The sequence below is a fragment of the Streptomyces sp. NPDC026062 genome, from assembly GCF_055568375.1.
Genome location: NZ_JBVHOQ010000003.1, coordinates 1 through 229,171, shown reverse-complemented (window position 1 = coordinate 229,171; position 229,171 = coordinate 1). Strand labels below are relative to the sequence as shown.

General features: G+C 71.3%; 193 protein-coding genes, 2 tRNA genes, 2 pseudogenes and 1 riboswitch. Of the genes and pseudogenes, 77 read left to right on the top strand and 120 right to left on the bottom strand.

Annotated features, from left to right (window positions below):
* Positions 1-20: 20 nt before the first annotated feature.
* From whiA to uvrC, 4 genes are read right to left on the bottom strand one after another with little or no spacing between them, the layout of a single operon-like run.
* Entirely contained in the window at positions 21-1,010 is a 990-nt protein-coding gene (whiA, locus tag ACZ4LX_RS04185) for a DNA-binding protein WhiA (protein ID WP_024494235.1), read from the bottom strand.
* Positions 1,001-2,032, bottom strand: coding sequence for a gluconeogenesis factor YvcK family protein (locus tag ACZ4LX_RS04180; RefSeq protein ID WP_467635401.1), 1,032 nt, complete (start codon positions 2,030-2,032; stop codon positions 1,001-1,003). The genes whiA and ACZ4LX_RS04180 overlap by 10 nt, the downstream gene beginning before the upstream one ends.
* Positions 2,029-2,994, bottom strand: a complete 966-nt coding sequence (gene rapZ / locus ACZ4LX_RS04175) for an RNase adapter RapZ (protein WP_467635396.1) — start codon at positions 2,992-2,994, stop codon at positions 2,029-2,031. The genes ACZ4LX_RS04180 and rapZ overlap by 4 nt, the downstream gene beginning before the upstream one ends.
* Complete coding sequence (gene uvrC, locus ACZ4LX_RS04170; RefSeq protein ID WP_467635391.1) at positions 2,991-5,078, bottom strand: excinuclease ABC subunit UvrC; 2,088 nt, start codon at positions 5,076-5,078, stop codon at positions 2,991-2,993. The genes rapZ and uvrC overlap by 4 nt, the downstream gene beginning before the upstream one ends.
* A gap of 280 nt (positions 5,079-5,358) precedes the next feature.
* Here uvrC and ACZ4LX_RS04165 point away from each other — a divergent pair, with 280 nt between their 5' ends.
* Positions 5,359-6,288 carry a hypothetical protein gene (locus ACZ4LX_RS04165; RefSeq protein ID WP_467635388.1) on the top strand — a complete coding sequence of 310 codons (930 nt, stop codon included), beginning with the start codon at positions 5,359-5,361 and terminating at the stop codon, positions 6,286-6,288.
* Between the two features lie 204 nt (positions 6,289-6,492).
* Here ACZ4LX_RS04165 and ACZ4LX_RS04160 read toward each other — a convergent pair whose 3' ends face one another.
* Positions 6,493-6,921, bottom strand: coding sequence for a Rieske (2Fe-2S) protein (locus ACZ4LX_RS04160; protein WP_467635385.1), 429 nt, complete (start codon positions 6,919-6,921; stop codon positions 6,493-6,495).
* A gap of 385 nt (positions 6,922-7,306) precedes the next feature.
* Positions 7,307-10,393, bottom strand: a complete 3,087-nt coding sequence (gene uvrA, locus ACZ4LX_RS04155) for an excinuclease ABC subunit UvrA (protein ID WP_467635381.1) — start codon at positions 10,391-10,393, stop codon at positions 7,307-7,309.
* A gap of 175 nt (positions 10,394-10,568) precedes the next feature.
* On the opposite strand from uvrA, the gene ACZ4LX_RS04150 reads away from it, so the two are divergent.
* Both ACZ4LX_RS04150 and ACZ4LX_RS04145 read left to right on the top strand, forming a co-directional pair.
* Positions 10,569-11,258, top strand: coding sequence for a maleylpyruvate isomerase family mycothiol-dependent enzyme (locus ACZ4LX_RS04150; protein WP_467635378.1), 690 nt, complete (start codon positions 10,569-10,571; stop codon positions 11,256-11,258).
* A 10-nt stretch (positions 11,259-11,268) separates the two neighbouring features.
* Positions 11,269-11,925: an MBL fold metallo-hydrolase gene (locus ACZ4LX_RS04145; RefSeq protein WP_467635372.1), complete on the top strand. Its 657-nt coding sequence runs from the start codon at positions 11,269-11,271 to the stop codon at positions 11,923-11,925.
* Positions 11,926-11,984: 59 nt separating this feature from the next.
* Here the strand turns inward: ACZ4LX_RS04145 and ACZ4LX_RS04140 are convergent, their stop codons facing one another.
* The 7 genes and pseudogenes from ACZ4LX_RS04140 to ACZ4LX_RS04110 all read right to left on the bottom strand — a co-directional run bounded on the left by ACZ4LX_RS04140 (position 11,985) and on the right by ACZ4LX_RS04110 (position 21,237).
* Positions 11,985-12,998, bottom strand: a complete 1,014-nt coding sequence (locus ACZ4LX_RS04140; protein ID WP_467635368.1) for a TerC family protein — start codon at positions 12,996-12,998, stop codon at positions 11,985-11,987.
* A 252-nt stretch (positions 12,999-13,250) separates the two neighbouring features.
* Positions 13,251-15,227 carry a TerD family protein gene (locus tag ACZ4LX_RS04135; RefSeq protein ID WP_467635365.1) on the bottom strand — a complete coding sequence of 659 codons (1,977 nt, stop codon included), beginning with the start codon at positions 15,225-15,227 and terminating at the stop codon, positions 13,251-13,253.
* Between the two features lie 362 nt (positions 15,228-15,589).
* Entirely contained in the window at positions 15,590-16,168 is a 579-nt protein-coding gene (locus ACZ4LX_RS04130; protein WP_467635361.1) for a TerD family protein, read from the bottom strand.
* 172 nt (positions 16,169-16,340) lie between these two features.
* Positions 16,341-16,907 carry a TerD family protein gene (locus ACZ4LX_RS04125; protein ID WP_467635767.1) on the bottom strand — a complete coding sequence of 189 codons (567 nt, stop codon included), beginning with the start codon at positions 16,905-16,907 and terminating at the stop codon, positions 16,341-16,343.
* A gap of 333 nt (positions 16,908-17,240) precedes the next feature.
* Positions 17,241-17,888 (bottom strand): annotated as a pseudogene (locus ACZ4LX_RS04120) (serine/threonine-protein kinase); the annotation flags it as partial.
* Between the two features lie 269 nt (positions 17,889-18,157).
* Positions 18,158-20,281, bottom strand: a complete 2,124-nt coding sequence (gene uvrB / locus ACZ4LX_RS04115; RefSeq protein ID WP_467635356.1) for an excinuclease ABC subunit UvrB — start codon at positions 20,279-20,281, stop codon at positions 18,158-18,160.
* A 62-nt stretch (positions 20,282-20,343) separates the two neighbouring features.
* A complete protein-coding gene (locus ACZ4LX_RS04110; RefSeq protein ID WP_467635349.1) occupies positions 20,344-21,237 on the bottom strand; it encodes an MHYT domain-containing protein in 894 nt (297 codons plus the stop codon).
* A 211-nt stretch (positions 21,238-21,448) separates the two neighbouring features.
* Between ACZ4LX_RS04110 and ACZ4LX_RS04105 the strand changes: the two genes are divergently transcribed.
* The 3 genes from ACZ4LX_RS04105 to ACZ4LX_RS04095 all read left to right on the top strand — a co-directional run bounded on the left by ACZ4LX_RS04105 (position 21,449) and on the right by ACZ4LX_RS04095 (position 24,821).
* A complete protein-coding gene (locus ACZ4LX_RS04105; protein WP_467635344.1) occupies positions 21,449-22,459 on the top strand; it encodes a glycerophosphodiester phosphodiesterase family protein in 1,011 nt (336 codons plus the stop codon).
* 151 nt (positions 22,460-22,610) lie between these two features.
* Positions 22,611-23,153: a methylated-DNA--[protein]-cysteine S-methyltransferase gene (locus ACZ4LX_RS04100; RefSeq protein ID WP_467635340.1), complete on the top strand. Its 543-nt coding sequence runs from the start codon at positions 22,611-22,613 to the stop codon at positions 23,151-23,153.
* A 369-nt stretch (positions 23,154-23,522) separates the two neighbouring features.
* Positions 23,523-24,821, top strand: coding sequence for an MFS transporter (locus ACZ4LX_RS04095; RefSeq protein ID WP_467635338.1), 1,299 nt, complete (start codon positions 23,523-23,525; stop codon positions 24,819-24,821).
* Between the two features lie 114 nt (positions 24,822-24,935).
* On the opposite strand, the gene ACZ4LX_RS04090 is transcribed toward ACZ4LX_RS04095, so the two are convergent.
* Positions 24,936-25,298 (bottom strand): cupin domain-containing protein, encoded by a 363-nt coding sequence (locus ACZ4LX_RS04090; RefSeq protein ID WP_467635335.1) that lies wholly within the window; start codon positions 25,296-25,298, stop codon positions 24,936-24,938.
* A 204-nt stretch (positions 25,299-25,502) separates the two neighbouring features.
* On the opposite strand from ACZ4LX_RS04090, the gene ACZ4LX_RS04085 reads away from it, so the two are divergent.
* Positions 25,503-26,444 (top strand): pseudouridine-5'-phosphate glycosidase, encoded by a 942-nt coding sequence (locus ACZ4LX_RS04085; RefSeq protein WP_467635332.1) that lies wholly within the window; start codon positions 25,503-25,505, stop codon positions 26,442-26,444.
* Positions 26,441-27,349, top strand: coding sequence for a carbohydrate kinase family protein (locus ACZ4LX_RS04080; RefSeq protein WP_467635329.1), 909 nt, complete (start codon positions 26,441-26,443; stop codon positions 27,347-27,349). The genes ACZ4LX_RS04085 and ACZ4LX_RS04080 overlap by 4 nt, the downstream gene beginning before the upstream one ends.
* 15 nt (positions 27,350-27,364) lie before the next feature.
* On the opposite strand, the gene ACZ4LX_RS04075 is transcribed toward ACZ4LX_RS04080, so the two are convergent.
* Entirely contained in the window at positions 27,365-28,012 is a 648-nt protein-coding gene (locus tag ACZ4LX_RS04075) for a nucleoside/nucleotide kinase family protein (protein ID WP_467635326.1), read from the bottom strand.
* 68 nt (positions 28,013-28,080) lie between these two features.
* On the opposite strand from ACZ4LX_RS04075, the gene ACZ4LX_RS04070 reads away from it, so the two are divergent.
* Positions 28,081-28,446 (top strand): nuclear transport factor 2 family protein, encoded by a 366-nt coding sequence (locus ACZ4LX_RS04070; RefSeq protein WP_467635322.1) that lies wholly within the window; start codon positions 28,081-28,083, stop codon positions 28,444-28,446.
* Between the two features lie 58 nt (positions 28,447-28,504).
* Here the strand turns inward: ACZ4LX_RS04070 and ACZ4LX_RS04065 are convergent, their stop codons facing one another.
* The gene (locus tag ACZ4LX_RS04065; protein WP_467635319.1) at positions 28,505-29,056 is read right to left on the bottom strand and encodes a cupin domain-containing protein; all 552 of its coding nucleotides are present in this window, start codon (positions 29,054-29,056) and stop codon (positions 28,505-28,507) included.
* Positions 29,057-29,145: 89 nt separating this feature from the next.
* A complete protein-coding gene (locus ACZ4LX_RS04060) occupies positions 29,146-29,823 on the bottom strand; it encodes a winged helix-turn-helix transcriptional regulator (protein ID WP_467635316.1) in 678 nt (225 codons plus the stop codon).
* 84 nt (positions 29,824-29,907) lie between these two features.
* Here ACZ4LX_RS04060 and ACZ4LX_RS04055 point away from each other — a divergent pair, with 84 nt between their 5' ends.
* Positions 29,908-31,119: a pyridoxal phosphate-dependent aminotransferase gene (locus tag ACZ4LX_RS04055; RefSeq protein WP_467635313.1), complete on the top strand. Its 1,212-nt coding sequence runs from the start codon at positions 29,908-29,910 to the stop codon at positions 31,117-31,119.
* A 30-nt stretch (positions 31,120-31,149) separates the two neighbouring features.
* Complete coding sequence (locus tag ACZ4LX_RS04050) at positions 31,150-31,767, top strand: peptidase (protein ID WP_467635310.1); 618 nt, start codon at positions 31,150-31,152, stop codon at positions 31,765-31,767.
* A gap of 337 nt (positions 31,768-32,104) precedes the next feature.
* On the opposite strand, the gene ACZ4LX_RS04045 is transcribed toward ACZ4LX_RS04050, so the two are convergent.
* Positions 32,105-32,192, bottom strand: a tRNA-OTHER gene (locus ACZ4LX_RS04045).
* A gap of 38 nt (positions 32,193-32,230) precedes the next feature.
* On the bottom strand, positions 32,231-32,962 hold the full coding sequence (locus ACZ4LX_RS04040; protein ID WP_467635307.1) for a DUF7873 family protein: 732 nt from the start codon (positions 32,960-32,962) through the stop codon (positions 32,231-32,233).
* A 273-nt stretch (positions 32,963-33,235) separates the two neighbouring features.
* On the opposite strand from ACZ4LX_RS04040, the gene ACZ4LX_RS04035 reads away from it, so the two are divergent.
* The gene (locus ACZ4LX_RS04035; protein WP_467635305.1) at positions 33,236-33,544 is read left to right on the top strand and encodes a hypothetical protein; all 309 of its coding nucleotides are present in this window, start codon (positions 33,236-33,238) and stop codon (positions 33,542-33,544) included.
* Positions 33,545-33,557: 13 nt separating this feature from the next.
* On the opposite strand, the gene ACZ4LX_RS04030 is transcribed toward ACZ4LX_RS04035, so the two are convergent.
* The 3 genes from ACZ4LX_RS04030 to ACZ4LX_RS04020 all read right to left on the bottom strand — a co-directional run bounded on the left by ACZ4LX_RS04030 (position 33,558) and on the right by ACZ4LX_RS04020 (position 39,235).
* A complete protein-coding gene (locus tag ACZ4LX_RS04030; protein WP_467635303.1) occupies positions 33,558-34,895 on the bottom strand; it encodes an SWIM zinc finger family protein in 1,338 nt (445 codons plus the stop codon).
* Entirely contained in the window at positions 34,892-37,879 is a 2,988-nt protein-coding gene (locus tag ACZ4LX_RS04025; RefSeq protein WP_467635301.1) for a DEAD/DEAH box helicase, read from the bottom strand. The genes ACZ4LX_RS04030 and ACZ4LX_RS04025 overlap by 4 nt, the downstream gene beginning before the upstream one ends.
* A gap of 306 nt (positions 37,880-38,185) precedes the next feature.
* Positions 38,186-39,235, bottom strand: coding sequence for a slipin family protein (locus ACZ4LX_RS04020; RefSeq protein ID WP_467635299.1), 1,050 nt, complete (start codon positions 39,233-39,235; stop codon positions 38,186-38,188).
* A 254-nt stretch (positions 39,236-39,489) separates the two neighbouring features.
* On the opposite strand from ACZ4LX_RS04020, the gene ACZ4LX_RS04015 reads away from it, so the two are divergent.
* Entirely contained in the window at positions 39,490-39,837 is a 348-nt protein-coding gene (locus tag ACZ4LX_RS04015) for a hypothetical protein (RefSeq protein WP_467635297.1), read from the top strand.
* Positions 39,838-39,922: 85 nt separating this feature from the next.
* On the opposite strand, the gene ACZ4LX_RS04010 is transcribed toward ACZ4LX_RS04015, so the two are convergent.
* The 3 genes from ACZ4LX_RS04010 to ACZ4LX_RS04000 form a co-directional block, all read right to left on the bottom strand.
* The gene (locus ACZ4LX_RS04010; RefSeq protein WP_467635294.1) at positions 39,923-40,477 is read right to left on the bottom strand and encodes a DoxX family protein; all 555 of its coding nucleotides are present in this window, start codon (positions 40,475-40,477) and stop codon (positions 39,923-39,925) included.
* Between the two features lie 108 nt (positions 40,478-40,585).
* Positions 40,586-41,281 carry a class I SAM-dependent methyltransferase gene (locus ACZ4LX_RS04005; RefSeq protein WP_467635292.1) on the bottom strand — a complete coding sequence of 232 codons (696 nt, stop codon included), beginning with the start codon at positions 41,279-41,281 and terminating at the stop codon, positions 40,586-40,588.
* A gap of 40 nt (positions 41,282-41,321) precedes the next feature.
* The gene (locus ACZ4LX_RS04000) at positions 41,322-42,533 is read right to left on the bottom strand and encodes a PucR family transcriptional regulator (protein ID WP_467635763.1); all 1,212 of its coding nucleotides are present in this window, start codon (positions 42,531-42,533) and stop codon (positions 41,322-41,324) included.
* A gap of 152 nt (positions 42,534-42,685) precedes the next feature.
* Here ACZ4LX_RS04000 and ACZ4LX_RS03995 point away from each other — a divergent pair, with 152 nt between their 5' ends.
* The 3 genes from ACZ4LX_RS03995 to ACZ4LX_RS03985 are packed head-to-tail and all read left to right on the top strand — an operon-like array spanning position 42,686 to position 46,736.
* Entirely contained in the window at positions 42,686-43,618 is a 933-nt protein-coding gene (locus ACZ4LX_RS03995; protein ID WP_467635288.1) for an SGNH/GDSL hydrolase family protein, read from the top strand.
* Between the two features lie 3 nt (positions 43,619-43,621).
* Complete coding sequence (locus tag ACZ4LX_RS03990) at positions 43,622-45,613, top strand: hypothetical protein (RefSeq protein WP_467635284.1); 1,992 nt, start codon at positions 43,622-43,624, stop codon at positions 45,611-45,613.
* A 46-nt stretch (positions 45,614-45,659) separates the two neighbouring features.
* Positions 45,660-46,736 (top strand): tyrosine-protein phosphatase, encoded by a 1,077-nt coding sequence (locus ACZ4LX_RS03985; RefSeq protein WP_467635280.1) that lies wholly within the window; start codon positions 45,660-45,662, stop codon positions 46,734-46,736.
* A gap of 14 nt (positions 46,737-46,750) precedes the next feature.
* On the opposite strand, the gene ACZ4LX_RS03980 is transcribed toward ACZ4LX_RS03985, so the two are convergent.
* Positions 46,751-47,869: an ADP-ribosylglycohydrolase family protein gene (locus ACZ4LX_RS03980; protein ID WP_467635277.1), complete on the bottom strand. Its 1,119-nt coding sequence runs from the start codon at positions 47,867-47,869 to the stop codon at positions 46,751-46,753.
* Between the two features lie 56 nt (positions 47,870-47,925).
* Between ACZ4LX_RS03980 and ACZ4LX_RS03975 the strand changes: the two genes are divergently transcribed.
* Entirely contained in the window at positions 47,926-48,228 is a 303-nt protein-coding gene (locus tag ACZ4LX_RS03975; protein ID WP_467635274.1) for a DUF6343 family protein, read from the top strand.
* A gap of 88 nt (positions 48,229-48,316) precedes the next feature.
* Here ACZ4LX_RS03975 and ACZ4LX_RS03970 read toward each other — a convergent pair whose 3' ends face one another.
* The 4 genes from ACZ4LX_RS03970 to ACZ4LX_RS03955 form a co-directional block, all read right to left on the bottom strand.
* On the bottom strand, positions 48,317-48,685 hold the full coding sequence (locus tag ACZ4LX_RS03970; RefSeq protein ID WP_467635268.1) for a tetratricopeptide repeat protein: 369 nt from the start codon (positions 48,683-48,685) through the stop codon (positions 48,317-48,319).
* 67 nt (positions 48,686-48,752) lie between these two features.
* Positions 48,753-49,355 carry a dephospho-CoA kinase gene (gene coaE, locus ACZ4LX_RS03965; RefSeq protein WP_467635263.1) on the bottom strand — a complete coding sequence of 201 codons (603 nt, stop codon included), beginning with the start codon at positions 49,353-49,355 and terminating at the stop codon, positions 48,753-48,755.
* Between the two features lie 55 nt (positions 49,356-49,410).
* Positions 49,411-50,349, bottom strand: coding sequence for a PAC2 family protein (locus tag ACZ4LX_RS03960; RefSeq protein ID WP_467635257.1), 939 nt, complete (start codon positions 50,347-50,349; stop codon positions 49,411-49,413).
* Positions 50,350-50,431: 82 nt separating this feature from the next.
* Positions 50,432-51,955, bottom strand: a complete 1,524-nt coding sequence (locus ACZ4LX_RS03955) for a flavin monoamine oxidase family protein (RefSeq protein WP_467635759.1) — start codon at positions 51,953-51,955, stop codon at positions 50,432-50,434.
* 337 nt (positions 51,956-52,292) lie between these two features.
* Here ACZ4LX_RS03955 and ACZ4LX_RS03950 point away from each other — a divergent pair, with 337 nt between their 5' ends.
* Entirely contained in the window at positions 52,293-53,255 is a 963-nt protein-coding gene (locus ACZ4LX_RS03950) for a right-handed parallel beta-helix repeat-containing protein (RefSeq protein ID WP_467635250.1), read from the top strand.
* Positions 53,256-53,352: 97 nt separating this feature from the next.
* Here the strand turns inward: ACZ4LX_RS03950 and rpsA are convergent, their stop codons facing one another.
* Complete coding sequence (rpsA, locus tag ACZ4LX_RS03945) at positions 53,353-54,867, bottom strand: 30S ribosomal protein S1 (RefSeq protein ID WP_136330605.1); 1,515 nt, start codon at positions 54,865-54,867, stop codon at positions 53,353-53,355.
* A 395-nt stretch (positions 54,868-55,262) separates the two neighbouring features.
* On the opposite strand from rpsA, the gene ACZ4LX_RS03940 reads away from it, so the two are divergent.
* Together ACZ4LX_RS03940 and hrpB are read left to right on the top strand one after the other, a co-directional pair.
* Positions 55,263-56,075 carry a class I SAM-dependent methyltransferase gene (locus ACZ4LX_RS03940; protein WP_467635245.1) on the top strand — a complete coding sequence of 271 codons (813 nt, stop codon included), beginning with the start codon at positions 55,263-55,265 and terminating at the stop codon, positions 56,073-56,075.
* A 116-nt stretch (positions 56,076-56,191) separates the two neighbouring features.
* Positions 56,192-58,699: an ATP-dependent helicase HrpB gene (hrpB, locus tag ACZ4LX_RS03935; RefSeq protein ID WP_467635242.1), complete on the top strand. Its 2,508-nt coding sequence runs from the start codon at positions 56,192-56,194 to the stop codon at positions 58,697-58,699.
* Here hrpB and pgfA read toward each other — a convergent pair.
* The 3 genes from pgfA to ACZ4LX_RS03920 all read right to left on the bottom strand — a co-directional run bounded on the left by pgfA (position 58,686) and on the right by ACZ4LX_RS03920 (position 61,694).
* Positions 58,686-59,687 carry a cell envelope lipid trafficking protein PgfA gene (gene pgfA, locus ACZ4LX_RS03930; protein ID WP_467635239.1) on the bottom strand — a complete coding sequence of 334 codons (1,002 nt, stop codon included), beginning with the start codon at positions 59,685-59,687 and terminating at the stop codon, positions 58,686-58,688. The two genes, hrpB and pgfA, sit on opposite strands and share 14 nt — an antisense overlap.
* Before the next feature lie 36 nt (positions 59,688-59,723).
* Positions 59,724-59,861 (bottom strand): SPW_0924 family protein, encoded by a 138-nt coding sequence (locus ACZ4LX_RS03925; protein ID WP_467635236.1) that lies wholly within the window; start codon positions 59,859-59,861, stop codon positions 59,724-59,726.
* 150 nt (positions 59,862-60,011) lie between these two features.
* Positions 60,012-61,694 (bottom strand): lytic transglycosylase domain-containing protein, encoded by a 1,683-nt coding sequence (locus tag ACZ4LX_RS03920; RefSeq protein WP_467635233.1) that lies wholly within the window; start codon positions 61,692-61,694, stop codon positions 60,012-60,014.
* Positions 61,695-61,881: 187 nt separating this feature from the next.
* Between ACZ4LX_RS03920 and ACZ4LX_RS03915 the strand changes: the two genes are divergently transcribed.
* Positions 61,882-62,769 carry a DUF4184 family protein gene (locus tag ACZ4LX_RS03915; RefSeq protein WP_467635230.1) on the top strand — a complete coding sequence of 296 codons (888 nt, stop codon included), beginning with the start codon at positions 61,882-61,884 and terminating at the stop codon, positions 62,767-62,769.
* A 65-nt stretch (positions 62,770-62,834) separates the two neighbouring features.
* On the opposite strand, the gene polA is transcribed toward ACZ4LX_RS03915, so the two are convergent.
* Positions 62,835-65,546 carry a DNA polymerase I gene (gene polA, locus ACZ4LX_RS03910; protein WP_467635227.1) on the bottom strand — a complete coding sequence of 904 codons (2,712 nt, stop codon included), beginning with the start codon at positions 65,544-65,546 and terminating at the stop codon, positions 62,835-62,837.
* A gap of 166 nt (positions 65,547-65,712) precedes the next feature.
* Between polA and ACZ4LX_RS03905 the strand changes: the two genes are divergently transcribed.
* The 7 genes from ACZ4LX_RS03905 (at position 65,713) to ACZ4LX_RS03875 (ending at position 74,848) form a co-directional block, all read left to right on the top strand.
* Positions 65,713-67,986 (top strand): FdhF/YdeP family oxidoreductase, encoded by a 2,274-nt coding sequence (locus ACZ4LX_RS03905; protein ID WP_467635224.1) that lies wholly within the window; start codon positions 65,713-65,715, stop codon positions 67,984-67,986.
* Positions 67,987-68,094: 108 nt separating this feature from the next.
* Entirely contained in the window at positions 68,095-68,565 is a 471-nt protein-coding gene (locus ACZ4LX_RS03900; protein WP_467635221.1) for a PaaI family thioesterase, read from the top strand.
* A gap of 647 nt (positions 68,566-69,212) precedes the next feature.
* On the top strand, positions 69,213-70,427 hold the full coding sequence (locus ACZ4LX_RS03895) for a branched-chain amino acid ABC transporter substrate-binding protein (protein ID WP_467635756.1): 1,215 nt from the start codon (positions 69,213-69,215) through the stop codon (positions 70,425-70,427).
* A 101-nt stretch (positions 70,428-70,528) separates the two neighbouring features.
* Positions 70,529-71,458 (top strand): branched-chain amino acid ABC transporter permease, encoded by a 930-nt coding sequence (locus ACZ4LX_RS03890; RefSeq protein ID WP_467635218.1) that lies wholly within the window; start codon positions 70,529-70,531, stop codon positions 71,456-71,458.
* A 5-nt stretch (positions 71,459-71,463) separates the two neighbouring features.
* The gene (locus ACZ4LX_RS03885) at positions 71,464-73,251 is read left to right on the top strand and encodes a branched-chain amino acid ABC transporter permease (protein WP_467635215.1); all 1,788 of its coding nucleotides are present in this window, start codon (positions 71,464-71,466) and stop codon (positions 73,249-73,251) included.
* A 5-nt stretch (positions 73,252-73,256) separates the two neighbouring features.
* A complete protein-coding gene (locus ACZ4LX_RS03880; RefSeq protein ID WP_467635753.1) occupies positions 73,257-74,135 on the top strand; it encodes an ABC transporter ATP-binding protein in 879 nt (292 codons plus the stop codon).
* Positions 74,132-74,848, top strand: coding sequence for an ABC transporter ATP-binding protein (locus tag ACZ4LX_RS03875; RefSeq protein ID WP_467635212.1), 717 nt, complete (start codon positions 74,132-74,134; stop codon positions 74,846-74,848). The genes ACZ4LX_RS03880 and ACZ4LX_RS03875 overlap by 4 nt, the downstream gene beginning before the upstream one ends.
* Positions 74,849-74,921: 73 nt before the next feature.
* Here the strand turns inward: ACZ4LX_RS03875 and ACZ4LX_RS03870 are convergent, their stop codons facing one another.
* Positions 74,922-75,572 carry an ANTAR domain-containing response regulator gene (locus ACZ4LX_RS03870; RefSeq protein ID WP_148015825.1) on the bottom strand — a complete coding sequence of 217 codons (651 nt, stop codon included), beginning with the start codon at positions 75,570-75,572 and terminating at the stop codon, positions 74,922-74,924.
* A gap of 98 nt (positions 75,573-75,670) precedes the next feature.
* Here ACZ4LX_RS03870 and ACZ4LX_RS03865 point away from each other — a divergent pair.
* Both ACZ4LX_RS03865 and ACZ4LX_RS03860 read left to right on the top strand, forming a co-directional pair.
* A tRNA-Leu gene (locus ACZ4LX_RS03865) sits at positions 75,671-75,745 on the top strand.
* Positions 75,746-76,017: 272 nt separating this feature from the next.
* Complete coding sequence (locus ACZ4LX_RS03860) at positions 76,018-76,365, top strand: hypothetical protein (RefSeq protein ID WP_467635208.1); 348 nt, start codon at positions 76,018-76,020, stop codon at positions 76,363-76,365.
* A 10-nt stretch (positions 76,366-76,375) separates the two neighbouring features.
* Here ACZ4LX_RS03860 and pyk read toward each other — a convergent pair whose 3' ends face one another.
* Together pyk and ACZ4LX_RS03850 are read right to left on the bottom strand one after the other, a co-directional pair.
* Positions 76,376-77,809, bottom strand: coding sequence for a pyruvate kinase (pyk, locus tag ACZ4LX_RS03855; RefSeq protein ID WP_467635205.1), 1,434 nt, complete (start codon positions 77,807-77,809; stop codon positions 76,376-76,378).
* Positions 77,810-78,073: 264 nt separating this feature from the next.
* Positions 78,074-78,772, bottom strand: a complete 699-nt coding sequence (locus ACZ4LX_RS03850; protein ID WP_467635201.1) for an SIMPL domain-containing protein — start codon at positions 78,770-78,772, stop codon at positions 78,074-78,076.
* A 178-nt stretch (positions 78,773-78,950) separates the two neighbouring features.
* Here ACZ4LX_RS03850 and ACZ4LX_RS03845 point away from each other — a divergent pair, with 178 nt between their 5' ends.
* On the top strand, positions 78,951-80,762 hold the full coding sequence (locus ACZ4LX_RS03845; protein WP_467635750.1) for a bifunctional metallophosphatase/5'-nucleotidase: 1,812 nt from the start codon (positions 78,951-78,953) through the stop codon (positions 80,760-80,762).
* A 155-nt stretch (positions 80,763-80,917) separates the two neighbouring features.
* On the opposite strand, the gene ACZ4LX_RS03840 is transcribed toward ACZ4LX_RS03845, so the two are convergent.
* The 6 genes from ACZ4LX_RS03840 to ACZ4LX_RS03815 all read right to left on the bottom strand — a co-directional run bounded on the left by ACZ4LX_RS03840 (position 80,918) and on the right by ACZ4LX_RS03815 (position 89,500).
* Positions 80,918-82,021: a peptidoglycan-binding domain-containing protein gene (locus tag ACZ4LX_RS03840; RefSeq protein ID WP_467635198.1), complete on the bottom strand. Its 1,104-nt coding sequence runs from the start codon at positions 82,019-82,021 to the stop codon at positions 80,918-80,920.
* Positions 82,022-82,333: 312 nt separating this feature from the next.
* Positions 82,334-83,743: a lysine N(6)-hydroxylase/L-ornithine N(5)-oxygenase family protein gene (locus ACZ4LX_RS03835; RefSeq protein WP_467635194.1), complete on the bottom strand. Its 1,410-nt coding sequence runs from the start codon at positions 83,741-83,743 to the stop codon at positions 82,334-82,336.
* Positions 83,744-83,823: 80 nt separating this feature from the next.
* A complete protein-coding gene (locus ACZ4LX_RS03830) occupies positions 83,824-85,224 on the bottom strand; it encodes a pyridoxal phosphate-dependent decarboxylase family protein (RefSeq protein ID WP_467635190.1) in 1,401 nt (466 codons plus the stop codon).
* Between the two features lie 292 nt (positions 85,225-85,516).
* Positions 85,517-88,033, bottom strand: a complete 2,517-nt coding sequence (pepN, locus tag ACZ4LX_RS03825; RefSeq protein ID WP_467635187.1) for an aminopeptidase N — start codon at positions 88,031-88,033, stop codon at positions 85,517-85,519.
* A gap of 233 nt (positions 88,034-88,266) precedes the next feature.
* Positions 88,267-88,596 (bottom strand): chorismate mutase, encoded by a 330-nt coding sequence (locus tag ACZ4LX_RS03820; protein ID WP_467635183.1) that lies wholly within the window; start codon positions 88,594-88,596, stop codon positions 88,267-88,269.
* Between the two features lie 25 nt (positions 88,597-88,621).
* On the bottom strand, positions 88,622-89,500 hold the full coding sequence (locus ACZ4LX_RS03815; protein ID WP_467635180.1) for a helix-turn-helix domain-containing protein: 879 nt from the start codon (positions 89,498-89,500) through the stop codon (positions 88,622-88,624).
* Positions 89,501-89,818: 318 nt separating this feature from the next.
* On the opposite strand from ACZ4LX_RS03815, the gene ACZ4LX_RS03810 reads away from it, so the two are divergent.
* The 3 genes from ACZ4LX_RS03810 (at position 89,819) to ACZ4LX_RS03800 (ending at position 93,715) form a co-directional block, all read left to right on the top strand.
* Positions 89,819-91,621 (top strand): glycoside hydrolase family 35 protein, encoded by a 1,803-nt coding sequence (locus ACZ4LX_RS03810; RefSeq protein ID WP_467635177.1) that lies wholly within the window; start codon positions 89,819-89,821, stop codon positions 91,619-91,621.
* Between the two features lie 81 nt (positions 91,622-91,702).
* Entirely contained in the window at positions 91,703-92,611 is a 909-nt protein-coding gene (locus ACZ4LX_RS03805; RefSeq protein WP_467635174.1) for a hypothetical protein, read from the top strand.
* A gap of 51 nt (positions 92,612-92,662) precedes the next feature.
* Positions 92,663-93,715 (top strand): ankyrin repeat domain-containing protein, encoded by a 1,053-nt coding sequence (locus tag ACZ4LX_RS03800; protein WP_467635171.1) that lies wholly within the window; start codon positions 92,663-92,665, stop codon positions 93,713-93,715.
* 169 nt (positions 93,716-93,884) lie between these two features.
* Here ACZ4LX_RS03800 and ACZ4LX_RS03795 read toward each other — a convergent pair whose 3' ends face one another.
* From ACZ4LX_RS03795 to ACZ4LX_RS03780, 4 genes are all read right to left on the bottom strand, one after another.
* Complete coding sequence (locus ACZ4LX_RS03795; protein ID WP_467635168.1) at positions 93,885-95,555, bottom strand: DEAD/DEAH box helicase; 1,671 nt, start codon at positions 95,553-95,555, stop codon at positions 93,885-93,887.
* Between the two features lie 279 nt (positions 95,556-95,834).
* The gene (locus ACZ4LX_RS03790; protein ID WP_015607926.1) at positions 95,835-96,038 is read right to left on the bottom strand and encodes a cold-shock protein; all 204 of its coding nucleotides are present in this window, start codon (positions 96,036-96,038) and stop codon (positions 95,835-95,837) included.
* 291 nt (positions 96,039-96,329) lie between these two features.
* Complete coding sequence (locus ACZ4LX_RS03785; protein WP_467635165.1) at positions 96,330-96,941, bottom strand: TetR/AcrR family transcriptional regulator; 612 nt, start codon at positions 96,939-96,941, stop codon at positions 96,330-96,332.
* 72 nt (positions 96,942-97,013) lie between these two features.
* Positions 97,014-97,520, bottom strand: coding sequence for a pyridoxamine 5'-phosphate oxidase family protein (locus tag ACZ4LX_RS03780; protein ID WP_467635161.1), 507 nt, complete (start codon positions 97,518-97,520; stop codon positions 97,014-97,016).
* Positions 97,521-97,690: 170 nt separating this feature from the next.
* On the opposite strand from ACZ4LX_RS03780, the gene ACZ4LX_RS03775 reads away from it, so the two are divergent.
* Positions 97,691-97,978: a hypothetical protein gene (locus ACZ4LX_RS03775; RefSeq protein ID WP_467635158.1), complete on the top strand. Its 288-nt coding sequence runs from the start codon at positions 97,691-97,693 to the stop codon at positions 97,976-97,978.
* Here the strand turns inward: ACZ4LX_RS03775 and ACZ4LX_RS03770 are convergent.
* Positions 97,957-98,541 (bottom strand): HutD/Ves family protein, encoded by a 585-nt coding sequence (locus tag ACZ4LX_RS03770; protein ID WP_467635155.1) that lies wholly within the window; start codon positions 98,539-98,541, stop codon positions 97,957-97,959. The two genes, ACZ4LX_RS03775 and ACZ4LX_RS03770, sit on opposite strands and share 22 nt — an antisense overlap.
* A gap of 121 nt (positions 98,542-98,662) precedes the next feature.
* On the opposite strand from ACZ4LX_RS03770, the gene ACZ4LX_RS03765 reads away from it, so the two are divergent.
* Positions 98,663-99,589, top strand: coding sequence for a rhomboid family intramembrane serine protease (locus ACZ4LX_RS03765; protein WP_467635152.1), 927 nt, complete (start codon positions 98,663-98,665; stop codon positions 99,587-99,589).
* A 35-nt stretch (positions 99,590-99,624) separates the two neighbouring features.
* Entirely contained in the window at positions 99,625-100,860 is a 1,236-nt protein-coding gene (locus ACZ4LX_RS03760) for an SLC13 family permease (protein WP_467635149.1), read from the top strand.
* Between the two features lie 123 nt (positions 100,861-100,983).
* On the opposite strand, the gene ACZ4LX_RS03755 is transcribed toward ACZ4LX_RS03760, so the two are convergent.
* The 3 genes from ACZ4LX_RS03755 to ACZ4LX_RS03745 form a co-directional block, all read right to left on the bottom strand.
* A complete protein-coding gene (locus ACZ4LX_RS03755) occupies positions 100,984-102,444 on the bottom strand; it encodes a glutamate synthase subunit beta (RefSeq protein ID WP_467635145.1) in 1,461 nt (486 codons plus the stop codon).
* Entirely contained in the window at positions 102,437-106,996 is a 4,560-nt protein-coding gene (gene gltB, locus ACZ4LX_RS03750; RefSeq protein ID WP_467635142.1) for a glutamate synthase large subunit, read from the bottom strand. The genes ACZ4LX_RS03755 and gltB overlap by 8 nt, the downstream gene beginning before the upstream one ends.
* 415 nt (positions 106,997-107,411) lie before the next feature.
* Complete coding sequence (locus ACZ4LX_RS03745) at positions 107,412-108,146, bottom strand: VIT1/CCC1 transporter family protein (protein WP_467635139.1); 735 nt, start codon at positions 108,144-108,146, stop codon at positions 107,412-107,414.
* A 266-nt stretch (positions 108,147-108,412) separates the two neighbouring features.
* Between ACZ4LX_RS03745 and ACZ4LX_RS03740 the strand changes: the two genes are divergently transcribed.
* From ACZ4LX_RS03740 to ACZ4LX_RS03710, 7 genes are read left to right on the top strand one after another with little or no spacing between them, the layout of a single operon-like run.
* The gene (locus ACZ4LX_RS03740) at positions 108,413-109,549 is read left to right on the top strand and encodes an ADP-ribosylglycohydrolase family protein (RefSeq protein ID WP_467635136.1); all 1,137 of its coding nucleotides are present in this window, start codon (positions 108,413-108,415) and stop codon (positions 109,547-109,549) included.
* On the top strand, positions 109,546-110,898 hold the full coding sequence (locus ACZ4LX_RS03735) for an ADP-ribosylglycohydrolase family protein (RefSeq protein ID WP_467635132.1): 1,353 nt from the start codon (positions 109,546-109,548) through the stop codon (positions 110,896-110,898). Before ACZ4LX_RS03740 ends, ACZ4LX_RS03735 begins: the two co-directional genes overlap by 4 nt.
* Positions 110,825-112,027 carry an ADP-ribosylglycohydrolase family protein gene (locus ACZ4LX_RS03730; RefSeq protein ID WP_467635129.1) on the top strand — a complete coding sequence of 401 codons (1,203 nt, stop codon included), beginning with the start codon at positions 110,825-110,827 and terminating at the stop codon, positions 112,025-112,027. Before ACZ4LX_RS03735 ends, ACZ4LX_RS03730 begins: the two co-directional genes overlap by 74 nt.
* Positions 112,024-113,406 carry an ADP-ribosylglycohydrolase family protein gene (locus ACZ4LX_RS03725; protein ID WP_467635126.1) on the top strand — a complete coding sequence of 461 codons (1,383 nt, stop codon included), beginning with the start codon at positions 112,024-112,026 and terminating at the stop codon, positions 113,404-113,406. Before ACZ4LX_RS03730 ends, ACZ4LX_RS03725 begins: the two co-directional genes overlap by 4 nt.
* Positions 113,403-114,287, top strand: coding sequence for a ribokinase (rbsK, locus tag ACZ4LX_RS03720; protein WP_467635123.1), 885 nt, complete (start codon positions 113,403-113,405; stop codon positions 114,285-114,287). Before ACZ4LX_RS03725 ends, rbsK begins: the two co-directional genes overlap by 4 nt.
* A complete protein-coding gene (locus ACZ4LX_RS03715) occupies positions 114,284-115,483 on the top strand; it encodes a CaiB/BaiF CoA transferase family protein (RefSeq protein WP_467635120.1) in 1,200 nt (399 codons plus the stop codon). Before rbsK ends, ACZ4LX_RS03715 begins: the two co-directional genes overlap by 4 nt.
* Positions 115,480-116,292: an HpcH/HpaI aldolase/citrate lyase family protein gene (locus ACZ4LX_RS03710; RefSeq protein ID WP_467635117.1), complete on the top strand. Its 813-nt coding sequence runs from the start codon at positions 115,480-115,482 to the stop codon at positions 116,290-116,292. Before ACZ4LX_RS03715 ends, ACZ4LX_RS03710 begins: the two co-directional genes overlap by 4 nt.
* A 183-nt stretch (positions 116,293-116,475) precedes the next feature.
* Here the strand turns inward: ACZ4LX_RS03710 and lgt are convergent, their stop codons facing one another.
* The 11 genes from lgt to hisI all read right to left on the bottom strand — a co-directional run bounded on the left by lgt (position 116,476) and on the right by hisI (position 125,407).
* Positions 116,476-117,468 carry a prolipoprotein diacylglyceryl transferase gene (gene lgt / locus ACZ4LX_RS03705; RefSeq protein ID WP_467635113.1) on the bottom strand — a complete coding sequence of 331 codons (993 nt, stop codon included), beginning with the start codon at positions 117,466-117,468 and terminating at the stop codon, positions 116,476-116,478.
* A gap of 99 nt (positions 117,469-117,567) precedes the next feature.
* On the bottom strand, positions 117,568-118,395 hold the full coding sequence (locus tag ACZ4LX_RS03700) for a DsbA family protein (RefSeq protein ID WP_467635110.1): 828 nt from the start codon (positions 118,393-118,395) through the stop codon (positions 117,568-117,570).
* Positions 118,396-118,470: 75 nt separating this feature from the next.
* A complete protein-coding gene (gene trpA / locus ACZ4LX_RS03695) occupies positions 118,471-119,283 on the bottom strand; it encodes a tryptophan synthase subunit alpha (RefSeq protein ID WP_467635107.1) in 813 nt (270 codons plus the stop codon).
* A complete protein-coding gene (gene trpB / locus ACZ4LX_RS03690; RefSeq protein ID WP_467635104.1) occupies positions 119,280-120,566 on the bottom strand; it encodes a tryptophan synthase subunit beta in 1,287 nt (428 codons plus the stop codon). Before trpB ends, trpA begins: the two co-directional genes overlap by 4 nt.
* Positions 120,567-120,704: 138 nt before the next feature.
* Positions 120,705-120,881, bottom strand: coding sequence for a tryptophan biosynthesis modulator TrpM (gene trpM, locus ACZ4LX_RS03685; RefSeq protein ID WP_467635747.1), 177 nt, complete (start codon positions 120,879-120,881; stop codon positions 120,705-120,707).
* A gap of 48 nt (positions 120,882-120,929) precedes the next feature.
* Positions 120,930-121,739 carry an indole-3-glycerol phosphate synthase TrpC gene (gene trpC / locus ACZ4LX_RS03680; protein WP_467635101.1) on the bottom strand — a complete coding sequence of 270 codons (810 nt, stop codon included), beginning with the start codon at positions 121,737-121,739 and terminating at the stop codon, positions 120,930-120,932.
* 115 nt (positions 121,740-121,854) lie between these two features.
* Complete coding sequence (locus ACZ4LX_RS03675; RefSeq protein WP_467635098.1) at positions 121,855-122,364, bottom strand: DUF2752 domain-containing protein; 510 nt, start codon at positions 122,362-122,364, stop codon at positions 121,855-121,857.
* Between the two features lie 71 nt (positions 122,365-122,435).
* Complete coding sequence (locus tag ACZ4LX_RS03670) at positions 122,436-122,684, bottom strand: HGxxPAAW family protein (protein ID WP_467635095.1); 249 nt, start codon at positions 122,682-122,684, stop codon at positions 122,436-122,438.
* A 130-nt stretch (positions 122,685-122,814) separates the two neighbouring features.
* Positions 122,815-123,474, bottom strand: a complete 660-nt coding sequence (locus tag ACZ4LX_RS03665) for a TIGR02234 family membrane protein (RefSeq protein WP_467635092.1) — start codon at positions 123,472-123,474, stop codon at positions 122,815-122,817.
* 50 nt (positions 123,475-123,524) lie between these two features.
* Positions 123,525-125,012: an anthranilate synthase component I gene (locus tag ACZ4LX_RS03660; protein WP_467635088.1), complete on the bottom strand. Its 1,488-nt coding sequence runs from the start codon at positions 125,010-125,012 to the stop codon at positions 123,525-123,527.
* 11 nt (positions 125,013-125,023) lie between these two features.
* A complete protein-coding gene (gene hisI, locus ACZ4LX_RS03655) occupies positions 125,024-125,407 on the bottom strand; it encodes a phosphoribosyl-AMP cyclohydrolase (RefSeq protein WP_467635086.1) in 384 nt (127 codons plus the stop codon).
* A gap of 84 nt (positions 125,408-125,491) precedes the next feature.
* Here hisI and ACZ4LX_RS03650 point away from each other — a divergent pair, with 84 nt between their 5' ends.
* Positions 125,492-126,124, top strand: coding sequence for a TIGR03085 family metal-binding protein (locus tag ACZ4LX_RS03650; protein ID WP_467635082.1), 633 nt, complete (start codon positions 125,492-125,494; stop codon positions 126,122-126,124).
* Between the two features lie 17 nt (positions 126,125-126,141).
* Here ACZ4LX_RS03650 and ACZ4LX_RS03645 read toward each other — a convergent pair whose 3' ends face one another.
* The 5 genes from ACZ4LX_RS03645 to ACZ4LX_RS03625 all read right to left on the bottom strand — a co-directional run bounded on the left by ACZ4LX_RS03645 (position 126,142) and on the right by ACZ4LX_RS03625 (position 134,752).
* The gene (locus tag ACZ4LX_RS03645; protein WP_467635079.1) at positions 126,142-127,392 is read right to left on the bottom strand and encodes an MFS transporter; all 1,251 of its coding nucleotides are present in this window, start codon (positions 127,390-127,392) and stop codon (positions 126,142-126,144) included.
* Positions 127,393-127,415: 23 nt separating this feature from the next.
* Positions 127,416-128,003: a helix-turn-helix domain-containing protein gene (locus tag ACZ4LX_RS03640; protein WP_467635076.1), complete on the bottom strand. Its 588-nt coding sequence runs from the start codon at positions 128,001-128,003 to the stop codon at positions 127,416-127,418.
* A 39-nt stretch (positions 128,004-128,042) separates the two neighbouring features.
* On the bottom strand, positions 128,043-129,641 hold the full coding sequence (locus ACZ4LX_RS03635) for a sodium/solute symporter (RefSeq protein ID WP_467635073.1): 1,599 nt from the start codon (positions 129,639-129,641) through the stop codon (positions 128,043-128,045).
* 406 nt (positions 129,642-130,047) lie between these two features.
* Entirely contained in the window at positions 130,048-131,424 is a 1,377-nt protein-coding gene (locus ACZ4LX_RS03630) for an RsbRD N-terminal domain-containing protein (protein ID WP_467635068.1), read from the bottom strand.
* A 235-nt stretch (positions 131,425-131,659) separates the two neighbouring features.
* Positions 131,660-134,752, bottom strand: a complete 3,093-nt coding sequence (locus tag ACZ4LX_RS03625) for a helix-turn-helix transcriptional regulator (protein ID WP_467635065.1) — start codon at positions 134,750-134,752, stop codon at positions 131,660-131,662.
* A 161-nt stretch (positions 134,753-134,913) separates the two neighbouring features.
* Between ACZ4LX_RS03625 and ACZ4LX_RS03620 the strand changes: the two genes are divergently transcribed.
* On the top strand, positions 134,914-135,690 hold the full coding sequence (locus ACZ4LX_RS03620) for an alpha/beta fold hydrolase (protein ID WP_467635061.1): 777 nt from the start codon (positions 134,914-134,916) through the stop codon (positions 135,688-135,690).
* A gap of 124 nt (positions 135,691-135,814) precedes the next feature.
* Here ACZ4LX_RS03620 and bdeA read toward each other — a convergent pair whose 3' ends face one another.
* The 9 genes from bdeA to hisD all read right to left on the bottom strand — a co-directional run bounded on the left by bdeA (position 135,815) and on the right by hisD (position 142,743).
* Positions 135,815-136,741 (bottom strand): bis(hydroxyethyl) terephthalate hydrolase, encoded by a 927-nt coding sequence (bdeA, locus tag ACZ4LX_RS03615; RefSeq protein WP_467635058.1) that lies wholly within the window; start codon positions 136,739-136,741, stop codon positions 135,815-135,817.
* Positions 136,742-136,931: 190 nt separating this feature from the next.
* Positions 136,932-137,687: an imidazole glycerol phosphate synthase subunit HisF gene (hisF, locus tag ACZ4LX_RS03610; protein ID WP_467635051.1), complete on the bottom strand. Its 756-nt coding sequence runs from the start codon at positions 137,685-137,687 to the stop codon at positions 136,932-136,934.
* The gene (locus ACZ4LX_RS03605; RefSeq protein ID WP_467635045.1) at positions 137,684-138,082 is read right to left on the bottom strand and encodes a RidA family protein; all 399 of its coding nucleotides are present in this window, start codon (positions 138,080-138,082) and stop codon (positions 137,684-137,686) included. Before ACZ4LX_RS03605 ends, hisF begins: the two co-directional genes overlap by 4 nt.
* Positions 138,079-138,804: a bifunctional 1-(5-phosphoribosyl)-5-((5-phosphoribosylamino)methylideneamino)imidazole-4-carboxamide isomerase/phosphoribosylanthranilate isomerase PriA gene (gene priA, locus ACZ4LX_RS03600; RefSeq protein WP_467635041.1), complete on the bottom strand. Its 726-nt coding sequence runs from the start codon at positions 138,802-138,804 to the stop codon at positions 138,079-138,081. Before priA ends, ACZ4LX_RS03605 begins: the two co-directional genes overlap by 4 nt.
* Positions 138,804-139,445 (bottom strand): imidazole glycerol phosphate synthase subunit HisH, encoded by a 642-nt coding sequence (hisH, locus tag ACZ4LX_RS03595; RefSeq protein WP_328893414.1) that lies wholly within the window; start codon positions 139,443-139,445, stop codon positions 138,804-138,806. Before hisH ends, priA begins: the two co-directional genes overlap by 1 nt.
* A gap of 10 nt (positions 139,446-139,455) precedes the next feature.
* Positions 139,456-139,623: a hypothetical protein gene (locus ACZ4LX_RS03590; RefSeq protein WP_266777672.1), complete on the bottom strand. Its 168-nt coding sequence runs from the start codon at positions 139,621-139,623 to the stop codon at positions 139,456-139,458.
* On the bottom strand, positions 139,620-140,222 hold the full coding sequence (gene hisB, locus ACZ4LX_RS03585) for an imidazoleglycerol-phosphate dehydratase HisB (RefSeq protein WP_467635034.1): 603 nt from the start codon (positions 140,220-140,222) through the stop codon (positions 139,620-139,622). Before hisB ends, ACZ4LX_RS03590 begins: the two co-directional genes overlap by 4 nt.
* Positions 140,219-141,424, bottom strand: a complete 1,206-nt coding sequence (locus ACZ4LX_RS03580; RefSeq protein WP_467635029.1) for a histidinol-phosphate transaminase — start codon at positions 141,422-141,424, stop codon at positions 140,219-140,221. Before ACZ4LX_RS03580 ends, hisB begins: the two co-directional genes overlap by 4 nt.
* Positions 141,421-142,743, bottom strand: coding sequence for a histidinol dehydrogenase (gene hisD / locus ACZ4LX_RS03575; protein WP_467635026.1), 1,323 nt, complete (start codon positions 142,741-142,743; stop codon positions 141,421-141,423). Before hisD ends, ACZ4LX_RS03580 begins: the two co-directional genes overlap by 4 nt.
* A 160-nt stretch (positions 142,744-142,903) precedes the next feature.
* Between hisD and ACZ4LX_RS03570 the strand changes: the two genes are divergently transcribed.
* From ACZ4LX_RS03570 to ybaK, 4 genes are all read left to right on the top strand, one after another.
* The gene (locus tag ACZ4LX_RS03570) at positions 142,904-144,505 is read left to right on the top strand and encodes an oxidoreductase (protein ID WP_467635022.1); all 1,602 of its coding nucleotides are present in this window, start codon (positions 142,904-142,906) and stop codon (positions 144,503-144,505) included.
* A gap of 257 nt (positions 144,506-144,762) precedes the next feature.
* Positions 144,763-145,800: a hypothetical protein gene (locus ACZ4LX_RS03565; RefSeq protein ID WP_467635019.1), complete on the top strand. Its 1,038-nt coding sequence runs from the start codon at positions 144,763-144,765 to the stop codon at positions 145,798-145,800.
* 5 nt (positions 145,801-145,805) lie between these two features.
* Positions 145,806-146,549 (top strand): LON peptidase substrate-binding domain-containing protein, encoded by a 744-nt coding sequence (locus tag ACZ4LX_RS03560; RefSeq protein ID WP_467635015.1) that lies wholly within the window; start codon positions 145,806-145,808, stop codon positions 146,547-146,549.
* A 22-nt stretch (positions 146,550-146,571) separates the two neighbouring features.
* A complete protein-coding gene (gene ybaK, locus ACZ4LX_RS03555; protein WP_467635011.1) occupies positions 146,572-147,075 on the top strand; it encodes a Cys-tRNA(Pro) deacylase in 504 nt (167 codons plus the stop codon).
* A gap of 248 nt (positions 147,076-147,323) precedes the next feature.
* On the opposite strand, the gene ACZ4LX_RS03550 is transcribed toward ybaK, so the two are convergent.
* The 4 genes from ACZ4LX_RS03550 to ACZ4LX_RS03535 form a co-directional block, all read right to left on the bottom strand.
* Positions 147,324-148,151, bottom strand: a complete 828-nt coding sequence (locus tag ACZ4LX_RS03550; protein WP_467635007.1) for an ABC transporter permease — start codon at positions 148,149-148,151, stop codon at positions 147,324-147,326.
* A 34-nt stretch (positions 148,152-148,185) separates the two neighbouring features.
* Complete coding sequence (locus tag ACZ4LX_RS03545) at positions 148,186-149,082, bottom strand: ABC transporter permease (RefSeq protein ID WP_467635003.1); 897 nt, start codon at positions 149,080-149,082, stop codon at positions 148,186-148,188.
* 85 nt (positions 149,083-149,167) lie between these two features.
* Positions 149,168-150,142 (bottom strand): ABC transporter ATP-binding protein, encoded by a 975-nt coding sequence (locus ACZ4LX_RS03540; RefSeq protein ID WP_467635744.1) that lies wholly within the window; start codon positions 150,140-150,142, stop codon positions 149,168-149,170.
* Positions 150,143-150,378: 236 nt separating this feature from the next.
* A complete protein-coding gene (locus ACZ4LX_RS03535; protein WP_467635000.1) occupies positions 150,379-151,731 on the bottom strand; it encodes an NYN domain-containing protein in 1,353 nt (450 codons plus the stop codon).
* Positions 151,732-151,991: 260 nt separating this feature from the next.
* Here ACZ4LX_RS03535 and ACZ4LX_RS03530 point away from each other — a divergent pair, with 260 nt between their 5' ends.
* Positions 151,992-152,171: a hypothetical protein gene (locus ACZ4LX_RS03530; protein WP_467634997.1), complete on the top strand. Its 180-nt coding sequence runs from the start codon at positions 151,992-151,994 to the stop codon at positions 152,169-152,171.
* Between the two features lie 118 nt (positions 152,172-152,289).
* Here ACZ4LX_RS03530 and dnaE read toward each other — a convergent pair whose 3' ends face one another.
* A complete protein-coding gene (gene dnaE, locus ACZ4LX_RS03525) occupies positions 152,290-155,826 on the bottom strand; it encodes a DNA polymerase III subunit alpha (RefSeq protein ID WP_467634993.1) in 3,537 nt (1,178 codons plus the stop codon).
* Between the two features lie 180 nt (positions 155,827-156,006).
* On the opposite strand from dnaE, the gene ACZ4LX_RS03520 reads away from it, so the two are divergent.
* From ACZ4LX_RS03520 to ACZ4LX_RS03505, 4 genes are all read left to right on the top strand, one after another.
* Entirely contained in the window at positions 156,007-157,353 is a 1,347-nt protein-coding gene (locus tag ACZ4LX_RS03520) for a DUF2252 domain-containing protein (protein ID WP_467634990.1), read from the top strand.
* Between the two features lie 65 nt (positions 157,354-157,418).
* A complete protein-coding gene (locus tag ACZ4LX_RS03515) occupies positions 157,419-158,150 on the top strand; it encodes a hypothetical protein (RefSeq protein WP_467635741.1) in 732 nt (243 codons plus the stop codon).
* Positions 158,151-158,201: 51 nt separating this feature from the next.
* Entirely contained in the window at positions 158,202-159,014 is an 813-nt protein-coding gene (locus ACZ4LX_RS03510; RefSeq protein WP_467635737.1) for a DsbA family protein, read from the top strand.
* Between the two features lie 393 nt (positions 159,015-159,407).
* Complete coding sequence (locus ACZ4LX_RS03505) at positions 159,408-160,370, top strand: zinc metalloprotease (RefSeq protein WP_467634988.1); 963 nt, start codon at positions 159,408-159,410, stop codon at positions 160,368-160,370.
* Between the two features lie 55 nt (positions 160,371-160,425).
* On the opposite strand, the gene ACZ4LX_RS03500 is transcribed toward ACZ4LX_RS03505, so the two are convergent.
* Positions 160,426-161,004 (bottom strand): dienelactone hydrolase family protein, encoded by a 579-nt coding sequence (locus ACZ4LX_RS03500; protein WP_467635732.1) that lies wholly within the window; start codon positions 161,002-161,004, stop codon positions 160,426-160,428.
* Positions 161,005-161,041: 37 nt separating this feature from the next.
* On the opposite strand from ACZ4LX_RS03500, the gene ACZ4LX_RS03495 reads away from it, so the two are divergent.
* Positions 161,042-162,163, top strand: coding sequence for a mechanosensitive ion channel family protein (locus tag ACZ4LX_RS03495; protein WP_467635729.1), 1,122 nt, complete (start codon positions 161,042-161,044; stop codon positions 162,161-162,163).
* 125 nt (positions 162,164-162,288) lie between these two features.
* Here ACZ4LX_RS03495 and ACZ4LX_RS03490 read toward each other — a convergent pair whose 3' ends face one another.
* The 5 genes from ACZ4LX_RS03490 to ACZ4LX_RS03470 all read right to left on the bottom strand — a co-directional run bounded on the left by ACZ4LX_RS03490 (position 162,289) and on the right by ACZ4LX_RS03470 (position 167,097).
* Positions 162,289-163,875 (bottom strand): Na+/H+ antiporter, encoded by a 1,587-nt coding sequence (locus ACZ4LX_RS03490; RefSeq protein WP_467634986.1) that lies wholly within the window; start codon positions 163,873-163,875, stop codon positions 162,289-162,291.
* 106 nt (positions 163,876-163,981) lie between these two features.
* Positions 163,982-164,446, bottom strand: a complete 465-nt coding sequence (locus ACZ4LX_RS03485) for a GNAT family N-acetyltransferase (protein WP_467634982.1) — start codon at positions 164,444-164,446, stop codon at positions 163,982-163,984.
* On the bottom strand, positions 164,443-165,384 hold the full coding sequence (locus ACZ4LX_RS03480) for an RluA family pseudouridine synthase (RefSeq protein ID WP_467634977.1): 942 nt from the start codon (positions 165,382-165,384) through the stop codon (positions 164,443-164,445). Before ACZ4LX_RS03480 ends, ACZ4LX_RS03485 begins: the two co-directional genes overlap by 4 nt.
* Positions 165,385-165,505: 121 nt before the next feature.
* Positions 165,506-166,177: a signal peptidase II gene (gene lspA / locus ACZ4LX_RS03475; RefSeq protein WP_467634973.1), complete on the bottom strand. Its 672-nt coding sequence runs from the start codon at positions 166,175-166,177 to the stop codon at positions 165,506-165,508.
* Between the two features lie 224 nt (positions 166,178-166,401).
* Complete coding sequence (locus ACZ4LX_RS03470) at positions 166,402-167,097, bottom strand: TraR/DksA family transcriptional regulator (protein WP_467635724.1); 696 nt, start codon at positions 167,095-167,097, stop codon at positions 166,402-166,404.
* A 753-nt stretch (positions 167,098-167,850) separates the two neighbouring features.
* Here ACZ4LX_RS03470 and ileS point away from each other — a divergent pair.
* Positions 167,851-171,000, top strand: a complete 3,150-nt coding sequence (gene ileS, locus ACZ4LX_RS03465) for an isoleucine--tRNA ligase (protein ID WP_467634969.1) — start codon at positions 167,851-167,853, stop codon at positions 170,998-171,000.
* Positions 171,001-171,304: 304 nt separating this feature from the next.
* Here ileS and ACZ4LX_RS03460 read toward each other — a convergent pair whose 3' ends face one another.
* The 16 genes from ACZ4LX_RS03460 to rsmH all read right to left on the bottom strand — a co-directional run bounded on the left by ACZ4LX_RS03460 (position 171,305) and on the right by rsmH (position 189,321).
* Entirely contained in the window at positions 171,305-172,438 is a 1,134-nt protein-coding gene (locus ACZ4LX_RS03460; RefSeq protein ID WP_467634966.1) for a DivIVA domain-containing protein, read from the bottom strand.
* A gap of 49 nt (positions 172,439-172,487) precedes the next feature.
* Entirely contained in the window at positions 172,488-172,772 is a 285-nt protein-coding gene (locus ACZ4LX_RS03455) for a YggT family protein (RefSeq protein ID WP_467634963.1), read from the bottom strand.
* 71 nt (positions 172,773-172,843) lie between these two features.
* Positions 172,844-173,455, bottom strand: a complete 612-nt coding sequence (locus ACZ4LX_RS03450; protein WP_467634960.1) for a cell division protein SepF — start codon at positions 173,453-173,455, stop codon at positions 172,844-172,846.
* 124 nt (positions 173,456-173,579) lie between these two features.
* A complete protein-coding gene (locus ACZ4LX_RS03445; protein ID WP_467634956.1) occupies positions 173,580-174,299 on the bottom strand; it encodes a YggS family pyridoxal phosphate-dependent enzyme in 720 nt (239 codons plus the stop codon).
* Positions 174,300-174,305: 6 nt separating this feature from the next.
* Positions 174,306-175,064 carry a peptidoglycan editing factor PgeF gene (gene pgeF / locus ACZ4LX_RS03440; RefSeq protein ID WP_467634951.1) on the bottom strand — a complete coding sequence of 253 codons (759 nt, stop codon included), beginning with the start codon at positions 175,062-175,064 and terminating at the stop codon, positions 174,306-174,308.
* Positions 175,061-176,275 carry a cell division protein FtsZ gene (gene ftsZ, locus ACZ4LX_RS03435; protein ID WP_467634948.1) on the bottom strand — a complete coding sequence of 405 codons (1,215 nt, stop codon included), beginning with the start codon at positions 176,273-176,275 and terminating at the stop codon, positions 175,061-175,063. The genes pgeF and ftsZ overlap by 4 nt, the downstream gene beginning before the upstream one ends.
* A 276-nt stretch (positions 176,276-176,551) precedes the next feature.
* On the bottom strand, positions 176,552-177,346 hold the full coding sequence (locus ACZ4LX_RS03430; protein WP_467634943.1) for a cell division protein FtsQ/DivIB: 795 nt from the start codon (positions 177,344-177,346) through the stop codon (positions 176,552-176,554).
* A gap of 50 nt (positions 177,347-177,396) precedes the next feature.
* On the bottom strand, positions 177,397-178,491 hold the full coding sequence (gene murG, locus ACZ4LX_RS03425) for an undecaprenyldiphospho-muramoylpentapeptide beta-N-acetylglucosaminyltransferase (RefSeq protein ID WP_148017738.1): 1,095 nt from the start codon (positions 178,489-178,491) through the stop codon (positions 177,397-177,399).
* 6 nt (positions 178,492-178,497) lie between these two features.
* Positions 178,498-179,940, bottom strand: a complete 1,443-nt coding sequence (gene ftsW, locus ACZ4LX_RS03420; RefSeq protein ID WP_467634933.1) for a putative lipid II flippase FtsW — start codon at positions 179,938-179,940, stop codon at positions 178,498-178,500.
* Between the two features lie 114 nt (positions 179,941-180,054).
* The gene (murD, locus tag ACZ4LX_RS03415; RefSeq protein WP_467634930.1) at positions 180,055-181,488 is read right to left on the bottom strand and encodes a UDP-N-acetylmuramoyl-L-alanine--D-glutamate ligase; all 1,434 of its coding nucleotides are present in this window, start codon (positions 181,486-181,488) and stop codon (positions 180,055-180,057) included.
* A complete protein-coding gene (gene mraY, locus ACZ4LX_RS03410) occupies positions 181,470-182,540 on the bottom strand; it encodes a phospho-N-acetylmuramoyl-pentapeptide-transferase (protein ID WP_467634926.1) in 1,071 nt (356 codons plus the stop codon). The genes murD and mraY overlap by 19 nt, the downstream gene beginning before the upstream one ends.
* On the bottom strand, positions 182,537-183,943 hold the full coding sequence (locus ACZ4LX_RS03405) for a UDP-N-acetylmuramoyl-tripeptide--D-alanyl-D-alanine ligase (protein WP_467634921.1): 1,407 nt from the start codon (positions 183,941-183,943) through the stop codon (positions 182,537-182,539). The genes mraY and ACZ4LX_RS03405 overlap by 4 nt, the downstream gene beginning before the upstream one ends.
* Positions 183,944-183,947: 4 nt before the next feature.
* Positions 183,948-185,666: a UDP-N-acetylmuramoyl-L-alanyl-D-glutamate--2,6-diaminopimelate ligase gene (locus ACZ4LX_RS03400; RefSeq protein WP_467634918.1), complete on the bottom strand. Its 1,719-nt coding sequence runs from the start codon at positions 185,664-185,666 to the stop codon at positions 183,948-183,950.
* A gap of 17 nt (positions 185,667-185,683) precedes the next feature.
* Complete coding sequence (locus ACZ4LX_RS03395) at positions 185,684-187,684, bottom strand: peptidoglycan D,D-transpeptidase FtsI family protein (protein ID WP_467634913.1); 2,001 nt, start codon at positions 187,682-187,684, stop codon at positions 185,684-185,686.
* A 4-nt stretch (positions 187,685-187,688) separates the two neighbouring features.
* Positions 187,689-188,303 carry a cell division protein FtsL gene (gene ftsL / locus ACZ4LX_RS03390; RefSeq protein WP_467634908.1) on the bottom strand — a complete coding sequence of 205 codons (615 nt, stop codon included), beginning with the start codon at positions 188,301-188,303 and terminating at the stop codon, positions 187,689-187,691.
* 52 nt (positions 188,304-188,355) lie between these two features.
* A complete protein-coding gene (rsmH, locus tag ACZ4LX_RS03385; RefSeq protein WP_467634903.1) occupies positions 188,356-189,321 on the bottom strand; it encodes a 16S rRNA (cytosine(1402)-N(4))-methyltransferase RsmH in 966 nt (321 codons plus the stop codon).
* 379 nt (positions 189,322-189,700) lie between these two features.
* Between rsmH and ACZ4LX_RS03380 the strand changes: the two genes are divergently transcribed.
* The 4 genes from ACZ4LX_RS03380 (at position 189,701) to ACZ4LX_RS03365 (ending at position 195,400) form a co-directional block, all read left to right on the top strand.
* Positions 189,701-190,264, top strand: coding sequence for a beta-class carbonic anhydrase (locus ACZ4LX_RS03380; protein ID WP_467634901.1), 564 nt, complete (start codon positions 189,701-189,703; stop codon positions 190,262-190,264).
* 282 nt (positions 190,265-190,546) lie between these two features.
* Positions 190,547-191,605, top strand: coding sequence for an AAA family ATPase (locus ACZ4LX_RS03375; protein ID WP_467634898.1), 1,059 nt, complete (start codon positions 190,547-190,549; stop codon positions 191,603-191,605).
* Entirely contained in the window at positions 191,605-192,981 is a 1,377-nt protein-coding gene (locus tag ACZ4LX_RS03370; RefSeq protein WP_467634895.1) for a DUF58 domain-containing protein, read from the top strand. Before ACZ4LX_RS03375 ends, ACZ4LX_RS03370 begins: the two co-directional genes overlap by 1 nt.
* Positions 192,982-192,991: 10 nt before the next feature.
* Positions 192,992-195,400, top strand: a complete 2,409-nt coding sequence (locus tag ACZ4LX_RS03365; RefSeq protein ID WP_467634891.1) for a transglutaminase TgpA family protein — start codon at positions 192,992-192,994, stop codon at positions 195,398-195,400.
* A 218-nt stretch (positions 195,401-195,618) separates the two neighbouring features.
* Here ACZ4LX_RS03365 and ACZ4LX_RS03360 read toward each other — a convergent pair whose 3' ends face one another.
* The 3 genes from ACZ4LX_RS03360 to ACZ4LX_RS03350 all read right to left on the bottom strand — a co-directional run bounded on the left by ACZ4LX_RS03360 (position 195,619) and on the right by ACZ4LX_RS03350 (position 197,689).
* Positions 195,619-196,017 carry a DUF3040 domain-containing protein gene (locus ACZ4LX_RS03360; protein WP_467634888.1) on the bottom strand — a complete coding sequence of 133 codons (399 nt, stop codon included), beginning with the start codon at positions 196,015-196,017 and terminating at the stop codon, positions 195,619-195,621.
* A 284-nt stretch (positions 196,018-196,301) separates the two neighbouring features.
* On the bottom strand, positions 196,302-197,060 hold the full coding sequence (locus ACZ4LX_RS03355) for a class I SAM-dependent methyltransferase (protein ID WP_467634885.1): 759 nt from the start codon (positions 197,058-197,060) through the stop codon (positions 196,302-196,304).
* 101 nt (positions 197,061-197,161) lie between these two features.
* Positions 197,162-197,689 (bottom strand): SAV_6107 family HEPN domain-containing protein, encoded by a 528-nt coding sequence (locus ACZ4LX_RS03350; RefSeq protein ID WP_467634882.1) that lies wholly within the window; start codon positions 197,687-197,689, stop codon positions 197,162-197,164.
* A 175-nt stretch (positions 197,690-197,864) separates the two neighbouring features.
* On the opposite strand from ACZ4LX_RS03350, the gene ACZ4LX_RS03345 reads away from it, so the two are divergent.
* The 5 genes from ACZ4LX_RS03345 (at position 197,865) to ACZ4LX_RS03325 (ending at position 204,115) form a co-directional block, all read left to right on the top strand.
* Positions 197,865-198,665 (top strand): ATP-binding cassette domain-containing protein, encoded by an 801-nt coding sequence (locus ACZ4LX_RS03345; RefSeq protein WP_467635716.1) that lies wholly within the window; start codon positions 197,865-197,867, stop codon positions 198,663-198,665.
* A complete protein-coding gene (locus tag ACZ4LX_RS03340; RefSeq protein ID WP_467634879.1) occupies positions 198,637-200,724 on the top strand; it encodes a YhgE/Pip family protein in 2,088 nt (695 codons plus the stop codon). Before ACZ4LX_RS03345 ends, ACZ4LX_RS03340 begins: the two co-directional genes overlap by 29 nt.
* 29 nt (positions 200,725-200,753) lie before the next feature.
* Positions 200,754-201,365, top strand: a complete 612-nt coding sequence (locus tag ACZ4LX_RS03335) for a TetR/AcrR family transcriptional regulator (protein WP_467634876.1) — start codon at positions 200,754-200,756, stop codon at positions 201,363-201,365.
* Between the two features lie 408 nt (positions 201,366-201,773).
* Positions 201,774-202,391 (top strand): DUF4126 domain-containing protein, encoded by a 618-nt coding sequence (locus ACZ4LX_RS03330; protein WP_467634873.1) that lies wholly within the window; start codon positions 201,774-201,776, stop codon positions 202,389-202,391.
* Between the two features lie 206 nt (positions 202,392-202,597).
* Positions 202,598-204,115: a phytoene desaturase family protein gene (locus tag ACZ4LX_RS03325; protein ID WP_467634870.1), complete on the top strand. Its 1,518-nt coding sequence runs from the start codon at positions 202,598-202,600 to the stop codon at positions 204,113-204,115.
* 142 nt (positions 204,116-204,257) lie between these two features.
* On the opposite strand, the gene ACZ4LX_RS03320 is transcribed toward ACZ4LX_RS03325, so the two are convergent.
* The 5 genes from ACZ4LX_RS03320 to ACZ4LX_RS03300 all read right to left on the bottom strand — a co-directional run bounded on the left by ACZ4LX_RS03320 (position 204,258) and on the right by ACZ4LX_RS03300 (position 208,680).
* Positions 204,258-205,226, bottom strand: a complete 969-nt coding sequence (locus ACZ4LX_RS03320; protein ID WP_467634867.1) for a hypothetical protein — start codon at positions 205,224-205,226, stop codon at positions 204,258-204,260.
* 50 nt (positions 205,227-205,276) lie between these two features.
* Positions 205,277-206,194 carry a methylenetetrahydrofolate reductase [NAD(P)H] gene (gene metF, locus ACZ4LX_RS03315; RefSeq protein ID WP_467634864.1) on the bottom strand — a complete coding sequence of 306 codons (918 nt, stop codon included), beginning with the start codon at positions 206,192-206,194 and terminating at the stop codon, positions 205,277-205,279.
* Between the two features lie 122 nt (positions 206,195-206,316).
* Positions 206,317-206,970 (bottom strand): thiamine phosphate synthase, encoded by a 654-nt coding sequence (thiE, locus tag ACZ4LX_RS03310; protein ID WP_467634861.1) that lies wholly within the window; start codon positions 206,968-206,970, stop codon positions 206,317-206,319.
* Between the two features lie 99 nt (positions 206,971-207,069).
* Positions 207,070-207,435: an Rv2175c family DNA-binding protein gene (locus ACZ4LX_RS03305; RefSeq protein ID WP_467634858.1), complete on the bottom strand. Its 366-nt coding sequence runs from the start codon at positions 207,433-207,435 to the stop codon at positions 207,070-207,072.
* A 69-nt stretch (positions 207,436-207,504) separates the two neighbouring features.
* Positions 207,505-208,680 (bottom strand): NAD(P)/FAD-dependent oxidoreductase, encoded by a 1,176-nt coding sequence (locus ACZ4LX_RS03300; RefSeq protein ID WP_467635711.1) that lies wholly within the window; start codon positions 208,678-208,680, stop codon positions 207,505-207,507.
* Between the two features lie 221 nt (positions 208,681-208,901).
* A riboswitch (TPP riboswitch) is annotated at positions 208,902-209,014 on the top strand.
* Here ACZ4LX_RS03300 and thiO point away from each other — a divergent pair.
* From thiO to ACZ4LX_RS03270, 6 genes are all read left to right on the top strand, one after another.
* On the top strand, positions 209,011-210,189 hold the full coding sequence (thiO, locus tag ACZ4LX_RS03295) for a glycine oxidase ThiO (RefSeq protein ID WP_467634855.1): 1,179 nt from the start codon (positions 209,011-209,013) through the stop codon (positions 210,187-210,189). (Overlaps the previous riboswitch by 4 nt.)
* Positions 210,186-210,464, top strand: a complete 279-nt coding sequence (gene thiS, locus ACZ4LX_RS03290; protein ID WP_467634852.1) for a sulfur carrier protein ThiS — start codon at positions 210,186-210,188, stop codon at positions 210,462-210,464. Before thiO ends, thiS begins: the two co-directional genes overlap by 4 nt.
* Before the next feature lie 2 nt (positions 210,465-210,466).
* Entirely contained in the window at positions 210,467-211,261 is a 795-nt protein-coding gene (locus tag ACZ4LX_RS03285; RefSeq protein WP_467634849.1) for a thiazole synthase, read from the top strand.
* 212 nt (positions 211,262-211,473) lie between these two features.
* Entirely contained in the window at positions 211,474-213,393 is a 1,920-nt protein-coding gene (gene pknB, locus ACZ4LX_RS03280; protein ID WP_467634847.1) for a Stk1 family PASTA domain-containing Ser/Thr kinase, read from the top strand.
* Positions 213,394-213,399: 6 nt separating this feature from the next.
* Positions 213,400-214,257: a deoxyribonuclease IV gene (locus tag ACZ4LX_RS03275; protein WP_467634842.1), complete on the top strand. Its 858-nt coding sequence runs from the start codon at positions 213,400-213,402 to the stop codon at positions 214,255-214,257.
* Between the two features lie 85 nt (positions 214,258-214,342).
* A complete protein-coding gene (locus tag ACZ4LX_RS03270; RefSeq protein WP_467634838.1) occupies positions 214,343-214,912 on the top strand; it encodes a DUF4396 domain-containing protein in 570 nt (189 codons plus the stop codon).
* Between the two features lie 24 nt (positions 214,913-214,936).
* Here ACZ4LX_RS03270 and ACZ4LX_RS03265 read toward each other — a convergent pair whose 3' ends face one another.
* On the bottom strand, positions 214,937-215,569 hold the full coding sequence (locus tag ACZ4LX_RS03265) for a sulfite oxidase-like oxidoreductase (protein ID WP_467634835.1): 633 nt from the start codon (positions 215,567-215,569) through the stop codon (positions 214,937-214,939).
* Between the two features lie 153 nt (positions 215,570-215,722).
* Between ACZ4LX_RS03265 and bfr the strand changes: the two genes are divergently transcribed.
* Positions 215,723-216,202, top strand: coding sequence for a bacterioferritin (gene bfr, locus ACZ4LX_RS03260; RefSeq protein WP_073735557.1), 480 nt, complete (start codon positions 215,723-215,725; stop codon positions 216,200-216,202).
* A gap of 309 nt (positions 216,203-216,511) precedes the next feature.
* Here bfr and ACZ4LX_RS03255 read toward each other — a convergent pair.
* Both ACZ4LX_RS03255 and ACZ4LX_RS03250 read right to left on the bottom strand, forming a co-directional pair.
* A pseudogene (locus ACZ4LX_RS03255) lies at positions 216,512-216,718 on the bottom strand ((2Fe-2S)-binding protein); the annotation flags it as partial.
* Positions 216,719-216,889: 171 nt separating this feature from the next.
* On the bottom strand, positions 216,890-218,251 hold the full coding sequence (locus tag ACZ4LX_RS03250; protein ID WP_467634831.1) for a class II 3-deoxy-7-phosphoheptulonate synthase: 1,362 nt from the start codon (positions 218,249-218,251) through the stop codon (positions 216,890-216,892).
* A 204-nt stretch (positions 218,252-218,455) separates the two neighbouring features.
* Here ACZ4LX_RS03250 and ACZ4LX_RS03245 point away from each other — a divergent pair, with 204 nt between their 5' ends.
* Positions 218,456-218,512, top strand: a complete 57-nt coding sequence (locus ACZ4LX_RS03245; protein WP_073735655.1) for a trp operon leader peptide — start codon at positions 218,456-218,458, stop codon at positions 218,510-218,512.
* Between the two features lie 99 nt (positions 218,513-218,611).
* The gene (locus ACZ4LX_RS03240; protein WP_467634828.1) at positions 218,612-220,504 is read left to right on the top strand and encodes an anthranilate synthase family protein; all 1,893 of its coding nucleotides are present in this window, start codon (positions 218,612-218,614) and stop codon (positions 220,502-220,504) included.
* A 23-nt stretch (positions 220,505-220,527) separates the two neighbouring features.
* Here the strand turns inward: ACZ4LX_RS03240 and ACZ4LX_RS03235 are convergent, their stop codons facing one another.
* From ACZ4LX_RS03235 to ACZ4LX_RS03220, 4 genes are all read right to left on the bottom strand, one after another.
* Positions 220,528-221,532 (bottom strand): 2-hydroxyacid dehydrogenase, encoded by a 1,005-nt coding sequence (locus ACZ4LX_RS03235; protein WP_467634824.1) that lies wholly within the window; start codon positions 221,530-221,532, stop codon positions 220,528-220,530.
* A 259-nt stretch (positions 221,533-221,791) separates the two neighbouring features.
* On the bottom strand, positions 221,792-222,487 hold the full coding sequence (locus tag ACZ4LX_RS03230; RefSeq protein WP_467634821.1) for a response regulator: 696 nt from the start codon (positions 222,485-222,487) through the stop codon (positions 221,792-221,794).
* Positions 222,484-223,710 (bottom strand): MacS family sensor histidine kinase, encoded by a 1,227-nt coding sequence (gene macS / locus ACZ4LX_RS03225; RefSeq protein ID WP_467634818.1) that lies wholly within the window; start codon positions 223,708-223,710, stop codon positions 222,484-222,486. The genes ACZ4LX_RS03230 and macS overlap by 4 nt, the downstream gene beginning before the upstream one ends.
* Before the next feature lie 44 nt (positions 223,711-223,754).
* Positions 223,755-224,519, bottom strand: coding sequence for a lysophospholipid acyltransferase family protein (locus ACZ4LX_RS03220; RefSeq protein WP_467634815.1), 765 nt, complete (start codon positions 224,517-224,519; stop codon positions 223,755-223,757).
* 198 nt (positions 224,520-224,717) lie between these two features.
* On the opposite strand from ACZ4LX_RS03220, the gene ACZ4LX_RS03215 reads away from it, so the two are divergent.
* Entirely contained in the window at positions 224,718-225,497 is a 780-nt protein-coding gene (locus ACZ4LX_RS03215; RefSeq protein WP_467721063.1) for an alpha/beta hydrolase, read from the top strand.
* Positions 225,490-226,164 carry a hypothetical protein gene (locus tag ACZ4LX_RS03210; protein WP_467634807.1) on the top strand — a complete coding sequence of 225 codons (675 nt, stop codon included), beginning with the start codon at positions 225,490-225,492 and terminating at the stop codon, positions 226,162-226,164. The genes ACZ4LX_RS03215 and ACZ4LX_RS03210 overlap by 8 nt, the downstream gene beginning before the upstream one ends.
* 559 nt (positions 226,165-226,723) lie before the next feature.
* Here the strand turns inward: ACZ4LX_RS03210 and ACZ4LX_RS03205 are convergent.
* Positions 226,724-228,883, bottom strand: coding sequence for a primosomal protein N' (locus tag ACZ4LX_RS03205; RefSeq protein WP_467651304.1), 2,160 nt, complete (start codon positions 228,881-228,883; stop codon positions 226,724-226,726).
* Positions 228,884-229,171 lie beyond the last annotated feature (288 nt).

Sequence of the window (229,171 nt, the reverse complement as noted above, 5' to 3'; positions counted from 1 at the left end):
CGCACCGGCGGGGGTGCCGGTCAGCCGACCAGGCCGTCGGCGAGCTCTTCGCTGAGGGTGGATTCCGTGCTCGGGATCCCGAGGTCCTGAGCCCGCTTGTCGGCCATCGCCAGGAGACGGCGGATCCGTCCGGCGACGGCGTCCTTCGTCAGCGGCGGGTCGGCGAGGGCGCCCAGCTCCTCCAGGGAGGCCTGCTTGTGCTCCATGCGCAGCCGTCCGGCCGCCGCGAGGTGCTCGGGGACCTCCTCGCCGAGGATCTCCAGCGCGCGCCCCACCCGGGCACCGGCGGCCACGGCGGCACGGGCGGACCGGCGCAGGTTCGCGTCGTCGAAGTTGGCGAGCCGGTTGGCGGTGGCGCGGACCTCGCGGCGCATCCGCCGCTCCTCCCAGGCCAGCACCGACTCATGGGCGCCGAGCCGGGTGAGCAGGGCACCGATCGCGTCGCCGTCCCGGACGACGACGCGGTCCACGCCGCGCACCTCACGGGCCTTCGCCGCGATGGAGAGCCTGCGGGCGGCGCCGACCAGCGCCAGCGCGGCCTCCGGACCCGGGCAGGTGACCTCCAGCGAGGAGGAGCGGCCCGGCTCGGTGAGCGAGCCGTGGGCCAGGAAGGCCCCGCGCCAGGCGGCCTCGGCATCGCAGGTGGCCCCCGAGACCACCTGCGGGGGAAGACCGCGGATGGGACGGCCGCGGCCGTCCACCAGACCCGTCTGGCGGGCCAGCTGGTCGCCGCCCGCCACCACGCGCACGACGTAGCGCGAACCGCGCCGCAGCCCGCCGGGTGCCATCACGATCAGCTCCGAGCTGTGCCCGAAGATCTCAAGAATGTCCCGCTTCAGCCGGCGCGCCGCCATCGCGGTGTCCAGCTCCGCCTCGATCACAATCCGGCCGCTCACCAGGTGCAGCCCACCCGCGAACCGAAGAATCGCCGAGACTTCTGCCTTCCTGCAGCAGGTCCGGGTTACGGGAAGCCGAGAGATTTCGTCCTTCACCGCCGGCGTCATCGCCATGGGCCGATCCTTCCATGCATCCGAAAAATACGGTCGTACGCGGCAGCCAACAGCTCCGGATCATGAATCGGAACGCCGTCGGGTGAGGCCACGGGCGCCAGCTCGACCGCGGCACCGAGCCGTTTTGCGGCATCGGCGAGGGACTCGCGGTCGGGCACGGCGGCCTCGTCGGCCAACACCACGTCCAGGGCGAGTTTAGGGGCGTGTCGTCCCAAAACCTCCAAATGACGCTGCGGAGAGAAGCCATCTGTTTCACCGGGTTGCGGTGCGAGGTTCAGCGAGAGGACCTTCCGGGCCTTCGTCTCGATCAGCGCGTCCAGCAGATCGGGGACCAGCAGGTGCGGAATGACCGACGAGAACCAGGAGCCGGGGCCGAGCACCACCCAGTCCGCGTCGCGGACCGCGGCGACCGCTTCGGGGACCGCCGGCGGGTCGGGCGGCACGACGTGCACGGACTGGACCTCGCCCGGGGTGAGCGCCACGGTCGCCTGGCCGCGCACCGTGTCCACCCGGTCCGGATGCCCGGGGTCGTGTCCCTTCACGAGCGCCTGCAGCTCCAGCGGCACCGCGGACATCGGCAGCACCCTGCCGTGCGCGCCGAGGAGCTTACCGACCAGGTCCAGGGCCTGTACGTGGTCGCCCAGCTGCTCCCACAGGGCGACGATCAGCAGATTGCCGACCGCGTGCTCGTGCAGGTCGCCCCTGGACTGGAAGCGGTGCTGGATGACCTGGGCCCAGGTCTGGCCCCATTCGTCGTCGCCGCACAGCGCGGCCAGCGCCTTGCGCAGGTCGCCGGGCGGCAGCACGCCCAGCTCCTCGCGGAGCCGGCCGCTGGATCCCCCGTCGTCGGCGACGGTGACCACGGCGGTCAGGTCGCCGGTGATCCGGCGCAGCGCGGTGAGCGAGGCGGACAGGCCCATGCCGCCGCCGAGCGCGACGACCTTGGGCTGTGCGCCGCGCTTGCGGCCGGACAGGGGGGCGCCTCTGCGCAGCCTGCGCAGACGCAGGTTGCGGCTGGTCACTCGCGCCCCATGTCCCGGTGTACGAGCACGGTCTCGATCCCCTCGGTCGCGAGCCGGGCGGCCAGCTTCTCCGACATGGCCACGGAGCGGTGCTTGCCGCCGGTGCAGCCGACGGCGATGGTCACGTACCGCTTGCCCTCGCGGCGGTAGCCCGCGGCGATGAGCTGGAGCAGCTCCGTGTACTGGTTGAGGAACTCCTTGGCGCCCGGCTGGTCGAAGACGTACGCGGACACCTCCTCGTTGAGTCCGGTGAAGGGACGCAGCTCGGGGACCCAGTGCGGGTTGGGCAGGAAGCGGCAGTCCACCACCAGGTCGGCGTCGACGGGCAGACCGTACTTGAAGCCGAAGGACATCACGGTGGCGCGGAGCTCCGGCTCCTCGTCGCCCGCGAACTGGGCGTCCATCTTGGCGCGCAGCTCGTGCACGTTGAGGCTGGAGGTGTCGATCACCAGGTCGGCGTCGCCGCGCAGCTCGCGCAGCAGGTCGCGCTCGGCGGCGATCCCGTCGACGATGCGGCCGTCGCCCTGGAGGGGGTGCGGCCGGCGGACCGACTCGAAGCGGCGGACCAGCGCGTCGTCGGAGGACTCCAGGAAGACGATCCGCCGGGTGACCCCCTTGGTCTCCAGGTCGGCGAGGGATTCCCGCAGATTGTCGAAGAAGCGGCGGCCCCGGACGTCGACGACGACGGCGATCCGCGCCACGTTGCCCTGCGAGCGGGCGCCGAGCTCCACCATGGTGGGGATCAGTGCGGGCGGCAGGTTGTCGACGACGAACCAGCCGAGGTCCTCCAGACACTTGGCCGCCGTACTGCGGCCGGCTCCCGACATTCCGGAGATGATCACCAGCTCGGGGATGGCCACCGAGCTGTCGCCCGTCTCGATCGAGGTGCCCGTACTCACGTCTGCTGCTCCGTCTGCTCGGTCCGTGCGGTCGTGCCCGTGTTCACGCTCGTGCTCGGTCATGTCGTGCTGCCCCCGTCGTCCTCTTCAATGATCTCTCCTGTGGCCGTGTTCACGGCGGGCGTGGCCGGGGCTGCCGCGGCAAGGGCGACAGCCACTGACTCCGCCGTCCTGCGGCCTATCCCCGGAACCGCGCAGATCTCGTCGATTGTCGCCTGCCTCAGCTTCTTGACGGAGCCGAAATGCTTGATCAGCGCCTGCTTCCGGGTCTCGCCGAGACCGGCCACCGCGTCCAGGGGACCGGAGCGGATGCGCTTGGCCCGTTTGGCGCGCTGGTAGGTGATGGCGAAGCGGTGCGCCTCGTCACGGACGCGCTGGAGGAGGTAGAGGCCCTCGCTGGAACGGGGCAGGACGACCGGGTCGTCGTCATCGGGCAGCCAGACCTCTTCGAGGCGCTTGGCCAGGCCGCAGACGGCGATGTCGTCGATCCCCAGCTCGTCCAGGGCCCGCTTGGCGGCGGCGACCTGGGGCTGCCCGCCGTCGACGACGAGGAGCTGCGGCGGGTAGGCGAACCGCTTGGGACGGCCGTCGTCCTCACGAGGCTCGGCCGGTTCGGCGGGAGCCGCGCCGGGCGCGGCCTCGGTGGGAGCGGTGTCGTGGGCCGGGGCGGTGCCGTCGGCCCGGACCGTCCCGTCGGCCGGGGGGGCTCCCGGGGTGGCGGGGCTCTCCTCCCACTCCCCCGTCCGCTCCTTCTCCTGGAGGTAGCGCCGGAAGCGCCGGCCGATCACCTCGTGCATCGAGCGGACGTCGTCCTGTCCCTCGAAGCCCTTGATCTGGAAGCGGCGGTACTCGCCCTTGCGGGCCAGGCCGTCCTCGAAGACCACCATCGACGCCACCACGTCGTCGCCCTGGAGGTGGGAGATGTCGAAGCACTCGATGCGCAGGGGGGCCGTGTCGAGGCCGAGCGCCTCGGCGATCTCCTCAAGGGCCCGGGAGCGGGTGGTCAGGTCGGAGGCGCGTTTGGTCTTGTGCAGCCCGAGGGCCTGCTGGGCGTTGCGCTGGACCGTGGCCATCAGGTCCTTCTTGTCGCCGCGCTGCGGGATGCGCAGGCTGACCTGGGAGCCCCGGCGGTCGGCCAGCCACTGGGAGATCGCCTCGGGGTCCTCGGGAAGGGCCGGGACGAGGACCTCCTTGGGGACGGAGTCGCCTGTCTCCTCGCCGTACAGCTGCTGGAGGGCGTGCTCGACGAGGCCCGAGGTGTCGACGTTCTCCACCTTGTCGGTGACCCAGCCGCGCTGGCCGCGCACCCGGCCGCCGCGGACGTGGAAGATCTGGACCGCCGCCTCCAGCTCGTCCTCCGCGACCGCGATCAGATCGGCGTCGGTGGCGTCGGCGAGCACGACGGCGCTCTTCTCCATGGCGCGCTTGAGCGCCTCCACGTCGTCGCGCAGGCGGGCCGCGCGCTCGTACTCCATCTCCTCGGCCGCCGCCATCATGTCCTTCTCCAGGCGGCGGATGTACGTACCGGTGCGGCCGGCCATGAAGTCACAGAAATCGTCGGCCAGTTCGCGGTGCTCCTCGGGGGTGACCCGGCCGACGCAGGGAGCCGAGCACTTGCCGATGTAGCCGAGGAGGCAGGGGCGTCCGGTCCTGGCGGCGTTCTTGAAGACACCGGCGGAGCAGGTGCGCACCGGGAAGACGCGGAGCATCAGGTCGACCGTCTCGCGGATCGCCCAGGCGTGCCCGTACGGACCGAAGTAGCGCACACCCTTCTTCTTGGCGCCGCGCATGACCTGGACGCGCGGAAACTCCTCGTTGAGCGTGACCGCGAGGTACGGATAGCTCTTGTCGTCGCGGTACTTGACGTTGAACCGGGGGTCGTACTCCTTGATCCAGGAGTACTCGAGCTGAAGCGCCTCGACCTCCGTGGAGACGACGGTCCATTCGACGGACGCGGCGGTGGTCACCATCGTGCGCGTACGCGGATGGAGACCGGACAGGTCTTGGAAGTAGTTGGCCAGGCGCTGGCGCAGGCTCTTCGCCTTCCCGACGTAGATCACCCGGCGGTGTTCGTCGCGGAATTTGTAGACCCCCGGGGAGTCGGGGATCTGTCCCGGCTTGGGGCGGTAGCTGGAGGGGTCTGCCATGTCTCCCACCCTACTTGCGGGCAGTGACAGCACGGGATGTCCAGGGGCGGCGCCGCGCTCCGGGACACGGGGTGGGTCGTGTGTCCCGGAGCGCGGGGTCACCGGGTCCGATGAGCGTCGGCCCGTTGTCGGGAGCGGGACGACACGCTTCAATGCGGGGGAACACCGCGGTGCGGACGCCGGGGGCGGATGCGTGAACTTCCCCCACCTGGCCGCCTGCCGCCCGCACCCGTCGCCGCGGTCGGCCGTCGCCCGTCGCGGACGTTCACCTGGAGGACCCATGCGGCACACCGAGGCCGAACTGGCGCAGGTGCTGCACACCGGCCCGTTCCATCTGGCGCTGCGCGCCGCGCTCTCGGTGCGCGGACTGCCGCTCCAGCGGGTGCAGCACCATCTGGCGCACCGGGGCGTCAAGGTCGGGATGACCAGCCTCAGCTACTGGCAACAGGGCGCCAGGCGCCCGCAGCGCCCCGAGTCCCTGCGGGCGGTGAAGGCGCTGGAAGAGGTGCTGGAGCTGCCCGGGAACTCCCTGCTAGGGCTGCTCGCGACCGGGAATCCGCGCACGGAGGCCGACCGTCCGCCCGTCCGCCCGCACCGTTCCCCGAGGAGTGAGGTGTCCGGGGCGGTGGAGCGGATGCTCGCGGAACTGCGGCCGTCCGCGGACGGCGGGCTGCACACGGTGGGGCATCAGGAACGGGTACGGATCGGGGCCGGCCGTCAGATGCGGTCCCGCGACTCCCAGCACGTCGTACGCGCCCACCGTGACGGCATCGACCGCTATCTCGCCGTGTACCGCGGTGATCCGGGCTGCGATCCGGAGCGGATCGGGGTGAGCGCCCGGGAGAACTGCTGGAAGGGCCGGATCCGCCGGGACACCGCGACGGGGGTGCTGGTCGCCGAGCTGCTTTTCGACACCCGGCTGCGGGCGGGAGAGACGTACCTCTTCGGCTACGGATTCGAGGACGGTACCGGCGGGCCGTGCGGCGAGTACGTCCGCGGCTTCGGCTTCGGCGGCGGGCAGTACGTGCTGCAGGTCGGGTTCGACGAAGAGGCGCTGCCGGTCCGGTGCCGGCGGTTCGCGCAGGCCTCGGCGGGGGCACCGCGCGGAGACCGGGCCGATCTCAGGCTCACCGGCCGGCACCGGACCGTGCACCTGGTGGAACAGGGGGTGCGGCCGGGCCTGGTCGGCATCGACTGGGACTGGGAGTGAGACGGGCCCGGCGGGTCCTGCGAGCGGCCGGTCGTCGGGCAGGCGGCCCCGGTCGTCGGGCAGGCGGTGGCTGGAGGCGGTGACAACCGGTGCCGTGACAACCGGTGCAGGTGACAACCGGTGCAGGTGACAACCGGGGGCGGTGACAACCGGGAGGGGCGGTGACAACCGGGGGCGGGCGTCGGGGGCCGGCCCGGTCGTGGGTCAGGCGCCGGGGCCCGCGATCAGCTTTCCGCCCTCGACCTTGACCGGGACGGAGGGCAGCGGCACGGTCGCGGGGCCCTGGACGGCCTTGCCGGTCGTGGTGTCGAAGAGGCTGCCGTGGCAGGGGCAGTGCCCCTCGTTCTTCTCCACCTTGTCCAGCAGGCAGCCCGCGTGGGTGCACTGGGCGCTGAACGCCTTGTACTGCCCCTTGGCCGGGCAGCTGACGATGACGCGCTGCTCACGGTAGAGCTTGGACTCACCGACCGGGATCTCGTCGGGGGCGCCGAGCTCGACAGGCGCGGTGGGGGTCGGCGTCTGGGCGTGACCGAGCTTCGAGTCGGTCGAGCAGGCGGCTGCTCCCAGCCCGGCGACGCCCGCGAGAGCGGCGCCCTTCAGCACGGTGCGGCGGGCGGCGGGCTGGCCGGACATGCGGTCTCCACGGGTCAGAGGGGCAGCGGGGTGCCGACGATGCCCGGGTGTGTGAACAGCGGAGGCATCGGTGACGTAACCGACGATACCGGCGGAGGGGGACGCTTCTGCGTCCGGGCCGGGCGGACCCGATCGTGCCTGGTCAGAGGTGAGGAAAGCCGAGGTGGCGGCCCCTTCGGGAGGGACCGCCACCTCGGCTTTCGGACATCGGGCGTGCCTCCGGCCCCCGGCCACCGATGCGTCCGGTCGGACCCCGGTGCGGGCGCGGACCACCGGACGGGCACCCGGCGGGCCCGGCATCCGCCGAACCCGTGTCAGGCCCTGCCGGTGCGGCCTGCCGGGCACGTGCGCCCGGCAGGCCCGGCATGCATCCGCAGGACCGGTCTCAGGCCTTGCGGGTGCGGGACGTCTTCTTGGCCGCGGGCTTCTTCGCCGCAGCCGCCCCGGCGCCCTTGGCCGTGCTCTTCGCCACGCTCTTGGCCGTGGCGGCCTTCGCCGTGCTCTTGGCCGTGGCGGTCTTCGCCGTCGCCGTCCTCCGCACGGGGGCGGACTTCGCGGCGACCGCCTTCTTCGCGGCCGTCTTCCGCGCCGGCTTGCGCGACGCGGGCACGGCCGCCTCGCTCACCCGGTCCGCGTCCAGGATCCCCTGGAGGAACTTCCCCGTGTGGCTGGCGGGAACGCCCGCCACGTACTCCGGGGTGCCCTCGGCGATGACCAGGCCGCCGCCGTTGCCGCCCTCGGGTCCCATGTCGATGACCCAGTCCGCGGTCTTGATGACATCGAGGTTGTGCTCGATGACGATCACCGAGTTGCCCTTGTCGACCAGGCCGGAGAGCACCTTGATCAGCTTGGAGATGTCCTCGAAGTGCAGTCCGGTGGTCGGCTCGTCCAGCACGTAGACCGTGCGCCCGGTGGAGCGCTTCTGCAGCTCACTGGCGAGCTTCACCCGCTGGGCCTCACCGCCCGAGAGCGTCGGCGCGGACTGGCCGAGCCTGACGTATCCCAGACCGACCTCGTTGAGCGTGCGCAGATGGCGCGCGATGGTCGGAACGGCCTCGAAGAACTCCAGGCCCTCCTCGATCGGCATGTCCAGCACCTCGGCGATGGACTTGCCCTTGTAGTGGACCTCCAGGGTCTCCCGGTTGTAGCGCGCTCCGTGGCAGACCTCGCACGGGACGTACACATCCGGCAGGAAGTTCATCTCGATCTTGATGGTGCCGTCGCCGGAGCAGTTCTCGCAGCGGCCGCCCTTCACGTTGAAGGAGAACCGGCCCGGCAGATAGCCGCGGACCTTCGCCTCCATCGTCTCCGCGAAGAGCCGGCGGACATGGTCGAAGACGCCGGTGTACGTCGCCGGGTTGGACCGGGGCGTACGGCCGATGGGCGACTGGTCGACGTGCACCACCTTGTCGACGAGGTCGTCCCCGTCGACCCGGGTGTGCCGGCCGGGCACCGACTTGGCGCCGTTCAGCTCACGGGCCAGGTGGGTGTAGAGGATGTCGTTGACCAGCGTCGACTTTCCGGAGCCGGAGACTCCGGTCACGGCGGTGAGCACACCGAGCGGGAAGGAGACGTCGATGTCCTGGAGGTTGTTCTCCCGGGCGCCGTGGACCGTGAGCAGTCGCGAGGGGTCGACAGGGCGCCGGATCTCGGGCATCGCGATCGACTTCTTGCCGGTCAGATACTGACCCGTGACCGACTTGTCGTTGGCCAGCAGCTCCTTGAGCGATCCGGAGTGGACCACCTTGCCGCCGTGCTCACCGGCGCCGGGGCCGATGTCGACGACCCAGTCGGCGACCTTGATGGTGTCCTCGTCGTGCTCGACGACGATGAGCGTGTTGCCCATGTCGCGGAGCCGGACCAGAGTCTCGATGAGGCGGTGGTTGTCGCGCTGGTGCAGGCCGATGGACGGCTCGTCCAGGACGTAGAGCACACCGACCAGCCCGGAGCCGATCTGGGTGGCGAGCCGGATGCGCTGCGCCTCGCCGCCGGACAGGGTGCCTGCCGCGCGGTTCAGCGACAGATAGTCCAGGCCCACATCGACCAGGAACTTCAGCCGCTCGTTGACCTCCTTGAGCACCCGCTCGGCGATCTTCTTGTCACGGGCGTTCAGCTTCATCCGGCCGAGGAACTCGGCGCACTCACTGATCGACATCGCGGCGACCTGGGCGATGGACTTCTCCATCACCGTGACCGCGAGGACGATCGGCTTGAGGCGGGTGCCCTCACAGGTCGGGCAGGGAACCTCGCGCATGTAGCCCTCGAAACGCTCCCTGCTGGAGTCGCTCTCGGCCTCCGAGTGCCGCCGCTTGACGAACTGCACCGCACCTTCGAAGGAGGGCGTGGTGTAGGCGCGCTCGCGCCCGTACCGGTTGCGGTAGCGCACCTCGGTCTGGATCTTGTGTCCGAAGAGCAGGGCCTTCTTGGCACGCTGCGGCAGTCCGGCCCAGGGAATGTCCGTACGGAATCCGAGGGCTTCGGCCAGCGCGTTGATCTGGCGGCCGAAGTACTCCTTGGTGTGGCCGTGCGACCAGGGATGGATCGCGCCCTCGTCGAGGGACTTCTCCTCGTCCGGAACGATCAGCTCCGGGTCGACCTCCATACGCGTACCGATACCCGTGCAGTCGGGGCAGGCGCCGAAGGGGGAGTTGAAGGAGAAGGAGCGCGGCTCCAGCTCCTCGAAGGAGAGGTCGTCGTACGGGCAGTAGAGGTGCTCGGAGTACATCCGCTCACGCTCGGGGTCGTCCTCGGGAAGGTCGACGAAGTCGAGCACGACCATGCCGCCGGAGAGGCCGAGGGCGGTCTCGACCGAGTCGGTCAGCCGGCGCTTGGCGTTGTCCTTCACCGTGAGGCGGTCGATGACCACCTCGATGGTGTGCTTCTCCTGCTTCTTGAGCGTGGGCGGCTCGGCGAGCTGGATCGTCGCGCCGTCGACCCTGGCCCTGCTGTATCCCTTGGTCTGCAGGTCGGCGAAGAGATCGACGAACTCGCCCTTGCGCTCGCGCACCAGCGGCGAGAGCACCTGGAAGCGGCTGCCCTCGGGCAGGCCGAGCACCTTGTCCACGATGGCCTGCGGCGACTGGCGCGAGATGGGACGGCCGCACTCGGGACAGTGCGGCTTGCCGATCCTGGCGAAGAGCAGCCGGAGGTAGTCGTAGACCTCGGTGATCGTGCCGACCGTCGAGCGCGGGTTGCGCGAGGTCGACTTCTGGTCGATGGAGACAGCCGGCGACAGACCCTCGATGAAGTCGACGTCCGGCTTGTCCATCTGGCCGAGGAACTGGCGGGCGTACGAGGAGAGCGACTCCACGTAGCGCCGCTGGCCCTCGGCGAAGATCGTGTCGAACGCGAGCGACGACTTGCCCGACCCGGAGAGCCCGGTGAAGACGATGAGGGAGTCGCGGGGAAGGTCGAGCGAGACGTTCTTGAGGTTGTGCTCGCGAGCGCCACGGACGATGAGACGGTCGGCCACGCCGGTCCGCACCTTTCTAGAGAGAAGCGGGGGAACTGAGCCCCTGCCCCAGGGTATGGGGGGTGCCACAGCGATGTACGAAGCTTTCAGCTCCGAGCGTATAGCACGCACATTCGATTTACGGACGGCTGATGACTCCTTCACCCGAACGAGTGGCGGGGCTAGGCTCGGCCCCATGATTGATCATGCGCACGACCTCGCAGCACTGCGTGAAGCGACCGATCGACTGCTCAGCGCCACGGCGAAACTGGACGACGCCGCACTGACGGAACCGTCACAGCTGCCGGGCTGGAGCCGGGGTCATGTCGTCGCGCACCTCTCTCGTAACGCCGACGCGCTCGTAAATGTTCTCCAGGGCCGGCCGATGTACGCAGACAGCGAAACCCGCGACCGCGACATCGAGCGGGACGCGCCCCGGCCGCAGGCCGTACAGCTGGCCGACCTGAGCGCGAGCGCGGACCGCTTCGTGGCGGCAGCCGCGGCGCCCGGCGACTGGTCGCGCACGGTCGCACTGCGCAACGGCGTGACGGACTCCGCAGCCCGGATCCCCTTCCGACGCCGCGTCGAGGTCGAGCTGCACCACGTCGACCTGGGGGTCGGCTACGAGCTGGAGGACCTGCCGGACGAGTTCGCCGCCCGGGAGATCGACTTCCTGGCCGAGCGGTTCGCCGGGCACCCCTCGCTCGTCTCGACGGGCGTGGCCGACGACCGGGGCCGGATCTGGACGACCGGCGGCGGCGCGGAGGGCGGCCCCGTCGGTGTCCGCGGCACAGCTCCCGAGCTGCTCGGCTGGCTCAGCGGGCGGCGCGACGGCTCCGCGCTGACCGTCGAAGGCGGCAGCCTTCCCGTGCTGCCCCCGCTATAGGCTGAGAGACATGACGTACAGCGGAGCGGTCAAGGTCGGCGGGCGCGCGGACGTACACGAGTTGACGGATCTGATGATCTCCAAGGTCGCCGTCGGCCCGATGAACAACAACGCCTATCTGCTGCGCTGCCGGGCCACCGGCGAGCAGCTGCTGATCGACGCGGCCAACGAGGCGGCGACCCTGCTGCGGCTGATCGGTGACGACTCGATCGCCTCGGTCGTCACCACCCATCGGCACGGCGACCACTGGCAGGCGCTGGCCGAGGTGGTGGCCGCCACGGGCGCGCGTACGTACGCCGGGCGGTTCGACGCCGAGGGAATCCCGGTGCCGACGGATGTGCTCGTCGAGGACGGCGGCACGATCAGGGTCGGGCAGGTCGAGCTGACCGCCCGCCATCTGACCGGTCACACTCCGGGCTCGATCGCGCTCGTCTACGACGACCCGCACGGCGCTCCGCACCTGTTCACCGGAGACTGCCTCTTCCCGGGCGGGGTCGGCAACACTCACCAGGACCCCGAGGCGTTCGCAAGCCTGCTGCACGATGTGGAGACCAAGCTCTTCGGTCCGCTGCCCGACGAGACCTGGGTCTACCCGGGCCACGGCCACGACACCACGCTCGGCGACGAGCGTCCGCAGCTGCCGGAGTGGCGCGCCCGGGGCTGGTGACGCGGTGGCGGGGTGACGGGCGCGCGGTCCGCGCCCGTCACCCGCCCTTCGTCCAGGCGTCAGGCGTCGATGCCGGCGCCCTTGTCCGCGGAGTTCTCGGCCTTCCCGTCCCCCGACGCCGCATCGGCATCGGCCGTCTTCTTGTTGGCGATCAGACTGGTGATCGTGGTGATCACCAGCACACCGCAGATGACACCCAGCGAGACCGGGATGGAGATCTCCGGGACGTTCACCCCGGACTCGTGCAGCGCGTGGAGCACCAGCTTCACCCCGATGAAGCCGAGGATCACCGAGAGCCCGTAGCTGAGGTGGACCAGCTTCTTGAGCAGGCCGCCGATCAGGAAGTACAGCTGCCGCAGGCCCATCAGCGCGAAGGCGTTGGCGGTGAACACGATGTACGGGTCCTGGGTCAGGCCGAAGATCGCGGGGATCGAGTCCAGCGCGAACAGCACATCGGTGGTGCCGATGGCGAGCATGACGACCATCAGGGGCGTCAGGACGCGCTTGCCGTTGACGCGGATGAAGAGCTTGGTGCCGTGGTACCGGTCGGCGACGCCGAAACGTCGCTCGATGGTCTTGAGGAGGCGGTTCTCCTCGAAATCCTCCTCCTCCTCGCCGGCCCGTGCCTCCTGGATGAGCTTCCAGGCGGTGTAGATCAGGAACGCCCCGAAGATGTAGAAGACCCACGAGAAGTTGGCGATGACCGCGGCGCCGGCGGCGATGAAGACCGCTCTGAGAACCAGCGCGATCATCACTCCGACGAGCAGCACCCGCTGCTGGAGGTGGGAGGGCACCGAGAACTTCGCCATGATCAGCACGAAGACGAAGAGATTGTCGACGCTCAGCGACTTCTCCGTGATGTAGCCGGCGAAGAACTCGCCCGAGGCCTGGCTCTCGCCGAACACGAGCAGTCCGAGCCCGAAGAGCACAGCCAGCGCGATCCAGACGATCGTCCAGATCCCGGCTTCCTTGGTCGACACATCATGAGGCTTGCGCCCGATGAAGAAGTCGACGGCGATGAGGGCGCACAGACCAAGAATGGTCAGCGCCCAGAGGGTCCATGAAACGTCCACTGCGCCTCCGGCAGTTCGCTACGGCTACTGATCAGCGTCGTCGCTGCCGGAGGTCTCTTCCACCCGGCGCACGGGATGTGCGCCTGGGCCGGCGCCCCGGGACCGGTCACAGTCCGTACTGACGGGAACGCCGCGTATGGGAGTACTCCCCTCCGCCCAAAGAACAGTACAGGGAATACCAAGGAAAGGTAAAGAGAAGGGTAAAGACTCCCCAAAGCTCCTGGTCAGGGCCAGTGATGACGTGTGGGCGGGTCAGCGGTGTCCGGTGCGGCGCGCGGTGGCCACCCGGTCCAGCACCTGTTCCAGGACGCGGCTGCCGGGCGGGGTCCTGAGCGGCTCGTACGTCCATGCGTGACCGACCCAGGGGTCGGCCAGATGGTCGTCGGCGACCGGAGTGACCCGGAGCAGGGAGCGCCAGAGCGGGTCGAGCACCGGACCGTACGCCGAGGCGTCCTCCCGGTCCGCGACCATCAGCAGGTGCACCCCGACGGAGGGCCCCTCGTCGGCGAGGTAGCGCAGCTGGGTGACGGCACGGTCGTCGAAGCCGTGCGGGAAGTCATTGACGATCAGCAACTGCTCGGCCGGGTCCAGATCGGGCGGCAGCGAATCGGCGGCTCCGGCCCTGATCGCCATCTGCACCAGATCGACGCGCCGGGTGAGGTGCGCGAGGACCGAGGACACTCCCCCGGGCCCGGACGCGGGCGGCCCGGCGAGCACCCCGGCAGTGACCAGCGGGGCCAGTGTCGCCGCGGCGGAACCCGCCGGGTCGATGACATGGACCGAGAACTCGTTCGGCGGGTACACGGCAAGCAGCCGCGCCGCGTGCAGGACGGCGCTCTCCATGGCCAGCCGGCGCAGCTGGGCCGAATCGGTCATCGCGGCGGCCTCGGACGCCGTGCGCCCGCTGTCGATCCACATGCCGCGCTCCAACGGCAGCCGGACGAGCAGCGGAATGCGCATCCCGGTGCTCTCCGGAAGGTGCAGGTCACCGATCCGCAGAGCCATGGGGATCTCCATCGGAACGCGGTAGGCGTGCCAGACGGGGTTGTCCCAGCCCGCGTAGGCGGCGGGGAGCGCGGGCTCCACCACGGCGGCCTCGGCGGCGAGCTGGGCGAGGTCCCGGTCCAGCACCTCGCGGGCCCGGCCGGTCAGCTCGTCGCACTTGGCGCGGGCCTGCTCGCGGACCCGGTCACCGGCGCCGCCGATCCGGCTGCGCGGATCGGACAGAGCCCGCTCCAGCTCCTGGCCCATCCGGGACTCGGCGAAGTCGACAGCGCTGCGGTACGCGGCCGCGGCACGGGCCAGGTCCTCGAACATGCCCCAGATCTGGTTGTACAGGCGCTCGTCCATGGACCAGCCCGTCGCGTCCCCGGCCACGGGGGTCGCGGGCCGGCCGGGCTCCGCCGGTGGTGCGGCAGGCGGGGGCGGCGGGGGCGCCGTGGTCCGGCGACGCGGGTGGGCGTAGTCGATGGGCCCCCCCGCGGAGGGGGTGACGGGCGCGACCGGACCGGCCGGCTGCGGGGAGGGCGTGTCCGGCTGCGGGGCGGGCGCGTCCGGGGTGACCGGGTGCGGGGCGGACTGGGGACGGCCGCCGCCCTGGACCGATGCCGGATCCCCGGCATGCCTGACCCGGCCGCCCTCCGGGGTGCGGGGCGGGGGCGGGGCCACCGAGCGGGCCAGGCCCCGGGCGACCGCTTCCTGGATCGAGCGCGCCAGTTCGGCCGCCCCGGCCACGCCCTGGTCGGCGAGCATCGCGGCGAGACCGCCCGCGTAGCCCTGGCCGACCGCGCGGACCTTCCAGACCCCCTGCCTGCGGTAGAGCTCCAGGGCGGTGACCGCGGACTCGGTGTCCAGACCGGTCAGGGTGAAGGTGGCGATCTCCGTACCGTCGAGTCCGGTGACCGCGACGAAGGGCGAGGCCACGGCGCCGAAACGGGTCGGGCCGCCCGCCTCCAGCGGCAGCGCGAGCAGCACCGTGACGCGGTGCACCGCCTCGGGCAGGGCGGCGAGGTCGACGGCGAGCCGGTGCTCGGCCGCGGCCTGCCTGGACACCTCCAGTCCCGGCAGCTGCGGTGATCCGGGGTGGGCTATCCACTCGACGCCCCGCACCGTGCCGCGCTCGTCCCCGAGCGTGGCGCCTGCCACCACGGGTGCGCCGGCCGAAACCCGGATCTCCAGACGGGTCTGGGGCAAGGCGTGGTTCTGCCCCCGGACCAGCTCGGCCGTCATTGCCCTGTCCCCTCGACGAGTTGCTGTCGCGCGATGCGGTGTGGTGCGCGGTGCGATGCGGTGCGCGGTGCGATGCGATGCGATGCGCAGTGTGGTGCACGGTGCGATGCGGTGTGGTGCGCGGTGCGGTGTTGCGGGCATTACGGTGCTGCCGGCATTGCGGTGTTGCGCGTAGCGCGCGGTGAGCAGTGCGCGTACCGCGGTGCCATGTGCGGTGCGGTGTGTGCGGCACGTCCGGCGCTGCGCGATGCCGCCGTCAGGTGCGTACCGCTTCCGCGAGGTGGCGCGATGCCGTGCAGCTCCCGGCGGCCGATGGGGCCGGGAGCTGCACGTAGCGCCGCGGACCGTGGGTCCGGCGCCGCCTACAGGTGCGGCAGGATCGCCGGGAGGAGGTCCTGGAAGGTGCGGCCGTTGGCCGGGGTGCCGATGGCGGTCATCTGCCACCCGTTCCCCGAACGGTGCACCTTCGCCATGATCTGGGCGGTGTACTGGCCGCCGCCGTTCAGCGTGTAGCGGGCGAGCTCCTGGCCGTTGGTCTCGTCCACGATGCGGCAGAAGGCGTTCTGCACCTCCTGGAACGTCTGGCCGGTGAAGGAGTTCACCGTGAAGACGATCTGGTCGATGTGGACCGGCACCCGCTGGAGGTCGACCAGGATCGCCTCGTCGTCCCCGCCCGCGCCGACTCCGCCGACCAGGTTGTCGCCGGTGTGCCTGACCGAACCGTCCTTGCTGATGAGCTGGTTGAAGTACACGACGTCGACCGCCTGCTTGTCGGCGAACAGGACCGCCGAGGCGTCCAGGTCGATCTCCCGAGTGCGCGAGCCGAACAGACCGCGGCGCGGAGCCGCCTGCCAGCCGAGCCCCATGCGTACCGCGGTCAGGACCCCCCCGTCGCTCTTCTGCAGGCTGATGGCCTGGCCCTTGGTCATATTGACCGTCACGCGCTGTCCCCTCTCCGCTGTCCCCGCAACCGTCCTTGCGGTCTTCCAGCACCCTACGCAGTCACACCTGCGGCGTGACCGGTCGGAACCATTTTGTGTCGGTCCTGCAACACGCGGACCCTGGACGCCGAGCGGCCGCAGACGTGGAGCCGAGATCTGTAGCCGACGCCGCCTACAGATGCGGCGCGATCACCGGCAGAAGCTCCTGGAACGTGCGGCCGTTGGCCGGGATGCCGATGGCGGTCATCCGCCATCGGCTCCCCGAGCGGTGCACCTTCGCCATGATCTGGGCGGTGTACTGGCCGCCGCCGTTCAGCGTGCAGCGGGCGAGCTCCTGGCCGTTGGTCTCGTCCACGATGCGGCAGAAGGCGTTCTGCACCTCCTGGAACGTCTGGCCGGTGAAGGAGTTCACCGTGAAGACGATCTGGTCGATGTGGACCGGCACCCGCTGGAGGTCGACCAGGATCGCCTCGTCGTCCCCGCCCGCGCCGACTCCGCCGACCAGGCTGTCGCCGGTGTGCCTGACCGAACCGTCATCGCTGACAAGATGCCGGAAGAAGACGACGTCGACCGCCTGCTTGTCGGCGAAGAGAACCGCCGAGGCGTCCAGGTCGATCTCCCGAGTGCGCGAGCCGAACAGACCGCGGCGCGGGACCGCCTGCCAGCCGAACCCCACGCGTACCGCGGTCACGGCCTCCCCGCCCACCCGTTGCAGGCTGATGGCCCGGCCCGCGGCCAACTCGACCGCCGCATAGGGTTTGGCCTCCCCCTTCTTCGGCAACGGCCCTCGCGGCTGCCCGACATGAGCCGGTGCGGACGAGGTGTCCCGAGGTGCGGTGACGGTGGGCTGATGCGCCTGCGGCACAGGGGCTGTCACCTGCTGGGCGGGGGCCGTGACGGTGGGTGGGTACGCCTGATGGGCGGGTGCGTCCGGCGGCCAGTACTGGGTGGGTGAATAGTGGACGGGGGCAGGGCCGGTCCGGCTCGGGCCCTCTCCGGGCATGGCGGTGAACCGGTCCAGGAGCTCTTCGGGGGTGGGACGGTCCTCGGCCCGTTTGGCCAAGCACGCGGCCACGACCGGCCGCAAGGACTCGGGAAGTGCCGACAGATCGGCCGCCTGGTGCACACAGCGATACATCAGCGCCACCGGTGTGCCCTCGCCGAAGGCGCTGCCGCCCGCGGCGGCGATCAGAACGGCACCGAGCGCGAAGACATCCGCCGCCCCGTCGACGGGAAGACCCACGGCCTGCTCGGGCGCGAGGAAGCCTGGAGTGCCGAAGACCGCGCCGGTCGCGGTGAGGCGGGATCCCTCGACCGCCCGCACGATGCCGAAGTCCAGAACCCTGGGACCGTCCTCGGCCATGATGATGTTGCCGGGCTTGAGGTCGCGATGGACGAGACCGCAGGTGTGGATGGCCTGCAGCGCTTCGGCGAGGGCAGCCCCCAGGGCGCGCAGGGACTCCTCGTCCCTCGGCCCCTGTGTCGCCAGCAGCTGGGACAGCGTCGGCCCCGCCACATACGCGGTCGCGAGCCAGGGTGCGTCGGCGTCCGGATCGGCGTCGACCACGGGTGCGGTGTGAAAACCCCCCACCACGCGTGCGGCGGCCACCTCGGCCCGGAACCGTTCACGGAACTCCGCGTCCCGCGCCAGCTCAGGTTTGACGACCTTCACAGCCACCGCTCGCCCGCCACGCGACCGCGCCAGGTAGACCGTTCCCATCCCGCCCTCGCCGAGCTGCCGCTCCACGAGGTACTTTCCGATCCGCTCCACCGCAGCCCCCAAGCGCCTTAGCTCGCACGGCAGATCATCCCACAGCGGGCACCGCCGCCCGCGCTGCTGGAGCAGGAGGACGAGGCCTGCCCGAGCTGCTGGAACGGGAGAACGAGGCCTGTCGCGCCGGATCTGCCCGCGCCGGATCCGCAGGCGCGGGGGCTGCACGTGCCGGATCTGCACGCTCCCGCTCTCCCCGCTTCTCGACCGGGCCGGGGTCAGGCCAGGCCCGCCTCCCGCATCTGGCGCAGCTCCTTCTTCAGCTCCCCCACCTCGTCACGCAGCCGGGCGGCCACCTCGAACTGCAGGTCCGCGGCGGCCGCGCGCATCCGGTCGGTCATCTCCTCGATGATCCCCGCGAGTTCGGTGGCCGGACGGTCCGTGACCGCCGCCTTGTCCCCGCCGGCCTTCCCCTTGGCGGCGCCTGTCTTGATGCCCAGCGTGGGTACGGGTGCCTTCGCGCCCTTCGACTGGCGGTATCCGGTGCCGAGCAGCTGCTCGGTGTCGACCTCCTCACGGGCGATCGTCGCGACGATGTCGTTGATCTTCTTGCGCAGCGGCTGCGGGTCGAGGCCACGCTCGGTGTTGTACGCGATCTGCTTCTCGCGGCGACGGTTGGTCTCGTCGATGGCCTGCGCCATCGCCGGGGTGATCTTGTCCGCGTACATATGAACCTGGCCCGACACATTCCGGGCCGCGCGTCCGACGGTCTGGATCAGCGAGGTGGCCGAGCGCAGGAAGCCCTGCTTGTCGGCGTCGAGAATGGCCACCAGCGACACCTCGGGCAGGTCGAGGCCCTCGCGCAGGAGGTTGATCCCTACCAGGACGTCGTACTCACCGGAGCGCAGCTCGCGCAGCAGCTCGATACGGCGCAGGGTGTCGACGTCGCTGTGCAGGTAGCGGACCTGGATGCCCAGCTCCAGGAAGTAGTCGGTGAGGTCCTCCGACATCTTCTTGGTGAGGGTGGTGACCAGGACCCTCTCGTCCTTCTCGGTGCGCTTGCGGATCTCGTGCACCAGGTCGTCGATCTGGCCCTCGGTGGGCTTGACGACGATCTCCGGGTCGACGAGCCCGGTGGGCCGGATGATCTGCTCGACGAAGCCGTCGCCCCGGGAGAGTTCGTACTTGCCCGGGGTGGCGGAGAGGTAGACCGTCTGGTTGATCCGGTCGAGGAACTCCTCCCACTTCAGCGGGCGGTTGTCCAGGGCGGAGGGCAGCCGGAAGCCGTGGTCGACGAGGGTCCGCTTGCGGGAGGCGTCGCCCTCGTACATCGCGCCGATCTGCGGCACGGTGACATGCGACTCGTCGAGTACCAGGAGGAAGTCCTCGGGGAAGTAGTCGAGGAGGGTGTGGGGGGCGGTGCCGGGATCGCGGTCGTCGAAGTGCAGCGAGTAGTTCTCGACGCCGGAGCAGGTGCCGATCTGGCGGAGCATCTCGATGTCGTACGTCGTGCGCATGCGCAGCCGCTGGGCCTCCAGCATCTTGCCCTGCTTCTCCAGCTCGGCGAGGCGCTGCTCCAGTTCGCGCTCGATGCGGCCGACCGCCTTCTCCATGCGCTCGGGACCCGCCACGTAGTGGCTGGCGGGGAACACGTGGAGCGACTGGTCCTCGCTGATGATCTCGCCGGTGAGCGGATGGAGCGTGGAGAGGGCCTCGATCTCGTCGCCGAACATCTCGATGCGGACGGCGAGCTCCTCGTAGACCGGGAAGATCTCGATGGTGTCGCCGCGCACCCGGAAGGTCCCCCGGGTGAACGCCAGGTCGTTGCGGGTGTACTGCATCTCGACGAAGCGGCGCAGCAGCTGGTCGCGGTCGAACTCGTCGCCCACCTTGAGCTGGACCATGCGGTCCACGTACTCCTGCGGGGTACCGAGGCCGTAGATGCAGGACACGGAGGCGACCACGACGACGTCTCTCCGGGTGAGCAGCGAATTCGTGGCGGAGTGGCGCAGCCGCTCGACCTCCTCGTTGATCGAGGAGTCCTTCTCGATGTAGGTGTCCGACTGAGGGACGTACGCCTCGGGCTGGTAGTAGTCGTAGTACGAGACGAAGTACTCGACGGCGTTGTTCGGCAGGAGCTCGCGGAACTCGTTGGCCAGCTGGGCCGCGAGGGTCTTGTTCGGCGCCATCACCAGGGTGGGGCGCTGGAGCTTCTCGATCATCCAGGCGGTGGTCGCCGATTTACCGGTGCCGGTCGCGCCGAGGAGCACGACATCCTTCTCACCTGCCCGGACGCGCCTCTCCAGCTCGGCGATGGCCGCCGGCTGGTCGCCGCTGGGCTGGTAGGGACTGACGACCTCGAAAGGCGCCACCGAACGTTCGATCTTCGAAACGGGCCGCATGCAACCACCGTACGACCCCCCACTGACAACAGGGCGGGATCAGGGCCCGCGGCGGTCTCGGGTCACCAGTCCTGGGGCTGCGCGGAGTCCTGTCGCTGCGAGTGGAACGACGCCGGGTCGGCGTGCGTACCGAACCGGGGCACCTGGCGCTGAGCCGGGATTCCGGGCGCCCTGGCCGCGTGGATGACCGCGGGGTCGTTCCAGTCCGGGGTGCCCATGACCACCAGGGGGTCGAACATGACGACGACCGCGGCGAGCACCAGGAAGCAGGCGGGGCCGATCAGCATGGGGACGAGCAGCGCGGTCGCGCTGTCGCCCGTCGTGCCCGGAGAGGTTCCGGAGGAGGCGGCGGGGTGGAGATGGACCCTGAGGGCGGCCATGCCGGTGTAGTGCATTCCGCTCACCGCGACACCCATCACCACGCTGGCCCCGAGACTGGGCAGGAAGCCGTGGATGGAGACGGCGGCCCAGAGTGCGGCGGTCGAGGCCACCACGGCGATGACGACGGAGAGTGACACGGTGATCGTGTCGTACTCGAACTGCCCATCAAGTCGCATTCCGGCCATGCCGAGGTAGTGCATGGAGGCCACGCCGAGTCCGGTGATCGTTCCTCCCGTCACCAGCGCCATGCGGGTGGCGCCGCGGTACCCGACCAGAAAGATCCCGACACCGACCATCACGATCGCGACGGCGAGGCTGGCGAAGGTGATCGGCTTGTCGTAGCCGATCGGCACGTCCTCGACGGTGAAACCCACCATCGCGATGAAGTGCATCGTCCAGATGCCCGACCCTATGGAGGTCGCGCCCAGAGCCAGCCAGCCGGCCTTGAAGGAGCGCTCCGTGCGCAGCGAGCGGGTGGTGCAGCGCAGACCCAGAGCCGCGCCCAGACACGCCATGAGGAAAGCGGCCACGGGAGTGACCGCCCCATAGCCGAAACCGTCGATTGTGCCCTGCATGTCGTACGCCCTTCGCAGAAGCCCGGGTTCGGCTGACTTTAAGGCGCAAGGCCCGGCAAACAAACAGAAGACCAGCATTTTATCGACAGGGCCGGCAGCCCGTGACCCGGTCTCCGGGAGGGTTCACGTGGTGCCCGCCCTCGTCCTGTCCCCTCGTTCGGAGACGGCCGGAACTCCCGGGCCGTCCGTAACTCTGACGCAAGGAGTCCTCGTGCACGCAGGCACCGCAACCGCCTCCGTCACTGCCGCCGCCCTGCTGGGCGCCGGCACGTTGCTGATGTCGGGTACGACCGCCGGGGCACCGGGCGCCGGCGCCGCCTCGGCCGGTCGTCCCATGGCGATGGCCCGGAGCGTGAGCTCCGTGACGGACGCCGGAGGGGACACGGGCGCGGGCGGAGAGGCGGGCGCGGGCGTCCGGACCGTGAGCGACGTGTTCCGGGACCGGACGGGCGCCCCGCTCCTCACCGCTCACCGGGGCGCGTCGGCATACGCTCCCGAGAACACTCTGGAGGCCGTCGACAAGGCGGACCTGCTGGGCTTCGACTGGGTGGAGAACGACGTCCAGCTCACCCGGGACGGCGTACTGGTCGTCATGCACGACACGGGGCTGAAGCGGACCACGGATGCCGAGCAGGTCTTCCCCGGCCGTGCGCCGTGGGCGGTCAGGGACTTCACGGCCGCCGAGATCGCCCGGCTGGACGCGGGCAGCTGGTTCGCTCCGGTGTACGCCGGGGCCCGGGTGCCCACGCTCCGGCAGTATCTGCGCCGGATCGGCCGCAACCACCAGAACCTGCTTCTGGAGATCAAGAGCCCCGAGACCTACCCCGGGATCGAGCGGGCGATCCTTCGGGTCCTGCGCCAGGAGGGATGGCTCGACCCCGAGCACGTCCGCGGCCGTCTGGTGATCCAGAGCTTCGGCGCCGACAGCGTGCGCAGGGTGCACGCGCTGCGCCCGGACGTCGTCACGGGGTACCTCGGCACTCCGGCCGTCGCCGATCTTCCCTCGTACGCGGAGTTCGCCGACCGGGTCAACCCGGCGTACGCCGGCATCACGGGCGAGTACGTGGCGGCGGTGCACGCGCTGAAGGGCCCCCACGACAAACCGCTCCAGCTCCATACCTGGACGGTCAACGACGCGGAGCCTGCGCTCCGGGTGACCGGCTACGGCGTGGACGGCATCATCAGCAACGCCCCCGATGTGGTGCGGGAGGCCATCGGCTGACGATCGCCCGGGACCCGGTCGGGCAGCGCCGGGACCGGTCGGGACCGCCCGTGGCCTGTGGGGCCGGCCGGGACCGCCCGGGGCCTGTGGGGCGGCCGTTACGCGTGGACGCCGTCGGCCGTTGTCAGTGGCCGGTCGTACGGTGGGTTGCATGAACAGCAACGGGGTTGTCGAGTGGGCCGTCGTCGACAGCGGCATCGGCCCGCTCATGCTGGCCGCAACCGATACGGGCCTGGTGACCGTGGCCTTCCACGCCCGGCCTGAGATACGGGACCGGGCGCTGGACCGGCTGGCCGCCCGCCTCGGCGCGGAGCCCGTGCTGTCGCCCGGCTCCGCACGGCTCGCCGAGCCGATACGCCAGCTCGCCGCGTACTTCGCGGGCACGCTGCGGGAGTTCTCGCTCGACCTGGACTGGTCACTGACGAGCGGCTTCAACCGCCAGGTTCTCCGCGAACTGGCGAAGGGAGTGCCGTACGGCGCGGTTGCCGGGTACGGGGACCTCGCCGACCGGGTGGGGCAGCCCGGGGCGGCCCAGGCGGTCGGTGCCGCCATGGGGTCCAACCCGCTGCCCGTGGTGGTGCCCTGCCACCGGGTGGTGGAGAGCGACGGCGGGCTCGGCGGTTTCGGCGGCGGGCTGGAGACCAAACGGCAGCTGCTGGCCCTGGAGGGCGTGCTGCCGCAGCCGTTGTTCTGACGTCTCGCGCCGCCTGCACCGACCGTGCCGTCCCGAGGCGCCCTCGCACCTGCACCGTCCGCCCTGTAGGGCACGTATCCCACCTGCACCGTCCGCCCTGTCCGGCACGTATCCCACCTGCACCGTCCGCCCTGTCCGGCACGTATCCCACCTGCACCGTCCGCCCTGTCCGGCACGTATCCCACCTGGACCGGCCTGTCGGTGCGCGTGCCCGCCCGCGCACCGACGTCTTGTTCCGGGCGCACGCGAGCCTCACCGGACGCATTGTTCCGGGTACACACCGCCCTCACCGGACACACTGTTCCGGGCGTGCACCACCCTCCCCGACGCGCTGTTCCGGGCGCACGTGCCGACTGGCACACTGCGTCGGTGACCAACGCCTCCGATGCGCCTGACACTTCCCGCGGACCGGCTTCCGTCGAGCAGGTGACCGTGGCCGACCTGCCCGGACTCCGGCGCAGGACGACCGCCGTGCTCATATCCAGCCAGATACTCGGCGGCCTCGGCGTGCCCATCGGCATCACCCTGGCCCCGGTGCTGGCGACACGGGTGAGCGGCTCCGAGGCGCTGTCGGGCCTCGCCCCGACCGCGTCGGTGACCGGAACGGCCCTGCTCTCGCTGCCGCTGGCCGCGCTCATGGCTTCGCGCGGCCGCCGCCCCGGGCTTGTACTGGCGTATCTGGTCGGCGCACTCGGTGCGGGGCTCGTGGTGCTGGCGACCGTGGTGGAGAGCTTCCCGCTGCTGCTGCTCGGCATGGCCGGATTCGGCGCGGGTTCCTCGGCCAATCTCCAGGCCAGATTCGCCGCCGCCGACCTGGCCGAGCCGGACCGGCGCGGCCGGGCCATCTCGACCGTCATCTGGGCCACCACGATCGGTTCGGTGCTCGGGCCCAACATCGCGGCCCCGGCGGGGCGGGTCTTCCGGGGCACCGCCGTCTCGGAGACGGCGGGCCCGTTCGTCTGGGCGGCCGGCATCTTCGCACTCGCCGCGGTCGTGGCGGCGGTGCTGCTGCGGCCCGACCCCCTCCTCACCGCGCGCGCCCTGGCCCCGCAGGAGAGCCGGTCGACCGGGGGCCGTTCGCTGCGGGCGGGTGTCGCGGCCGTGCGGGTGTCGCCCATGGCCCGGCTCGCCCTGGTGACGGTGACCGTCTCGCACACCGCGATGGTCTCGATCATGGTGATGACACCGGTGGACCTCGGCCACCACGGCGCCGGCCTCCAGCTGATCGGGCTGGTGATCAGCGGCCACATCGCCGGAATGTACGCGTTCTCCCCGGTGATGGGCTGGCTGGCGGACCGTTTGGGCCGCCTCGCCGTCATCGGGCTCGCGGCCGGGCTGCTCGCCCTCGCCACGCTGCTCGCGGGCACCGCGGGCGACGCGCACGGCAGGACCGCGGCCGGTCTGTTCGTGCTCGGCCTCGGCTGGTCCGCGGGCCTGGTCGCGGGGTCGGCGCTGCTCACCGACTCCGTACCGCAGGCCGCACGCGCTGCCGTGCAGGGACTGTCGGACCTCACCATGAACGCGTCGGCGGGCATCGGCGGCGCGGTAGCCGGAGTGATCGTCGCCCGGGCCGGCTACGGCTGGCTCAACCTGGCCGGAGCGTGCCTGATGCTGCCGATGGCGGCACTGGCCATGCGCCGGACCCTCGCCCGCCGCGCCGCGGCCTGAGCCCTGGGCCGGTGCCGAGGCCGGTACCTGTGCCGGTGCTCCCGCGGTTGGACGACAGGCATCAGGCCGGCAGGGCACCAGGCCGGCAGGACTGACACGCTGCGCAGGCGCTGCTCAGAGGCTGATGTGGTAGGCCTTGCGCAGCGTCTCGTGCACGGTCCACGTCGTACGGTCCCCCTCGCGCAGCACACAGGCGTCGCCCGGTCCGACCTCCAGCGTGGCACCGCCCTCGACCTCCACGGTCGCGCGCCCGCTGATGACCACGAACAGTTCGTCGGCCTCGGTGTCCGTGACCACGCCGGGCGTGATCTGCCAGATCCCGCGCACCTGCTTGCCGTCGGCCGACTCCCACAGCACCTTGCCGGTGACCTCGGGTTCTCCCGAGACGATCTGCTCGGGTTCGAGCGGTTCCGGTTCGAGCACCGCGTCGGGAATGTGCACGGAAAAAGAGGCGGGAGCTTGATCAAATGTGGTCATGGCCGGTCACCTTAGCCACCGCCTCCGAACGTCCCACCACCAGGCCGGGCGGAATGGAGTCCGGCCCTCCGGCCCCGCGTCGCACGAGCCCAGCTCGCCGGTCTCGCACCACACGGGCCCGACGACCACGCAAGGTGAAGCGACTTCCAGCCGCCCGGACCAGGCCACGTTTGAGTGCGGCCCGCCCGCGACAGGGATGTGGACATGTCATTGACTGAGCCGTTCGACGCCGCCCCGTACGCACCCGTTCTCTCCACGGAGGTGCGGGATGCCCTCGCCGCGCGCCGGCCCGTGGTCGCCCTGGAGTCGACGATCATCGCCCACGGCCTGCCCCGCCCCCGCAATCTGCGGGTCGCCGAGGAGCTGGAAGAGATCGTCCGGTCGGCAGGTGCCGTACCCGCCACGATCGCCGTGCTGGACGGCAGTGCCAGAGTCGGCCTGGACAAGGGCCAGTTGGAGCGGGTCGCCGAGGACCCGGCCATGCGCAAGCTGGGACACCGGGACCTCGCACCGGCACTGGTGACGGGTGCGAGCGGGGCGACGACGGTCTCGGCGACCGCGTTCCTCGCCGCGCGGGCGGGCCTGCGCGTCTTCGCGACGGGCGGGCTCGGGGGTGTGCACCGGGGCTGGACCGAGACCCAGGACGAGTCTGCGGACCTGCGGCTGCTGGCGCGGACCGGCATCACCGTGGTCTGCGCGGGCGTGAAGTCGATCCTGGACGTGCCGGCCACGCTCCAGCGCCTGGAGACGCTGGGGGTCGCAGTGCTCGGCTACGGCACCGACCGGTTCCCCGGCTTCTATCTGAGCAGTTCGGGTGAACCGGTCGACTGGACCGTGCGGTCTCCCGAGGAGGTGGCCGAGGTGATGGGGGCGCAGGACGCGCTCGGCGGCCCGGCGTCGGCGCTTGTCGTGGCCAACCCCGTACCGCGGGAGGAGCAGTTGGATCCCGCGCTGCACGACCGGGTCCTGGCCGAGGCGCTGGACGCGTGCCGGGAGCACGGCATCGTGGGGCAGGCCGTCACGCCGTATCTGCTCGGCCATCTGATGCGGGGCACCGAGGGCGCCTCGCTGGAGGCCAACCTGGCGGCCGTCCGGGGCAACGTGGCGCTCGCCGGGCGGATCGCCACCGCCTGGGCCGCCCGGTGAGCGGCGGCCTTCTCGTCGTCGGGGACGTGGTCACGGACGTGGTCGCACGGCACGGTTCGGCACTGGCCCACGGCACGGACACGGCGGCCCGGATCGGGACGCGGGCGGGCGGCGCGGGGGCCAACGCTGCCTGCTGGGCCGCACACGCGGGCTGCCGGGACGTACGGCTGCTGGCCCGCGTGGGCACGGACTCCGCGGACTGGCACCGGGAACTGCTGCGGCGCGCGGGGGTGCGGGAGCTGCTGGCCGTGGACGACGATGCGCCGACGGCCACCGTAGTCGCCCTGGTCGACCCGTCCGCCGAGCGCACCTTCCTCACCGACAGCGGCGCGGTGCTGAGGCTGGCCCCCGAGGACTGGGCGCCGTCGATGCTCGACGGCATCGCCCATCTCCATCTGTCCGGATACCTCCTCTTCGCCGGGACCAGCCGCGCGACCGCCCTGCTGGCGCTGCGGGAGGCCGGGCGGCGGAACATCCCGGTGAGCATCGATCCGGCCTCGGCCGGCTTCCTCGCCGAACTGGGCGTCGACCGGTTCCTGGCCCTGACGGAGGGGGCGGATCTCCTGCTGCCCAACGCGGACGAGGCCCGGCTGCTCACCGGACTCCCCGAACCGGCGGACGCGGCGGCCAAGTTGAGTCTGCTGGTTCGTCAGGTCGCGGTCACGCTCGGCGATGGCGGCGTTCTGCTGGCCACCTCGGGGAAGGTGACCGCCCGCGCTCCGGCCGAACCGGTGGTCGCCGCCGTGGACTCCACGGGGGCCGGGGACGCGTTCACCGGAGGCTTTCTCGCGGCCCGGCTGGCGGGGGCCGACGATGCGGCCGCCGCGGCGGCGGGGTGCCGTGCGGGGGCGGCGGCCGTCAGGACCGTGGGCGGGCGGCCGCCCCTGCCCGGGGACCGGCCGTGACCGGCCTCCGGGAGATCATCCCTGCGCCCGCGGTCCGGTCCAGGCGGGGCGGTTCGGGTCGTCGGCCCTGACGACCGCGTCCGCGCTCGCAGTGGGCGCCACCTCGTCCTCGTACCGCTCGAAGGCGGGCAGGGTCCACCGCTCGTCCTCCCTGGTGCGCCGCCGCAGCGCGCCCGCCGACAGCCGCAGATGGACACTCAGGTCGAACGGGAACCAGTGGCCGAGCAGCAACGGCCCGTGCAGGACCAGCACCCCGCCTTCCGGGAGATGCCGGTACGGGCTGCGCGTCGCCCGGTCCGTGACCGGATCCCACAGATCGGGCAGCACCCGCCCGCCGCCGCCCGGTTCCAGCGGACCGAACACCTCACGCCACAGGGCGCCGGTGTCGAACCAGCTGCCGTAGTACGAGTCGGGGTCCTGCCTGCCGTACTCGTACCGCAGGCTGGCCGGCCGGAGGAACCCCGCGGTGGACACCACGAGCACCGCCCGGCCGCGCAGCCGCAGCGCCTGGGCCACCGCCCCGGCCAGCTCACCGGTGCGGGCGGCCGGGGCACCGTCGACGGCGATCCTGAGCCAGGGCCCTCCGTCGGCCGCCTTCAGCCCGTCGGCGTGCGCGGCGAGCGCGTCCGCGAGCCGTTCCCAGGTGATCGCTTCGAATCGCACGCGTCCATCGTGCACCCGTTCCCGGAAATCCGCGGCGCCCGACGGCTCGACCCCTTACGGTCCTGATCATGGATCTCGCATTCGCTCGCACGTTCGCCGCGCAGTGGCAGGACGACTGGAACTCCCACGACCTGGAACGCATCCTGGCGCACTACCACGACGACGTGACGTTCAGCTCCCCCATGATCGCCCGGTTCACCGGCGACGCCTCCGGCACGGTCCGCAGCAAGGCCGAGCTGCGCGCCTACTGGACGCGTGGGCTGGAGCTCATCCCCGACCTCGCGTTCGAGGTCATGGACGTGCGGGTGAGCGTCGGCACCCTGGTGATCGACTACCGCAACCAGATCGGCGGCCGGGTGTACGAGGTGCTGACCTTCCGCGACGGCCTGGTGATCAGCGGTCTCGGGGCATACGGGGAGACACTCGCCCACTGACGGTCGGCGCCCGGCGGCGCGGTGGCCGGCCGGGACGACAGAGGGCGGGCCTCGTGCCCTACTTCTTCTTGCCGCAGTCCACCGCGTCGGCGTCGTCGGAGAGTTCGCTGCCCTCGGGCAGCAGATAGGTCACCCACAGGACGACGGGCTCGGTCCCCAGATTGCGCCCGATGTGGCGGTGCTTCACCCCGGACGGCTCGATGAAGGAGGTGCCGGCCGGTGTCACCTCGACCGAGCAGTCGTCCAGGGTGCGGGTCAGCGTCCCGGACTTGACGACGGCGATCAGCTGGCCGCGATGCGTGTGCCAGCCGGTGGAACCGCCGGGCTCGACGGTGATCGTCCGGAAGGTGACATCGGTACGGCCCTCCGGCGTCTTCACCTTCAGCTTGCCCGGCGAGGTGCCTTCCGCGACGACGGTGCCGCTCACCCCGCTGCCGGGGGTGGCGACGGCCGCCGCCGGGACGATGCCGAGCGCGGCGGCGCAGCCCGCGACGACAAGCGCCCTGCCCAGCCGCCCCTGCGGCCTCCGCCGCTCCGACGAGTCCTGCCGCCCCTGCTGTCCCCGCGTGCTCCGCCGCTCCTCCTGGCCCTGCTGTCTGCCGGTCCTCATGGGCAACTCCCTTGCGTCAGTGTCCCGGACATCCCAAATGCCCCGACGCTACCCAGAAGTTGACCGCATGAATCACGCCAGGACGATCGTCATGCGCCACGCAGCTCCGCAGCCAGCGCTCCGGCACCGGACACCTCGATCCGCCCGTCCCGCACAGCCTCGGCGAACGTCAGCTCGCCGCGCCCCAGCGCGAGGCAGAGTCCGGCGTCGAGGGCGATGCGCGCGTCGGCACGGGCGGCCGGCCCATCCCCGTAGACCGGCTCACCGGCCACCGGCGCGCCGACACGGACATGGAACTCGCCCTCGTCGAGGCGCACATCGACCACCCCGTCGGCCGCCCGCCCCCCGAACCCCTCCAGCGCGCGCAGCAGCGGAAGCGCGAACCAGTGCGCCCGGACCGCGTCCGTGGGCCGCCGCTCCGCGAGTGCGGGCGCTCCCCACTCGGCGAGCGCGGCGAGGACGGGCAGCAGCCCGTGTCCGCGCTCGGTGAGTTCGTACACCACAGCCGCGGCGGGCGGCGGCAGTTTGCGGCGGGTCACCAGCAGGCCCTGCTCCATGTCCTTCAGCCGGGAGGCCAGGACATCCGTACTGACGCCGGGAAGGTCCGCGTGCAGATCGGTGTAGCGGCGGGGACCGGCCAGCAGTTCACGGACGATCAGCAGGGTCCACCGGTCACCGACGGCGTCCAACGCACGGGCACCGGCGCAGAACTGGTCGTAACTCCGGCGGCGGACCGGGCGGGTTGCGGGCTGTTGCTGACGTGGCATGCGACTCAGTCTAGACACGTTGTTGGACTTTCCAAGTCCAAGCTTGGTAAAACCAAGTATCGCAATCGGGTCGGGAGGCACCGCATGGAGTTCCGCCAGTCCAGCAAGCTCAACGAGGTCTGTTACGAGATCCGGGGCCCGGTCATCGAACACGCCAACGCCCTGGAGGAGGCGGGCCACAGCGTGCTCCGCCTCAACACGGGCAACCCGGCACTGTTCGGTTTCGAGGCGCCGGAGGAGATCGTCCAGGACATGATCCGGATGCTTCCCCGGGCCCACGGCTACACGGACTCGCGCGGCGTCCTGTCCGCCCGCCGGGCCGTGGCGCAGCGCTATCAGGCGATGGGGCTGACGGAGGTCGGCGTCGATGACATCTTCCTGGGCAACGGCGTCTCCGAGCTGATCTCGATGGCGGTGCAGGGGCTGCTGGAGGACGGCGACGAGGTACTGATCCCGTCCCCCGACTACCCGCTGTGGACCGCGGTGACGACGCTGGCCGGCGGGAAGGCCGTCCACTACACGTGCGACGAGGCCTCGGACTGGAACCCCGACCTCGCCGACATGGCCTCCAGAATCACCGACCGCACCCGCGCCGTCGTGATCATCAACCCGAACAATCCGACCGGTGCCGTCTATCCGCGCGAGATCCTCGAAGGCATCCTCGACCTGGCCCGCCGGCACGGCCTGATGGTGTTCGCCGACGAGATCTACGACCAGATCCTGTACGACGACGCCGAGCACCACAGTGTGGCGGTCCTCGCCCCCGACCTGGTCTGCCTCACCTTCAGCGGGCTTTCGAAGACGTACCGCGTGGCGGGCTTCCGTTCGGGATGGATGGTGGTGTCAGGCCCCAAGCAGCACGCCCGCAGCTATCTGGAGGGGCTGACCATGCTCGCCTCCATGCGGCTGTGCCCCAACGCTCCCGCGCAGTACGCGATCCAGGCCGCGCTCGGCGGCCGCCAGTCGATCCGGGAGCTGGTGGTGCCCGGCGGCAGGCTGTACGAGCAGCGCAACCGCGCCTGGGAGAAGCTGAACGAGATCCCCGGGGTGTCCTGCGTGAAGCCGAAGGGCGCGCTGTACGCCTTTCCGCGCATCGACCCGAAGGTGCATCCGATCGTCGACGACGAGAAGTTCGTCCTTGACCTGCTCCTGCGGGAGAAGATCCAGGTCGTCCAGGGCACCGGTTTCAACTGGCCCCGGCCCGACCACTTCCGGATCCTGACCCTCCCGTACGCTGACGATCTTGACGCGGCCATCAGCCGAATCGGCCGTTTCCTGACCGGATACCGGCAGTGACCTGCCGCCGGAGACGAGCGGAGCCCGACCGTGAGCTGTCCCACCTGCCGGACCCCCGTCCACACCCAGTTCGCCTCGTTCGACCTCGTCGGGCCGATCGTCGAGGGCGGTCTGGACCCGGCCACCGACCCCGGCTGGGCGGACTCCGGCGCCAAGTCGCCCGCTGAGTACGCGCGCTGGGCAGGTCATCTGTGCGGTATGACCTGCCTGCGCATGGCGCTCGGCGCCGATGCCCCGTCGCTCTTCGCGCTGCGGGACGGAGCGCTGGAGTACGGCGCCTACACCGAGGACGGCGACGGCGCGATCCGGGGGCTGGTCTACGCCCCCTTCGCCACATACGTACGCGAGAGGCACGGCCTGGACGCCACGGTCCACCGCGTCCTCGCACCGGAGGAGATCCCGGACCTGCTGGACGAGGGCCGGTCCGTCATGGCGTCGGTGCACTACGCGATCCGTCACCCGCAGCGTCCCGCGCCGGGGCGCGGCGGACACCTGGTGCTCCTGACGTCCCGTACGGCCGACGGAACGGGCGTCCACTTCCACAACCCGTCCGGCACCACGGCCGCGACCCGGGCGGCGGAGCTGCCGCTGACCGAGTTCGAGCGCTTCTTCGCGGGCCGCGGGGTGTCGCTGCGCCCGGCGCGATGATGTGCGGGGCCGGACGCGATGATGCGGGGGTCCGGAACGGGAGCGGGCCCGGGGGCGTAGCCGGCCCCCGAGCCCTGTGATTGCCGCCTGTACGGCACGCCGGCACTTTTAAAGGTCCCGTGTCAGTTTTATGTCGCCGCGTCCTGCCTTTGGACGACCGCAGACCGAAGCTCCGCGGGCCGGAGTCGAACCGGCATCTCGACGCGCACGGGCACGGGCCCGGTTGATCCGGCGATAGGCGGCGCATGCTGAGTCTGGAGCAGGAGTCTGAGATTGATCGCGGCCGCCTCTGCCAGTTGGGCCACCCCGGCCCGTATCCGTACGGGAGGCACGGAAGTGCCGGGGGGAGGACTCGAACCTCCACGTGAACCGCGTCCGTCACGACAAACTTCAGTTTCAGCTTTGCGCTCCTCGCGCACCCCGGCCGCGTCGACCGCCGCCGGGGCTTCCATGGCCGGTCACCTCATCCGAAGAGGTAACCGAAGACCGCATCACCCACCCGCTGGTCCGTGACATCCACGCCGTTGGCCTCCTCGCGCGCGAACTTGACGGCCTGCTGGAGCTTTTCGACCCGGTCGAGCAGTTCGTTGATCCGCCGCGCGGGCAGCGCACCGGAGAACTTCACCGTCGTCCAGTAGCCGATCGGGATGTCCTCGTAGTACACCTCGACCTGCGCGGGGTGCTTCTCGGTGGCCTCCGCCTTCACGTGGTTGCGGGGGACCTTCTTCGTCCGCAGGGTCCGCACCGGCTCGGTCTTCCAGGAGTCCGTCGAGGGATCCTGGGACCAGGCCTCGGAGGCGTCCAGCACCGGAAGCTTGCGGATGAAGGTGTTGATGTCCGTGAGCTGCTTCTCCAGGAAGAGCAGATACGACACCGGCACGCCGCTCACCAGAACACACCCGTCGACCGAGACGTCGGCGCGGGCCGCGCAGTTGGCCCAGTCCTTCGTGGCGGTCACGTCGAAGAGGCGGGTGAGCGTCGCGGCGGTCTCCCGCAGCACGTCCTCGGCCTTGACCTGCACCAGGGTCGATTCGGGCGGCAGCTGCTCACCCTCCTCGTCCTTCGGCTGGTACGTACGGGAGATCCCGGCCAGCAGACCGGCCTTCTGGAGGCCGTGATGCGCCGCCGTCAGGTCCTGGTGAGCCTTGGACTTGACGCCCTTCTCCACTGCGATGATCTGATTGAGTTTCGCCACGTCCGGAAAACTAACAACAGCAACTCCACCCGCACCAGCGGTTTTTCCCGCTCCGCTGTGCACCTGACGGGCCCGTGCGCGCCCGGACGGTGGCGCGGCTGGAGGAGCGCGCGTCGGCCGGTTTCCGGCCCCGGACGCCTCGGCGGGGGCGCCGGCCGCGCACGGCTGCGCGTCGGCGTTCCCCGGCCGGGCGGCGGGGGCGGCGACCCGTCGGATACTGTTCCGCGTCCGGGTTCCGGGGCACCGGACGTCGACCAGCAGGGAGCACACCAGGTGGGCACGCCCGTACGTCACTTCACCGCGACGACCGAGCAGGGTCAGGTCTTCACGGTCAACATCGAGCGGGACTTCCGGTACGAGCCGTACCGGGACTTCCTCGTCTGTACGCACTGCGACTGGTCGCCGTCGCTCCTGACGACCCGGCGCCTCATCGACATGGCCGGTGAGCACCTGGCATCCGCCCACGGGGCCGGCCAGGGGCTGGCGCAGCAGGACAACGAGTCGTTCCGCAAGGCGCGGCTCATCATGCTGCCTGTCGTCGCCGTACTGCTGATCGGTCTGCTGATTTTCCTCAACAGCTGATCCTGCGGCGGGATCAGCCGCCGCTGAGCTCCAGGAGCGCGCCCACCGGGTCGGAGTCCGGCGCGGCCCTGGGCCACCACTCGTCCTCGCCCGGGTCGGACTCGTAGCCGTACCACCGGCCGTCGTGGCCGAAGCGGAGCTGGAGCGCACCGCCGGGGTGGGTGAGGTGGTTGCGCCACGGCTGGAAGCGCGGGAAGCCGGCGGCGGCCAGGGCGGGGCGGGCCCGGTCGAAGGGGCCTGCCGGTGGGTCCCACGGTGTCTCCAGGACGGCGAGCCCCTCGGCTCCGCCCTGGCGCCACGCGGCCACGGCACGGGCCAGGTCAGTGGTGTTGCGGCCGGTGGCGGACGCCAGTTCGCGGTAGAGGGCGCGGGTGGTGGCGGTGAGTCCGGCCGTGGGACGGGCCGCTGCCAGCCGCACCGCGTCCTGCCAGGCGGTGAGCCCGGCGATCGGGTCGAGGCCGGTGGTGAGCAGGGTGTGGGCGCGGGCAGCCGCCTCGGTGGCGAGCTGGTCGAGGGCGAGCGGGTCCCGGGCGCCGGGGAACTCCGGGTACGAGGGCGGCCGGCCCGGATGCGGCTCCACCGGGAACGGGGCGGGCAGCGGCGGCAGGAAACGGTCGGCAAGCGCCTCGCGCGCGGGTATGGACGGGGCGGCGGGCACTGCGGGCCGCTCCCTCGCGGAGTGCGCGGCGTTGCGACGTCCCAGGTCCTCCAGGAGATCGCGTTCCCCCCGGCCGCGCAGCAGCAGGAGGACGAACGGGTCGGTGTCCAGAAGGCGGCCCATCTGGTAGCAGAGCGCCGCCACGTGCTTGCACGGCCAGCCGCGGTCGGGGCAGGAACAGCCGGGGTCGAGGTCGTCCGCTGCGGGAAGCAGGGTGACACCGGCGGCGGCCGCCGTGTCGGCGAGGGAGTGCGGCATCTCCTTGGCGAGCAGTGCGGCGAGATGTCCGGGGCGGGCGGCGACCGCGTCGAGGAGGGTCTCCCAGCCGGAGTCGGTGAGGGTGCGCAGCCGCAGTTCGGCGCGGTAGGGGCGGGGGCGGCTGCCGTGCACGTAGGCGACGACCTGCCCCGGGGTGACGGTGATCGCGGCGACGTTCCCGCTGTCCGCGTACGCGCGCCCGCGGGCGAGCCGGGGCGCGTCCATCGACAGGTCCTCCAGCGCCGCCACCCAGGCCCGGCCCCACCAGCTGTCCGCGAACGGCTCGTCCCCTTGGGACGTGCGCGCCGGCACGGCCTCGAAGGTCCGCCGCAGGTCGTCGGGGCCCGGGCGGGGCCGTGCGCCGGATCGTGTGCCGGGCCGCTTGCCGGGCCGCGCGGCGGCGGGAGAGGCAGAGGTATGCGGCCTGGGGCTCATGACGGCCTCCGCAGGGAGACGAGATCGGCCAGATCGCGGTCGCTGAGCTCGGTCAGCGCGCTCTCCCCGGTGCCGAGCACGGCGTCGGCCAGTGCCCGCTTGGCCAGCAGCATCTCGCCGATCCGGTCCTCGACGGTGCCCTCGGCGATCAGCCGGTGCACCTGGACCGGCTGGGTCTGCCCGATGCGGTAGGCACGGTCGGTGGCCTGCTCCTCGACCGCCGGGTTCCACCAGCGGTCGTAGTGGATGACGTGGGCGGCCCGGGTGAGGTTCAGGCCGGTGCCGGCGGCCTTGAGGGAGAGCAGGAAGACCGGGACCTCACCGGACTGGAAGCGGTCCACCATCCGTTCCCGCTCGGGCACCGGCGTACCTCCGTGCAGGAGCTGGGAGGGGATCGCGCGCGAGGTGAGATGCGCGGAGAGCAGCCGGGCCATCGTCACGTACTGGGTGAAGACGAGCACCGAGCCGTCCTCGGCGAGGATCGTGTCGAGGAGTTCGTCGAGCAGGGCGAGCTTCCCGGAGCGGCCGGTGAGCCGGGTCGGTTCCTCCTTCAGGTACTGCGCGGGGTGGTTGCAGATCTGCTTGAGCGAGGCCAGCAGCTTCATGATCAGGCCGCGCCGGGCGATGCCCTCCGAAGCCTCGATGTACGCCATCGTCTCGCGCACCGTGGCCTCGTAGAGCGTGGCCTGTTCGCGGGTGAGGAAGACGGGGTGGTCGGTCTCCGTCTTGGGCGGCAGCTCGGGGGCGATGCCCGGGTCCGACTTCTTCCGGCGCAGCAGGAAGGGCCTCACCAGCCGGGAAAGACGCTCCACCGCCTCGTCGTTGGCGATGCCGGCGGCGGTACCGGTGTTCTCCACGATGCGGGCGTGGCGGGCCCGGAACGCCTTGAGGGGGCCCAGGAGCCCGGGGGTGGTCCAGTCGAGCAGCGCCCAGAGTTCGGAGAGGTTGTTCTCGACGGGGGTGCCGGTCAGGGCGACCCGGGCCGGGGCCGGGATGGTGCGCAGCGCCTTCGCCGTGGAGGAGTGCGGGTTCTTCACGTGCTGTGCCTCGTCGGCGACGACCAGTCCCCAGCTGTGGGCTGCCAGTTCGGCCGCGCTGGAGCGCATCGTGCCGTAGGTGGTGAGGACGAATCCGCCGTCGGGTTCGGTGAGGGTGCGGTCGGTGCCGTGGAACCGCCGGACGGGGACGCCCGGGGCGAAGCGGCTGATCTCCCGGTGCCAGTTGCCCAGCAGGGAGGCGGGGCAGATCACCAGAGTGGGCGCGGGGTGGGCGCGGTGCAGATGGAGTGCGATGAGGGTGACCGTCTTGCCGAGGCCCATGTCGTCGGCGAGGCAGCCGCCGAGGCCCAGTGACGTCATCCGGTCCAGCCAGGCCAGACCGCGCAGCTGGTAGTCGCGGAGGGTGGCGTCGAGACCGGGCGGCGGTGCGATGAGGGTGTCGTCCTCGACGATGCGGGCGCGCAGCGCGGCCAGCGCGCCGACCGGAACCGCCTCGACCTGCTCGCCGTCCACCTCGGCGCTGCCGGTCAGGGCGAGAGCGAGGGCGTCCACCGGGTCGAGCAGCCCCAGCTCCCGCTTGCGTGCCTTGCGTACGAGAGCGGGGTCGACGACGACCCACTGGTCGCGCAGGCGCACCACGGGCCGGTGTGCTTCGGCCAGCACATCCATCTCGGCCTCGGTCAGCCTCTGGTCCCCCAGCGAGAGCTGCCAGTTGAAGCTGAAGAGCTGTTCGGCGTCGAAGAAGGAGGTGCCGTCGGTGGCCGAGCCGGGTGCGGGCCGCACGACCGCCGAGGCGGTGAGGGAGCGGGCGAGCTCCCTGGGCCAGTGCACGCTCACCCCGGCATCCGACAGCCGTGCCCCGCCTGTGCCCAGCAGATCCTGCAACTCGTCCTCGGTGAGGGCCAGTACGTCGGGGACGGGCTGGTCCAGCAGTCGCTCCAGCGGGGCCCAGACGCGGGCGGCGCGACGCAGGGCGAGCACGGCGTCGACCTGGGCGCGCGGGCCGAAGGGCTCGCCCGCCGTGCCGTTCCACAGAGCGGCGGCGTCGACGACGTAGGTGGGGTCGGCGAGGCTGTGCACCTGGGTGATGGCGGCTCCGGCATGCCGTGCGGCCGCCGGTGTGCGGCCGTCGTCCGGCTCGCCGGGGACGGCCCCTTCATCGGTGCCGGCCGTGTCGAAGAGCTCGTACGAGGACAGGTCCAGGCGCAGCGAGACCCGTACGCCCGCGTCCAGTCCGGCCGCGACCTCCACCGCCCACTCCCGGGCGCCGGGCAGATGCCTGGCTTCCCCGGCCGCGAACGGCGCCCCCATGGCGAAGGCGGCCGCGGGCGTCCGGGGCAGGGTGTCGGCCACCGCGTCGAGGAAGGAGCCGATGAGCGGCTCGGGGTCGGGGACCTGGAGGGGCACGCGGCCGGGGAAGGGGATCGCGTAACCCTCGGCGGGCATGGCCGCGGCGACGGCACGCAGGTGGGCGATGTCCTCGGCGTCACGCGGTCCGGCACGCCAGGCGTCGTGGTCGTCGGCGGTCAGTCCGGGAAGCATCCGGCCCCGGGAGACCAGGTGGAGCGCGTGGAGGGTGGCGGCGCCCCAGCAGCGGGTGGCGGGGTGGGCGGACCGCTGGTGGCGGGCACGGGCCAGCAGGGGCACGGCATCGGCCACCGGGAGCAGCAGGGCCGGCACGGTGACCCTGCGGACGCTTCCCCGCTCGCCGCGTCGCCAGACGACCGTGATCTCGGCGGTCCGCGTGCCCGTGTTGTCGGGCTCGGAGGGGCGCGTGCCTGTGCCGTCGGGCTCGGCGGGTCCGCCGGTGCCCGCCGGGAGCGCACCCCCGGTCGGGTGCAGGTCGCCCGGGTCGGGCAGCGGGTGCCCTTCCGGGTCCCAGAACGCGATCTGTCCCTCGCGTGGGAGCGCGGCAGGCAGGAAGACCGCCGCACAGCGCAGCAGGCGGCCCACGGCCGCGTCCTGCGGCGGCGATGCGATGCTCACCGGCGCCTCCCCTCCCCTTCCTGTCCGGCCCCGCTCGGGAGCTCCTGCGTCATCGGTCCTCCATGCCTGGTCAAGCCCTGCCGGCACGGGAACCCTGTGACTCGCGAGTCTAGGCGGGAGGTCTGACAGCGGACCGGCCGCCGCCTTGCCCGCAACTCGTACGGGGTCGGGCGGCGGCCGGAGCATGACGCCCCGCAGCCTGGCCGGCGGCGCGGCCGGCGCGCTGATGGGCGCCCGGATCAGTGCCTGACACGTGGAGGGGCCGGCGTCTGGGATCGGGTGGCCCAGCCCCTGATGAGCCGGCGGTCAGTGCCTGGCGAGCGGCTTCGAGCCGGTGGGACGGGGCCTCCCGGAAGGCGCGGCCGCCTTCGCCTGCGTGGCGTGGCGCGGGCGGCCCGTACCGGGTGCCGGTGGCTCGGAGGCGGCGGGCGCCGGCGGCTCGTCCGACCGGGGCGCCGGCTCCACCGGCCCGTCCCCCGCCTCCGCCGCCCGGTCGCGGGGGTGGGCGTCCGCTGCCGCACCCTCCACGGGCTGCGGCACAGGCTGCCCGGTCCGCTCGAACGGCGCGGGCTGTCCGGCCTGCGGCGGAGGCGTCGGCTGCTGGGCCCGTTCCAGGAAGCGGAGCAGCTCCACCGGGAACGGCAGCACCAGGGTGGAGTTCTTCTCCGCCGCCACCGCCACCACGGTCTGCAACAGCCTCAGCTGCAACGCGGCGGGCTGGGCAGACATCTCCGACGCCGCCTCGGCCAGCTTCTTGGAGGCCTGGAGTTCCGCGTCCGCGTTGATGACCCTGGCGCGCCGCTCACGGTCGGCCTCCGCCTGGCGGGCCATGGAGCGTTTCATCGTCTCCGGCAGCGAGACGTCCTTGATCTCGACCCGGTCGATCTGCACGCCCCATCCGACCGCAGGACTGTCGATCATGAGCTCCAGGCCCTGGTTGAGCTTCTCCCTGTTGGACAGCAGATCATCCAGATCGCTCTTGCCGATGATCGAACGCAACGACGTCTGTGCCATCTGCGAGACGGCGAACCGGTAGTCCTCCACCTCGACGACCGCGCTCGCCGCGTCGACCACCTTGAAGTAGATGACCGCGTCCACGCGGACCGTGACGTTGTCCCGGGTGATCCCGTCCTGGGCCGGCACAGGCATGGTCACGATCTGCATGTTGACCTTGCGCAACCGCTCGACGCCGGGCAGCACCATGGTGAATCCGGGCCCGCGCACATCGTTGCGGAGCCGGCCGAGCCTGAGCACCACGCCCCGTTCGTACTGCTTGACGACCCGGGCGGCCGCCGCCGTGTACACGACTACCGCCATGATCGCCACCACCGCTGCGATCAAGAGCTCCTGGACCATGACGGCCCCCTGCCATCCGGAAGAACCGGAACATCTACCTCACGCCACAATCAGCGCTAATACCACGTTACGCCCCCTTTGGACAGCGGGCGAACCAGGGCCCGCTCCGCCATCCCTCGCCCGGCCGCTTCCCGGATGCCGTGCCCGCCACGAGCGGGCAGGGTGACCAGCGTCAGCACGTCCCCCGGTGGCCTACGGGGTGATGTGACGGAGTGCGTACGGATGAGCCGGACGAGACAGACGAGGACCCGCCCATGCCCGTGATCGACCACCGACGCCGCCGTCTCGGCATCGCCGCCGGGACCGCGCTCCTGACCCTTGCCGTCGCAGGCTGTTCGAGCCTCGGCCGGACCGCTGTCGGTCCGGTCATCTACACGACCGAACGCGATGCCGTGGTCATGGTGAACAGCCCCTCGGTGAAGGGATGCCACCGGCTGGCCCCCGCGGGGGCCAAGGTAGTGGCCAACGAGACCCTGATCGACATCATCCTGTACCGCACCCGGGACTGCACGGGCCCGGGAACGACCTATGTCGCCACCACGTTGACCGACGTGCGGGCGCCCAGTTCGCTGCCCTGGCGCAGCTTCACCACCGTTCACTGATCCACCGGGACGCCGGTGCGGACGTGCGCCGGGTCGCGGCCCCGACGGGTCGCGCACCCGGTGCGCGTCCGCACCGGCGTCCGTCTCACGCACCGCGACGGACCAGCGCGATCAGCGCCGCCGTCGCGGCCCGGCGGTCCTTGGCGATCAGGACCATCACCACGATGAGCATCGCGGGCATCACCGCGTTCGGCGGATCGAGCAGCGTCAGCTGGACGACCGACGCCCCGGCCAGCAGCCCGCAGAAGGCGAGGGCCGCCACCCCGGCGAGGACCGGGATCAGCAGCGCGACCGCCCCGGCCGTCTCCAGACCGCCGATGGCGTACATCGCTCCGTGGCTCCAGCCCATCCGGTCGAACGACTCGACGGCGGACTCGTGGGCGATCAGTTTGGCGATTCCGCTGAAGCCCAGGAACAGGGCGAGGGCGTACCGCGCCACGCTCAGCGCGACAGCGCCCCGGCCACGGCGGCCGGCGGCGGCCGACGGGGGTGCGGAAGCGGCCGGCCCGCCTGCGGACGCCGTGATCCCGGCCTCCGTGATGCGGGACGTCTCGTTCCCGGACGTCTCATTCCCGGACGCCGCGGTCTCGGACGCCGCGGTCTCGGACGTGGTGTTCCCGGACATGGTGTTCCCGGACATGGTGGTCTCCTCGGGGAAGCGGTGCGCGGTATTGCTCACACAAGGTCAGACCGCGAACCGGCCCGTAACTCATCGCCCCACCGGCCACCGTTTTCCCCTGCCGAGGCCCTACTTGGGCACGGCGCGCACCCAGATCCCGTCCTCGGTGAGGTACCGGTCCACCCGCAGCCCGGCCTCGTCCAGACAGTCCTCGAACCGCTCCTTCGACAAAGGCCGTGAGAGGAAGGTCTGCGTCCAGCGCGCGTCCGCGAACTCGTACTCGACGTAGACCGATTCCACCCCGTCGCCCACCGGCTCCGAGGAGACGATCCGCGTCGTGTACCCGGCCGGATGGACGCGCTCGCGCGGCAGGTCGACGTGGTAGTCCTCGCCCTCCCGCTGGATGAGCACCACGCCGCCGTCGCGCACGTATCCGCGGCAGGTGCGCAGCAGCCCCTCGCGCACCCGGTGGCTCCCCGAGTGCACCAGGAACGAGGCCAGCATGACCACGTCGAAGGTCTCCTCGCCGAGGTCCAGCGACTCGATGGGGCTGCACACCGTGCGTGCGCCGCGCACCCGTTCCAGCATCTGCGCCGACTCGTCCACGGCCGTGACATCGAAGCCCAGGGCGAGCAGCGGGTGCGTCACCCGGCCCACCCCGCTGCCCAGTTCGAGAATGCTCGATCCGGCAGGGACGGCGGCGGCGATCACGTCCGGCTCGTCGTTGACGGCCAGTCGCGCGTACAGCTCGACGGCGCAGCCGTCCGGTGTGATCTCGCCGGGTCCCGTCCCCGAATACCCTTCCCGTACCACTCGCTCAGTCATGCCCTGCCGAACGAACGGTCGGCTCCTGTCGTTCCCCGTCTCATACCGAACGGCGTGCGACCAGCGCCGCGCTGAGATGCTGGAGGTCTGTCGGCCGGGCAGGGGAAAGGCCGGTCAGCCGGCCGATGCGGCGGATGCGGTAGTCGACGGTGTTCGGGTGGATGTGCAGCGTGGCTGCCGCCGCCCTGCGGTCCAGGCCGTGGGCGAGGTACGTCTCCAGCGTGTGGAGCAGCTCCGGTTTCGCCTCCAGGGGATGGAGCAGCCGTGCCAGCCCGCTCAGGGCCTCGCTCGGCCTGCTCAGCTGGTACTCCAGCAGGACATCGGCCAGCCGGTACAGACCGGCCGGCCGGCCGGTGCGGGCAACCAGGGCGACGATCTCGGTATTGCGGGCCACGGCGGCCGGCACCGCCGCCGGTTCCGTGGTCTCCGCCGCCGCGGTGACCGGCACCCCCGCGGCCCGGGTGACTTCGGTGATCAGGTCGCACAGACCGCCGGGCCCGCTCCACGGCGGCGGCTCGGTGACGGGCAGCAGGACAGTGCCGCCCGTCTCGTCGAGAGCCGTCAGCGCGGGCGTTCCGCCGAACCGGTCCAGGGCCGTACGGATCCTGCGGATCTTGCGGCGGGCCGCCACTGCCGTACCGGGTCCGGGCAGCTGACCCACCTCGTCGTCGTGCGGACCCAGCGCCAGCGTCATCGCCAGATACCGGGCGGCCGGGCGCAGTCCGGTGCGCCGCGCGAAACGCTCCAGGTCCTCGCCCGTCAGCAGGGCCGCCATCAGGGCGTGCCGGCCGCCGTGTTCCTGGCTGTCCAGGATCTGCCGGGCCTCCAGATAGGCGCCGCTCACCGCGGAGGTCAGCTGCTGCTGGAGGACCATGATGCGGTTCATGATCTCCAGCACGGTCGGCAGGTCTCCGGGTCCGGCGTCCTGGGCGGTCTCCTCCCAGCACATCCCGATCCCCACCTGGTACGCGGTGAGGATGGCGTCCAGCGGCACGCCTTCCTCGGCCCGCTGGGCCGCCGAGTCACGCTGCTGGGCCAGTTCGGCGTCGGTGGCGGGTCTGCGGTGCTCGACGACATCGGCGAAGAGCCGCAGATTGTGCTGCACGATGTCGGCGATGTCGCCCGCGATCTCCTCGTGCGGCAGCTCCGCGTAGACCGGCAGATCGCTGAGCAGCCGGGCGACGACACGGGTGGTCAGCGCGGGGGCACGGGCCCGTAACTGGGCCGCCACCGGGCGGCCGGCGATGCGCAGCGGGCGCCGCGCATCGGCTCTCCGGTCCGCGCCGGCGCACGTTCCGGCAGCACGCTCTTTGTCATGTGTCACAAAAGCCCCCGCGGAAGTCTGCGTTACCGACCAGTTAAACGACGCCGTCCGAGTCTGCATGATGACCGGCGACACCCGCCATGCCACCACCTCTCCCCACACCGGAGGTTGCCGTGAACTCAGCGTCGAACAGCACACTCTGTCGGACCGTCAGAACTGCCGTGGCTGCGCTCGCCCTGGCCGGACTGGCCGTCGGGACGGGCGCGTCCGGCGCCTCGGCGGCGGGCGACGACACCTTGTCGTACGTCGCGCTCGGCGACTCGATGGCGTCCGGGCCCCTCATCCCCGACATCACGGGTCCGGTGGCCTGCGGCCGTTCCACGCACAACTACGCGCACGAGCTGGCCGCGAGCATCGGCGCGTCACTGCGCGACGTCACCTGCAGCGGGGCCAAGTCCAAGCACATGACGGAGAAGCAGTCGCTCTCCCTGCTCGACATCCCGATGGGATCGGCGCCGCCGCAGTTCGACGCCCTGCGCGCGGACACCGACCTGGTGACCCTGACGATCGGCGGGAACGACGCCGGTCTGGTCGGTATCGCGCAGGACTGCATGCAGCTCGACCCGACCGCCACCCCGTGCAAGGACAAGCTGACCGAGGGCGGGGTCGATCAGGTGGCGCAGCGCATCGCGGAGTTCGCGCCCCGGCTCGCCGCCGTCCTGGACGGGATCCACCAGCGTTCGCCCCAGGCCCGTGTGATCGTCACGGGCTACGGGCTCTACATCAAGCCGGGTGGCTGCTGGCCGCTCCAGCCCGTACTCCCGGTGGATGCCGACTTCCTCCAGGGCAGCGTCGACCGGATGAACACGGTGATCGCCGAACAGAGCGCCGCCCACGGCGCCGAGTACGTCGATGTGGCCGCCCCCAGCAAGGGCCACGACGCCTGCCAGGCTCCCTCGGACAAGTGGGTGGAGGGATACGTGCCGACCGCGGCAGCCGCCCCGCTCCACCCCAACCAGCGGGGTGAGGCGGCCTACGCCCGCATCATCGGCGCCCACCTCCAGGGGAGCTGAACCGTGCGGCAGGCACTCCTCCACGGACTGCTCGCGGCGGCGCTCGGAGCGGCCGCTCTCCTCGCCCCGCCCGCCCACGCCGCGACGGCGGGCCATCCGCCGCAGCGGGGCTGCGATCCGCTGGCACCCGCGGAGTGCCTGCTGCCGTTCCCCAACGACTGGTACACCCGGCCGGACCCGGACACCGACACGGGCCGCCGGGTGGACTTCGACGCCGGCGTCCTGCCCCTCCCCGTGACCGGGCTGCCCGTCGGTCCGGCCGCCTGGAACCGTTCCGACGGCTTCTCCCCCGGTTCCGCCCTGATCGCCCAGGTGCCGGGCCTGGACCTGGCGGCGACCGGCGCGGCCCCGCTCACCGGCATCGGCCGCTCCCTCGACCGGGACGCCCCGGTCGTACTCCTGGACACCACCACCGGTGAACGGTGGCCGTACTGGGCCGAGCTCGACGCCAACGCGCCTGATCCCGCACGCCGGGCGCTGCTGATCCACCCGGCCCGCAACTTCCAGGACGGGCACCACTACGCCGTGGCCCTGCGCCGCCTCAAGGACGCCGAGGGCCGTACGCTCCCGGCGGGCGCCGCGTTCGCCACCGTCGCCGGGAAACGGCTGCCCGCCCACGACCCGCTGCGCGCCCGGCAGGACCAGCTGCGCCCCGCCCTCACCGCCCTGCGCAGGGCCGGATTCAGTGCCGAAGGGCTCAACCTGGCCTGGGACTTCACCGTCGCCTCCACCCGCAGCCTGACCGGCGACCTCTTCACCATCCGCGACGACGCGCTGCGCCGCCTCGGCAACCGCTCGCCCGGCTTCACCGTCACCGGCGTCACCGACTTCACCGCGGGCCAGGACGCCCGGATCGCCCGCGAGGTCACCGGGCAGATCACCGTACCCAGCTATCTCAGCCTGCCGGGCGGTCCGCCCGGCTCCGTCCTGAACCGCGACCACGACGGCGTACCGCGCCGGCTCCCCCTCAACACCCAGCCCGTCGCGTTCCGCTGCGAGATCCCCCGCTCCGCCTTCAGCACCCCCTCCCGCCCCTCCCTCTACGGACACGGGCTGCTGGGCTCCCGCTCCGAGGTCGGGGCGGGCAACGTCAAGGACATGGCCGCCGAGCACAACTTCACCTTCTGTGCCACGGACTGGGCCGGCATGGCCAAGGAGGACATCCCCGTCGTCCTGGCCGCACTGGCCGACCCGAACCTCTTCCCCGCCATCCCCGAGCGCAGCGAACAGGGCATGCTGAACGCCGTGTTCCTCGGCCGCGCCCTGATCCACTCCGGGGGTCTGGTCGGCGACGCCGCGTTCCGCACCGACGACGGCCGCCCCCTCGTCGACACCCGGCACGGTCTCGCGTACGACGGGAACAGCCAGGGCGGCATCCTCGGCGGCGCCCTCGTCGCCGCCTCGCCCGACATCCGGCGCGGGGTGCTGGGCGTCACCGCCATGAACTACGGGCTGCTCCTCAACCGGAGCGCCGACTTCGCACCGTTCCAGCAGGTCCTGGATGTCGCCTACCCGGACAAGCTGCGCCAGCAGCTCGTCCTCCAGCTGTTCCAGATGGTGTGGGACCGGGGCGAGACGAACGCGTACGCGAACCACCTCACCGACCGCCACCGGGTACTGCTCCACATCGCCTACGGAGACCACCAGGTCGCGAACGCGGCTGCCGAGGTGGAGGCGCGCACGATCGGTGCCCGGCTGCTGTCTCCCGCGCTCGCACCCGGCCGGAGCCCGGACACCGTTCCGTACTGGGGCATCCGCCGCATCCACGCCGGTCAACTCCCCTACCGGGGCTCGGCCATGACCGTCTGGGACAGCGGAACCCCCGCACCCCCGCTCACCAACACCCCGCCCACCGGACCCGAGTACGGCCACGACCCGCACGAGGATCCCCGCAACTCGCCCACCGCACGTCAGCAGAAGGCCACCTTCCTGACCACCGGGCATGTCATCAATGTCTGCGGCACCACTCCGTGCACCGCAACCCCCACCTCCTGACGCCCCTTCCCTTCAGGGAACAGACAGGGAACAGACAAGGAGCACCATGCGTACGCACCGCATAGCCGGAGCCGCCGTCGCGGCAGCCCTCCTCGCCGGTACGGCACTGGCGCCGTCCGCGCTGGCCGCACCGCCCGCCGCCACGGCGACCGCGCAGGCCTCGGTCCCGTTCACCTCCGCCGGCGCCGTGCGCGCGGCCGACGGCGGCCACACCCTCTCCTGGGCCTCGCCGGCCGCTTCGGTGGCCGTCACCGCCGTCACCTCGCCCGACGCCACCACCGGGATCGCGCTGGGCACGGCCCCGGGCACCGGATCGCTGGCCGTCCCGGCCGGGACGCTCCCGGAGGCCGGCCGCTGGTACTTCCGGCTGGTCCCGGACGGCGGCGCTCCCCTCGTCGTCGCCGACCGCTCACTCGGACTGGCCTCCGCCCGCAACTTCCGCGACATCGGCGGCTACCGCACCACGGACGGGCACTGGGTCCGCTCCGGCCTGGTCTACCGCTCCAACAAACTGAGCTCTCTCACCGACGCCGAGCAGCAGCGGCTGGTCTCCCAGCGCCTCACCCTCGATGTGGACCTGCGCAACATCCAGGAACGCAACGACGACCCGGACCGGCTGCCCGCGGGCGTCGCGTACAAGGTCGCCGACGTCGTCTCGCTGAGCCACGGCATCCGCTTCCACGACTCGGCCCTGATGACACTGGCCGAGGCCCTCGCGGCGGGTCTCTTCTCCGGCTCGTCCGACCTGGGCCAGTCCATCGGCTACCCGTTCATGGTCAACTTCGTGGGCGCCGACTACGCGTTCCGCGATCTGGTCACCGCGGTCGCCACGAACACCTCGGGCGCCACGGTCTTCCACTGCAGCGCCGGCAAGGACCGCACCGGCTGGGGCACCGCCGTTCTGCTCACCCTGCTCGGCGTCCCGAGGGCCACCGTCGAGGCGGACTTCCTCGCCAGCAACCAGTACACCGGTAATCCGAAGGCGGTCGAACTGAGCTGGCTGCGCGCGGCGTTCGACGAGGTCGACCACATCTACGGCGACTTCGACACCTATGTCCGCGACGGCCTGAAGCTCGACGCTGCGACCGTGGAGACCCTTCGGGCCAAGCTGCTGACCGGCTGACCGGACCGCCGGGGTCAGCAGCCCGGGTAGCGGCCCTCCGGCCACTCGACCGCGTGCTCGAACTCCAGGCACAGGTCGTCGGCCACCTCGGCGATCACGGCCCGGCCCTCGGTGCGCACCAGCCACGACGGCGGAAGGCACCCCTCGCCGTGGCGGGCTCCGCGCAGATTGCCGCAGAGCGCGCCGGTGGAGTCGCTGTCGCCCGAGTGGTTGACCGAGAGCAGCAGCGACTCACCGGCCCGGCCGGCCTCCGGCAGGACCAGGGCGCAGTACACGGCGATGGCCAGGGCCTCCTCGGCCACCCAGCCCGCGCCCAGCGATTCCACCTTTCCGGCGCTCGGGGCGCCCTGCGCGGCCAGCTCGACGGCGCCGCGCAGGGCGGCGGTCGTCTCCTCGTGCCGGGGGTGCCGGGCGAGGATGTCCATGGCCCGCAGGACGGATCCCGGCAGGGAGTCGCCCTCCAGCAGATGGGCGACGATCGCGGCGAACGCACCGGCGGCATGGGCACCGGTGGGGTGGCCGTGGGTGATCTGCGCGCACCGGGCGGCGAGCGCGAAGCTCTCGGCCGGGTCCTGGCCCGTCAGCCCGAAGGGTGCCGAGCGCATGACCGTGCCGCATCCCTTGGAATGGGTGTTGACGGGGCCCGGCTCACCGATCGGGCCCTGCGGATCGGGGGTGTACCCGGTCGCGAGACCGGTCAGGCAGGCGTTCCCGGGCGCCCGGCGCGCGTACAGCCAGGGCTGCTGCCTGAGCCACCCGGTCCGGACGAGGTCCTCCCCGCCCCGGGCCGGTGGCGCGGGATGGTTCTGGGTGTCCAGCCAGCGCAGGTAGGCGTGCTTGACGATCGCCGTCTCGGCACCGCCGATCCCCTTGTACGCGGCCCTGGAGTGCGCCCTGATCAGCCCCTCGGCCGTGAAGAGGGTCATCTGGGTGTCGTCGGTGACGCGTCCGACGACCCCGTCCTCGTCGGCGGTCAGCCCCTGGACGCCCTGATCCCCGTGTGCCCGGCGGATTCCGGCGAGGGACAGGAACTCCACCGGGTTGCCCAGCGCGTCCCCGACCGCCCCGCCCAGCAGACACCCCCGGACCCGGGCCCTGCGCACCGCGGCGTCCTCCCGAGCTGTGCCGTTCATGCCTGCCCCACCCCTGTTTTCGCGTCGGTCCACCGCATGAGCGCCGTCGCGGGTCCATGCTGGTAGGAGAGGCGATCGCCATGCGTACCGGCAGTGAACCCACGACCGCCCGCAGTTCTCTGCGGATGCGGCTCTGGCTGAGTCTATGGGGCCTGGCCTGGGCCGTCTTCGGCCTGACGGCCTTCACCCTCACCGGCCGGCCGGGGTGGGCGGCGGCCTGCGGGGTGCTCCTCGTACTGGTCCTGGTGGATCTGACCGTGATCGTTCACCATCTGCGCCAGGGCCCGCACTACCAGCCGGGCCGAGCCGTCCCGCCGTACGAACCCGATCACGGGGGCCGGGGGCGGTACGGGCACTGAGGTGCGGCAGCCGCCCGGCCCTCCGCGCCGAGCAGGCCCTGCGCGTCGAACGTGTCGCGAACCTGCCCCGCGCCTCGAACCCGTCGGGTCAGCCCTCCGCGTCGAAACGGGCCGCCTTCAGGTACTCCGGGTTCGGGTCGAGCGCCGCCGCGAGCCGGAAATGGCGTGTCGCCCGCTCCGGATGGCCGGAGCGCTCGAAGGTACGGGCGAGCGCGAAGTGCGCAAAGGCGTTGTCCGGCTCCCGCTCCAGAACGAGTTCGAACTCCAGCTCGGCAGGGCGCAGTTGGGCTGCGGCGAAGAACGCCCGGGCGCGCAGCAGCCGGGCCGCGGTGTTCTCGGGGTGGGAGGCGATCACCGAGTCGAGGAGCTGCACGGCACCCCGGGGGTCGCGGGCCGCCAGCAGCTGCTCGGCCGCGCGGTAGTCGATGACGTGTGTTTCGGGGTTCCTCTCGGGCACAGTCGCATCCTTCCGTCGTCCACGGTGAGGTGAACGTCTGCCCGGCTGCCGGTGTTCCGGACCGGGATCAGCGGGCCTCGGCCCGCCGGGTCAGCTCCGCCCAGACCGCACGGACCTGCGGTTCCAGGGCCTCGATCGGTCCGTCGTTGTCGATGACCAGATCGGCCACCGCCCGCCGCTGCTCCCGGGTGGCCTGCGCGGCCATTCTGGCGCGGGCCTCCTGCTCCGTCATCCCGCGCAGCGTGACCAGCCGGTCGAGCTGGGTCTCCGGCGCCGCGTCGACCACGACGACCAGGTCGTAGAGGGGGGCGAGGCCGTTCTCGGTGAGGAGCGGGACGTCGTGGACGACCACGGAATCGGGGCCGGCGGCGCGCTCCAGCTCGGCGGAACGGGCGCCGACCAGCGGGTGGACGATCGCGTTGAGGGTGGCGAGGCGCTCGCTGTCGGCGAAGACGACGGAGCCGAGCTTCGGCCGGTCCAGCCTGCCCTCGGGGGTGAGGACGCCGGTGCCGAACGCCTCGACGACGGCGTCGAGCCCGGGGGTGCCGGGCTCGACGACCTCGCGGGCGATCCGGTCGGCGTCGATGAGGACAGCTCCGTACCCGGCGAGCATCCGGGACACCTCGCTCTTGCCGGCGCCGATACCACCGGTCAGGCCCACTTTCAGCATGGGCGGCAGCCTAGTGCCCACCGCCCCCTGGTGCCGAGAGCGGGCCCGGCCGGACTCAGCCGTCGCCTTCGCGCTCGGCCAGGAACTTCTCGAATTCGAGACCGATCTCGTCGGCGGACGGCAGGTCCACCGGCTCGGCGACCAGATTGCCCCGGGTCTCGGAGCCCGCGACCGCGTCGTACTGGTGCTCAAGTCCCTCCACCAGCGAGACGAGTTCCTCGTCGCCCTGGCCGATCTGACGGTCGATCTCCGTCTGGGTGCGGTGCGCCTCGGTGCGCAGGGAGTGGGCGACGGTCGGCAGGACCAGCCCGGTCGCCGCCGTGATCGACTCCAGCGCGGTGAGCGCGGCGTCCGGGTAGGCGGAGCGGGCGACGTAGTGCGGCACATGAGCCGCGACACCGAGGACGTCGTGTCCGGCCTCCATCAGCCGGTACTCGACGAGGGCCGCCGCGGATCCGGGCACCTGCGCCTCGTCGAACGGGCTGCGGTGGCCCGGCATGAGGTCGGTGCGGTTGCCGTGCGGGGTGACGCCGACCGGGCGGGTGTGCGGAACGCCCATCGGGATGCCGTGGAAGGTGACGGCCAGCCGGACACCGAGCCGCTCGACGATCTGCTCGACGGCGGCGGCGAACCGCTCCCACTCCACGTCGGGCTCGGGCCCCGACAGCAGCAGGAAGGGTGCCCCGGTGGCGTCCTGGACCACCCGGACGTCCAGCGTCGGGGTCTCGTACGCCGCCCAGCGGTCACGCTTGAACGTCAGCAGCGGGCGCCGCGCGCGGTAGTCGACGAGGCGGTCGTGGTCGAAGCGGGCCACCACCTGGTGGGGCAGCGATTCGAGCAGCCCGTCGACGATCTGCTCACCGGTCTCACCCGCGTCGATGTATCCCTCGAAGTAGTAGAGCATGACCAGGCCGGCCGACTCCTGGGCAAGCGCCATGTCGACGACGGCCAGGCCCTTCGGGTCCCATTCGTACAAACTCTGCGGATCGGGCACGGTTACCGCTCCTCCTTGTGTTCCTGAAGAAGAACGTTCCGAGGGGCACAGGCATTCCCGCCCGTGCCCCTTCACACGCTGTTTACCCAAGTACCCGTGCGTGCAGTGCCGTGACCGCCTTCCGTGCCGAGGTGAACGCTCCGTGCTGCCAGGCGTCCGCGTAGCTCAGGTAATCGCCCGCGAAGTACACCCGTCCCGCCGCCCGGTTGAGCGGTGCGAAGACCGGGGCGTCGGGGCCGCCGGACAGGGAGTGCCAGGAGGCTTCCAGGTACGGGGTCTGGCGCCAGTGGTGGGAGAACGACGTGGCGAGCTCCGTACGGTACTTCTCCCCGTGGATCTTCACGCCCTGGGCGAGGGCCCGTGCCTCCCGTTCGCGCGGGGTGAGCGCGGCGTACGCGTCGGCGTTGGAACCGGTGTTGTAGTACCCGATGAGGGTGCCGCGCCTGCCCTGGTGGCCGTAGGACGGGTACCAGATGTGGGAGAGGTCCATGTCCGTCTCCGTGATGCCGCCGTAGATCTGGTGGTCGCTCTCCCACCAGCGGCTGCGGTACTCCAGCCCGATCTTTCCGGCCGAGGACGGCTTGCAGGCCTCCAGGGCGGTCTGCACGGCCGGGCCGAGGTTGTGGGCGGTCCTGGCGAGGATGTTGGGCGGCAGGGCGGCGACGCAGTAGTCCGCCTCGATGCTGCGGGTGCGGCCGGAACGGGTGTAGGTGACGGTGACGCCGTGGGCGGTGTCGGTGATCTCGGTGACGGCCGCACCGGTGCGGATCCGGTGCTCGCCTATCGCCCGGGTGAGCGCGGCCGGTATCCGGTCCATGCCACCGACCGGCTGGAACATCAGCATCGCCTGGTCGTACTCGAACTCGAAGGCGAAGTAGCGCCCGACGCCGCTGGCGAAGACCTCGGACGCGGAGGGGACGGCCCCGAGCTCCTCGCCGGGGGTCCCGGCAGCCGCCGGATCGACGCGGTATCCGCGCCGGGGACTTCCGGTGTAGTCGAGGGTGTCACCGATGTCACCGAAGTCCTTGAGGAATTCGAGCAGCCGCTCCTGGTCGTCGGCGGTGATCTGCCGGTCGAGTGCGCCCTTGTCGGTGGCCTTGGAGAGGAGTTCGGCGACGTAGCCGTACACATCGGCCTTGGCGGTGCGGTAGCGCACCGGGGCCTTCATGCCCGCCCTCTCGTTGTAAAGATAGGCGTTGGCGTTCACATTGGTGAACACCTCGATGGGGACGCCGAGTTCGCGGCAGTAGTCGAGGGTGACCATCCACTGCGGAATCCGGCCGGGTCCGGCGTTCATGTACTGCCCGTCGGAGAACCGCGCGGTCTGCGTGACCCCGTGGATGTCGGTGGTGGTATCGCCGCCGCGTACGGTGAAGTTGCGGCCGCCCGTACGACCGCGGGCCTCCAGGACCGTACAGTCGTAGCCCGCCTTGCCGAGTTCGTAGGCGGTGGCGAGACCGGCGATGCCGCCCCCGACGACCACCACCTTGGCGGCAGCCCTTCCCTTCAGGTTGAAGTCACCCGCGCTCGGGGCACGGAACGCGGGTTCACGGCTTGCGGCCCGGGCGGTGGGGGCGAGGCCGAGCGCCCCCATGGTGGCGAACATCGCGCCCGCCCCGCCGGAGAGCCCGACATTGCGGAGGAAGGTGCGACGGCTCGCGCCCGGCGTCGCGGGCGAGTGGTGCGAAGCGTGAGTCATGTCCCGGCTCCCCTTCGGATCTTGAGGTTGCCGGGATCCTGGCAAGGGTGTGTTACGGACCGTCAGTTACTCGTGTATCCCACACGTTTCCCTGTGTTCACGCTGTCCTCCGTACGGGCGAACAATGGTCCAGACCTTGACACCGCCACCGCCCGTCCCTAGCGTCACTGGGCAGCGATTTCAGAGACTCGCCCCGTATTCATGTACGAGAACGTCCTGAACCCTTCACGGGAAGGCACCCCCCATGCGCACCCGCACGCTGCTCCCCGCCCTGCTGGCGACCGCTCTCACCACCGGCGCCCTCACCCTCGCCTCCGCCACCGCGGCGGGCGCCGCGACGGTCATCGAGGTGAGCACCGCAGCCCAGCTCAAGTCGGCCCTCACGGCGGTCGCACCCGGCGGCACGATCCACCTCGCGGACGGCACGTACACCGGCAACTTCAAAGCGCTCGTCCCCGGCACCGCTTCGGCACGCATCACCCTGACCGGCTCCGCCGGGGCGGTCCTCACGGCCGGCGGGGGCTATGGGCTGCACCTCAACGGCGCCTCGTACTGGACGGTGAAGGGCATCACCGTCACCGGCGGCCAGAAGGGCATCATGGCCGACAGCGCCGACGGCGTCGTGATCGACTCGGTGACCGTGCACGACCTCGACATGGAAGGCGTCCACTTCCGCAGGTCCAGCAGCGACGGCATCATCCGGAACTCCCGGATCTACGACACCGGCCACGACGGCCGGGGCATGGGCGAGGGCGTCTACGTCGGCACGGCGGGCGACCTCTCCGACCGCAGCGACCGGGTCCAGATCCTGGACAACACGATCGGACCGGACGTCGGCGGCGAGAACGTCGACATCAAGGAGGGCACCACGGGCGCGCGCATCGTCGGCAACACGTTCGACGGCAACGGGCTGACCGGCGCCAACTACGACGACTCCTGGATCGATGTGAAGGGCAACGACGTCCTGGTGCAGGGCAACCACGGCTCCCGCACGACGAACAACGGCTTCGAGACCCACACCCAGCAGAGCGGCTGGGGCTGCGGGACCGTCTTCAAGGACAACGTCTCGGACCTGTCCGGCTCGACGGGCGACAAGCGGATCGCGGTCAACGTCACGAACTACGGCGCCGATTGCCTCACGACGGTCTACGCGAGCAACACCGTGACCGGCGGCAACGGCCTGACCAACATCACCGTCACCCCCTGACGGGACGGATCCAAAAACGCATGAGGCCCGCTCCCCGAAGGGAGCGGGCCTCACCGTCATCTACTCACTGCCGATGACCGGCCGGAAGGTCGGAGCGTCAGCTCTGGCCGCCCGCCAGCTTCTCGCGCAGGGCAGCCAGGGCCTCGTCCGACGCCAGGGCGCCGGAGTTGTCCGCGGACTCCGAGGAGTACGAGCCGCCGCCACCGCTGCCGCCCGAGGCAGCCGGAGCGCTGCCGGCCGGGGCGGCAGCGCCCTCGGCAGCAGCGGCCTCGTCGGCCTCGCGGGACTTGATGACCTGGGCCTGGTGCTGCTCGAAGCGCTGCTGCGCCTCGGCGTACTGGGTCTCCCAGACCTCGCGCTGAGCCTCGAAGCCCTCGAGCCAGTCGTTGGTCTCGGGGTCGAAGCCCTCGGGGTAGATGTAGTTGCCCTGGTCGTCGTACGACGCGGCCATGCCGTACAGCGTCGGGTCGAACTCGACCGAGGCCGGGTCGCCACCGAAGGACTCGTTGGCCTGCTTCAGCGAGAGGCTGATGCGACGACGCTCGAGGTCGATGTCGATGACCTTGACGAAGATCTCGTCGTTGACCTGGACGACCTGCTCCGGGATCTCCACGTGGCGCTCGGCCAGCTCGGAGATGTGGACCAGGCCCTCGATGCCCTCGTCGACGCGCACGAACGCACCGAACGGAACGAGCTTGGTGACCTTACCGGGAACGACCTGCCCGATCTGGTGCGTACGGGCGAACTGCTGCCACGGGTCTTCCTGCGTCGCCTTGAGCGACAGGGACACGCGCTCGCGGTCCATGTCCACGTCGAGAACCTCGACGGTGACTTCCTGGCCGACCTCGACAACCTCGGAGGGGTGGTCGATGTGCTTCCAGGACAGCTCGGAGACGTGCACGAGACCGTCGACGCCACCCAGGTCCACGAAGGCACCGAAGTTGACGATCGAGGAGACGACGCCGGAGCGGACCTGACCCTTCTGGAGGGTCGTGAGGAACGTCTGGCGGACCTCGGACTGGGTCTGCTCGAGCCAGGCGCGGCGGGACAGGACCACGTTGTTGCGGTTCTTGTCCAGCTCGATGATCTTGGCCTCGAGCTCCTTGCCCACGTACGGCTGGAGGTCGCGGACGCGGCGCATCTCGACCAGCGACGCCGGCAGGAAGCCGCGGAGGCCGATGTCGAGGATGAGACCACCCTTGACGACCTCGATGACGGTACCGGTGACGATGCCGTCTTCTTCCTTGATCTTCTCGATGGTGCCCCAGGCACGCTCGTACTGAGCGCGCTTCTTCGAGAGGATCAGGCGGCCTTCCTTGTCCTCCTTCTGGAGAACCAGGGCCTCGATCTCGTCGCCGACCTTGACGACCTCGTTCGGGTCGACGTCGTGCTTGATCGAGAGCTCGCGGCTCGGGATGACACCTTCGGTCTTGTAACCGATGTCGAGGAGAACCTCGTCGCGGTCAACCTTGACGATGACACCGTCAACGATGTCGCCGTCGTTGAAGTACTTGATCGTCTCGTCGATCGCCGCGAGGAACGCGTCCGCGTCGCCGATGTCGTTGACCGCAACCTGCGGAGTGGTGGCGGTGGTCTCGGTGCTGCTCGTCATGTGGGAAAGGGCTCCGGTACGGACAGTGAGTCGAAGTTACTGCTACGCCGAGAGCCCGTATCGCCTCTGCAGAAGCCGGACAGCCCGGGAAGCGCCGACCCCTGACCGGGGGGCGCCTCGTGAACCGAGGGGACATACATACAGACGCGAGCGCGGCCTGCTAGGTCTGAGGCGCGCAGGCTCGCAGCGCAACTTGTAGCATACGGGGGCAGCAGGGCACGGTCAATGCGCGAAGGCGCACACCGAGGGCGGAACGGCTCATACCCGGCACAACTCGGGTTCACCGAGGCCACATCGGCCTGGGAGACGTTCCGGACACACGGGTTCCGTATCCACAGCTCCCCTGGTACGTACCGCGTACGACGGGGTGAAGGCAAACTACAACGACGGACACGATGAGCCAAGAGATCTACGCGGCCGAACCCGAGGCGACCCGCCGCAACGCCGGCGAGGCCGAGAGCAGCCGGGCGAGCCGCGGCTGGTGGGACCGGAACGCGGACGAGTACCAGAGCGACCACGGCGGCTTCCTCGGCGACGACCGCTTCGTCTGGGGTCCTGAGGGGCTCGACGAGGCCGAAGCCGGCCTTCTCGGCTCCGCGGAGTCGCTGAAGGGTCTGGACGTCCTGGAGATCGGCGCCGGTGCCGCGCAGTGTGCGCGCTGGCTGGCCGCCCAGGGCGCCCGGCCGGTCGCCCTCGACCTCTCCCACCGCCAACTCCAGCACGCCCTGCGGATCGGCGGGGATATCCCCCTGGTCGAGGCGGACGCCGGGGTGTTGCCCTTCCGGGACGGCTCCTTCGACCTCGCCTGCTCCGCCTACGGCGCGGTGCCGTTCGTCGCCGACCCGGTCCAGGTGTTCCGCGAGATCCACCGGGTGCTGCGCCCCGGCGGCCGCTGGATCTTCTCGGTCACCCACCCCGTCCGCTGGGCCTTCCCGGACGAGCCGGGCCCCGAGGGCCTGTCCGTCGCCGCGTCGTACTTCGACCGCACCCCCTACGTCGAGCAGGACGAGCAGGGCGAGGCGGTGTACGTGGAACACCACCGGACGCTCGGCGACCGGGTACGGGACGTGGTCGCGGGCGGCTTCCGCCTCGTCGACCTGGTCGAGCCGGAGTGGCCCGCGTGGAACAACCAGGAGTGGGGCGGCTGGTCGCCGCTGCGGGGCAATCTGATCCCGGGGACCGCGATCTTCGTCTGCGTACGGGACTGAGATTCGTCTGCGTACGGGACCGAGACGCGCCGCGGGTGCGCAGGGCGGCGTCCCGCTGCCCGGGACCGGGACACGCCGGTGCGGGAGCCGGTGCCGCGCCGTACGAGACTGGGGGCGTGATCCGTACCGACGCCCTGGACCTGCTGCCCGTCCGTACCGCCGTGCCCGCGCTGCGGCGGGCGCTCGACGACCGCGGGGTCGCGGTGCTGTGCGCGCCGCCCGGCACCGGCAAGACGACCCTCGTCCCGCTCGTCCTGGCCGGCCTGACCGGGGAAGGACCGGTGCGCCGGGTCGTGGTCGCCGAACCCCGGCGGATCGCAGCGCGGGCCGCCGCCCGGCGCATGGCGTGGCTGCTCGGCGAGCGGGCGGGCGAACGCGTCGGGTTCACCGTGCGCGGGGAGCGGGTGGTGGGCCCGGACACCGTGGTGGAGGTCGTCACCACCGGGGTGCTGCTCCAGCGGCTCCAGCGTGACCAGGAACTCGTCGGCATCGACGCGGTGATCATCGACGAGTGCCACGAGCGCCATCTGGACGCGGACACCGTGGCCGCGTTCCTCCTGGATGTACGAGAGGCGATCCGGCCCGATCTGCGCCTGGTCGCCGCGTCGGCGACCACCGACGCGCAGGGCTGGGCCCGGCTGCTGGGCGACGCGCCGGTCATCGAGGCGCAGGGGGTGTCGCACCCGGTGGAGGTGGTGTGGGCGCCGCCGGTCCGTCCGGTGCGGCCGCCGCACGGGATGCGGGTCGATCCGGCACTGCTGAGTCATGTGGCCTCCGTGGTGCGGCGGGCGCTGGCCGAACGGGACGGCGACGTGCTGTGCTTCCTGCCCGGCGTCGGCGAGATCGGCCGGGTGGCCGGTCAGCTGTCCGGGGTGGGCGCGGAGGTCCTCCAGGTGCACGGGCGGGCCCCGGCCGCCGTGCAGGACGCGGTGCTGGCGGGTTCGTCCGGGGAGCGGCGAGTGGTGCTGGCGACCTCGGTGGCGGAGTCGTCGCTGACCGTTCCCGGGGTGCGGACCGTCGTCGACTCGGGCCTGGCCAGGGAGCCGCGCACCGACCACGCACGCGGGCTGAGCGCGCTGACGACGGTACGGGCCTCGCAGGCGGCGGGCCGCCAGCGGGCGGGCCGGGCCGGCCGCGAGGCGCCGGGGACGGTCTACCGCTGCTGGGAACAGGCCGAGGACGGGCGGCTCGCCCGCTTCCCCTCCCCCGAGATCAAGGTGGCCGATCTGGCGGCGTTCGCCCTCCAGGCGGCCTGCTGGGGCGATCCCGGCGCGACGGGCCTCGCACTGCTGGATCCGCCGCCGGCCGGTGCGATGGCCGCGGCCCGCGAGGTGCTGGCGGCGGTCGGCGCGGTGGACGCCGGCGGGCGGGTGACCGAACGGGGCGTGCGGATGTCTCGGCTGGGGCTGCATCCGCGGCTGGCCAGGGCGCTGCTGGACGGTGCGGCCGAGACCGGCGGACGCCGGGCCGCGGAGGTGGTCGCGCTGCTGAGCGAGGAACCGCCGCGGGACTACGGCGACGACCTGGCCGCCGCGTTGCGTACCGCACGGCTGGGCAAGGACGGCTACGCGGCCCGCTGGCGCCAGGAGGTACGGCGGCTGTCGTCCTCGCTGAAGGACGGCGGGGGCGGCTCCGGGCCGTCGGGCACCGACGATGCCGCCGTGGGCCTGGTCGCCGCGCTGGCTTTTCCCGAGCGGGTGGCGAGGGCCCGGGGCGAGGGCACGTTCCTGATGGCGTCCGGGACGGGTGCGGAGCTGGGGGACGGCTCGCGGCTGCGCAGCGCGCCCTGGCTGGCCGTCGCGGTCGCGGACCGGCCGGCCCACGCGGCCTCCGCACGGGTCCGGCTCGCCGCGGTCATCGACGAGGACACCGCGCGGCTGGCGGCGGGGCATCTGCGGTTCGCGGGTGAGAAGGTCGGCTGGGACGGCCGCGACGTCGTGACCCGCCGGGTGGAGCGCCTGGGCGCCGTCGAACTGTCCGCGCGCCCGCTGAGGCAGCCGGATCCCGCGCTGGTCCGCGAGGCCCTGGTGGAGGGGCTGCGGCGGGAGGGCCTCGGGCTGCTGCGCTGGAGCCGCGACACGGGGCAGTTGCGGGAGCGGCTGGCCTTTCTGCACCGGGAGCTCGGCGAGCCGTGGCCGGACGTCTCCGACGAGGCACTGCTGGACCGTACCGGGCAGTGGCTGGAACCCGAGCTGTCGCGGGCGCGGCGCCGCTCGGACCTGGCCGGGATCGACGCGGGGCAGGCGCTGCGCAGGCTGCTGCCGTGGGCGACCGGGGAGGCGGCCCGGCTGGACGAACTGGCTCCGGAGCGGATCGAGGTGCCGAGCGGGTCGCGGATCAGGGTGGAGTACGGCGGGCCTCAGCCCGTGCTCGCGGTGAAGCTCCAGGAACTGTTCGGCCTCCAGGAGACCCCGCGGGTGGCAGGCGTCCCGGTTCTGGTGCACCTGCTCTCCCCCGCGGGCCGCCCGGCAGCGGTGACGGCGGATCTGGCGTCGTTCTGGCGGGAGGGCTACCGGGCGGTGCGCGCGGAGCTGCGCGGCCGCTATCCGAGGCACCCGTGGCCCGAGGACCCGACGACGGTCGAGGCGACCCGCTTCACCAAGGCACGGCTCAGGCGGGAGTAGGCGCGGGTTCCGGCTCCCGCCGCCCGGCCGGCTCCGCGTCGCCCGGCCGCCGCGAGCGCGCCTCCAGCCACAGCGAAAGCGCCAGCAGACCGGCACCGAGCACCAGGAAGCCCCAGGGCAGGTACGAGGTCAGCAGCAGGACCAGCAGCCGCTGGGACTTGACCAGGTCGACGATCGAGACGATGTAGTCCTCGCGCATCTTCACATGCCCGGCGAACACGGTGACGGTGTCCTGGGACATGCCCATCGCCTTCGCGTTGCGCAGCTCCTCCTTGTGGACCTCCTCGCCGTTGACCGGCGCCCCGGTGACGGGGTCGACCCAGAACATCCGCTTGGTGGTGTACCAGCGGGTGACACCTGTCCTGGCGATCTGCTCGGCCGTGATCCCCTTGATCGGCATCGTCTTCGGCATGGGGACCTCGGTCCACGGGACGGTCTGCTCGAAGTAGTAGACCTCCATGCCCCGGAAGTTCTGGGTGCCCTTGTAGTGGATGGGCGAGCTGGTGCGGCTCTGGGCGTCGAAGTACTCGTAGTCGCGCCTCTCGGTGAGGAAGGGCCACTTGAACTCGATGCCCTCGCGGCTCACCGGGTCGCCGTCGACCATTTCGCCGGTGGCGTGGACCGGATCCTGGCTGTGCGCGTCGAAGATGTAGCGCTCGGGGATCTTGGAGACCATCTTGCCGTCGGGGCCCTGGATGTAGGAGAGCGCGTCCCAGACCACCACATCGCGTCCGGCGCTGCGCTCGATCTTCTCGGACTCCTCCACGTTGCCCTTGAGGGTCTGCACGATGGTGACCTTGTCGACCTTCCTGGCCTTCAGGGTTCCGTAGTCGAGCAGGGTGGCGGGCTTCGCCTCCAGCACCGTCTCCTGGTACTGGCTCGGCGGGATCTTCGCCAGCCGGGGGAAGGCGTACCAGCGCAGCAGCGGTGACAGCGCGGCAAAGAAGACGGCGAAGGCCAGGAGCACGAGGCTGGCTCGGCGGCGCATGGGGTGTCCTCCCTCTGCGGTCCGTGGTGCGGACGGCTAGTTCTTCGGACCCGGGACCGTGGTCAGCAGGGGTTCGGGCGAGGTCTCGCCGGGTGGGGCGCCGATCGCGCTGATGGTGAGTACGAGGGCGAGGGCGGCGGCCAGTCCGATGGCTGCGGCGATCAGGGCGCGCATGCTCGGCCTCCCGGGAGCTCGGAACTGATGGGTCGTCAGGGCTGAGGCACCGTAGCAACCGGGGCGCGAGATGAGAACACGTAGAACAGCCCCTTGGCCGGTGCGGGCCAAGGGGCTGTCCGGGGGCGTGGTGGGCCCGGTGTGTACGGGTCAGGCGGCTGCGGGGGCCTCGACGGTGAGCTCGATGACGACGGTGGCGCCGCCCTCGGTGGTCAGCCGCAGCTTGTACGTGCCCGCGGCGCCGTCGGCGTAGATCTTCGGCAGGGTGAGCCTGCCGTCGGCGTCCGTGGTGAACACGAGGGTGCGGACCGGGTCCCCCTCGTCGTCCGTGAAGTAGGGGCCCTTGTCGTTCTCGACCGGCTCGTCGTCGTCGGTGATCATGGTGGCGGTGACCGCGACCCGGTCGGCGGCGACGCCCTTGTACGTGGCCTCGGCCGTGATCTCGGCGAACTCCTGGCCCGCCACGGCGGTCAGCTCCGCGGTGCCCGTCCTGGCGATGGCGTCGGCCTGCCGGGCGGTGACGGTCGCCGGGTAGCTGACGGCGGGCAGCTTGGTGCCGGTGGCCGTCGCACGCACGGTGAACCCGCCGGTCTTCTCGCCCGCCGTCAGCACCGGCGCGGTGACCGTGCCATCGGCCCCGGTGACCAGAGTGACGGTGCTCTTCGCCCCGCCGAACGCGGCGTCCGTGTCACCGACGACCGTGAAGGTCACGGACACCTTCGCGAGCGGCGTGCCGGCATCGCTCCTGGCCCGGACCTTGATCCGCTCGGCGAAGGCCTCGCCCGCGGTGGCGGTGAGTTCGCCGGTGCCCGCGTTCTGCACCCCGGCCAGGACCGGGGACGGGGTGGGATCGGGGGTGGGCGGCGTCGTCGGAGTGCCCGGATCGCTGGGCCCGGGGCTCGGCTTCGACGGCGGCTTCGGCACAGGTGTGGGGCTGGGCGTGGCGGGCGGCGACACCGACGGGGCGGTGTCCGGGGTACGGGAACCGGCGCCCGGGTGCCTTCCCGTGCTGATGTCGGCCGGCAGGACGCCCGTGCCGTCCGGCACCTCGTGCGTACCCCGGTTGTAGTACTCGAACCAGGTGCGGACGGTACGCAGGTACGCGTCCGAGTGGTTGTAGCTCAGAACCGCACGGTCCAGGTCGGAGGCGAGCGACAGGTTCCGGGAACCGGCACAGAGATAGTGCCCGGCGGCGAGCGCCGCGTCGTAGATGTTGTTGGGGTCCTTGCGGCCGTCGCCGTTGCCGTCCGCACCCCAGGTCGCCCAGGTCGACGGGATGAACTGCATCGGGCCGACCGCCCGGTCGTGCTCCGTGTCCTCGTCGTAGACGCCGTTGTCGGTGTCCTTGATCAGGGCGAAACCCCGGCCGTCGAGGGCCGGGCCGAGTATCGGCGAGAACGTGGTGCCCTGCGCGTCGACACGGCCGCCACTGGCCTGGCCCGACTCGACCTTGCCGATCGCGGCAAGGAGCTGCCACGGCAGCCGGCAGGCGGGGTCCGTACTCGCGACCGCCTGCTGGGCCTTCTTGTACGCCGCCAGGACCGAAGCCGGAATGCCCGACTCCGCACTGCCTGTCACTGGCAGATTGACGGAGGTACCCGGCTTGTTGGGCGTGTTCAGCGGCGGCAGGTCCGTGAAGTAGGGCGAATTGCCGGACGCCCCGCTGTCACCCGATGGCGTCGAACCCGCGATCGGCTGGCCCGGCTGGTCGCCCTCGGACGCCACCAGAGGTGAACCCGGACCCTGCGAAGCGGTGAGTGCTGCCACAGCGGCGGCGGCCACGGCAGTCGTGGTCGCCCCTCTGCGCAGTCGGCGACCGAATTGCGCTGCCATAACGTGTGGGCCCTCCCCCTCGACGGCTGTCCGCGCTCCCCTGCGCCTGGACTCAGGCGACCCTACGGCAACTTGTGCCGCCCGAACACAGCGGCCCGACCGCTTCTTACCGGTTTCTCACCTTCCGTACAGCACGTTGTCCAGTCCGCCGGAGGTCCGTACCCGGCTGCTCACCCATACTTCCCCCATGCCGTTCACCCTCAGCCACGCCGCAGCCGTACTCCCCGGCATCCGCCGCGACGGAACAGGGCGCGGACCGCTCCTCGCCCCGGCCCTCGTCGCCGGCTCGTTCGCCCCCGACATGACGTACTACGCGGACAGTGCGATCCCCGGCGCCATGGAGTTCGGGCAGGTCACCCACGCCTGGTGGGGCGTGTTCACGGTGGATGTCCTCATCACCGCGGCGACCGTCGCACTGTGGCTGCTGCTGCGTGACCCCCTCGTGGCGCTGCTGCCCGCCCGCTGGCAGGGACGCGTCGCCGCCTGGGCCGGTGGCCCCCCGCGCCCACCGGGACAAGGCCCCCGGGGCCTGCGGGACGGTGCGTGGTTCGTGGTGTCGGCGGCCATCGGGGCCGCCACGCATGTCGTCTGGGACGCCTTCACCCACCACGGCCGCTGGGGCGTACGGCTGGTGCCGCCGCTCGGACAGAACATGGCCGGATACCCGGTGTTCCAACTGGTGCAGTACGGCAGTTCGGCCCTGGCGCTCACGCTGCTCGCATGGTTCACCGTGTCGGGGCTGCGCCGCACCGGTCCGCGGCCCGTCCCGGCGTCCGTCCCCGTCCTGGACCGGCGGGCACGGTGGTGGGCGGCCGCGGGCATCGGACTGTGCGTCCTGCTCGGCATCGCGCACCGCTGCGCACGCTGGTACGCCTACTTCGGGCACATCGCCACACCACTCGACATCATTCCGACCGCATGCTTCGGCGCGGGCGCCGGACTCGCGGCCGGACTCGTCCTGCACGGGGCGTGGACCCGGCTTCGGAACCGGAACACCAGCACCGGCACCGACACCGGCAGACCGGTACTCCCCGCCGCCGGCCCGGCCCGGGACACGAGCCGGACCGGCGACTGAGGACACACCACACCCAACGGGACACCACGGCCAACAGGAGGCCATGCCCAGGGCGGAAACCCGCGTCAGTGCGCGGCGGACTCCCAGTCCTTGCCGACCCCGACCGACACATCCAGCGGCGCCCGCAGCCGCACCGCCGTCGACATCTCGTGACGCAGGATCTTCTCCACCTGCTCCCGCTCGCCCGCGGCGATCTCCAGCACGATTTCGTCATGCACCTGGAGCAGCATCCGCGACTTCAGCTCCGCCTCGGTCAGCGCCCGGTCGACATGGAGCATCGCGACCTTGACGATGTCCGCCGCAGTGCCCTGGATCGGCGCGTTGAGCGCCATCCGCTCGGCCGTCTCACGACGCTGGCGGTGGTCGCTGTTGAGGTCCGGCAGATAGCGGCGGCGGCCGAACACCGTCTCCGTGTAACCGGTGGCCCTGGCCTCCTCCACCACCCGGTGCAGATAGTCACGCACTCCGCCGAACCGCTCGAAGTACGTATCCATCAGGCCCCGGGCCTCGCCCGCCTCGATGTTCAGCTGCTGCGACAGACCGAACGCGGACAGCCCGTACGCCAGCCCGTAACTCATGGCCTTGATCTTGCGACGCATCTCCGGGTCGACCGCGGACTTCTCGACACCGAACACCTGCGAGGCAACCGTGGTGTGCAGGTCCTCACCGGACGTGAACGCCTCGATCAGGCCCGCGTCCTCGGAGAGGTGGGCCATCACCCGCAGTTCGATCTGGCTGTAGTCCGCCGTCATCAGCGTCTCGAAGCCCTCACCGACGACAAAGCCCCGGCGGATCGCCCGGCCCTCATCGGTACGGACGGGGATGTTCTGCAGATTCGGGTCCGTGGACGACAACCGGCCCGTCGCCGCCACCGTCTGATTGAACGTGGTGTGGATACGGCCGTCGGCCGCGATCGTCTTGACCAGGCCCTCGACCGTGACCCGCAGCTTCGCCTGCTCACGGTGGCGCAGCATGATCACCGGCAGCTCGTGCTCGGTCTGCCCGGCCAGCCACGCCAGCGCGTCCGCGTCCGTCGTGTAACCGGTCTTCGTCTTCTTCGTCTTCGGCAGGCCCAGCTCGCCGAAGAGAACCTCCTGAAGCTGCTTGGGCGAACCGAGGTTGAACTCACGGCCCACCGACGCATGGGCCTCCTTCACCGCCTGCTGCACCGCGCCCGCGAACTGCTGCTCCATCCCCTCCAGATGGGACCGGTCCGCCGCGATGCCGTGCCGCTCCAGACGGGCCAGCAGAACCGACGTCGGCAGCTCCATGTCATGCAGCAGCCCGGCCGCCCCTACCTCCTCCAGCCGCGCCGTGAACGCGTCACCGAGATCCAGGACCGCACGGGCCTGCGTCATCAGGGCCTCGGCCTCGGCCTGATCGTCCGCACCGAACGCCAGCTGCCCGTCGGACGACGCCGCCGGAGCCAGCTCACGCCCCAGATACTCCACGGCCAGAGCGTCCAGCGCGAAGGACCGCCGCCCCGGCTTCACCAGATACGCCGCCAGCGCCGTGTCCATCGAGACACCCTCGGTACGCCAGCCGTGCTCCGGGAAGACCCGCATCACACTCTTCGCGTTGTGCATGACCTTCGGCCGGTCCGCGTCCGCGATCCACTCCGCGAACGCCTGCTCATCGGCCGCGTCGAGCAGCGCCGGATCGAACCAGGCCGCGGCCCCGCCGGCCGCGGCGAGCGCGATCTCGGTGACCGCGCCACTACCGAGCGCCCACGTATCGACCGTCGCCACACCGAGCGGCTGCGCGCCGTGCTCCGCCAGCCACGGAGCGAGCTCACCCGCACCCAGCACCGAACCGTCCAGCTCGACACCCGCCGCCGGTGCCGGGGCCTCGTCCTCGGCCTTGCCCGGATCCACCGCCAGCAGCCGCTCACGCAGGCTCGGGTTGCGGATCTCCAGCACATCGAGCACCCCGGTGACCGCCGTGCGGTCGTACGGAGCACGCTCCAGATCGGCCGGGGACTTCGGCAGCTCCACATCACGGACCATCTCGGTCAGCCGCCGGTTCAGCCGCACCGCGTCCAGATGATCGCGGAAATTCTGCCCGGCCTTCCCCTTGACCTCCTCGGCCCGCTCCACCAGCTCGTCGAACGAACCGAACTGATTGATCCACTTCGCGGCCGTCTTCTCACCCACCCCGGGAATGCCCGGAAGATTGTCCGACGGGTCACCACGCAGCGCCGCGAAGTCCGGATACTGCCGAGGGGTGAGCCCGTACTTCTCCTCGACCTTCGCCGGGGTGAACCGCGTCAGCTCCGACACACCCTTGGTCGGGTACAGCACCGTCACATTGTCCGTGATCAGCTGGAAGGAATCCCGGTCACCGGTGACGATCAGCACCTCGAAACCGGCCGCCTCGGCCTGCGTGGCCAGCGTGGCGATGACATCGTCGGCCTCGAAACCATCGACCGCGAACCGGTCCGCGTGCATCGCGTCGAGCAGCTCACCGATCAGCTCGACCTGCCCCTTGAACTCATCCGGCGTCTTCGACCGATTCGCCTTGTACTCCGGGAACTCCTGCGAGCGCCACGTCTTGCGCGACACGTCGAACGCCACCGCGAAATGCGTCGGCGCCTCGTCACGCAACGTGTTCGCGAGCATCGACGCGAAGCCGTACACCGCGTTCGTCGGCTGCCCCGCCCCCGTCGTGAAATTCTCCGCAGGCAGCGCAAAGAACGCCCGGTACGCCAGGGAGTGCCCGTCCATCAGGAGCAGGCGCGGTCGGTTGTCTGCCGTCTTCTTCGATGCCGTCTCAGCCACACCCCGATCCTGCCACGTACCACTGACAATCCGGACCGCCGACCACCCCCGGCCACCCCACAACCGCTCACCGGGCGGCCGACCCGCACCGCATGCCAGGATCGAGGAGAAGGAAACACGCGCAGCGGACCGCACCGCGCCCGCCACAGGCCCGAAGGGGAACACGATGGCCAGCAAGCCGCCCGCAGGAGACCCGGTCCAGGACGCACCCCGGATCGAACCGGCCCAGCACGCCGCCGCCGGACTGCCCGCCGTCGCCCACAGCCTGCGCATCGCACACCAGCAGATGGGCGTCCGCCGCACCGCGCAGACACTCCTCAAGGTCAACCAGAAGGACGGCTTCGACTGCCCCGGCTGCGCCTGGCCCGAGGGCGACAAGCGGCACACCGCCGAATTCTGCGAGAACGGCGCCAAAGCCGTCGCCGAGGAAGCCACACTGCGCCGCGTCACCCCCGACTTCTTCGCCGCGCATCCGGTCGCCGACCTCGCCACCCGCAGCGGCTACTGGCTCGGCCAGCAAGGACGCATCACCCAGCCCATGTACCTGCCCGAGGGCGCCGACCGGTACGAGGCCATAACCTGGGAACGCGCCTTCGCCGTCATCGCCGAGGAACTCGGCGCCCTCACCACCCCCGACGAAGCGCTCTTCTACACCTCGGGGCGCACCAGCAACGAGGCCGCCTTCCTCCTCCAGCTCTTCGCCCGCGAATTCGGCACCAACAACCTGCCCGACTGCTCCAACATGTGCCACGAGTCCTCCGGCTCGGCACTCACCGAGACCATCGGCGTCGGCAAGGGCTCCGTCTCCCTGGAAGACCTCCACCACGCCGACCTGATCATCGTCGCCGGACAGAACCCCGGCACCAACCACCCCCGGATGCTCTCCGCCCTGGAGAAGGCCAAGTCCGCCGGAGCGAAGATCATTTCGGTCAACCCGCTGCCCGAAGCCGGACTCGAACGCTTCAAGAACCCGCAGACGCCCCTCGGCATGATCAGGGGAACCGCGCTCAACGACCTCTTCCTCCAGATCCGCATAGGCGGCGACCAAGCACTCTTCCGCATCCTCAACAAGATGATCCTGGAGACCGAGGGCGCCGTCGACGACACCTTCGTCACCGAACACACCCACGGCTACGAAGAGTTCGCCGCCGCGGCCGCCGAAGCCGACTGGGACCGGACCCTCGCCGCGACCGGCCTCGACCGCACCGCCATCGAAGAGGCCCTCGCCATGGTCCTCGCCTCCAAGCGCACCATCGTGTGCTGGGCCATGGGCCTCACCCAGCACAAACACTCCGTACCGACCATCCGCGAAGTCGTCAACTTCCTCCTGCTGCGCGGCAATATCGGCCGCACCGGTGCCGGAGTCTGCCCCGTCCGCGGCCACTCCAACGTCCAGGGCGACCGCACCATGGGCATCTTCGAACGGCCCGCACCCGAATTCCTCGACGCCCTCGACAAGGAATTCGCCATCACCTCACCACGCCACCACGGCTACGACGTGGTCCGCTCCATCCAGGCCCTGCGCGACGGCGACGCCAAGGTCTTCTTCGCCATGGGCGGCAACTTCGTCGCCGCCACCCCCGACACCGACGTCACCGAGGCAGCGATGCGCACCGCACGCCTGACCGTCCACGTCTCCACCAAACTCAACCGCTCCCACGCCGTCACCGGCACCCGCGCCCTGATCCTGCCCACCCTCGGCCGCACCGACAAGGACGTCCAGGCAGGCGGCAGACAGTTCGTCACCGTCGAGGACTCCATGAGCATGGTCCACGCCTCCCGCGGCAACCTCACCCCCGCAAGCCCCCACCTGCTCTCCGAGCCCGCCATCGTCGCCCGCCTCGCCCGCGCCGTACTCGGCCCCGCCTCCGCCACCCCCTGGGAAGAGTTCGAGCAGGACTACGCCACCATCCGCGACCGCATCTCCCGCGTGGTCCCCGGCTTCGAGAACTTCAACGCACGAGTCGCCCACCCCGGCGGATTCACCCTCCCCCACGGCCCCCGCGACTCCCGCCGCTTCCCCACCGCCACCGGCAGGGCCAACTTCACCGCCGCCCCCGTCGAGTACCCCGAACTCCCCGAAGGCCGCCTCCTGTTGCAGACCCTGCGCTCGCACGACCAGTACAACACCACCATCTACGGCCTCGACGACCGCTACCGGGGCATCAAGGACGGCCGCCGCGTCGTCCTCGTCAACCCCGACGACGCGGCGGCGCTCGGTCTCACCGACGGCGCCCACACCGACCTCGTCAGCGAATGGAAGGACGGAGTCGAACGACGCGCCGCCGGCTTCCGCGTCGTCCATTACCCCACCGCCCGCGGCTGCGCCGCCGCCTACTACCCCGAGACCAACGTCCTGGTCCCCCTCGGCTCCACCGCCGACACCAGCAACACCCCCGCCAGCAAGTCCGTCGTGGTGCGCTTCGAGAACCCGCGCTGACATCCCCGGACAGGCGACACTAAGCGCCCGCTCAGCCGTCTGATAAGAACAGTGCGCACAAGAACGTGCACACAACAGCGAACCACCGCGGACGAACGGAGCCGGCCCATGGGCGAGCACACCACACCCCAGTTCCCCCAAGAGATCATCGACGAGTACGCCACCCTCGGCGTCGACCTGCCCGCCCTCTTCTCCGCAGGCCACCTCGGCGAACGCATGGGCGTCACGATCACCGAAGCATCCGCGGACCGCGTCGTCGGCACCATGCCCGTCGAAGGCAACACCCAGCCCTACGGACTCCTGCACGGCGGCGCCTCCGCCGTCCTCGCCGAAACCCTCGGCTCCGTCGGCTCCATGCTCCACGGCGGCGCCACCAAGATCGCCGTCGGCGTCGACCTCAACTGCACCCACCACCGAGGGGCACGAAGCGGCCACGTCACCGGCGTCGCCACCCCCGTACACCGCGGCCGCACCACCGCCACGTACGAAATCGTCATCACCGACGAACAGGACAAGCGGATCTGCACCGCCCGCCTCACCTGCCTCCTCCGCGACCTTCCGGCAGCCAACCCCTCCTGACCCCCCGAGCACCCCGCACCACCCCTGCCCGGCCGGACCCCCAATCCGGCCGGGCAGCGCCATATCCGGGCACAACCACCCCCGCACACACCGAACTTGCACAACACCAGCAGCCAACCCCCTTGACCGCCAACACCGTTCCGTGGCCCACTCATCTGCCACGCCCCGCCTGCGCACCCACCACACCGCGTCGACCACGCCACCCCAGATGTAACACTGCGTAACGAGCGCGCAATGTGCGCCCACTCCACGCACAAAAGAGAACCCGGCCCCGCAGGCGCCGGGCCCCCAGGCGCGCCCTCCCCCGCCTCCCCGCACCCCCATCACGCGACAGCAGCAAGATCACCCCAAGCCCCTTAGCAGAGCTGCGCGTTCTCACCATGCGGTCATTTCGCCGTCCGGCAGAAAACCGTACATGTCCACACAGCCACCTCAAGCCTTGCTCAAGGGCATAACAAGACAGTCACATCCTGCTCCACCCCCATCCCCGACCCCCACCCATGCCCTTAGAGTCACCGCCAGTCACCGCGCCGCCGGGCGCGTCTGCAGCACGGCCCTGTACCAACCAGTACGGCCCGGCGAACGACACGGCACCTCAAGCAGAGGAGGCCGCGCCAGGGAAAGGACCTTTCGTGCGACACCGTTCTTTGCTCATCCTCACCACAGTGCTCACCACAGGAGCGCTGACACTCACCGCCTGCGGGTCGCGCGACGACGACAAAAAGGGCAGCAGCGACAGCGGCGGCAACCAGACCGTCGTCATCGGCGTCGACGCCCCCATCACCGGTGACCTCTCCGCCCTCGGCCTCGGCATCAAGAACTCCGCCGACCTCGCCGCCAAAACGGCGAACAAGGACAAGACCGTCCCCGGCATCACCTTCGAGGTCAAGGCACTCGACGACCAGGCCCAGCCCTCCGTCGGCCAGCAGAACGCCACCAAGTTCATCGACGACAAGAAGGTCCTCGGCGTCGTCGGCCCCCTGAACTCCGGCGTCTCCCAGTCGATGCAGAAGCCCCTCAACGACGCCGGCCTCACCCAGGTCTCCCCCGCCAACACGGGCACCGAACTGACCCAGGGCGACAACTGGAAGACCGGCGACAAGAAGCGCCCCTTCAAGACCTACTTCCGCACCGCCACCACGGACCAGATCCAGGGCGCCTTCGCCGCGAAGTACCTCTACAACAACGCGAAGATCAAGCAGGTCTACCTCATCGACGACCAGAAGCCCTACGGCGCCGGTCTCGCAGCATCCTTCAAGACCACCTTCACCGGCCTCGGCGGAAAGATCGCCGGCTCCGACCACGTCAACCCCGACGACCGCGACTTCAACGCCGTCGTCACCAAGGTCAAGAAGTCCGGCGCCAAGGCCGTCTACTACGGCGGTGAATACCCCGCCGGCGCACCCCTGAGCCAGCAGCTCAAGGACAGTGTCCAGATCCCCCTCATGGGCGGCGACGGCATGTACAGCGCCGACTTCATCAAGCTCAACAAGAAGGCCCAGGGCGACATCGCCACCTCCGTCGGCAAGCCCGTCGAGGAACTCGACTCCGCCAAGGCCTTCATCGCGAACTACAAGGCCGCCGGATACAAGGACGCCTACGAGGCCTACGGCGGCGGCACCTACGACGCCACCTGGTCCATCATCGAGGCCGTCAAGGCCGTCGTCGCCGCCAACGACGGCAAGCTCCCCGACGACGCCCGCGCCAAGGTCCTCGAAGCCATGAGCAAGGTCAGCTTCGAAGGCGTCACCGGCCCCGTCTCCTTCGACGAGTACGGCGACACCACCAACACCATGATGACCGCCTACCAGGTCGACGGCGGCAAGTGGACGTCCAAGCTCAGCGAGGCCTACAAGCCGTAACAAGCTCCCGGTCACGCAACGACTGACACCCAGACCGCGCGGGAGCGCTACGAGCCCTCCCGCGCGGTGCCATTTCCGAACCACTCCACGGAGGCCCTGCGGTGCACGAACTGCCGCAACAGCTGGCCAATGGACTCATCCTCGGCGCGATGTACGGACTCATCGCGATCGGCTACACGATGGTCTACGGAATCATCCAGCTCATCAACTTCGCCCACGGCGAGATCTTCATGATCGGAGGCTTCGGAGCTCTCACCGTGTACCTCTGGATGCCGGCCGGCGCCAACCTCCTCGCAATCGTCCCCCTCATGATCATCGGCGGCGTCATATGTTCCGTCGCCGTCAGCGTCGCAGCCGAACGCTTCGCCTACCGGCCCCTGCGCACCGCCCCCAGACTCGCCCCGCTGATCACCGCGATCGGACTCTCCCTCGCACTCCAGCAGGCCATCTGGAAGTGGTACCCCAACGCCACCAAGGACCGCCCCTTCCCGCAGTTCAAGGGCGAGGCCTTCGACCTCTTCGGCGCCCACATCCAACGCGGTGACCTCTTCGTCCTCATCGCCGCACCCGTCTGCATGATCGCCCTCGGGCTCTTCGTCTCCAAGACCCGCTCCGGCCGCGGCATGCAGGCCACCAGCCAGGACCCCGACACCGCCAAGCTCATGGGCATCAACACCGACCGCATCATCGTCATGGCCTTCGCCATCGGTGCCGCGTTCGCCGCCGTCGCCGCCGTCGCCTACGGGCTCAAGAACGGCCAGATCGGCTTCAAAATGGGCTTCCTCATGGGCCTCAAAGCCTTCACCGCAGCCGTACTCGGCGGCATCGGCAACATCTACGGCGCCATGCTCGGCGGAGTCGTACTCGGCGTCGCCGAATCCCTCGCCACCGGCTACATGAGCGATGTCCCCGGCATGGACCTCTTCGGCGGCGGCGCCTGGAAGGACGTATGGGCCTTCGTCCTCCTCATCGTCGTCCTGCTGCTCCGGCCCCAGGGCCTGCTCGGCGAACGCGTCGCGGACAGGGCGTGATACGGATGACCACCCAGAAGGCACTCATCCCCCTGCCCACACCGATCGCCCGGATCGCCACCGCGGCAGGCGCGGCCATCGCCCTCGCCGGCACCTTCCTCCCCTGGACCTGGACCTCCGAATTCCCCGGCGACCTCACCGTCACCGGCTACCCCGGCGGCCTCCAGATCCTCACCCTGACCGCCGCGGTCCTCACCCTCCTCTTCACCCTCTGCGGATACGGCGTCCGAGGCCTGCGCTGGCTCACCCCCGGCGGCACCAACAGCCCCGTACGCCTCCTCGCCCTCGCCACCCTCGGCACCACCGGCTACACCATCGGGGCCATCGCCTACCAGCTCGGCGGCGTCGTCAACCTCGAACCCGGAGCCTGGCTCAGCGGCATCGGCGCGCTCATCGCCTTCCTCGCCGCCCTCGGGCTCCCGAGTGATGTGGCGCTCCCCGACCACGAGACCCGGCCCGGCGCCTGGCAGCGCTTCCGCAACAGCCTCGCCGCACCCCCCGTAGGCCGCGCCAAGCCCCTCCCCGCCTGGGGCGAGATTCTCGTCGTCGCCGTCGCCTTCGGCCTCGGGCTGTACCTCTTCACCTACGGGATCGACATCCCCACCGAGGAATCCGAACAGTTCATCGGCTTCCTCATCACCGCGGCCTTCGCCGTCACCGCGCTCACCCGGGCCGGACTCATCGCCCGCCTCACCGCGCTGACCACCAAGCACCGCAACGTCACCCTGGCCGCCGCCCTGGTCGCGGCCCTCTGTTTCCCCTTCACCCAGGACACCGCGGAGTACGCCCTCATCGGCGTCAACATCCTCATCTTCGCCACCGTCGCACTGGGCCTCAACGTCGTCGTCGGCCTCGCCGGCCTCCTCGACCTCGGCTACGTCGCCTTCCTCGGCGTCGGCGCCTACACCGCCGCACTCGTCTCCGGCGCACCCCTCTCCGCCATCGGCGTCCACTTCCCCTTCTGGGCCGCCGTCCTCACCGGAGCCGCCGTCTCGCTCGTCTTCGGCGTCCTCATCGGCGCCCCGACCCTGCGACTGCGCGGCGACTACCTCGCCATCGTCACCCTCGGCTTCGGAGAGATCTTCCGCGTCACCGTCAACAACCTCAACGGCAACAGCGGACCCGACCTCACCAACGGCTCCCAGGGCATCCCCAGCATCCCCGACCTCAACCTCTTCGGGATCGACTTCGCCCTCAGCCACGACATCGGCCCCTTCACCCTCAGCAGGCCGGCCAACTACTACCTGCTGATGCTGGTCGTCACCGCCGTCGTCGTCCTCGTCTTCCGCCGCTCCGGAGACTCCCGCATCGGCCGCGCCTGGGTCGCCATCCGCGAAGACGAAACCGCAGCCACCGCCATGGGCATCAACGCCTTCCGGCTCAAACTGCTCGCCTTCGCCCTCGGCGCCACCCTCGCCGGGCTCGCCGGAACCGTGCAGGCCCACGTCAACTACACCGTGACGCCCGAGCAGTACCAGTTCGCCGGCTCCGTACCCCCGAACTCCGCCTTCCTCCTCGCCGCCGTCATCCTCGGCGGCATGGGAACCCTCAGCGGACCCTTCGTCGGCGCCGCACTGCTCTACCTCATCCCGGCCAAACTGCAGTTCATGCAGGACTACCAGCTCTTCCTCTTCGGTGTCGCGCTCATCCTCCTGATGCGCTTCCGCCCCGAAGGCCTGGTCGCGGACCGCCGGAAACAACTCGAATTCCACGAGAACGACGAACCCGTCGCCGTACCCGAACCACGGCAGTCCGAAGAAGCCGGCGCCGGCACCACCAAGGCGGGGGCGTGAACACCATGACCACCACCACGAAAACCACGACGCCCGTCCTCGACGCCGTCGGCGTCACCATGCGCTTCGGCGGCCTCACCGCCGTACGCAACGTCGACCTCACCGTCAACGCGGGCGAGATCGTCGGACTCATCGGCCCCAACGGCGCCGGCAAAACCACCTTCTTCAACTGCCTCACCGGCCTCTACGTCCCCACCGAGGGCAAGGTCAGCTACAAGGGCACCGTCCTGCCGCCCAAGCCCCACCTCGTCACCAAGGCAGGAATCGCCCGCACCTTCCAGAACATCAGGCTCTTCGCCAACATGACCGTCCTGGAAAACGTCCTCGTCGGACGTCACACCAGAACCAAAGAAGGCCTCTGGTCCGCGCTCCTGCGCCTCCCCGGCTTCACCAAGGCCGAACAGGCCAGCCACGAACGCGCCATGGAACTCCTGGAGTTCATCGGCCTCCAGGACAAGGCCGACCACCTCGCGCGCAACCTCCCCTACGGAGACCAGCGCAAGCTGGAAATCGCCCGCGCCCTCGCCAGCGACCCCGGACTCCTCCTCCTCGACGAGCCCACCGCCGGCATGAACCCCCAGGAAACCCGCGTCACCGAAGAACTCATCTTCGCGATCCGGGACCAGGGCATCGCCGTCCTCGTCATCGAGCACGACATGCGCTTCATCTTCAACCTCAGCGACCGCGTCGCCTGCCTCGTCCAGGGCGAAAAGCTCGTCGAAGGCACCGCCGAAGTCGTCCAGAGCGACGAACGCGTCATCGCCGCCTACCTCGGCACCCCCTTCGAAGGCGCCCCCGGCGCCGACGAAGTAGCCGAAGTCGAAGCCGCGGAAGCAGTGGCAGAAGCCGCAGCACCCACCACAGAGGAGGAGGACACCCGATGACCGCACTGCTAGAGGTCGAGGACCTCCGCGTCGCCTACGGCAAGATCGAAGCCGTCAAGGGCATCTCCTTCACGGTCGACGCCGGCCAGGTGGTCACGCTCATCGGCACCAACGGCGCCGGCAAGACCACCACCCTGCGCACCCTCTCCGGACTGCTCAAGCCCATCGGCGGACGCGTCCTCTTCGAGGGCAAGCCGCTCACCAACATCCCCGCACACAAGATCGTCGCCCTGGGCCTCGCCCACTCCCCCGAGGGCCGCCACATCTTCCCCCGGCTGACGATCACCGAGAACCTCCTCCTCGGCGCCTACCTCCGCAACGACAAGGCAGGCATCGAGAAGGACATCCAGCGCGCCTACGACCTCTTCCCCATCCTCGGGGAACGCCGCAAGCAGGCCGCCGGAACCCTGTCGGGCGGCGAACAGCAGATGCTCGCCATGGGGCGCGCCCTCATGTCCCAGCCCAAACTGCTCATGCTCGACGAACCCTCCATGGGCCTCTCCCCGATCATGATGCAGAAGATCATGGAGACCATCGTCGAACTCAAGGCGTCGGGCACCACGATCCTGCTCGTCGAGCAGAACGCCCAGGCCGCCCTCTCCCTCGCGGACCAGGGCCACGTCATGGAGATCGGCAAGATCGTCCTCTCCGGCACCGGCGCGGACCTCCTCCACGACGAGTCCGTCCGCAAGGCGTACCTCGGCGAGGACTGACGTCCGTACGAAGAAGTCCCGTGCCCCGGCGAACCGGGGCACGGGACTTCTTCATGTACGCGTACGAGTACGGCTACTCCGCAGCCCGCTTCTTCTCCTCGGCGTCCTCGATCAACGCCTCCGCCAGCTGCTGCATGGACAGCCGCCGGTCCATCGATGTCTTCTGGATCCACCGGAACGCGGCCGGCTCGGAGAGCCCGTAATCCGTCTGCAGAATGCTCTTCGCACGGTCCACGAGCTTCCGTGTCTCCAGCCGCTGCGACAGGTCCGCGACCTCGCCCTCCAGCGCCTTCAGCTCCGCGAACCGGGACACCGCCATCTCGATGGCGGGCACCACGTCGCTCTTGCTGAACGGCTTCACGAGATAAGCCATCGCCCCGGCGTCCCTGGCCCGCTCCACGAGGTCGCGCTGCGAGAACGCGGTGAGCATCAGGACGGGCGCGATGGACTCCTCGGCGATCTTCTCGGCGGCGGAGATGCCGTCGAGGACCGGCATCTTCACATCGAGGATGACCAGGTCCGGCTTGTGCTCCCGGGCCAGCTCGACGGCCTGCTGCCCGTCTCCGGCCTCACCGACGACCGAGTACCCCTCTTCTTCGAGCATCTCTTTGAGGTCGAGGCGGATGAGCGCCTCGTCCTCGGCGATGACGACGCGGGTCGTCAGCGGCGGGACGTGCGACTTGTCGTCGTCGGCGACGGGCTGGGGCGACTCGGGGGTGGTCACGGGGGCTCCTTGTTTCAGGGCAGGTACAGCTCCCACGAGCCTACCTAGCTACGATATGGTGGCACTACACAGGGCAGGGGAAACCCTTCCTTTCCAAGGCCCCAGTACTCCAACTGGTTAGAGAGGCCGCTCTCAAACAGCGGACAGTGTGGGTTCGAATCCCACCTGGGGCACTTTTCCTTAGATTCCAAGGTCGTACGGAATTGGTGCGGATTCACGTGATCGTGTGAGTACAGCGCCATTCCGCCCCTCGCAGGCAAGTTCCCTCCAGGCTCGACCACGCGTACGGCATCGACGCACGCAAGAACGCACTGGTCCTCCTTGATCAGGGCTTCAGCCAGAACTCGGCAAGCAAGCGGACCGGCATTTCCCGAGCCGCCATCCGTTCCTGGCACGTGCGAATAGAGCCTCTCGGTTACACCCGCGGCCGCGAAAAATACCCTCGATGCGGCGACACACCCAGGCCCCCGACGCCCCAGCCGCGTACTCGTATCTGCTCGGCCCCCACCTCGGCGACGGCTGCCTCGGCGCGGCCGAGAAAGGCGTGTACAGCCTGCGCATCGCATGCGCCGACGCCTGGCCGGGCCTCATCGACGCCTGCGCCGAGGCCGTCCGGGTCACGCGACCGGACAAGAAGGTCTGCCGGGTCCGGAGACCGGGCCGCCAGTACGTCACCGCCGTCAGCAAGCACTGGCCCTGCTTGTTCCCTCAGCACGGCGCCGGTAAGAACGTCTCCGTCGCCCGACGGGCATCCGCAGCCCTCATGGATGCACACGTCGGGCCGAAATACTGAGCGGACAGCCCTACTTCGGGCTGTCGTCCTCGCCGATGTGGTGCACGCGCACCAGGTTCGTCGAGCCCGCGACGCCGGGAGGAGAGCCGGCCGTGATGACGACCACGTCACCCTTCTGACAGCGTCCGATCTTCAGCAGCTCCTCGTCCACCTGCGCCACCATCGCGTCCGTCGAGTCCACGTGCGGCCCCAGGAACGTCTCCACGCCCCACGTGAGGTTCAGCTGGGAGCGGGTGGCCGGGTCCGGGGTGAAGGCCAGGAGCGGGATGGGTGAGCGGTAGCGGGAGAGACGCTTGACCGTGTCGCCGCTCTGGGTGAAGGCGACCAGGAACTTCGCGCCGAGGAAGTCGCCCATCTCCGCTGCCGCGCGGGCGACCGCGCCGCCCTGGGTGCGGGGCTTGCTGCGGTCGTTGAGCGGGGGCAGGCCCTTGGCGAGGATGTCCTCCTCGGCCGCTTCCACGATGCGGCCCATCGTGCGGACCGTCTCGATGGGGTACTTGCCGACACTGGTCTCGCCGGAGAGCATCACCGCGTCGGTGCCGTCGATGACGGCGTTGGCGACGTCGGACGCTTCGGCGCGGGTGGGGCGGGAGTTGTCGATCATCGAGTCGAGCATCTGGGTGGCGACGATGACCGGCTTGGCGTTGCGCTTGGCGAGCTTGATGGCTCGCTTCTGGACGATCGGGACCTGCTCCAGGGGCATCTCGACGCCGAGGTCTCCTCGGGCGACCATGATGCCGTCGAAGGCGGCGACGATGTCGTCGATATTGTCGACGGCCTGGGGCTTTTCGACTTTGGCGATGACGGGGAGGCGGCGGCCTTCCTCGTCCATGATGCGGTGGACGTCCTCGATGTCGCGTCCGCTGCGGACGAAGGAGAGGGCGATGACGTCGGCGCCGGTGCGCAGGGCCCAGCGGAGGTCTTCGATGTCCTTTTCGGAAAGGGCGGGGACGGAGACGGCGACGCCGGGGAGGTTGAGGCCTTTGTGGTCGGAGACCATGCCGCCTTCGATGACGGTGGTGTGGACGCGCGGGCCGTCGACTTCGGTGACTTCGAGGGTCACGCGGCCGTCGTCGATGAGGATGCGTTCGCCGGCGGTGACGTCGGCGTTGAGGCCGGTGTAGGTGGTGCCGCAGGCGTGGCGGTCGCCTTCCATGGGTTCGACGGTGATGGTGAAGTCGTCGCCGCGTTCAAGGAGTACGGGACCTTCGCGGAAGCGTCCGAGGCGGATCTTCGGGCCTTGAAGGTCGGCGAGGATGCCGACGCTGCGTCCGGCTTCGTCGGATGCTTTGCGCACGCGGTGGTAGCGGTCTTCGTGTTCGGTGTAGGTGCCGTGGCTGAGGTTGAGGCGGGCGATGTCCATTCCCGCGTCGACCAGGGCTTTGATCTGGTCGTATGTGTCGGTTGCGGGTCCTAGGGTGCATACGATTTTAGCTCGGCGCATGGTCCGAGCCTAAACCTTACTTACGGGTAGTTAATTGGTCGCGCATGACTGGTCAACGACCTTTGGGTGAAAGGTATTTGACAAGTGTTGAATTGTGCGGCGGGGTGCTCGGATGAGCATTTCTTTCGGGGTTCCGGCGCTCGGCTTCCGGGTTTCGGCGTTCGGCGCTTCCGGGTTCCGGCGTTCGGCTTCCGGGTTCCGGCGTTCGGCTTCCGGGTTTCGGCGTTCGGCGCTTCCGCGTTCAGGGCTTCGGTGTCCGGGGTTTCAGAGTTTTGGCGGGGTCATGATGAACCGGGCGTTCACCTGGGCATGGACGGTCTGTTGTTGTGGTTCGAGGTCGAGTGCGGGGGCGGCGCCGGGGGCTGCCCCCGGGGGTGCGGGGAGCGGTCCGCCGTAGGCGCCTCGGGCGTAGGCGGCGGGGGCGGCGTTCTCGGCGCCGAGGTCGGCGAGTTCGACGAGTGCGGTGAGTTGGGCGTCGACGGCGTCGGCGTATTCGCGGGCGCGCTGGACCGCTTCGCGGACGGCTTGGCGGCGGGCTCGGCCGTGTGCGGGCGAATCGGGGCGCAGGGCCCACCAGGGGCCGTCGACGCGGGTCATGTCGAGGTCGGCGACGCGGGTGGTGAATTCGCCGAGTGCGGTGAAGTCGTTGAGTGTGGCGGTGATGTGGACGCGGCCGTGGTAGGCGCGGATCTTCTCGTCGCGTCCGCGTTGGTGGAGTTCGGGGGTGATGGAGAGGGCGCCGGTTTCCAGCTTCTCGACGGCGGGTCCGTAGGCGCGGGCGAGGTCGAGGACGGTGGTGTTGCGTCGGGTGAGGTCTTCGAGTGCGGCGCGGCGGTCTCGGCCGCGGGCGGTGACGGTGATGCCGATGCGGGCGATTTCGGGGTCGATCAGGAGGCGGGCTTCGCCTCGGACGGCGAGGCGGGGCCGGCCGGGGGTGCCGTAGGGCTGGGTGGTGTCGGTCATGGGTTCAGGGTGGCACTCGGGTAGGACAGCGGGTGGTCATCGGATGGAAACCTGTTGGGGGTGTTGCCGGGGGTGGGGTGTGGGTGATTATCTACGCGCGTTGTCCACGCGGGCGTGGGTCTACGCGCGTTGTGCGGACAGAACTGTGCACGGAGAGATCAGAGATGTGGGAGACGAGATGCCGCTGAACCGAAGGACGTTCCTGGGCACATCGGCCGCGGCCGGTGCCGGTGTGGCCATGGTGGGCGCCGGGGCGGTGCCGGCCGAGGCGCATGGTCATGGGCCGGGGCACGGTCATGGGCGTCCGCCGAAGCGGTACTCGTTCACGGTGATGGGTACGACGGATCTGCATGGGAACGCGTTCAACTGGGACTACTTCACGGACAAGGAGTTCGACGACAAGGACCACAACGATGTGGGTCTGGCGAAGATCTCGACGTTGGTGGACCAGGTGCGCCGGGAGAAGGGGCGTCACAACACCCTGATGATCGATGCGGGTGACACGATCCAGGGCACACAGTTGTCGTACTACTACGCGAAGATCGATCCGATCACGGCGAAGCATGGCCCGGTGCACCCGATGGCGCAGGCGATGAACGCGATCGGCTATGACGCCGCGGCGCTCGGCAACCACGAGTTCAACTACGGTATTCCGGTGCTGCGGAAGTTCGAGGAGCAGTGTGACTTCCCGCTGCTGGGTGCGAACGCGTTGGATGCGAAGACGTTGCGGCCGGCGTTCGCGCCTTATGTGATCAAGAAGTTGCGTACGCCGCACGGCCGGGATGTGAAGGTGGCGGTGCTGGGGTTGACGAATCCGGGTATCGCGATCTGGGACAAGGCGAATGTGGGCGGGAAGATGGTGTTTCCGGGCCTTGAGGAGCAGGCGGCGAAGTATGTGCCGAGGCTTCGCTCGATGGGCGCGGACGTGGTGATCGTGTCCGCGCATTCGGGGAGCAGTGGTACCTCGTCGTACGGTGATCAGATTCCGTATGTGGAGAATGCCGCGGGTCTGGTTGCGGAGCAGGTTCCGGGGATCGATGCGATTCTGGTGGGTCATGCGCATCTGGAGATTCCCGAGTACTTCGTGGAGAACAAGGAGACCGGTAAGAAGGTTGTGCTGTCCGAGCCGTTGAAATGGGGGCAGCGGCTGACGCTGTTCGACTTCGACCTGGTGTGGGAGAAGGGGCGCTGGGTGGTCGAGAAGGCCGGTTCGCGGGTGTTGAACTCGAACACGGTGGCGGAGGACCGGAAGATCACGCGGCTCCTGGCGGATGAGCACAAGAAGGTGGTTGCGTATGTCAACCAGGTGATCGGTACGTCGACGGCGGCGATGACGACGGCCGAGGCCGCGTGGAAGGACGAGCCGATCATCGATCTGATCAATGTCGTCCAGGCGGAGACGGTGAAGGCGGCGTTGGCGGGTGGCGAGTACGCGGCGCTGCCGGTGTTGTCGCAGGCGTCGTGTTTCTCGCGTACGGCGCAGATTCCTGCGGGAAATGTGACGATCAAGGACGCGGCGGGGCTGTATCCGTTCGAGAACACGCTTGAGGCGCGGCTGCTGACGGGTGCGCAGATCAAGGATTACCTGGAGTTCTCGGCGCGGTACTACGTGCAGACGGCGGCGGGCGCTCCGGTGGATACCACGAAGCTGACGAACGCGGGTAATACTCCGGATTACAACTATGACGCGGTGTCGGGTCTGACGTATGACATCGACATCGCGAAGCCGAATGGTTCGCGGATCGTGGGTCTGTCGTTCGAGGGGAAGCCTGTTGATCCGGCGGCGCAGTTCGTGCTGGCGGTGAACAACTATCGGGCCAGTGGCGGGGGTAACTTCCCGCATGTGCCGGCCGCGAAGCAGTTGTGGGCGAATTCGGAGGAGATCCGGAACACGATCATCGCGTGGGTGCAGGCGAAGGGGTCGGTGGATGGTGCGGAGTTCGCTTCGGTGGACTGGCGTCTGACGCGAGACGGTTCGCCGGTGTTCTAGCCGCGTCGGCTGGGTCGGCTGCGTTCACCACGTCGACCGGTGCCGGCCACGCCGACCGTGTCGGTCGCGTTGTGTCGTGCATGGCAACGGCTCCTCATCATCGCGGATGCGGTGATGAGGAGCCGTCCGGCTGGTTGCCCGGGTTGCCGCTGGTGTCAGCGGGTGCCGAGCAGGGAGCGCCAGGTGTTCGGGCCGACGACTCCGTCGACGGCCAGGCGGTGGTTCTTCTGGAAGGCGGTGACGGCGGCCTTGGTCTTGGCGCCGAACTTGCCGTCGACGGCGAGGTTGTAGCCGTAGACCTTCAGCTGTGTCTGTGCTGCCTTTACTGCCTGGCCGGATGAGCCGCTCTTCACGGTGGTGATGAGCTTGGACCAGGTCTTGGGGCCGATGACTCCGTCTGCGGCGAGGGCTCGGGACTTCTGGAATCGGATGACGGCGGCGCGGGTCTTGGGGCCGAAGCTGCTGTCTGCGGTGACGGTGTAGCCGCGTGCGGTGAGGAGTTGCTGGGCGGACTTCACGTCCGCGCCCTTGGAGCCGCTCTTGAGGGTGGGCCAGGAGGCGCTGGGGGCGGGGACCTGTCCTCCGCCGCCGCCTCCGCTGCCGCCGCTGAGCTTGACGGGACGGAAGGGGTCGTAGTGGTCGCTGCCGATTCCGTACTTGAGCTGCCGGTGGGTGGTGCCGTAGGTGCCGCGCTGTTCGTATGCCCAGTAGGAGCTGTGTGAGGCGTTGGCCCACTTCTCGAATATCACCACGTGGCGGAAGTCGCCGTCGCTGGTGCTGTAGTCGATCAGCAGGTCACCCTTCTTGAGCTGGCTGACGCTGCTGAGGCGCTTGGTGACGCCGTTGCGTGAGTCGGCCAGGCCGACGGTGTTGAGGCCGGGCTTTCCGAGACCGAGTGCCATGGAGACGTAGCCCGAGCAGTCCTGCCGGTAGCCGTCCTTCCAGGTGCGTTGCATGCTGTAGGGGACTGCGCGTCCGTTGTTGGCGGTGAGCCAGGTGCGGGCCCGGTTGATCATCGTGTCGGGTGAGAGTGTGGCCGTGGCCATGGTGGTCAGGTTGCCGGCCTGGGTGACGAGTGCGCTGTCGGCTTCGGGTTCGGGCCCGTAGTCGGTGTCGTTCTGGGCGGCGGCTGTTGTCGGCTGTGCGGGGTCGCTGTCGGCGAGTGCGGGTATGACGGCGATTGCGGCTGCGACTCCTCCGGCGGCGACGCCGATGAGCGTGATCTGCGTGCGGCGTGTGAGCCGGTCGCGAAGTGACATGGTTGGTTTCCCCCGATTTTTGGTGTGGTTCGCCGGTTGCTCGGGCCGTCCAGGGCCGTGGGTGCGGTGGTTCCTGGCGTGCGGCCCGTGGTTCCTGACGGGTCACCACGATGGCGGGTTCGGCCGCTGTGGCACAGCGTTGTGCTAAAGCCGCATGAGTCGGTGACGTGAGCTCAACAATGTCGGGGGGGGTGCAGCCGGTCTCGTCACAGTCGGTCGTTCTTGTGCGGGGGTGTACGGGGATGTGCTTGAGGCGGCCGCCGGCCTCCCTTCGGGGAGGTGGGGCGGCCGCCTCTTTGCGTATGCGTCTTTTCAGTTTCCCTGGACGAGAGGGACGAGGGCGGGGGGTTGTGCGGGGATGTCCGGGTGGTGGGGGGTGAGGCCGAAGGTGGTGAAGGCGGTGCGTTGCGGGAGGGGGTAAGGGGTGGTGCCGGTGAGGTTGTTGAGGATGGTGGCGCTGCGCCAGGCGGCGAGGCCGAGGTCGGGGGCGCCGACGCCATGGGTGTGGCGCTCGGCGTTCTGTACGTAGATGTTGCCGGTGATAGCCGGGTCGAGGTCCAGGCGGTACTGGTCGTCGATGCGGGGGCGTCCGGAGGTGTCGCGGCGCAGGTGGGTGCCGAGGTTGCCGAGGATGGTGTCGAGGGGGCGCTCGCGGTAGCCGGTGGCGAGGACTACGGCGTCCGTGGTGATGCTGGAGCGGGTGCCTTGTTGGGTGTGTTCGAGGTGGAGTTCGACGCGGGTGGTGGCGACGCGGCCTGCGGTGCGTACGTGGACACCGGGGGTGAGGGTGGCGTCGGGCCAGCCGCCGTGGAGGGTGCGGCGGTAGAGCTCGTCGTGGATGGCGGTGATGGTGTCGTGGTCGATGCCCTTGTGGAGTTGCCATTGGTGGGGGACGAGTTGGTCGCGTACGGGCTCGGGGAGTGCGTGGAAGTAGCGGGTGTAGTCGGGGGTGAAGTGTTCGAGGCCGAGTTTGGAGTACTCCATGGGGGCGAAGGCGGGGGTGCGGGCGAGCCAGTGGAGCTTCTCGTGCCCTGCGGGGCGGGCGCGGAGGAGGTCGAGGAAGATCTCGGCGCCTGACTGTCCCGAGCCGATCACGGTGACGTGGCCGGCTTCGAGGAGCTGCTGGCGGTGGTGGAGGTAGTCGGCCGAGTGGATGACGGGGGCGGTTCCGGTGTCGGTGAGGGGTTTGAGGGGTTCGGGGGTGTGGGGTTCGGTGCCGATGCCGAGGGCGATGTTGCGGGTGTGCGCGCGGCCGAGGGCTTTGGCTTCGCTGTCGCGGCCGAGTTGGGTGAAGTCGACTTCGAAGTAGGCGTGTTCGGAGTTCCAGCGGATGGCGTCGACCTGGTGGCTGAAGTGGAGGCCGGGGAGTTGCTGGCTGACCCAGCGGCAGTAGGCGTCGTACTCGGCGCGTTGGATGTGGAAGCGCTCGGCGAAGTAGAAGGGGAAGAGCCGGTCGCGGGTGCGCAGGTAGTTGAGGAGGGTCCAGGGGCTGGTGGGGTCGGCGAGGGTGACGAGGTCCGCGAGGAAGGGGACTTGGAGGCTGGCGCCGTCGATGAGGAGGCCGGGGTGCCAGTGGAAGGCGGGGCGTTGTTCGTAGAAGGCGGTGGTGAGGGGGGTGGGGAGGCCGTGGGTGAGGGCGGCGAGGGAGAGGTTGAAGGGGCCGATGCCGATGCCGATGAGGTCGTGTGGCTGATCGGTGTCGGGGGTGGGCCGGGCTGTCATTGGTTGGTGCTGCCTTCTGTGGGTTCGGTGGCGAGTTCTGGGGGTGTGGTGGTGAGGTCTGCGGTGGGTGGGGTGAGGCTCTAGCTGGTGGGTTCGGTGGGGCCCCAGCTGGTGGGTTCGGTGACGAGATTGATGAGTCTTTGCAGGTCGTCGTGGGTGGTGTGGGGGTTGAGGAGGGTGGCTTTGAGCCAGAGGCGTCCGTGGGTGCGGGTGCGGCCGAGTACGGCGTGGCCTCGGGTGAGGAGGGTGCGGCGGATGGTGGCGACGGTCTGGTCGTCCGCGCCTGTGGGGCGGAAGAGGACGGTGGTGATGGTGGGGCGGTCGTAGAGGTCGAGGGCGGGGTTCTTGGTGATGAGGTCGGCGAGGTGGTGGGCGGCGGCGCAGGTGCGGTCGATGAGGTCGGCGAGTCCGGTGCGGCCGAGCGCTTGGAGGGTGACGGCGATCTTGAGTGCGTCGGGGCGGCGGGTGGTGCGCAGGGAGCGGCCGAGGAGGTCGGGGATTCCGGCTTGGGTGTCGTCGTCGGCGTTGAGGTAGGGGGCGTGGTGGTGGAGGGCGTGGAAGTGGTGGTGGTCGGGGACGGCGAGGATGCCGGCTGAGGCGGGTTGCCAGCCGAGTTTGTGGAGGTCGAGGGCGACACTGTCGGCACGGTCGAGGCCGTTGACCTTGTGGCGGTGGGTGGGGCTGAGGAGGAGGGGTCCGCCGTAGGCGGCGTCGATGTGGAGTTCGGCGCCGTGGGTCCGGCAGAGGTCGGCGATGTCGGTGAGGGGGTCGATCTGACCGGTGTCGGTGGTGCCTGCGGTGGCGGTGACGAGGAGGGGGCGGCCCTGTTGCCGGGTGAGGGTGTCGTTGAGTGCGGTGAGGTCGAGGGTGCCGTGGGGGGCGGGGACGGTGTGGGGTGTGGGGAGGCCGAGGAGCCAGGCGGCGCGGGTGATGCTGTGGTGGGCGTTGGTGCCGGTGATGGTCCGGAGGGTGGGGCCGTGGCGTTCTCGGGCGAGGAGGAGGGCCAGTTGGTTGGCTTCGGTGCCGCCGGTGGTCATGAGGGCGTCGGGGTGGGGCTGGTGGGGGTAGATCTCGGCGGCGAGGGCTGCGGTGGTGTCGGCTTCGAGGGTGGAGGCGGCGGGGGCCTGGTCCCAGGAGTCCATGGAGGGGTTGAGGGCGGAGGCGGCGAGGTCGGCCGCGGCGGCGAGGGCGAGGGGCGGGGTGTGGAGGTGGGCCGCGCAGAGGGGGTCGGCGGGGTCCGCGGCGCCTTCGGTGAGGGCGCCGATGAGGGTGGCGAGGGCGTGGTGGGGGCCGGTTCCGTGTTCGGGGATGAGCGGGTCGAGCGCGGTGCGCATGTGGGTGGTGACGGTGTCGGGTCCTCCGGCGGGCAGGGGGCCGTCGCGGCGGCGGGCTCCTTCTTGGAGTGCGGTGAGGACGGTGTCGATGAGGGGGCGCAGGGCGGTGGGCCCGGTGGTGGATCCGGCGAGGTGGGGGGTGGGCATGGCTGGTGGCCCTTCGGGTGCGCAGGGGGTGGACATTCCAGCTTGTCCGGGGATCGGTGGGCGCTGCCGAGGAGCCTGGTGATCTGAACTCGAAAGGGGGACGGGCGGGCGCTTGGGGGCGTTGGTGCGGAGTTCGGGTGGTAGGGGTGTGCGGCGGGGCGTCCGGATGTGGGTGTGCCCGGCCTGTCCTCGGGTGAGGGCGGACCGGGCACGGGCTGATGCGGGTGTGCCCGGCCTGCCCTCGGGGTGAGGGCGGGCCGGGCACGGGTGGTGCGGTGGTGCGCTGCTTTTGTCAGTGGGCGTTGCGGACGGCGAGGGCGCGGCGCAGGTCGTCGATCTGATCGGTGAGTTTGCGGCGCAGGGCGGGGATGAGGGCCTGGTCGGCGAGGGCTTGTTCACCTCGGTGGAGGCTGTCGGCGTCGATGGCGTATGCGGGGAAGGCGTAGCGTCCGGCGGCTTCGGCGATGGCGGGGCCGCGGCGGGTGGCGAGGGCGGTCACGTCGGGGTAGTAGCGGGGGACGTACGGGGTGAGGAGGTCGGTCTGTTCGGGCTGCCAGAAGCCTTGGGCGGTGGCGGTGAACAGGTAGTTGGAGAGGGTGTCGTCGGTGAACATCGCGTGCCAGGCGGCGGCCTTGGCCTCGGGGGTGGGCAGGGCGGCGCGGCAGCGGGCGGCGCCTTCCTGGCCGGTGGCGCTGGGATCGGCTTCGAGTTCGGCGGCGATGGCTGCTTCGTCGGTGGCGCCGAGGACGGCGAGGCGGGTGAGGATGCGCCAGCGCAGTTCGGGGTCGAGTTCGGGGCCGCCGGGGACGGTGCCGTCGGTGAGCCAGCCGTGGATGGTGTCGGGCTGGGTGGCGGCGTCGATCAGGTGGCGTACGGCGGTGAGGCGGAGGCCGGGGTGGGTGCCGTCCTCGGTGCGGCGGATGAGGTCGCGGTTGAGGGCGGTGAGGGTGGCGAGGGCGGCGGGGCGGTCCTCGGGGGCGATGTAGCGCGCGGCGATCTGGGTGTCGGCGAAGGCGAGTACGCCTTGGAGGAGGGCCAGGTCGGTCTCGTGCGGGAGGTGGGCGCGGGCCGCTTCGAGGTAGGTGGCGGGGGCGAGTTCGCCGTCGCGGACCATGTCGCGGGCGGCGTTCCAGACGACGGCGCGGGTGAGGGCGTCGGGGATGCCGGAGAGGCTGCTCAGGACGGTGTTCCAGGATCCGGGGTCGAGGCGGATCTTGGCGTAGGTGAGGTCGTTGTCGTTGAGGACGACGAGGGCGGGGCGGCGGCCGGGGCGGGTGATGGGGCTGTTCTGTGCGGTGTCGTCGTCGGGGACGCTGATGTCGAAGCGGTCGCGCGGGACGAGGCTGTCGGGGCGGGACTGGGTGTCGATGGCGTGGTCGTAGGTGCCGACGGTGATGCGGTGGGGGCGGGTCCCGTGGTGGCCGACGGTGAGGGACCAGGTGGTGTCGGCTTCGGTGAGGTGGGGGGTGAGGGTGTCGACTCCGGTGGTGCGCAGCCACTGGTCGGCCCAGGCGTGGACGTCGCGGTCGGTGGCGGAGGCGAGGTTGTCGATGAAGTCGGCGAGGGTGGCGTTGGCGAACTTGTGGCGGGCGAAGTGGGTGTTGATGCCGGCCAGGAAGTCCTTCTCGCCGAGCCAGGCGACGAGTTGGCGCAGGGCGGATGCGCCCTTGGCGTAGGAGATGCCGTCGAAGTTGAGCATCGCGGAGGCGGTGTCGGGGACCGCGGCGGGGTCGGGGGCGACGGGGTGGGTGGAGGGGCGCTGGTCGGCGTCGTATCCCCATCCCTTGCGGGCGACACCGAAGTCGACCCAGGTGTCGGTGAAGCGGGTGGCTTCGGCGAGGGTCTGGTAGCCCATGTACTCGGCGAAGGACTCGTTGAGCCAGATGTCGTCCCACCAGGCGAGGGTGACGAGGTCGCCGAACCACATGTGGGCCATTTCGTGGGCGATGACCATACCGCGGGTCTGGCGTTCGGTGTCGGTGACGGCGGAGCGGTAGACGAATTCGTCGCGGAAGGTGACGAGTCCCGGGTTCTCCATGGCGCCGGCGTTGAATTCGGGGACGAAGGCCTGGTCGTAGGAGTCGAAGGGGTAGGGCTCGTCGAACTTTTCGTGGAACCGGTCGAAGCAGGCGCGGGTGATGTCGAGGATTTCGTCGGCGTCGGCGTCGAGGTGGGGGGCCAGCGAGCGGCGGCAGTGGATACCGAAGGGCAGTCCGGCGTGCTCGGTGGTCACGGAGTGCCAGGGGCCTGCGGCGACGGCGACGAGGTAGGTGGAGATGGGGGGTGTGGGGGCGAGGGTCCATCGGTGGTCGCCGGTGGGTGTGCTGGTGCCGTTGCCGAGGACGGTCCAGCCTTCGGGGGCGGTGACGGTGAGGGCGAAGACGGATTTGAGGTCGGGCTGGTCGAATGCGGCGAAGACGCGCTGGACGTCTTCCATGAAGAGCTGGGTGTAGGCGTAGGTCTCGTTGTCGGTGGGGTCGGTGAAGCGGTGCATGCCTTCGCCGGTGCGGGAGTAGCGCATGGCGGCGTCGATGTGCAGTTCGTGGGTGCCGGCGGTGAGGCCGGTGAGGGGGAAGCGGTTCTCGTTGAGGTCCGCGGGGTCCAGGGGGTGCCCGTCGAGGCTGATGGAGCGCAAGCTGGCGGGCTTGACTTCGACGAAGGTGTCACCGTCGGCGAGCGCGGTGAACTGGATGACGGTTCGGGAGTCGAAGGTCTCCTCGCCCACCGTGAGATCGAGATCGATCGTGTATCGCTGTACGTCGAGGAACTGGGCTCGGGCCTGCGCTTCATCGCGCATCAGTACGGACATGGGAGCCATGCTGCCGTATACGGTCCGCGGCGCGCAGGCGGGTTCTCGCTGGGCTGACAGGGCCCGGTCCGGTTCGTGGGCCCCACCCCGAGAGCTGGGAACCTGGCCTGGGAACCGGGCCTCGAACCCGGGCCTCGGAACCACGCGGGCCTCGTACCCCGGGGCCCCCGCCCCCGGGCCCCCGCCCCTCGAAATCGCTCCAGGCCGGGGCCGGGCCGTCTGCTGCTTCCCCGCTACTCCCCCGCCCCGTTCACCGCCGACTCCTCCGCGATCCGCTCGTGGTGGCGGATGACCTCGGCCACGATGAAGTTCAGCAGCTTCTCGGCGAACGCCGGGTCCAGGTGGGCGCTCTCCGCCAGCTGGCGCAGCCGGGTGATCTGGCGGGACTCGCGGGCCGGGTCGGCCGGGGGGAGCTGGTGGGCGGCCTTGAGGTGGCCGACCTGCTGGGTGCATTTGAAGCGCTCGGCGAGCATATGGACAACAGCCGCGTCGATGTTGTCGATACTCTCGCGCAGCCGGTTCAGTTCGGCGCGTACGGAATCGTCGATGTCGCTCGTCGTCATGGTCAGCGAGCTTAGACGGAACGGGCTACGGCGTGATGGTCGGTGGGTGGTCCGGGTCCGGGATCCGGTCGCTCCAGCCGCCCGGCACGGTGCGGCCCTGCTGTTCGCGGAAGCGGACCGGGGCCATGCCGACGCGTCGGGCGAACAGGCGGGAGAAGTATGCCGGGTCGTCGTACCCGACGCGGCGTGCGACAGCGGCGACGGGCAGGTCGCCGGTGGCCAGGAGTTCCTTGGCGCGGCCGAGCCGGATGCCGAGGAGGTAGTCCTTCGGGCTGCACCCGGCTCCCCGCCGCACCGCGGTGCGCAGCTCGGCGGGTGTCATCCCGTGCCGGGCGGCGTGCTCGGCGACCGAGAACGGCTGGAAGGCGTCCCGGGCCAGGGCCCGCAGCACGGGGTCGCCGTCGGGGCTGACGTCGGCGCGCGCCCGGCGCAGGGCGACGAGGAGTTCGTGGACGGCCGCGCCGGTCTCCACCTCCAGCAGCGGATTGCCGCGCCGGGCCGCCCGGACCATCCGGCCGACGGCGGCACGCGGCGCCGCGGTGTCGGCGAGCGGGACGAGGGGGCGGTCCGGTTCGATGTAGCCGAGTTCGGTGTACGTGGTGGTGGCGGGCCCGCTGAAGTCGACGAAGCTCTCGTCCCAGCCGGTGACCGGGTCGGCGCCGTAGTGGTGCGGGGTGCCGGGGGTCAGCCAGATCAGGCTGGGGGCGGTGACGGGGACCCGCCGCCCGTCCGGTCCCGCGAACCATCCGCTGCCCGCGTTGATGACGACGGCCACGTGGTGGTCCAGGGTGCGGGGACCGACGGTGGGCAGCGTGCCGTGCTGCAGGCCCACCCCCAGGCAGACCAGTCCGAGGCGGTGGTGGAGCGGGCTCGGGGTGAAGAAGCGCATCCAGGTGTGGTACATCGGCCCTCGCTCCTCCGTTCGTGACCGTGCGACGTGCGGCGTCCTGCGCGGCGCCGTGTACGACGTCATGTGTGGCGCCGTGTACGACGTCATGTGTGGCACCGCGTACGAGGCCACGCGTGGCGCTGTGCGCGGCGCCGTGTGCTGCGTCCAAACAGCAGTGATCTTTGTCCATGGACCGGCCGCACGCCAGGGGGCGAGGCTGGGCCGTGACATTCCTCCCGGGTTCGTCCGCTCCGTCACACGCCGCGTTCGGCTCGTACCGGACCGCGCGGCGCGGCGTTCACGGGACCGCGCGCACAGGAGAGAACGAGCACGATGGCTGACTTCACCGTGGGGGACGACCACTTCCGGATCGACGGAAAGCCCGTACGGCTGCTGTCGGGGGCCCTGCACTACTTCCGGGTGCACGAGGCACAGTGGGAGCACCGGCTCTCGACGCTGCGGGCGATGGGTCTGAACTGTGTCGAGACGTATGTGCCGTGGAACCTCCATGAGCCTCGGCCCGGTGAGTTCCGGGACGTCGGGGCGCTCGGCCGCTTCCTGGACGCGGCGCACCGGGCCGGTCTGTGGGCGATCGTGCGCCCGGGGCCGTACATCTGCGCGGAGTGGGAGAACGGCGGGCTTCCGGCGTGGGTGACGGGGCGGTTCGGCCGGCGGGTGCGGACCCGGGACGCGGGCTGGCTGGAGGCGGTGGAGCGGTGGTTCGCCGAGCTGCTGCCGCAGGTGGCCCAGCGGCAGATCGACCGGGGCGGTCCGGTGATCATGGTGCAGGCGGAGAACGAGTACGGCAGTTACGGCAGCGACGCCGTCTACCTGAGCCGGATCGCGGCGATGCTCGGTGAGTCCGGCGTGAGTGTTCCGCTGTTCACCTCCGACGGGCCGGAGGACCACATGCTCACCGGTGGTTCGGTGCCCGGTCTGCTCGCCACGGCGAACTTCGGTTCGGGGGCGCGTGAGGCGTTCCGGGTGCTGCGCCGTCATCAGCCCGAGGGCCCGCTGATGTGTATGGAGTTCTGGTGCGGCTGGTTCGAGCACTGGGGCTCGCCGCCCGTCGTACGGGATCCGGCGCGGGCCGCCGACGCGCTGCGGGAGATCCTGGAGTGCGGGGCTTCGGTGAACATCTACATGGCGCACGGGGGGACGAACTTCGCCGGCTGGGCGGGCGCGAACCGTTCCGGGCCGCTCCAGGACGAGGGCCTGCTGCCGACGGTGACGTCGTACGACTACGACGCGCCGATCGACGAGTACGGGCGGCCCACGGAGAAGTTCCGCCTGTTCCGGGACCTTCTCGCCCCGTACGCGGACGGGCCGCTGCCCCCGTTGCCGCCGGAGCCGGCCGGGCTGGCGCCGGTCCGGGCCGAGCTGACCGAGTGGGCGCCGCTGGCCGAGGTGCTGGAGGCGCTGGGTGACGAGGAGCGGGCGGAGCCGGGGGTGCCGCCCACGTTCGAGGAGCTGGGGGTCGACCGGGGTCTGGTGCGGTACCGGGTCGCGGTCCCGGGGCCACGACGGCCGTACACCCTGGGTGTTGCGGGCCTGCGGGACCGGGCGCTGGTGTATGTGGACGGGGTCCGCAGGGGTGTGCTGAGCGAGGAGGACCGCACGCTGCCTGAGCCGGTGGCCGGGCCGGCCGAGGTGGAGTTGTGGGTGGAGTCGCTGGGCCGGGTCAACTACGGGCCGCGCCTCGGTGAGCCGAAGGGCATCACCGGAGGTGTGCTGCATGAGCGCCAGTACCTGCACGGGGTGCGGGCACGGGCGCTGCGGCTCGACGCGTTCGAGGAGCCGGGTGCGGTGGCGGGCGTTCCGTTCGTGCCGGTCGACGGGTCGGGGGGCAGGGGGCTCTACCGGGGCACGTTCCAGGTCGCCGATGTGTCGGGCACCGGGCATGCGGGGCTAGAACTGCCGGGCTGGACCCGTGGGTTCGTCTGGGTGAACGGCTTCTGCCTCGGGCGTTACTGGTCGGCGGGCCCGCAGCGGACGCTGTATGTGCCGGGTCCGGTGCTGCGGGACGGTGCGAACGAGGTGTGGGTGCTGGAGGTGGAGGGTGCGGCGGCGCCGTATGTGCTGCTGGGGCCGGGTGTGCCTGCGCGGGCGGGCGTCCGGGCGGACGCGGACGTCTGACGCGGCGTCTGACGGGTGGTGCCCGCCCCGGTCTACAGTGGTGAGGAGCTGAGCGTCGCGAAGTGAGTGGGGGTGGGGGACGTGCCGGACAGCCCCCGGGGAAGCCCGGTGGTGCATGGTTTCCCGCATCTGGCCACCGTTCACCGGGCGATCACCGCGCTGTACCGCCGCCTGTCGTACGACGGGGTCCGCCGCTTCGCCCCGAGTCTCGCTCCCGTCGACGCGGCGTTCGCCGACGCGGACGACCTGCATCTCGGTACGCAGCGGGTGGCTCGGGCGGTGGTGCGGCATCTGCGGCTGCCGGATGCCCGGATGGTTGTGGCGTTCTGCGCGATGGAGCACGCGGGGAGTGTCGAACTCGCGGCGGGGCCGGAGTACTTCGTCGAGCTGAACGACCGGTTCCGTACCCATCGCAGGGACATCGGTGCCGCGTTGTCGCACGAGGTCACGCATGTGCTGCTGCACCGGCTGGGGCTGGAGTTCCCGGGGACGCGTGACAACGAGATCCTCACCGACACCGCGGCGGCCTATCTGGGGGCGGGGTGGCTGCTGCTGGACGCGTTCCGGGACGACGCGGTGTCGAGTCAGAAGCTCGGCTATCTGACCCCGGAGGAGTTCGGGTATGTGCTGGCCAAGCGGGCGTTCGTGTTCGACGAGGATCCCTCGCCGTGGTTCACCAGCCCACAGGCGTACTCCGCGTACACCAAGGGGCGGGAGCAGGCCCTGCGCGAGAGTGCGCAGCCGCCGCTGACGGCCGCGGGCTGGGTGGGCCGGCGCCGTTATGCCAGGGACCGGCGGTACGCCCAGGACAATCCCCCGGCGGTCACGGTCCCGGGTGCCGGTGTTCCGTACGCCTTCGAGTCCGGTGGGGACGGGCTGCGGGTCGCGTTCCCCTGTCCGACCTGCCATCAGCGCAACAGGGTTCCGGTGCGCGGCCGGGTGCGGGCGCGGTGTGCGCTGTGCCGGACGGTGCTGGACTGCACGACCTGAGGGGCGGCCACGGGCAAGGGGCCCTGGCGCGTGGCGTATTACAGTCGAAATATGACAGAAGATCCGATGGCGGCGGCAGAGGGCGGGCCGAGCCTGTTCGATGCGTTGTACGAGGGTGAGAACGCCGTCGTACGACTGCTCCGTGCCGGTGTGTCCGCCGAGTCGGTGGACGGGGACGGTGCGAGTGCGCTCTATCTCGCGGCTGTTTCGGACCGGCCGGGGGTGGTGCGGCTACTCCTGGCGGCGGGTGCCGATCCCGACCGGGCGTGCGGTCCCGAGAGGGGCGATCTGCCGTTGTGCGGGGCGGCGTGCGGCGGTCATACGGAGGTGGTCGAGACGCTGCTGGCGGCCGGGGCGCGGCCTGATCTGCCCGAGCAGTTCGGGTTCACGGCGCTGCGGTGGGCGGTGGGGCTCGGTCATGCGCGGACCGCCGAGGTGCTGCTGGCGTACGGTGCCGACGCGTGTCTGCCGGGACCGGAGGGCGAGTCGCCACTGCTGCTCGCCGCGCGCCGGGGCTCTCTGCCGACGGTCCGGGTGCTGTTGCGGCACGGTGCGGGGGCGGTGGAGGGCGCGGTGGAAGAGGCTCTCGGCGAGACGCGGCGGATGCTGGGCACCGACCTGGAGCAGGAGATGCGGTCGGGGCTGCGGGAGTTGTACGGATACGAGAACGGCGACGGCGACGGCGACCGTGGGGCGTACGAGGTCGTGGTGGGCCGGGCCGTCATCGACGGCGGGGAGACGCTGACCGTCGAACTGGTCCGGGACGGGCGGCCGTTCGCGGGCCGGGACCAGCAGACCGGGCATGGCGCGATCGCCACGGTGCTGGAGGGGGAGCTGGGCGTACGCGCCTCCTTCGAGGAACTGGCGCGGCGGGCTCTGCTCTCCGGCGGCCCGGAGCTGGAGAACTGGCGGACGTCGGCCGAGGCGCTGGGCGAGCGCGGCGGGGAGGAGACCCGTCAGGCGGCGACCGCGTGGTGCGTGTCGGACGATCCGTCGCGGCGGGCGTTCGGCGCGGAGGTGCTGAGACGGCTGGGTGCGCCCGTGCCGCCTCTTGCGGGGGCGCTGCCGCCGTACCCCCGCTCCCCGGTCGCCGGGGAGGCTTGAGTTCGTGGTCCGGCACGGGCCCGCCCGGCGCCCTCCGGCACACACAAGCCCGCCCGGCGTCGAGGAGGCGGCGCCCGGGGCGAACCCGGTTGCCGCTCCGTCCTCGATCACCGGACGGGCTGAGGTGACGCTCCGCCGTCAAGCGCCGGACGGGCCGAGGTGTGACCGGTTACGCCGCGCGACGGCCCCGCGCGGGCGCGCCGCCCCGCCCGCCGCCGGAGCGGCCCGTGCCGCCGCCGCCACCGCGCGAGGCGCCGCCGGTACCGGAACCGCGCGAGGTGCCGCCGGAACCCGTGCCCCGGGATGTGCCGCCCGCGCCCTGCGCACCGCTGCCACCGGCGCCCGCGGCCCCACCGGAGCCGCCACGCCGGCCCCGGCCGCGGCCGCCCGAGCGGAACCCGCCGGCGGAGCCGGTACCCGTGCCCCCGCCGGACCGCGTGCGCGGCTTCGGCTGGGTGGGCTGCGGGACCTCGATCACGATCGCGATGCCGGACGGTTCGCGTGCCCCGGTGATCCGGGTGAGCTCCTCGTCGCTGGACTTGATCCGGGTGGTGCGCGGCGCGATGCCCGCGTCCTGCATCAGCCGGGTCATCTCCCGCTTCTCCTCGGGCAGCACCAGTGTGACGACACTGCCGGACTCCCCGGCGCGGGCCGTGCGTCCGCCGCGGTGGAGGTAGTCCTTGTGGTCGGTGGGCGGGTCCACGTTGACGACCAGGTCGAGGTCGTCGACGTGGATGCCGCGGGCCGCCACGTTCGTCGCGACGAGGACGGTGACCTCACCGGTCTTGAACTGGTCCAGGGTCCGGTTGCGCTGTGGCTGGGAGCGCCCGCCGTGCAGCGCGGAGGCCCGTACCCCGCTGGCGAGCAGCCGCTTGGCGAAGCGGTCGGCTGCGCGCTTGGTGTCGACGAACATGATCACGCGGCCCTCACGGGCGGCGATCTTCGTGGCGACGGCCTTCTTGTCGGTCTCGTCGATCACATGGAGCACATGGTGCTCCATGGTGGTGACGGCGCCGGCGGACGGGTCGACCGAGTGCACGACGGGGTCGGTCAGGAACATCTTGACCAGCCGGTCGATGTTCTTGTCCAGCGTCGCGGAGAACAGCATCCGCTGCCCGTCGTCCCGGACCTGCTTGAGCAGGGCGACGACCTGCGGCATGAACCCCATGTCGGCCATCTGGTCGGCCTCGTCGAGGACGGTGATCGCGACGTCGTCCAGGCGGCAGTCGCCACGCTCGATGAGGTCCTTGAGGCGGCCTGGCGTGGCGACGAGCACCTCGGCGCCCCGGCGCAGGGTGCCGGACTGCTTGCTGATCGACATGCCGCCGACGACGGTGGCCATCCGCAGGTTGACGGCGGTGGCGTACGGCGTCAGGGCGTCGGTGACCTGCTGGGCGAGCTCGCGGGTCGGGACGAGGACGAGTGCCAGCGGTGCCTTGGGCTCGGAGCGGCGTCCGGCGGTGCGGGCCAGCAGTGCGAGGCCGAAGGCGAGGGTCTTGCCTGACCCGGTGCGGCCGCGGCCGAGGATGTCCCGGCCTGCGAGCGAGTTCGGCAGGGTGGCGCCCTGGATCGGGAAGGGGTCGGTGACGCCCTGCGCGGCAAGGGTTTTCAGCAGGGCGGCGGGCATGTCCAGCTCGGCGAACGCCTCGACGGCGGGCAGCGCGGGGGTCATGGTTTCGGGCAGGGCGAACTCACCCTGCGGCGGCGTGGCCCTGCGACGGGGTGACGCCTTGCCGGATCCCTTGCCGGAACCCTGTGCGGTTGCCTGTGCCTGGGCCGTGCCACGCCCCCTCGACGGGCGATTGCGGGCGGGACGGTCCTGACGTTCGGAGCGGGTCATACGGAATTGCCCTCCTGGGGATTCCTGGGGAACTACGTGGGACTGCGGGGACTTGCTGGGACCTGCCGGGGGCGGCGGGAGAGTTCCGGGGCTGCGCGGACATGCGGACGGACCGCTGGACGTGGCGCGCGGTTCTCCCGGGACGCCCGGGGTGCTTCGTCGCACCCGGTACCGGACGCCGAACGGCGCCCGGTCTTTGCGTTACTTCCCAGGGACAGCACAAGCCGGGACCCGCACCTTCACGGTGCGGGCCCCGGCTGCGAGGTACGCGTCCGGCAATTAGGCCGGGACGATGTTCTCCGCCTGCGGGCCCTTCTGGCCCTGCGTGACGTCGAAGGAGACCTTCTGGCCCTCCTGGAGCTCACGGAAGCCCTGGGTGGCGATGTTGGAGTAGTGGGCGAAGACGTCGGCGCCGCCGCCGTCCTGCTCGATGAAGCCGAAGCCCTTTTCCGAGTTGAACCACTTCACGGTTCCAGTAGCCATGTCATTCTCCTAAACAGGTGCAGTGCCGGAAATCCGCACTTTACGAATTCCAAGTCGCCGCATTGAGCCCCACCCGGAGAAAGCCGGAAAACATTAAAGCGCCTGAAGAAGCATTCTCGTCAGGCGCACATAAAGTTCATGGGTACCAAAACTGCAACCGGATCACCGTAGCACGATCTGCCGACCAGCGGTGGGACACGCCGCGCCGTCGGCCGACGATTTACGGGCGAACCCATGGGGCGTCCGGCCCAAAGACGTATCGAAACCCTCCGGACCCGTTGCCGGCCGAAGTCAGCGGCGCGGGGCAATGCCGTCCAGGACCATCGAGAGGTACTGGCGGGCGATCTCCTCGGGGCTGTGCCGCCCGCCCGGCCGGTACCAGGACGCGGCGACCCAGACGGTGTCGCGGACGAACCGGTAGGTGAGGCGGATGTCGAGATCGGCCCGGAAGGTCCGGTCGGCGACACCGCGCTCCAGCGTGCCGAGCCATGCCTTCTCGAACTTCTCCTGGGACTCGACGAGGTACTGGAACCGGGGCTGGGCGGCCAGATGCCGGGCCTCCTTCTGGTAGATGGCGACGGCGGCGCGGTGCCGGTCGATCTCCCGGAAGGACTCGGTGACGAGTGCCTCGATGGTCTCCCTGGGGCCGAGCCCGGCGTCGAGGACGGCGTCGTACCCCTCCCAGAGCTCGCCCAGGAAGGTGGAGAGGATCTCGTCGAGCATCGATTCCTTGGAATCGAAGTGGTAGTAGAGGCTGCCCGCGAGCATGCCGGCCGCGTCCGCGATCCTGCGGACGGTCGTGGCGTTGTATCCCTGGGCGGCGAACACCTCGGCGGCGGTGGCGAGCAGTTCGGCACGGCGCTCGGGTGAGGGGGCCGCCTGGGGCTTCTTCTTGGTAGGCACCCGCCCATTCTCCGCCCGGCGGGGCGGAGCCTCGGACGGCCCCGTCGTCCGAGGCGGCTCCCGGGGCCGGGATCAGGGCTCCGTGACCGTCGAACCCTCGTCGTTGCCCCTGCGGACCGTGCGCAGCGGAAGGCCGGGGCGCCAGGACTGGATGAGCAGGGTGTCGCCGCCCTCCAGACCGGTGCGTACCACCTCGGTCAGCTCCACCCGGAAGAGGTGGAAGGGTTCCGGCGGTTTCACCTCGCCGATGAAGCGTGCCAGCACGGCGGGGTCGGTCACCTCGACCGCGCGTCCCGAGATCCGTACGTCCCCGTCGGCCATCTCCGCGTCGGGGCCGGGGTTCGCCTGGACCGCGAAGCGGGGATCGCGGAACAGGTCCAGGGCCTTGCGCGAGTCCGGCATCATGCCGAGGAACGGCTCACCGAGCCGGAACTCCACTTCGAGGCCGGTCACCCGCGGCGATCCGTCCTTGCGTACGGTCGCCAGGACATGGTGCTTGTACTGCTCGAAGCGCCGGCGCACGGTGTCGGCGAATTCCGGTTCGGCGGACCGGAAGTCCGCCCATGTGGATGTGGTCATGCAGACATCGAACCCGGGAATCCCGACATCCTCTGTCCGGATTCTCCAAGCACGGTCGCGGACCACCCGGACGGATGCCGCGGTGGCTGCGGCGTGATGTGCTGGAGGTGGCGGAGGCCGCCGTCCGGGCGGCGGGGAGGGCGCCGCTCCCGCTTCCGAGGTGAGTTCAGATGGCGATCTTCATGAAGGCGTCGATGCCGGGCATGACGAGGGACCAGTACGACGCGCTCAACGCGGAACTCCAGTCACTGCCCGGCGACACGTTCGCGGGCTGTCTCTCGCACGTCTGCGTCACGACCGATGCCGGTATCGAGGTGTACGACCTCTGGGAGTCCCAGGAGGCCATGGACAAGTTCGGCGCGGTGATGATGCCCGTCGCCGAGAAGCAGGGCCTGCCCGCCACGGGTGAACGCCCGGCGGTCTCGCAGGTGCACAACTACTGGGTACCGGGTTCGTGACGCGCCACCGTCACGAGCGCCGCGTATCCCTGCGTCCGCAGCACGCATGACGCCCTGCTCCGCAGCAGCACCGCGTCGTAGCGGGCGAGCCGGATGTCCGTGCCGTCGATGACGGCACCGTCCTCCAGCGCCACGGCCAGTGCCGCCCCGCCCTCCGGTGCCATCAGCCGGAGGGTGCCGCGTGCCACCGCCGTCTCGGCCCGGGTGCGGTCCCTGCGGTACATCACGTTGAGGTTCACGACCGGGCCCGCCAGCAGCCGGCCGTCGGTCTCCAGGTCGCCGGGGAAATCGTGCGGCCAGTACGGCTCGTCGACGATGTGGTGCTCGCCGCCCACCATGAGGTCCATCCCGTCCCCCTCCACCACGGTCAGGGTCCGGTCGACACCCGGGAACACGGAGAACGGCCCGTCCTCGGCCACGTCCGCCAGGCTGACCCGCCAGTCGAAGGCACCGGTCACGGCACCGGGGGACGCGGCGATCTCGCGGGTGGTTCCCCCGCCGTTCCGCCACGCCACCGGGGTACGGCCGGCCGCGCGCAGGATCCGGTACGCCTCGGCGGTCATCAGGGGTCTCCGATCGTCGGTGGTGCGGAGCCCCCGAGCCTGGACCGGTCCCCCGGGTTCGCTATCTTGATCGCCGCCGCCCCCACCGGCCCCTGTTCGTACACCCATGAAGGAGCCGGCCATGGAGGCCGCCGTCACCACGTGCTATCGCCATCCCTCGTACGAGACGTATGTGAGCTGCACCCGTTGTGAGCGGTTCATCTGCCCGGACTGCATGCGCGAGGCGGCCGTCGGCCATCACTGCGTGGAGTGTGTGAAGGAGGGGCAGCGGTCGGTACGCCGGGCACGGACGGTGTTCGGCGGCACGGTTCCCCGCAGCGCGGTGCCGGTCGTCACCTATGTGCTGATGGGCCTGAACATCCTGGCGTACCTGGCCGAGCTGATCCGTCCGGGGGTCGTCGACCGGTTCGCGATGACGGGTGCCGGACTGACGGGTCCGGACGGCGTCCAGTACGTCTACGTCATCGGGGGCGTCCCCGGCTTCGATGTGACCGGTGTGGTGGACGGCGAGTGGTACCGGCTGCTGACCGGGGCCTTCCTGCACATGCCGCCGAACGACGGGTCCACGCTCGGTTCGTTGCCGTTCGGCGTGCTGCACATCGTCTTCAACATGTACGCCCTGTGGAATCTGGGCCGGGTCGTCGAGGAGCAGCTGGGGCGGGTGCGGTATCTCGCGCTGTATCTGCTGTCCGCGCTGGGCGGTTCGGTGCTGGTCTACCTGATCGCGCCGCTCGACACCGTGGTGGGTGCGTCGGGGGCGGTCTTCGGTCTCGCGGCGTCGTTCTACGTCATCAACCGGCGGCTGGGCCGGGACATGCGGGCGGTGAACCGGTTCATGGCCGGGTTCCTGGTCTGGATGCTGATCTCGGCGGCGTTCGCCTCGTGGCAGGCGCATCTGGGCGGGCTGCTGACCGGTGCGGTCGTCACGGTCGTGTACGCGTACGCCCCGGCGCAGCGCCGTACTGCCGTGCAGGCGGCCGGATGTGTGGTGCTGCTCGCCGTGCTGGTGCTGCTGGTGGTCCTGAAGAGTTCGGCGCTCACGGGCTGAGCGGGGCCGGGTGTCCGGTCTGACACGATGACCGCATGCGGAACGATCACTCCGCGCCGGGGGCCGTGCGTTCCGGCGCGCTCTCCCTGGTGCGGCGGCTGCACCCGCTGGACTGGCTGGCGGGCGGGCTGCTCGTGCTGGGGCTGCTCGCCGCGGCGACCGGGCTGCTGCCGTCCGGGCCGGCGGCGGATCAGATGCGGCGTATCGGGCCGCTGCTGGCGTTCCTGGCCACGGTGATCGTGCTGGCGGAACTGGCGGGCCGGGCGCAGGTGTTCGACGTGGTGGCGGCCTGGGTGGCACGGGCGGGCCGGGGGCGTTATCCGCTGCTCTTCGGGCTGTGTGTGGCCTTCGCCTCGCTGACCACGATCACGCTGAATCTGGATACGACCGCGGTCCTGCTCACTCCGGTGATGCTGGCTCTGGGTACGCGGGTGGGTATCGCGGCCCTGCCGTTGGCGATGACGACGGTGTGGCTGGCCAACACGGCGAGTCTGCTGCTGCCGGTGTCGAACCTGACGAATCTGCTGGCGGCGGACCGGGTGGCGCTGTCACCGGCCGGTCTGGCGGCCGTGATGTGGCTGCCGCAGCTGGCCGCGATCGGGGTGACCGCGCTGTGTCTGTGGGTGTTCTACTGGCGCCGCGGCCGTCGTGGCGCGGACCGCTATGTGCCGCCCGCGCTGCCCGTGCCGGGTGATCCGGTGCTGCTGCGGATCTGTTCGGTGGCGTGCGGCGGTTTCCTGCTGGCGATCCTGGTGGTGGACGTTCCGCTGTGGTCGGCCTCGCTGGTCGCGATGGCGGTCGTGGTGGCCGCCTATGCGGTGCGGCGCCGGGAGGAGCTCCGGGTGTCGCTGGTCCCGTGGCGGCTGCTGGTGCTGGTGCCGGGGATGTTCCTGGTCGTGGAGACGGTCAACGCGCACGGGCTGCATGAGCTGCTGGTGCGGGCGCTCGGGACGGACAACGGGTTTTCGGGCATGCTGCGGTCGGCCGGGGTGGGTGCGGGGCTGGCCAATGTGCTGAACAACCTGCCGGCGTATGTGGCGGGTGAGGCGGTGATTCCCGCCGGCAACCACGAACAGCTGCTCGCTCTGCTGATCGGGGTCAACGCGGGGTCCGTCGTCACGCCGTGGGGCTCGCTCGCGACGTTGCTGTGGTTCGAGCGGTGCCGCTGGCAGGGGACCCGGATCGCTGTGCGGCGCTTTGTGCTGACCGGCCTGGTGGTGGCGGTGACCGCGGTGGCGGCCGCCACCTGCGCGCTGGCTCTGGTCACCTGAGAGGGGCCGGGGGCGGTCTGCCCCGGGATGCGCCACGGCGCCTGCCGAATCGTCCGGTCGGGGACGGGCAGGCGCCGCGTTCAGTTCCGTACGCCGTTGTACGGGACGTCTGGTGTGCCGTGATCAGACCATCAGGGAACGGTCCGTCGGGCGGATCGGGGCCGGCAGTGCGCTGGCTCCGGTCAGGAAGCGGTCCACGCCGCGTGCCGCGGAGCGGCCCTCGGCGATGGCCCACACGATGAGGGACTGGCCTCGGCCCGCGTCTCCGGCGACGAACACTCCGCCGACGTTGGTGGCGTAGTCGTTGTCACGGGCGATGTTGCCCCGCGCGTCGAGCTCCAGACCGAACTGCTGGACCAGTCCGTTGGCCTGGTCCGTGCCGGTGAAGCCCATCGCGAGGGTGACCAGCTGTGCGGGGATCGTCCGCTCGGTGCCGGGCTTCTGCTCCAGCTTACCGTCCTTGAACTCGACCTCGACGAGGTGGAGGGCCTGGACGTTGCCGTCCTCGTCGCCCTCGAAGTGGGTGGTCGAGACGGAGTAGACCCGCTCGCCGCCCTCCTCGTGCGCGGAGGTGACCTTGTAGAGCATGGGGAAGGTCGGCCAGGGCTGGTTGGCGTTCCGGTCCTCGCCGGGCCGGGGCATGATCTCCAGCTGCGTGACGGAGAGCGCGCCCTGGCGGTGGGCGGTGCCGACGCAGTCGGCGCCGGTGTCGCCGCCGCCGATGACGACGACGTGCTTGCCCTCGGCGGTGATCGGGGAGACCGTCAGGTCGCCCTCCTGCACCTTGTTGGCGAGGGGCAGGTACTCCATCGCGAAGTGCACGCCGTTCAGTTCACGGCCCGGGACGGGCAGATCGCGGGAGACGGTGGCGCCGGCGGCGATGACGACGGCGTCGTAGCGGCGCCGCAGCTTCGCGGCGTCGATGTCCTTGCCGATCTCGATCTCGGTGCGGAACTTGGTGCCCTCCGCGCGCATCTGCTCGATGCGGCGGTTGATGTGCGACTTCTCCATCTTGAACTCGGGGATGCCGTACCGGAGGAGTCCCCCGATGCGGTCCGCGCGCTCGTAGACGGCGACGGTGTGACCGGCCCGGGTCAGCTGCTGGGCGGCGGCGAGTCCGGCCGGGCCGGAGCCGATGACGGCCACGGTCTTGCCGGAGAGGCGCTCGGGCGGCTGCGGGGTGACGTCGCCCCGGTCCCATGCCTGGTCGATGATGGAGACTTCGACGTTCTTGATGGTGACGGCCGGCTGGTTGATGCCGAGCACACACGCCGACTCGCACGGGGCCGGGCAGAGCCGCCCGGTGAACTCCGGGAAGTTGTTCGTGGCGTGCAGGCGCTCGGACGCGGCGGTCCAGTCCTCGCGGTAGGCGTAGTCGTTCCACTCGGGGATGAGGTTTCCGAGCGGACAGCCCTGGTGGCAGAACGGGATGCCGCAGTCCATGCAGCGGCCGGCCTGCTTGCTGATGATCGGCAGCAGCGAGCCCGGAACGTAGACCTCGTTCCAGTCCTTGACGCGCTCACCGACGGGGCGGGTCTCGGCGACCTCGCGGCCGGTGGTCAGGAAGCCCTTGGGGTCAGCCATGGGTCGCCGCCTCCATCATCTTCTCGGTGGTCTCCTGCTCGGAGAGACCGGCGAGCTCAGCGGCGTCCTTGGCGGCGAGCACTGCCTTGTAGGTGGACGGGATGATCTTGCTGAAGCGGGCCACGGCGGTGTCCCACTCGGCGAGAAGCTTCTCGGCGACCGTGGATCCGGTCTCCTCCTGATGGCGGCGCACCACGTCGTGCAGCCACTGCCCGTCGGTGTCGGAGAGTTCCTCGACCGCGCCGAGGTTCCCGACGTTGACGTTGTCGCGGTTCAGGTCGATGACGTAGGCGACACCGCCCGACATGCCGGCCGCGAAGTTGCGTCCGGTCTCGCCGAGGACGACGGCGTGTCCGCCGGTCATGTACTCGCAGCCGTGGTCGCCCACGCCTTCCGAGACGACCGTGGCGCCGGAGTTGCGGACGCAGAACCGCTCACCGGTGCGGCCGCGCAGGAACAGTTCGCCGCCGGTGGCACCGTAGGCGATGGTGTTGCCCGCGATGGTGGAGTACTCGGCGAGGTGGTCGGCGCCCCGGTCCGGGCGGACGACGACGCGGCCGCCGGAGAGGCCCTTGCCGACGTAGTCGTTGGCGTCGCCCTCCAGGCGCAGCGTGATTCCGCTGGGCAGGAACGCGCCGAAGGACTGGCCCGCGGAGCCGGTGAAGGTGATGTCGATGGTGTCCTGGGGCAGGCCCGCACCGCCGAACTTCTTCGTGACCTCGTGGCCGAGCATGGTGCCGACGGTCCGGTTGATGTTGCGGATCGCGACCTGGGCGCGGACCGGCAGGGCGGCCTCGGCGCTATCGGCGCTCAGGGCGTCGGCGGCGAGCCTGATGAGCTCGTTGTCGAGGGCCTTGGCCAGTCCGTGGTCCTGCTCGGCGATCTGGTGGCGGACTGCGCCGTCGGCCAGTTCGGGGACGTGGAACAGCGGGGCGAGGTCGAGGCCCTGGGCCTTCCAGTGCGTGACGGCGCGGTCGGTGTCCAGGAGTTCGGCGTGGCCGACGGCCTCCTCGATCGTACGGAAGCCGAGTTCGGCGAGGATCTCGCGGACTTCCTCGGCGATGAACTCGAAGAAGTTGACGATGTACTCGGCCTTGCCGGAGAAGCGGTCGCGCAGGACCGGGTTCTGGGTGGCGATGCCGACCGGGCAGGTGTCGAGGTGGCAGACGCGCATCATGACGCAGCCGGAGACGACGAGCGGCGCGGTCGCGAAACCGAACTCCTCGGCGCCCAGCAGTGCGGCGATGACGACGTCGCGGCCGGTCTTGAGCTGGCCGTCGGTCTGCACGACGATGCGGTCGCGCAGGCCGTTGAGCAGCAGGGTCTGCTGGGTCTCGGCGAGGCCGAGCTCCCAGGGGCCGCCCGCGTGCTTCAGGGAGGTGAGCGGGGAGGCGCCCGTTCCGCCGTCGTGGCCGGAGATGAGGACGACGTCCGCGTGGGCCTTGGAGACACCGGCGGCGACCGTTCCGACACCGACCTCGGAGACCAGCTTCACGTGGATGCGGGCCGCCGGGTTGGCGTTCTTGAGGTCGTGGATCAGCTGAGCCAGGTCCTCGATGGAGTAGATGTCGTGGTGCGGCGGCGGGGAGATCAGGCCGACGCCCGGGGTGGAGTGCCGGGTCTTGGCGACCCACGGGTAGACCTTGTGGCCGGGCAGCTGGCCGCCCTCGCCGGGCTTGGCGCCCTGCGCCATCTTGATCTGGATGTCGTCCGCGTTGACCAGGTACTCGCTGGTGACACCGAAGCGGCCGGAGGCGACCTGCTTGATGGACGAGCGGCGCGCCGGGTCGTAGAGCCGGTCGGCGTCCTCGCCGCCCTCGCCGGTGTTGGACTTGCCGCCCAGCTGGTTCATGGCGATGGCAAGGGTCTCGTGTGCCTCGCGGGAGATCGAGCCGTACGACATGGCGCCGGTGGAGAAGCGCTTGACGATGTCGGAGACAGGCTCGACCTCGTCGATGTCGATCGCCTCACGGCCGGACGCGAAGCCGAAGAGTCCGCGGAGCGTCATCAGGCGCTCGGACTGCTCGTTCACCCGGTCCGTGTACTTCTTGAAGATGTCGTACCGGCGGTTGCGGGTGGCGTGCTGGAGGCGGAAGACCGTCTCCGGGTCGAACAGGTGCGGCTCGCCCTCGCGGCGCCACTGGTACTCGCCGCCGATCTCCAGCGCGCGGTGCGAGGCGGAGATGCCGGAGGCGGGGTAGCCCTTGGCGTGCCGGGCGGCGACCTCCTTGGCGACGACGTCGAGTCCGGCGCCGCCGATCTTGGTGGCGGTGCCGTTGAAGTACTGGGCGACGAACTCCTCGTCGAGGCCGACGGCCTCGAAGACCTGGGCGCCCCGGTAGGAGGCGACGGTGGAGATGCCCATCTTGGACATGACCTTCAGGACGCCCTTGCCCAGGGCGTAGATGAGGTTGCGGATGGCCTGTTCGGCCTCGATGCCCTCGATGAAGGTGCCGGCCCGGACGAGGTCCTCGACGGACTCCATGGCCAGGTAGGGGTTGACCGCGGCGGCGCCGTAGCCGATCAGCAGCGCGACGTGGTGGACCTCGCGGACGTCACCGGCCTCGACCAGCAGGCCCACCTGGGTGCGCTGCTTGGTGCGGATGAGGTGGTGGTGGACGGCGGAGGTGAGCAGCAGCGACGGGATCGGGGCGTGCTCGGCGTCCGAGTGCCGGTCGGACAGGACGATGAGGCGGGCGCCGTCCTCGATGGCGGCGTCGACCTCGGTGCAGATCTCCTCGATCCGCGCGGCCAGCGCGTCGCCGCCGCCGTTCACCCGGTAGAGGCCGGAGAGCGTGGCGGCCTTCATGCCCGGCATGTCGCCGTCGGCGTTGATGTGGATGAGCTTGGCCAGCTCGTCGTTGTCGATCACCGGGAAGGGCAGGGTGACGCTGCGACAGGACGCGGCGGTCGGCTCCAGCAGGTTGCCGGCGGGGCCCAGCGAGGAGCGCAGCGAGGTGACGAGCTCCTCGCGGATGGCGTCCAGCGGCGGGTTGGTGACCTGCGCGAACAGCTGGGTGAAGTAGTCGAAGAGCAGCCGGGGGCGCGCGGAGAGCGCGGCGATCGGCGAGTCGGTGCCCATGGAGCCGAGCGGCTCGCCGGAGGTGCGGGCCATCGGCGCGAGGATGACGCGGAGTTCTTCCTCGGTGTAGCCGAAGGTCTGCTGACGGCGGGTGACGGAGGCGTGCGTGTGCACGATGTGCTCCCGCTCGGGGAGGTCCTCCAGCTCGATCTCGCCGGTCTCCAGCCACTCCTGGTACGGGTTCTCGGCGGCGAGGGACGCCTTGATCTCGTCGTCCTCGATGATGCGGCGCTCGGCGGTGTCGACGAGGAACATCTTGCCGGGCTGGAGGCGGCCCTTGCGGACGACCTTGGCGGGGTCGACGTCCAGGACGCCGACCTCGGAGGAGAGCACGACGAGGCCGTCGTCGGTGACCCAGTAACGGCCGGGGCGCAGGCCGTTGCGGTCGAGGACCGCGCCGACCTGGGTGCCGTCGGTGAAGGTGACGCAGGCCGGACCGTCCCAGGGCTCCATCATCGTGGAGTGGTACTGGTAGAAGGCGCGGCGGGCCGGGTCCATCGAGTCGTGGTTCTCCCACGCCTCGGGGACCATCATCAGGACCGAGTGCGGCAGCGAACGGCCGCCGAGGTGGAGCAGCTCCAGGACCTCGTCGAAGGCGGCCGAGTCGGAGGCGTCCGGGGTGCAGACGGGGAAGATCCGGTCGAGCTGCGCCGTACCGAAGAGGCTGGAGGCGAGCTGGGACTCGCGGGCCTTCATCCAGTTGCGGTTGCCCTTGACCGTGTTGATCTCGCCGTTGTGCGCGACGAAGCGGTACGGGTGGGCGAGCGGCCAGCTCGGGAAGGTGTTGGTGGAGAAGCGGGAGTGGACCAGGGCGACCGTGGTGGCGAAGCGGCGGTCGGAGAGGTCCGGGAAGAACGGCTCCAGCTGCCCGGTGGTGAGCATGCCCTTGTAGACGATCGTGCGGGCGGAGAGCGACGGGAAGTAGACCCCGGTCTCACGCTCGGCGCGCTTGCGCAGCACGAAGGCCTTGCGGTCCAGGACGATGCCGGTGCTCTCGCCGTCCGCGACGAAGAGCTGGCGGAACTCGGGCATGACGGCGCGGGCGCCGTTGCCGAGGATGCCGGGGGTGACCGGGACCTCGCGCCAGCCGAGGACCCTGAGGCCTTCCTCGGCGGCGATCTTCTCGAGGCTGCGGACGGCCTCGGTGGCGTCGTCCGCGGGCAGGAAGGCGATGCCGACGGCGTAGGCACCGGCTTCGGGGAGCTCGAAGGGGACCTCTTCACGCAGGAAGGCGTCCGGGACCTGGAGCAGGATTCCGGCGCCGTCACCGGAGTCGGGCTCGGATCCGGTGGCGCCTCGGTGTTCGAGGTTGCGCAGCACGGTCAGCGCCTGCTCGACCAGCTCGTGGCCGGCCACACCGGTCAGAGTGGCTACGAACCCGACACCACAGGCGTCATGCTCGTTGCGGGGGTCGTACATCCCCTGCGGGGCGGGGCGACCGTCCATGGGCGACCAGGCGTCGGTGCGCATCGGCTCTCCCGTCGTCGTCGTGGCATTTTCAGTGCCGAGGGACGACGTTGGCCCTCTGCGAAATTTCGTGCAGATTACATGATGGGACGCTTCTCAAAAAGCGGATAGCTCGTTCCAACATACGGACACCGTCGTGACGGTGAAGTGGGTCGCAGTCGGAGGATCGGCGCCCGGGATACCGCAGAGAGCAGGCGTCGTTGCCTGCGGTGTCTACGGCTCATGCCCGGCGGCAAAGGAAACGAAACCGCCGGGTAATGACTACTTATGTGTAGCCCTGCATAGAGTCTCATTTTACGTCGCGTACGGCCGATCCGCCCAGTGGCGGTGGTCAGGACGTACGTCACACAGATGGCGCACGTGTTACGGCCACGCACACCGCGGGTGTGCGTGGCCGTGGACCGTACCGGATCGGGGCTCAGCCTCCGACGGCGACCCCGAACAGCGCGCCCAGACCGTAGGTGATCGCGGCCGCCGCACCGCCGAGCGCCAGCTGGCGCAGCCCGCTGAACCACCAGCTGCGGGCCGTGACCCGGGCGACCACCGCACCGCAGCCGAAGAGCCCGGCCAGGGCGAGCAGCACGGCGGGCCACATCGCGTCCGCGCCGAGCAGGTAGGGCAGTACGGGCAGCAGCGCACCCAGCGCGAAGGCGCCGAACGAGGACACCGCGGCGACGAGGGGGGACGGCAGGTCGCCCGGGTCGATGCCGAGCTCCTCGCGGGCGTGGATCTCCAGGGCCTGCTCGGGGTCGCGCGACAGCTGCCGGGCGACCTCGCGGGCCAGGCCGCTGTCGACGCCGCGGGACTCGTAGAGTGCGGCGAGCTCCCGTTCCTCGTCCTTGGGGTGCTTGCGCAGCTCCCGTCGCTCGATGTCGAGCTCGGCCTCGACGAGCTCGCGCTGCGAGGCGACGGAGGTGTACTCACCGGCCGCCATGGAGAAGGCGCCCGCGGCCAGGCCGGCCAGGCCGGTGATCACGATCGTGCGGTGCGAGACCGCGCCGCCCGCGACGCCGGTCATCAGGGCGAGGTTCGAGACGAGCCCGTCCATGGCACCGAACACCGCCGGGCGCAGCCAGCCACCGTTCACATCACGGTGGGTGTGGTTGTCCCGGTGCGCCTCGTGCAGTACGGCGTCGGTCTCGATGATGGACACAGCTCTCCCCTCACTCCGGTAGCGGTTCGCAGTCACTCCGCCCCGCTCAACATCATCGAAAGTACGCACGAAAAATGGCCCCCGCCAGCAAGGCAGGCCGTACTTACCACCCTCCGTAATCACATAGGTACGCCTTGCCTTGCTGTGCGAAGGCTGTCATCCGAGTGGCCCTTTTGTGGCGATAATCGGCCTTTGTCGTTGCTCCGCGTGGCACAGATCCCACACAGGGACGAGTACGGGCTCGCTGTGAGCGAAGGGTCGAGGCGATGGAGCTGACCGCAGGAAATCCGGCAGGGCCGCGGGCGGACGACGCGCGGGCGGCGTCGGGCGGGGCCACCGGCCCGGCCGCCGCTCCACCGGGCGGCCTCGGTGACCGGGCCAGGGGCGCACTGCTGGGCCTCGCGGTCGGTGATGCGCTGGGCGCCCCGGCGGAGAACATGCGGCCCTCCGAGATCCGCCGCCGCTGGGGCCGGATCGAGGGCTTCGTGAGCGACGACCCGGCGGGCACGGACGACACGGAGTACGCGATCTTCTCCGGGCTGCTGCTGGCCCGGCACGGATCGGCGCTGACCGTCACCCATGTCGAGCGGGCCTGGCATCTGTGGATCGCCGATCTGGACGAGGGGCCGTTCCGGGGCGCCGGGTTCAGCGAGCGGGGGACGCTGGAGAACCTGCGCCGGGGGCTGGCCGCCCCGATCTCCGCCCAGCACCGGCACGCCTGGAGCGACGGTCTGGCGATGCGGGCCGCACCCTTCGGGGTCTTCGCGGCGGGCCGGCCCGGGGAGGCGGCCAGGCTGGTCGCGGTGGACGGCCGGGTCAGCCATGACGGCGAGGGCATCTACGGCGGCCAGGCGGTGGCGGCCGGGGTGGCGGCCGCGATGACGGGGGCCGGGGTCACCTCCGTGATCGCCGCCGCGCTCTCCGCCGTGCCGATGGACTCATGGACGGCGCGCTCGCTGCGCCGGGCGGTGACGGCGGCCCGGCACCCGTATCCCGACCGGCTCACCAGGGAGCGGGCGGTGCGTTCGGCCGTCGTCATCGGCGGCTACCCGTGGACGGACCTGGCTCCCGAGGCGGTGGGCCTGGCCTTCGGGGCGTTCGCGGCGGCGCGCGGGGACTTCCGTACGGCGGTGCTGATGGCGGTCAACATGGGCCGCGACGCCGACACGACCGCCGCGGTGGCGGGCGCCCTGGCCGGTGCGCTGCACGGGGCGTCCGCCATCCCGCGCGCCTGGGCGGACGCGATCGGCCCGGTCCGCGGCAGTTGCCTGCCGTCGATGCGCGGCTACCACGTCCTGGACATCGCGGAGCTGCTGACACCGGACGAGACGGAGGAGCAAGGGGGGCCGCCCGGCCCGGCCCCCCTGCTGTGCGACGCCCCCGGAACGGCGGTGGCACGATGACCACGGCCGGGGACACCCCCCGCACCGCGTACCCGGACGCCCGGACGCACCCCGGGGAGGCACCCGAACTCCGCGGTGAGGAGCGGCCGCGCGAGGCCGCGCGCACGGAGGCCGGCCCCGGAGCCGCCCGGCCGCGCACCCCCCGCCGGGCCCGCATCGAGGGGCTGCTGCTCGGGCTGGCCGCCGGGGACGCCGCCGGATGGCCGGCCGCGCGGCACCGGGCGGCCCGGATGCCGGAGTGGACCCGGCGCCTGACCCGCGAGCTCGACACCTTCGCCGAGCAGAACGCGACGACGACGCTGCCCGTCCCCATCGCGCTGAACCAGCCGCCCGAACCCCTGCGGCTCGGCCCGTCCGACGACGCCGAATGGGCGGCCTTCGCCGCCGGGACCGTGCTCACATCGGCTGCGGGCGCGCTCCAGGGCCTGGCCCCGGGGCGGCGGATGCGGGCCGCGGTGGACGCCGCGTGGAACGCCCTGGCCGCCGAGGTCGCCGCGGCCGCCGCCCGGGCTCCCGAGGTCGAGTCGGCGGTGCTGCCGCTGCGGGCGCGGATCTCGGTCCGGGCCGGGCTCGGCAACCTCGCCGCCGGTCTGCGCCCGCCCGCCACCGGCCACGACAACCCGCACTACTTCGACGACGCGGCGTGCGTGCGGGCCGCCGTGCTGGCCGTCGTGCACCCCGGCGATCCCGGGGCGGCGGCGGACCTCGCGGAGTTCGACGCCCGCTACACCCAGGACGGCGACGGAGTGCACGGAGCGCGGGCGACGGCCGCCGCGATCGCGGAAGCCCTCGGCGGCGCGGACGTGGACACCGCGGTGAACGCCGCGCTCGCCCAGCTCCCCGAGGGCACCGAGATCGCCCGCAACGCCGCCCACGCGGTCCGTATCGCCCGTGACTTCGCCGGTGAGAGGGCCGGCGCGTTCGCCCTCGTGCCGGTGCTGGAGCATCAGATCGTCGACCATGTCTACAGCTACGGGATCGCCGCCGCCGAGACGGTCCCCGTCGCGCTCGCCCTGGCCACCGCCGCGCGCGGTGACATCGCGCAGGCCGTGCCGTCGGCGGCCTGCCTCTCCCGGGTCGCCGACTCGGCCCCCGCGCTGGCCGGGGCGCTCACCGGGGCGCTGGGTTCGGTCAGTGCCGTGCCGGCCGGCTGGCGCGAGGCGTGCCGCACCCTGGCCGGGTGCGCGCTGCCCCGTTTCGCGGGCACGGATCTGATCGAACTCGCCGGGCTGCTGGCAGACACGGAACCAGCACCCCCGGGTGGACAATTCGGACATGACATCCACAGCACCTCCGGTGCCCACGAGGTCCGCACCCCCCACGACGTCCGCGGCGCCCACCCTCGATGAACGGATCGCGGGCGCGCTCGTCGGCGCGGCGGTCGGCGACGCGCTCGGCGGTCCGGTCGAGGGCTACTCCCCCGAACAGATCGTGGCGCGACACGGCGGGCCGGTCACCGGTGTCGTCGGCCCCTGGGCCGGCGACGACTGGCGCACCGCCCGCCCCGTCGCGCCGTACCACAAGGGCGACGGGCATGTCACCGACGACACCTTGATGACCCATGCGCTGGTGCGCGTGTACGGGAAGGTGCGCGGCCATCTCGACGCGTACTCCGTCGCCGATCACCTGGTGCCCGAGCTGATCTCCAGCCCTCGCTGGATTCCGGAGCTGGAGGCCGAGGCACTGCCGCTCCAGCGGATCTTCCTCGCCGAGAAGTGGATCGTCGCCCGGCTGCACTACGGCCATGTCGACCCGCGCGAGGCGGGCTCGGGGAACATCGTCAACTGCGGTGCGGCGATGTACATGGCACCGGTCGGTCTGGTGAACGCGGCCCATCCGCGGGCCGCGTACGCCGAGGCGCTGGATGTCGCGGGCGCCCATCAGTCGTCGTACGGGAGGGAGGCGGCCGGAGTGTTCGCGGCCGCCGTCGCCGCTGCCTGTGTGCCGGGGGCGACGCCCGCCGACGTCGTCGAGACCTGTCTGTCGCTGGCCAAGGACGGCACCCGGGCCGCGATCCGGGCGGTCTGCGAAACGGCCGCCCGCCACCGGGACTGCGCATCGGCGATCGCCCCGCTGCGGGAGGCCGTCGCCCCCTTCGACACCGTCGGCCCCGACTACCGCACCCCCTCGCTCGGCGCCCGCCGCCCGTCCCGGCTGCACTCCATCGAGGAACTTCCCGTCGCGCTCGGGATGTTGCTGGTCGCGGACGGGGACTACCGGCGGGCGGTCATCGGTTCGGTCAACTACGGACGGGACTGCGACTCGATCGCCACGATGAGCGGGGCGATCGCGGGCGCGCTGCACGGCGAGCGGGCGATCCCGGCCGACTGGGCGGCGACGGTCGGCGAGGCCAGCCGGCTCGATCTGCACGCCCCGGCCCGTGCCCTGACCGAGGTTGCCCGCGAGGTGTTCGCACACGACACGGCCCGCCGCCGCGCCCACGAGGCCGCCTTCGCCACGCTGGCGGGCCGGCCGTGACCGCGACGCTGCGGGTCACCTGGGTCCAGCCCGAGGACCTCGTCGGGCACGAGCTGCGGCAGGCTGCCGAGGACGGGCGGGACGCCCGGGACATCGCGCGCCGGTGGTACGAGGCCGGCGGCTCGCCCGCCCCGGACCGCGCGGGCGCCTCGGTCCCGGTGGCCCCTCCCGGGCTGCGCACGGTCGCCGGGCACCTGCTGGACGAACTCGCCCTGCTGGACTGGCCGTTGGCCGAGGCGGAACCGACCGGTCTCGACGCGGTCCGGGACGCCTGCCCGCACTGGCCGCAGCCCCGCACGGAGCCGTCCGCCGTGGACCGCGAACGGCTGCACGCGGCGTGGCTGGGCCGCGCGGCGGGCTGTCTGCTGGGCAAACCGGTCGAGAAGCTGCCGCTGGAGGGCATCCGTGCCCTGGCCCGCGCCACCGGGAACTGGCCGCTGAGCAGCTGGTTCACCGCCCGCGGACTGCCCTCGGCACTGGCGGCCACCTATCCCTGGAACCGCCGTTCCGCGCCCACCTCACTGGCCGAGAACATCGACGGGATGCCCGAGGACGACGACCTCAACCACCCGCTGCTCACCGTGCTGTTGCTTCAGCGGTACGGAAAGTCGTTCACCACCGCGGATCTGGCCCGGCTCTGGCTGGAGGAGCTTCCGGCGGGCCGGACGTTCACCGCCGAACGGATCGCGTACCGCAATCTGCTCGACGGCCTCGAACCGCCGGACACCGCACGCCACCGCAATCCGTTCCGGGAGTGGATCGGGGCGCAGATCCGCGCCGACGTGCACGGCTGGACCCATCCCGGCGACCCGGCATCGGCCGCCGAACAGGCCCACCGCGACGCGGTCCTCACCCACACCGGGAACGGGGTGTACGGCGCGATGTTCACCGCGGCGGCACTGGCCGAGGCGGCCGGGGGCGAGGCCGACGTGCACGGGTGCCTCGCCGCCGGCCTGCGCGTGGTTCCCCCCGGCTCACGGTTCGCACAGGCCGTACGCGACGGAATCGCCACGGCCCGCGAGGAGAACTGCTTCGATAAGGTCGTCGACCGGCTGCACGCGGCGTACGGCAGGTACCACTGGGTGCATGTACTGCCCAACGCGGCTCTGCTCGCCGCCGCACTCACCCATGCCGACGGCGACTTCACCGGCTCCATCTGCCGTGCGGTGTCGGGCGGCTGGGACACCGACTCCAACGGGGCGACCGCCGGTTCGCTCGCCGGTCTGCTGGCCGGACGGCCGGACGCGCTGCCCGACCGGTGGATCACCCCGCTGAAGAACCGTCTCGCCACATCCGTCACCGGTTTCGACTCGGTCGGCTTCGACACCCTCGCCGATCTGACGCACCGGCTCACCCACGAGGAGGCACTCCGCCCATGACCAAAGTCGCGGTGCTCGGCAGCACCAATATGGATCTTGTGGCCTACGTCGACCGGGCTCCGGAGCGCGGGGAGACCGTCACCGGGCGGGAGTTCCGCACCATTCCCGGCGGCAAGGGCGCCAATCAGGCAGTCGCCGCCGCCCGCGCGGGCGGTGACGTGATGATGATCGGTGCGGTGGGCGACGACGAGTACGGACTGCGGATGCGGGAGAACCTGGAGCACTCGGGTGTCGACACCGATCTGCTGCACACCGCGGAAGGGCCCAGCGGCACCGCGCACATCGTGGTCGACGGCAGGGGATCGAACGCGATCGTCGTCATCCCGGGCGCCAACGGCACCGTCACCGCGCTCGGTCCGGGCGAGATCGCCGCGATCGCCGAAGCCGATCTGCTGCTGCTCCAGCTGGAACTGCCGATGTCCGCCGTGATCGAGGGGGCGCGGGCCGGCCATGCCCAGGGGGTGCGGACGGTCCTCACCCCGTCCCCCGTCCAGCAACTGCCCGCCGAACTCCTCGACTGCGTCGATCTGCTGATCGCCAATGAGCACGAGGCGGCCGAACTCTCCGGGCACGCCGAACCGAACGCGGCGGCCGAGATCCTGCTCGGCCAGGTGCCCGCGCTCGTCATCACGCTCGGCTCGAAGGGCTGTCTGTACGCCGCCCGGGGCAGCCGGACCGTGCACTTCCCCGCCCCCGAGGTGACCACCGTCGACACCACCGGGGCCGGGGACACCTTCGCCGGCACGCTCGCCGTGGCACTGGGCGAGGGACAGCCGGTGCCGAAGGCCATCGCCTGGGCCTCGTCGGCCGCCGCACTCTGCGTACAGAGGCCAGGCGCGTCGATCTCGATGCCGTACCGCAGCGAAATCGACGCCGCGTGAGCGCGCCGGGGACGCCGCCCCTGACCGGGCTGCGGGTCATCGATCTCGCCACCTTGTTCGCGGGCCCCCTGTGCGCCACGATGCTGGGCGACTTCGGTGCCGACGTGATCAAGGTCGAGCATCCGGTCCGGCCCGATCCGTCCCGGGGGCACGGCCCCGCGAAGGACGGGGTCGGCCTGTGGTGGAAGCTGCTCGGCCGCAACAAGCGCAATCTGACCCTCGACCTGTCCTGTCCGGACGGACGGGAGCTGCTGCTCCGGTTGGCCGCCGGCACCGATGTGATCATCGAGAACTTCCGGCCGGGCACGCTGGAGCGGTGGGGGCTCGGGCCGGAGGAACTGCACGCCGTCAACCCCCGGCTGGTGCTGGTGCGGGTCACGGGCTTCGGCCAGTTCGGCCCGTACGCGCACCGGCCCGGCTTCGGCACGCTCGCGGAGGCGATGAGCGGGTTCGCGGCGATCACCGGGGAACCGGACGGCCCTCCGACGCTGCCGCCGTTCGGCCTCGCCGACTCGATCGCGGCACTCGCCACCTCGTTCGCCGTGATGGCCGCGCTGGCGGGCCGGGACCGCACGGGCGTCGGCCAGGTCGTCGACATGGCGATCATCGAACCGATGCTGACCGTGCTCGGCCCGCAGCCGCTCTGGTACGACCAGCTGGGATACGTCCAGCCACGCACCGGCAACCGCTCGCGCAACAACGCCCCGCGCAACACCTACCGCACCTCGGACGGGCAGTGGGTGGCCGTCTCCACCTCGGCGCAGTCCGTCGCCGAGCGTGTGATGCGTCTGGTGGGCCGGGCGGAGCTGATCGACGAGCCCTGGTTCGCCGCCGGCTCCACCCGGGCCGAGCACAGCGACGAGCTCGACGAGGCGGTCGGCAACTGGATCGCGCGGCACACCCGGGACGACGCGCTCTCGGCGTTCGAGAAGGCGGAGGCCGCCATCGCGCCCATCCACGACATCCGTGACGTGATGGAGGACCCGCAGTACCGGGCCCTGGATTCCATCACCGAGGTGGACGACCCGGAGCTGGGCCCGCTGCGGATGCAGAACGTCCTCTTCCGGCTGTCCGGTACTCCGGGTGCGGTCCGCTGGGCGGGGCGGCCGCACGGGGCCGACACGGAGGAGATCCTCACCGGGATCGGGCTGAGCGGCGCGGAGATCGCGGCGCTGCGGACGGAGCGTGTCCTGTGACCACCGACACCCCACTGACCTGGCTGTACGCCCCCGGGGACCGGCCGGACGTGGTGCGCAAGGCACGGGAATCGGGGGCGGACGCGGTGATCGTCGACCTGGAGGACGCCGTCGCCCCCGACCGCAAGGAGTACGCGCGATCGGCCTCCGCCGAACTCCTTTCCGCTCCGCCGCCCCCCGGCGCGACGCCGGTCCATGTCCGGGTCAACGACGAGGCGGACGTGCTGGCCCTGGCCGGGCTGCCGGGTCTGGCGGGGCTGCGGCTGCCGAAGATCACGCATGCCGCGTCCGTGCACCACATCGCGGCGCTGGCCCCGGGGATCGCGCTCTGCCCGCTGCTGGAGTCGGCCCTCGGCATCGAGCACGCGTACTCGGTGGCCACCGCCCATCCGCAGGTGCGTTCCCTCGCCCTCGGCGAAGCGGATCTCCGGGCGGATCTGGGGGTACGGGAGGACGCGGGGCTCGACTGGTCGCGCAGCAGAGTGGTGGTCGCCGCCCGGGCGGCGGGGCTGGCCCCGCCCACCCAGTCGGTGTTCCCGGACGTCCGGGACCTGGACGGACTGTGGACGTCCTGCGCCCATGGGCGTGCGCTCGGATTCCTCGGCCGGGCCGCGATCCATCCCCGGCAGCTCCCGGTGATCGAAAGGGCGTTCCGGCCGACCCAGCAGGAGGTCGAGGCCGCGCAGGAAATCATCGAGGCGGCCGGCGCCCAGACGGGTGCCCTCGCCCTGCCGGACGGCCGCTTCGTCGACGCGGCGGTGGTGGCCCAGGCCCATCGCACGCTGGCCCTGGCCGGGCGGACGCGGTGAGCGGGGCGCGGTGAGCGGGACGCGGTAGGCAGTTCGCGGTGGCCGGGCAGGCGTGAGTGGGCGGCGCCCGGCCACCGCGAACTGCTCACCGCATCCCAGTCCCCCGTCCCCGTCCCCCGGACATGGCAAGGGGCCGCCGGATCGTCCGGCGGCCCCTTGTCTTCGTGTGCGTCGGTGTCGGCGTCAGCCCTTGGCCGTCTCCGCCTCACCGTTCGACTTCGGCGCGTCCTCGTCCTCGTCGGGGCCGGTGTCGGCCTCGGACCGGTTCTCGACGGCCTTCGCGTCAGTGGACTCCGTGCCGCCGGCCTCGCCGGTCTCGCCGTCCTCGACGGGCTCCCCGTCCTCGGCACCGGTGGCATCGACGGCCCCGGGCTCGACGATCTCCTCGCGCCCCGGCCGTACCTTCGCCGAGATCACGATGTACGCCACCGCCAGCACGAACACGATCAGCGCGGTCCACACGTTCAGCCGCAGGCCCAGGATGTGGTGGGCCTCGTCGACACGCATGTACTCGATCCAGGCGCGGCCCGCGCAGTACGCCGCGACGTACAGCGCGAACGCCCGCCCGTGCCCGAGCTTGAAGCGGCGGTCCGCCCAGATCACCAGGAGGGCGACGCCCACGCACCACAGCGACTCGTACAGGAAGGTCGGGTGGTAGGTGCCGGCGACCCGGTTGGGGCCCTCGCTGATCTTCAGCGCCCAGGGGACGTCGGTCGCCCGGCCGTACAGCTCCTGGTTGAACCAGTTGCCCCAGCGGCCGCAGGCCTGGGCCAGGGCGATGCCGGGTGCGAGCGCGTCGGCCCAGGCGGGCAGCGGGATCCCCCGGCGGCGGCAGCCGATCCAGGCACCGACCGCGCCGAGCGCGATCGCACCCCAGATGCCGAGGCCGCCCTGCCAGATCTTGAAGGCGTCGACCCAGTTCTCACCGTCGCTGAAGTACAGCTGATAGTCGGTGATGACGTGGTAGAGCCTGCCTCCGACCAGGCCGAAGGGCACCGCCCAGACGGCGATGTCGGCAACAGTGCCGACGCTGCCGCCTCGGGCGACCCAGCGCTTGTTGCCGAACCAGACGGCGACGAAGACACCGATGATGATGCAGAACGCGTAGCCGCGAAGCGGGATCGGTCCGAGATCGATCACGCCGGTCGACGGGCTGGGAATGTAGGCAAGATTCATGGCATCGTCGACGCTACCCTGCCGGGCGGGGCGTACGGCAACCCGCCCGACAACGTCTGGGTAACGAGCCGGTCATGGATTACCCCGGTTGCACGGCGCTCAGGAGCCGGACGGGGCCGGTGTGACGGTGCCCGGCTCCTTGCCCTTGTTGGCCTCGGCGACCCACTTCTTCAGGTTCGCCACGGTGATGGGCTCGTCACCCTTCTTCGGGAAGATCGACTCGCCGTTGAGCAGCGCCGTCGGTGTGCCCTGGAAGCCGCCCTTCTCGAAGGCGGTGTTGGACTTCTCCACCCAGGTGTCGTGCGCGCCGTCCTCCACACAGCTGCGGAACGTGGGCGTGTCGAGCCCGTCGACCTTCTTCGACAGCTCGATCAGCTTGCCGTTGTCACCGAAGGCGTCGTCGGTCTCCTTCGGCTGATTGCTGTACAGGACGTCGTGGTAGGCGGGGAACTTGCCGGCGTCCTGGGCGCAGGCCGCCGCGTTGGCCGCCTTGAGCGAGCCGCTGCCGCCGAAATTCCCGTCGATCAGGGTGGCGAAGTGGTATTCGACCTTGAGCTGCCCGCTCTGCTCCATCTGGTGGATCGTGTCCCGGAAGGCGTTCTCGAACTGGGCGCAGACCGGGCAGCGGAAGTCCTCCCAGATCGTGAGCGTGGACGGGGCGTCGTCCGCTCCCACCGGAATGGTCAGGCTGTCCTTGCCGGTCGCTCCGGACGGCGCGACGGCGGGGCCGGACGGCTTGGCCTGGTCGCTCTTGCCGCCGGTGTTCGCGGCGATCACGCCGACGACGGCGGCCAGTCCCAGCACCCCCACCACGGCCGCGGAGACGATCAGCGTGCGGCGTCGGCGCTCATGCGCCTTCTCCTGTTCGCGCTGCTGGATCAGCCGGTCTCGCGCGGCCCTTTTTCCCTCTTGGTTCTTCTCGCTCACACCCGCAGCAACGAACCGGGGAGGCACTCGCGTGCCTCCCCGGTCCCAGGTCCACCCCATCGGGTGACGAGGGTGTCAGCGCTTTCGAACACCTTCGGCCAGGTCGGCCGCCAGTGAGCGGACGGCCGCGAGGCCCGCCGCCTCGTCGGGAGCGTCCAGCATCCGCTTGACGAAGGCGGAGCCGACGATGACACCGTCGGCGAAGCCGGCGACCTCGGCGGCCTGATCGGCGTTGGACACGCCGAGGCCGACGCAGACCGGGAGAGCGGTGGTGGCACGGGTGCGCACCACCAGGTCCTGGGCCTGCTCGCCGACGGAGACCCGGGTGCCGGTGACTCCCATCAGCGAGGCCGCGTAGACGAAGCCGGAGCCGGCCGCCGTAATGGTCGCCAGGCGCTCGTCCTTGCTGCTGGGCGCGACGACGAACACGGTCGCGAGACCGTGCTTGTCTGCGTGCTCGCGCCACAGCGCGGACTCCTGGACCGGCAGGTCGGGCAGGATGCACCCGGCGCCGCCGGCCTCGGCGAGCTCGGCGGTGAAGCGCTCGACGCCGTACCGGTCGATCGGGTTCCAGTACGTCATGACGAGGATCGGGACACCCGTGGCCTCGTACGCCTCGCGGACCGTACGCATCACGTCGGCGATCCGCACCCCGCCGCGCAGCGCGATGTCGTCGGCGGTCTGGATGACGGGGCCGTCGAGAACGGGGTCGCTGTGCGGCAGCCCCACCTCCACGACGTCGGCGCCGCCGGCGGCCACGGCCTTGACCGCCTCGATGGCGCCGTCCACGGTCGGGAAGCCGGCGGGCAGGTACGCGATCAGCGCGGCCCGGTCCTCGGCCCGCGCGGCGGCGAGCGTGGTGTTCAGCAGCTCGATGTTGCCGCTCACTTGACGTCCCCCTCGATCTCGGCGCTGTCACTGTCCGCGTCGGCCTCGACGGCCGCGTCGGCCTCGTACAGGCCGAAGTAGCGCGCTGCCGTGTCCATGTCCTTGTCGCCCCGGCCGGACAGGTTGACCAGGATCAGGCCGTCCTTGCCGAGTTCCCTGCCGACCTCCAGGGCACCGGCCAGCGCGTGCGCGCTCTCGATCGCCGGGATGATGCCCTCGGTGCGGGAGAGCAGGCGCAGCGCCTGCATGGCGGCGTCGTCGGTGACGGCGCGGTACTCCCCCCGGCCGATGTCCTTGAGGTAGGCGTGCTCCGGGCCGATGCCCGGGTAGTCCAGGCCGGCCGAGATGGAGTAGGGCTCGGTGATCTGGCCCTCGTCGTCCTGGAGGACGTAGCTGCGCGAACCGTGCAGGATGCCGGGCTCGCCCGCCGTCAGGGTCGCCGCGTGCTCGCCCGTCTCCACACCGTGTCCGGCGGGCTCGCAGCCGATGAGGCGGACGCCCTCGTCGGGTACCAGTGCGTGGAAGAGCCCGATGGCGTTGGAGCCGCCGCCGACGCAGGCGACGGCGGCGTCCGGCAGCCGGCCGGTCCGTTCCAGGATCTGGCGGCGCGCCTCGACGCCGATCACGCGGTGGAAGTCGCGGACCATGGCCGGGAAGGGATGCGGACCGGCGACCGTACCGAAGAGGTAGTGGGTGCGGTCCACGTTGGCGACCCAGTCGCGGAACGCCTCGTTGATGGCGTCCTTGAGTGTGCGGGAGCCGGACTTCACGGCGATGACCTCGGCGCCGAGCATCCGCATGCGCGCCACGTTCAGCGCCTGCCGCTCGGTGTCGATCTCGCCCATGTAGATGGTGCATTCGAGGCCGAAGAGCGCGCACGCGGTCGCGGTGGCGACACCGTGCTGGCCGGCGCCGGTCTCGGCGATGACGCGGGTCTTGCCCATGCGCCTGGTGAGCAGTGCCTGGCCCAGCACATTGTTGATCTTGTGTGAGCCGGTGTGGTTCAGGTCCTCGCGCTTGAGGAAGATCCGGGCGCCGCCCGCGTGCTCGGCGAAGCGCGCGACCTCGGTCAGGGCGCTGGGCCGACCCGTGTAGTTGACCATCAGTTCGTTGAGCTCGGCGGCGAAGGCGGGGTCGGCCTTGGCCTTGTCGTACTCGACGGCCACCTCGTCCACGGCGGCGACGAGCGCCTCCGGGATGAACTTTCCGCCGTACGCGCCGAAGTAGCCCTCGGCGCTGGGGATCAGACCCTCCGGGTCCGGAATGAAGAAGTCGGACGACATCTCGACGTGCTCCTCGGCATGGCAGTGGGTGGGGTCACCGTATGCGCCGTGAGCGGAGCGCCGCCTCGGCCGTCGGTGGCCGGGCGGTGTGGTCGTGCGGATCCGCCGGTGGGGCGGGGGCGACGGCCGGGGCTCGCTCTACTGCGCGCGCCCCGTGCACCATCGCATGCCGTTGACCTGGCCGGGCTCGTCACCGATCACGTACCGCACCCGCCGGCCGTGCACACGGCGTGCGGGGGCGCGGCAGCCGCGTGGGCGGCAGCCGCGCGCCAGCGGCGCGTGCGGGTCGCGGCCCTGTGCCCCGGCGGGGCGCAGGCCCGGCCGGGGACGGAGCGCGGAGCGGTCGGCGGACACGGGGTGGGGTCAGCTCCGTCCGTGCCGGAGTGCGGGGTGGGCGCCTGCGGCGACCAGGTCGGCGACGGCGCCCCGCGGGTCGCGGCCGGTGACCAGGGACTCGCCGACCAGCACACCGTCCGCGCCCGCGTTGGCGTAGGCGATGAGGTCGTGCGGTCCCCGGACGCCGGACTCGGCGATCTTGACGATGTGGTCGGGGATCTCGGGGGCGACGCGCTCGAACGTGGAGCGGTCGACCTTGAGGTCCTTGAGGTTGCGCGCGTTGACGCCGATGATCCGTGCGCCGGCGTCCACGGCGCGCTCCGCCTCCTCCTCGTCGTGCGCCTCGACCAGCGGCGTCAGGCCGATGGACTCGGCGCGCTCGATCAGGGAGACGAGGGCCTCCTGGTCGAGGGCGGCGACGATCAGCAGGGCGAGGTCGGCGCCGTAGGCGCGTGCTTCCCACAGCTGGTACGAGGTGACGATGAAGTCCTTGCGCAGGATCGGGATGTCGACCTTGGCGCGGACGGCCTCCAGGTCGGCCAGCGATCCGCCGAAGCGGCGTTCCTCGGTGAGGACCGAGATGACGGACGCGCCGCCGGCCTCGTAGTCCGCGGCGAGCGCGGCAGGGTCGGCGATGGCGGCCAGGGCGCCCTTGGAGGGGCTGGAGCGCTTGACCTCGCAGATGACGGTCACGCCCTCGCCGCGCAGCGCGGCGACTCCGTCCTTGGCCTGGGGAGCACGGGCCGCGCGTTCCTTGAGCTCGTCGAGGCTGACGCGCGCCTGCCGCTCCGCGAGGTCGGCACGAACGCCGTCGATGATCTCGTCGAGCACACTCACGCGAGAGGCCCCCTTCTGGGACGTTGACAAGGGAACAGGATGGGACATGCCGATGGTATCCGCAGGAGGCCGATGGGCCCGCATCCGGCCGGTGGATGTCCCACTACCTGGGCATTCAAGGGGCCAGCGCCGATCCGAACGGCAGGTTCCGGACAACGGAGAAGACCAGCAGTACGGCTCCGATGCCCCACCAGTGGAGCGGCTTGAGGTCGATCCGCAGCGGCCGCCCGGCTGCCGCGCGGACGATCCAGAGGACCCAGAGCACGGCGAAGGCCGCGTAGCCGACGACGGCGAAGGCGTTGGCGCCGAGGGCCGCCGCGATGTCCCCGTGCGCGAAGGCGTGGGCGCTGCGCAGCCCGCCGCAGCCGGGGCAGTAGACGCCGGTGAGCCGGAGCAGCGGGCAGACCGGGTAGTGCCCGGGTTCGTTGGGGTCGACGGTGCCGACGTAGGCGAAGGCCCCGGCGACGGCGGCCAGGACGGCGGCCGGAGTGGCGATCCGCCGGAGCCGTGAGGCGGGGGCCGGGGCGGGCGGGGGGCCGGGGTGTCCGCCGTGCGTCGGGGGCGGTCCGGGCACCGGCTGGGGGCCGGGCGCCCGCGGAGCGGCGGGAGAGGGCGATGCGTCCACCCGGTGATTGTCGCCGCTGATACGGAAAGGCGCAGCCCGGACGGGCTGCGCCTTGCGTCGCCGGAACCGGTTCAGGAGATCTGCGCCTGCCCGGCGCGGGCCCTGGCCGCTGCCAGCTCCGCCGACTCCTTCGGCATGCCGAGGCCGGCTGCCTTCATCGCGAGGCCGATGACTCCGCCGATGAGGATGACGGCGATTCCGGCCCAGAAGCCGAGGGGGTTGGCCGCGACCATGAAGACGCCCGCGATGCAGAAGCCGATGAAGGCGATGATGACACCGGTCCAGGCGGCCGGGGTGTGTCCGTGGCTGCTGCCCGCCATGAGTTGCTCCTCGTTGGTGTTGCGCTGTTGGTATCGCTCGGGGTCGCCGCGACCGTGCCGCTGTGGGTGCCGCCGTGCTGCGAGCTCACGGTCATTGTCCCGTACGCGCGGGTGCGACGTGAGCTGGGGGTCATGCCTCGCGCGTCGGGTCCTCGCCCCGGTCCAGGGCCTTCCACAGGTCCTCGGGCCGGTCGGGGTCCGGGGCGGGGCGGGAGGCCTTGCGGGGACGCGGGGTGCCGTCGCGCTCGTACCGTCCGGACATCGTGGGCCAGCGGCTGCCGAAGCGCAGGGCGAGAAGCCCGGCGAGCAGGATCAGCAGGCCGCCGGCCGCGGTCACGTAGGGCCAGGCGGTGTGGCTGAGGGCTTCGATGGTGGCGGAGGTGTCACCGGCGGTCTGCGCGGCCTTGTCGTCGAGCGCGGAGCTGTCGGACGCGCCGAGGTAGGCGCTCACCGCGGCGCCGAGGCCGCTGAGGGCCAGCAGTCCCGCGACGGCCAGCCGGCCGGCGCCGCGGACGGCGAAGACGGCGACGAGGGCGGCCAGGCCGACTATGGCGAGGGCCGCGGGGAGGCCGGTGACGTCCTGTCCGTCGGCGTTCAGTGCCAGGGTGCCGCCGCCGACGGCGGCCTTGCCCCCGGCCCAGGTCTGCCCGGAGGCGAGCAGGACGACGGTGGCTCCGGCCGCCCCGAGGAGCAGGCCGGCTGCCAGGCTTCGGCGGCTTCCCGCGCTGTCGGGCGCGGCGGCGGCTTCGGCACGGGGCTGGGGTACGGGGACAGCACTCACGTACTCCACTATCCCTTACGTCCTCCGGACAACCGACCGCCCCCCTCGCGCGCGGCCCGTCAGGCGCCGCCGAGCCGGTTGGCCGTGTGCACGGCGCGCAGCACCGCCGCGGCCTTGTTGCGGCACTCGGTGTCCTCGGCGACCGGGTCGGAGTCGGCGACGACCCCGGCGCCGGCCTGGACGTACGCCGTGCCGTCCCGCAGCAGCGCGGTGCGGATCGCGATGGCGGTGTCGGAGTCCCCCGCGAAGTCGAGGTACCCGACGCAGCCGCCGTACAGCCCTCGGCGGGTGGGTTCGAGCTCCTCGATGATCTGCATGGCGCGCGGCTTGGGGGCGCCGGAGAGCGTGCCGGCGGGGAAGCACGCGGTCAGGACGTCGAAGGCGGTGCGGCCCTCGGCGACCTTGCCGGTGACGGTGGAGACGATGTGCATCACGTGCGAGTACCGCTCGATCGACATGAAGTCGACGACCTCGACGCTGCCGGGCTCGCAGACCCGGCCCAGGTCGTTGCGGCCGAGGTCGACGAGCATCAGGTGCTCGGCGCGTTCCTTGGGGTCGGCGAGGAGTTCGTCGGCGAGCGCCTGGTCCTCCTGCGGGGTGGCACCCCGGTGCCGGGTTCCGGCGATCGGGTGGACCATCGCGCGGCCGTCCTCGACCTTGACGAGGGCTTCGGGGCTGGAGCCCGCGACGTCGAAGCCGTCGAAGCGGAAGAGGTACATGTACGGCGAGGGGTTGGTGGCGCGCAGCACCCGGTAGACGTCCAACGCGCTTGCCGTGCAGGGGGTTTCGAAGCGCTGGGACGGGACGACCTGGAAGGCCTCACCGGCCCGGATGCGCTCCTTCACGTCCTCGACCGCGTCCTGGTAGGCCTTGCCGCCCCACAGCGCGGTGTACGGCGGGAGCTCGGAGGGGGGAAGTGCGGCCGGGGCGTTCTCGACGGGGCGGCGCAGGTCCTGTTCCATGGCGTCGAGCCGGGCGACGGCGTCGGTGTACGCCTCGTCGACGCCGGTGGCCAGGTCGTTGTGGTTGATCGCGTTGGCGATCAGCAGGACGCTGCCGTCCCAGTGGTCGAGGACGGCGAGGTCGGAGGTGAGCAGCATCGTCAGCTCGGGGAGCTTCAGATCGTCGCCGCCGCTCTCGCCGATCTTCTCCAGCCGGCGCACGATGTCGTAGCCGAGGTAGCCGACCATGCCGCCGGTGAAGGGGGGAAGCCCGGATTCCTGGTCGTGCGGGGTGTGCAGGGTCTCGATGGTGGCGCGCAGGGCCTGGAGCGGGTCGCCGTCGACGGGGACGCCGACCGGCGGGGTGCCGAGCCAGTGGGCCTCGCCGTCGCGGGTGGTGAGGGTGGCGGCGCTGCGTACGCCGATGAAGGAGTAGCGCGACCAGGTGCGGCCGTTCTCCGCGGATTCCAGGAGGAAGGTGCCGGTGCGCTCGGCCGCGAGCTTGCGGTAGAGGCCGACCGGGGTGTCGCCGTCCGCGAGGAGCCGGCGGGTGACGGGGATGACGCGCCGGTCGACGGCCAGCTTGCGGAACGTGTCGAGGTCCATGGCGGCAGACCCTACTTTCCGGGCATGAGGACGTCGGCGTCGAAGCAGGTGCGGTCGCCCGTGTGGCAGGCGGCGCCCGTCTGGTCGACCTTGACGAGGACGGTGTCGGCGTCGCAGTCCAGGGCCACGGACCTGACCTGCTGGATGTGGCCGGAGGTGTCGCCCTTGACCCAGTACTCCTGGCGGCTGCGCGACCAGTAGGTGCAGCGGCCGGTGGTCAGGGTGCGGTGCAGTGCCTCGTCGTCCATCCAGCCGAGCATCAGCACCTCGCCGGTGTCGTACTGCTGGGCGATGGCCGGGACCAGTCCGTCGGCGCCGCGCTTGAGGCGGGCGGCGATGGCGGGGTCGAGGTCGCTGGCGGGCCGGGGGGTGCCGGGCGTGGGCGTGCTGGTCATGTGCCCATTGTGCCGTGGTGAAGGAGGGCTTCCGGGCGTGCGTCCACTGGGCGGACGGTGGACACCGGCCGTACGCTGGCGGACATGTCGACCCATGCGAAGCGCGAACGACTTCTGCTTGCCGACCTGTTGGAGGCGGTGGGACCCGAGGCGCCGACCCTGTGCCACGGCTGGACGGCCAGGGACCTGGCGGCCCATGTGGTGATGCGGGAGCGCCGGCCGGACGCGGCGGCCGGGACGGTGATCGGCCCCCTGAAGAACCGGCGCGACCGGGTCCTGGGCGAGTTCACCGGAAAGCCGTACGAGGAGCTGATCCAGCTCATCCGTACGGGTCCGCCGAAGATGTCCCCGTTCGGGCTGAAGCAGCTGGACGAGGCGGCCAACACCGTCGAGTTCTACGTGCACACGGAGGACGTCCGCCGGGCGCAGCCGGACTGGTCGGCCCGGGAGCTCGACCCCGTCTTCGCCGATGTCCTGTGGTCGCGTACGGAGAAGGCGGCGCGGGTCCTCGGGCGGAAGGCGCCGGTGGGGCTGGTGCTGCGCCGCCCGGACGGTCAGACGGTGGTCGCGCACAAGGGCACCCCGGTGGTGACGGTGACGGGTGAGCCGGGCGAGCTGCTGCTGTTCGCGTTCGGGCGGCAGGAAGCGGCGCGGGTGGAGCTGGAGGGCGAGCAGGAAGCGATCGGCCGGGTGACGGCGGCGGAACTGGGCGTGTAGGCCGGGGCCCGGCCCGGTCAGCCCGGGAGTTCCGCGCGGCGCAGCGGGGTGAGGGCCAGGCCGGTCACCGCGCCCGCCGCGCACAGCGTGGCGCTTGCGACGAAGACCGGGCCGGTGCCCCAGAGGGCGACGGCTGTGCCGGTGACGGGGTAGCTGAGCGGCGCCAGGGCGTGGGTGAAGAGAGTCGAGACCGAGGTGACCCGGCCCAGGTAGGCGGGGTCGGCGGCGGTCTGGACGAGGGCTCCGCACAGGGCGCCGCCGAGGCCGGCGAAGAGGCCGACCAGGGAGGCGACCGCTGCCGCGAGCGGCACGGAGGGCGCGTACACCAGGGCTCCGATGGCGGCCGATCCCACCAGCACGGTGAGGCACATGACGAGTCCGGCCCGGGGGACGTGGCCTCGTACCGTGAGCAGCAGGGCCGAGGCGCTCGCGCCGATGCCGAAGGCCGCGACGACCCAGCCCATGCCGGAGGCGCCCCAGCCGCGTTCCTCGCTGAGCAGGATCAGGCCGAGGTTGAGCGGTCCGACGAAGCCGAGCTCGCTGACGGCGACGACGAGCATCAGCGGGCCCAGCATCGGGTGGCGGCGGATGTATCCCAGTCCGTCGGCCAGTTCGCGCCAGGCGGTGCCGGCCGGTTCCGGCTCCGCCGTGCCGGTCGCGGGCAGCGGGCTCATCCGTACGGCGAGGAGCAGCGGCAGCGAGACGGCGAACAGCACGCCCGCGGCGGCGAAGGCCAGGACCGGACCGCCGAGGGCCACGGCGACGCCGCCGAGCGGGGCTCCGACGACGTTGGCGGTACGGGTGGCGAGGCCGCGCATGCCCTGCACGCGGGCGAGTTGGGAGGCGGCGGTGATCCGGGGCGGCAGGGCGCCGACCGAGGGCAGGAAGAGGGCGTCGGCCGCGCCGAACACGAGCGCGACGGCGATCAGCATCCACACCGTGGGCGAGGTGAGGAGCAGCGTGCCGGCCAGGCCCAGGATGACGAGGCAGCGGACTGTGTCGCTCGCGACGACGACGCGGCGCGGGCCGAGCCGGTCGGCGAGCACTCCCCCGCCGAGCAGGAGCACGGCCCGGGGTATGGAGCCCGCGGCGAGCACGAGACCGGTCTGCGAGGCACTGCCGGTGCGGGCGGCGGCCCAGGCGAGGGCCATGTAGTAGACGCTGTCGCCGATCATGGACGCGGTGTACGCGCCGAGCCAGCGCAGGACGTTGCCGTCGCGGTGGGCGGGGCGGCCGGTGGCCTCGGCAGCGGGGAGGGTGACGGTCACGGGGTCGTCCTCTCGGGTCCGGATCAGGTGCGGAACGGGAAGCCGTACAGGTGCAGTGCGACGTTCTCGCGGTTCTCCGTGTCGCCGGCCTCGTCGCGTGCGCGGCCCTGTTCCTCGTACCGGTTGATGACCTCGTGCAGTTCGCGTTCGAGCGCGCCCAGCTCCTCGGGGTTCAGCCGGGCCAGGTACTCCGAGGTGAAGGAGGCCTTGCGCCACTTCGCCGACCAGCTCCGGTACGCGTCCAGGAAGCGGCGGTACAGCTCGATGTGCTGGTCGAACGAGAGCCGGCTGACGGCAGTGTGGGTGGCGGCCTTCTCGGGCGCGTCGCTGAAGTCCTCGTCGTGGAAGCTCAGCCCCTTCGACGCGGGCTGCCACCAGCGCTCGCGGCCGTCCCCGCCCTCCCGGACGGCCTCCTCGATCAGGCCGTGGTCGGCGAGCTTGCGCAGGTGGTAGCTGACGAGCGAGACCGCTTCGTCGACCTGCTCGGCGAGCTGGGAGGCGGTGGCCTGCCGGGCGATGTACAGCGCCCGGTACAGCTTCATCCGCAGGGGGTGCCCGAACGCCTTGAGCGTGCCGAGGTCGGACACCCGGCGTGATTCGTTGCTTGCCATGTCCTCCACGGTAAATAGAAAAGGAATCTTGCGCAATATTTATTGCGCAAGGAAAGTTGCGCGATGCTTCGGCTCTCCTGTCGCCGGGCGCTCCCCGTGCCCCGCGCGGGAGCCGAGGTACCCCAGCAGGAACCCGGCCGGGATCGTGACCAGTCCCGGCGTCTGGAGCGGGAACCAGTGGAAGTCGCGGGACGGGAAGAGCGCGATGTGGGTGCCGGAGAACGCCGGCGAGAACACCATCAGGACCGCGATCAGCGGCAGCGTGCCGTAGACCGTCCAGCGCACCCCGCGTGCGTTGAATCCCGGCCGGAACAGCGCGTACAGCAGGACCGGCGGGAGAACGGAGGCGGCGGCGGCGAACGAGAGCGAGAGCAGCACCTGCGGATTGCGTTCGTGGGTGTACGTCGACACGAGGACGGCGAGCACGCCGGTCAGCACGACGGCCAGCCGGGCACGCAGGATCTCGCGCCGGGCGGAGCCGGCGGACCGGGCGGCGGTACGGGACCGGGCCTTCGTGGCGAAGTCGCGGGCCAGGGAGGAGGCCGCGGCCAGGGTGATGCCCGCCACCGCGGCCAGCGTGGTCGCGAACACCGCACAGGCCACGAACGCGAACAGCAGGCTGTCGCGCGGCCCGGTCGCGCCCGGGTCGAGCGCACCGGTCACCAGCAGCAGCGCGGTGCCGCCCGCCGGGTCCGCGGCCTGAATGGCCTTGTGGCCGAGCAGGGCGGACGCGCCGAGTCCGACCACCACGACGCCGGCGCACAGGAGGGCCACCGGCGCCGCCGCCCAGACGGTGGCGCGGCGCACGGTCCAGCTGTCACGCATGGGGTGCAGCCGCATCATGATGTGCGGCATGCAGGCGGCCCCGAGGACCAGGGTCAGCTGGAAGCCGAGGAGATCCAGAGTGCCGGCGAGGCTGTGGCCGAACTGGAGGCCTGGGCGCGCGTAGGACCCGCCGGCGCCGCTGCCCCGCTGCGCGGCGCCGAAGAGCGCGAAGGGGTTCCAGCCGTAGCGGGCGAGCACCAGTCCGGCGAGCAGGGTCACCGCGGCCAGCACCACGGCGACCTTGACGATCTGGATGTAGCCGGTGCCGCGCATCCCACCGACGGCGGAGTAGCAGACCATCAGGGCCCCGCTGGCGACGGTGCAGCTGGTGAGCGCCCCGTCGGGCAGCCCGAAGACGGCGGCCATGACCCTTCCGGCGGTGGCGAGTTGCACCAGCAGCAGCGGCGCCAGGACGACGAGGGTGGTGATCCCGAGGGCCCGGCGTACGGTCGGGTCGCCGAGCCGGTCCGCGAGAAAGTCCCCGAGGGTGAACACGCCCTTGCGACGCATCGGTTCGGCCAGGATCCGCATGACCAGGACCAGGGACGCGACCGTGGCGAGAGCGAAGAGGATGCCGTCGAAGCCGGCGAGGGCGACGGACCCGGTGGTGGAGAGCAGGGTGGCCGCCGAGATGTAGTCACCGGCGATGGCCAGCCCGCTCCCGGCCGGGCCGAGAGCGGAGCCGCCGCCCGCGTAGAAGTGCTCCGGGTCGTCCTGGTCCGCCGCGGCCAGCCCACACAGCAGCAGCGACACGGCGACGAATCCGAGGAAGACGACCACGGCCAGCGACCGGGCATCGAAGCCGCCGCTCACCGGCGCGGGCCCCTGACCGGTACGGGCGTGGCGGCGGGGACGGGCGTTGCGGCGGGGGCATACGTGGCGGATGCGCAGGCGCTTGCGGGGGCGCGGGGTGTGCGTGGTGTCAAAGGCACTGGAGACATGCGGGTTACGGCATCAGGCGCCCGGATCCGCGTACAGCGGGCGGAGTGCGGGCGCTGCGCGGGTACAGCGCGTGCGGGCGAGGACTGTGCGCGGGCACATCCGTCGGGGGACGGGATGTGCCCGCGTCGACGGGGAGGTCGCCCACGACGGAGGGACGCACCCCTGCCTCCCCGGACCGTACGTCCCTGGGACCGCCCCCGGGACGGGCGGGCGGGAGCGGTCGGGCAGGCGGGCCGAGCAGGGGCAAGCAGGGCGGGCCGGGGAGGCGGCCTCCCCGTCAGCCGGCCAGCAGGCGGCGGGCCGTCAGGGCGAGGGAGACCTCGACCGCGTCGGACGGGCGGGTGAGGCAGCGGCCGGTCAGCTGCTCGAAGCGGCGGAGCCGGTTCAGGACCGTGTTGCGGTGGCAGTAGAGCCGGGCCCCGGCCCGCTGCGCGGAACCGTCCGAGTCGAGCCACGCCGTGAGCGTCTCGATGATCACGTCCCGGTCGGCGGGGTCCAGCCGGTCCAGCGGCCCGAGCACCCGCGCGGCCAGCGCGGACCCGAGCCCCGGGGACGAGACGACCAGGGCGGCGGGCAGCTGCTCGTCGAGCAGGACGACCCCGCCACCGGCCGGGCAGGCCCGCAGAGCGGTCTCGGCGAGCCGCCGGGCGTCCCCGACCGCCGCCAGCCCGACGACGACCGAGCTGATGCCGACCCGGGCGCCGGGCGGGGCGCACAGGTCGGCGGCCAGGGCGGCGAGTTCCGCGTCCCCGTCCATCGCCCCGGCAGGCGTCTCGGGCGGCCCGTCACCCCCCGCCGCCGGGCCGGTGGCCGCCTCGGCGAGCTGCGCGACGGGCCGCGCCGCCCCCTCGCACCCGGCCAGCGGCAGGATCGCGAACTCCGCGTCCGGGCCGGGGTGCCAGAGCGCGTCCACGCCCGCAGGCAGCGTCATCGGCGGCTGCGCGGTGCCGTGCGGGGCGCGGCGGGCGGTGGAGACCGCGAGCACCGCGTATCTGCCGCGCTCCGGCAGCCCCAGCATCGCGGCGGCGTCCGGCAGTTCGGCGATCTGCGCGGTGCCGTCCAGCAGCGCGGCCGTCATCAGGCGCTGACGGTTCTCCCGCCGCCAGGCCAGCCGCCGTTCGGTCTGCCGGTAGGCGTCCGCGACGACACCGCAGTGCTCGTCCACGAAGTTCCAGACGTCCGCCGCGACATGCACCAGCAGCCGGATGTCCTCGGGGTGACGGCGGGCCGTGTCGTCCACCAGGTCCTGCCAGACCATCGCACCGCCCATCCGGAAGGCGTGCAGGACCGCGTCGAGCGGCAGGCCCTGTTCGGCCCGGACCTCACCGATCCGGCGCGAGGTGCGGTGGGCCGAGTCCCGGAACTCCCGGGGCTGGATCAGCGATCCGACGTTGTGCCGCAGCGAGTGGTGCACCTCCTGCCAGATCTCCGCCGCGTCGGCCTCGATGGCCGAGCGGTAGGCGGGTTCCTGCTCGCGCAGCGCCTCGACCAGCCGGTCCGTCAGCTCCGGCAGCGCCTCGATCAGCGACCGGGCGGCCCGGTGCAGTACCGCGACGGCCTCGCGATCGGCCAGCGAACGGAAGCGGCGCGGCATCGGCGCGACGGGGGGCGGCCCGTGCAATGCCCTGACCCGTGAACGTACGACCTGTGGCATGGCGGCCTCCACCGGGATTCGGCCGGCTCCGGAATAGGCCGGCTCCGGTTCACCCAGCCCGGCATTGGGCATGAGCACACCGAATCATCCTGACGCCCGCAGAATGGCATACCGCCCGGTCGGTACCTAGGGGTCTGCGGCGTTCTTCTCATCACGGTCCTGCAACCTCCCGCCCGCCCCCGTCCCGGAGCAGGGCCGCGGGGCCCGTCCATGGGGCCCCGCGAGCGAGCACGTCCTAACGATCCAGCAGCCTGGCCAGCTCGGTCCTGGACCGCACGCCGAGGGCGGCGAACACATTGCGCAGATGGTGGTCGACGGTCCGGGTGCTCACCGAGAGCCGCAGCGCCACCTCACGGTTGGTGGCCCCCTCGGAGACGCAGCGGGCGATGCGCTGCTGCTGCGGGGTCAGCGCGGCCAGCGGATCCCTGCCCCCGGCCATGGCCGGGCCCTCCACGGCTTCCCCGGCGGCCCGCAGTTCACCGCTCGCCCGGCCGGTCCAGGCCCGAGCACCGCACCGCTCGAAGGCGACCAGGGCGTCCCGCAGCGGGCCCCTGGCCTCCCGGGTACGGCGGCGCCGGCGCAGCCACGCCCCGTACAGCAGCTGGGTGCGGGCCCGTTCGAAGTCGCCGCCCGCGCGGTCGTGGTGGGCGAGCGCCTCCTCGTACCGTCCGGCCACGTCGGCCGGCGCCGCCAGCAGGGCACGGCAGCGGGCCAGTTGGGCGGGGGCCTGGGGGTCGGTGGTGCGGGTGACCCAGACGGCGAACTCCGCCACGGCGTCGGCGACCGGGTCCGCTCCCCTGCCCCGGTCCGCCCGCCCGGCCAGGACGGACGCCTCGACGTAGCACGGTACGGCGAGCATCCGGGTGGCGAAGTGCCCACGCCGGGGGCCGGGCCGGACGAGCGGATCGAGCCGGGCCGAGGCCTCGCCGGAGCGCCCCGCCGCCAGGTCCGCGCGGGCGAGCGCCCAGGTGGCGAGGGTCGCGGCCTGGGCGAGTCCGTGCGGTCCGGCCCCCGCGAGAGCCGCGTCGGCGTGAGTGACGCAGACCTCCGGGCCGCCCTCCACGGAAGCCGCGAGTGCGAGCACCGCATGCAGGTGGGAGGCGGTGTTGGGCTGTCCGGCACGCCGTGCGGCGCGCAGGCCCTCCAGCGCGTGGGCGCGGGCGGGGGCATGGCGCCCCGCCCGGAGCTCGGCGTACGCCAGATGCTCAAGGGCCTGCGGCAGCAGGGCCTCGGGGCCGGCCGAGCGTACGGCGGCCAGAACCCGGGTCCCGACCCGGCAGGCGGCGTCGATATCACCCAGCACCAGGGCCGAGACCCCGCCGCGCAGCAGCGTGGCGGGGTCGTCGGCCCGGGCGGCCGAGTCGAGGCAGCGGCGCAGCAGGGCCTGCCCCTCGGCGATGCGGCCGCGCAGCACCGCGCTGATGCCGTCGCAGTACTGGGCGAGGGCCGGATCGGATACGGGGAACGGGATACGGGTCATGGCGTCGAGGTACGCGAGCGCGTCCCCCATCGCCCAGGCGGCCTCCGCGGCACCGAGCCGGGCGTCGAGGGCGCGGCGCGCGTCGTGCGGCGCGAGGAGCGCCTCCGCGGTGAGGAGGGCTTCGTGGGCGTCGGCGGCCGGTCCGTCGCGCAGGGCGAGCAGTCCGCGCACCAGATGCGCTCCGTCGTGCGCGGGGCGCGCGCCGATCCGGGCCAGCAGGGCGCGGGCCCGGCCGGCGTCCCCCGCGAGCCGGGTGTGCTCAGCGGCGCCGGCGAAGCGGGCGTCCCGTACCGCCTCGTCGGTGGAGAGCAGCGCCGCACGGGCGAGCGCCGCTGCCCGCTCGGCGTACGGCCGAGGAGCCGTGGCAGCCGCTTCCAGCGCGTCGGCCAGCCCGTCGTCGGGACCTCCGGCCGCGCAGGCGCGCTGGACGAGCGCGGGAAGCACGGAGGGCCCGGCGGCGGGACGCCCTGGACCGGAACGAGAGGTTCCGTGCCGAGCCGGGGAGGCCGGCAGGGCGGGTCCGGAGACGGAAACGGTGCCGGTGCCGGTACCTGTGCCTGTGCCGCTGCCCGTACCCGTGCCGGTCACCGAACCGGAAGCGGAACCGGAGGCAGACACCGAACCGGAGCCGGTCACCGAACCGGAAGCGGAACCGGAAACGGCGGCTGGACCGGACATTGAAGTGGAACCGGAAGCCGGCCCGGGAGCCGGGCGCCCCGCCTCTCCCTCGCCCCCGCCCGCGCCCGCTGCCCGCCGCAGCGGTCGGCGGGCGCGGGAGTCGGCCGGGACCGTCGTCAGCAGGGTCGCGAGCAGGCCGTGCACCGCGCGGCGGCGCTGCGGAGAAGCGCGGTGCAGGACCGCCCGGCGCAGCAGGGGGTGGCTGAAGTGGAGTCGGTCGCCCGCGCGCTGGAGGGCGCCGGAGGTTCCGGCCGGGGTGAGAAGGGCCAGGTCGAGCGCTGCGGGGCCCAGGCCGGCCGAGGCGGCCGCGCGGAGGAGGAGGGTCACGTCCGCGCCGGCACCCTCCGGCTCGTGCTCCTGCGCCGCGGCCGCGAGCAGCAGCAGCATGCGGGTGTCCGGGGGCAGCCCGTCGAGGCGGGCGGCATGCGCGTCCAGGACGTCCTCGGCGCCGGGCAGCGGGTAGGGCACCGGGGTGCGGCCGGCGAGCTGGTCGGGGGTGAGCCGGCCGGCCAGTCCGGCGAGCAGCCGGGGGTTCCCGGCCGCCTCCCGGAGGAGTTCGCCGCGGACCACCGGGTCGACCTGGTCCGCGGTGTCGGTGAGCCGGTCCAGGAGGGCCGCGGCCGCGTCGTCGTCGAGGGGGCCGAGCCGGAGCGCGGGCAGCCCCGCGAAGCCCGTCTCGTCGCCGGCACCGATCACCACCGCGACGCGGCTGCCCGCACCGAGCCGGCGGGCCGCGAAGACGAGGGCGGCACGCGAATCGGGGTCCCAGGCGTGCGCATCGTCCACACAGACCAACAGAGGCTGCTCTTCCCCGAGTTGCCGCAGCAGGACGAGCAGTGCCGTGGGGGTGATGCCGTCACGCAGTACCGCGTCGGGCGGCAGTGGGAGTGGGCCGGGTGCGGAGCAGAGCAGGGCGTGCAGCCCGCTGTACGGCAGCCGCTGCTCGGCGGGGGCCGCGGTGGCGGTCAGGACGGGGCCGGTGCGCCGTTCACGGTGTGCGGCGACGGCCTTGTCGAGGAGCGCGGTACGGCCGACGCCGGGCAGCGCGGTCAGCACCAGCGCGCCGCCGTCACCCTTGCGCAGCCGCATCAACAGGGTTTCGAGGATGGCGAGTTCACCGCTGCGGCCGTACAGCCGGAGCGGACTGTGCACGGTCGTCGATGGAGTCACAACCGGCACGTTACTTCTGCGTAAACAGTGTCGGAAGACGCGCGTCCGCCACCGGTCCCCGACCGGCCGGTTGCGGGGCGCCCTCCCAAGGTGAGCGGGAGTCGGCTGTGCACGCGCACAGTGGGGCCCGGTCTCACGCGCACCGCCCGTAATGTCGGGCCATGACTGAAGAATTCCGCACAGCCGACGGTCTGACGCTGCGTTACCTGTCCTGGTCCCGCGATCCGAGGGACGGGCTGCCGCCGGTACTGCTGCTGCACGGCTTCGCCGCCGACGCCCGGCTGAACTGGGAGGGACCCGGCGTGGTCGAGGCCTTGGTGGCGCGGGGCCGTCACGTCCTCGCGCTCGACGCGCGGGGGCACGGGGCGTCGGACAAGCCGCACGACGACACCCTGTACGGCGAGTCGGTGATGGCCCGGGACGTGCGGCAGCTGATCGACCGCACCGGTGCCCGAGAGGTGCATCTGGCGGGCTACTCGATGGGGGCGGTCGTGGCACTGCTCGCGGCCGCAGACGACGAGCGGATCACCCGGCTGGTGGTCGGCGGGATCGGCGCGGGCGCGGTGGAGGTGGGCGGGCTGGACACCCGGGCCATGCCGCCGGAGCTGGTGGCGGCCGCGCTGACCGCCGAGGACGTGGCCGCCGCCCCCGAACGGACCCGGGGCTTCCGGATTCTGGCCGACGCCACGGGCTCCGACCTGCTGGCCCTGGCCGCGCAGATCCGCTCGGTGCACCGGGGCGCGCTGCCGCTGGACCGGATCCGGATACCCACGCTGGTGCTCGCCGGGGCGGGCGACCCGCTGGCGGTGCGGCCCGAGGTGCTGGCCGCCGCCCTCACGGGGGCACGGCTGCGGGTGCTGCCCGGGGACCATCTCGGCGTCGTGCGCGATCCGGGATTCGCCGCCTGTGTCGCCGGGTTCCTCACCGAGGACGACTGACGCGCGTCGAAGGGCCGGACCGCTCGGCGCGGTCCGGCCCTGACCGGGCGTCAGGGACGACGCCGGAGCCGCTGGCGGTGCAGGAACCCTCCGGCAACCGCCCGGAGCCGCTCCGGACCGGCGGCTACGAGGTGTGCGGGCAGTTGCCCCGCGACTCGGCGACCGTCAGGCTCACCGCGGGCAGCGGGCAGAGGAACTGCTCGTAGCGGGTGTCATTGTCGATGAAGCGCTTCAGCCACGAAATGCTGTACTTCGCGATCGTGGTGTTGGAGGAGTTCGGGGTGAAGTGTGTGGCCCCGCGCAGCTCCACGTACGCCTTGTCCAGTGTGCTCGGCAGCGACTGGTAGAACGGCTCGGAGTGGGTGGCGACGGGGGCGATCGTGTCGCCGTCCGCACCGAAGATCAGGGTGGGTGTACGGACCTCGGGCCAGGTGGTGTCGAGGTTCCAGCCCGTCAGCGGGATCGCCGCCTTCAGCGAGGTACGGCTCTTCGCGGCCTCCAGGGTGCCGCCACCACCCATGGAGTGGCCCAGCACACCGAGCCGGGAGGTGTCGATCCGGGTGCGCACCGCGCTGGTGTTCGTCAGGTAGTCGAGCGCGGCGAGGAGCTGCCTGCCTCGGCTGTCGGGCTGGTCCAGCGTGGTGTTGGTGTCGATGGTGAAGACGACGAAGCCCTGCGAGGCGAGCCGCGGGCCGAGCCAGGCGATGCTGGACTGGTAGGCGGTGAAGCCGGGCGAGATGGCGACCGCGCCGAAGGTGCCGTCCGAGGTGGACGTCGGGTAGTAGATGGTGCCGCCGCCGAATCCGCTGACGCTCAGCGAGGAGACACTGGTCTGCGAGACCGCGTACGAGCCGCGGCTCGCCTCGATACTCGCGTTGCTGGGGGCGGGGCCGCGCTCATAGGGGTTGTCGGCGGCCTGGGCGCCCGGCATCAGCGCGGTGCACAGGCCCGCGGTGGCGACGGTGGCGGCCATCAGGCCCTTGACGAGGCGGGAGCGGCTCTTGGACAGCCGGTGGCGCGGGGAGGTGTCGCCGGAGTGGAGGTGCTGCACGAGGGGGGCCTCTCGGTCGTGGCGGGAGCCACGCCGGGCAGGGCCCCGGGCCCGTCGTCACCGGGGGCCTTCGGGGTGCACCGCGTGGAACCGCCGTTGTTCTCTGGCGGTCGCCACTCTCGCGGTGCACCCCGGTGACGCACATCGGCAACTTCACCGGTCCTCGCGGCCGGTGCTGTTCCCCTTGTCCTCAGCGGACGGGGTGCCAGGCCTCCCGCAGCGCGCCCTTGACCTCGGAGATCCGCAGGTCGCCGAAGTGGAAGACGGACGCGGCAAGAACCGCGTCGGCCCCCGCGTCGACGGCGGGTGCGAAGTCCGCGAGCCTGCCCGCGCCTCCTGAGGCGATGACGGGGACGGTCACATGCTTCCGCACGGCCGCGATCATCTCGGTGTCGTAGCCGTCCTTGGTGCCGTCGGCGTCCATCGAGTTGAGCAGGATCTCGCCCGCGCCGAGTCCGGCGGCCCGGTGGGCCCATTCGACGGCGTCGATGCCGGTGCCCTTGCGGCCGCCGTGCGTGGTGACCTCGAAGGTGCCGGCGGGGGTGCGCCGGGCGTCCACGGACAGGACGAGCACCTGCCGGCCGAAGCGCTCGGCGATCTCCCGGATCAGCTCGGGCCGGGCGATGGCCGCGGTGTTGACCCCGACCTTGTCGGCGCCGGCGCGCAGCAGCTTGTCGACGTCGTCCGGGGTGCGGACGCCACCGCCGACCGTGAGCGGGATGAAGACCTGCTCGGCGGTGCGGCGCACCACGTCGTAGGTCGTCTCCCGGTCGCCGCTGGAGGCGGTGATGTCGAGGAAGGTCAGCTCGTCGGCGCCCTCGGCGTCGTAGAGCTTCGCCATCTCGACGGGGTCACCGGCATCGCGCAGGTTCTGGAAGTTGACGCCCTTGACGACCCGGCCGTTGTCCACGTCGAGGCAGGGGATGACCCGTACGGCGAGTGTCATCGCGCACCTGCCCGGTAGGCCTCGACCTCGACCTCGACGACCAGGCTCGGGTCGACGAAACCGGACACGATGACCATCGTGGCGGCGGGGCGGACGGCGTCGAACAGCTCCTTGTGGGCGCGGCCGACTTCGTCCGTGTCCCGGGCGTGGGTGACGTACATCCGGGTCCGGACGATGTCCTCACGGCCCAGGCCCAGCTGCTTCAGTGCCTCGAAGGCGACCTCGAAGGAGGTGACGGTCTGCTCGTAGGGGCTGCCCGCGGAGATCTCCCCGCCCACCACGGAGGTGCACCCGGCGACCAGCACCATCCCGTTCGGGAGCTCGACCGCGCGGGAGTAGCCGAACTTCTCCTCCCAGGGGGCGCCGGAGGAGACGCGGCGTACGGAATCCGTCATACGGAGACCGCCTCCAGCGCCTCTTCGAGGGTGAACGCCTCGGCGTACAGGGCCTTTCCGACGATCGCGCCCTCGACGCCCGCCGGGACGAGCGAGGAGATGGCCCGCAGGTCGTCGAGCGAGGAGACGCCGCCGGAGGCGACGACCGGCTTGTCGGTGGCGGCGCAGACGTTCTTCAGGAGCTCCAGGTTGGGGCCCTGGAGCGTGCCGTCCTTGGCGATGTCGGTGACGACGTAGCGGGCGCAGCCCTCGGAGTCGAGGCGGGCCAGCGTCTCGTAGAGGTCGCCGCCGTCGCGGGTCCAGCCCCGGCCGCGCAGCGTGGTGCCCCGGACGTCGAGGCCGACCGCGATCCGGTCGCCGTACTCGGCGATGACCTTGGCGACCCACTCCGGGGTCTCCAGGGCCGCGGTGCCGAGGTTGACGCGGCGGCAGCCGGTGGCGAGGGCGGCGGCGAGCGAGGCGTCGTCGCGGATGCCGCCGGAGAGCTCGACCTTGATGTCCATGGCGCCGGCCACCTCGGCGATGAGCGCGCGGTTGTCACCGGTGCCGAAGGCGGCGTCCAGGTCGACGAGGTGCAGCCACTCGGCGCCGGAGCGCTGCCAGGCGAGTGCGGCCTCCAGCGGGGAGCCGTAGGAGGTCTCGGAGCCGGACTCCCCGTGCACCAGGCGGACCGCCTGGCCGTCGCGGACGTCTACGGCGGGGAGCAGTTCAAGCTTCGGCATTACAGCGTCTCGATCCAGTTGGTCAGCAGCTGGGCGCCGGCATCGCCGGACTTCTCGGGGTGGAACTGGGTGGCCCACAGCGCGCCGTTCTCCACGGCCGCCACGAACCGCTCGCCGTGCGTGGCCCAGGTGACCTTGGGGGCACGGATCTTGGCGTTGGTGACTTCGAGGGACCAGTCGTGCGCCGCGTACGAGTGCACGAAGTAGTACCGGGCCTCGGCGTCGAGTCCGGCGAACAGCCGGGAGTCCTCGGGGGATTCGACGGTGTTCCATCCCATGTGCGGGACGACGTCGGCCTTGAGCGGGCCGACGGTGCCGGGCCACTCGTCGAGCCCCTCGGTCTCCACGCCGTGCTCGATGCCGCGCTCGAAGAGGATCTGCATGCCGACGCAGATGCCCATGACGGGGCGCCCGCCGGAGAGCCTGCGTCCGATGATCCATTCGCCCCGGGCCTTCTTCAGGCCCTCCATGCAGGCGGAGAACGCGCCGACGCCGGGCACGAGCAGCCCGTCGGCGTTCATCGCCGTGTCGAAGTCGCGGGTGATCTCGACGTCGGCGCCGACGTGGGCAAGGGCGCGCTCGGCGGACCGGACGTTGCCGAAGCCGTAGTCGAAGACGACGACCTTCTTCTTCGTATCCACGTGTGCTCCCTCAGTCCCAGAGGCCCTGGATCCGCATGACGCCCGCTACCAGGCACATCACGGAGGCGATCGACAGCAGCACGATGACGCCCTTGGGCATCCCCTGCTTGGAGAAGGAGTAGACCCCGCCGGCCAGGAAGAGGCCGACCAGGATCAGGACGGTGTTGAGGCCGGTCACAGGGCGCCCTTCGTGGAGGGGAGGATTCCGGCCGCGCGCGGGTCGTGCTCGCTGGCGTAACGCAGGGCGCGGGCGAGGGCCTTGAACTGGCACTCCACGATGTGGTGCGCGTTGCGCCCGTACGGGACGTGGACGTGCAGGGCGATCTGCGCCTGTGCGACGAAGGACTCCAGGATGTGCCGGGTCATCGTCGTGTCGTACGCGCCGATCATCGGCGCCATGTTCTCGGGCTCGGTGTGCACCAGGTACGGGCGGCCGGAGAGGTCGACGGTGACCTGGGCGAGCGACTCGTCCAGCGGGACGGTGCAGTTGCCGAAGCGGTAGATGCCGACCTTGTCACCGAGGGCCTGCTTGAAGGCGGCGCCGAGCGCGAGGGCGGTGTCCTCGATGGTGTGGTGCGAGTCGATGTGCAGGTCGCCGTCGGTCTTGACCGTGAGGTCGAACAGTCCGTGGCGGCCGAGCTGGTCGAGCATGTGGTCGTAGAAGCCGACCCCGGTCGCGACATCGACCTTGCCGCTGCCGTCGAGGTCGATCTCGACGACCACGGAGGTTTCCTTGGTGGTCCGCTCCACTCTTCCTACGCGGGCCTCGCGAGTCATGCGTCGTGCTCCTTCTTCAGTTCGCGTACCGCATCGAGGAACGCGTCGTTCTCTGCCGGGGTCCCCGCGGAGACCCGCAGCCATCCCGGTACGCCGTTGTCCCGGACCAGGACGCCCCGGTCGAGGATGTGCTGCCAGGCGGTGTGGCTGTCGGCGAAGCGGCCGAACTGGACGAAGTTGGCGTCCGAGTCGGTGACGTCGAAGCCCTGGGCGCGCAGCTCGGTGACGATCCGGTCGCGCTCGCTCTTGAGCTGCGCGACGTACCCGAGGAGCGTATCGGTGTGCTCCAGGGCGGCGAGCGCGGTGGCCTGGGTGACGGAGGAGAGGTGGTACGGCAGCCGCACCAGCTGGACCGCGTCGACGACGGCCGGGTCCGCGGCGAGGTAGCCGAGCCGCAGTCCGGCGGCGCCGAACGCCTTCGACATGGTGCGGGAGAGCACCAGGTGGGGGCGGCCCTCGATCAGCGGGAGCAGCGAGGCGTGGTGGCTGAACTCGCCGTACGCCTCGTCGACGACGACCATCGACGGCCCCGCGGCCTGCGCGGCGTCGTACAGCGCGAGGACGGTCCCGGCGTCGACCGCGGTGCCGGTGGGGTTGTTGGGCGAGGTGATGAACACGACGTCGGGGCGCTCGCGCGCGATGGCCGCGCGGGCGGCGTCGACGTCGATGGTGAAGTCCTCGTTGCGCGGTCCGGAGATCCAGCCGGTGCCGGTGCCGCGCGCGATGAGGGCGTGCATCGAGTACGAGGGCTCGAAGCCGATCGCGGTGCGGCCGGGTCCGCCGAAGGTCTGCAACAGCTGCTGGAGCACCTCGTTGGAGCCGTTGGCCGCCCACACATGGGCGCGGGTGACCTCGTGCCCGGCGGTGCGGGTGAGGTAGCGGGCGAGCTCGGTGCGGAGCTCGACGGCGTCGCGGTCGGGGTAGCGGTTGAGGCTCCGGGCGGCCTCGCGGACCCGCTCGGCGATCCGGTCGACGAGTGCGTCGGGGAGCGGGTACGGGTTCTCGTTGGTGTTCAGCCGGACGGGCACGTCGAGCTGGGGGGCACCGTACGGGGACTGGCCGCGCAGCTCCTCGCGGATGGGGAGGTCGTCCCAGGCGTGGCGGGGGGCGTCCTTGTCCGTGGTGCCGTTGCCGCCAGGGGCGCTGTCGCCTGTGCCGCTCCCGTGCGTGGTGCTTCCGTGCGTGGTGCTGTCGTTCGTCACTGCTGTGGAACCTTCCACCCGAACCTGGCCTTGAGCGCGGCGCCGTGGGCGGGGAGGTCCTCCGCCTCGGCGAGGGTCACCACATGGTGGGTGACCTCGGCGAGCGCGTCGCGCGTGTAGTCGACGATGTGGATGCCGCGCAGGAAGGACTGCACGGACAGGCCCGAGGAGTGGCAGGCGCAGCCGCCGGTGGGCAGGACGTGGTTGGAGCCGGCGCAGTAGTCGCCGAGTGAGACCGGCGACCAGGGGCCGACGAAGACCGCACCGGCGTTGCGGACACGGCCGGCGAGGGCCGAGGCGTCGGCGGTCTGGATCTCCAGGTGCTCGGCGGCGTACGCGTCGACGACCTTGAGCCCGTCCTCCAGGTCGTTGACCAGGACGATCGCCGACTGGCGGCCGGCCAGGGCCGGTTCGATCCGGTCGGTGACGTGCTTGGTCGCGGCGACCTGCGGGACCAGCTCGGCCTCGGTGGCGGCGGCGAGCTCCTCGGAGTCGGTGACCAGGACCGCGGCGGCCATCGGGTCGTGCTCGGCCTGGCTGATGAGGTCGGCGGCGACGTGGACCGGATCGGCGGTGGCATCGGCGAGGATCGCGATCTCGGTGGGGCCGGCCTCGGCGTCGATGCCGACGCGGCCCTTGAGGAGACGCTTGGCCGCGGCGACATAGATGTTGCCGGGGCCGGTGACGAGGTTCACGGGCGGGCAGTCCTCGGTGCCGTACGCGAACATCGCGACGGCCTGGGCACCGCCGGCGGCGTACACCTCGTCCACCCCGAGCAGCGCACAGGCCGCCAGGATCGTGGGGTGGGGAAGGCCGTCGAACTCCTTCTGGGGCGGGGACGCGACGGCGACGCCCTCGACACCGGCCTCCTGGGCCGGGACCACGTTCATCACGACGGAGGACGGATAGACCGAGCGCCCGCCCGGCACGTACAGCCCGACCCGTTCGACCGGCACCCACTTCTCGGTGACGGTGCCGCCGGGCACGACCTGGGTGGTGTGGGTGGTGCGGCGCTGCTCGCGGTGGACGAGGCGGGCGCGCCGGATCGACTCCTCCAGCGCGGCGCGGACGGCGGGGTCGAGCGTTTCCAGGGCCCCGGCGATCGCGTCGGCCGGGACACGGATCGAGCCGAGCCGCACCCCGTCGAATTTCTCCCCCCAGTCGATCACTGCCGCCGAGCCACGATGGCGTACGTCTTCACAGATGGGCCGCACCGTCTCCAGGGCGGCTTCCACGTCGAACTCGGCACGGGGCAGCAGGTCGCGCAGGGCGCCGCCCTCGGGGAGGGCATCGCCGCGCAGATCGATTCGAGAGATCACACCGCAATTCTCGCAGACCGCCCCGGACGCCCGGACGGCCGTATCACTGGCTGATACATGCCTCGGTGTGACGGCTGACTATGAGCGTTCACCCGGTCACTCAGAGGGAATAAGGGGATTACGCACCAGGTCGTTACGGCTCCGAGCGGAAGGAGTGTCGGTGACCGAACCGCATGACGGGGATTTCCCGGATGGTCTCAGCCCGGCAGAGCTGGGCATGTGGCAGTCCTTCCGGAACGGGACCACCTACGATCTGCGCACCCGCGACAGGGTGCGCGACGATCCCTTCGCCCCGCATGTCTGGGGCCCCGAGCGCAGCGTGGAGGCCCGGGTCCTGGCCCGGCTGCTGCTGAGCGGTCCGCGGCCCCGGCCGGGCCGGGTGGCGGCGCTGAAGCTCCGGGGGCTGCGGATCACGGGACGGCTGGATCTCGCGGGCGGGCGCGTCGATCCGTACGTGGAGCTGACGGGCTGCCGCTTCGATGACGAGGTGGTGCTGCCGGAGTGCCACTTCACCACGCTGCGACTCGTGGGGTGTGCGGTGCCCCGGCTGGAGGCGGCGCGGCTGCGCACCGAGGGCGACCTGCATCTGCCCCGGTGCCGGGTCGAGCGCGGCATCCGGCTCACGGACGCCCAGATCGGTACGGATCTGCTGATCAGCCAGATCGACATCGGCCCCGACCGGCAGGGCCGGGCCCTCGTCGGTGACGGGCTCTCGGTCGCCCAGGACCTGCAGGCCGAGATGATCGACACGCTGGGCGAGCTGAGCCTGCGCGGGGCGAAGGTGGGCGGTTCGCTCAGCCTGCGCGGCAGCCGGCTGCGGGCGACACGGGGGCGGCGCGCGCTCAACGCCCCGCAGCTGAGTGTGGAACGGACGCTGTACATGAGCGAGGCCTGGGTCAGCGTGGACACGGGCAACCAGGGCACCACTCCCCCGTACGGCGTCCCGACCTCCCCGACACCGGCACGCGGCACCCGCCCGCAGGCCCTCCGCTGCCGGGGCGGGGTGCGGCTGGACGACGGGCGGTTCGGCGACGCGGTCGATCTGCACAAGGCCGTCTTCGTGCTGAACACCCACGAGGAGCTGTCGCTGCGCCGGATCGTCGTCCCGGAGCTGCGGTTCAATCCGGTGCGCCCGGCGCAGGGCAGGGTGGTGCTCAACGGGGCGAAGGTCGTCACGCTGATCGACGTGTCGACCAGCTGGCCGGGCCCGGGCGGTCTGGCGATGGGCGGTTTCGTGTACGAGAACCTCGTCCCGTACGGGCACTTCCCGCTCTCCCGCCGGCTGGAGTGGGTGGCGGCGGCGACCCCGGAGTATCTGCCCGAGCCCTACGAGCGGCTGGCGGCCGTCCTCCGTAACAGCGGGGAGGACTCGGACGCCCGTGAGGTGCTGCTCGCCAAGCAGCGGCGGCGCCGGGAAACGCTGCCGCCCGCCGCGAAGCTCTGGGGCTTCGTCCAGGACTGGACGGTGGCGTACGGGTACCGGCCGGGGCGTGCCGCGGTGTGGATGGCGGTGCTGTGGGCGGCGGGCACAGTGGCGTTCTCGCGGTACGAACCGGCGTCGCTCAAGGGCAGCGAGCATCCCCAGTGGAATCCCGCGCTGTACGCGCTGGATCTGCTGGTGCCGGTGATCAACCTCGGCCAGGACGGGTACTGGCGGCTGGAGGACGGCTGGCAGTGGGCCTCGGCGGCCCTGGTCCTGCTGGGTTGGATACTGGCCACCACGGTCGCGGCCGGCGCCACCCGGACGCTGCGCCGCAGCTGACCCGGCGGGGCGGCCCGCCGGGAGGGCGCCCCAGCCCTGTGCCCTTGCGCCGGCAGGCCGGAGGATGGTGCCGGAGGATGACCGGGCAGCCATGAGCGGGCATCGGTCGCACTGCCGGATCCCTTGCCTGAACGTCCGGAACAGGCCAGATTCCACAATTTCCTTTACCTTTTCTTGGCCCCTGCCGGTACAACCCCTCCACTCGGCACCAAAGCTTCACAGCACCCCCCTGGCGCCGCCCCGACCAGCGCTTTTCAATGGTCTGCACCATGCCTTTCCTCCGTGCTCTGCTCCGTACCGCGCGCATGATCCGGCACACCCCGGAGCTGTCCGCCGGGTTGCCCGCGGACCATGCGGTGATGCTCGACGCCCCCGACGAGCGGCTCTCGCCCGCGCTGGTGGCGGCCGCCCTCGGGGAGTACGAACCAGCGGCGAAGCTGTTGGCGACGACCCGGGAGGCCGCCGAGTGGGAGAGCCGGGACCGCTATCTGAACCGGCTGGTGGCCTTCGCCCGCAACCGGGACGGCTGGCTCCGCGACTGGCTGGCCGCCGCCCCGCACGACTGCGACGCGATCCTCGTCAAGGCGCAGCTAGCGGTCGAGCGGGCCTGGGAGTCACCGGCCCGGGCCGAGCAGCTGCGCGCGGTCGCGCCGATGATCACGGCGGCGGCCGAGGGCGATCCGCGTGATCCGGTGCCCTGGCGCCTCGCGCTGGACCACGCCCGCGGCACCCATGCCTCGCACACCACGTTCGAGGCCTTGTGGGAACAGGCCGTACAGCGCTCCGCCCACCATTACGGCTGCCATGTCGCCGCTCTCCAGTACCTCTCCGCCGCCTGGTACGGCTCGCACCGCGAGTGCTTCGACTTCGCCGAGCGGGCGGCCGAGGACTCGCTGCCCAGCTCCCTGGTGCAGGTGCTGCCGCTGCGGGCCGCCTTCGCGGTGCTGACCGAGGGGCCCGGGGCCGGGTTCACCTCGGTGCAGGAGGCACGGATCGACGCGGCGGCGGACCTGGCGATCTCCCTGTCCGCCGCGTTCGCACCGGGCGACGCGTGGCCGGCCGAGGTGCGCAATCTGCTGGCGTACGTGCTGGTGGTGCGGGGGCGATGGGACGAGGCGCTGGAACAGTTCCGGCGGATCGGACCCCACGCGACGTCGTTCCCGTGGGCCTGTGTGTCCGACGATCCGCTCGGTGGTTTCCTCGACGTACGGGACGACGCACGGCTCCGGGTGGCCTCGGGAACGCCGCTCGGCCACCGGGCAGACCGGGGACGGGCCCGCGGCCATTACGCTTGACCGTTGTGACCACCGCTCGCCTGCCTCTGTTCCCGCTGAACGCGGTGCTGTTTCCCGGCCTTGTGCTGCCGCTGAACGTCTTCGAGGAGCGATATCGCGCCATGATGCGCGAGCTGCTGAAGACTGACGAGGACGAACCGCGCCGCTTCGCCGTGGTCGCCATCCGCGACGGCCGCGAGACCGCCCCGACGGGTGCGGGCATGCCGGCCTCGTCGGCCGTCCCCGTCGAGCGCGGCCCGGCGGACGGCTTCGGCCCCGACCCCGTCCAGACGTTCCACCGGGTCGGCTGTATCGCCGACGCGGCGACCATCAGGGAGCGTTCGGACGGCAGCTTCGAGGTCCTGGCCACCGGCACCAGCCGGGTGAAGCTCCTGTCCGTGGACGCGAGCGGCCCGTATCTCACCGCCGAACTCGAAGAGCTGGAAGAGGAGGCGGGCGAGGAGGCGGAGGCGCTCACCGACGGCGTACTGCGGGCCTTCCGCACGTACCAGAAGCGACTGGCGGGTGCGAGCGAACGCTCCCTGACCACGGGCGCGGACCTGCCCGACGAACCGTCGGTCGTCTCCTATCTGGTCGCCGCCGCGGCGGTCCTGGACATCCCCGCCAGACAGCGGCTGCTCCAGGCCCCGGACACGGCGACCCGGCTGCGCGAGGAGCTGACGATCCTGCGCTCGGAGACGGCCGTCATCCGCCATCTCCCCTCGCTGCCCGCCGTGGACCTCACCCGCGCCCCGACCCACCCCAACTGAGCGACCGGAGGGCCACTCCCCCGTGGCGAAGAAGCCGAAGAAGCAGCCCCAGTCCGGCGGCACCCCCGCGACGGTCGCTCTGACCGCGGCCGGCACGGATTTCACGGTGCACGCGTACGAGCACGACCCCGCGTCGGCCTCCTACGGCGAGGAGGCGGCCGAGGCGCTCGGTGTCTCCCCCGACCGGGTGTTCAAGACCCTGGTGGCCGACGTGGACGGCCATCTCACGGTCGCGGTCGTCCCGGTGGCGGGCTCCCTGGACCTGAAGGCCCTGGCCTCGGCGGCCGGCGGCAAGCGCGCCGCCATGGCGGACCCGGCGGCGGCGGAGCGCACCACGGGCTACGTCCTGGGCGGCATCTCTCCCCTGGGCCAGCGCAAACGGCTGCCCACGGTGCTGGACGCGTCGGCGCGGTCGCACTCGACGATCTGCGTATCGGCGGGCCGCCGCGGCCTGGAGGTCGAACTGGCCCCCGAGGACCTGGCGGCCCTGACGGGAGCGCTCTTCGCACCGATCGCCCGGACGTAGACCCCGCCGATCCGCCGGCAGCGGACCCACCGCGGGGCAACGGCCCCCCAGCCCCCGGTTCCGTCCTAGAACGCCCGACAGGCTGATGACGCCCGCGTCCGGAACAGGCGCCGCTTTCCAGCCCGTCCGGCGTTTGAGGACCGGGGTCCGGGGCGGAACCCCGGTTACGGGAAGGGGCGGGTAGGGGACAGACCCCGCGCAGCGGCCCCCGCCCCAGGTGGAGGACAGACCCCGCGCAACGGCCCCGCCTACGCCCCGGTCGGCGGCACAGGCGGCTCAGGCCGCTCGGACGACTCAGACCGCTCAGGCCGCTCAGGCCGCTCGGACGACTCAGACCGCTCGGACGAGGGCCCCGGCCCCGCAGGCCCCGGCCCCTCAGACGCCGGCCCGGCCGAGGAATCCTGGCCCACCGGGCCCGCCGAGGCGCCCCCTGCCCCCACCGGCTGGTGCACCCCCCACTCCGGCTCCGGATCCCGCGGCCCGAACAGCGCCGTCAGCCCCAGATGCACGGCCATCGCCGCCAGCGGCCATGCCACCAGCGCCACCGTCGCGTGCAGTTCCAGCGGCGCGTCGAAGATCACGCCCTTGCCGACCTCACGCGCGTGGGCGACCACGTCGTCGGTCGGTCCCAGCACCGTGCCGATCCACCACGCGAGAAGCGAGCCGAGTCCGCCGCCCACGGCGAGCGCCACCACGAAGGCGATCCCGCCCTTCCGCTGGAACCAGAAGACCAGCCCCGCCGAAACCGCGCCGAAGGCCAGCGCGAGGAGCGCGAACGTGCCGTCGGCACCGATCGCCTCCTCGCCCTCGCTGTTGCTGAGGAAGACGGCCGTGTCGTCGGAGACCAGCGGTACCCGGGGCGCCAGCCATACCCAGAGCAGTCCGAGCGCCACACCGGCGACCGTCATGGCGACAGCGACCAGCGCCGCCCTGCCCAGGTCCCTGAGGAATTCCCTCTCCTCCCATGCCCTCGGCCGGGTTCCGAGGTGCGAACCCGTGGGCCCGCCGGCTCCCGGCGGTGTCTCCCAGGGGTCGTAGGGCGAGGGCTGGTGCGGCGGCGTCAGAGGTGCTGTCACCGTGCCATCGTGCCAGGCGCCCCGTTGGCGCGCCTCACCGGACCGCTGCCCTGCGGTACGCCCAGGTGGCCACGGCGAGCGAGACCGCGCCCACGACGGCGCATACGGCGAGATCGAGAAGAATGACGCCCCAGTCGGGGTGGGCGTCGAAGGACCGGGCGAGCGCCTCGACACCGTACGTGGAGGGCAGCAGGTCACGCGCCCAGCCGATCGGGCCGGGCAGCCGGTCCGCCGGGAGCACGCCGAGCAGCAGCGCGGCGGACATGCCCAGCTGGCCCAGCAGCGTGGCCAGTTCCTGCCGGGGCGCGAGCAGCCCGAAGGCGGCGCCGAGGCCCGAGAGTGCCGCGCCGGAGAGCGGGATGACCGCGACAAGCACCCAGAGGTGGGTGATGGGCAGCCCGAACAGCACACTGCCCGCCACCGCCGTCACGATCGTGCCGGGCACGGTGAAGGAGGCGTACGCCCCCGCCGCTCCGAGCACCACGGCGGCGGGCGGCACCGGCAGGGTCGCGTAGTGGTCGAGCCCTCCGCCGGCCCGCAGCTGCCCGAAGTACTGGGCCAGCATGTTCAGCGCGACGAACGCGACGACCAGCACGCTGGATCCGGCCACGACGGCGCGGGCCTCGGAGCCCCCGTCCACGACCCCGCGCATCAGGATCATGATCCCGATGGACTGGAAGGTCGCCACGAAGAGCAGCGGGATGCGGGCGACGCGGGCCCGGGACAGCTGGGCCCGGTAGACCGCGGCGAGCGAAGGGAACAGCCGGGCGCGCGGCGCGAGCGGCGCGGGCGCCGGGCCCGGGGAGCCGTCGTCGCCGGCCGGACCGGGCCGTCCCGGGCGCTCGGTCTGCCCTGTCCGGACCTTCTGCCCTGCCCGGCCCGTCTGCCCGGCCTGCCCGGACACCGCTTCCGCAGGAACGATGCTCGTCACCTGGCGCTGCTCCTGTTCGATCGCTGACCGGCCGCGCACCCGCACCGGTCCGCTCCGGCCGCCTCTGCCGCCGCGCTGATCCCGCTCATGACTTCACCAGCCCCTTGGTCGCGTCCCCGCCGAGCGCCAGATAGACATCCTCCAGGCTGGGTGTCGCCAGGGTGAAGTCGTCGAGTGCGGCGAAGGCCGAACCTCCGGTCACGGCCGCGACGGCCGCCCGCGCCTCGTCGGGCCCGAGCCGCAGCACCCAGCGGCGCCCCGACTCCTGGGCGGAGGCCCGCAGGGCGGCGACCTCGGGCACCTCCAGCGGCGCGCGCTCGCGCCACACGAGTTCCACCCGCACCTCGTCGGCGACCCGCTCCTTGAGCCCGGCCGGGGTGTCGCAGGCGATGACCTTGCCGCGTTCGATGACGGCGACCCGGTCCAGGACGGTCTCGGCCTCGATGACGTTGTGGGTGACGAGCAGCACCGTCGTACCGCGCTCGGCGCGACGGCGGTCGACGGCGGCCCAGACGGCGCGCCGGGCCACCGGGTCCATTCCGGTCGTCGGCTCGTCGAGGACGAGCACCGGCCGCTCGCCGACCAGTGCGGCCGCGACACAGGCGAGCCGTCGCTGTCCCCCGGAGAGCTTCTTCAGGGGGCGGCCCGCCAGCTCGTCGAGGCCGAGTTCGCCGAGGACGGCGTCACGTTCGGCGCGGGCCTCCCGTACCGGCAGACCCCGCAGCCGTCCGGTCGTCTCGGCGGCGAGCGCAACGGTCAGCTCGTCGAGCGCGGTCGATTCCTGCCCGAGGTAGCCGATCAGCCGGGACGCCCGCTCGGGATGGCGCACGAGATCGTGGCCCAGCATGTCGACGCTGCCCGAATCGGGCCGCATCAGTCCGGTGAGCTGTCGTACGAGGGTGGACTTGCCTGCACCGTTGGGGCCGAGCAGTCCGAAGATCTCACCGCGCCGGATGTCCAGACTGACACCGTCGGTCGCACGCACCTCGGGGGTGGCGGGCGTGCCGCGCCTGCCCCTGGCAGCGGGATAGATCTTGACCAGGTCACGCACCGCGCACACAGTGCCGTTCGCCGTCTGCGCCTGTGCTGTGCCCGTACTCACGAGGTACGAGGGTACGGGGTCCGGGGACCCGCATTACGCCCGGGGCCGCACCGATCGGACATCAACGCGGCAATCACCGGCCGGGTTGAGCGCCTCCGGTACCGATGCGAGCTCAGTCACTCGGTCCCGATACGAGCTCAGCCCCCGGAGCGAGCTCAGTCCCCGATGCCGCCTCCTCGGTCCCAGGAGCGAGCTCAGTCCCCGATGCCGGTTCGGTCCCCGGACGCCGCCGCCTTCTCCGGTTTCCCGGCAGCCGGAGCGTGCCGGTCGGCCGCCGGGGCGTGCTTCTCGCCCGCGGCGGCCGGTTCCGCCGCCGCCCGTACGTCGATCTCGCGCCAGAATCCCGCGCGGATCGCGTACCGGTCGTGCTCGTCGATCTGGTCGTCCTTGTGGGCGAGCAGCCCGAAGCGGGCGGCGTACCGGAGAAGTTCGCCGTCGATGCGGTGCGGGATGCGGGGGTACATGGTGGACAGCTTCTGCAGATGGACGGTCTCCGGCAGGCGTTCCAGCCAGCGACGGGCGAATACCTGCCCCACCTCGAAGGGGTCGCCGCCGACCGTGGTGATGTCCTCCTCCCGGTCCGCCCAGCGCTGCTCGGCGCTGGTGACCTGGGCCAGCGTCGGCAGGGAGGCGGTCTCGGGGGGTTCGCCCAGGGTGCTGCCGCGCTCCACCCATCCCCGGTCGGAGGACCAGCGCAGGGTCGCGGCGGCGGGCGGTGCGGCGGGGTGCTGCCGGTCCGGCTGGGCCGCGGGGCCGCGCAGGGTGCCCGCCAGGTCCTTGGGGGTGGGGACGCCCCTGCCGCCGTGGCCGTGCGTGGTGGGGCCGGTGTTCTCGCCGGGCCGCGCGGACGTGCCGTCGGCGTCGGCGTCGGCCCGGGACCGGGAGCCCCGCTCGGCGGAGGCGGAGAGGGCGGCCTCGGGCAGGGGCGCGGAGAGGATCGCGGCGATCTCGGGCCCCGGTACGGGAGGCGGGGGGCAGGCGCCGGCGGTCTCCTTGGCCCGTACGGCCCGGGTGATCCAGGCCCGGTCCAGCACGCGCCGCTCGTCGGCCTCCGCGACCAGGTCCTCGGACTGGTTGTAGTCGCCGCCGGAGGCCTGGACGGCCCAGAGGTGGACGGCGACTCCGTGCTCCTTGGCGGACATCAGGCCGGGCAGCAGGTCGCCGTCACCGGTCACCAGGACGACGTCGGAGCAGGCCCTGTTCCTGGCGAGTTCGGTGAGCTCGGCGTGCATCGCCGCGTCGACACCCTTCTGCGCCCACCGCCCGTCGCTGCGGGTCAGGGCGCCGAGCCGTACCGTCACCCGCGGCATGACGCGCAGCCTGCGGTGTTCGGGCTGCGGCAGGCGGTCGGGGGCGCCGTCGAACCAGTAGATCCGCAGCAGCGGCTGTTCGGTGTCCGCCTCGGCCAGCTCCCGCAGGCCCTGGATCAGAGCCGCGTGGTCGACGGTGATGCGGGATCGGGCGGGCTCCCCGGCCAGCAGGCTCGCGGCCGCGCCCAGCAGGTATCCGGCATCCACCAGGACGACGCAACGGTCCACGCGTTCCACCCTCTTCCAGGAATTCGGGAACGACTCCAACGGGTCCGGTCTCCGGGAAAGGATCGGATCCGCTTACTCAGGGTTTCCGTCGAGTCTGCCCGACCGCACAGGGGTTGACGGCCGGAACTCGATCATCGGCGTGGCGGATCCGGAAAACGGCGCATCTTACCCCCTCGCTACGCACGGTAATGATCCAACATGCGATGTTTATCCGATTATGTGAATCTGACAGCGGTCCTGGCCCCGAGAGTCCCCCTAGGAGGAACACCATGGCCAAGAACAAGAACCGCAAGCAGGGCAGCCAGCAGAACCGCGCGTCCGAGTCGGAGCGCGGCGCGCAGGAGGCACGGTCCACGGCTTTCGAGTCGCAGAACCAGCCCCAGGCCCAGTCCCAGGGCAGCCCTGCCGATGTTGCTCGTAAGCATCAGCGGCGCTTCGGCCACAACTGACCGGACTTCTCCGGTACGGCCACAGGCCGGTAGCCGAGAGGGGCGCACCCGCTTTCGCGGGGCGCCCCTCTCGTGCGTGCGGAACGGTCCGGCCGTGCCCTCGGAACGGTCCGAAACCTCAGCCGGCCAGGCAGGACGGGCCGAGGAGCACCTTCAGGTCACCGAAGAGCGCCGGGTCCGCCTTCACCCGGTGCCGGTCGAGCCGGAGCACCGTGGTCTTGCGGGGGCCCTGGAGCCTGATCCGTACCTCGGTGTCTCCGCGGTGGCTGTTGAGCACCTCGCCGAGCCGGCTGACCATGGGCGGGGTGATCTTGACCGTGGGGATGGTGAGCACCACGGGGGCGTTGGTGCCCGCGTTCGAGATGTCGGGAACCTGCATCTCCATGGCGACGAGGCGGGGCACGTCCTCGCGCTTGTCGAGCCGGCCCTTGACGAAGACGACGGTGTCCTCGACGAGCTGGGTGGAGACCAGCTGGTAGGTGGCCGGGAAGAACATGCACTCGATGGAACCGGCCAGATCCTCCACGGTGGCGATGGCCCAGGCGTTGCCCTGCTTGGTCATCTTGCGCTGGAGGCCGGAGATGATGCCACCCACGGTGACGATCGCGCCGTCGCTGTGCTCGCCGCCCATGAGCTGGGCGATCGCGGCGTCGGCCTTGTCGCTCAGCACGTGCTCGATGCCGAAGAGCGGGTGGTCGGAGACGTAGAGCCCGAGCATCTCGCGCTCCTGGGCCAGCAGGTAGGACTTCTCCCACTCGATGTCGGAGAACTCGACGTCGAGCCCGAAGCCCGGCTCGTCGCTGTCCTCCTCGCCGCCACCGAAGAGGTCGAACTGTCCCTCGGCCTCCTTGCGCTTGACCTGCACCACGTTGTCGATCATGGGCTCGTGGTGGGCGACGAGGCCCTTGCGGGTGTGGCCCATCTCGTCGAAGGCGCCGGCCTTGATGAGCGACTCCACGGTCCGCTTGTTGCAGACGACCGCCTCGACCTTGTCGAGGAAGTCGGGGAAGGTGCTGTACTTCCCCTTCGCCTTGCGGCACCGGATGATCGAGTCGACGACGTTCTGGCCGACGTTACGGATGGCCGTCAATCCGAAGAGGATGACGTCGTCACCCTGTGCGGCGAAGTTCGACTCGGACTCGTTGACGTTCGGCGGGAGCACCTTGATGCCCATGCGGCGGCACTCGTTGAGGTAGACGGCCGACTTGTCCTTGTCGTCCTTGACCGAGGTGAGCAGCGCCGCCATGTACTCGGCGGGGTAGTTGGCCTTGAGGTAGCCGGTCCAGTAGGTGACCAGGCCGTACGCGGAGGAGTGCGCCTTGTTGAAGGCGTACCCGGCGAACGGGACCAGCACGTCCCACAGCGCCTTGATCGCGGCGTCGGAGAAGCCGTTCTTCTTGGCACCGGCCTCGAACAGGACGAAGTTCTTCGCCAGCTCGTCGGCCTTCTTCTTGCCCATCACGCGGCGCAGGATGTCGGCCTCGCCGAGCGAGTACCCGGCGACGATCTGGGCGGCCTTCTGCACCTGCTCCTGGTACACGATCAGGCCGTAGGTGAGGCCGAGGACCTCCTTGAGCGGCTCCTCCAGCTCCGGGTGGATCGGAGTGATCTCCTGGCGGCCGTTCTTGCGCTCGGCGTAGTTCGTGTGCGAGTTCATGCCCATCGGGCCCGGCCGGTACAGGGCCGAGACGGCGGAGATGTCCTCGAAGTTGTCCGGCTGCATCTGGCGCAGCAGCGAGCGCATCGGCCCGCCGTCGAACTGGAACACCCCGAGCGTGTCGCCCCGGCAGAGCAGCTCGTACGTCTTGGGGTCGTCCAGCGGCAGCGCCAGCATCTCCAGGTCGATGCCCTTGTTGGCCTTCACCATCTTGATGGCGTCGTCCATGATCGTCAGGTTGCGCAGGCCCAGGAAGTCCATCTTCAGCAGGCCGAGCGACTCGCACTGGGGGTAGTCCCACTGCGTGATCGTCACGCCGTCGGTGTGCCGCACCCAGATCGGTGCGTGGTCGACGATCGGCTCGCTGGACATGATGACGCCGGCGGCGTGCACGCCCATCTGCCGGACCAGGCCCTCGACGCCCTTGGCGGTGTCGATGACCTTCTGGACGTCCGGCTCGTTCTCGTACATCCCCCGGATCTCGCCGGCCTCGCTGTAGCGCGGGTGCTTGGGGTCGGTGATGCCGTTGAGGTCGATGCCCTTGCCGAGGACGTCGGCGGGCATGGCCTTGGTGAGCCGGTCGCCCATCGCGTACGGGTAGCCGAGGACGCGGGCGGAGTCCTTGATCGCGTTCTTGGCCTTGATCTTGCCGTAGGTGCCGATCATGGCGACCTTGTCGGCGCCGTACTTCTCGGTCACGTACCGGATCACCTCGACGCGCCTGCGCTCGTCGAAGTCGATGTCGACATCGGGCATGGAGACGCGCTCGGGGTTGAGGAACCGCTCGAAGATCAGTCCGTGCTCGATCGGGTCGAGGTCGGTGATGCCCATCGCGTACGAGACGATCGAACCGGCGGCGGAGCCTCGGCCGGGGCCCACGGCGATGCCGTTGTTCTTGGCCCACATGATGAAGTCGGCGACGACCAGGAAGTACCCCGGGAACCCCATCTGGATGATGATGTCCATCTCGTACTCGACCTGCTTCTGCCGGTCCTCGGGGACCCCGCCGGGGAAGCGGCGGTTCATCCCGACACGGACCTCCTCCTGGAACCAGGTGATCTCCGTGAAGCCCTCGGGGATGTCGAACTTCGGCATCAGGTCGCGCTTCTCGAACATCCCGGTGGTGTCGATCTGCTGCGCGACCAGCAGGGTGTTGGCGCAGCCCTCCTGCCAGGCGTCCGAGGAGTCGACGCCGTACATCTCGTCCGTCGTCTTGAGGTAGTAGCCGGTGCCGTCGAAGCGGAAGCGGTCCGGGTCGGAGAGGTTCTTGCCGGTCTGGATGCAGAGCAGCGCGTCGTGCGCGGTCGCCTCGCTGGCGTAGGTGTAGTGCGAGTCGTTCGTCACGAGCGGCGGGATGTTCAGCTTCTTGCCGATTTCGAGGAGCCCGTCACGGACGCGGCGCTCGATCTCGATGCCGTGGTCCATCAGCTCCAGGAAGTACTTGCCCTCGCCGAAGATGTCCTTGTAGTCGGAGGCGGCCTGGACCGCCTCGTCGAACTGTCCGAGCCGCAGCCGGGTCTGCACCTCGCCCGAGGGGCAGCCGGTGGACGCGATCAGGCCCTCGGACCACTGGGAGATGGTCTCCTTGTCCATACGCGGCCACTTCTGCAGCCAGCCCTCGGCGTAGGCGTCCGACGACAGCTTGAAGAGGTTGTGCAGCCCCTTCGCGTTCGACGCCCAGATCGTCTTGTGGGTGTAACCACCCGAACCGGAGACGTCGTCGCGCTTCTGGTGCGGCTGGCCCCACTGGATCTTCCGCTTGTGCTTGCGCGACTCGGGGGCGACGTACGCCTCGATCCCGATGATCGGCGTCACATTCGCCTTGGCGGCCGAGTGGAAGAAGTCGTACGCCCCGTGCAGGTTGCCGTGGTCCGTCATCGCGATGTGGGACATGCCCATCTCGTTGCAGGCCTCGAACATGTCCTTGAGCCGCGCGGCACCGTCCAGCAGCGAGTACTGGGTGTGGACGTGAAGGTGCGTGAAGGGCGGCTTGGTCACGGCGCTGTGCCTCCGGGGAACGAGGGATGACGGGCTGGGGGGACAGCGTGGAAGTCTACGTCTCCGAGGTGACGAACGACGGGCACTCCGGGATACGGTCGCGCGTTGGAGGAGCGAGGAAGCCCGTCCGTTTTGTCATGTACGTCGTCATGCAGGCCAGGTACCGGGAGGCACCCAGAAATGTCGGAAACGCAGACCGTCGCAGCCCAGCGCGGGGAGCAGATCCTTGAGGTCTTCGACACCGCTTTCGGCGAGCTGCTGGCCGCGGATCCGGCCGCCTTCCGCGTGAAGTTCCGCAAGATGGCAGGCTCGGCCTTCGCCTTCTACCGGGGCACGGCGTGCCTCTTCTACGACGACCTGGCGCGGGAGCGGAACGGCGGGCCGTACCTGGACGAGCGCACCGGCCGGGTGTGGATCCACGGCGATCTGCACGCCGAGAATTTCGGCACGTACATGGACGCCAACGGCCGGCTGGTCTTCAACGTGAACGACTTCGACGAAGCGTATGTGGGCCCCTTCACCTGGGACCTCAAGCGCTTCGCCGCCTCCGTCGCCCTGATCGGTTACGCGAAGGCGCTGGGCGACGACCAGATCACCGAGCTCGTCCGGGTCTACGCGGCGGCCTACCGCGAGCGGATCCACGCGCTGGCGACGGGCGCGAAGAACGACGAGGTGCCGCCCTTCACCCTGGACACCGCCGAGGGTCCGCTCCTGGGCGCGCTGCGTGACGCCCGGTCGCTGACCCGGTTCTCGCTGCTCGACTCGATGACCGAGATCCGTGACTTCGAGCGCAGGTTCGCGGAGGGCGGCGGTGCGATCGACCTGGACGCGGCGACGCGGTACAAGGTCCTGGCCGCGTTCGACGGCTATCTGGAGACGCTGCCGGATTCGAGCCTGACCCGGCCGGACTCCTACCGGGTCAAGGATGTCGTCGGCCGTCGCGGGATCGGTATCGGGTCGGCCGGGCTGCCCTCGTACAACATCCTCCTGGAGGGCAACAGCGACGCCCTGGAGAACGATGTCGTGATCTATCTCAAGCAGGCCCAGACCCCTGCCGTCTCCCGGCACATCACGGATGCGGCGGTGCGCGGCTACTTCCAGCACGAGGGCCACCGCACGGTGATCTCCCAGCGTGCCCTGCAGGCGCACGCCGACCCGTGGCTGGGCTGGACCGAGCTGGACGGCGCCGGGCAGCTGGTCGCCGAGGTGTCGCCGTACGCGGTCGATCTGGACTGGTCGGACATCGACGAGCCCGAGGAGATCGCGGCGGTCGTCGCCGACCTCGGCCGGGCGACGGCCACGATGCACTCCGCGGCGGACGACGAGAGCGGCCACTCGCTGGTGCCGTTCTCCACCGAGCGGGCGATCGACGCGGCGATCGCGGCGGACGAGGAAGGCTTCGGGGACCTGCTGGTGGAGTTCGCCCACAGCTACGGCGCCCGGGCCCGCGCGGACCACCAGATCTTCGTGGACCTGTTCCGCAACGGCCGCATCCCGGGACTCCAGAACGGCCGCGGGACGCTGTAAGTCTTCCCACAGGACCCCGGTCCTTTAGGGATCGCTTACAGGTTCGCATGCGACACTCCCTGACGATGGACATCTCCGGGACGCAGCTCAGAGTCGTACGCGCGGCGCTTTTCACAGCGCTCGTCGTGACGCTCTCCGCTGCCTCCCATGTGCTGCTCTCCCGGGTCCCCCTGCCGCTGACCCTCGTCGCCGTGCTGGCCGGCGCGGTCTTCGCCGTGGCGTACGCGCTGGCCGGGCGGGAGCGTGGCTTCGGGGCCATCGCCGGACTGCTGGTGCCGCTGGAGCTGGCCGCCGACACCGTCTTCACCACCGGCCAGCATCTCTGTTACGGCGCGGCGGGCGGCCCGATCGCGGGGCCGCTGCGGTCGGTCGGCGTCGACGTGCTGTGCGGCGGCGGTGACGTCGGTGCGGGCGCGGCGGGGCTCGGCGGCGTCGGTGCGGTGGGTACTCCGCTGGCCTCGGTGACGTCGGGCGGTGACGGCACGGCCGCGCTGCTGGCGTCGCCCGGCCCGCTGGTGCCGTGGCTGCTGCTGGCCGCGCATGTGACGGTCGGGCTGCTCGCCGCCGCCTGGCTGCACCGGGGCGAGCTGGCGCTCGCCGGGCTGCTGGGCGCGTTCGCCCTGATGGCGTTCCGGCCGCTGCTGATCGCGGTGGCCGTGGCGGGGGCGGTCCGCCGCTCCGTACGCCTCAAGGTCCGCACCGTCGGTCCCGGTCCGCATCTGCTCGTCCACGCCCGCTTCCTGGTGCACTCCGTGGGACGGAGGGGACCACCGTGCTCGGCCCGCGCCACCGCCTGAGCACACAAGTCCCTGATGACGTACGACCACGCACCCACGGAGAACCCCACCATGAGCAAGCGCAACAGCCAGGCCAGCAAGTCCGCCGCCCGTGAGCGGCTGCGCGCGGAGCGCGAGCGCCAGGCCAAGAAGGACAAGACCCGCCGGCAGGTGGTCGTCGGCGTCTCGGTCGTCGCCGTCCTGGCGATCGCCGGAGGTGTCGCCTACGGCGTGATGCAGCTGAACAAGCCGGACCACTGGGACGCCGCGAAGGACGCGAAGAACGTCAGCGCGCCGAAGAACACCTCGGGCACGAACGGCACGACCGTGGTGATCGGCAAGTCGACCGCCAAGAAGACCCTGGAGCTGTACGAGGACTCCCGCTGCCCGGTCTGCGCCCAGTTCGAGCAGACCGTCGGGGAGACCGTCCACAAGGACGTCGACGCGGGCAAGTACAAGGTCAAGTACATCGGTGCCACGTTCCTCGACAGCAACGGCGGCGAGGGCTCGAAGAACGCCCTGAGCGCGCTGGGCGCCGCGCTGGACGTGAGCCCCGAGGCCTTCCTCGACTACAAGTACGCGCTCTACTCCGCGAAGTACCACCCGGACGAGACGGACGACAAGTTCAAGGACGACTCGTACCTGATCAAGGTCGCCGACACGGTGGACGCGCTGAAGGGCAATGACGCCTTCCGGAAGAACGTCAAGGACGGCACGTACGACGCCTGGGCGATGAAGATGTCCGCCACCTTCGACAAGAGCGGCGTCCAGGGCACTCCGACGCTGAAGATGGACGGCAAGGCGCTGACCGGTTCGGACAACAAGAACGCCCCGATGACCGTGGCGGACTTCAACACCGCGATCACCGCCGCGCTGAAGGGCTGATCCGCCCGGCCCCGACGTGAACGGGCAGGTGAACCGACCGGGTTCACCTGCCCGTTCACGTCCGTCGTGCGTTCGGTCAGTCCGGATCCGGCCAAAGCTCCCCGTGTTGACGGCAGATGACGGCCGCGTTCCGGGCGGCTTCACTCAGGGAGCCAATGGGGACACACCGGCCATGAGTACGTCCCGGTAGATGACGTTCGTGTCTCAAACTCCGGAGCGGGCAGAAGATTTTCTTACCGATGCACCGTTTTGCACCATGGATGATTGGGCCGGATCAATTCTCGTCCACGCATGACATGCCCACGTAATCTCCCCGGCGGCGGGTGAGGAAATACCTCCCCCACACATCCGCGAGGAGTCCCTGTGCGCACTCTTGCTCGTATATCACCACGTATGCGTCACCGTGCGATCGGCACCGCCGTCCTGGCCGGAACCCTGGCCCTGGCACCCCTCACCGTCTCCTCCGGCGCCACCGCCGATTCCGGCAGGGCCACCGCGGCCGCCTCGGCCGAGGCCTGCGCCGACACCCCGGCCGGCGCAGCCGCCCGCCAGTCCCGCCCCACGGGCCCGCAGCACGCCTCGGACCCCAACGAGCTCACCACCGCGCAGGCCGCGGCCATCGACAAGCAGCTGAAGCAGAGAGTCGCCGAGCGCCGGCTCACCGGCTCCGCGCTCGCCGCCGGAGCGACCATCCCCGTCTACTTCCACGTCATCCACTCCGGCACCACGGGCAAGCTCACCTCGGCCCAGATCAGCAGCCAGATGAGCGTGCTGAACGCCGCGTACAGCGGCCAGGGCACCGGCAACACCGCCACCGGCTTCCAGTTCTCCCTGGCCGGCACCGACTACACGGACAACGCCTCCTGGTACAACCTCTCCGACGGCACGTCCGCCGAGAGGTCCATGAAGACGGCGCTGCGCAAGGGCGGCAAGAACGCGCTCAACGTCTACACCGCCAACCTCGGCGGCGGACTGCTCGGCTGGGCCACCTTCCCGAGCTCCTACAGCTCCAGCCCGTCCATGGACGGCGTGGTGATCCTGGACGCCTCGCTGCCCGGCGGCTCCGCCACCAACTACGACGAGGGCGACACCGCCACGCACGAGGTCGGCCACTGGATGGGCCTCTACCACACCTTCCAGGGCGGCTGCAATGGAAACGGTGACTACGTCTCCGACACCCCCGCGGAGTCGAGCCCCGCGTACGAGTGCCCGACCGGGCGCGACTCCTGCACCAGCAAGACGGGCGTCGACCCGATCCACAACTTCATGGACTACACGTACGACTCCTGCATGTACCAGTTCACCGCCGGCCAGGTGCAGCGGATGAGCGACAGCTGGACCGCCTACCGGGGCTGATTCCGCTCCGTAGCGCCCGAAGGGCCTCGCGCGTGCGCGGGGCCCTTCGGCGTCCTCACAGCGTGGCGAGGAAGCCGATCGCGACCTTCCAGGCCAGCTCGGCCGACGCCTGGTCGAAGTCCGGCAGTTCCGCGTCGGTGAACAGGTGCCCCGCGCCGGGGTACCGGTAGACCTCGACGTCGGCCCCGGTCCGCTGCATCTGCAGATACCAGGAGTTCAGCCAGTCGTGCGTCTCGAACGGGTCCGGGTCGGCGACGTGCAGCTGTACGGGCAGCTCGTCCACGGAGGCGTTCTCGGCGATGTCCGAAGTGCCGTGGAACAGCAGCAGCCCGCGGGCCTTCGCGTCCCCGAGGGCCAGCGTCTGGGCGACGGACGCGCCGAGCGAGAAACCCACGTAGACCAGCCCGCGGTCGGAGTAGGGCGCCGCGGCGAGCACGGCCCGCCTGAGCAGCTCCTCCTTGCCCGTCTCCTCCTTGAAGGCCAGCCCTTCCTCGACGGATTCGAAGGTGTGTCCCCCGAAGAGATCGGGCACGTGCACCTCATGCCCGGCGGCGCGCAGCCGGTCGGCGGCCGCGTGCACCGCGGGGCGCAGCCCGTACGTCGAGTGGAAAAGCATGATGTTCATGGGGTCAATGGTGCCAGTTACGGTCGAGAGCTTGGAGAGCGACGGCATGGAGAACGTACTGCGTCCGCTGATCGTCCTCGGCGGTACGGCCGTGATCACTCTGGCGGCGGGCTGGCTCCTCGACCTGCTGCTCAGGCGTGCCGACGGCCGGCACCACGAGACTCCGCTGTGGGGTCTGCTGCGACGCTGCCGGATCCCGTTCCAGCTGACTCTCTGCACGGCACTGCTGCGGGCCACGTACACGCACACGCGGCTCGCCCTGGTCCGCGACCACCGCACGGGCATCGGACAGGTGCTGACACTGGTCCTGATCGGGGCGTCGGCCTGGCTGGTGGTGCGGATCGCCGTGGCCGTGGTCGACTCCGTGTACGCGCGCTACGCGGCGACCACCCGGGATCCGGCGCGGGTCAGGCGGGTCCGGACCCAGGTGACGCTGATCCAGCGGGTGGTCATCGCGATCGTGACGACCGTCGCCGTCGCCGCGATGCTGCTGACGTTCCCCGCCATGCAGACGGTCGGCACCTCGATGCTGGCCTCGGCCGGAGTTCTCGGCATCGTCGCGGGCGTCGCCGCCCAGTCCACGCTCGGCAATCTCTTCGCCGGTCTGCAGATCGCCTTCGGCGACATGGTGCGGATCGGCGACACGGTGGTCGTGGACGGGGAGTGGGGCACGATCGAGGAGATCACCCTGACCTTCCTCGCGGTCCGGACCTGGGACGAGCGGCGGATCACGATGCCGGTCTCGTACTTCACCAGCAAGCCCTTCGAGAACTGGTCGCGCGGCGGGGTCCAGATGACCGGTTCGGTCTTCTTCCATCTCGACCACGCGGCACCGGTGGCCGCGATGCGCGATCAGCTGCGGGACATCCTGGGCGAGTGCGCCGCCTGGGACGGCCGGGACTGGTCGCTGGCGGTCACCGACACCACTCCCTCCACGATCCAGGTGCGCGCGGTGGTCACGGCGAAGGACGCGGACGACATCTGGACGGTGCGCTGCGCGGTGCGGGAGCAGCTGATCGGCTGGCTGCGCGACCACCATCCGTACGCGCTGCCGAGGATCGCCACGGCTCCCGCGACGCTGCCGCCCGGTGACGCGTGGCCGACGGGGAACGACGCGGACGAGAAGCCGGCGGGCTGGGGCAAGGCGCCGCGCACGGGACGCGGCTGAGCCCGGCCACCCGCGCCCGTCGGTGAGCGGTCGGCGGTCAGAGTCGGTCAGCAGCCCGCCGCTCAGCGGCCAGCGGCCAGCGGCCAGCGGCCAGCGGCCAGCGGTCAGCGGCCAGCGGTCAGCGGTCAGCGCAGGCTGCGTACGTCCAGCTGCCGCAGGACCCGGTCGACCACCTCGGGGTCCGCGCCCGCCTCGCTGCGCGCGGAGAGGACGGCGTGGCGGGCGGCCGACATCATCTCGCGCTGGATGCGGCTGACCGCCTTGAACCGCTCGGCGCGCTGGGCGTACGCCTCGCGCCGTTCGTCGTCGACCATGTCGGGGCTGATCCGCGCACCCACGTCGTAGGCCAGCCGCTGGAGGCGCTCCACAAGGTCCTCGGGGAACTCCTCGACCTCCTGGATCTCCTTGAGCCGCTGCCTGGCCGCCTTGGCGGCCCGGATCGCGAGGTCCCGCTCCAGCGCGGCCTCGGCGTCGGTGTCCGCGCGCACCCCCAGCCGGCGCACCAGCCAGGGAAGCGTGAGGCCCTGGAAGACCAGCGTGACCATGATCACGGCGAACGCGATGAAGACGATCTCGTCGCGGCCGGGGAACGGCTTCCCGTCGTCCGTCTTCAGCGGGATGGCGAGCGCGAGGGCGACCGAGGCCACGCCGCGCATCCCGGCCCACCACATGATCACGGTCTCCCGCCAGCTGGTCGGGATGTCCTCGCTGACGTCGCGGCGGGTGTGCAGCCGCTTGGCCAGCCAGGTCGCGGGCAGCAGATAGAGCAGCCGTACGCCGACGACGACGGCGACGACCGCCAGCGCCCAGCCGGTCATCTCCAGCCGGTGCCCGTCGGCGGTCCCGAAGACGTTGTGCAGTTCGAGGCCGATCAGCCCGAAGGCGACACCGGTGACGAGCGTGTCGACGATCTCCCAGAAGGTTCGGCCGGTGAGCCGGCCGAGGACGTCGTCGGCGTCGGCGGTGTGCTCGGCGAGGAAGAGCGCGGTGGTCAGGACCGCGAGCACGCCGGAGCCCATCAGCTCCTCGGCGAGGACATAGCTGACGAACGGCACCAGCAGGGTGAGCCCGACCTGGAGGGTGGCATCGCCGAGCAGGCCCATGAGTTTGATGGTGAGCCAGCCGAGCGCGGCGCCCACCGCCACGGCGACGACGGCGGACAGGACCAGCAGCCCGAACGCCTCGGGCAGTGAGAAGGTGCCGCTGACCGCCGCGGCGATCGCCACGTGGTAGAGCACGATCGCGGTCACGTCGTTGAACAGCCCCTCGCCCTCCAGGATCGAGATGAGCCGGCGGGGCAGCCCGACCGATCCGGCGACGGCGGTGGCCGCGACCGGGTCGGGCGGGGCGACGAGCGCGCCGAGCGCGACGGCCGCGGCGAGGGGCAGTCCGGGGATGACCGCGTTGGCCACGGCGGCGACGGCCGCCGTCGTCAGGAAGACCAGGGCGACGGCCAGCAGGAAGATCGGCCGTTTGTTGGCGGCGAACTGCCGCCAGGAGGTCCGCTGCACGGAGGCGTAGAGCAGGGGCGGCAGCAGCGCGGGAAGAATGATCTCCGGCGGGATGTCCACGTTCGGTACGAAGCTGAGGAAGGCCATCACGACGCCCATGAGTGTCATCAGCACCGGCGCGGGAAGCCCCAGCCGGTCCCCCAGTGGCACGGTGACCACAGCTCCGAGCAACAACAGGAGCAGCAGAGCCATTTGATCCACGAGGTGCCTTCCGGAGCGCTCCGGCCGGGCCCGGTCTCGGCACGGCCAAGACTCTCAGCCTGCCATGCGCCCCGTGTACCGCGAGGCCAGGGGGTGCGCCGGGGTGTCAGACCGTCCGACGCATCGCCCGGTGCGGAATGCCCGCGTCCGGGAACTCGGGGCCGTAGGCGACGTAGCCGAGCCGCTCGTAGAAGCCGAGCGCATGCGTCTGGGCATGCAGGTCGACGGCGGCCAGGCCGAGTTCGCGGGCGGCGTCCTCGATGGCCCGCACCAGCGCCGCGCCGACCCCGAGGCCGCGTGCCTCACCGGCCACCGCGAGCCGGCCGAGCGAGCCGACCGTGGGGTCCGCGCCGGTCTTCGCCTCCGTGCCGGGACCGTGCAGCAGCCGTCCGGTGCCGAGTGCCGTCCCGTCCGCGGCGACGGCGATGACGTGCACCGCGTCCGCGTCGTAGGCGTCGTACTCGATCTCCTCGGGCACGTTCTGCTCGCCGACGAAGACGTCCTTGCGGATCTGGAAGCAGGCGGCGCGGTCCTGCTCGTCGGTGACCGTGCGGGTGGTGTAGGTGGTCATTCGCTCTCTGCCGCGATCCTGTCGAGGGCCTGCTGGAGGTCGTCCGGGTAGGTGCTCGAGAACTGTACCCAGCTGCCGTCCGAGGGGTGCTCGAAGCCGAGCCGCACCGCGTGCAGCCACTGCCGGGTCAGGCCCAGCCGCTTGGCCATGGTCGGGTCGGCGCCGTAGGTCAGGTCGCCGACGCAGGGGTGGCGGTGGGCGGACATGTGCACCCGGATCTGGTGCGTACGGCCCGTCTCCAGCTTGATGTCCAGGAGGCTGGCCGCGCGGTACGCCTCGATCAGGTCGTAGTGCGTCACGGAGGGCTTGCCCTCGGCGACCACGGCCCACTTGTAGTCGTGGGTGGGGTGGCGGCCGATGGGGGCGTCGATGGTGCCGCTCATCGGGTCCGGGTGGCCCTGGACCAGCGCGTGGTACCTCTTGTCGACGACCCGGTCGCGGAACTGGGCCTTCAGCAGGGTGTAGGCGCGCTCGGACTTGGCGACGACCATCAGCCCGGAGGTGCCGACATCGAGCCGGTGCACGATGCCCTGGCGCTCGGCGGCGCCCGAGGTCGAGATCCGGTATCCGGCCGCGGCGAGACCGCCGATGACAGTGGTGCCGGTCCAGCCGGGGCTCGGGTGCGCGGCGACGCCGACCGGCTTCATGATCACGACGATGTCGTCGTCGTCGTGGACGATCTCCATGCCCTCGACGGGCTCGGCGACGATCTGCACGGGAGCGGGCGCCTGCGGCATCTCGACCTCCAGCCAGGCACCGCCCCGCACCCGTTCGGACTTCCCGACCACCGAACCGTCCACCTGCACCTTCCCGGCGGCGGCCAGCTCTGCGGCCTTGGTGCGGGAGAAACCGAACATGCGGGAAATGGCGGCGTCGACACGCTCGCCTTCCAGACCATCGGGTACGGGCAGGGTGCGGACCTCGGGTTGCGTACTCACCTGTCGAGTATGCCTTGCGTGGCCCCGTGCCGACGACCGGCGATGTCCGCCCCATGGGCAGCCTCGTCCGGTGCGTACGCGGAGCGGCCGGGATTTCCCGGCCGGGTCTCCCTTGCTCGCCCTAGTCCTTGTGGACGGTCCCGTCGGGGTCCAGGCCCTTGAAGGAGAGCAGCACGATCAGGATGCCTCCGCAGACGATCGCCGAGTCCGCGAGATTGAAGACGGCGAAGTGCGCGGGGGCGATGAAGTCCACCACCGCGCCCTGGAAGGCACCGGGTGCGCGGAAGACGCGGTCGGTGAGGTTGCCGAGCGCCCCGCCCAGCAGCAGGCCGAGCGCGATCGCCCACGGCAGGCTGTAGAGCTTGCGCGACAGCCGGGCGATCACCACGATGACGGTCGCCGCGATGATCGTGAAGATGACCGTGAAGGCCTCGCCGATACCGAACGCGGCTCCCGCGTTGCGGATCGCGTCGAGCTTGAGCCAGTCGCCGAAGATCTCGATCGGCTCCTGGTGCTCCAGCTTCGCCACGACGAGCATCTTGCTGCCGAGGTCGAGCAAGTAGGCGAGGACGGCCACGCAGAAGAGCAGGATGATCCGGCGCCGCCGGGTGGCCGGCGAACGGTCGACCGTGTCCGCCCCGTCAGCGTCCTGAACCTCCGGACCGGCGTCCCGCCCGTCCGGCCCGACGGCGTCCGGAGACCCGCTCGTGCCGGCCCGCTCCGGCTCGGCTCCTTCGTGTCCCTCAGCCTCGGGGATGTCCGGCGTACCGATGATGCGCTCCGCCTCTGCCACGTGAGTCCCTCAGCCTAGTTCCCGACGGAGAGGTTGTCGGGTGATCTGCGATCGGAGCGCGGACGCGGTCCGGTGCGTGCGATTCCAGGGCGCCGGAATGGTCCTCGTAGCGGAGCTACCAGGACATCTCGGCATCGCGGGAAGCGTGCGTGCCAGGACCTGGCCGCCCGATCGCGGATCACCCGACAGCCTCTGGGGACGAGGGTACGACACACCGGTGGGGATCAGGCGCGTCGCTCCTGCTTCTGTTTGTCCTCGACGCAGAGGGTGGCCCGGGGGAACGCCTGCATCCGCGCCTTGCCGATCGGGTTGCCGCAGATCTCGCAGAGCCCGTACGTGCCGGCGTCGAGCCGGGCCAGTGCCCGTTCGGTCTGCTCCAGCATCTCCTGGGCGTTGGCGGCGAGCGACATCTCGTGCTCGCGGGTGATGTTCTTGGTGCCGGTGTCCGCCTCGTCGTCGCCCGCCCCGTCGCCGGAGTCCCGCATGAGCCCGGCCAGGGCCAGACCCGAGGCCTCCAGCTCGTTGCGCAGGCGCGCGATCTCGCCGGTCAGCTCGGTGCGGGCGGCCTCGACCTCCTCGGGCGTCCAGGGGTCCTCTCCCGGCCGTACGGCCAGCTCACCCGGGGCCGTCGCCGCAGCCCGCGCCGGGGGTACGGGTGCCGCGCCGCGGCCGGCCGGCCGGGTCCTGGCCGCGCTCTTCTTGGCTACCACCGTGTGGGCTCCCGTCTGCTCGGCGGCCTCGGCCGCCTCCGTGGCCGCCTCGGCGGCCTTCTCCGAAGCCTTCTCGGCCGTGGGCTTCCCGGCCGCGCTCTTCTTCGCCGCGGCCTTCTTCGTCGTCTTCTTGGCCGCGCTCTTCTTCGCCGCGGCCTTCTTGGCCACGCTCTTCTTCGCCGCCTTCCTGACGGCCTTCTCCGCTGTCATGCCGGCTTCCGCGCTTTCGGCGGCCTCGCCCTGCGGCTCCGGCCCGGTGTCCGTCGCGCTGTGCGCGGACGCGTCCGGAGTGCGCTCCCGGCCGGTCTCTCCAGTCGTCTCCCCGGCTGCCGCGCCCGTGGATCTCGCTGACGCCGTCTTCTCTGCGGCGGTCTTCTTCGCCACCATGGCCGCGGCCCCTTCACGCATTGTGATCTTGCTCGCGAGTCGTGCTGGGACGATAAGTCGACCCCAGCCCCGCGGCAACGGGGCACGCCGCCGCATCGCCCCTCCCCGAGTCCGGATCACCGCGCGCCTGAAACCGTTGTGCCCAGCTCACCGCCCGGTAATCCGCCTTCGCACCGCCCGCCGGGCGTCGCCGGGACCCGGTCGGCGCCGACTGGCCATTCGGGTCACGCCGGGGCCACCGGAAATCCGGTCGGCCGCCGCACCCCGGGGCCCGTACACTGGCGTCAGCGAGAGGCATGGACGGGACGAGTAGCGTCGTACGCAGCCCAGAGCGACCCGGGGACGGTGGGAGCCCGGGGGCGAGCGCGCCGTGAAGATCACCCCGGAGCCGCCGGAAGAAAGCCCTGGACCGTGGGTTCCGCCCACGGCCGCAGGGCCAGTAGAACCGGCATCGCACCCCAATGAGGGGGCCGCGGGCGGCACGCCCGGGGCCAAGGAGGGTGGTACCGCGGGATCCGGCAACGGTTCTCGTCCCTCCGACGGAAGTGGAAGACGTCCGCCGGAGGAAGCCCGCACATGACATCGCCGCAGTACCGCCAGGTACCCGCCCAGGTCGACCTGCCCGCGCTCGAGCACGCCGTGCTCGACTTCTGGCGCGAGAACAAGGTCTTCAGCCAGAGCCTCGAACAGTCCGAGGGCCGCCCCGAGTGGGTCTTCTACGAGGGCCCGCCGACCGCCAACGGCATGCCCGGCGCCCACCACATCGAGGCCCGCGTCTTCAAGGACGTCTTCCCGCGCTTCCGCACCATGCAGGGCTACCACGTGGGCCGGAAGGCCGGCTGGGACTGTCACGGCCTGCCGGTCGAGCTCGCGGTCGAGAAGGAGCTGGGCTTCAACGGCAAGAAGGACATCGAGGCGTACGGCATCGCCGAGTTCAACGCCAAGTGCCGCGAGTCCGTGACCAGGCACACCGACGCCTTCACCGAGCTCACGACCCGGATGGGTTACTGGGTCGACCTCGACGACGCGTACCGCACGATGGACCCCGAGTACGTCGAGTCCGTGTGGTGGTCCCTGAAGGAGATCTTCAACAAGGGCCTGCTCGTCCAGGACCACCGCGTCGCCCCCTGGTGCCCGCGCTGCGGAACCGGGCTCTCCGACCACGAGCTGGCCCAGGGGTACGAGACGGTCGTCGACCCCTCGGTCTTCGTGCGCTTCCCGCTGACCTCGGGCCCGCTGGCCGGCGACGCCGCCCTCCTGGTCTGGACGACGACCCCCTGGACCCTGGTCTCCAACACGGCCGTCGCCGCGCACCCGGAGGTCGAGTACGTCGTCGCGACGAACGGCGAGGAGAAGCTCGTCGTCGCCCGCCCGCTGGTCGAGAAGGCGCTCGGCGAGGGCTGGGAGCTCACCGGCCAGTCGTTCACGGGCCGCGAGATGGAGCGCTGGACCTACGAGCGCCCGTTCGCACTGATCGACTTCCCGGCCGAGGCGCACTATGTCGTCAACGCCGAGTACGTGACCACCGAGGACGGTACGGGTCTGGTCCACCAGTCCCCCGCCTTCGGCGCCGACGACCTCCTGGTCTGCAAGGCGTACGGCCTGCCGGTGGTCAACCCGGTCCGCCCCGACGGCACCTTCGAGGAGGACGTGCCGCTGGTCGGCGGCGTCTTCTTCAAGAAGGCCGACGAGGCGCTCACCGAGGACCTGGCCGCCCGGGGCAAGCTCTTCCGGCACGTCCCCTACGAGCACAGCTACCCGCACTGCTGGCGCTGCCACACGGCGCTGCTCTACTACGCGCAGCCGTCCTGGTACATCCGCACGACCGCGGTCAAGGACCGTCTCCTCGAAGAGAACGAGAAGACCAACTGGTTCCCCGAGTCGGTCAAGAACGGCCGCTTCGGTGACTGGCTGAACAACAACGTCGACTGGGCCCTGTCCCGCAACCGCTACTGGGGCACCCCGCTGCCGATCTGGCGCTGCGAGGACGACCACCTCACCTGCGTCGGCTCGCGCGCCGAGCTGACCGAGCTCACCGGCACCGACCTCTCCGGCCTGGACCCGCACCGGCCGTTCATCGACGAGATCACGTTCACCTGCTCGCACGAGAACTGCCAGCTGGAGGCGTACCGCGTCCCCGAGGTCATCGACGCCTGGTACGACTCGGGCTCGATGCCGTTCGCGCAGTGGGGCTACCCGCACAAGAACAAGGAGATCTTCGAGAGCCGCTACCCGGCGCAGTTCATCTCGGAGGCCATCGACCAGACGCGCGGGTGGTTCTACACGCTGATGGCGATCGGCACCCTGGTCTTCGACAAGTCGTCCTACGAGAACGTGGTGTGTCTGGGCCACATCCTCGCCGAGGACGGCCGGAAGATGTCCAAGCACCTGGGCAACACCCTTGAGCCGGTCCCGTTGATGGACCAGCACGGCGCCGACGCGGTCCGCTGGTTCATGGCGGCCGGCGGCTCGCCCTGGGCGGCCCGCCGCGTCGGCCACGGCACGATTCAGGAGGTCGTCCGCAAGACGCTCCTCACGTACTGGAACACGGTCGCCTTCCAGGCCCTGTACGCCCGTACGTCGGACTGGGCGCCCTCGGCCGCCGACCCGGCACCGGCCGACCGCACGGTCCTGGACCGCTGGCTGCTCAGCGAGCTGAACGCCCTGGTGGACCAGGTGACGCGGGCGCTGGAGGGGTACGACACCCAGCGCGCCGGCAAGCTGCTGTCCGCGTTCGTCGACGACCTGTCCAACTGGTACGTACGCCGCTCCCGGCGTCGCTTCTGGCAGGGCGACAAGGCGGCGCTGCGCACCCTGCACGAGGTCGTCGAGACGGTCACCCGGCTGATGGCCCCGCTGACCCCGTTCATCACCGAGCGGGTGTGGCAGGACCTGGTCGCACCGGTGGCCCCGGACGCACCCGCGTCGGTCCACCTCGCCACCTGGCCGCAGGCGGACCTGTCGGCGATCGACCCGGGCCTCTCCACGCAGATGGCGCTGGTGCGCCGCCTGGTCGAGCTGGGACGGGCCACGCGCGCCGAGTCGGGCGTCAAGACCCGTCAGCCGCTCTCCCGCGCCCTGGTCGCGGCCTCGGGCTTCGAGACCCTCTCCCCCGAGCTCCACGCCCAGATCACGGAGGAGCTGAACGTCTCCTCGCTGGCCTCGCTGTCCGAGGTGGGGGGCTCGCTGGTCGACACGACGGCGAAGGCGAACTTCCGGGCGCTCGGCAAGCGGTTCGGCAAGGGCGTCCAGGCGGTGGCCAAGGCCGTCGCGAACGCGGACGCGGCAGCGCTCTCGCTGGCCCTGCGCGAGGGCACGGCGTCGGTCGAGGTCGACGGGGAGCAGATCACCCTGGCCCCCGACGAGGTCATCATCACGGAGACCCCGCGCGAGGGCTGGTCGGTCGCGTCCGACTCCGGCGCCACGGTCGCCCTCGACCTGGAGATCACCCCGGAGCTGCGTCGCGCGGGCCTGGCCCGTGACGCGATCCGGCTGATCCAGGAGGCCCGCAAGAACAGTGGCCTGGACGTGGCGGACCGCATCGCCGTCCGCTGGACGTCCACGTCGCCCGCCACGGCCGAGGCCCTGGCCGAGCACGCGAACCTGATCGCGGACGAGGTCCTGGCCCTGGACTACGCCGAGGGCGAGGCGGACGCGGCGTACGGCGAGCCCTTCGAGGACGAGGGCCTGTCCCTGACGTTCCGCCTCCGCAAGACGGAGCAGTAGCCCGCATCACAGAGGGGCCCGGCCGGACACGCTCCACGCTCCGGCCGGGCCCCTCTGCATTTCGGCCGGCCGCCATGGAGACCCAGGGCCCCAGGGACGACGTACCCCACGCCCCAGCCCCGCCGGCGTTTGCGGCGCGGGGGTCCCGGGCGGAGCCCTCGGTTACGGGAAGGGACGGGCAGGGGAACATCCCCCGCACCCCTCCCGCCCGCCCCGCCCACGGCAAAAGGGCCGGGCCCCGGGGAAACCCCGGGGCCCGGCCCTCAGCCTGCCGACGGCTACGCGCTCAGCGAGCGCGCACCGCTCAGTTGTCGTCCTCGTCGATCAGGAACCCGCGCATCGGCGAAGGTGCCTGCTGCATCGGCTGCGGCGCCTGCGGCCGCACCGGCGCCATCGGCTGCGTCATCGCGGGCGACATCTGCTGCTGGCCGCCGTACGAGGGGGCACCGCCCATGGACGGGTTGCCGCCCATCTGCTGGTTGCCGTGACCGCCGTGGTTGCCGCCCATGGTGTGGCCCATGGCACCCGCACCGGCCGGGGCCAGCGAGGGCGACGGCGGCAGCGAAGCGGCAGCCGGCGTCCGCGGCGGAGCCAGCGAGTCGTCGGCCTGGGTCTCCAGCTGACGCAGCTGGCTCTCCAGGTAGGACTTCAGACGGGTCCGGTACTCGCGCTCGAATCCGCGCAGGTCCTCGACCTTGCGCTCCAGCGTCGCGCGGGCCGACTCCAGGGAGCCCATCGCCACGCGGTGCTTCTCCTGCGCGTCCCGCTCCAGCGCGTCCGCCTTGGCACGCGCGTCGCGCTCCAGGCCCTCGGCACGGCTGCGCGCCTCGCCGACGATCTTGTTGGCCTCGGAACGGGCCTCCGCGATCGCCTGGTCGGCCGTCTGCTGCGCCAGGGAGAGAACACGGGCGGCGCTGTCGCCACCGGGTCCCTGCTGCTGCATCTGCGGCGGCTGCTGCATCTGCTGCATCTGCTGCTGCGGGTTGTGGCCGCCCATCGGGCCACCCATCGGTCCGCCCATGGGACCGCCCTGCATCGGGCCGGGGCCGTGCGGGCCCTGCGGACCGGGGCCGTGCGGACCCTGGGGTCCGTGGCCACTGGGACCGGCCGGCAGCTGAGGAGCTCCACCGGGCAGCTGGGGCGGACCCATCTGCGGGGGCTGCTGCTGGACCGGCGGACCAGATATGGCGGCGGGCACCGGTGCACCGGGCCGGTCCTGCGGCTCCGGCTTGCGCATACCTTGCTGCTGCTGGTTCTGCGCGGCGGCACGCGTGGCGGCGGCCAGCTTGGCGCGCAGGTCCTCGTTCTCACGGAGCAGGCGGGTCAGCTCGGACTCGACCTCGTCGAGGAAGGCATCGACCTCGTCCTCGTCATAGCCTTCTCGGAGACGGACCGTCGTGAACTGCTTGTTCCGCACGTCCTCGGGGGTCAGCGGCATCTCTTCTTCACCTCTACGTAGTCGTCGGCAGTCGGCAGGACCGTATCGCTCACAGCCTGATCACGATGCTGATCAGGATGGAAACGATGATCATCAGAACGAAGAAGGACAGGTCGAGTGCCACGCCCCCGAGACGCAGCGGCGGAATGAACCGCCGCAGGAGCTTCAGCGGTGGATCGGTGACCGTGTAAGTGGCCTCAAGGACGACCACCATCGGCTTGCCCGGCTGCCATGAACGTGCGAACTGGAAGACGTAGTCCATGACCAGCCGGAAGATCAGCACGATGAGGAAACACATCAACGCGATGTAGACAACACTTTGTGCGACGCCCATCCCCGCGTTTCCCTCTCCCCTGGCTCTCGTAGCTCCGGCCTTGCGGCCGGGTTGTTCCCGGTGTCGTGTTCTCAGCTCTGGTTGAAGAATCCGCCCTCTGCGATGCGGGCCTTGTCCTCCGCCGTGACATCGACGTTAGCAGGCGACAACAGGAACACCTTCTGTGTCACTCGCTCAATGCTGCCATGGAGACCGAAGACGAGTCCTGCGGCAAAGTCGACAAGTCGCTTCGCGTCCGTATCGTCCATCTCCGTGAGATTCATGATCACCGGAGTGCCCTCACGGAAGTGTTCCCCGATGGTACGGGCCTCGTTGTAGGTCCTGGGGTGCAGCGTGGTGATGCGGTACGGCTCCCGCTCGGACACGACCTTGGGCATGATCACCGGTGCGTTCTTCTCCATGTTCGGGCGTTCAGGTGTGATGGATGCCACGGGGGCGATTCGGGCGGGTCGTTCTCTCTCCGGCGGAATCTGAACCGGCTCCCGCTGCGCCGGCGGCTGCACCGCTCGTACCGGTTCGTCCCGCTCCCGCTCCACCTGATGCGCGGGCTGGTGCCGACGCCGGTCGCGCTCGGGCTCCGGCTCGGGTTCGAATTCGTCGTCGGGGTCGAACCCCGGACCGTCGTACCCATCGTCCTCCACGAGGCCGAGGTAGACCGCCATCTTGCGCATCGCGCCGGCCATGCTCTGAGTCCTCCGCTCTGTGGTGGATCGGCATCTGTCACCAAGTGCCCGCGATCCACTGTGGCCTGCCCGCCAAAGGCGGTAATGACCATATTTTCTGCTGTGGTCCGACTGCTTGGCGACGTTACCCGAGCCCGGGTCGGACTCCGAGTACCGCAGTACCGACGCGCACATGTGTCGCCCCGGCCGCAACCGCGTCCTCGAGATCCGCACTCATCCCTGCAGAGACCATGTTCGCAGCCGGATGGTTCCCGCGCAGCCGGGATGAGAATTCCATCAGCCGGTCGAACGCGGCACGTTGCCTTCCGGCGAACGGCCCGGCGAGCGGGGCGACGGTCATCAGACCGTCCAGCCGCAGTCCGGGCGCGGACGCGACCGCGTCGGCCAACTCCTCGATCCCGTCGGGTGCGACACCGCCGCGCTCGCCCCGCTCACCGCTCTCCGCGTCGAGCGCGACCTGGATGAGACAACCGAGTTCACGTCCGCCACGTCCGGCCGCGGCGGAGAGCGCGGTCACCAGCTTCGTACGATCCACCGACTGCACAACATCGGCATAACTTGCCACCGATCGGACCTTGTTCGTCTGCAATTGACCAACGAAGTGCCAGGTAAGGGATAGATCCGCACATTCGGTGGCTTTCGGAGCCGCATCCTGGTCACGATTCTCCGCGACATGACGCACACCGAGTTCGTGCAGGATCCGCACATCACTGGCGGGGTAGGTCTTGGTGACCACGATGAGGGTCACCTCTTCCCTTTCGCGACCGACTGCGACACAGGCGGAAGCGATACGTTCCTCCACCTGTGCCAGATTCGCTCCGAGTTGTTCCTTACGGTCCGTCATGCCCTATCAGTCCAACCAGACATATCCGGCGAGCCGCCCAGTGGCGTGGTCGCGTCGGTACGAGAAGTGGTCGCCCGATTCGAGGGTGCAGAAGGGCGACTTGTGCCGGTCGGTGACCCCGAGGTCCGCCAGCTGCGAGTGGACTCCGGCGGTGATGTCCAACGCCGGGGTGCCCCAGCTGGTCTCGGACCACGAGGCGGGGACGACCGCCGCGACCTCGTCCCGCATTCCGGCCGGCACCTCGTAGCACCGGCCGCAGACGGCCGGCCCGGTGCGGGCGGTGATCCGGGAGGGATCCGCGCCGAGTTCCACCATGGCCCCGACAGCGGCGGGGACGACTCCGGCGACCAGCCCGGGACGGCCAGCGTGTGCTGCTGCGACGATCCCGGCGACCGGGTCGGCGAGCAGTACGGGGGTGCAGTCGGCGGTGAGGACGGCGAGCGGGAGCCCGCGTCGCGCGGTCACCACCGCGTCCACGGCGGGAATCTCGCGGCCCTCCCCCCAGGGTCCGTCGACCACGGCGACATCCCGCCCGTGCACCTGGTTCATCCAGACGACCCGCGCCGGATCGAGCCCGCGGGCCCGTGCCGCCCGCTCGCGGTTGGCGAGAACGGCGGCGGGGTCGTCGCCGACCGCGCCACCGAGGTTGAGCTCCGCGTACGGAGCGGCGCTCACCCCGCCCCACCTGTCGGTGAAGGAGAAGTGAGCGCCGCCGTCCGAAGAAACAGAATCCCTGTGGTTCACCGAGTGATGCGGACCTATCACTTCAAGAAGTCCGGAACGTCCAGCTCTTCGGCCTGGGAGTCCTGGTAGGGACGGGCCGGCGGGACGTGCGGCGGGGTGACCGGCGGCAAGTGGCTCTCATGGACCACCGCAACCGGCTCGGCCTGGACCGGGGGCTCCTCGCGCGCAGGCACGGAACCCAGACCGCTGCTCTGGCGCACGGGCTCGGCGGCCCGGACCGGCGGAGCCGGCTCCTCACGCTTGGCCGAGCTCGCGCCCAGGACGTTCTCCCGCCGGGCCGGCGGCTGTCCGCCGTCGAAGCCCGCCGCGATCACGGTGACCCGCACCTCGTCGCCCAGTGCGTCGTCGATGACCGCACCGAAGATGATGTTGGCCTCGGGGTGCGCCGCCTCGCTCACCAGCTGGGCGGCCTCGTTGATCTCGAAGAGACCGAGGTCGCTGCCGCCGGAGATGGAGAGCAGGACACCGCGGGCGCCGTCGATGGACGCCTCCAGGAGCGGCGAGGAGATCGCCATCTCCGCCGCGGCCACCGCGCGGTCGTCGCCGCGGGCCGAGCCGATGCCCATGAGCGCCGACCCGGCCTCGGACATGACCGACTTGACGTCGGCGAAGTCGAGGTTGATCAGCCCCGGGGTGGTGATGAGGTCGGTGATGCCCTGGACACCCGAGAGCAGCACCTGGTCGGCCGACTTGAACGCGTCGAGCACGCTGACCTGGCGGTCCGAGATGGACAGCAGCCGGTCGTTGGGAATGACGATGAGGGTGTCGACCTCTTCGCGGAGTTCGGCGATGCCGTCCTCCGCCTGGTTCGCGCGACGCCGGCCCTCGAAGGTGAACGGGCGGGTGACCACGCCGATCGTCAGGGCGCCGAGCGAGCGCGCGATGTTGGCGACGACGGGTGCGCCACCGGTGCCGGTGCCGCCGCCTTCTCCTGCGGTGACGAAGACCATGTCGGCCCCCTTGAGGACCTCCTCGATCTCCTCACGGTGGTCCTCTGCCGCCTTACGACCGACGGCCGGGTTCGCCCCGGCGCCGAGGCCGCGGGTGAGTTCACGGCCGACGTCGAGCTTGACGTCGGCGTCGCTCATCAACAGGGCTTGCGCATCCGTGTTGATCGCGATGAACTCGACGCCCTTGAGGCCGACCTCGATCATTCGGTTGATGGCATTGACACCACCGCCGCCGACACCGATGACCTTGATGACTGCGAGGTAGTTCTGCGGTGCTGCCACGTCGAAGGCCTCTCGCCTCGAGTTACGTGTCGTCGCTTGGCGGTAGTCCCGCCGCGACGACGGATGCCGATTGGGACGGTCCGAACGCCGACCCAAACCCTAACGTTGAAGTTTAGGGTTACCAGTGTGTCTGCTTCATGGACTCTTCCGAACAGGACACTAAGTCGACAAGTGGCGCACGTTCAACGAACACGCCGAACCTCCCGTTTTTCTTTTCACCCTATGTGATCACCCGTAGCGCTGACCAACCAGGGTGCTGGCCAGGCCAAATGTGCGTCAACTACCCGACACCGCCGGAGCGGTGGGTGCACTCACGTCGAAGTGTCCCGCTTTGGGGGCGGCTTTCATCAGGGCGGCGAGGACTTTCGCCTTCACCGCGCCTTCTTCACTGCTTCCCCAGACCACCGTGCGGTCCCCGGTGAGCTCCAGGGAGATGGAATCGTACGAGCTGACCCGTACGGCCCGCGTCTCCCTGGCGACCCCGTCCGGAAGACCGCCCGCGACCCGGACCGCTTCCCGCACCAGCCGGTCGCTGCCGAATCGGCGCAGGCTCGCGGACCGACCAGGGGTCAGTTCCAGCAGGGGTACGCGCCCGGGAGCCCTGTCCACCGTGGCGAAACGCACGCCTTCGGCGTCCACTTCGATGAACTTCGCCCCCTTCTTCACCAGCAGGACCGGCTGTCGTTCGGTCACCTTAAGTCCGATTTCGTGCGGCCATGACCGTACGACATCCACCGAGTCGATACGAGGCAACTTCTGGCGCAACCTCTCGGCCACGGCGTCCGTGTCGACGGAGATCAGCGGGGCACCCATGGGCACCGCGGCAGCGGCCTCCACCTCGGCCGGTGCCAGGACGTCGACACCGGTGATCCGGACCTCTTCGGCGCGGAGCCAGGAGGAACCGTAGAGCGCCCAGACGGCGCCGGAGCCGAGCAGCAGCACGACTGCGGCAATCACGATCACCAGCGTGCGCCGGGACATCCCGCGCCCCTCCGGACGCGCGCGCGGCGGGCCGTCCCGGGTGTCCTTCTGCTGCCCTGTGCCGCGCTGGGCGGTCGTCGGTCCGGCCACGCTCGCTCCTTATGCCGGGTCCGGGGGCGCCGCCCCCGGACCCGTCCGCCTCACGCGCCTCGGCGTGCGGCGATCGCCTCGTACACCATGCCGACCAGCAGATCGTCGGCGTCCCGGCGGCCGAACTCGGCGGCGGCGCGGGACATTTCGTACAGCCGGTGCGGATCCGACAGCACCGGCAGGACGTTGCCCTGCACCCACTCGGGGGTGAGCGCCGCGTCGTCCACCAGCAGGCCGCCACCGGCGTTGACCACCGGCTGGGCGTTGAGCCGCTGTTCGCCGTTGCCGATGGGCAACGGGACGTAGGCGGCGGGCAGCCCGACGGCGGAGAGTTCGGCGACGGTCATCGCACCCGCACGGCAGAGCATCATGTCGGCCGCGGCGTACGCGAGATCCATCCGGTCCACGTACGGTACCGGGATGTAGGGCGGCATCCCGGGCATGTTGTCGACGCGCGGCATTTCGTTCTTCGGACCCACCACATGCAGGATCTGGATCCCGGAACGCTGGAGCAGCGGCGCGACCCGCTGGACCACCTCGTTGAGATGGCGGGCGCCCTGCGAGCCGCCGGAGACCAGCAGGGTCGGCAGGTTGGGGTCGAGCCCGAAGGCGGCACGCGCCTCGGGGCGGACCCGGGCCCGGTCCAGGGTGGCGATGGTGCGGCGCAGCGGGATGCCGATGTAGCGGGCACCGCGCAGCTTGCTGTCGGGGGTGGAGACGGCGACCCCGTGCGCGTACCGCGAACCGATCTTGTTGGCCAGGCCCGGCCGGGCGTTGGCCTCGTGCACCACGATCGGCACTCCGGCGCGCTTGGCGGCGAGGTAGCCGGGCAGCGCCACATAGCCGCCGAAGCCGACCACGCAGTCCGCCTTGGTGCGCTCCAGGATCTGCTCGGCGGCCTTGATGGTGCCGCGCAGCCGACCCGGGACGGTGATGAGCTCAGGGGTGGGTTTACGCGGCAGCGGTACGGCCGGGATCAGGGCGAGTTCGTACCCCCGCTCGGGTACGAGCCTGGTTTCGAGTCCACGCTCCGTACCGAGAGCGGTGATCCCCACGCTCGGGTCCTGCCTCCGCAGTGCGTCGGCCAGGGCGAGCGCGGGCTCGATGTGGCCGGCGGTCCCCCCGCCGGCGAGTACGACATGCACCGAAATTCACCGCTCTCCGGACGGACGCTTCTTGACGCGCCGTCTCATCGTCTTCCATCTCACCCCGGGCCTCCGCATGGCCAGGGCCGCCTTCGCTGCGGGATCCGCTCGCGCGAACGCGATCAGCAGCCCGACAGCGAACATGGTCGGCAGCAGGGCCGAACCCCCGTAGGAGAACAGCGGGAGCGGGACGCCGGCGATCGGCAGCAGGCCGAGCACCGCACCGATGTTGATCACGGCCTGCGCCGTGATCCAGGTGGTCACACCTCCCGCTGCGTACCTCACGAAGGGGTCCTCCGTGCGTCCGGCCACGCGGATACCCGCATAGCCTAGAGCCGCGAAGAGGGCGAGTACCGACAGCGTCCCCGCCAACCCCAGTTCCTCCCCGGTGATGGCGAAGATGAAGTCGGTGTGCGGTTCGGGCAGTTGGCCCCATTTTTCCACACTTGCGCCGAGCCCCGATCCGAACCATCCGCCGGACGCCAGAGCATAGATCCCGTGTACGGCCTGCCAGCACGAGCCGCCGGGGCCCGGTTCGCTGGCCCCCATGCAGTCGAGCCTGGACATCCGGTTCGGACTGGTCTTGATCAGCAGAAAGGCGATCAGACCGGCGGCGGCCAGGACTCCGGCGAACAGCCGGGTGGGCGCCCCGGCCAGCCAGAGCAGTCCGAACAGGATGGCAGTGAGAATGATCGCAGTGCCCATGTCACCGCCGAGCATGATCAGCCCGAGCAGCATGAAGGCGACCGGGACCAGCGGCACGAGCATGTGCTTCCACTGGTTCAGCAGCCGTTTGTCCTGCTTGCGGGCGAGCAGATCGGCGCCCCACAGGACGAGGGCCAGCTTGCCGAACTCACTGGGCTGGAGCTGGAAGGGGCCGCCCAGATAGAGCCAGTTCCGGTTGCCGTTGACCGACATCCCTATGCCCGGCACCTGGACCAGCACCATCAGGAAGACGGCGCCCATCAGCAGCGGGTAGGACAGGGCCCGGTGCAGCTTGACGGGCATCCGGGCGGCGGCCGCCATCAGCCCGGCCCCGATGACGGCGGCGAGGAACTGTTTGCGGAAGAAGTACGTGCCGGGCTTGCCGAGCTCCAGCGCCTTGATCATCGAGGCGGAGTAGACCATCACGAGGCCGAGCACGGTGATGAGCAGGCCGGCGCCCAGGATCAGGTAGTACGCGGTCAGCGGGCGGTCCCAGGCCCGGCGTGCCTGCTCGTAGAGCCGCCGCACTCCCCCGCCCCGGGGGGAGCGGGGGCCGCCGGAGGTCCTGAGGCGTGCCGCGGGAGGCCGCCGGGTGCCGGCGGCGGGGCGGACGCGCAGGGCGAGGCCGGCGGGGAGCGGTGCGCCCCCGGCCGCGAGGAGGGGCGGATGGAGCGCCCGGCTGATCGCCGAGGTCGCCCGTGAGCGGTCCCTGCCGCGTGCGGCAGAGCTCTCTTCGGCCGGCATGGTCCCTGTCCCCTCCACTGCTCGTGCCCGGGGCTTCGGCGCCGGGGACCGGGCCCCGGCACAGCTGTACGCGCCCGGGTGCTCCGGGACCGTACGGCGCGGAGGCCGGGCCCGTCAGGCGTTCTCGGCGGCGAGTGCGCGGACGGCGTCCGCGAAGGCCTCGCCCCGCTTGTTGTAATTGACGAACATGTCCATCGAGGCGCAGGCCGGGGCCATCAGTACGGTGTCTCCCGGCCGGGCGAGCCGTGCGGCCTCGCGGACCGCCTCGGACATCGCCCCAGTGTCGGTCCGGTCGAGGTCGGTCACCGGGACCTCGGGCGCGTGTCGCGCGAGGGCTTCACGGATCAGGGACCGGTCCGCGCCCATCAGTACGACGCCCCGCAGACGCTTCGCGCACCCGGTCACCAGCTCGTCGAAGGTGGCTCCCTTGGCCAGGCCTCCGGCGATCCAGACGATCGGGTCGTAGGCCGCCAGGGAGGCCTCGGCGGCGTGGGTGTTGGTGGCCTTGGAGTCGTCGATGTACGTGACCCCGGCGACGTCCGCGACGTGCTCGATGCGGTGCGGGTCGGGGCGGAAGGCCCGCAGCCCGTCACGCACGGCGGCGGGCTCCACGCCGAAGGCGCGGGCCAGCGCCGCGGCGGCCAGCGCGTTGGCGACGTTGTGCGGGGCCGGCGGGTTGACGTCCGCGACCTCGGCGAGCTCCTGGGCCTGCTTCTGCCGGTTCGTCACGAAGGCGCGGTCGACGAGGATGCCGTCGACGACCCCGACCTGGGAGGGCCCGGGGGTGCCGAGGGTGAAGCCGATCGCCCGGCAGCCCTCCTCGACATCCGCCTCGCGCACCAGGTCCTCGGTGCCGCTGTCCGCCACGTTGTAGACGCAGGCGACGGTGTTGCCCTCGTAGATCCGGCCCTTGTCGGCGGCGTACGCCTCCATCGAGCCGTGCCAGTCGAGGTGGTCCGGGGCCAGGTTGAGCACGGCGGCCGAGTGGGCGCGCAGCGAGGGCGACCAGTGCAGCTGGTAGCTGGAGAGCTCGACGGCGAGTACGTCGTACGTCTCCTCGCCGAGTACCGCGTCCAGGAGCGAGACCCCGATGTTGCCGACGGCCGCGGTGCGCAGTCCGGCGGCTTCCAGGATCGAGGCGAGCATCCGTACGGTCGTGGTCTTGCCGTTGGTGCCGGTGACCGCGAGCCAGGGCGCGGCACCGGGTCCGCGTAGCCGCCAGGCGAGTTCGACGTCGCCCCAGACCGGGACGCCCGCCTCGGCGGCTGCGGCGAAGAGCGGCTTGTCGGGCTTCCAGCCCGGGGTGGTGACGATGAGCTCGGTGGACTCGGGCAGGGTGGCCCCGTCGCCGAGGCGCACGGTGATGCCCTGCGCCTCCAGCTCCGCGGCCTGGCCGCGGGAGCGTTCGTCGTCACCGTCGTTGACCACGGTGACGACGGCGCCGAGGCCGTGCAGCACCCGGGCCGCCGGGATCCCGGAGACCCCGAGTCCGGCGACCGTGACGTGCTTGCCCTGCCAGTCCACATTGCTCACTTCTTGGCTGCCCATCCTGCGTAGAAGAGGCCGAGGCCGACGATCACACACATGCCCTGGATGATCCAGAAGCGGACCACGACAAGGACTTCGGACCACCCCTTGAGTTCGAAGTGGTGCTGGAGCGGTGCCATCCGGAAGACGCGCTTGCCGGTCATCTTGAACGAGCCGACCTGGATGACGACGGACATCGTGATCATCACGAAGAGGCCGCCGAGCACCGCCATCAGGAACTCGGTGCGGGAGCAGATCGCCAGTCCGGCGAGCGCCCCGCCGAGGGCGAGGGAACCGGTGTCGCCCATGAAGATCTTGGCGGGCGAGGTGTTCCACCACAGGAAGCCGAAGCAGGAGCCCATCAGCGCGGAGGCCACGACCGCCAGGTCGAGCGGATCTCGCACCACGAAGCAGGCGCTCGGGTTGGTGAGGGTCGCCGCGTTGGCGCAGGACTCCTGGAACTGCCAGAGCCCGATGAACGTGTACGCGCCGAAGACCATCACCGACGCACCGGTGGCCAGGCCGTCCAGACCGTCCGTCAGGTTCACGCCGTTGGACATGGCGAGAATCATGAAGAGCGCCCAGACCACGAACAGCACCGGTCCGATCGACCAGCCGAAGTCCTCGACGAACGAGAGCTTGGTCGAGGCGGGGGTGTTGCCCCGGGCGTCGGCGAACTGGAGCGAGAGCACCGCGAAGGCGATGCCGACGATCAGCTGGCCGGCCATCTTGGCCTTGGCCCGCAGACCCAGCGAACGCTGCTTGACGATCTTGATGTAGTCGTCGAGGAAGCCGACGAGGCCCATCCCGGTCATCAGGAAGAGGACCAGTACACCGGAGAAGCGCATGTCCTCGCCGGTGATCACCTTGGCCAGGATGTACGCCAGGATCGTCGCCAGGATGAAGGCGATGCCGCCCATCGTGGGCGTGCCCTTCTTCGATCCGTGGCTGCGCGGCCCGTCGTCCCGGATGAACTGCCCGTATCCCTTGCGGGCCAGCAGTTTGATCAGCAGCGGGGTACCGACCAGTGTCAGGAAGAGCCCTATGGCCCCCGCGAAGAGGATCTGCCTCATCGGCCGGAGACCTCGCCCTCGGTCGCGCTGTCCAGCAGTGCCATGGCGACCTGCTCCAGGCCGACCGACCGGGACGCCTTCACCAGCACGACGTCTCCCGGGCGCAGTTCACTGCGCAACAGGTCGACGGCAGCCTGCGCGTCGGACACATGCACCGACTCCTCACCCCACGAACCCTCGTTGTATGCGCCCAGTTGCAGCCAGGAGGCCTCTCTGCCCCCGACTGCGACGAGCTTGCTGACGTTGAGTCGGACGGCAAGCCGTCCGACCGCGTCGTGCTCGGTGAGCGAGGCGTCGCCGAGCTCGGCCATCTGGCCGAGCACCGCCCACGTGCGGCGCCCCTTCCCCATGGCGACCAGCGCGCGCAGCGCGGCCTTCATGGATTCGGGGTTGGCGTTGTAGGCGTCATTGACGAACGTCACGCCGTCCGGACGCTCGGTGACCTCCATGCGCCAGCGGGAGAGGGTGCCCGCCTCGGAGAGCGCCTCGGCGATCTCGTCTGCGGACAGGCCCAGCTCATGGGCGACGGCGGCCGCGGCGAGCGCGTTCGACACGTGGTGCTCACCGTACAGGCGCATGGTCACATCGCTGCACCCGGTGGGTGTGTGGAGCCTGAACGCGGGGCGGCCGTCCTCGGTGAGCCGGACGTTCTCACCCCGTACGTCCGCATCCGCGGCTTCGCCGAAGAGCAGCACCCGGGCCTTGGTCCGGGTGGTCATGGCACGGACGAGCGGGTCGTCGGCGTTGAGTACGGCGACACCGTCCTCGGGGAGCGACTCGACCATCTCGCCCTTGGCCTGGGCGATCTGTTCCCGGCCGCCGAACTCGCCGATGTGCGCGGAGCCGACGTTGAGGACGAGGCCGATACGGGGCGGGACGAGCCCGGTGAGGTAACGGATGTCGCCGATGTAGCGAGCACCCATTTCGAGGACCAGGTGCTGGGTCTCCTCGGTGGCGCGCAGCGCGGTGAGCGGCAGACCGATCTCGTTGTTGAGGTTGCCCGCCGGGTAGACGGTGGGGCCCTTGCGCTCCAGGAGCTGGGCGATCAGGTCCTTGGTGGAGGTCTTGCCGGCGGACCCGGTGAGGGCGACGACGACGGTGCCGAGACGGCCGACGACGTTACGGGCGAGCGCGCCGAGCGCCGCCACCACGTCGTCGACGACGATCGCGGGGACGCCGACGGGGCGGGCGGCCAGGACGACTGCCGCGCCCGCCTCGACGGCGCGCCGCGCGTAGTCGTGGCCGTCGACGCGTTCGCCGGTGAACGCGGCGAAGAGGCTGCCTTGCTTCACCTCCCGGGAGTCGATGACGACGGGCCCGCTGACGGTTACCGCCGGATCCGGTATGTCGTACGACTGCCCGCCGACGATTTCGGTGATCTCGGCGAGGGAAAGGGCGATCACTTGGTCATCCCTGACTGTTGTTCTCGTGGGTGGAGGCACGGTGGGTGGTGTTCTCGTGCCCCAGGGACCGCTCGATGGCCGTTCGCAGGACCACCCGGTCGTCGAAGGGGCGCACCACTCCGTGGACGTCCTGGCCCTGCTCGTGGCCCTTGCCCGCGATCAGCACGGTGTCGCCGGGTGCGGCACGGGCGACGGCGGCGGCGATGGCGGCGGCGCGGTCGGCGTCGACCAGGACGTCACCGCGTTCGTGCACGGGCACGGCGGCGGCGCCCGCGAGCATGGCGGCGAGGATGCCGAGGGGGTCCTCGGAGCGGGGGTTGTCGGAGGTCAGTACGGCGGTGTCGGCGAGCCGGGCCGCTGCCGCGCCCATCGGGGCGCGTTTGGTGGTGTCGCGGTCGCCGCCGCAGCCGAGGACGATGTGCAGCCTGCCCTCGGTGACCTTGCGCAGGGAGCGCAGTACCGACTCGACGGCGTCGGTCTTGTGCGCGTAGTCGACGAGTGCGAGGTACGGCTGCCCGGCGTCGACCCGCTCCAGCCTGCCGGGCACTCCGGGCACGACGGCGACACCGTCGGCCGCGATCTGCGGGTCGATGCCCGCGACGGCGAGGGTGACGATCGCGGCCAGGGTGTTGGCCACGTTGAACGGGCCGGGCAGCGGGGCCTTGGCGGCGGCCCGCTCGCCCTTGGGCCCGACGACGGTGAAGGTGGAGCCGAGCTGCCCCACCTCGACGTCCTCGGCGCGCCAGTCGGCGTCCGGATGGCCCTCGGCGGAGAAGGTGGTGACGGGGACGGATGCCTCGGTGATGAGCCTGCGGCCGTACTCGTCGTCGTAGTTGACGACGCCCTGCCTGCTGCGCTGCGGGGTGAACAGCCGCGCCTTGGCCTGGAAGTAGTCCTCCATGCCGGAGTGGAACTCCATGTGTTCCGGGCTGAGGTTGTTGAAGACCGCGACGTCGAAGACGCAGCCGTCGACCCGGCCGAGCACCAGGGCGTGGCTGGAGACCTCCATCGTCACCGCGTCCACGCCGCGTTCGCGCATGACGGCGAACAGGGCCTGCAGATCGGTGGCTTCGGGGGTGGTGCGCTCGGACTTGATGCGTTCGTCGCCGATCCGCATCTCCACGGTGCCGATGAGGCCGGTGTCGCGTCCGGCGCCGCGGAAGCCGCCCTCGACGAGGTAGGCGGTCGTGGTCTTGCCGGATGTTCCGGTGATGCCGATCTGGAGCAGGTCGGCGCCGGGGTTTCCGTAGATCTCGGCGGCGAGTTCGCCCATCCGGCCGCGCGGGTCCTGGATGACCAGGACCGGGAGTCCGGTGGCCGAGGCGCGTTCGGCGCCCGCCGGGTCGGTGAGGATCGCGGCGGCGCCGAGACCGGCGGCCTGGGCGGTGAAGTCGGCACCGTGCAGACGGGCACCCGGCAGCGCCGCGTACACGTCCCCGGGGCGTACGGCCCGGGAGTCGTGCGTGATGCCGGTGACTTCGCCGCTGCCCGGTGGTTCGACTCCCAGCCGGGCTGCCAGCGTCACCAGGGAGGTCGGCCGCAGCCGATCCGGGCGGGGCGCTCCCGGGTAGTTCACAGGGGCGTCCTTCTGGGTGGTTCGGGACTGTTCAGCGTGGGGCACGGCGGTGAGCGTACCGGGCGCACCCGGCCTCTCGCGAAGTGAGGGGGCGGGGGTGCGGTGGTTCCCGTTCCGGTTCCCTGGATCGGGGGTGATGGTTGTCACTGAGGGTCTCCCCGAGTTCACTCGCCGGGTGTGAAGGACACCGGCAGCCGGGCCGGCTCGTTGCCGGTGGGTGCGGTCTGCAGCGTCTTCAGCGCGAATTCCATGACCTGCTTGTAGATGGGGCCGCAGATCTGGCCGCCGAAGTAGCTGCCCTTGGTGGGGTTCTGGATGGCGCAGTAGACGGTGATCTGTGGGTTGTCGGCGGGGGCGAACCCGGCGAAGGAGGCGGTGTAGCCGTGGTAGCCGCCACGCACCGGATCGACTCGGTTGGCCGTACCGGTCTTGCCCGCGACGCGGTAGCCGGGGATCTTGGCCTTCGTTCCGGTGCCCTCCTCGTCGCCGACGACCGACTCCAGCATGCTCGCGAGCGTACTGGCGGTCTTCTTGCTGACCACCCGGGTCTGCTCGGGGGCCTCGGCGGCGGTGAAGCGACCGTCGGCGCCCCGGGTGCCCCGGACGAGGGTCGGTTCGATCCGGACCCCGCCGTTGGCGATCGTGGAGTAGATCGAGGCGGCCTGCATGGCGTTGAGCGAGAGGCCCTGGCCGAACGGGATCGTGTACTGCTGCGAGGTGGACCAGTCCTGCGGCTCGGCGAGGATGCCGGCGGTCTCACCCGGGTAGCCCAGTCCGGTCGGTGAACCGATGCCGAACTTGCGCAGGTAGGAGTGGAGGACCTTGTTCGACTCGGCCTGGGTCTTCCCCAGCTGTCCGGTGGCCAGGATGGTGCCGATGTTGCTGGACTTGGCCAGTACGCCGTTGAGGGTGAGGTACCAGGTCGGGTGGTCGATGTCGTCCTTGAAGAGCCGGTCGCCCCGGTGCAGGCGGTTGGGGACCGTGACATGGGTGCCGGGCGTGGCGACGCCCTCCTCCAGCACGGCGGCCATCGACATGACCTTGCTGGTGGAACCGGGCTCGTACACGTCCTGGAGTGCCGCGTTGCCCAGTGAGGCGGCGTCGGCCTGCGAGAGGTCGTTGGGGTCGAAGCCCGGAGCGTTCGCCATGGCGAGGACCTCACCGGTGCGGGTGTTCTGCACGACGACGTAGCCGCGGTCGGCCTTCGACTTCTTCACCTGGTCGGAGATGGCCTTCTGGGCCGCCCACTGGATGTCGCGGTCGATGGTCAGCTCGATGTCGGAGCCGGCGACGGCGGGGACCTCCTTGGTGCCCGCGGTGGGCACCCGGCGGCCGCCGGACTGGGCGTACTTGATCGTGCCGTCCTCGCCCGCGAGCTCCTTGTCCAGCTGGGATTCGAGGCCGCCCGCGCCCTTGCCCTCGGCGTTGACGTAACCCAGTATCCCGGCGGCCAGACCGCCGTTGGGATAGACGCGCTTGGTGGTCGACTCCTGGAAGACGCCTGCCAGCACATTGGCCCCGCTGCCGCCGGCCGCCCTGTCCTTCGCGGCCTTCTCGGCGAAGACGGACTTGAGGTCCTTGATCTGCGTCCAGACCTGCGGGGTCTGCCTGCGGGCCAGGACGGTGTAGCGGCTCTTCGGCTTCGACAGCTTCTTCGTCAGTTCGGACGCCTCGACACCGAGGATGGGCGCGAGAAGCGCGGCGGCCTGCTGGGGAGCGTCGGGCGCCTTGCTGTCGGCCGGCGTGAACATCTTGGGGTCGGCGGTGATGTCGTACGCGTCGACGCTGGTGGCCAGCGCGATGCCGCTCCGGTCGGTGATCTCGCCGCGCTCGGCCGCGACGGTGTAGCTCAGGTAGCGGTTCTTCTCGGCCTTGGCCGCGTACGCGTTGGCGTCGATGGCCTGGACCTGGAGGAGCCGTACGACGAACGCGATCATGACGAGGGCCAGGGCCAGGCTGACCAGCCGCAGTCGCGGCCGTGGGCTGCCCAGGCGCAGCGGACGGCCGGGGCGGCGCGGGGTCCGTCCGCGCGGGGCCGCGGAGGAGGGCCGTCGCCTCGGCTGGGGGCGGGCCGAGGGCCGGGGGCGGCCGGCGGAGCGGGACGCCGCGTTGCGCGGGCGCGCGGGGCCGGGGACCCGGCGGCGCGGGGGTTCCTGGGAGGGCACTGCGTCACCTGCCGGGGGTCATGGAGGGCTGTGCTGCCGGGGTACGCGCGTTCGCGGAGGCGCTCGGCTCCGCCGGGGCGGTGCCGGTCGCGGACGCCGGCGCGCCGGGCTTGGCCGAGGGCGTGCTCGGGGCGGCCGCGGTGGTGCCCGGCACGGTGGGCGAAGGGGTGGAGCGGGAAGTGGCGGTGGCCGAGGTGTCCGGGGCGGGGCGCTCGGGGATGCCGGGCTTCGGCGCCGTGGTGGCCGACGGGGAACTGGCGGCGGAGGGGACGCCGCGCACCTTGCCGTTCGGGTCGAGGAAGGCGGGGCTGCCGCCGGGGACCATACCCAGTTCCCGTGCCCGCCTTGCCAGGGCGTCGGGTTCGGAGGCGTTGTCCACGTCGCGCTGGAGCGCCTGCTGATCGTCGGTGAGGCCGGTGGTGCGCTTCTTCAGCTCACTCAGCCGGAACGATCCTTCGTTGAGCGCGGAGTTGAGCAGCAGCAGGGTGATCAGGCCGCCGCCCAGGAGCAGGACGACCAGCAGGACGAAGGGGGTCCTGGCCGCGTTGCCCGGCCCGGACGGCATCAGCCGGCCGAGCCGCGCGGCGCGCCCTTTCAGCTGGCCGGCCGGCTTGCTCACCGCGCCGCTCCGTCCCCGTGCCGGGCCCGCGAAGTCCCCGGGCTCCCCCTGCTCATCGCTCCTCCTCGCGGATCCGCTGGGCCCCGCGCAGCCGGGCGGGGGCGGCGCGCCGGTTCTCGGCGACCTCCTCCTCGGTGGGCAGCTCGGCGCCTCGGGTCAGCAGCTTGAGCCGGGGCTGGTAACGCTCGGGGACGACCGGCAGGCCGGGCGGTGCGGTGTTGGCCGCACCCGCCGCGAACACCTGCTTGACCAGGCGGTCCTCCAGCGAGTGGTACGAGAGGACGGCGATGCGCCCGCCCACGGCGAGGCTCGCCACCGCGGCGGGGATCGCCCGCTCCAGCACGGTGAGTTCGCCGTTGACCTCGATGCGCAGGGCCTGGAAGGTGCGCTTGGCCGGGTTGCCTCCGGTGCGCTTGGCGGCCTGCGGCAGCGAGTCACGGATCAGTTCGACGAGCCGGGCGCTGTTGCTGAAGGGCTCCTTCTCGCGCTCGCGCACGACGGCGGAGACGATCCGCTTGGCCTGCTTCTCCTCGCCGTACGCGCGCAGGATCCGGACCAGCTCGCCCGGCGGGTAGGTGTTGAGCACCTCGGCCGCGCCGATACCGGTCGTCTGGTCCATGCGCATGTCGAGCGGGGCGTCCTGGGCGTACGCGAATCCCCGGTCCGCCTCGTCCAGTTGCATGGAGGAGACGCCGAGGTCGAACAGAACGCCCTGGACCTTGGGGATGCCGAGCCGGGCGAGCACCTCGGGCAGTTCGTCGTAGACGGCGTGCACCAGCGTGCAGCGGTCGCCGTAGGGGGCGAGCCGCTCGCCGGAGAGCCGCAGCGCCTCCTTGTCCCGGTCGAGCGCGATCAGCCGGGCGGTGGGGAAGGCGGAGAGCAGCGCCTCGCTGTGTCCGCCGAGCCCCAGGGTGCAGTCGACGACCACGGGCGGCTGGGGGCTCGGTGCCTCCAGAGCCGGGGCCAACAGGTCCAGGCACCGCTGGAGCATCACCGGGACGTGTCGGGTCTGGCTCATGCGCCCTCTCAGGCTCAGGTCCCGGGGCGCGGACGTACGGCCTGGTCCCCGCCCGCTCGCGAAGGGGAGGTCCGCCGGCGCCGGGGAAGGGGCGTCAGCCGACCGGCGAGCGGGAGAGGGCCGGGCCGTACGTACGCCGCGCACACGGGGAATACATCGGAATGTGCAGGGTGTCGGTAACTTCCCGTCACTTTAGTCCACCCTGCCATTCGATCGATTCCCGATCAATCAACCCGACAGCGCGTCGGCCCTCGCTTTGTTCACCCGGCCGGGTGACCGAGTGTGAGACTTGTGGGTTACCTCACAACAAACGCCATTGACGTTCTTTGTCCGCTTCAACACCACGCCGGTACGGCCGGCGCGGGCTAACGTCTTGTCCATGTCGACTTCCGCGCACTCCACCGCCGAGCCCACCACTCCCGCCGCAGGCCAGGCCCGTACCGACGGCACCGTCACCGACCGGCTGGTCGATGCGAACGTCCAGTACGCCTCCGCGTTCACCGACCCCGGAATGGACGCGAAGCCCGTGCTGCGCGTCGCCGTGGTCGCCTGCATGGACGCCCGTCTCGACCTTCACAAGGCGCTCGGTCTGGCGCTCGGCGACTGTCACACCATCCGCAACGCGGGCGGCGTGGTCACCGATGACGTGATCCGTTCGCTGTCGATCAGCCAGCGGGCCCTCGGCACGCGCAGCGTGGTCCTGATCCACCACACGAACTGCGGCATGGAGTCGATCACCGAGGAGTTCCGCCGGGATCTGGAGATGGAGGTCGGCCAGCGGCCCGCCTGGGCGGTGGAGGCCTACAGCGACGCGGACCAGGACGTACGGCAGTCGATGCAGCGCGTCCGCACCTCGCCGTTCCTGCTGCACACCGACGACGTGCGCGGCTTCGTCTTCGACGTGACCACCGGCCTGCTGCGCGAGATCCTTCCGGCTTCCTGACACCGGGGCCCAGATCTTTCCGGATTCCTCGCACGGGGGTTTCGGACGGACACATTCCGGCAGCGAAAATCCCACTGAACCCGACATACCTCCCTCAGTTATCCACAGGCGAGTGACACGAAGCGGTAACGGCAACAAGAATGCGGGTGTGACACCCCGTCGGACCCCGTCCGACGTGGTGTCCGTGTTTCGGGGTGGGCCGGGCCGCACGAGAGCACCGGCCCGTGACTGGGGAACCCCCGCTGCTCCTGGGGAGCGTGGGGCAGGGCCGAGGAGGGCCGGGTGACGACCTATGACGATCGAGCGAGCCTCACAGATCTGACCACCACAGTGGAGCGGGTACGCGGGTCGGTGGAGCGTGTGATCGAGGGCAAGCCCGAGGTCGTACGCCTTTCGCTGACCGTGCTGCTCGCGGAGGGCCATCTGCTGATCGAGGACGTGCCCGGAGTGGGCAAGACCATGCTGGCCAAGGCGCTGGCCCGGTCCATCGACTGCTCGGTGCGGCGTATCCAGTTCACACCGGATCTGCTGCCCTCGGACATCACCGGTGTGTCCATCTTCGATCAGCAGCGCCGCGACTTCGAGTTCAAACCGGGCGCGATCTTCGCCCAGATCGTGATCGGCGACGAGATCAACCGCGCGTCGCCCAAGACCCAGTCCGCGCTCCTGGAGTCGATGGAGGAGCGCCAGGTCACCATCGACGGCCACAGCTACGAGCTGCCCGATCCGTTCATGGTCGTGGCCACGCAGAACCCGGTGGAGATGGAGGGCACGTATCCGCTGCCCGAGGCCCAGCGCGACCGGTTCATGGCCAGGGTGTCGATCGGCTATCCCAGCGCCGAGGCCGAACTGCGGATGCTCGACGTGCACGGCGGCCTCTCACCGCTCGACGACCTCCAGCCGGTGGCGCACGCCCACGACATCGTCAAGCTGATCGAGGCAGTGCGCTCGGTCCACGTCGCCGAGGCCGTCCGGCGGTACGCGGTACAGCTCGTCGGGGCCACCCGCAGCCACCCCGATCTCAGGCTCGGTGCCTCGCCGCGCGCCACCCTGCACCTGCTGCGTGCCGCCAAGGCCTCCGCCGCGCTGAACGGTCGCGACTACTGCCTGCCGGACGATGTGCAGTCCCTTGCCGCCGCCGTGCTCGCCCACCGGCTGCTTCCCACGGCACAGGCCCAGCTGAACCGCCGCACCGCCGAACAGGTGGTGCTGGAGATCCTTCAGCAGACCCCCGTGCCGACGGCGTCGACCACCGCGACCACCGCGGCCACCGCGGTGCCCCCGCACCGGGCGGGCACGGTGTACGACGGCCGGCAGCAGCCCGGCACGCGGCGGATCTGATGGCCGCCGGGGGGCCGACCGCGATGGACGACAGCGACGACAAGGGCGGGCTGCGCGCCGCCCTGGGCGGGCTGACCACGCGCGGAAGGTCCTTCCTGGCGGCCGGTGTCGCCGCCGCGGTCTGCGCCTATGTGCTGGGCCAGGGGGATCTGCTGCGGGTCGGCCTGCTGCTCGCCGTGCTGCCGCTGGTCTGTGTGACGGTGCTCTTCCGGACCCGTTACCGGGTCGCGGGCACCCGGCGGCTCTCGCCGTCCCGGGTGCCCGCGGGCACCGAGGCACGGGTCCATCTGCGGATGGACAACGTCTCGCGGCTGCCCACCGGTCTGCTCATGCTCCAGGACCGGGTGCCGTACGTGCTCGGCCCCCGGCCGCGTTTCGTCCTGGACCGGGTGGAGGCGGGCGGCCGGCGCGAGGTGTCCTACCGGGTGCGGTCGGACCTGCGGGGGTGCTACCCGCTCGGCCCCCTGCAACTGCGGCTGAGCGATCCGTTCGGGATGTGCGAGCTGACCCGTTCGTTCAGCGCGTACGACACGCTCGTCGTCATCCCCAGGACCGAGCCGCTGCCCCCCGTGCGGCTGGCGGGCGAGGCCACCGGTTACGGCGAGGGACGGCAGCGGTCGCTCGCGCTGGCGGGCGAGGACGACGTCATCCCGCGCGGTTACCGGCACGGCGACGATCTGCGCCGTGTCCACTGGCGCTCCACCGCACGCTACGGCGAGCTGATGGTGCGCCGCGAGGAGCAGCCGCAGCGGGCCAGGTGCACGGTGCTGCTGGACACACGCCGCACCGCCTACCAGGGCACGGGGCCCGACTCGGCGTTCGAGTGGGCCGTCTCCGGAGCCGCGTCCACGCTGGTGCACATGGTGGAGCGGGGCTTCTCGGTCCGGCTGCTGACGGACGACGGCACGGCGGTGCCGGGCGAGGGCGAGAGCGGTTTCGCCCATGACTCGGCGGAGTCGGCCGGGCTGATGATGGACGCCCTCGCGGTGGTCGACCACTCCGACGGGGGCGGCCTGTCGCGCGCGTACGACGTACTGCGCGGTGGCGATGAGGGCCTGCTGATCGCCTTCCTCGGTGAGCTGGACGAGGAGCAGGCCGCGGTCGCGGCCCGGATGCGGCAGCGCAGCGGCGGGGCCGTCGCGTTCGTCCTGGACAGCACCGCCTGGGTGCACGGCCGGTCGTCCGCCTCCGACGCGGCCTGCGAGCAGCGGCTCCGGCTGCTGCGCGAGTCGGGGTGGACGGCGGTGCCGGTCCGGCCCGGCACGGATCTCGCCCCGCTGTGGCTTCGGGCGAGCCGGCACGGTTCGCTGAACCAGTCCGCGTCGGTGGGCGGTTCCGCGGGCGGTACGACAGATTTCTCCGGTGGTTGGTCATGAGGGGACGGTCATGAGCGGTCGTGGTCGGCTGGCGCTGTGCGCCTTTGCGGCGACGCTGATGGCGGCTTGTTCGATGCTGCCGCTGGTCGACCCGGTCACCTGGTTCCTGGAGGCCTCGTTCCTGCTGGCCGTCCAGTGCGGCGTGGGGGCGCTCGGCCGGCGAGTGCCGCTGCCCCGGCTGCTGACCGTCGGCGTGCAGGCGGTCGCCCTGGTGGTGCTGCTGACCGTGGCGTTCGCCCGGGAGGAGGCCCTGGCAGGGTTCCTGCCCGGCCCGCAGGCCGTGCAGCGGATCGCGGATCTGCTGACCGTGGGCGCGGACGATGTCGGCCGGTACGCGATCCCGGCACCCGACACCCCGGGCATCCGGCTGATGATGGTGGGCGGGGTGCTGCTGATCGGGCTCGCGGTGGACGCGCTGGCGGTCACGTTCCGCAGCGCCGCTCCGGCCGGGCTGCCCCTGCTGGCCCTGTACTCCGTCGCCGCAGGGCTCTCCAACGGCAGCGCGGACTGGCTGTGGTTCCTGCTGGCCGCCTGCGGCTATCTGCTCCTTCTGCTGGCCGAGGGGCGTGACCGGCTCTCCCAGTGGGGGCGGGTCTTCGCCGGTGCGGCCAGGCCCCGGGGCGGCTCCGCCTCCGGCATCGGCTCCCGGGGCGGCCCTCTCGCCCCGGTCCGCACCGGGCGGCGCATCGGCGCGCTCGCACTGGGAATCGCGCTGGTCGTGCCCGCCGCCCTGCCCGCGCTGGACAGCGGACTGCTGGCCGGCACGGCGGGCGGCAACGGCAAGGGCGGAGGCGGCGGCACCATCTCCGCGGTGAACCCGCTGGTCTCCCTGCAGAACAACCTCAACCAGCCGGAGAACCGGGAGGTGATGTCGTACCGCACCAACGCGTCCGGTGCGCAGGACTTCTACCTCCGCATCCTGGCCCTGGACCAGTTCAACGGAAACGAATGGCGGGCCTCCACCCGCCGTCTGAAGGACGTACCGAAGCGGCTCCCGGACCCGACGGGCCTGTCGCCGGACGTCGCGGTGACGGAGATCAGCACGAACATCTCCGCGTCCGGTTCCTACCAGCAGACCTATCTGCCGCTCCCCTACCCGGCGACCGAGGTGAGGGTGGGCGGGCGCTGGCGGTACGAGCCCGAGGGACGCACCCTCGTCGGGGACGACGGGGAGAACACCGGCGGTGCGCAGTACGAGGTCTCCAGCCTGGCCGTGCAGCCGACCGCCGGCCAGCTCGCGGGTGCGGGCACGGTCCCGGCGGCCCTGCGCCGCGAGTACACCAAGGTGCCCGGATCCCTGCCGGAGGTGGTCAGGAAGACGGCCGTCGAGGTGACGAAGGGGTCCGCCAACGCCTACGAGCAGGCGGTGAAGCTGCAGAACTACTTCGCGTCCGAAGGCGGCTTCACCTACGACACCTCGGTGAACTCGGGTACCGGCAGCGCGGCGATCGGCCGGTTCCTCAGAGACCGGCGGGGCTTCTGCGTCCACTTCTCGTTCACCATGGCCGCGATGGCACGGACGCTGGGCATCCCGGCCCGCGTCGCCGTGGGCTTCACACCCGGCACCGCACAGTCGGACGGTTCGATGTCGGTCGGTCTGCGCGATGCGCATGCCTGGCCCGAGCTGTATTTCGAGGGCGTCGGATGGACGCGTTTCGAGCCCACGCCGACGCGCGGTTCCACTCCGTCGTACACCCTGCCGGACGCTCCCTCCGGCGACTCCGCCGACCCGGCCCGGCCCGAGACGGATGCCTCGGCGGCGGCGCCGGTCACGCCGTCCCCGTCGGACAGCTGCCCCGCCCAGATGCGCAGGCAGGGCGAGTGCGGCAGCTCGGCGCTCCCGGGAGCGGTGACGCCCACGGACACGGGGACGCCTGCGGGGACGGTGCTCGCGGTGGTACTGGCGGCGGTGCTCGTCCTGCTGCTCCCGTTGCTGCCCATGATCTGGCGGACCCGGGTACGTGCCCGCAGGCTGGGCTCCTCCACCGGGCGCACCCCGGCGGACGCGACCGCGAGAACGCTGGCGGCCTGGCAGGAGATCACCGACACCGCGTGGGACCACGGAATCGAACCGGACGAGTCCCGGACCCCGCGCAAGGCGGCCGCCCGGGTGGTCCGGATGGGCCGGCTGGACACGGAGGCGGCCGAGGCGGTGCACCGGGTGGCGGGCGCGGTGGAGCAGGTGCTCTACGCGCCGGAACCGCAGCCGGCGTCGGGGCTCGCGGAGGACGCGCAGGCGGTGCGGACGGGCCTCCGGAACTCTGCCGACCGGTTCGCCCGGTTCCGTGCGGTCGTGGCACCGCGATCGGCCGTACGGGTGATGTGGGCGGCGTCGGAGCGCTGGGCGGCCCTGACCGGCAGGTTGCGGGCACCACAGCGGCCGACGTGGTTGCGGCGCCCGTCCCGCCAGCAGGGCTGACGCCCCGGGGCCCGGGCGAGCAGGCCCCGGCCCCGGGAGGACCGGGGCCGGGGCTCAGATCCCGCCCGAGGCCCGGGGGCCCGCTCAAAGCCCAGGTCCCGCCCGAGGCCGGGGCCTTCTCCCTTCAGGCATGCCGGTCAGGCACACATGTGAGGCACACGAATGAGGGGCGGTCGCAGAAACGCGACCGCCCCTCACCCATCAGTGTTTCCGAGCGCTTACTGGCCCTGCTCATCGCGGCGGCGCTGCCACCGTTGTTCGATCCGGTTCATCACGGACCGGCGCTGCTTGGGCTGACGCCGTGTGGCCGTACCACCCGCGCGGACTGCCTGTTGTTCGCCCGGCTTCGGCGCCTTGCGCCAACCGGTGACCGCGAGCACCGCGCAGCCCAGCATGACGAGGAACCCCACCACGCTGATCCAGATCTGCTGGGCGACCATTCCGGCCATGAGGAGCGCGATTCCCACCAGGAAGCCAGCAACTGCCTGGTAGACCCGTCGCCGGGTATATGTACGCAGCCCACTTCCCTCGAGCGCTGTCGCGAACTTGGGATCTTCGGCGTACAGCGCTCGCTCCATTTGCTCGAGCATTCGCTGCTCGTGCTCCGAGAGCGGCACGGAGTCCTCCTCGTCGTCGGCCGCCGGGGGGCGGCCGGTATGCGGCCCTTCCAGGATAGGCAGGGAATCGTCCCCGTGAAACCCGCCCTCATTGCCAATCAGCCAGTCCGGGCCGCCACGACGGCTCAGCTGCTGAGGCGTTGATTCCCCAACCTCCGATCCGTCATGCCGGATGGTGTCCCCCGATCATACGGGGCCAAGGCCCTGATCGGGGCTGCTGGGGCGTACTCCGTCTGCAGCTGCGTTGCTGATCAGCCGCGCCGCGATCGCGATCCGGCCACCTCTCAGGCCCGCTTGGTGCCCAGGATGTGCAGCTGGGTCGCCACCGAGTGGAACGCCGGCAGCTCGGCCGCCGCCGCCTCCAGCTTGAGCAGGGCCTCCATGGCACCCGGCTCGGTGTCCACCAGGACGCCCGGCACCAGGTCGGCGAAGACGCGTACCCCGTGGACGGCGCCGACCTCGACGTCCGCACCCTCGACAAGCGCGGTGAGCTGATCGGCCGTGTACCGCCGAGGCACCGGGTCGCCCTCGCCCCAGCGGCCGGCCGGGTCACCGAGCGCGTGCCGGGCCTCGGTGAAGTGACCGGCGAGGGCCCGTGCCAGAACCGCACCGCCGAGCCCGGAGGCGAGCAGGCTGAGCGCACCGGCCGGACGGAGCGCCTCGACCGCGTGCCGCACGCCCTCGGCGGGGTCGTCCACGTACTCCAGGACTCCGTGGCAGAGCACCGCGTCGTATCCCGCGCGCCCGACCACGTCGAACAGGCCGAGGATGTCGCCCTGGACCCCGTGGACCCGGTCGGCGACCCCGGCCTCCGCTGCGCGGCGCTCCAGCGCGAACAGCGCGTTGGGGCTGGGATCGACGACGGTGACCCGGTGGCCCAGGCGCGCGACGGGCACAGCGAAGTTGCCCGTACCGCCACCGGTGTCCAGTACGTCCAGGACGTCCCTGCCGGTCGCCTTGACCTGGCGGTCGAGAGCGTCCTTGAGGACCTCCCAGACCACGGCGGTACGAAGGGAGGCACGGGGGCGCAGCTGGTCCGACACGGCAGTTGTCTCCTCGGCACGGTGCCGTCACTGACGGCGGAGCGTGAACGACGGCAGGCGATGGGTCGCTTCCACCCTATTGCCTCGCACCGCCGCCGCCGTCATCCCGCATCCGTCCCTTCCGCCCGGGGCTGCGGAAGGACCGGCTGGAGCACCAGCAGCCTCTCCACCAGGCGAAGGAACATCGACGCATCGCGCAGCAGGTCGTCCGCGTCCCTCCGGCAGGCGGCTCCGGGTATGCCCGCTTCAGCCCGCGCCCGGCGGCGGGCACCGGAGGCGAACAAGGCACTCCACTCGGTGAGCTCGGGGGCGATTTCCGGCAGGACCTCCCAGGCGCTGCGGATCCTCTCCCGGCGCCGGAGGGAGGTCTCGGGCCGCCCCCGGACGGCGAGCACCGCGGCGGCGGTGCGCAGCGCGGCGAGGTGGGCGGTGGCATAGCGCTCGTTGGGCACGTCGAGAACAGCTGCCTCTTCGAGGCCGGCGCGGGCCTGGGCGAGGAGATCGAGAGCGGCGGGCGGCGCGGTGGCGCGCCGGATTACGGGGTGGACGTCGTGCGCCGGACCGGTCGGTGAGGGGGCAGGGCCGTCTGCGCGGCGTCGCGGAGCGGCTGCTGCGGACGAGTGGGCCATGACAGAACCTCCTGTCTCGTAACGGCTTCGTGGCCGTCTGTATCCATCGTGACGGCCCCCACTGACAATCCCCCCGAATCCGTCCCCGACCTGGCCCTTTGTCTCCATCTCGCGTTCAGGCTATCTTTTTGAACTGACTGGTCAGTGCAAACACTCGGGAGGGTCAGTGGACAGCCTGGAGAATCCGCACGGGGCAGCCGTCACAGCCGACGGTCTCGGCCTCAGGGGGCCGCGCGGATGGGCCTTCCGGGACGTGACGTTCAGCGCCGCGCCCGGGTCCCTGATCGCGATCGAAGGCCCGTCCGGATCAGGCCGCACCTGCCTGCTGCTCGCCCTCACCGGCCGGATGCGCCCCACCGGGGGCGAGGCCGCGACCGGCGGCCTGCGCCTGCCGCGCCGGGCCGCCGCCGTGCGCCGGATCGCGGCGCTGGGCCCGGTGCCCGGGGTCAGCGAACTCGACCCGGCGTTCACCGTCACCGAGCACCTGCGCGAGCGCGCCCTGCTGCAGCGCCGCTTCGACGGCTCGCTGCGCACCCTGCTTCGACCCCGCCGCGAGCGCGTCGCGGCGGCCCGTGCCCGCATCGACGCCGCCCTGGAGGCGGCCGGGCTCGACCCCGCCACGCTGCCCAAGGCCGAGCGGACCTCCGTAAGGGATCTGAAGAGGCTGGAAGCGCTGCGGCTCTCCGTCGCCCTCGCGCTGATCGGCCGGCCGGGGCTCCTCGCGGTGGACGACGCCGATCTGGGGCTCTCCGACACGGAACGCTCCGAGGCCTGGGCGCTGCTGCGCGGCCTCGCGGCCGACGGCACGACCGTGCTGGCGGTGTGCAGCCAGGCTCCCGAGGACGCGGTCACCGTGCGTACCGGCACCACCGGTGCGGCGGATCCCACCCACCTCACCGGGGAGCCCGCGTCGCGGGCCACTCCGGCACACGACGAAGGGACGGCCGATGCGTTCGCCGAGACTGGCCGCGCTTGAGCTCCGGCGCTTCGGCAGGGGGAGGCTGCCGCGTGCCGCGCTGGCCGCGCTCCTGCTGCTTCCGCTGCTCTACGGCGCCCTGTACCTGTGGTCCTTCTGGGACCCGTACGGACGCCTGGACCGCATCCCCGTCGCGCTGGTCAACGACGACAAGGGCGCCACGACCGGGGGCAGGCGTCTCTCGGCCGGGGACGAGATCACCGGCAGGCTGCTCGACTCCAAGGTCTTCGAGTGGCACGAGGTGAACGCCGCCGAGGCGGACAAGGGAGTCGAGGACGGTACGTACTACCTCTCGCTGACCATGCCGTCGGACTTCAGCGAGCGCATCGCCTCCAGTGCGGGCGAATCCCCCGAGACCGGCGCGCTCCAGGTGCGCACCAATGACGCGAACAACTACATCGTCGGCCAGATCTCCCGGACGGTCTTCTCCGAGGTCCGCACCGCCGCCTCCACCAACGCCTCCCGGAGCTTCCTCGACCGGATCTTCATCAGCTTCTCCGGTCTCCACGACGCGACGGCGAAGGCGGCCAGGGGCGCCGCCGACCTGGAGGGCGGGATCGGCATGGCGAAGAAGGGCTCGAAGGACCTCGCGGACGGGCTGAAGGACGCGAAGGCCGGAAGCAGCCGGCTGGCCACCGGAATCGTCCGGCTGAACAAGGGCGCGGACGACCTGGAGACCGGATCGCGCCAGGTCGCGGACGGCACCCAGCTGCTCGCCGACAAGGTCAACGGCGTGGCCGAGGACGTCCGCCCGTACCTGAAGGACAACGGCAGGGCCATCGGCGACGCGGCCCGGCTCGTCGCCGACTCCTCGCAGACCGTACGGGACAACCTCGGCCTGCTCGTGAAGGCGGCGCCCACCGCGGCCACCGCCGCCCACACGGCCTCCGACGACCTCGCCGATGTCCACCGCACCCGGTGCGTGGAACAGCCCCTCCCCGACCCCACGGTCTGCGCCCCCTTGAAACGGGCCGTGACGGCGGCGGCGGACGTCGCCGCCGTGGCCGACGACGTGAACGTCCTGGTCAAGGACCAGAACGGGGACCTCAGGAAACTGCGCACCCAGCTGACCACCCTGCAGCAGCGGGCGAACGCCCTCGCCGAGCGGGCGCCGCACCTGGACGAGGACCTGGAGAGCGCCGTCAAGAAGATCAACGCGCTCAACACCGGGGCCCACAAGGTCGCCAAGGGCGCCGGCCTGCTGCACACCGGTCTGACCACGGCCAAGTCGGGCTCCGCCGACCTGAACACCGGGGTCGGCAACCTCAAGAAGGGGGCGACGAGCCTGGACAGCGGCCTCATCCGGCTCGGCGACGGTTCGGCGACGCTCGCCCAGGGGCTCACCGACGGCGTGGACAAGATCCCCGACTACGACAAGAAGGACCGCGAAGCGCGTACGGGGGTCATGGCCGATCCCGTGCAGCTGGCCTCCCAGTCACTGCACACGGCCCCGAACTACGGCACCGGCTTCGCGCCCTACTTCATCCCGCTCTCCCTCTGGGTCGGCGCGATGGTGGCGTACATGCTGATCCAGCCGCTCAACCGGCGTGCGCTGGCCGCCGGGGCACCTGCCTGGCGGACCGCCTTCGCGGGCTGGCTGCCGGTGGCGGCGATCGGTCTGCTCCAGGTGGCCGCGCTGATGTCCGTACTGCACTGGGGGCTCGGTCTGCGGATGGCACACGCCGCCGGAACCATCGGCTTCCTCGCTCTGGTCACCTGCTGCTTCGGCGCGATCGTGCAGTGGCTGAACGCCCGTTTCGGGGCGGCGGGCCGCATCCTGGTCCTCGCGGTGCTGATGCTCCAGCTGACCTCGGCCGGCGGTACGTACCCCGTACAGACCAGTCCGGGCTTCTTCAACGCGATCCATCCGTACCTGCCGATGAGCTACATCGTCGAAGGCCTGCGCAGACTGATCACCGGCGGCGGACTCGGCCCGGTCTGGCAGGGCTGTGCGGTGCTGCTGGCCTTCACCGCCGGGGCGCTCGCGCTGACCGCCGTCTCCGCGCGCCGCAAGCAGATGTGGACGCTGGACCGGCTGCATCCGGAGCTGAGTCTGTGAGCGCGCCGGGACCTGTGAGAATCACAGGCATGGAAAGCAGTAGCGCCACCCGCCGCCAGGCCACCCGGCAGAAGCTCTACGAAGCGGCCGTGACCCTCATCGCCGAGAAGGGCTTCTCCGCCACCACGGTGGACGAGATCGCCGAGCGCGCCGGGGTCGCCAAGGGCACGGTGTACTACAACTTCAAGAGCAAGACCGAACTCTTCGAGGAACTGCTGCGCCACGGTGTCGGGCTGCTCACCGCCTCGCTGCGCACGGCGGCGGAGGAGACCGACGGGCGCGGCGGCAGCCGGGTCGAGGCGCTGGACTCGATGATCCGGGCCGGTCTGGTCTTCATCGACCGCTACCCGGCCTTCACCCAGCTGTACGTGGCCGAGCTGTGGCGCACCAACCGCGCCTGGCAGGCCACCCTTCTGGTGGTGCGCCAGGAGGCCGTCGCCGTGGTCGAGGGTGTGCTCAGGGAGGGCGTGGAGGGCGGCGAGCTCAGCAAGGAGATCGACATCCCGCTGACGGCGGCCGCGCTGGTCGGCATGGTCCTGGTGGCGGCACTGGACTGGCAGGCGTTCCAGCCGGAGCGGTCGATCGACGACGTGCACTCGGCGCTGTCGCTGCTGCTGCACGGGCGGGTCAGCGGACGCTGACCCCGGCCCCGCCCGGCACCCGCCGGCCCCGTCCGCACGGAGCGCCGGCCCGGCTCCTCCCGGCACCCCGGGACACATGAAGACGCCGGCCCGACGGGGCCCGGTCCCCCCGGGCCCCGTCCGACCGGCGTTTCCGTGCTGCCGGAGAACCTTCCCCCGTGACCCCGTGTCCCCCGTGGCCCCAAGTCCTCCGCCGCGCACCCCCGTTCGGAAAAGAGTGCCGCGCCCGTTCCGCCGCCCCGTGCCGGCGGTACCGGCGCAGCGCCCCTTCCGTGGTCCCCACTCTGCCGTCCTCGCAGGTCGCGCCCCATCCGCGTCCCTACTCATCTCACGCTCTAGGTACGGGTACTCAGACGTGCGCACACGCGCCCTCCCGCTCCGGTACGCCGACTGGTTACGATCGCCCCCGTGTCCGTACTCCCCCTGGTGTTCACAAGCGGCTGGGCGAGCGGGATCAACGCCTACGCGGTGGTCCTCCTGCTCGGCGTCTTCGGCGCGACCGGAGCGGCCGACGAGGTGCCGGATCCGCTGCAGCGCACCGATGTCCTGATCGTGGCCGGTGTGCTCTTCCTCTGCGAGATGGTGGCGGACAAGATCCCGTACGTGGACTCGGTCTGGGACACGGTGCACACCGTCATCAGGCCGGTCGCCGGGGCGGTCGTGGCGGCGCTGCTGGCGGGCGACAGCGGTTCGCTTCCGGAGGTCGCGGCGGGAGCCGTCGGCGGTTCCGCCGCGCTGATGAGTCATCTGGTGAAGGCGGGCACCAGGATGGCGGTCAACACCTCCCCCGAGCCGTTCAGCAACATCGCCGTGAGCACGGCCGAGGACCTGGGCGTCGCCGGAATCGTCGCCTTCGCCCTGTTCCATCCGTGGATCGCGGCCTCCATCGCCGCGGCCCTGCTGATCCTCGGCCTGGTGACCGTGGCCTTCCTGGTCTCCCGGATCCGTCGGTTCCTGCGCCGCAGGGCGCAACGCCGCGAGGAGAAGCGGCTGACCGTTCCCGCTGCCCACCAGCCTGACGGCTGAGCTGTCGGCGGCGGCCGTTGAGCGTGGCCGGCCACCGGGGGCGGACGACGGGGGCGGACGACGGAGCCGGACCGGGTGCGTGCGTGCGGCTGCGCGGCTGCGAACAGAGCCGTCGCCGATCCCTGGTGAATGACGACAACACCGCAGGTGAGCATGGCCGGTCCCGCGCCGCCGCCCCGTTTTCCGGATGCTCTAGAGTCGCAGCCATGGCACGTATTGCGGTGATCGGCGCCGGGTTGGGCGCGATGTCGGCGGCGGCCCGGCTGGCCGTGGCAGGCCACCGGGTGACGGTGTACGAGCGTTCGGAGACATTCGGCGGATCGGTCGGCCGCTACGCCCTGGACGGCTTCACCTTCGACACGGGCCCCGGCCTGCTGCATCTGCCCGCCGTCTACCGCGACCTGTTCGTGAAGACCGGCAAGGAGCCGCTGGAGCGGTGCGTCACCCTGGCCCAGGTCGATCCGGCGAGCCGTCATGTCTTCGCGGACGGCACCGAGGTGGCCCTGCCGAACGCCTCGCGGGCCGGCGTCGTCGCGGCCCTGGACGCCGCGCTCGGGGCCGGCGCGGGCGGGAGCTGGGGTGCCTTCCTCGACCGGGCCGCACAAGCGTGGGACCGGTCCCGGCGGCCCCTGCTGGAGGAGCCCCTGCGCCCCGACTGGCAGGTGCTGACCCGCGATCCGTATCCGGCGACCGTCCGGCGGCGGATGCTGCGCCCCGCCCGCCGGGCCGGCACGGTGGCGGAGATCGGCTCCTGGGAGCTGGCGGATCCCCGGCTGGCCGCCCTGCTGGACGGATACGCGCTGTCGTACGGCCTCGATCCGCTGCACGCCCCGGCGAGCACGGCGCTTCTGCCGTACATGGAGGAGACGTTCGGCAGTTGGTACGTCCGGGGCGGCATGCGCGGGCTTGCGCAGGCGGTGTACGAGCGGTGCCTGGCCCGGAAGGTGGAGTTCGTCTTCGGCGCCGAGGTGGCCCGGGTCCTGGAGAAGGATGGCCGGGCGGCGGGCGTGGAGCTGGCGGACGGCACGGTCGCGGAGGCGGCTCATGTGGTGCTGGGCGCGCGCCCGCACCCGGGCCTGATGCCCGCTCAGGAGCTGTGGCGGGACGGCGATGTGACGGTGCAGCCCCGGCCGGAGGGCTCGGGCCCGACCGGCAGGTTCCTGGTCCTGCTCTCGTTGCGCGGCGCACGGCCCTCGGACACCGCGCACCGGACGCTGGTGCATCCGGCGGACGGGGCGGCCGAGCGCGAGGCGGTGTTCGGCGGCCGGCTCGCCACGCACCCCACGGTGACGGTGCTGCGCCCCGACGATCCGGCCACCCGTCCCGACGAGGCCCACGAGGCCGTGACGCTGTCGGCGACAGTGGCCCCGCACGGACCGGTGGACTGGACGGACGAGGCGCTGCGGGCGCGGTACGCGGACACCCTGATCGACACGGCGAGCGCGGCCGTGCCGGGCCTGCGGGACCGGGTGCTCCGGGTGGAGGTGCGGACGCCCGCCGAGACCGAGGCCGAGACCGGTGCGGAGGGCGGCGCGGTTCCGGCCCCCGCGCTGGCCGGCGCCGGGGGCGGCCACCTCCACGCGGCCAACCGCACCCGGCTGCCGGGACTGCTCCTGGCGGGCGGCTGGTCGCATCCGGGCGGCGGTCCGGCACACGCGGGCATGTCCGGCGCGCTCGTCGCGGGGATCGTCGTCGAGGGGGACGGCTTCCGCGGCTCGCAGTGAGGCGAGGGGGACGGCTTCCGCCGCCCGCGGCGGGGCGAGGCACCCCGTCGCCCGGCCGCCCGACCGCGGGGCCTGCCCTCCGTACGGGCGGCCCGTCAAGCCCTGGGATCGCCGCCGGCAGTACGGCCGGTGGGCCCTGCGATCAGTAGCGGTACTGCTCGTTGTAGCCCGTGTCGTAGCCGTTGGGGTACGGCGTCGGCTGGGCGGGCCGCTCCGGGGGCGTCTGCGGGTACTGCTCACCCTCGCGCTGCTGCGGCACCCAGACGCCACCCGGCGGAGTCTCGGGGGCGTACGGCTGGGACTGGCCGTACGGGGCGGACTGGGCGTAGGGGTCGGACTGGGCATACGGGTCGGCGAACTGCCGGCCGCCGCCGTAGCTGTCGTAGCTCCCGTCGTTCCCGTCGTTCCCGTACGCGCCGTACTGCGGGGTGCTCGTGGTGGTGCCGATGTACGGGTCGGAGTACGCGGCGTACTGCTGCTGGTCCGTGCCGTAGTCGTACTGCCCGGCGCCCGCGTAGGTGTCCTGGCCTGCGCCCGCGTAGCTGTCCTGGCCGCCGCCCGTGTAAGGGGGTTCCTGGCTCTGCGGCGGGAAGACCGAGTAGTCGGTGTACGCGGCGTACTGCGGCTGCTGGTGCGGATCCTGCTGGTGCCCCTGCTGCGGGCGGTGATCGGTGTAGACGCCGTACTGCCCGGTGTCCTCGGGCAGCGGCTCCGGCGCGTAGACCTCGGCCGGCGCGGTCTGCGGTGCGGCCTCCGGCCGGGCCGGTGTTCCCGGGTCGTACTCCGTCTCCAGGTCCGAGACCTGGAGGGTGGGTTCGCGGTCGCCCGCGCCGCGGCGGCGCCGGCTCGCCCCGGGGTTTCCCCCTATGGCCCAGCCGGTCGAGAAGCCCCGGCGGAAGGAGAGCGTGACGTACGTCTGCCCCGTCGCGAAGGCGATCGCTCCGACGGCGATGACGAACACGGAGGGCATCAGGACACCGACGACGACACCGAGGAAGCCGGTGAAGGCGAGCAGACGCCAGCGCAGACGCGCCTTGTACTGCAGCAGCACCTCACCGAGCAGCCAGAGCGCAACGATGCCGAACGCGATGTAGAGGACCGTCCAGCCCATGCCCGCCCCCTTCTACGGCCACCGCCCCGGATCGTGGCGGGTACGGCCGGTCACGACTGCTTGTGCAGTCCGAGATTTTCGTAGATCTCGAGCGTCGCTGTCGAGTTGTTCAACGTGATGAAGTGCAGCCCGGGCACACCCTCGGAAAGCAGCTTCGCGCAGAACCGCGTTGCGAAGTCGATGCCAATGGAGCGTACAGCGGCGGGATCGTCCGTGGCGGCGAGGATGCGTTCTTTCAGCTCCGCGGGCAGAGTCGCGTTGCTGAGCTGCGCGAATCTCTCCAATTGCCGAACACTCGTGAGAGGCATCACTTCAGGAATGATCGGGGTGTCGCAACCCGCAGCGACCACCCGGTCACGCATACGCAGATAATCCTCGGGGTCGAAGAACATCTGCGTGATCGCATAGTCCGCACCGGCGTGGCACTTGTCCACGAAATGCCGGATGTCGGTATCCCAGTCGGCAGAGCGCGGATGCATCTCGGGGAACGCCGCGACGCCGACACAGAAATCGCCGGATTCCTTGATCAGCCGGACGAGATCCGCCGCATACCGCACACCCTGCGGGTGCTCGACCCACGGGCCCATCGGGTCACCCGGCGGGTCTCCGCGCACGGCGAGGATGTTCCGGATTCCGGCGTCCGCGTACTGGCCGATCATGTTGCGCAGCTCGGCGACGGAGTGGTTGACCGCCGTGAGGTGCGCGACCGGAGTGAGCGTGGACTCGGCGGCGATGTCCTGAGTCGCCTTCACTGTCCCGGCCCGGGTGGATCCGCCGGCTCCGTACGTCACGGAGACGAAGCTCGGTCCCACCGCCTCGACCCGGCGCAGCGCGTTCCAGAGGTTACGCTCGCCCTTCTCGGTCTTGGGCGCCCAGAACTCGAAGGAGTACGAGGTCTTGCCGGTCTCAAGCATCTCACGCACCGTGCGCGCGTGATCTGTCCTGGTGGAGGGTGTGCCAAGGGCCATACCGGCAGGTTAACCAGGGTGAGGCGGGCTCCCAACCGAACTCGGGATATTTGCCTTGATTGCCCGATTCTTTGTCCACGCTTCGGACACTCCTGTCCCGAAACGGCCCATGGCTCGCCCGGTCACTCGCCGGCGCGGTCCCGGATTCTCCGCGCCAGCCCGGCGGCGGCCGCCGCCGGATCGGATGCCTCGGTCACGGCCCGCACGACGACGACCCGGCGGGCTCCGGCGTCCAGCACCTCGTCGAGGTTGCCGGCGTCGATCCCGCCGATGGCGAACCACGGACGGGCCGGGGCGAGCGAGGCGGCATAGCGGACGAGGTCCAGACCGGGGGCGTGCCGTCCGGGCTTCGTCGGGGTGGGCCAGCAGGGGCCGGTGCAGAAGTAGTCCACGCCGGACTCGGCGACGGCGGCGTCGACCTCGGCCTCGGCGTGTGTGGAGCGGCCGATGACCACGTCACCGCCGATGATCGCGCGGGCAGCCGGGACCGGCAGGTCGCCCTGGCCCAGGTGCAGCACGTCGGAACCGATGGCGTGGGCGACATCGGCCCGGTCGTTGACCGCGAGGAGCTTGCCGTGGCGCTTGCAGGCATCGGCGAAGAGCGCCAGATGTTCGAGCTCCTCGGCCGCCTCCATGCCCTTGTCGCGCAGCTGGATGACGTCCACACCGCTGGAGAGGACCGCGTCGAGGAACGCGGGAAGGTCCCCCTGGCGCCGACGCGCGTCCGTGCACAGGTAGAGCCGGGCGTCGGACAGCTGCGCGCGAGGTGTGGACATGGTGCGGTTCCCCCCGGGGAAGGCGATGGCGGCGGTTCGGTGCTGCCGCGCGGAACGCGGGCCGCGGCATGCGGCCCGCGTCCTCCGTGCGGCAGTGGGTCAGACGGCGAGCGCCTGGGCCCGGCGCTTCACCTCCGTGCCGCGATTCTCACTCAGCGCCTGCGCGGGCGTGCCCGGCAGGGTCGGGTCGGGTGTGAAGAGCCATTCCAGCATCTCCGCGTCGGAGTAGCCGTCGTCCTTCAGGAGCGTCAGGGTCCCCGAAAGGCCCTTGACCACCTTGTCCGCGTCGATGAAAGCGGCAGGCACCTGGAGCGCCCGGTTCTCACCACGTCGTACGGCGATGAGCTGGCCTTCCTTGACCAGCTGGCGCACACGCGTCACCTCGACACCGAGCATTTCGGCGATGTCGGGAAGGTGGAGCCAGGCGGGTACGAGAGCATCGGTCTTTGCGTCAATCTCGGTCACGGGGACAAGCGTGCCATCCCGGACCGACAGTCGGTACCCGGGCCGACCGTACGGGGGCCGGACGCGCCGTCAGAGCGTGGCCGACTTCAGGGGCACGGAGGGGTCGGCGACCTGCTCGGGGACCAGCTCGGCACCCGATTCGACGAGCCTGCGGCCCTGCGCCAGATCGCGCGGACGGCCGACCGCCAGTACGGCGACGAGCGCTCCGGCGCGCAGCCAGCACACCGTCCACGCCGGTTCGGCCGGATCGCCGCGCCACACCAGCGTGTCGGCCCCCGCGTGATGGCCCGCGTACTGGACGAAGCGGCCGAACTGCTCGGACCAGAAGTAGGGCACGGGGTCGTAGACCGGCGGCTGCCCCCCGCCCTCCGGAGCGGTGACGGTGGCGGCGACGGTCCGGGGCCCCTGGAGGGCGTTGTCCCAGTGGTGGACGAGCAGCCGCGCCCCGTACCGGGCGGAGGGGAACGAGGCGCAGTCGCCGACCGCGTACACATCGGGGAGCGAGGTGCGCAGGGAGGCGTCGGCGGTCACCGACCCGTCCGGGCCGAGTTCGATCCCCGATCCGGTCAGCCAGCCGGTCGCGGGCCGGGCCCCGATGCCGACCACGACCGCGTCCGCCGGGATCTCGCGGCCGTCCGCCAGGACCACGCGGCCGGCTTCGACGCGGTCGACCCGGGCGCCGGTGAGGAGTACGGCGCCGCTGTCCGCGTACCAGCCGGCCATGGGCGCGGCGACCTCGGCGGGCAGGGCCCCGGCGAGCGGGCGTTCGGCCGCCTCGACGACGGTGACCGCGCAGCCGGCCGCGCGGGCAGCGGTGGCGAACTCGGCGCCGATCCAGCCGGCGCCGACGACCACCACGTCATGGCGCTGTTCGAGGACGGGGCGCAGCCGTGCGGCGTCGTCCAGCGTGCGCAGCAGGTGGACGCCCGGGATGCCCTCGGTGCCGGGCAGCACCATGGGCTCGGCACCGGTGGCGATGACCAGGACGTCGTAGGGGACGGGCCCGTCCGGGGTGTCCAGTTCGTGGTCGGCGGCACGCAGCGCGGTCACGTCGACACCGAGCCGCAGGGTGATGTCCAGCTCCTCGAAGTCGATGTCGAAGGCCGAGCCCTCGGCCTTGCCGAGCAGGACCGCCTTCGACAGCGGGGGCCGGTCGTACGGCTGGTGCGGCTCGGCGCCGATCAGCGTGACGGGGCCGGCGAAGCCCTGTTCGCGCAGGGCCACCGCGGTCTGCACGCCCGCCATGCCCGCTCCGGCGATCACCACGCGGCGGCGCTGCCGCGGCTCTGTCTGCTGCTGTCCGGTCTGCTCGTCCACCCGCCCACCTTAAACACCTGACGGATCGTCAGTAAGCCGGTTCCCGTGATGGCCCCGCCGGATCTCCGGTGTGCCCGCCGGATCAGCTTCCCCGCGCCCGTGCCCGCTCCCTTGCGAGGGGCGCGGGCCAACGGTCTAGGGTGGCCGTGCACATCACTCGCGGGAGCCCGGACGTACCGGGCTGAGAGGGAGGCTGGACGGCCTCCGACCGTACGAACCTGATCCGGGTCATGCCGGCGAAGGGAGGGGCTGGACGCCATGCGCGCACACCGTACGAACGGGTCCGACGTCCTCGTCATCGGCGGCGGCATCATCGGCCTGGTGATCGCCTGGCGGGCCGCGCAGCGCGGCCTGGCCACCTCGGTCGCCGATCCCGAACCGGGCGGCGGCGCGGCCCAGGTCGCGGCGGGGATGCTGGCCGCCGTCACCGAACTCCACTACGGCGAGGAGATGCTGCTCGGTCTCAACGTCGAGTCCGCCGCACGCTATCCGGCGTTCGCCGCCGAGCTGGAGGAGGCGAGCGGACGGGACATCGGCTTCCGCGCCTGTGGCACGCTGGCCGTCGCACTCGATGCCGACGACCGCGCTCATCTGCGGGAGCTCCACGCCCTGCAACGCCGCTCGGGCCTGGAGTCGGAGTGGCTCACCGGCCGGGAGTGCCGTCGCCTCGAACCGATGCTCGCACCGGGGGTACGCGGCGGGCTGCGGGTCGACGGCGACCACCAGGTCGACCCCCGACGGCTGGCCGCCGCGCTGCTGACGGCGTGCGAACGGGCCGGGGTCGTCCTCCACCGCCAACGGGCCGAGCGGCTCTCGGTGACGGGCGACCGGGCCGCCGGAGCCGTACTGGCCGACGGGACGGAGGTGGCCGCCGACCAGGTCGTGCTCGCCGCGGGCAGCCTCAGCGGCCGGCTCGCGGGGGTGCCGGAGCATGTCCTGCCTCCGGTCCGCCCGGTGAAGGGCCAGGTGCTGCGGCTGACCATGCCCACCGCGTACGCCCCCTTCCTCTCCCGCACCGTGCGGGCGGTGGTCCGGGGCAGCCATGTCTATCTCGTGCCGCGTGAGAACGGGGAGCTCGTCATCGGCGCCACCAGCGAGGAGATGGGCTGGGACACCACCGTCACGGCGGGCGGTGTGTACGAGCTGCTGCGCGACGCGCACGAACTGGTGCCGGGCATCACCGAGCTGCCGCTCACCGAGACGCGCGCCGGTCTGCGCCCCGCCTCCCCCGACAACGCCCCGCTGCTCGGCCGGACCGCGCTGCGCGGCCTCCATCTCGCCACCGGCCACCACCGCAACGGGGTGCTGCTCACCCCCGTCACCGGGGACGCCATGGCGCGGCTGCTGACGGGCGGCGAGCTGCCCGAGGTGGCCCGCCCCTTCTCCCCCGGCCGCTTCTCGCCCGCCGCCGCCCTACCTCAGGAGCAGCCCGCATGACCGAGCCCACCCCGCGTTCCGCCTCCCCTTCCGCCCCTCTCCCCGCTTCCCCTGCCGCCCCGCCTCCCGCCTCCCTTCGCGTCTCCGTGAACGGCGAGGCACGCGCCGTCGCGCCGGGTACCACCCTGGACGTCCTGGTCGCGTCGCTGACCCGTGCGCCGTCGGGCGTCGCGGCGGCCCTGAACGAGACCGTCGTACCGCGCGGCCAGTGGCCCGGCGTCGCACTCGGCGACGGCGACCGGGTCGAGGTCCTCACCGCGGTCCAGGGAGGCTGACCGTGTCCGACGACCTCTTCCCGCTCGGCGGCACCGTCCTCGGCTCCCGGCTGATCATGGGGACGGGCGGGGCGCCCAGCCTCGACGTACTGGAGCGCTCCCTGACCGCGTCCGGCACCGAGCTGACGACCGTGGCGATGCGCCGCCTCGACCCGACCGTGCAGGGCTCCGTGCTCTCCGTACTGGAGCGGCTCTCCATCCGCGTGCTGCCGAACACGGCCGGCTGCTTCACCGCGGGCGAGGCCGTGCTCACCGCCCGGCTCGCCCGCGAGGCGCTCGGCACCGACTGGGTCAAGCTGGAGGTGGTGGCGGACGAGCGCACCCTGCTGCCCGATCCCATCGAGCTGCTGGACGCCGCGGAGACGCTGGTGGACGACGGCTTCACCGTGCTGCCCTACACGAACGACGACCCGGTGCTGGCCCGCAAGCTGGAGGACGTGGGGTGTGCGGCGATCATGCCGCTCGGCTCCCCCATCGGCTCGGGTCTGGGCATCCGCAATCCGCACAACTTCCAGTTGATCGTCGAACAGGCGCGGGTCCCCGTGATCCTGGACGCGGGGGCGGGCACGGCGTCGGACGCGGCGCTCGCCATGGAGCTCGGGTGTGCGGCCGTGATGCTGGCGTCGGCGGTGACCCGGGCCCAGGAACCCGAGCTGATGGCCACCGCGATGCGCCACGCGGTGGCGGGCGGGCGGCTCGCGTACCGCGCGGGGCGGATCCCCCGCCGCCACTTCGCCGAGGCGTCGTCCCCGACGGCGGGGCGGGCGGTGCTGGATCCGGAACGTCCGGCGTTCTGACCCCGGCGCACGAGCGGGTCCGGCGTTCCGCTCCCGGGCACGGACGGCCCTCGTGGTGGATCTCACGCCCCGGGAGCGGGGCCTCCCGGTCCCCGCTCCCGGCCCGTTCGACGGCAGGGAATCGCATGTCCCTGTCACGGCTCGGCTGCAGTACGGCGCCGGGACCGCTCCGCACGTCGGTCGTGTCGGCGGTGGCTCGTAGACTCGGCTGCGTGGATACGACCCTCCAGGACCCTCTCGTCGGGCAGCTGCTCGACGGCCGCTACCGCGTCGATGCCCGCATCGCCGTGGGCGGCATGGCCACGGTCTACCGGGCCATGGACACCCGGCTCGACCGGGTGCTCGCCCTCAAGGTGATGCACCCGGCGCTCGCGACCGACGCCTCGTTCGTCGAGCGCTTCATCCGCGAGGCCAAGTCGGTGGCCAGGCTCGCGCACCCCAACGTGGTCGCGGTCTTCGACCAGGGCGCCCAGGGGCAGTACGTCTACCTCGCGATGGAGTACGTCGCGGGGTGCACGCTGCGCGATGTGCTGCGTGAGCGGGGCGCCCTGCAGCCGAGGGCCGCGCTGGACATCCTGGAGCCGGTGCTCGCCGCCCTGGGGGCCGCGCACCGGGCGGGCTTCGTCCACCGGGACATGAAGCCGGAGAACGTACTCATAGGCGACGACGGCCGGGTCAAGGTCGCCGACTTCGGCCTGGTCCGGGCCGTGGGCTCGGTCACGAACACCACCGGGTCCATCCTGGGGACGGTCTCCTACCTCGCCCCCGAGCAGATCGAGCACGGCACCGCGGACACCCGCGCCGATGTGTACGCGTGCGGCGTCGTGCTCTACGAGATGCTCACGGGCACCAAGCCGCACACCGGTGATTCCGCCGCCCAGGTCATCTACCAGCACCTCAACGAGGACGTCCCGGCACCCTCCGCCGTCGTCCCGGGTCTCCCGGCCGAGCTCGACGCGCTGGTGGCGAGCGCCACCGCCCGGCAGCCCGAGGTCCGCCCGTTCGACGCGGTGGCGCTGCTCGCCGAGTCCCGCCAGGCCCGGTCCGGCCTGACCGACGCACAGCTGGACGCCGTGCCGCCGCAGGCCCTGGCCGAGGACCACGACGGCGGCGAGGACCGCACGAGCGTGATCCCCCGGGCGCTGCCGCCCGGCCAGGGCACCGCCCATCACACCAGCCGGCTGGAGATGCCCCCGCCGCTGCCCCCGCGGCCTCAGGGCCGCCGCGCGGGGCTCCGCGGGACACCTCGGCGCGGCGTCATCGTGGCGGTCCTCGCCGTACTGCTCGTCCTGGGGATCGGCGGGGGCGTCTGGTACATCAACTCGGGGCAGTTCACTCAGGTCCCCTCGCTGCTGGGCCAGAGCGAGAAGGAGGCCAAGGAACGGCTCTCGAAGGCGGGTCTCGAACTGAAGGGCGTGCGGCGGGCGTACAGCGACACCGTCGAGCGCAACACGGTGATCAGCAGCGATCCGAAGCCGGGCGCCCGGATCCGGGGCAACGGCGCGGTGTCACTGGTCGTCTCGCGCGGTCCCGAGATCGTGACCGTGCCCGACGTCCAGGGTGTCGGACTCTCCGAGGCCAGACGCCGGCTGGAGAAGAAGGGCCTCGTGCCCGGCATGATCACCAAGGAGTTCAGCGACGACGTGTCCGCCGGTGAGGTGGTGCGTACGGAACCAGGGGCGGGCGCCGAGCGCCACCCGGACTCAGCGGTCGCGATCGTCGTCTCCAAGGGCAGTCCGGTCGACGTCCCCGATGTCACCGGCCTCTCCGTCGAGGACGCCACCGCCGCGCTGGAGGACGAAGGCCTGAAGGCCAAGGTGCTGCCGGACCGGGTGAACTCGCCGGAGGTCGCGGGCGACATCGCCGAGCAGTCACCGGCCGAGGGCGAGGAGGCCGCCGAGGGCGACACCATCACGCTCACGGTCTCCGAGGGCCCTCGGATGATCGACGTCCCGGACGTCACCGGCAAGGACGTCGACGACGCCCGCAGCACGCTGGAGGACGCGGGCTTCGAGGTCAAGGTCGACCGCCCGTTCCTCTCCTTCAGCGACACCATCGCGAGCCAGTCCGTCGACGGCGGCGACCAGGCCCCCGAGGGCAGCACCATCACCATCAAGACCAAGGGACTGTAGATCCGTATGCGCAACCCTGTCGGCGGCCATGTTCCGGTGGCCGGCGGCCTCGCCAAGGTCGGCCTGCCCTACGCCCGCGAGATGGGCGCGGAGGCTGTCCAGGTCTTCGTCGCCAATCCGCGCGGCTGGGCGACCCCGGCCGGGAGTCCGGCGCAGGACGAACAGTTCCGCGCCGAGTGCGCCGCCGAGGCCATACCGGCGTACGTCCATGCCCCGTATCTGATCAACTTCGGCTCGCACACCCCGGCCACCGTCGAGAAATCCGTGGATTCCCTGCGCCATTCGCTGCGCAGGGCCCGCGAGATCGGCGCCCTGGGCGTCGTGGTGCACACCGGTTCGGCGACCAACGGCCGGCCGCGCGAGGAGGCGCTGGCGCAGGTCCGCACCCATATGCGGCCGCTGCTGGACGAGCTGACCCACGACGACGACCCGTTCCTGCTGCTGGAGTCGACCGCCGGGCAGGGTTTCTCGCTCTGCTCACGGACCTGGGACTTCGGCCCGTACTTCGACGCCCTGGACGCCCACCCGAAGCTCGGTATCTGCCTCGACACCTGTCACATCTACGCGGCCGGACACGACCTGGCCGGTCCGGGCGGTATGAAGGAGACGCTGGACCTGCTGGTGGAGACGGTCGGCGAGGGCCGGCTGAAGCTGATCCACGCCAATGACTCCAAGGACGTGGCCGGGGCGCACAAGGACCGGCACGAGAACATCGGGTCGGGCCACATCGGCCAGGAGCCGTTCCGGGAGCTGTTCTCCCACCCCGCCACCGCGGGCGTACCCCTGGTCATCGAGACACCCGGCGGCAAGGAGGGCCATGCGGCGGACGTGGCCCGGCTGAAGGAGCTGCGCGACCGGAGCTGACGGCGAGCCCTGCCCGGGAATACCCCAGGGGGGTATATGGTTCCTCCTGTCGGCAGGAACCGCTCCTCGGCATTGGGGGAACACGATGCAGGACCGCACCCGGCACACAGACCACGCAGGCCACACCTCTCACCCGGACCACACCGGTCACACCGTCCGCACTGGCCATGCCGGCCACTCAGCCGACCACACCGACCACTCCGGCCACGGCTCCGGGGGCGTCAGCTGGGCGATGGCAGCGCAGGCGACACTCCACTGCCTCACCGGATGCGCCATCGGCGAGATTCTCGGCATGGTGATCGGCACCGCGTTCGGCTGGGGCAACGTGCCGACGATGATCCTCGCGATCGTCCTGGCGTTCTTCTTCGGCTACACCCTGACGCTGCGGTCCGTCCTGAAGGCGGGCGTCGGCTTCAGGGCGGCGTTCCGGGTCGCCCTCGCGGCCGACACGCTCTCGATCGCGGTGATGGAGCTGATCGACAACGGGGTGATCGCCCTGTGGCCGGGCGCCATGGACGCCATGCTCTCCGACGTGCTGTTCTGGGGAGCGCTCGCGATCTCGCTCGCCGTCGCCTTCGTCGTCACCACACCGGTGAACAAGTGGATGATCGGGCGGGGCAAGGGGCACGCGGTGGTGCACCGCTACCACCACTGAGGCGGCGAGGAAGGCGTGGCAGGGTCAGAGCTCGGGGCCGTCCCCGGGCTCCTCCTGGTAGGAGTAGCGCTGTTCCTTCCAGGGATCGCCGATGTTGTGGTACCCGCGCTCCTCCCAGAAGCCGCGGCGGTCGGCGCTCATGTACTCGATGCCCCGGACCCACTTGGGGCCCTTCCAGGCGTACAGGTGCGGCACGACGAGCCGGAGCGGGAAGCCGTGTTCGGCGGTGAGCAGTTCGCCGCCCTTGTGGGTGGCGAACAGGGCTCGTTCGGAGGTGAAGTCTTCGAGCCGGAGGTTCGAGCTGAAGCCGTACTCGGCCCAGACCATCACATGGGTGACCTGCGGCGCGGGCGGCGCGAGCGCCACGACATCACGGGCGAGCACTCCGCCCCACTCGGCACCGAGCATGCTGAACTTGGTCACGCAGTGCAGATCGGCGACGACCGAGGAGAACGGCAGCGCGGAGAACTCCTGATGGTTCCAGCAGTGCTTCTCGCCGTCGGCCGTGGCCCCGAAGACGCGGAACTCCCAGCGTTCGGGCTTGAACTTGGGCACCGGCCCGTAGTGGGTGACCGGCCAGCCACGCTGCAGTCGCTGGCCCGGCGGAAGCTCGGACTGCTCTGATGCGCGGCGTTCCCGGCTTTCCGGCTGACCCATGTCTCCATGGTGACAGACAGGCAGGGGTGGTCATGACCAGGGCAGAGGCGTTTCGGACAACTCGTACTAAGCATGCACTTACTGGACGACCATCGGGTGCGATGCGAGGATGCGGCCAACTTGCCCAGTTCACCGGTGGAAGGAGCCTCTGCGATGCAGGGCGACCCCGAGGTCCTCGAGTTCCTGAACGAACAGCTGACCGCCGAATTGACTGCTATCAATCAGTACTTCCTGCATGCAAAGATGCAGGACAACTTCGGCTGGACGAAGCTCGCGAAGTACACGCGCTCCGAGTCCTTCGACGAGATGAAGCACGCCGAGATCCTGACCGACCGCATCCTCTTCCTCGACGGACTGCCGAACTACCAGCGGCTTTTCCATGTACGAGTGGGCCAGACGGTCACCGAGATGTTCCAGGCCGACCGCCAGGTCGAGGTGGAGGCGATCGACCGCCTCAAGCGCGGCATCGAGCTGATGCGCGCCAAGGGTGACATCACGTCCGCAAATATCTTTGAGTCGATCCTGGCCGACGAAGAGCACCACATCGACTATCTCGACACCCAGCTGGAACTGGTCGAGAAGCTCGGGGAGCCGCTGTACATCGCGCAGCTGATCGAGCAGCCGGAGAGCTGACCGGCCGCGACACGCGGCACAGGGCATCGGGTTCGGCCGACCGGGGTCCGGTGGCCGACCGACGGCGGACGCCGGGCGGCATCAGGGGCCGGACGCCGGGCGCGGGTGTCAGGCCGCGTCGGGAAGCGCCGCCGGCGCGGGAACGAGGCCGGGGCCGGTGCCCGGGACGACGCCGGGGCCGGTGCCCGGGACGACGCCGGGGCCGGTGCCCGGGACGACGCCGGGGCCGGTGCCCGGGACGACGCCGGGGCCGGTGCCGGGGACGATGCTCCGATCGGCATCGGGAGCGGCGCCGGCCGTGAGACGGTCAGCGGTGCCGGGCGTCCGCTTCTGGTCCAGCAGCTCACGCCGCGGACATGCGCCGCGGCCGAGCATCGCCTGGATCGTACGGACACAGCCGCCGCAGTCGGTCCCCGCCTTGCAGGCCGAGGCTATCTGGCGGGGCGTGCAGGCGCCCGCTTCCGCATGTTCCTTGACCTGCTTCTCCGTAACGCCGAAGCACGAGCAGACGTACACGCGGTTCACCTCCCGGCGGGATGGATCGTGACTGCCACTCCCGATAATCGGTGAGGCTAACCTAACCTTACCCGCCGCCCAAGGCCCGCAAAAGCCCCGGAACGCCCTGTGGGGCACGGATCACATCGATCCGTGCCCCACAGTCGTGCGTGCGCTGCGCGCGGTGACGCCTTACTGGTCCCGGTACATCTCGGCGACCAGGAACGCGAGGTCCAGCGACTGGCTGCGGTTGAGCCTCGGGTCGCAGGCGGTCTCGTAACGCTGGTGGAGGTCGTCCACGAAGATCTCGTGGCCGCCGCCGACACACTCGGTGACATCGTCACCGGTGAGCTCGACATGGATGCCGCCCGGGTGCGTGCCGAGGCCCTTGTGCACCTCGAAGAAGCCCTTGACCTCGTCCAGGACGTCGTCGAAGCGGCGGGTCTTGTGGCCGGACGCGGCCTCGAAGGTGTTGCCGTGCATCGGGTCGGTCACCCAGGCCACGGTCGCGCCCGAGGCGGTGACCTTCTCGACCAGCTCGGGGAGCTTGTCGCGGACCTTGTCGGCGCCCATCCGGACGACGAAGGTCAGCCGGCCGGGCTCGCGCTCGGGGTCGAGGCGGTCGATGTAGCCGAGGGCCTCGTCGACGGTGGACGTCGGGCCGAGCTTGATGCCGATGGGGTTGCGGATCTTCGAGGCGAACTCGATGTGCGCACCGTCCATCTGGCGGGTGCGCTCACCGATCCAGACCATGTGGGCCGAGGTGTCGTACAGCTGACCGGTCCGCGAGTCGACGCGGGTCAGCGACGACTCGTAGTCCAGCAGCAGCGCCTCGTGCGAGGCGTAGAACTCGACGGCCTTGAACTCGGCCGGGTCCGTGCCGCACGCCTTCATGAAGTTCAGCGCGTTGTCGATCTCGCGGGCCAGGGCCTCGTAGCGCTGGCCGGACGGGGACGACTTCACGAAGTCCTGGTTCCAGGCGTGCACCTGGCGCAGGTCGGCGTAACCACCGGTGGTGAAGGCACGGACGAGGTTCAGCGTGGAGGCGGACGCGTGGTACATCCGCTTCAGCCGCTCCGGGTCCGGGACGCGCTCGGCCTCGGTGAAGGCGAAGCCGTTGACGGAGTCGCCCCGGTAGGTCGGCAGCGTCACGCCGTCGCGGGTCTCGGTCGGCTTGGAGCGCGGCTTGGAGTACTGACCGGCGATCCGGCCCACCTTGACGACGGGCACGGAGGCCGCGTAGGTGAGGACGGCGCTCATCTGGAGCAGCGTCTTCAGCTTGGCCCGGATGTGCTCGGCGGACACGGCGTCGAATGCCTCGGCACAGTCACCGCCCTGCAGCAGGAACGCCTCGCCCTTGGCGACGGCTCCCATGCGGGCGCGCAGCTGGTCGCACTCGCCGGCAAAAACGAGCGGCGGATACGACGCGAGGTCCGCGAGTACATCGCGCAGGGCCTCGGAGTCGGGGTACTCGGGCTGCTGCGCCGCGGGAAGGTCTCGCCAGGTGTTGCCACCGGCGACGGGGGTATTGGCGTTCACGGTCACAGCCTCCACATTACGGGGTCTCGTCCAGTGGTTTTCCGGGTGCTCAACGGATGAGACGGCGCACGTCCCGCCCCGTCGCACGGAAGACGGCACGCGTTCCGCCCCGTCGCACGGAAGACGAGGCACTTCCCGGCCGGGGGCACGAAGACGCTCCCGCCCCCGGTCGCGCAGAACGGGCCACTGCCCGTCCCGGTCATGGGTTAAGGTACCGGCATGTTCGCGCACTCGACCCGTAACTGGTGGTGGACCGCTCATCCAGCGGCCCACTGATCGCGCGTACACACCGACGCAGAGGCCGCCCGAGGGGCGGCCTTTCCCATGTCCAGAGGCCGTTCCTCCCAGCTGATCCCAGTGGAAGGAACACCGCAGATGGCACCGCACACCGCACCGCACACGCTCGTCCAGAGGCTTCTCGGCGACGACTGCCCGCCCTTCGCCCTGCTGCGCAGGCGCACCCCCGGCCACGACCACGACACGGTCGAGGTACTGATCGGCCGGGTCCACGAGGCCGCCCGGCTCGCCGACATCCCCGTGGGTGAGCGGCCCGCCCTCGCCCTCGTGCCGTTCCGGCAGATCGCCGAGCGTGGCTTCGACGTCCGCGACGACGGCACCCCGCTGGCCGTACTGGTCGCGGACGAGACGTACGAACTTCCTCTCGACGGAACGCTGGATGCGCTGCCCGCCCACGCGGTGCGGGTCGAGGGCGGTGCGTTCGACGTGTCCGACGAGGAGTACGCGGGGACGGTGCGGCAGGTCATCGAGGACGAGATCGGCCGGGGCGAGGGCGCGAACTTCGTCATCCGGCGGACCTTCCGGGGCGAGATCCCGGGCTTCGGCAGGGCGGACGCGCTGGCACTGTTCCGGCGGCTGCTGGCCGGCGAGCGGGGCGCGTACTGGACGTTCGTCGTCCATACCGGGGACAGGACCCTGGTCGGTGCCAGCCCCGAGGTGCATGTGCGGATGTCCGGCGGGACCGTCGTGATGAATCCGATCAGCGGGACGTACCGCTACCCCGCCGAGGGCCCGACCGCCGAGAGCCTGCTGGCCTTCCTCGGTGACCGCAAGGAGACCGAGGAGCTCTCCATGGTGGTCGACGAGGAGCTCAAGATGATGTGCACGGTCGGCGACATGGGCGGGGTGGTGATCGGGCCCCGGCTCAAGGAGATGACCCATCTCGCGCACACGGAGTACGAGTTGCGCGGCCGCTCCTCGCTGGATGTGCGCGAGGTGCTGAAGGAGACCATGTTCGCGGCGACGGTCACCGGTTCCCCCGTGCAGAACGCCTGCCGCGTCATCGAGCGGTACGAGTCCGGCGGGCGCGGCTACTACGCGGGCGCGCTGGCCCTGTTGCGGCGGGGGCCCGGCGGGGCGCAGACGCTGGACTCGCCGATCCTGATCCGGACCGCCGACATCTCGGCCCGGGGCGAACTGCGGGTGCCGGTCGGGGCGACACTGGTGCGCCACTCGGATCCGGACAGCGAGGTCGCCGAGACCCATGCGAAGGCGGCCGGTGTGCTGACCGCGCTGGGGGTGCGGCCGGGGCGGCCGCAGGCGGAGGGGGCGCGTCCCGGGCTGGCCGACGATCCCCGGGTGCGGGCGGCGCTGGATGCCCGGCGGGACGGGCTGGCGCCGTTCTGGCTGCGGATGCAGGAGCGCACCGACGCGCTGTCCGGCCATGCGCTGGTGATCGACGGCGAGGACACCTTCACCTCGATGCTGGGGCATCTGCTGCGCGCCTCGGGCCTCGATGTGTCGGTGCGCCGCTACGACGAGCCGGGGCTGCGCGAGATCGTACGGGCGCACGAGGGGCCCGTCGTGCTGGGCCCCGGGCCGGGCGATCCGGGTGACGCGGCCGACCCGAAGATGCGGCTGCTGCGCTCCCTCGCCGCGGAGCTCGTACGGGATCACCGGCACGGGCTGCTCGGGGTGTGCCTGGGCCATGAGCTGATCGCGGCGGAGCTGGGTCTCGACATCGTCCGCAAGACGGTGCCGTACCAGGGCGCGCAGACCCGGATCGAGCTGTTCGGCCGCCCGGAGACCGTCGGTTTCTACAACAGCTTCACCGCGCGCTGCGACGAGGCGGCAGCGGCCGAGCTCGCCGCGCACGGCATCGAGGCGAGCCGGGACGGGGCGGCCGGGGAGCTGCACGCGCTGCGCGGGGACGGCTTCGCCTCGGTGCAGTTCCATCCGGAGTCGGTGCTGACGCTGCGCGGGGCGGCGATCGTGGGCGAGCTCCTGGCGGGGCTGCCGGTACGCGGCTGAGCCGTCGTCGGGTCCCCGCGCCCTCAGGCTCCGGGCTCCGCGGGGACCAGGACGTTCTCGCTGCGGCGGCCGGCCAGGTAGTCGTCGATGTTGCGGACGGTGGCGTCGATGATCTGGCCGACCGCGTCCTCGGTGTAGTACGCCTGGTGCGAGGTGACCAGGACGTTCGGGAAGGTGACGAGGCGGGCCAGGGTGTCGTCGTCGACGCCCTGCAGGGACTTGTCGAGGAAGAAGAGCCCGGCCTCCGCCTCGTACACGTCGAGACCGACGCCCAGGAGCCGGCCCGCCCGCAACACCTCGACCAGGGCCGAGGTGTCGACGAGTCCGCCTCGGCTGGAGTTGACGAGGATCGCGTCGTCCTTCATGTGGGCCAGGGCGTCCTTGCCGATGATGTGGTGGGTCGAGGGCAGCAGGGGGACGTGCAGACTGATCAGGTCGGACTCGGCGAGGAGCTGTTCCTTGTCGACGTACCGCATGCCGAGCTCGACGCAGGCGGGGTTCTCGTCGATGTCCCAGCCGAGCAGATTCATGCCGAAGCCATGGGCGATCCGGGTGAAGGCCTCGCCGATCTTCCCGGTGCCGATGACGCCGGCCGTGCGGCCGTGCATGTCCCGTCCGAGGAGGCCGTCGAGGCGGAAGTCGAAGTCCCGGGTGCGGATCGTGGCGCGGACGACCCGGCGGTTGACCGCCATGGCGAGGGTCCAGGCGAATTCGGCGACGGAATAGGGCGAGTACCAGGAGACCCGGGAGACCCGCAGGGCGAGGCGTTCGGCGACGTCCCGGTCGATGTTGTTGAAGCCGGTGGAGCGCTGGGCGATCATCTGGGTGCCGCCCGCCGCGAGGGTCTGCAGGACCCGGCCGCCCAGGTCGGCGTTGACGCTGGTGGAGATGATCTCGTAGCCCGCCGCGATGGGCGCGGTGTCCTGGTTGAGAAAGACATCCAGGCAGCGCACCTCGTACTTCCCGGCGCAGGCCTTCTCGATCAGGGGCTTCTCGTCGGACTGCACACCGAAGGCCAGGATTTCCACGACGTCTCCCGTGATGGATGCGGGCGAGGTGCGGGGCCCGCTCGGGGAGCGGGCCCCGCGGGGCCGGTCATCGCGAATATACGGCGAGGCCCACCGGTCCGCCGCTCAGCGGCTCCCGGGCTCCCCGGCCGGGCATGCGCCGGTGCCGGAGGGGCGAGCTGTCCGGGACGGGCCCGCTCGGCTCCGCACCGAGGCCGGTCGCAGACCTCTTCGGGAGGGGCCGTACGGTCAATTCCCATACAGGGTGCGGAATTCGCCGTCAGACGTCGTCGAGGCCGCGCTCGATGGCGTACCGCACCAGCTCCACCCTGTTGTGCAGCTGGAGCTTGCCCAGGGTGTTCTGGACGTGGTTCTGGACCGTGCGGTGGGAGATGACCAGCCGTTCGGCGATCTGCTTGTACGAGAGCCCCTTGGCCACCAGCCGCAGCACCTCGGTCTCCCGGTCGGTGAGCTGCGGTGCCTTCGGCTCGTCCGGGGCGACGGGCGCGGGTTCGGAGGCCAGCCTGCGGTACTCGCCCAGGACGAGTCCGGCGAGGCCGGGAGTGAAGACCGGGTTGCCCGCGGCGGTGGAACGGACCGCCTCGGTCAGCTCCTGGGTGCTCGCCGACTTCAGCAGATAACCGGTGGCGCCGGACTTGACCGCCTCCAGGACGTCGGCGTGCTCACCGCTCGCGGAGAGCACCAGGACCCGCAGTCCGGGCTGGGATCCGACGAGTTCCTTGCAGACCTGGACACCGGGCATCCCGGGCAGGTTGAGGTCGAGGACCAGGACATCGGGGGTGACGGCCCCGGCCCGGCGGACCGCCTGCGGGCCGTCGCCCGCGGTCGCCACCACGTCGAAGCCGGACTCCGCGAGGTCGCGGGCGACGGCGTCGCGCCACATCGGGTGGTCGTCGACCACCATCACCCTGATGGGCCGCTGCTGCCCGGCACCCTCGTCATGTGCTGCGCTCATCGGACTGAACCCGCCTTCCCCCGTGCCGTCTTCGGAACCTTCAGTTCGACCTCGGTGCCCTGGCCGGGCACCGAGATCAGCTCTGCCGTGCCGCCCAGGTCGCGCAGCCGCCCCCGGATCGACAGGGCGACGCCGAGGCGCCCCTCCCCCTCGGCCTGGGCGAGCCGCCCCTCCGGGATACCGGGTCCGTCGTCCCGGACCGTGACGATCACCTCGTCAGGCCAGTCCTCGACCAGGATCCACGCCTGGGCGCTCTCCCCCGCGTGCACCCGGACATTGTCCAGGGCCGCGCCGACGGCCGCCGCCAGCTCCCCTGCCGCCGGGGACGGGAGCAGCACCGGCGCTCCGGGCTCCGCGAACGTCACCCGGGATCCGGCGTGCGGGGCGAGCAGGGACCGCAGATCGGTGTCGCCGGGCGCATCCGGGTCGTCGTCGTCCACCTCGACGGTGCGCACCACGGCGCCCTGGGCCGCGTCCTCGGACACCCGGGTGGGAGGCACCAGACCGCTGGAGACCAGGGAGCGCAGGGCGACCTCCTGTTCCCCGGCCATCCTGCCCAGCTCGGCGGCCTCGCCGCCGAGCGCCGTGCCCCGGCGCTGCACCATGGCGAGGACCTGGAGCACGCTGTCGTGGATGTCTCGGGCCAGGCGTTCGCGCTCCCGGGTGGCGGCCTCGATCTCCAGGGCGCGGGCGAGGGTGCGCTCACTGGCGCGGGCGACCTCGACGACGTACCCGATGGCGATGGAGGCGACCCAGACCAGCAGGACGTTGTGCAGGGTGTCGCGGCTGGGTTCGGCACGCTCGATCAGGTTGGCGAGGGCGACGAAGGTGGAGGCGAAGGCCGCCCACCGCCAGCCGCCCTTGATGGCGAAGGCCAGGACGGAGCCGGCGGTCCAGATGGACGGCAGGGTCGGCCCGTCCATGTGCTGGGCCTGGAAGTCGGCGAGCGGGGTGACGAGGATGCCGATGAGCGCGAGCGCGAGGTCCGCGCCCAGGAACCGCTTCGTGCAGGCCACGGCGCCGGCGACCTTCGGCAGGGTCGCGAGCGTCCAGAGGGTCATGACCGCCAGGAAGGCGACGGCCACCCACGGCCGCTCGTACTTGTCGCGTCCGAAGACGGCGAGCAGGATCGCGTAGAGCATCGTCAGGAGGCGGTACGCGGTCAGGGCACGCCACAGCGGCTGCTCGACCGACATCCTCACGACCCGCACACGTCTGGCCATCTTCTTCTCCCCCACCCCCGGACGGACCCTGTCGCGCACTCGGCTCAGGCGCTGCCGCGGTCCGTTTCCTGCTCGTCCCGGCCACCGGACGCGGCCTTCCCAGCGGCTTCCGCCCGGTGCTTCGCCTCGTCGGCGATCTGCCGCTTGGCGGCGGTCGCGTAGATGTCGACGTACTCCTGGCCGGAGAGCTTCATGATCTCGTACATGACCTCGTCGGTGACCGAGCGCAGGATGAAGCGGTCGCCCTCCATGCCGTGGTAGCGGCTGAAGTCGAGCGGCTTGCCGATCCTGATCCCCGGGCGCATCAGCCTGGGCACCACCTGGCCGGGCGGCTGGATCTTCTCCGTGTCGATCATCGCAACGGGGATGACGGGCGCACCGGTGGCCAGCGCCACCCGGGCGAGACCACCGGGCTTGCCCCGGTAGAGGCGGCCGTCGGGCGACCGGGTGCCCTCCGGGTAGATGCCGAACAGGCCGCCGCTCTCGATGACCTCGATGCCGGCCTTTATCGCCGCCTCACCGGCCCCACGGGCGCCCGAGCGGTCGACCGGGAGCTGTCCGACGCCCTTGAAGAAGGCGGCGGTGAGCTTTCCCTTGACCCCGGGCGCGGTGAAGTACTCGGACTTGGCGATGAAGGTGACCTTGCGGTCCAGGACGGCGGGCAGGAAGAAGGAGTCGGAGAACGACAGATGGTTGCTGGCGAGGATCGCGGGTCCGTGCGCGGGAATGTTCTCCAGGCCCTCCACCCACGGCCTGAAGGCGAGCTTCAGGGACCCGCCGATGGAGAACTTCATTGCGCCGTAGATCATCTCGGGTGCCTCCTGTCTGCTGTCCGACAGACCTTAACCCGTGCGTCCGCCGGTGCTTCCGCCCGGCGCGGACGGGGTGCCCCGGGGCTCGGCCCGTGACGGCCCTGGTCGGTGTCGGCCCGGTCGCGTACGGTGAAGTAATCCTTCCGCACTCCCCGCCTTTCGCTCCCCTTCGAGCCTCACGAACAGGAGACCCCGGTGCCGGTCCTTCCTGGAGCCGAGCCGTTCCGCCACGAGGGCGGAGAGGTCGGCGTCCTCCTCTGTCACGGATTCACCGGTTCCCCGCAGTCACTGCGCCCCTGGGCCGACTATCTGGCGGAGCGCGGACTCACGGTGTCGCTGCCGCTGCTTCCCGGGCACGGCACCCGCTGGCAGGACATGCAGGTGACCGGCTGGCAGGACTGGTACGCGGAGGTGGACCGGGAGCTGCGCTCGCTGCTGGAGCGGTGCGAGCAGGTCTTCGTGTTCGGTCTCTCCATGGGCGGTGCGCTGTCGCTGCGGCTGGCCGCGAAGCACGGCGACGCCGTCCGGGGGCTGGTGCTGGTCAACCCGGCCAACAAGGTGCACGGTCTGGCGGCGCACGCGCTGCCCGTCGTCCGTCATCTGGTGCCGACGACGAAGGGGCTGGCGAGCGACATCGCCCTGGAGGGCGCCCACGAGGTGGGCTACGACCGGGTGCCGCTGCACGCGGCGCACTCGGTGCGGCAGTTCTTCCGGCTGGTCGACGCCGAGCTTCCCCAGGTGACTCAGCCGGTCCTGCTGCTGCACAGCCCGCAGGACCACGTCGTGCCGCCGGCCGACACCGCCCGGATCCTGAGCAGGATCTCCTCGACGGACGTCGAGGAGATCCTGCTGGAACAGAGCTACCACGTCGCGACGTTGGACCACGATGCGGAGCGGATCTTCGACGAGAGCTACTCGTTCATCGGCCGCCTCGCTCCGAGCGTCGGAAAGAAGGGGAGCAGGTCCGGTGGCTGAGCACGACGCGGAGCGCACAGGCAGCGAGGAGGAGCGCGAGCCGCTCCCCGCCGGGGGGACGGCCGTGCCCGAGGAGGACGGCGGTGCGCCGGCCCCCGAGGCACCGTCCGCGCCCACGGGGGCGGACGGCGAACGCCCGGTCGACGAGGACGCCGTCTGGAAGGCGATCGTCGAGGGGTACGGGGAGGAGCCGCCGGACCCGCCGGGGGCCAGGCCCTTCCGGTCCGTCGAGGACCTCGCGCTTCCGGAGGACGGTGCGCCGACCGCTCTGGACCCGGACAAGGGCATCGGCAAGCGTCCGCCCAAGCCGCCGGAGAAGCCGCTCGGCAGCTCGGTGGTCTTCGCCCCCGGGGTCGGCGGCCCGCGTGACTACGAGCCGGCGGAACCCGCCGACGGCGACATCGACGACGACAGCGGCGAGGGGCACTTCGTGCCGCCGGAGCCGCCGCCGCTGCCGGAGGCCGACGTCACGGCGAAGTTCGCCTGGCTCGCGGTGGTCGGCGGCCCCGTCCTCCTGCTGCTGGCGGTGCTGCTCCAGTGGGAGATGACCTGGTGGCTGACCACGGTCGGTGTCGGCGGCTTCCTCGGCGGTTTCGTGACGCTGGTGGCGCGGATGGAGAACGACGACGAGGACGGTGACGACCCCGGGCGCGGCGCGGTGGTCTGAACGGTTCCCCTGCGGGGCCCTTGGGCGGGCGGCAGCGGGATCTTTGGCCTTGCCCCGGTCCGGGGCTGGGGTCTTTGTCCTCAATCGCCGGACGGGCTCGGTGCGGGGCCCTCGGGCGGGCGGCATCGGGGGTTTTGGCCTTGCCCCGGTCCGGGGCGGCGGGGTTCCGTCCTCAATCGCCGGACGGGCTGGGTGCGGGTGCTACGCGGGGTGCGTTCTGTCCGGTGGGTGGGGGTGGGGTCCCTCCGGGGCGTCTCCTCAGAAATGGCGTGTGCACCCGGGAACGTAAGTGGAACCCGGGTCGTACGCCATTCCCTGCGGGGACTCCCCTGCACGCCCCCACCCGGCTTTCGTCAGCGTCTGCACCCCGGTGGGACGACCCCGCAGACAGAAGGGCACCGGCCCTCCGGCTGGTCGCAGACGCATGGCGGGCCGGTTCGGGGCCGTGCAGGGGAGTCCCCGCGGAACGACGAACAGATACCCGGGTCCCACCGCGTACCGGCGGAACGTTCGTCGTTCGAGGAGACGCCCCGGAGGGGCACGGGGCGACCCACCGGCGTCATCCGATGTCCGGCGGGTCCACCCGGATCCGTACCGCACCACCGGCGCCGCCCCCACCGCTCCCCCGGGACATCCGTGCGGCCTGCGCCCCTTTCAGCGCGGCCGCCAGCGCTGCCCCGCTTCCCGGCGGCACCCGGATCAGGGCCCGTTCCCAGGCTTCGCCCACCGGTGCCTCGGAGGGTCTGCGCGGTCGGCCGGGCGCACCGCCCGGGACCGGCACCGGACCGAGCACCTGGGCGTTGGGCGGCAGCTCGGCAGCCGCCAGGAACGCGGCGAGCGCCTCCGGCGCCCCCGTCACCGACGCCATCCGGGACACCGGCGGAAAGCCCAGTTCGGCCCGTTCCGCGAGTTCACGCCGGGCGTGTCCGACCGGGTCCCAGCGCACCAGAGCCTGCACGGGCCGCAGCGTCGGCTCCGCGACGACCACCACCGTTCCGCCCTCCGGCTGCCCCCGCACCAGCGCGGCGGCGGCCGTCCAGCGGCGCAGCGCCTCCTCGCCGGCCCGCAGATCGGGGCGGCCGACCATCGCCCAGCCGTCCAGCAGCAACGCCGCCGCGTACCCGCCCTCGGCGACCGGCTCGGCGCCCGGGGTGCTGACCACCAGCGCGGGCAGGCCGGGCACCGAGTCCAGGATGTGGTCGCGGCCGGAGGTGCGGACCGGCACGGCGGGAAAGGCCCGCCCCAGCTCCTCCGCGGTCCGGCGGGCGCCGACGATCTGTGCCCGCAGCCTGCGGGAGCCGCAGGCGACGCAGTGCCAGGCCGTCTCGGCCCTCCCGCACCAGGCGCAGTTCAGGTCCTGCTGGTCGGGCGCCTCCAGTGGCCCTGCGCAGTGCCGGCAACGCGCGGGCTCCCGGCAGCGCTCGCAGGCCAGCCGGGGGGCGTAGCCCCGGCGCGGCACCTGCACCAGCACCGGTCCGGTGCGGAGCCCGTCGCGCACGGTCTGCCAGGCCAGACTCGGCAGCCGGGCCGCGCGGGCTGCGCCGTCCCGCGCGAGTTCGCCGTCACCGACGGTACGGACCAGGGGAGCCGCGATCCGCAGCTGTTCCCGGTCCGCGCGCAGCGGCAGCGCCCAGCCGCTCTCGACCAGCTGCGCGGCCTCCACGGTGCAGCTCGTCCCGCCGAGCAGGAAGGCGCAGCGGCCGTGCGCGGCCCGCAGCTCCAGGACCTCGCGGACGTGCGGGAAGGGGGCGTTGTCGTCGCTGTGGCTGGAGTCCCCGTCGTCCCAGACCGCGACCAGGCCGAGGTCGGCGACGGGGGCGAACATCGCGGCCCGGGTCCCGACGACCGCCCTGACAGATCCTCGGCTCACCGCGAGCCACTCCCGGTAACGCTTCTCCGGCCCCGAACCCGCTGTCAGAGTCGCGTGGCGGCCCTCCCCGAGTGATGCGGTCAGGGCTGCGTCGACGCGCTCCGCGGTCCGTCCGTCGGGGACGACGACCAGCGCGCCACGGCCCGACGCGAGCGTCGCGGCGACGGCGACGGCGATCTCCTGCGGCCAGTGCGGTCCCGGCAGCGCGGTCCACACCGCCCGGGGCGCTCCCCCGTCGGCCAGTGCGGACAGAAAGGCGGGGCCCTGCGCGTAGCGCTGCCAGGTACCGGGCGAAGGCGGCGGGGGCGGCGGCAGCGGCTCGGGCGACGGCTTGCCCTCGGCCCGGGCGTTCCGCGGCGGCACCGCGAGCTGAAGCACGTCGGCGAGGCTGCCTGCGTACCGGTCGGCGACGGCGCGGGCGAGTGCGAGCAGCCCGGGGCCGAGGACGGGTTCGGGCGAGACGACGGAGGCGAGGGCGGCCAGCGCCCCGCTGTAGTCGGACTCGGCGAGCCGCTCGACCAGGAAGCCGTCGATGAGCCCGCCGCCCTCACGTCGCCCGCCCCGGACGTTGCGTCCCCCGGCGCCGAATCGCACCCGCACCCGGACACCTGGCTGCGCCTCGGCGTCGAGCTCCTCGGGCACGGCGTAGTCGAAGTACTGGTCGAGGTGGAGCGCACCCTTGTTCACCAGCACGCGCGCGACGGGAAGCTCCCTGGCGAGCGCGGCCCCTCGCCAGGTCCGCGGCTTGGCGCGCGGCACCTTGGCCCGGCGCACGGTCTCCCGGATCAGCGCAAGCTGCTCCGGTGCCCCGGCATCGGGCTCGTCGGACCGCTCGTCGTCGCTGCTCACAGCCAAATTCCTACCAGACGTCACTGACAGCCGGGGCCGCCGGTGATCCCGGACCACGCGTACCCGCGGAGCCGGACGGCCCAGTCCGGAGACGGACGCGCCGGAGCCCGGACACCGTGACGGCATCCGGGCTCCGGCGTACGTACGACGCCCCCGCGGGGGCGGCCGTCGGCCCCTACAGGCCTGCGGCCCGGCGCAGTGCGTCCACGCGGTCGGTGCGCTCCCATGTGAAGTCGGGGAGCTCACGGCCGAAGTGGCCGTAGGCGGCGGTCTGGGCGTAGATCGGAC

What these genes read in the sequence shown, in the direction of transcription:
- ACZ4LX_RS03975 (WP_467635274.1), top strand. Translation starts at nt 47,926, where the DNA reads ATGCTGGTAGGAGAGGCGATCGCCATGCGTACCGGCAGTGAACCCACG.
- thiS (WP_467634852.1), top strand. Translation starts at nt 210,186, where the DNA reads ATGACCGAGCCCACCCCGCGTTCCGCCTCCCCTTCCGCCCCTCTCCCC.
- ACZ4LX_RS03275 (WP_467634842.1), top strand. Translation starts at nt 213,400, where the DNA reads ATGCGCAACCCTGTCGGCGGCCATGTTCCGGTGGCCGGCGGCCTCGCC.
- ACZ4LX_RS03755 (WP_467635145.1), bottom strand. Translation starts at nt 102,444, where the DNA reads ATGGCTGACCCCAAGGGCTTCCTGACCACCGGCCGCGAGGTCGCCGAG.
- ACZ4LX_RS04150 (WP_467635378.1), top strand. Translation starts at nt 10,569, where the DNA reads ATGATTGATCATGCGCACGACCTCGCAGCACTGCGTGAAGCGACCGAT.
- ACZ4LX_RS04005 (WP_467635292.1), bottom strand. Translation starts at nt 41,281, where the DNA reads ATGACTGAGCGAGTGGTACGGGAAGGGTATTCGGGGACGGGACCCGGC.
- ACZ4LX_RS03795 (WP_467635168.1), bottom strand. Translation starts at nt 95,555, where the DNA reads ATGACCCGCTCCGAACGTCAGGACCGTCCCGCCCGCAATCGCCCGTCG.
- ACZ4LX_RS03505 (WP_467634988.1), top strand. Translation starts at nt 159,408, where the DNA reads ATGCGTCACCGTGCGATCGGCACCGCCGTCCTGGCCGGAACCCTGGCC.
- lgt (WP_467635113.1), bottom strand. Translation starts at nt 117,468, where the DNA reads ATGAATCTTGCCTACATTCCCAGCCCGTCGACCGGCGTGATCGATCTC.
- ACZ4LX_RS03800 (WP_467635171.1), top strand. Translation starts at nt 92,663, where the DNA reads ATGACAGAAGATCCGATGGCGGCGGCAGAGGGCGGGCCGAGCCTGTTC.
- ACZ4LX_RS03940 (WP_467635245.1), top strand. Translation starts at nt 55,263, where the DNA reads ATGAGCCAAGAGATCTACGCGGCCGAACCCGAGGCGACCCGCCGCAAC.
- trpB (WP_467635104.1), bottom strand. Translation starts at nt 120,566, where the DNA reads ATGTCGTCCGACTTCTTCATTCCGGACCCGGAGGGTCTGATCCCCAGC.
- ACZ4LX_RS03230 (WP_467634821.1), bottom strand. Translation starts at nt 222,487, where the DNA reads ATGAGCGCAGCACATGACGAGGGTGCCGGGCAGCAGCGGCCCATCAGG.
- ACZ4LX_RS03495 (WP_467635729.1), top strand. Translation starts at nt 161,042, where the DNA reads ATGGAGAACGTACTGCGTCCGCTGATCGTCCTCGGCGGTACGGCCGTG.
- priA (WP_467635041.1), bottom strand. Translation starts at nt 138,804, where the DNA reads ATGCCGAAGCTTGAACTGCTCCCCGCCGTAGACGTCCGCGACGGCCAG.
- ACZ4LX_RS03630 (WP_467635068.1), bottom strand. Translation starts at nt 131,424, where the DNA reads ATGCCACAGGTCGTACGTTCACGGGTCAGGGCATTGCACGGGCCGCCC.
- ACZ4LX_RS03760 (WP_467635149.1), top strand. Translation starts at nt 99,625, where the DNA reads ATGCGGAACGATCACTCCGCGCCGGGGGCCGTGCGTTCCGGCGCGCTC.
- ACZ4LX_RS03740 (WP_467635136.1), top strand. Translation starts at nt 108,413, where the DNA reads ATGGAGCTGACCGCAGGAAATCCGGCAGGGCCGCGGGCGGACGACGCG.
- ACZ4LX_RS03380 (WP_467634901.1), top strand. Translation starts at nt 189,701, where the DNA reads ATGTCGACTTCCGCGCACTCCACCGCCGAGCCCACCACTCCCGCCGCA.
- ACZ4LX_RS03565 (WP_467635019.1), top strand. Translation starts at nt 144,763, where the DNA reads ATGGTCTGCACCATGCCTTTCCTCCGTGCTCTGCTCCGTACCGCGCGC.
- ACZ4LX_RS04110 (WP_467635349.1), bottom strand. Translation starts at nt 21,237, where the DNA reads ATGCAGGGCACAATCGACGGTTTCGGCTATGGGGCGGTCACTCCCGTG.
- ACZ4LX_RS03915 (WP_467635230.1), top strand. Translation starts at nt 61,882, where the DNA reads ATGCCGTTCACCCTCAGCCACGCCGCAGCCGTACTCCCCGGCATCCGC.
- ACZ4LX_RS03810 (WP_467635177.1), top strand. Translation starts at nt 89,819, where the DNA reads ATGGCTGACTTCACCGTGGGGGACGACCACTTCCGGATCGACGGAAAG.
- ACZ4LX_RS03955 (WP_467635759.1), bottom strand. Translation starts at nt 51,955, where the DNA reads ATGTTCGCCACCATGGGGGCGCTCGGCCTCGCCCCCACCGCCCGGGCC.
- ACZ4LX_RS03660 (WP_467635088.1), bottom strand. Translation starts at nt 125,012, where the DNA reads ATGGACCTCGACACGTTCCGCAAGCTGGCCGTCGACCGGCGCGTCATC.
- ACZ4LX_RS03775 (WP_467635158.1), top strand. Translation starts at nt 97,691, where the DNA reads ATGGCGATCTTCATGAAGGCGTCGATGCCGGGCATGACGAGGGACCAG.
- ACZ4LX_RS03620 (WP_467635061.1), top strand. Translation starts at nt 134,914, where the DNA reads ATGACTGAAGAATTCCGCACAGCCGACGGTCTGACGCTGCGTTACCTG.
- ACZ4LX_RS03875 (WP_467635212.1), top strand. Translation starts at nt 74,132, where the DNA reads ATGACCGCACTGCTAGAGGTCGAGGACCTCCGCGTCGCCTACGGCAAG.
- ACZ4LX_RS04135 (WP_467635365.1), bottom strand. Translation starts at nt 15,227, where the DNA reads ATGACGGCCGAGCTGGTCCGGGGGCAGAACCACGCCTTGCCCCAGACC.
- ACZ4LX_RS03765 (WP_467635152.1), top strand. Translation starts at nt 98,663, where the DNA reads ATGGAGGCCGCCGTCACCACGTGCTATCGCCATCCCTCGTACGAGACG.
- rbsK (WP_467635123.1), top strand. Translation starts at nt 113,403, where the DNA reads ATGACCAAAGTCGCGGTGCTCGGCAGCACCAATATGGATCTTGTGGCC.
- ACZ4LX_RS03985 (WP_467635280.1), top strand. Translation starts at nt 45,660, where the DNA reads ATGCGTACGCACCGCATAGCCGGAGCCGCCGTCGCGGCAGCCCTCCTC.
- rpsA (WP_136330605.1), bottom strand. Translation starts at nt 54,867, where the DNA reads ATGACGAGCAGCACCGAGACCACCGCCACCACTCCGCAGGTTGCGGTC.
- ACZ4LX_RS03980 (WP_467635277.1), bottom strand. Translation starts at nt 47,869, where the DNA reads ATGAACGGCACAGCTCGGGAGGACGCCGCGGTGCGCAGGGCCCGGGTC.
- mraY (WP_467634926.1), bottom strand. Translation starts at nt 182,540, where the DNA reads ATGAGGCAGATCCTCTTCGCGGGGGCCATAGGGCTCTTCCTGACACTG.
- thiO (WP_467634855.1), top strand. Translation starts at nt 209,011, where the DNA reads ATGCGCGCACACCGTACGAACGGGTCCGACGTCCTCGTCATCGGCGGC.
- uvrB (WP_467635356.1), bottom strand. Translation starts at nt 20,281, where the DNA reads ATGCGGCCCGTTTCGAAGATCGAACGTTCGGTGGCGCCTTTCGAGGTC.
- ACZ4LX_RS03270 (WP_467634838.1), top strand. Translation starts at nt 214,343, where the DNA reads ATGCAGGACCGCACCCGGCACACAGACCACGCAGGCCACACCTCTCAC.
- ACZ4LX_RS03670 (WP_467635095.1), bottom strand. Translation starts at nt 122,684, where the DNA reads ATGGCGGGCAGCAGCCACGGACACACCCCGGCCGCCTGGACCGGTGTC.
- ACZ4LX_RS04065 (WP_467635319.1), bottom strand. Translation starts at nt 29,056, where the DNA reads ATGAGGACCGGCAGACAGCAGGGCCAGGAGGAGCGGCGGAGCACGCGG.
- whiA (WP_024494235.1), bottom strand. Translation starts at nt 1,010, where the DNA reads ATGGCGATGACGCCGGCGGTGAAGGACGAAATCTCTCGGCTTCCCGTA.
- ACZ4LX_RS04030 (WP_467635303.1), bottom strand. Translation starts at nt 34,895, where the DNA reads ATGAGCCCCAGGCCGCATACCTCTGCCTCTCCCGCCGCCGCGCGGCCC.
- ACZ4LX_RS03265 (WP_467634835.1), bottom strand. Translation starts at nt 215,569, where the DNA reads ATGGGTCAGCCGGAAAGCCGGGAACGCCGCGCATCAGAGCAGTCCGAG.
- coaE (WP_467635263.1), bottom strand. Translation starts at nt 49,355, where the DNA reads ATGCTGAAAGTGGGCCTGACCGGTGGTATCGGCGCCGGCAAGAGCGAG.
- ACZ4LX_RS03520 (WP_467634990.1), top strand. Translation starts at nt 156,007, where the DNA reads ATGTCGGAAACGCAGACCGTCGCAGCCCAGCGCGGGGAGCAGATCCTT.
- ACZ4LX_RS03510 (WP_467635737.1), top strand. Translation starts at nt 158,202, where the DNA reads ATGAGCAAGCGCAACAGCCAGGCCAGCAAGTCCGCCGCCCGTGAGCGG.
- ACZ4LX_RS03835 (WP_467635194.1), bottom strand. Translation starts at nt 83,743, where the DNA reads ATGACAGCCCGGCCCACCCCCGACACCGATCAGCCACACGACCTCATC.
- ACZ4LX_RS03860 (WP_467635208.1), top strand. Translation starts at nt 76,018, where the DNA reads ATGCGGCGACACACCCAGGCCCCCGACGCCCCAGCCGCGTACTCGTAT.
- pepN (WP_467635187.1), bottom strand. Translation starts at nt 88,033, where the DNA reads ATGTCCGTACTGATGCGCGATGAAGCGCAGGCCCGAGCCCAGTTCCTC.
- ACZ4LX_RS03340 (WP_467634879.1), top strand. Translation starts at nt 198,637, where the DNA reads ATGCGTTCGCCGAGACTGGCCGCGCTTGAGCTCCGGCGCTTCGGCAGG.
- ACZ4LX_RS03365 (WP_467634891.1), top strand. Translation starts at nt 192,992, where the DNA reads ATGAGCGGTCGTGGTCGGCTGGCGCTGTGCGCCTTTGCGGCGACGCTG.
- ACZ4LX_RS03300 (WP_467635711.1), bottom strand. Translation starts at nt 208,680, where the DNA reads ATGGCGGGCGTGCAGACCGCGGTGGCCCTGCGCGAACAGGGCTTCGCC.
- bfr (WP_073735557.1), top strand. Translation starts at nt 215,723, where the DNA reads ATGCAGGGCGACCCCGAGGTCCTCGAGTTCCTGAACGAACAGCTGACC.
- pyk (WP_467635205.1), bottom strand. Translation starts at nt 77,809, where the DNA reads ATGCGCCGAGCTAAAATCGTATGCACCCTAGGACCCGCAACCGACACA.
- ACZ4LX_RS04160 (WP_467635385.1), bottom strand. Translation starts at nt 6,921, where the DNA reads ATGTCCGGCCAGCCCGCCGCCCGCCGCACCGTGCTGAAGGGCGCCGCT.
- ACZ4LX_RS03455 (WP_467634963.1), bottom strand. Translation starts at nt 172,772, where the DNA reads ATGGGCGTCGCACAAAGTGTTGTCTACATCGCGTTGATGTGTTTCCTC.
- ACZ4LX_RS04145 (WP_467635372.1), top strand. Translation starts at nt 11,269, where the DNA reads ATGACGTACAGCGGAGCGGTCAAGGTCGGCGGGCGCGCGGACGTACAC.
- ACZ4LX_RS03905 (WP_467635224.1), top strand. Translation starts at nt 65,713, where the DNA reads ATGGCCAGCAAGCCGCCCGCAGGAGACCCGGTCCAGGACGCACCCCGG.
- ACZ4LX_RS03605 (WP_467635045.1), bottom strand. Translation starts at nt 138,082, where the DNA reads ATGACGGATTCCGTACGCCGCGTCTCCTCCGGCGCCCCCTGGGAGGAG.
- ACZ4LX_RS03920 (WP_467635233.1), bottom strand. Translation starts at nt 61,694, where the DNA reads ATGGCAGCGCAATTCGGTCGCCGACTGCGCAGAGGGGCGACCACGACT.
- ACZ4LX_RS03735 (WP_467635132.1), top strand. Translation starts at nt 109,546, where the DNA reads ATGACCACGGCCGGGGACACCCCCCGCACCGCGTACCCGGACGCCCGG.
- ACZ4LX_RS03730 (WP_467635129.1), top strand. Translation starts at nt 110,825, where the DNA reads ATGACATCCACAGCACCTCCGGTGCCCACGAGGTCCGCACCCCCCACG.
- ACZ4LX_RS03880 (WP_467635753.1), top strand. Translation starts at nt 73,257, where the DNA reads ATGACCACCACCACGAAAACCACGACGCCCGTCCTCGACGCCGTCGGC.
- uvrC (WP_467635391.1), bottom strand. Translation starts at nt 5,078, where the DNA reads ATGGCAGACCCCTCCAGCTACCGCCCCAAGCCGGGACAGATCCCCGAC.
- ACZ4LX_RS03925 (WP_467635236.1), bottom strand. Translation starts at nt 59,861, where the DNA reads ATGCGCGCCCTGATCGCCGCAGCCATCGGACTGGCCGCCGCCCTCGCC.
- ACZ4LX_RS03900 (WP_467635221.1), top strand. Translation starts at nt 68,095, where the DNA reads ATGGGCGAGCACACCACACCCCAGTTCCCCCAAGAGATCATCGACGAG.
- ACZ4LX_RS03845 (WP_467635750.1), top strand. Translation starts at nt 78,951, where the DNA reads ATGCCGCTGAACCGAAGGACGTTCCTGGGCACATCGGCCGCGGCCGGT.
- ACZ4LX_RS03470 (WP_467635724.1), bottom strand. Translation starts at nt 167,097, where the DNA reads ATGACAGCGGAGAAGGCCGTCAGGAAGGCGGCGAAGAAGAGCGTGGCC.
- ACZ4LX_RS03885 (WP_467635215.1), top strand. Translation starts at nt 71,464, where the DNA reads ATGACCACCCAGAAGGCACTCATCCCCCTGCCCACACCGATCGCCCGG.
- ACZ4LX_RS03485 (WP_467634982.1), bottom strand. Translation starts at nt 164,446, where the DNA reads ATGACCACCTACACCACCCGCACGGTCACCGACGAGCAGGACCGCGCC.
- ACZ4LX_RS04085 (WP_467635332.1), top strand. Translation starts at nt 25,503, where the DNA reads ATGTCATTGACTGAGCCGTTCGACGCCGCCCCGTACGCACCCGTTCTC.
- ACZ4LX_RS03815 (WP_467635180.1), bottom strand. Translation starts at nt 89,500, where the DNA reads ATGTACCACACCTGGATGCGCTTCTTCACCCCGAGCCCGCTCCACCAC.
- pgfA (WP_467635239.1), bottom strand. Translation starts at nt 59,687, where the DNA reads ATGCGCCGCCGAGCCAGCCTCGTGCTCCTGGCCTTCGCCGTCTTCTTT.
- ACZ4LX_RS04100 (WP_467635340.1), top strand. Translation starts at nt 22,611, where the DNA reads ATGAACAGCAACGGGGTTGTCGAGTGGGCCGTCGTCGACAGCGGCATC.
- metF (WP_467634864.1), bottom strand. Translation starts at nt 206,194, where the DNA reads ATGGCCCTTGGCACACCCTCCACCAGGACAGATCACGCGCGCACGGTG.
- ACZ4LX_RS04060 (WP_467635316.1), bottom strand. Translation starts at nt 29,823, where the DNA reads ATGCCACGTCAGCAACAGCCCGCAACCCGCCCGGTCCGCCGCCGGAGT.
- ACZ4LX_RS03350 (WP_467634882.1), bottom strand. Translation starts at nt 197,689, where the DNA reads ATGGCCCACTCGTCCGCAGCAGCCGCTCCGCGACGCCGCGCAGACGGC.
- ACZ4LX_RS03950 (WP_467635250.1), top strand. Translation starts at nt 52,293, where the DNA reads ATGCGCACCCGCACGCTGCTCCCCGCCCTGCTGGCGACCGCTCTCACC.
- ACZ4LX_RS03370 (WP_467634895.1), top strand. Translation starts at nt 191,605, where the DNA reads ATGGCCGCCGGGGGGCCGACCGCGATGGACGACAGCGACGACAAGGGC.
- ACZ4LX_RS03335 (WP_467634876.1), top strand. Translation starts at nt 200,754, where the DNA reads ATGGAAAGCAGTAGCGCCACCCGCCGCCAGGCCACCCGGCAGAAGCTC.
- ACZ4LX_RS03780 (WP_467635161.1), bottom strand. Translation starts at nt 97,520, where the DNA reads ATGACCACATCCACATGGGCGGACTTCCGGTCCGCCGAACCGGAATTC.
- gltB (WP_467635142.1), bottom strand. Translation starts at nt 106,996, where the DNA reads ATGCGCACCGACGCCTGGTCGCCCATGGACGGTCGCCCCGCCCCGCAG.
- ACZ4LX_RS04055 (WP_467635313.1), top strand. Translation starts at nt 29,908, where the DNA reads ATGGAGTTCCGCCAGTCCAGCAAGCTCAACGAGGTCTGTTACGAGATC.
- ACZ4LX_RS03320 (WP_467634867.1), bottom strand. Translation starts at nt 205,226, where the DNA reads ATGGGCTGGACGGTCCTCTACATCGCGTTCGGCATCGTTGCGCTCTGG.
- ACZ4LX_RS03220 (WP_467634815.1), bottom strand. Translation starts at nt 224,519, where the DNA reads ATGATCTACGGCGCAATGAAGTTCTCCATCGGCGGGTCCCTGAAGCTC.
- ACZ4LX_RS03445 (WP_467634956.1), bottom strand. Translation starts at nt 174,299, where the DNA reads ATGACGGACCGTAAGGAACAACTCGGAGCGAATCTGGCACAGGTGGAG.
- ACZ4LX_RS04090 (WP_467635335.1), bottom strand. Translation starts at nt 25,298, where the DNA reads ATGACCACATTTGATCAAGCTCCCGCCTCTTTTTCCGTGCACATTCCC.
- ACZ4LX_RS03530 (WP_467634997.1), top strand. Translation starts at nt 151,992, where the DNA reads ATGGCCAAGAACAAGAACCGCAAGCAGGGCAGCCAGCAGAACCGCGCG.
- ftsW (WP_467634933.1), bottom strand. Translation starts at nt 179,940, where the DNA reads ATGCCGGCCGAAGAGAGCTCTGCCGCACGCGGCAGGGACCGCTCACGG.
- ACZ4LX_RS03240 (WP_467634828.1), top strand. Translation starts at nt 218,612, where the DNA reads ATGGCACCGCACACCGCACCGCACACGCTCGTCCAGAGGCTTCTCGGC.
- ACZ4LX_RS04015 (WP_467635297.1), top strand. Translation starts at nt 39,490, where the DNA reads ATGCCCGTGATCGACCACCGACGCCGCCGTCTCGGCATCGCCGCCGGG.
- hisB (WP_467635034.1), bottom strand. Translation starts at nt 140,222, where the DNA reads ATGACTCGCGAGGCCCGCGTAGGAAGAGTGGAGCGGACCACCAAGGAA.
- rapZ (WP_467635396.1), bottom strand. Translation starts at nt 2,994, where the DNA reads ATGACCGAGCACGAGCGTGAACACGGGCACGACCGCACGGACCGAGCA.
- ACZ4LX_RS03830 (WP_467635190.1), bottom strand. Translation starts at nt 85,224, where the DNA reads ATGCCCACCCCCCACCTCGCCGGATCCACCACCGGGCCCACCGCCCTG.
- ACZ4LX_RS03770 (WP_467635155.1), bottom strand. Translation starts at nt 98,541, where the DNA reads ATGACCGCCGAGGCGTACCGGATCCTGCGCGCGGCCGGCCGTACCCCG.
- hisI (WP_467635086.1), bottom strand. Translation starts at nt 125,407, where the DNA reads ATGACCAGCACGCCCACGCCCGGCACCCCCCGGCCCGCCAGCGACCTC.
- macS (WP_467634818.1), bottom strand. Translation starts at nt 223,710, where the DNA reads ATGGCCAGACGTGTGCGGGTCGTGAGGATGTCGGTCGAGCAGCCGCTG.
- murD (WP_467634930.1), bottom strand. Translation starts at nt 181,488, where the DNA reads ATGGGCAGCCAAGAAGTGAGCAATGTGGACTGGCAGGGCAAGCACGTC.
- ACZ4LX_RS03640 (WP_467635076.1), bottom strand. Translation starts at nt 128,003, where the DNA reads ATGGCAAGCAACGAATCACGCCGGGTGTCCGACCTCGGCACGCTCAAG.
- ACZ4LX_RS03650 (WP_467635082.1), top strand. Translation starts at nt 125,492, where the DNA reads ATGTCGACCCATGCGAAGCGCGAACGACTTCTGCTTGCCGACCTGTTG.
- hisF (WP_467635051.1), bottom strand. Translation starts at nt 137,687, where the DNA reads ATGACACTCGCCGTACGGGTCATCCCCTGCCTCGACGTGGACAACGGC.
- ACZ4LX_RS03820 (WP_467635183.1), bottom strand. Translation starts at nt 88,596, where the DNA reads ATGACGACGAGCGACATCGACGATTCCGTACGCGCCGAACTGAACCGG.
- ACZ4LX_RS03790 (WP_015607926.1), bottom strand. Translation starts at nt 96,038, where the DNA reads ATGGCTACTGGAACCGTGAAGTGGTTCAACTCGGAAAAGGGCTTCGGC.
- ACZ4LX_RS03460 (WP_467634966.1), bottom strand. Translation starts at nt 172,438, where the DNA reads ATGCCGCTGACCCCCGAGGACGTGCGGAACAAGCAGTTCACGACGGTC.
- ACZ4LX_RS04070 (WP_467635322.1), top strand. Translation starts at nt 28,081, where the DNA reads ATGGATCTCGCATTCGCTCGCACGTTCGCCGCGCAGTGGCAGGACGAC.
- ACZ4LX_RS03840 (WP_467635198.1), bottom strand. Translation starts at nt 82,021, where the DNA reads ATGTCACTTCGCGACCGGCTCACACGCCGCACGCAGATCACGCTCATC.
- ACZ4LX_RS03850 (WP_467635201.1), bottom strand. Translation starts at nt 78,772, where the DNA reads ATGACCGACACCACCCAGCCCTACGGCACCCCCGGCCGGCCCCGCCTC.
- thiE (WP_467634861.1), bottom strand. Translation starts at nt 206,970, where the DNA reads ATGTCCACACCTCGCGCGCAGCTGTCCGACGCCCGGCTCTACCTGTGC.
- ACZ4LX_RS03995 (WP_467635288.1), top strand. Translation starts at nt 42,686, where the DNA reads ATGCCACCACCTCTCCCCACACCGGAGGTTGCCGTGAACTCAGCGTCG.
- ACZ4LX_RS04010 (WP_467635294.1), bottom strand. Translation starts at nt 40,477, where the DNA reads ATGTCCGGGAACACCATGTCCGGGAACACCACGTCCGAGACCGCGGCG.
- ACZ4LX_RS04165 (WP_467635388.1), top strand. Translation starts at nt 5,359, where the DNA reads ATGCGGCACACCGAGGCCGAACTGGCGCAGGTGCTGCACACCGGCCCG.
- ACZ4LX_RS03325 (WP_467634870.1), top strand. Translation starts at nt 202,598, where the DNA reads ATGGCACGTATTGCGGTGATCGGCGCCGGGTTGGGCGCGATGTCGGCG.
- ileS (WP_467634969.1), top strand. Translation starts at nt 167,851, where the DNA reads ATGACATCGCCGCAGTACCGCCAGGTACCCGCCCAGGTCGACCTGCCC.
- rsmH (WP_467634903.1), bottom strand. Translation starts at nt 189,321, where the DNA reads ATGAGCCAGACCCGACACGTCCCGGTGATGCTCCAGCGGTGCCTGGAC.
- ACZ4LX_RS03515 (WP_467635741.1), top strand. Translation starts at nt 157,419, where the DNA reads ATGGACATCTCCGGGACGCAGCTCAGAGTCGTACGCGCGGCGCTTTTC.
- ACZ4LX_RS04020 (WP_467635299.1), bottom strand. Translation starts at nt 39,235, where the DNA reads ATGGTCCAGGAGCTCTTGATCGCAGCGGTGGTGGCGATCATGGCGGTA.
- ACZ4LX_RS03450 (WP_467634960.1), bottom strand. Translation starts at nt 173,455, where the DNA reads ATGGCCGGCGCGATGCGCAAGATGGCGGTCTACCTCGGCCTCGTGGAG.